Raw genomic sequence first — 227604 nt, forward strand, 5'->3', positions numbered from 1 at the left:
GATCTCGCGCTCGCCCTGGTAGACCTGGATCTGCACGGACGGCTGGTTGTCCTCGGCCGTCGTGAAGATCTCGGAACGCTTGGTCGGGATCGTGGTGTTGCGCTCGATGAGCTTCGTCATGATCCCTCCCTTGGTCTCGATGCCCAGGGACAGCGGGGTCACATCGAGGAGCAGGACGTCCTTGACCTCGCCCTTGAGGACACCGGCCTGGAGCGAGGCGCCGATGGCGACGACCTCGTCCGGGTTCACACCCTTGTTGGCGTCCTGGCCGCCCGTGAGCTCCTTGACGAGCTCGGCGACGGCCGGCATACGGGTCGAGCCACCGACGAGAACGACGTGGTCGATCTCGGAGAGCTGGATGCCCGCGTCCTTGATGACGTTGTGGAACGGGTTCTTGCAGCGGTCCAGGAGGTCCGCGGTCAGCTGCTGGAACTGCGAGCGCGTGAGCTTCTCGTCCAGGTGCAGCGGGCCCTCGGCGGACGCCGTGATGTAGGGCAGGTTGATCGTGGTCTCGGTCGAGGACGAGAGCTCGATCTTCGCCTTCTCCGCGGCCTCGCGGAGACGCTGGAGAGCCATCTTGTCCTTGGACAGGTCCACACCGTGCCCGTTGGCGAACTGCTTCACCAGGTAGTCGACGACCCGCTGGTCCCAGTCGTCACCACCGAGGTGGTTGTCACCGTTGGTGGCCTTCACCTCGACGACGCCGTCGCCGATCTCCAGGAGGGACACGTCGAAGGTGCCGCCACCGAGGTCGAAGACGAGGATCGTCTGGTCGTCCTTGTCGAGGCCGTACGCCAGGGCGGCGGCCGTCGGCTCGTTGACGATGCGCAGGACGTTCAGGCCCGCGATCTCGCCGGCCTCCTTGGTCGCCTGGCGCTCCGAGTCGTTGAAGTACGCCGGGACGGTGATCACCGCGTCGGTGACCTTCTCGCCCAGGTAGGACTCGGCGTCGCGCTTCAGCTTCTGCAGGATGAAGGCGCTCATCTGCTGCGGGTTGAAGTTCTTGCCGTCGAGCTCGATCTTCCAGTCCGTGCCCATGTGGCGCTTGACCGAACGGATCGTCCTGTCGACGTTGGTGACCGCCTGGCGCTTGGCGACCTCGCCGACCAGCACCTCGCCGTTCTTCGCGAAGGCGACGACGGACGGCGTGGTCCTGGCGCCTTCGGCGTTGGTGATGACGGTGGGCTCGCCGCCTTCGAGAACGCTGACGACGGAGTTAGTCGTGCCCAGGTCGATGCCGACCGCACGTGCCATTTCAATTCCTCCAACTGACTACTTGAGTGGATCTGACTCAAGGATGCATGACACCCACCCCGGAGTCAAAGGACCTGAGCCACTTACGCTCAACTTATGTGCTCGCAACTGCGCTGAGCAGGCATTTTCCGCATTCGGGTGGCGAAAGAAGCGGAGAGGCGTCCGCCGGGGCGCCCCGGATCCGCGACACCGGCACCCCGAATCCGCGACACCGGGGTGAGCCGCACGTCACACACACCCCACCCACCATCGCACCGTGGGATCGTTCTGTCACAAAATGCATCGAGACGGTCATACCGTCCCGTCATCGACTCCGGGCAGGTGCCATGCGGAACGCGAAGCAGACTGCGGTACGAAGGAGACGGCAGCCCGCCCGGCCGGCGAAGACCAGGACCTCCCGGCCCGCCACCGGCCCCTTCCCCGGGATCGCCCGCGCAACCATGACGGCCGGGCGCGCCGCCTGGGCACCGGTCTCCACGGCCGCCGGCCGGGCCATCGGCTCCCTGTCGGCCCTGACGGCCAAGCGAGCTCTCGACCTGGCGCTCGGCTCGGCGCTGCTCCTGCTGACGGCTCCCGCAGTCGCCCTCGCCGCGCTGGCCCTCGCCCTCCGGACGTCCCGCACCCCCGGACGCGTACTGAAGCGTGAGATCCGGGTCGGGCTCGCGGGCCGCCCCTTCGAACTCCGCTCGCTGCGCACCCGCCGGCTCCGGCTCGACCTGCTGTCCCGGCTGCCCCACGTCGTACGGGGAGAGCTCTCACTGGTCGGCCCGCCGCCCCTCACCCCCGGGGAGGCCGCCCGCCTCGGACCCGCCGCCGGGCACTGGCGCCAGAGCGTCCGGCCGGGCCTGACCGGCCTGGCCCAGGTGCGCGCCCGCTCGGGGATGCCCTGGGACGAACCCGCCCTCCTGGACGCCCACTACGCAGAGCATCATGGGACAGGGCTCGACCTGGCGATCCTGGCGCAATCCGTACGCATCCCCCTGCATGCGGCACTCCGCGGACTGCGACGTCCGGGGAAGGCTCACCTGAGCGACACAGATCACCGCTTGCCCGGCTACAGCGTGGCGGAATAAGTGGATAGTGTCAGCACAGACTGATTAAGTTACTGCTTAGTAATCGCTTGTACGCACCGGACCCCACCCTCGCAGGCCCGAGGAGCCCCCAAATGCAACTCGCCGCGATCATCGTGTCGCTGGTTCTGATCGTGGTCGGCGCGGCACTTTTCGCCCGCGCCCTCCTGCAGATCTACACCTTCATGCGACTCGGCCAGAACGTGCCCGCGGGCACCCGCACCGATGAGCCCGTACAGCGCACCGTCACCGTGGCCAAGGAGTTCCTCGGCCACACCCGGATGAACCGCTGGGGCATCGTCGGTGTCGCGCACTGGTTCGTGGCCGTGGGCTTCTTCTCGCTGCTGCTGACGATCGTCAACGCCATCGGCCAGCTGTTCCAGGCCGACTGGCTGCTGCCGATCGTCGGCGAGTGGGCTCCGTACAACGTCTTCGTCGAGTTCATCGGCACGATGACGGTGCTCGGCATCGTGGTCCTGATCGTGATCCGCCAGCTCAGCAGGCCGGACAAGCCGGGGCGCAAGTCCCGCTTCGCGGGCTCCAACTTCGGCCAGGCGTACTTCGTCGAGGCCGTCATCCTCATCGTCGGCGTCTGCATCTTCATGCTCCACGCCCTCGAAGGCGCCCAGCACCACGTGAACAGCTACGAGGCGTCGTTCTTCATCTCGTACCCGGTGGTCTCCTGGCTCGAGGGGATGGACGTCTCCACGCTCCAGAACCTCACCTACTTCTTCGCCGGCCTGAAGATCGCGACCTCCTTCATCTGGATGATCACGGTCGCCCTGAAGACCGACATGGGTGTCGCCTGGCACCGCTTCCTCGCCTTCCCGAACATCTGGTTCAAGCGGAACGCCGACGGAGCGGTCTCGCTCGGCGCCCTGCTGCCGATGACCTCGGGCGGCAAGGAGATCGACTGGGAGGACCCGGGCGAGGACGACACCTTCGGCGTCTCCCAGGTCGAGCAGTTCTCCTGGAAGGGCATCCTCGACTTCTCCACGTGCACCGAGTGCGGCCGCTGCCAGTCGCAGTGCCCCGCCTGGAACACGGGCAAGCCGCTCTCCCCGAAGCTCCTGATCATGTCCCTGCGCGACCACGCGCACGCCAAGGCGCCGTACCTGCTGGCCGGTGGCGGCAAGGACATGGAGGGCAACGAGAAGGCCACCGAGGAGCAGCTCAAGGACGTCCCCGCGGCCGCCCTCGCGGAGGCCGAGCGCCCCCTGATCGGGACGCTGGAGGAGAACGGCGTCATCGACCCGGACGTGCTCTGGTCGTGCACCACCTGCGGTGCGTGCGTGGAGCAGTGCCCGGTCGACATCGAGCACGTCGACCACATCGTCGACATGCGCCGCTACCAGGTGATGATCGAGTCCGCGTTCCCGTCCGAGGCGGGCACGATGCTCAAGAACCTGGAGAAGAAGGGCAACCCCTGGGGGCTCGCCAAGAAGCAGCGCGTCGAGTGGACCAAGGAGGTCGACTTCGAGGTCCCGATCGTCGGCAAGGACGTCGAGGACCTCACCGAGGTCGACTACCTCTACTGGGTCGGCTGCGCCGGCGCCCTGGAGGACCGGGCCAAGAAGACCACCAAGGCCTTCGCGGAGCTGCTGCACATCGCGGGCGTCAAGTTCGCGATCATGGGCGGCGACGAGAAGTGCACGGGTGACTCGGCCCGCCGCCTGGGCAACGAGCCGCTGTTCCAGCAGCTCGGCCAGGAGAACGTCGCGATGCTGAACATGGCGTTCGGCGAGGACGACGACGAGCCGGAGACGAAGAAGCCGAAGGCGACGAAGAAGATCGTCGCGACCTGCCCGCACTGCTTCAACACCATCGCCAACGAGTACCCGCAACTCGGCGGCGAGTACGAGGTCATCCACCACACGCAGCTGCTCCAGCACCTGGTGGACGAGGGCAAGCTCGTGCCGGTCACCCCGGTCGAGGGCCTGATCACGTACCACGACCCCTGCTACCTGGGCCGTCACAACAAGATCTACACGCCCCCGCGCGAGATCATCGCCAAGGTCCCGGGTCTGCGGAACGAGGAGATGCACCGCCACAAGGAGCGCGGCTTCTGCTGCGGCGCCGGTGGTGCCCGGATGTGGATGGAGGAGCGGATCGGCAAGCGCATCAACAACGAGCGCGTCGACGAAGCCCTCTCCCTCAACCCGGACATCGTCTCCACCGCGTGCCCGTTCTGCCTCGTCATGCTGACCGACTCGGTCAACGGCAAGAAGAACGACGGCAAGGCGAAGGAGTCGGTCCAGGTCGTCGACGTGTCCCAGCTGCTCCTCGAATCGGTGAAGACGCCCGCCGACCCGGAGGGCGACGCGGAGCCGGCCGGCCAGCCGGAACCGGCACCCGTCCAGTAGCCGTCCCCCACCACGGAAGCGGCCGGACCTGCCTCGGGGGCAGGACCGGCCGCTCCGTCGCGTCAGGGGGCGCGGCAGAGGGTACGGCGAACCCCCCGGGGTTCCCCTAGGGGATGTCACAGCTAGGCCGCAATGGGCCCCCTGTTCCCCCGGCCCCCACACCGCACCCGTACGGACCAGGTACGTTCGATGGGTGGCTGGATTCAGGATCGGACGCGGCCGGGACAACCGCACACCGCAACAACACCCGCAGCAGCAACAGCCGTACGGCACACAGGCGTCACCGCCGCCGTACGGCGGGCAGTCGTGGCCCCCGGCAGGAGGCAACGGCGGCGCACCGTACGGAGGCTCCCAGGGCGCCCCGTACGGCGGCGGGCACGGCGGCAACGGACACGGGGGTGGGAACGGGCACGCAGGCGGGCACGGCGAACCGGAGTACTTCGGCGACCCGTACCACCAGCCGTCGCAACAGGACCCGTACGCCAACGCCCCGGGACACACCCAGGCGTTCAGGATCGACGAGGACCCGTACGGCGCCGGCAACACCTACCAGGCCGGCCAGGCCCCCGCGCAGCCGTCGGGGCCGCGGCTGCACTGGAAGCAGCTGCTGAGCGGCATCGTGATGCGGCCGGGACCGACGTTCTGGCAGATGCGCGACTACCCCGTCTGGGGCACCGCCATCGTCGTCACCTTCGTCTACGGCCTGCTCGCGCTCTTCGGCTTCGACCAGGCGCGCGACGAGGCGATCCACGCCGAGGTCTCCACGGCCGCCCCGTACGTCATCTTCACCGGCGTCGGCTTCGTCATCGGCGGACTGGTCCTCGGCGCGGTCACGCACACCCTGGCCCGCCAGCTCGGCGGCACGGGCTCGTGGCAGCCGACCGTGGGCCTGTCGATGCTGATCATGTCCATCACGGACGCGCCCCGCCTCGTCTTCGCCCTGTTCCTGGGCGGTGAGAACTCCCTGGTCCAGATACTCGGCTGGATCACCTGGCTGGCCGCCGGGGCGCTGTTCACCTCGATGGTGAGCAAGTCGCACGACCTGCCGTGGCCGAAGGCGCTGGGCGCCTCGGCGATCCAGCTGATCGCGCTGCTCTCGATCATCAAGCTCGGCACGATCTGACCGGACATGCGAGAGGGGCCCCGGTGCGGCAACCGCACCGGGGCCCCTCCTGTGTCTCTCGCGCGCGTCCTGGGATCCTAGGAGTCGAGAACCTGACCCTCACGACGCACGACGGGCTTCTCCACACTCCACGGGAAGTTGATCCACTGATCGGTCTTCTTCCACACGTACTCGCATTTCACGAGCGACTGCGGCTTCTCGTAGATGACCGCGCTGCGCACCTCGGCCACATGGTCGATGCAGAAGTCACGGACGAGTTTCAGCGTCTTTCCCGTATCCGCGACGTCGTCCGCGATGAGCACCTTCTTCTGCGTGAAGTCGATGGCATTGGGGACGGGCGCCAGCATGACGGGCATTTCCAGGGTGGTGCCGACCCCGGTGTAGAACTCCACGTTCACCAGGTGGATGTTCTTGCAGTCCAGGGCGTACGCCAGCCCGCCCGCGACGAAGACCCCGCCCCGCGCGATGCTCAGCACGACATCCGGCTCGTAGCCGTCGTCGGCCACCGCCTGCGCCAGCTCACGTACGGCGTGCCCGAAGGCCTCGTACGTCAGATTCTCCCGCACTTCACCAGCCATGCCGTATCACACCTGTGTCCGATGGAAATTCATGAAAGAACGCGAGGCGGTCGGCCCTCGCTGGCCCTGATAACGCGATCCGTAACGCTCGGATCCGTACGGAAACTCCGAGGACGACGTCAGCCGGAACATGCACAGCTGCCCGATCTTCATTCCCGGCCAGAGCTTTATCGGCAGCGTCGCCAGATTCGACAGCTCAAGCGTCACATGGCCCGAGAACCCCGGGTCGATGAACCCGGCCGTGGAATGCGTCACCAGCCCGAGCCGGCCCAGTGAGCTCTTCCCCTCCAGCCGCGACGCCAGGTCGTCGGGGAGCGAGATGACCTCGTACGTCGACGCCAGGACGAACTCGCCGGGGTGCAGGATGAACGCCTCGTCGCCGTCCGGCTCGACCTGACGGGTCAGGTCCACCTGCTCGACGGCGGGATCGATATGCGGATAGCGGTGGTTCTCGAACACCCGGAAGTAGCGGTCCAGCCGCACATCGATGCTCGAGGGCTGCACCATCGACGCGTCGAACGGGTCAATGCGAACCCGCCCGGCATCGATCTCGGCCCGGAGGTCCTTATCTGAGAGAAGCACGCACCGAGGATACGCAGAACGCGCAGGCCGACCCCAACCCGGACCGGCCCACGCGCCTGACTCACACCTCTAGCGCTCCTCGAACGCCACAGGAACGGCCTGCCTCAACCGCGCACAACGCGGACAGCGGATGAGCCGCCCGGGACCGATCCGCTCGGACCCGAGCTGCTGCATCGGGAACGAAGAGGCGGCAAAAACGTGCCCTTCGGCACAGCGGACGACGGTGCGCTCCATCGACTCCATCAAGTCCCTTCCCCAACCAGCCTTGGACGAGACCGCCACATTAGGGGATGAACGGGACGCCACTCCAGGCGGCACTCCGCCCACCCACGCTACGCCCTCAACTCCCCGCCCCCACACCCGCGTCCACCCCCCGAAACGACACCCGGGCCCCACGGCGAAAACACCGGGGGCCTGGGATGGGGTAGAGTGTGGGACGGTGCACAGCCGATCATCGGCGCGCTTCGCGGGTGTAGTTTAATGGTAGAACATGAGCTTCCCAAGCTCAGAGCGCGAGTTCGATTCTCGTCACCCGCTCTTCCACGAACCCCCGGGTCAGCGACCCGGGGGTTCGTCGTTGTCAGGACCTACTCGTGGCCTGCCGAGATCGTGTCGCCCGGTTCAGCCGCTGGGCCGTGGTGGAGCAGGGGGCTCTCCGCCTCACGGTCAGATCAACGCGCGGGCCCTGCGCTCCCAGTCTGCGATCCGGGCCATCACGCCACTGACCTGCTTGACCGCAGCCGTGAGGTCTCGGCCCGGCACCCGCAGCTCCCGGCTCATCTTCACCATCCACCGCATGCCGACCTCGATCTCTTCGAGCACGCCGACCACATCATGGGTGGACTCGGCGGTACTGATCATCTGCTCCAGGAAGCCGCTCGGCGAACCGGCGCGCTGCTCGGGCGGCATCTCCTCGATGACGTCGAATGCCGTCTGGACCGCCGCGTCCATCTCCACCATCTGCCCGGCGAAACGGGTGCATGCCTCCCGGAGACCGGTGGCCGGTTCGGCCATCGCCTTGGACAACTCGTGCATCGCCGGCAGCCACGCGCTCATCGGCGCCCCCGGCTGGGCGGCCTGTTCCATCACGGGACCGATCTGCACAGCAGATTCGGCGATCACCGTCATGAACCCGGCGATTGCCTCCGTGGTCTCGCCCATCGCCTCCGCCTGCGCCTCCACCCGGGCGAACTGATCGAACAGTCCGGGGGCCTCCAGGTCGTCCGGCTCCGCCTCGACCGCAGCTGCCCGTGGCGACGCCGCCGGCAGCCCGAACAGGATCCGGGCCGGGGTCAGCGGCTCGAACCGGTTGTCCAAGGCACCCTTCAGCGCAGATTCCAGGTCCCGTCGCGCACTGACCAGACCGCTCCGGCTGCGCTTGAACATGATCGTCCGGATCAGCGAGAGGTCGAACGGCAGCTGCCCGTGCTCGCCTATGTGGATGATCGGTTTGCCCGTCAGGTGCCGGATCCCCAGCTCGTAGGTGACGTTCGCGTTGCCCCCGGTGAGGTCGGCGATCACGATGTCGTCCTGCAGCACGTGGCGGCAGATCTGCTCGGTGATCTCACCCGTGTCGGCGATCCCGTCGGCCCTGACCGGGACGATGCCGTGCCTGGCGCAGGCGGGCAGGATCACCTTCTCGTAGATTTCCAGGTTCTCCTCGTACGCCAGGAGTTCCGGGCTCCCGTCCGGGGCGTGTTCATCGCCGATGGGCGCGATGACGAAGCAGGTCGTCATCGGCGCTTCCTCGGGCTTCGGCTCGGCGGCGGCCACGATGGTCATGCGTAGTCCTCCGTTTCGAACTCCGTTACGGAATCGCGCTGTTCCTGGAAATGGGCACCGGCTCGCAGATCAGCCGGGTAGATCGGGCGCTCCTCGATCCCGAGCGCCCGAAGCAGGTCGGCGGTGGGAATCCGGTACTGCCACCCGAGGCGCAGGACCTGGCAAGGGAAGGCGTCCTGGTGAAGGAGCTTGTACGCGGTACCTCGGCCGAGCCCAAGCGCCCGGGCGGCGGTACGCAGGTCAACGACCAACGGCAGATCGAACGCCTCACCGAACGACAGCCAGGTCTTGGAACGTGGGGTCATCGTCGCCCTCCTGCTGGACGCAGCGACAGGGTGCCGATGCGGCTGCCCTCGCTCGGACGCCGCGCCCGGTGCACGATCGCTCCGAGACCCAAGTGGCCCGCCAGCTCGCCCAGTCGGAAGCTCTCCAACCGGTCCGGCGCAACGCTGAATCGCACGGTCGCGGACAGTCCGTCGGGACGGGCGGGTGGCGACACCCGCAGCTCCCAGCCGTCGTGCCAGTCACCCGTCGGCGACTCCGCGGGAGACTCCACGGAGAGGTATGCGGCGGCCAGCTCCTCGACATCCGCCACTGGCCGCTCCCGAGTGCGGGCCCTGGCGAACGCCCAGACTCGGTTGACGGAGGGGCGCAGCAGTGCGCGGCCCGCCTGCTGGGTCCGCAGGTCCGCGTCCGCAAGCACTGTCAGGAGGGCGAGCACCGCCTCGGATTCGAGCTCCCGCCGGTCGATCGGCCACCGGATCGCTATCCGGTAGAGCATGCTCCGCATCACGGGCAGGGCCAGCCAGAGCGTCAACAGGCGGGCTGATCCCGCCACATCGGTGTCGCGCTGCGCCGCATCGACCGCCTTACGCCAGATTTCTTCGCGGAGCGACGGGTCCGCCGACCTGTCGTACAGCGCCCGTCGGGCCGCAAGGGCGGAGAGCTGGGTGGGGCCCTCGGCCATCATGACCGGAAAGGGCAAGTCGGTGAGCAGGAATCGGTGCTCCAGCACATCGAACACCCGGTTGTAGGGGATCAGTCCCATGGTGAACCTCCCGAATCGTCAGCCATGCCGTCCACGATGCGTGAGCAGGCCCGGGCGATCCGGTGCAACTCCTCGCGCAGAGTCTCGTAGGGGACCGGCGAGAAACCGGCCGTGTACCGCCTCGTGCTCGCGGCGGAGTCGTGGTCGCAGGCGGCGGCGTAGTAGTACACGTCGCCGGTTCGGCCCTGGACGGAGAGGCCCTGGGTGTCCTGCTGGCGGTTGCCGCCTGCTGCGTTCCTGCAAGAGGCGCAGCCTCCTGCAGGCAGGACGTAGTTCATCGGCCTGCCCCGCCGGGCACCACCCCGTGGACGACGGACCCGTGGATCACGCCCTGGACGGCCGTGCCGTGAACGTCCTGCTGGACGAAGCTCGGCCGTTCCGCCGCCGCTCGCGCCGCGGGCCGCGGTCCGCCCTCCGGCGAGTCCGGTCGGGATTCCCCCACGTCCTGCAGGTCCACACCGGGCAGCCGAACCCAGCCGTACCCGGCGAACCCCTTCTGTTCGACGTGGATACGGCGGTACTGCTCCGGGTCGTGTCCGTGTAACCGCAAGCGCACCACGTCCTGGTACAGCCGGTCTGAGATCACCACGGCCAGGCTCGTTGACCCCGCCGCCGCCAGGGCCCGCTTTACCTCGGGTGCGTTCAGGTAGCGGGCCACAGCGATTGGGGCGGGGCCTGAGAAGCCGAGGGCGGCGGTGGCGGCCACGCCGGTGTCGATGGCCACCCGGAGCCGCATCCGTTCGGCGGGCCGGCGGGTGGCGTTGTAGCCGCCGAGCTCGGCCGCCAGGTGGGTGACGTATTCACCTAGCACCAGCTGCTCGGAAGTGCCGGCCGGGAGGACAGCGAACTCCATGTCGCCCTGCGGCTGGACGGACCACGTGCCGTGGTCCAGCCCGCTGAGTTCGGCTGCCGCCCTCAGCACGCGGGCAAGCTGGGCCTGTGCGGTCTGCTGGCCTGGTGTGTCAAAGCGGCTGTACTGCTCGATGTCCGCCGCCAGGCAGATACGGCGGTCGTTTTCCGGCCAGGGCTTGTCCCCTGGTCGGAAGGTCGGCTTCGACGTCATGTGAACCATCACCTACTCGATGAGTTCGGATAGTCAGTGGTGCTGGTCGCCAACTGTGCTGCCGACGGGTCGAACTTTCCGGAGAGGCCGCAAAAATGCGGGATGCAGGTTCCTGTCAGCGGTCGATCGGCGACAGGAGCCCAATCGCCCGGAGGCGGTCGGGCTTGAGCACCGCCATCTCACCGTTCCTGATCCTCATGACTCCTGCGTCACGGAACCCCGCCAGCGCCCCCTGGACCGACCTCTCTCGTGATCCGATGAGCGCGGCGAGTTCGGCCTGCGTGAGCTCGACGCAGATCAGAGTGTGCGAGCCGATGAGCTCCCCGTGGTTCTCGGCGAGTTCGGCGAGCACCCGGGCTAGCCGTACACGAACCGGGAACTCGCCGAACACGATGCGCCAGGAATTCGCGCTGTGCAGGCGCCGGTTGCTGAGTCGCATGATGTGAAAGGTGATCTCGGGATACTTACCCAGGAATTTCTGCACGGCTCGGCGTTGGATGACGTGTACGTCGATGTCCTCACCCGCCGTCACCGTGGCCGACCTGGGCGTGCCGTCGATCACGGCCATCTCTCCGACCACGTCCCCGCTGGCCCGGATGGCGATCAGGGCTTCATGCCCGTTGGCGCGCTTCCTGGTGACCTTGACGTAGCCGGTCTCCAAGAGCATCAGGCAATCGCCCGGTGCCCCCTCCACGAGGATCTTCGCTCCGTGCGAATACTGCTGCGGGGAACCGATACTCAGCAGTTCTTCCCTGGCCTCCTCCGACAAGCTGCCAAGGAAGGGGGAGGGCTGCCGCTCGCCGATGCCATACGTACCGCTCTGTGCTGCCCCCTGGGTCGTGCGCTCCATACCCCACCTCGTGGTCGAGTCCAAGTGCCTTCCGACAAGGCAATCAGGCCCGGATTCGAGCGGAAAGAGCGTGCGGATGGCAACGACGTGGTGCGTGTGCATGGTGCGGCGCGTCGAGGCGAGGGACTCCGACGATCTTCCCAGGTGCTTGTGCAGGGCGGCATCATGCGGTTCGATTCCCGTTACCGCTCTTTGATGGACCCGGTCAGCGACCAGGGCCTTTCTTGCGTTCGGGGCCGGCCCCAGGTGTGGAGGCTGTGGGGACGGCTGCAACTACGGGGTTGCCGCCAAGCGTGGTTTTCCAGCGTGTGCAGAATTACGGCCGCGGCCGTCCAGGCTTGGGGGGAATCCCGAGCAAGCAAGTGCATACTCCAGTATGCTTGCTACATGTCCTCAACGACTCGCATCACCGTCACGCTCCCCAGCGACCAGGTGGCGGAGCTCCGCAAGCTGACGGACAACGTCTCCGGCTATGTGGCGGAGGCAGTAGCCCGCCAGATCCGGCACCAGCTCCTGGGCGACGACCTCCGCCGCCACGAGGAGAAGCACGGCCCCTTCAGCGATGAGGAGCTCGCCGAGGCACGCGGGAAGATCTTCGGCTCCGCCGGCTCCTCCACGGGCGCGGATGCTGCGTGAGCGAGCGCGTCGAAACCGTCGTCCTGGACTCGGAAGGGCTCTCCGCCTGGATCGCGCAGGACCGCAAGCTCCTCGCGATGCTTCAGGTCTTCCACGACATAGGAGCCGACCTGGTGATCGGGGCAAACACCATCGTGGAAGTCAGCCACTCCCGCACCAACATGCCTCGCCTGAACTGGGCCTTGTCCCGCATCAAGGTGGAGCCGGTCACCGAGCAGACGGCGAAGGCGGCGGCTGAGCTCCTCAAGGGAGCCGGACTGCACGGGCACAAGTACGCCATCGACGCCACCGTCGCCGAGGTCGCGCTCCGCCAGCCGAAACCCGTCGCCCTGCTGACGTCCGACAGCGATGACATGACCAAACTCTGCGGAAACCGGATCCGCATCATCCCCCTCTGACGCGCCACCCCACCCCGAGCACACCCTGGCAGGGTCCGCCACACCGCTACCCTCGTGCCCCATCCGTGCCCAGCCGACACGAGGCGGCCTGACCCACCCCCACGCCAAGGAGCACGAACCATGCCCGCCCACGCACTCCACTTCGATGGGTACGAGGGGGAACCCCTGCGGTTGCCGCCCATGCCCGAACACACGCCTCAAGCCCTTCGGTTGGCGATTCAGGAACACACTCCGCACCTCCTCCCGGACTTTGAGGCGCACTGGAGGCGCGTCATCGGCGACGCCTTCAACATCACGCTCGTGCCCGCCTTCATGCGCCTGTGGTGGACGCAGTACGCCATCGCCCGGAACCCCGTCCTCGACTCGCACCTTCGCGGCCTCGAAGCCCGCGCCGCCAAGTCAGAGGACCCCGAGGAGTCCCTCCGGCTTCTGGAGGAGTACAGCCGCTTCCAGCACGAAGCCGCTGAGAGGAAGCCCGGAGAGTGATCGGCGAACCACTGCGGAAGCCTTGGCAAATGAACTGGGCGAAGCAGGCGCAGCACGACTCCAGAACATGCCCGCCGAAGGCAGTGACCTGACTTCCGGGGGATCGACGCCGATGCCTCGCTCCCGCACTGGATGACCGTCCGACCTCTGGCCTCTGCAAGCCCCGGCGGCCCCCACATCGTGGACCTGGCCGGCGGACGCGGCTGGCTCATCTACACCTTCATACGGCGCCACGCCGACCCGCAGATCGTCGTCACCGAAGCCTTCCAGGCCTGACGTCTGCGCCGCCGGAGTATCTGCGGCACAGGTGGCTCCCGTTCTGTATTCCGTCACCCGCTCCAGCGCAGAATTTCAGACTGATGAACCGTCGTCGACGTGCCCCATCCGTGCCCAGCAGAGCGGCCGCTCCATGAAAAAAAGCCCCAGGCCAACCGTCCGGGGCTTTCTTGTCGGCCCGGAGCGGAACGCGGATGTCGCCGTCCGGCTTCGGTCGCCAGCCAGGCCGGGGAGTACGTCAGCCCAAGAACGGCCTGCCGCGCCGCCCTCGGCCGTGCTTGTACCAGCGGACTTGCTCATGACACTGCCGCGTCTGTCCGGCGTGCGCTCACCGAGTTGTAGGACCCGGCGGCAGGGAACTCCAGTGGCCGAGCAGGCCGTCGTGTCGCAGCAGTGGCGTCACCGAGGGCTTGAGGTGCGGCCAGGGAGTCAGGCGGCGATGAGGTCCTGCTCACGGTCCGACGTTCCGATCTTGGGCCGCTTGTTCGGCAGTGCGAGCCGGAAGACCTTGTGCCACGCGGAGAACACCTGCTTGGGCAGCGGGCCGGTGACGTACTCCAGCTCGTACTTCTCGAACAGCGCGCGCACCTTCACCGCGACCTCGGCGTACCGGTTGCTCGGCAGGTCCGGGAACAGGTGGTGCTCGATCTGGTGCGACAGGTTACCGGTCATGAAGTGCATGGCCTTGCTGCCGCTGATGTTCGCCGAGCCCATCATCTGGCGCAGGTACCACTGGCCGCGGGTCTCGCCCGTGATCGACCGGCGCTCGAAGACCTGTACGCCCTCGGGGAAGTGCCCGCACATGATCACCGAGTGGGTCCAGAGATTGCGGACCAGGTTCGCGGTGAACGTGGCGGCGAGTGTGGTGAGGAACGAGGGGCCCGACAGCAGGGGGTGGATCACGTAGTCCTTGAGCACCTGCTTGCGGATCTTGCGGCCCACCGCCCTGGCCCGCGCGCGGAACTCCGGGTTCTTGCGGCGGCGCTTGTGGAGGTTCTTGCCGAGCTCCAGGTCGTATGCCGCAATGCCGTACTCGAAGAAGCAGGCGTTGAGGAAGTTCCACAGCGGCTGGCCGAGGTGGAAGGGGTGCCACTTCTGGTCCTCGTCGACGCGCATGATGCCGTAGCCGAGGTCGTTGTCCTTGCCGATCACGTTGGTGTACGTGTGGTGCAGCTCGTTGTGCGAGTGCTTCCACTGATCGGCCGGCGAGACGTGGTCCCACTCCCAGGTGGTGGAGTGGATCTTCGGGTCGCGCATCCAGTCCCACTGGCCGTGCAGGATGTTGTGCCCGATCTCCATGTTGTCCATGATCTTCGCCACGGACAGCCCGGCGGTGCCGATCAGCCATGCGGGCGGGAAGATCGAGAACAGCAGCACACCCCTGCTGACCAGCTCCAGCTTGCGCTGCACGGAGATGACCCGGCGGATGTAGGCGGCGTCCTTCTCGCCGCGGTCGGCGATCACCTCGTCGCGGATCGCGTCCAGCTCGCGGCCCAGTTCCTCGATCCGCTCCGCGGTCAGGTGGGCGGTGGGGTCGATGGCGGTCACGGTGCTCCTACCGTTCGATGTCGCAGGGGCCCGCCGCGGCGGACACACAGGTCTGGATGAGGACGCCCGGCTCGGCCTCGGTGATCTCGCCGGTACGAAGGTCGCGGACGGCGCCGGCCTTGAGCGGCGTGACGCAGCCGAAGCAGATGCCCATACGGCACCCGGAGGGCATGAGCACGCCGGCTTCCTCGCCGATGTCCAGCAGCGGCGTGGCGCCGTCCGCGTCGATGGTCTTGCCGGTGGTGCTGAACGTGACCTCGCCGCCTTCGCCGGCGATGACGATGCCCGCGCGGAACCGTTCGGTGTGCAGGCGTTCTCGGACGCCCTGTTCGGTCCAGTGCTCTTCGGCGGCGTCGAGCAGACCTGCGGGCCCACAGGCCCAGGTCTCGCGCTCGGCCCAGTCGGGCACGAGTTCCTGGAGACGGGCGATGTCGAGCTTGCCGTCGATGTCGGTGTGCACCTCGGTGAGCCGAAGCTTCTTGTCCGCGACCAGGCTGTGCAGTTCCTTGCGGAAGATCACGTCCTGAGGCTGTGGCGCGCAGTGGACCATGACGACGTCGTCGAGTCCGGTGTCGCGCAGCATGCCCATCACGGGGGTGATGCCGCTGCCGGCCGTCAGGTAGAGCACCTTGGCGGGCTCGGCCCGCGGCAGGACGAAGTCACCGGTCGCCTGGTCGAGCTGGATCAGCGTGCCCGGTTTCGCCCTGCGGACCAGGTGATTGCTGACCTTGCCGTCCGGGATCGCCTTCACGGTGATCGTGATGCGGCCGTCCTGGCGGTTCGTCGGCGAGGTGATGGAGTAGGCACGCCACAGGCGCACCCCATCGACGTCGACCCCGATCCGCACGTACTGGCCGGCCGTGTGGCCTCGCCAGCCCCGCCCCGGCCTGATCACGACCGTCGCGGCGTCACTCGTCTCGGGGTGCACCGCCTCGATGCGCCCCCGGAGGTCAGCGCCCGTACGGAGCGGGCTGACCAGGTCGAGGTAGTCCGACGGCAACAGCGGCGTCGTGACCATCTCCAGCAGTTTCCACGCCCTGCCGCGAAGGGCTGTACTCGTCATGACCCCAGCTTGCTGCGCCTCCAGGCGTAAAGTCCTGACCACAGGACGTAAATCTGGTCGACCGATTTGTTCGCAGGGAACAAAAAATGAGCTATGCAATCCGGAGAGCCGGCGAACTGACCCTGGATGAGACGACGGTCACCGCCCTTCGGGCCGCACTGAGGACCACCGCCGACGAAGTCGTCCAGGCGATCATCGAGGAGGTTCCTCCCTACGCCCGTGCCCTGTCGGGCCGCATGGGCGCCACCATTCGCAGAGCCGTCCGCACCGCCCTGGGGCACTACCTGGACCTTGCGAGCGGGAACGCCACAGGCGGCGATGCCGGGGACGCCGCCTACGAGCTGGGCCGCGGCGAGGTGCGCGACGGCCGATCGATGGACGCCCTGCTCAGCGCCTACCGCGTCGGCGCCCGGGTCGCCTGGCGATGTCTGGCAGCGGGTGCCGTACCCGCGGGTCTGCCCGCCGCCGAGGTCGCGAAGTTCGCCGAGCTGACCTTCGCCTATATCGACGAGCTCTCCGCCGCGAGCGCCGCGGGCCACGCCGACGAACTGGCCGCCCGGGGCAGAGAACACGAGCGCCACCTGGAACACCTGGCCCGCGACCTCCTCGCCGGCGCGAGCCCGGACGCGCTGCTGGCCTCCGGCCAACGGGCCGGGTGGCAGCCTCCGGTTTCGCTGACCGCCGTCCTGCTGCCCGCCGCCCACGCCCGGCCCGCCTACCGCACACTCGACCCGAACACCCTCGTCCTCGACGATCTGCCGGATGACACCGGTCTGCTCCTCGTCCCCGATGCCGACCGATCACGTCTCCTACGGCAGCTGACCGACCGCGCCGCCGTGGTCGGCCCGGCCCGGCCATGGACCCATGCGTCCGCCTCGTACGCACGAGCCCTACGCGCGCGCTCCCTTTCCTCCGACATCCGCGACACCGAGGACCACCTGCCCGACCTGGTGCTCAGCGCCGACGTGGACGCGTTCGCCGACCTGCGCGCCCGAGCCCTCGCACCGTTGCAGACCTTGCCTGCCGCAACGGCACGACGGCTGGAGGAGACGTTGCGGGCGTGGCTGCTGCACCAGGGCAGGCGGGACGAGGTCGCGGCGGCGTTGTTCGTCCATCCCCAGACGGTCCGATACCGGATGTCGCAGCTGCGGGAGCTGTTTCCCGATCTCGCATCACCACACCGGGTCCTCGAACTGACGCTGGCGGTCGGTCTGCGGGTCCGCTGACGCGTCACCCGTCCGCTGCCGCGTCGGCCAACGTCCGGAGATCGTGCTCGATCCCGGTGCCAAGCCGCTGTGCCCCGGGAAACGGCCGGCTTTCCCGTCGTCGTGACAGCGGTTGAACGGTCGCGCCGCCACTCGCTGAACCTGTAGCCGCCTGCTGACGGCGTACATCGAGATCGCTCTTGGCAACGCCGCGCACCTCGCCGCCGCCCCGTCGCCCGGGACCGTTGACGGGCCGGCGCGGACGCGTCGGCCGCGGCCGCCACCATCAGTCCCGCAGCCGCCGCGATCGCGGCGATGACCGCGGGACGTCGGGCGGGGCGAGGTCGGCAGGCGGGGACGGCCGGACAGCTTGTAATGCTCAAGTAATGGCGGCTGTCTAGCGTCCGGGCTCCCCGTTCCGTTCCTGGAGGAGTGCAACGATGAGCGTGCCCCGACCACCCCGGCGCAGAGCCGCCATATGGGCGGCGGCCTCGCTGTCCGCAGCGGCCGCCCTGCTGGCCAGTCCCCTGACCGCCTCCGCCGACACCGCCACGAAGGCCGACACCGGCGCCACGGTGGACAGCGCGCTGACGAGTGCCGTGAAGGGTGGCAAGGAGGCCACGTTCTTCGTCGTCCTCAAGGACCGGGCCGACCTGGCGACCGCCAAGAAGCAGAAGACGCACGCCAAGGCCGCCACGGCCGCGTACAAGGCGCTGCGGACGGCCGCCGAGGACAGCCAGAAGTCGCTCACCTCCTTCCTCGACAGGAAGAAGGTCGGTCACCAGGGCTACTGGATCGCCAACACGGTCCAGGTCACCGGTGACCAGGCCCTCGTCGACGAGCTCGCGAAGCGCTCGGACGTGGAATCGATCGTCAAGCGGCACGCGTTCAAGCTCGACGACGTCGAGACCGACGACAGCAAGGCCACGGCATCGCGCACCGCCTCGTCCGCGGACGGCGACGAGACCCCCGAGTGGGGCATATCCGACGTCAAAGCCGATCAGGTCTGGGACCGGTACGACGACCGCGGCGAGGGCATCGTCATCGCCAACGTCGACTCGGGCGTCCAGTACGACCACCCCGACCTGGTCGCGAACTACCGCGGCAACAACGGCGACGGCACCTTCAGCCACGACTACAACTTCTTCGACCCGACCGGCGAGTGCGGCGCCGGCGGTGACCCGTGCGACAACGCCGGCCACGGCACCCACACCATGGGCACGATGGTCGCCAGGAACGGCATCGGGGTCGCGCCGAACGCGAAGTGGATCGCCGCCAAGGGCTGCGCCTCGGACATCTGTTACGACGACGACCTGCTGGCCGCCGGTCAGTGGATCCTCGCGCCGACCGACCACAACGGTCAGAACCCGCGCCCGGACCTCGCTCCGAACATCGTGAACAACTCCTGGGGCTCCGACGACAAGAACACCCCCATGTACCAGGACATCCTCGATGCCTGGAACGCGGCGGGCATCTTCGAGGCGTTCGCGGCCGGCAACGACGGTGACGGAGTGACCTGCTCCACGACCCACCCGCCGGGCTCGATGAACTCGTCCTACGGTGTCGGCGCCTACGACGCGAACGGCAAGATCGCCAGCTTCTCCGGCTTCGGTCCCTCGCCGATCGACGGCACGGCCAAGCCGAACATCTCCGCGCCTGGCGTCAACATCACGTCGACCTGGCCCGGTTCCTCGTACAACACCATCCAGGGCACGTCGATGGCTACCCCGCACGTCGCAGGTTCGGTGGCGCTGCTGTGGTCGGCGGCCCCCTCGCTGATCGGCAGGATCGACGAGACCCGCGCGCTCCTGAACGAGGGCGCCCGTGACGTCGAGGACACGCACTGCGGCGGCACCGCCGGCATGAACAACGTCTGGGGTGAGGGCAAGCTCGACATCCTCGCCTCCGTCGACAAGGCCCCGCACACCGCGGTGACGGTCTCCGGCAAGGTCACCGACAAGGCCACGGGCGCCGCGCTGCGGGGCTTCACCTTCCAGGCCACCGGCGGCCGCCAGGTCACCACCGGCGCCGACGGCTCGTACCGGCTGACGCTGCCCGCGGGCACGTACGACTTCACGGTCAGCGGCTACGGCTACACCGGCAGGACGGTCTCCGGCGTCACGCTGACGACCGGCACGCCGCTCACCCAGGACGTCGCGCTCGACGCGGTCCCGAGCCACGCCGTCACCGGCACCGTCCTCGACGTCACGGGCAAGCCGCTCGCCAAGGCGACCGTCTCCCTGCCGGGCGTCCCCGTCGACTCCGTCACGACCGGCACCGACGGCACGTACACGTTGCCAGAGGTCGCCGAGGGCGCGTACAACCTGAGCGTCACGCCCGCCGCCCCGGTCGTCTGCAACGGCGCCTACGCCGGCAGGCTGGAGGTCGACGGCGCCGAGAGCGCCGACGTGAAGCTGCCGAACCGGACCGACGCGGGCGGCACCTACTCCTGCGCCCCCGTCGCCTCCTCCTGGATCAAGGGATCGACCACCACCGGGCTCACCGGTGACGAGGACGCCAGGACGATCAGCCTGCCGTTCCCCGTGACGTACTACGGCGTGAAGTACACCAGCGCCTCCGTCACCACCAACGGTCTGGTCAACTTCCTCCAGCCGCGGCTTGGCGACTACGCCAACACCGCGCTGCCCACGGCCGCCAGGCCCAACGGCGTCGTCGCCGCCTTCTGGGACGACCTGGTCCTCGACAAGAAGTCGAGCGTGCGGACCGCCACCACCGGCAGGAGCGGTGCGCGGAAGTTCGCCGTCGTCTGGAACAACGCCTCCATCGCAGCGGACAGCTCGGTGCGCATCTCCTTCGAGGCCGTCTTCGACGAGGCCACCGGCGCCGTCACCCTGCAGTACAAGGGCATCGGCACCAGCGCCCTGCAGCGCGGCAGCTCGGCGACCACCGGCATCGAGAACCAGGCCGGCACCGACGCCCTCGGCACCTCCTTCAAGCAGACCGTCCTCAGCGACGCGACCGCCATCCGCTTCACCCCGAAGGGCGCCTGATGAGAAACATCAACCGGCGGGGCCTGCGCCTGGCCTCCGTACTGATCGCCTCCGGGCTCGCGCTGACCGTCGCCCCGGCCGTCCACGCCGACGACAACGGTCTCCTGACGCTCTCCGAGAGCCAGGCCGAGAAGCTGGTCCAGCACTCCATGCCCGACGTCTACGGGGACGGCGGCAAAAGCCTGGAGCAGGCCACCGAGGACGCCGGCACCGGCGACAGCTCCACGGCCGACGGCGGGGCCGACGCCGCCTCGCCCTGGAATCTGACCAAGAGGTCCGGCGTCGAGGGCGCGCAGGGCATGGCGCAGACCTTCCCGGTCGGCGGCTCGAAGGGCGACTACTTCACCGTCAACAGCCTCACCCCGATCCAGCGGGTCGGCGCCGACGGCAAGCGGCTGTGGTCGCGCGACTCGACGTCCCTGGACTCGGACTGGCAGGTCACCCCGACCCCCCGTGCCGTGAAGGAGCCCTACCCGGCCGCCGTGGTCATGGGCTTCAACGCGATCGACCCGTTCTCCCCGACCTCGGACAACGGTGTCGCGACGGGCGACCTGACCGGTGACGGCGTCGACGACATCGTCTTCACCGCCAAGTCCGGCGTGAACCCGTACCGGCCCTTCACCTCGCCGGGCTCCTCGCTGCCCAACGGCACCTTCGTCACGATCCTCGACGGCGCCACCGGCAGGACGCTCTGGTCGAAGCTGTTCGCCGCCGCCTACAACATCAAGCTGGTCGGCAGGACCCTGGTCGTCGCGGACTCGGCGTACGACAACCAGAACTCCCCGGCGGGCTCGAAGACCACGCTGAACGGCTTCCGCTTCGACCACGCCGACGGCACGCTCACCCCGTCGCAGACCTGGACGTACGACGCCGGCACCTACACCGGTGTCCAGTGGGGCGCGCTGGAGCCGATCGGCGGCGGACTGCTCGCCGCCTCCTGGAACCAGGCCAAGCGGTACGCGCCGGACGGGGTCGGCAGCGGCCACACCCTGGTGATCGACACCAAGGACGGCAGCGTCAAGTGGGCCAGGAGCGGCAGCCTCTACGTGCGTCAGCTGCACCTGGACGCCGCGCGCGGCCGGATCGTCGCCCTGGAGCAGTCGGACTACGCCGACGGCGTGAAGTACGAGATCAGCAGGTACGCGCCCGGTGACGGCACCCGCACCTCCCTCAGCGAGCGGATCAACGCGTTCCCGCTCGACCTCGAGGTCGGCGACATCCAGGGCGGCTCCAAGCCGGAGTACACGGTCAGCGAGTCGACCCTCGACGACAGCCTGTCGATGAACACCAACAGCGTCCGCGCGCTGAACGGCGACGACGCGGGTCTGCTGTGGGCCCGCACCCTCAAGCGGTCCGAGGAGGAGGCCGACGGCGATCTGGCCTCGGTCTGGCGCGTCCAGGCGGTCGACGGCAGGATCATCGCCTCGGCCATGGACGACAAGGACCGGCGGACCGCCGAGAACCGCTACATGAACCACTACGCCCGGATCACGGCGTTCGACGGCGCCGACGGCGACGTGAAGTGGGAGAAGCGCGGCACCGTCGGCTCGATGCTGGGCGGCCAGCTGTTCAAGAAGAACGGCGACTGGCGGCTGCGCACCACGGACATCGACCAGAACGTCCGCACGTACAGGATCGGCAACGGCAAGCAGGAGAGCGTCCAGCCGATCGAGGGCATCCCCTACACCGCCGTCGCGACGGACATCAACAGGGACAAGAAGCAGGACCTCGTCGTCGGCGGTTCCTCCGACGGCCTGTACGCCTACGACGGCCCGTCCCTGGTCTCCGGCACGCCCAAGCGGCTGTGGACGTCGACGATGCCCGGCCGGGTCGTGCAGGTCGTCAAGGCCGACACCACCGGCGACGGCCGCGACGAGCTCGTCGTCGCCGCCAGTGAGGCCGTCGCGATCGTCGACGCCCGTACCGGCAGGGTGCTCACCACCATCAAGGCCGCGGCCGGCGAATACGTGCGCAACGTCGTCGCGTCGGACCTCGACGGTGACCGTGCTGCGGAGATCGCCGTGGCGACCGACAAGGTGCGCGCCTACGAGGGCAACGGCTCCCTGAAGTGGGAGTACGCGGTCCCGTCGGAGATCGGTACCCCGGCGTTCGCGGACCTGTCGGCGAGCGCCGGCAAGGTCTACGCCCAGTACCAGACCCGCGGCAGGACCCCGACCGCTCCGGTCGCCGTCGGCGGCGTCGCCCTGAACGGCAGGAACGGCAAGGCCGCCTGGAACTTCTCCCCGAAGGCGCCCGCCGGGACCACCGGCGACGTGCTCGGCATCCCGCTGCGGGCCGGCACCTTCGCCTCGAAGGACATCCCGTACGCCGACGGTCACGCCGTGGTCTTCACCTACGTCGTCCGCGGGGACTCCGAGCAGACACCGCCGAGCCAGCTGACCAACATGGTCCAGATCCGCGACGGCCGTACCGGCGAGCTGCTGCACGAGCGCAAGGCGGGTGGGTACGCCACGCTCGCCAACTGGCTCACCGGTCCCGACGGACTGACCGAGGCCAGCCTGGTATCGCTGCGCACCGACGGGCCGAACGGCAAGGAGTACAAGGTGAACACGCTGGCCGAGGTCCGCAGCTCGTCCTTCGCCACCGGTCCGGACGGCGCCCGCCTCGTGGTGTCGAGCGGCACCCAGGTGCTGAACCTGTACCCCGCCTCCGTCCTGACGTCGGGTGTGAACTACCCGGCGGCCTCCGTCTCCACCGGCATGACCGGCTCCCGGGAGCACTTCGTGGCCGACCTCGACGGTGACGGGAAGGACGAGGTCGTCCTGCTCGCCTTCGACGACTACGGCACCGACCGCACCGCCGGCCTGGTAGGCAACGAGGTATCCGGCCGGTACACGGCGATCCGCTCGACGGCCACCTGGACCATCGACAAGGCCTGACGGTCCTCACCCCCTGAGTACGACGGACCCGTAACGGCGCGGGCCCGTCGTGCCGGCCCCCTGGGCTTTGCCCAGGGGGCTCTCACCTTGTCGGGCTACAGTGGCTGCCCAATGAACGCGCAGCCCACCCCGCCCGGCGCCGGACCGGATGCGCCGCTGCTGCGCCTGCATCTGCTCGGCGGTTTCCGTGCCACCCGCGACAGCGGTCCCGCACCCGCCGAACGCTGGCCCCGGCTGACCGGGCAGACGGTCGTCAAGCTGCTCGCCGTCTCCCCGGGGCACCGGCTGCAGCGGGAGCAGGTCATGGACCTGTGCTGGCCGGACGCCGGTCCGCAGACGGCACCCAACAACCTGCGCGTCGCGCTGCACGCCGCACGGCGGGCCCTGGAACCCGAGCTCGCGCCGCGCGCCACCTCGTCGTACCTCATATCCGACGGGGCGCTGTTGCTCCTCGACCCCGCCACCGTGTGGGTCGACGCGGATCACGTCGAGGAGGCCGCGCTGTCCGCGCTGGCATCCCGGGACGTGACCGGACTGGAGAACGCGATGGAGCGGTTCGAGGGCGGGCTCCTGCCCGAGGACCCGTACGCGAGCTGGGCCGATGCGCGGCGCACGCGGCTCACGGACCTGCAGGCCGAGGTGTGTCTCGCCCTCGCCACCACGCACCTGGCGCACGGGGACCTGCCGCAGGCCGCGGCAGCGGCCGAGCGGGTACTGAAGGCCAACTCCGCCGAGGAGGGAGCGCACCGGACCCTCATGGACATCGCGCTGCGGCAGGGGATGCGCCGTCAGGCACTGCGCCAGTACCACCTCTGCCGGGACGCCCTCGACGCGGAGCTGGGGGTACGCCCCGGGCCGGAGACCGAGCGGCTGCACCGGGCCGCGCTCACCACCGCCCCCGCGCCGACCGCCACCGGGCCCGCGCTGCCCGCGTCGCTGCGGGGGATCGCCGTGGCACCGCTGCACGGGCGGGACGACGCACTCCGCGGGCTCCTCGCCGGCGGCGGGCCGCCGGTGAGGCTGCTCACCGGCGAACCCGGCATGGGCAAGACCCGGCTGGTGGCCGAGGCGGCACGACGGGCCGCGGGCTCCGGAACGGCCGTGCTGTGGGGGGCCGGGCACGACGCGGAGGGCCACACCCCCTACGGGGCGTTCGCCGAGGCGCTCGACGGCTGGCTCGCCGAGCGGGGGGTGGCCGAACGCGCCCGGATCGGCGCCGAGTACCCCGACCTGGCCGCGTTCCTGCCGTCCCTGGGGCAGATCAGCGGATTCGGGGAACGCAGCCCCGAGGAGGAACGGGACCGGCTGTTCCGGGCGACCGCCGGGCTGCTCGGCGAGCTGACCGCCCACCGTCCGGTCCTGGTGGTCCTGGACGATCTGCACGCTGCGGACTCCGGCTCGTACCAGCTGCTGAGCCATCTGGCACGGCGGGCCGCCGGGCCGGGGAGCCGACTGCGGTTCCTGGTGACGTACCGCGAGGAGGAACTGCCGGACACCGACCCGCGGCGCGCGGACCTGACCCTCCTGGTGCGCCAAGGGCTCGCCGTGCCCCACGACTTGGAGAGACTCGGGAAGGACGCCTGCCTGGCCGTGGCCCGGGACGCGGTCGGTGCCGCCGCACCGCTGGACAGGGTCTGGGAGCTGTCCCTCGGCAATCCGCTGTTCGCCGTGGAACTGGCCCGCGCGCTCGCCGACACCCCCGAGGAGGGTGCCGCGCCAGAAGGCGTACGGCAGCTGGTGGCCGAGCGCCTCGCACGGCTCGACCCGGACGCCCGGCGCGTCGTCGAGGCACTGTCCGTCGCGGGCTCCGAGACGGCGTCGTCCGAACTGCTCGACGTCGCCGCGCAAGGCCTGCACCCGCCGGTGACCGGAGCCGCCGCGGCCGTCGCCCTGGAACGGGCGATCGGCGCCGCGCTCATCGAGGAGCGGCCCGTCGTGGTGTCCGGGCGGCATGTGCCCGGCCTCGCCTTCCGCCATCCGCTGGTCCGCCTCACCTGCTACGAAGGACTCACCTCCGTAAGGCGTATGCAGCTGCACGGGGCGTTCGCGCAGGCGGTGCGGCAGCGTAGGCCCGACGCCGTCGATACGCTCGCCTCGCACTTCACGCGGGCCGACGACCCGCTGGCCGCCGAATATCTGCGGCTCGCGGCGGAGCGGGCCTCGGCCCTCTACGCCAACGACACCGCCGACCGCTACTACCAGGATCTCGTGGTCCGCCTCGATGTGGACGCGGCCCGCACCCGGCTCGCGCACGCCCAGGTGCTGCGCCGTATGGGCCGGTTCGACCGGGCGGCCGAGGCGCTGCGGAGCGCGCTCGACGAGTTCGTACGGCGTGACGACCACGACCGCGCCGTGCTGGCCGCGGGATATCTGGCCGAGAGCCTGGTCAGGGCGAAGGAATCCGCCGCCGGCCGGCAGGTCCTGCACGGGCACCGGGCGACCGCGGACACCGCGCCCGAACCGGCAGCCGTCCACCACCTCGCCCTCTCCCTGGTCTGCTGCTACGAAGGAAGGTACGACGACGGGTACGCGGCCGCCCGCCTGGCCCTCCCCGCCGCCGAGCAGGTGCCCGGCGCGGCGGGGCAGGGGTTGCTCGCCCGTGCCTACACCCTGCTGGCCAGCAATCTGGGTCTGGCCGGCCACTTCGAGCGGGCCCGCGAGGCCGGCGACCGGGCGCTGGAGCCCGCCGAGGCGTACGGCGACCCGCAGCTGCTCGGCACGGTGCTGTCGACGCTGCGGGAGAACGCCCGGCGCGCCGGGCGGCTGCACGAGGCCGTCGGCCTGGGCAGGCGCGCCCTCGACCTCGCCGAGCACTCCGGGGATCCGGCAGCCATCGCGTTCGAGCGGGCGAACCTGGCGGAACTCCATCTGCTCCTCGAGGAGACGGCCCCGGCCGCGGCCCTCGCGGACGCCGCGGTGACCGGCGCCGAGGCGGACGGCAGCTGGTGTCTCCCGTACGCCCTGACAGCACAGGCCCGCGTACTGCTGCGCACCGGCGACCTGTCGGGCGCCGTGGCTGTCCTGGACCACGCCGAGCGGATCGCCACCACCCTGGAGGACCGCCAGGCCGCGTACGAGGTGAGCACGGCACGCGCCGAACTCGCCCTGCTCGCACATCGCCCGGACGAGGCGCTGGCCGTACTCGACGGCCATGCCACCGCCGCGCCGGCCCTGACCGCCTGGGCCCACCTCCTCGCCGGTCAGGCCGAGCCGGCACTCCGCATCGCCCGCGCCGAGACGGAACGTGCCGCCCGCTCCGGAGAGCGCCTCGCCGAGGTGGAGGCCCGCACGGCACTCGGCGCCTGCTTGTCGCGCCTGTCCCATACGCAGGAGGGCGAAGCGGAACTGGCGCACGCCTCATCGCTCGCCACCGCACTGCCCTACCCGGCCTGGGCCGGACGCCTGGGACGGGCCCGGAAGCTGCTGGGCGGGACGAACACGTCGACGCGGCCGTAGCGCCTGCTGCCCGAGGGCCCTCACACGGATGGGCGACTGAGCCGGTGACCGACGAGGACACGCCGCAGGATGCCGATCGTGGACGCCGACGGTCGGGCGGCCGTGCCACAACGCGCCAGCAGGGGCGGTGAACAGCGGCCGGTAGCGGACCCGACGATTGCGGCCAGAACCACCCCTCGGACATTATTTCCGCAGTTCCGACGCCGTCTGAGCGCTCAAGTGCCGGGTAATTCCCAAGCCCGGAGCGCGAGTTGGATTCTCGTCACCCGCTCCACGATGAAGGCCCTGGTCGGAGACCAGGGCCTTGTTTGTTGTCCGGCCCATGGATCCCGGGCGTGCGGGACGCCGCGACGGCTCAGGTCGTGGTGCGGAGCAGCGGTAACGCCGGGACCGAGGCGACTCCGAGTGCCAGCGTCACGGTGGCGGCGGCGACGGCGGGCAGGTGGTCCGGGAGCATGAGGATCACGGTCCATGGCTGGGTCTCCCCCCCCCAGACGAAGCGATCGAATCTTTACCCGCAGTCCACGAGAACGTCGCAGAATGATCACCTCGTGATGCTTTTGTAATCAACCTTGCTGTGTTTCAAGCCAGTTGAGGCGCGATCCCACGCAGCGCGAAGCTCTTCCCGGTTTCCCGCGCGGGACGCGTCCACGGCCTGACGGATGCGGCCGACCCGGCCGCGCGCCCGATCGCCGGGCACCCCGGCTTGACGTGGCCTTTTGGTGAGGATCCTGCAACTCAACCCGCCTTTTCGGAACCGATCTTGCTGAGACAGAACCCGGACATGCGCAGGATCATTTCGCGATCGCCCCGGTCCTAGTGTCGTCAGTGAAAGCAGGAAGCACCGAACCGAAAGCCGCTGGAGATCATGATGCGTTCCCGCCTCGCCGCCCGTTCCGCCCGTCTCGTCCTCGCCGCTGCGGCCGTGACGGCCCTCGCCGCCACCTCGACCGCCTGCAGCGCGGACGATGCCGCGGACACCAGCAGTTCCTCGGCTCCCTCCGCCGGCAGCGGCAAGAGCGGCAGCTCCTCCTCCGGCGAGAGCCTTTCCAGCGCGTCCGGTTCCAGCGGGTCCTCCGCCTCCGACGGCTCCGATACCAAGACCGAGGCCTCCGGCGGCGGCGACAAGAGCGGCTACGGGCAGTCCTGCGGCACCAACGACCTGGACTTCACGGTCACCGCGGAGACCCAGGCCGGCGGTTACTACCTGGTCACCGCGAAGGCCAAGTCGGGTATCACCTGCTACCTGGACGTCAACACCCCGAGCGTCTCCTTCGGCTCCGGTGCCGAAGGCGTCGCCTCCCCGGTCGGGCAGGGTGGCGAAGACCCCATCAAGCTCACGGGCTCCGCCGTGGCCTACACCGGTATCAGCCCCAAGACCACCGACACCGATGGCGGCGTGGAATTCGAGAACGTCATCATCGCCGTCACCAACGACGACCCGAACCCCGCCGAGCTCGCCCTTCCCGACACCGCCACCGTCGACAAGCCCATCGTCACCAACTGGGCCACCGACCGCTCCGAGGCCGTCCCCGTCATCGTCTGAGGAAGTCCAGGACGAGCGGGCTCGCGACGGTGCGGAACTCCTCGAAATAGGCGTGACGTGCGCCCGGGATCATGTGCAGCCGGGCGCCGGGGATGCGGTTCGCGAGCAGCGGGGCGTTGGCGGCCGGGTTCAGCAGGTCGTCGCTCCCGTGCACGACCAGGGTGGGGGCGGCGACGCCCGGCAGGAGCGCCCAGGCGTCGTGCTGGTTGCTGGCCGCCAGATGGCCGCGCTGGGCGTGGGCGGGCATGCCCGGGTCGCCGAGTGTCCGGTAGGGGCCCGTGTGGGTCGCCAGCCAGGCCGGGGTGTACATCAGCTCCAGGAGGGCCTGGCGCGCCGCACCCGGTTGCCGCTGCACCAGCGACCTGCGTACGTCGTTGCCGCGTTCGATCCCGTGCGATCCGCCGGGTGACGTGCAGCCGAGAACCAGGGCGCGCACCCGATCCGGGTAACGGGCGGCGAGCTGCTGGGCCACGCGTCCGCCCATGGACGTGCCGTAGACGTCGGCCCGGTCGGCACCGAGGTCGTCGAGCACCGCGATGACGTCCTGGGCGAAGAGCTCCGTGCTGTAGGGCGTATCGGGTTTGTCGCTCTCCCCCGTGCCCCGGTAGTCGAGGGTGAGCGTGCTGCGGGCCGCGTGGAAGTCGTCGCGTACCCCGTCCCACCAGTGGTGGTTGTTCGCCTGGCCTGCCAGCAGGACCAGCGGGGCCCCCTCGCCCCGGACCTGGTAGGCGATGCGGACCCCGTCAGGCGTCGTCGCGTACGGCACTACTCGTCACCCGCTCCATGCAAAAGCTCCCGGCGCTGTCGTTGCCTAAGGTATGCGCATGCCCGAACAGCCGAACGACGTGTCGCCCGAGCTCTATCCGGAGCTGGTCGCGTCCGGTGGCCTGCCGGAAGCGCTGGATCGCGAGGCGGCCCGGCGCGGGCGTCGTACCGGCCCGCCGGATCCCGTCGAGGGGTACGGCCCCGCGGTCGCCGCGTGCTGGGCGCAGGGAGAGACACGGTTCGCCGTGTACGCAACCAACACCGAGGTACGCGAGTTCCGCATCCAGATCTCCGGGGACTCCGGACTGCATTGGGCCCTCTTCGGCAGCACCGACGACCTCGCGGTGGTCGAAGTCGTCCTGCACGCCGTGCGGGAGGGGGCATCGATCGGGCGACTGCGGCGCGAGTGGGCTCCGCTCGCGATGACCCCGATGGAAGCGGCCCCGCCGGGGAGGGTCGTCGCGACCGCCTGGCGGCTGACCCTGGAGCGCTCGCCCACGATCAGGCTGGGCAACGCCGAACTGGCCGAGGCCCTCTACGCACAGCCCGCCCTGCGCGTGTTCTTCCCGTTTCCGTCGCACGGGGCGTTCAGCCTTCTCAGCAGTACGGCCGATCCCTTCTACGAGGAGGTTCCCCGTGCGGAGCCGACCGTCGACGGACTGTGGAACGTGGTTCTCCGGTGGTCGCGGTGGTCACCACACGTTCCGGACCGTGTCATCGGATCCGGCCTCGACGCCCGCGAGGCGGCGGCGCTGATAGCGGCGAACGTTCCCGCGGGCAGTGGCCCGGCCGTCGAGGGAGGCTGGCCGCACCCGCCGCCTCCCGCGCCCCCGGTGGGTGACGTCGAGAGCTGACACCACCTCACCGGGCGGCGCCCGGCCGGATCAGAGGCGGCAGCTGATCTCCAGTCCGTCCTCCACGGGGAATGTGACGCTGTGGTAGCCGTTGGCCGCGTCGCGGACGTGGGCGAGATAGGGGGCGAGGCCGGCGAGGTCCACGTCGTCGGCGACGACGAGGGTGCCGGGAGAGATGTGCGGTTCGAGGAGCCGCAGTACGGGCAGGCAGAGGTCCTTCCACCCGTCGAGGAACACGAAGTCGACCGGCTGCCGCAGTGCGGCGAGCGTCTGCAGGGCGTCACCCTCCAGCACGGTGATCACGTCGTCGAGCCCGGTGGTGGCGAAGGTGTCGCGGGCGGAGGCCGCCTTCGTCCGGCTCATCTCCGTGGTGATGACCCGGCCCGCGCCGTTGTCGCGCACGGCGGCGGCCAGATGCAGGGTCGAGATGCCGTACGACGTGCCGAACTCGACGACGGTGGCCGGCTTGGTGGCGCGGATGAGGTTGTAGAGGAGTCTGCCGCCGTCGGCGGAGACGGGCATGTAGATGTCCTGGGCCGCATCGGCGAGTTCCTGTGCCGTCAGCGGCCTGCTGTCGTGGGCAGGGTCACGCGGTGGGCGTGCCTCGCTGTCGTCGTCACGGGCGGCGGCTGTGAACATGCGGGTCAGGGCGTCGGAGACGCGTGGTTCCGCGAGGGTGCAGGGGTACGTGGGCACGGTGCCGGCTCCTTCGATACGGGGCTACGGGTGGGGCTACTGGGGTCGTACAGGTGGGGACGCTCCGCGCGGGCGCACTGCGGGCGGAGCGGCCCGTGCGGGGTGGGGCCCGCCGGGCCGCCGACTCCTCAGGCCGTGTAGGCGCCTGCCTGGATGTCCGCGAGCAGGGCCGGCCCGGTGGGTTCCCAGCCGAGGAGCTGCCTGGTCGCGTTGCTGGACGCGGTCATCGTGGAGGCGAAGAAGCTCCCGACGAAGCCGAAATGGGCTCCGGCGTCCTCCGGGGCGACGGAGTCGGCCGGCAGGCCGAGGCTGTGGCCGATGGCCTCCGCGATCGCCTTGGTGGTGACGGCTTCCTCGGCGACGGCGTGCAGGCGTGTCCCTGCGGGTGCCCGCTCCATGCCGAGGCGGACGAGGCGGGCGGCATCGGCGCGGTGCACCGCCGACCAGGCGGCCGAGCCGTCGCCGATCCAGGCCGAGACCCCCTGCTCACGGGCAGCCGCGGTGAGGAAGTTGACGAACCCCCAGTCGCCGTGGCCGTGCACGCTCGGTGCGAACCGGGTGATGACGGTCCTCACGCCCTGGGACACGTAGTCCAGGGCGAGGTTCTCGCTGCCGCCCCGGTTGGAGTCCGGGCCGATGGCCGGGGAGACGTCGGCCTCCGTGGCGGGCCGGCCCTCGACGAGGCCGGAGAGGGGCGCGGCGACGACGAACGGGCGGTCGGTACCGGCCAGGGCGTCGCCGAGCGTACGGACCGCGGCGCGTTCCGAGCGGTCGGACTCGGCGGGGTTGCCCCAGTCGTGCTTGTTGGCCATGTGGATGACCGCGTCCGCCCGGTCGGCGCCTCGCCGCAGCGAGGCGAGGTCGTCCAGGTCGCCGCGGACGACACCGACGCCCTTGTCCGTAAGGGTCCGTTCGGCCTGGTCGGACCGGGCCAGGCCGATGACCTGGTGGCCCGCCGAGATGAGTTCGTCGACAACGGCGGATCCGATCCAGCCGGTCGCTCCAGTGACAAATGCACGCATGAGCGTGACCTCCTTGGTCCTGGGAAGGGCGTGTGAGGGGCAGGTGAGGGACGGAGATGCGGGAGGGGTACGGGAGACGGGGGTGGGAGACGGGGGCGGAGCTCCCTGAGCGCCGATCCGGCGCCGGGCCCGGTGGCGTGGACGCCCTTCGCTACCGAGGGGCGCCCCGGCGGGCACCGGCGACGACCACGGCGCCGGCCAGGACTACGACGAGGGCCGCGGCGCGCAGCGCGGTGTCGGCGCCGTGCACGAACGCCTCGGTGACGGCGGTGTGGTCGGCCGGGGCCAGTGTCAGTGCTTCCCGCACCGTGCGGGGGGCCGGCGTGTGTCGGCCCAGGCCGGCGGGCAGGTGGCGGGTGAACCCCGCCGTGAGGATGGTGCCGACGACCGCCACGCCCAGTGCGCTGCCCAGTTCACGGGTCGCGGACTGGATGCCTCCGGCGACGCCCGCTCTCTCCACCGGCAGGGCCGAAGCGATCTGGGCGGTCAGACAGGGCGCGGCCAGCATGATGCCGAGCCCGATGACGAACAGCCCGGCCGCGTACACGGGGTAGGCCATGATCGAGGCGTACGAGAGGCCGACCAGTCCTGCGCTGGTCAGTGCGAAGGCCGCGGAGAGTGTCGCGGGGGCACCGAGGCGGCGTATGAGCCCGGGAACGTAGCGGGTGCCCACCAGCATCGGGACCGTCAGCGGGATGATCCCGAGCCCTGCCTCCAGAACGGAGTAGCCACGCCCGTACTGCAGGAGTGAGGCGTTGACGTAGAAGAGTCCGAAGCTTCCGAAGAAGGTGAGCGTCATGCCGAGGGCGGCGCTGCCCAGTACCGGGTCACGGAACAGCCGTGGGTCGAGCATGGGGTGGGAGGTGCGCAGCTCGACCCGCACCCAGCACAGGCTCAGCAGAAGGCTGCCGGCGAAGGCGACGAGGACGACCGTGCTGCCCCAGCCCTTTTCGGGCCCTTCGATGATGCCGATCAGCAGGGCCACGACGGCTGCCACGAACAACAGCGTGCCGGGCAGGTCGAGGGTGCGCGCGTGCCGGGCGCTGCGGGGTGCGGACCGTGCCGCCCACACCGAGCAGCAGACCGCGAGGAGGGCTGCCGCCACGAACAGCGCGCGCCAGGAGCCCGCGCTCAGCACCGCACCGCCTCCGACGTTGCCGACGACACCGCCGATGCCGGTGGCAGCCGCCCAGACGGCCAGCGCGTGAGGGCGCCGCTCGGGGGCCGTGGCGTGCAGGAGGATGCCGACGCAGTTGGGCAGGACGCACGCGGCGCCGAGACCTGTGACGGCGCGCCCGATCAGCATCACCGCCACGTTCGGCGCCACGGCCGACACCACGGCGCCGAAGGCGAAGATGCCGAGCCCCGCGATGAGGACGCCCTTGCGGCCGAGCTTGTCGCCGGCCGCCCCGGCGGGGATGACCAGGCAGGCGAAGATCACGACGTAGGCGTCGACCATCCACAGCAGGTCCGACGAGGTCGGTCGCAGTGAACTCGCGGCAAGCTGCGGCACCGCCAGGTTGATCGCCGCGACGAATCCGACGACCAGGGCGGTGCACACGCTCACGCAGGCGAGCACCGGGCCGGAGCGTCGCGCGGGGCGCCGGATGCCCTCCGACAGGGGAGCTGTTGCTGCCATTGCTCTCGGTTCCTTCTGGGATCGCGGTACACGGAACACGGCCGGTCCCGGCCCGGCAGCCCCTTCCCGGGGCCGGGGAGGGGAGGACGGAACCCTTTACGAGACACCGTGCACCGCAAAGGTAACACATACGAGACACCATGCCTCGTATAAAGTGGACGGCATGGTGGATGGAAGTGGCCGCGGGCGGCCCCGCAGCGAAAGCGCACGCGCCGCCGTGCTGCATGCCGTCGACGACCTCCTGGTCGAGGTCGGATACGCGGCCCTGACCATGAAGGGCATCGCGGAGCGGGCGGGCGTGGGCCGTCAGACCGTGTACCGCTGGTGGTCGAACAAGGCGGAGGTCCTCTACGAGGCGAGCGCCATCGACGCCCGGCACGAGCTGTCCGTGCCCGCCGGCGACGACCCCCGCGAGGACCTCAAGGCGTATCTCGACGCCCTCGTCGCCTTCCTGTCCCGCTCCCACGCGGGCGCCGCCTACCGCGCCCTCATGGGGGAGGCCCAGCACGACCCGGACGTCGCCGCGCTGCTCGCGTCCCGCGACATCCTCGGGGAGAGCGCCGCAGCGGTCGTGGAGGAGGCCCGCAGGGCGAGCGGCACCGCCCTCTCACCGGAACAGGCGACCGCCCTCCTGATCGGCCCGCCCTTCTTCCACATCCTGTCCGGGCGCAGCGCGGACGCCATCGACACCGAGCAGCTCGCGGACCAGTTCGTACGCGCCCTGAGCCATCCGGGGACCTGAGGCGCCCAGGCCCCCGGGGGCGACCCGCCGCCATGCCGTCCCCCGGGCGGCTGATCGGCCGCGCCGGGAACAGCCGGGCCGACCGGCACGGTTGCACCGAGGGACCGGCGCCGGACTCGGCGGGGACACGGGGACCGCGCAGGTCGTACGTTCCCGGCAGGCTCCGGACCCAGGACGCGGTACGCCCGCCGCGCGCCCGGACCACGACGTAGTTCCGCAGGAGGACTGTTTTCATGACTGACCGGCCCTTGACGCTCATGGCAGTGCACGCCCACCCCGACGACGAGGCCACGGGCACCGGAGGAGTCCTCGCGCGGTACGCGGCGGAAGGGATCCGCACGGTGCTCGTGACCTGTACCGACGGCGGATGCGGTGACGGTCCCGGGGGCGTCAAACCGGGCGACCCCGGGCACGATCCGGCGGCCGTCGCCTCGATGCGCCGTCGTGAGCTGGAGGCGAGCTGCGACGTCCTGAAGATCAGCGACCTGGAGATGCTCGACTACGCCGACTCCGGGATGATCGGCTGGCCGAGCAACGACGCCCCCGGATCCTTCTGGCGGACCCCCGTGGAGGAGGGCGCCGCCCGGCTCGCGGAACTCATGCGGCACTACCGGCCCGATGTGGTCGTCACGTATGACGAGAACGGCTTCTACGGCCACCCCGACCACATCCAGGCCCACCGCATCACGATGGCGGCGCTGGAGATGACCGAGCTGACACCGAAGGTGTACTGGACGACGATGCCCCGCTCGGCGATGCAGCGGTTCGGGGAGACCATGCGCGAGTTCGGCGAGGACATGCCGGAGCCGGATCCCGCCGAGACCGCCGCGATGGCCGAGATCGGTCTCCCCGACGAGGAGATCAGCACCTGGGTGGACACCACCGCGTACAGCGGCCAGAAGTTCGACGCGCTGGCCGCACACGCCAGCCAGGGCGAGAACATCTTCTTCCTCAGGATGGGCAAGGAGCGGTTCGGCGAGCTGATGGGCGTGGAGACCTTCGTACGCGTCAAGGACGCCACCGGTGCGGACGTACCCGAGAACGACCTCTTCGCCGGACTGCGCTGACCCGCCCGCCGATGCCGGGGCCGGCCCTGGCATCGCCTCCGACGACGCCGACCACCGCACCGGGTGAAACATTCTCCGTGGGTCACCGCATCTAAAGGGGGTGTAGGTGAGAGGGGGTGGCGGATGAGGCAGTCCAGGGAGGGCGCCTTCCGTGAGTTCGCGGAAGCCCGTATGGGACATCTGTTCCGTTCGGCGTGCCTGCTGACCGGCGGGGACACACACCTCGCCGAGGATCTCGTGCAGGAGACGCTCGGCAAGATGTACGCGGCGTGGGGGCGCCTGTCACGTGTCGGGAACCCGGCGGCGTACGCGCAGACCGTGCTCGTGCGGTGCTACCTCGGGCACCGGCGGCGCAGGTCGTCGGGGGAACGGCCGAGCGGTGAACTCCCGGACCGGGCGGGCGAGTCGGCCGGGGACGCCTCTCTGCGGATGACCCTCCTGGAAGCCCTGCGCGGTCTGCCTCCCAAGGACCGGGCGGTGATCGTGCTGCGCTACTGGGAGGACCGTTCCGTCACGGAGACCGCGGACGCGCTGCACGTCAGCTCGGCGGCGGTGCGCACGCGCAGCACCCGTGCGCTCGCCCGGCTGCGTGAGCAGCTCCAGGACACCATCGGCGAGCTGGCCGCGCACTGAGCCGGCCGGCCCCTTCTCTTCGTTCTTCTTTCCTTTATTCCTTTCCACAGATGTGGGGACGGTGGTGGTCGGCATGCCCGAAAACAGTGCTCATGAGGACCGGGACGCCTTCGAGGGCGGGCTCGGCGTGGCGTTGAAGCAGACCGGGGAGTCGTTCTCCGTCACAGGACGCCCGCTCGTGGACGGCGGGGTCACGCGCGGCCGGCGCCGGATGGTGCTGCGCCGTAGCGCCACGGTGACCGGGAGCGTGGCGGCGCTGGCCCTGATCGGGCTCGGCGGGTCGTTCGTCACCGGGGGCATCGGCGCTTCGCAGGGCGGCGGAAAGGGCTCGGCGGTGGGTGCGCGCGGCACCGGCGGGACGGCGACGGGCCCGTCCCCCGAACAACAGGTGTTCAGGACGCTCGAAGAACTGCTGCCGGAGGGGAAGCTCACGAAGGCGCCGAGCGGCCCCGGCCGGATCGCGGGAGCGGGGGCGGGGACGGTCCGGAGCACCTCGTCCTTGCCCTCTGCGGCCGTCGTGTACGACGACGACCATGGGAAGGCCGCCCTGTCGGTGGGCCTGAGCCGGCAGAGCACCAAGGAGCCGGCCGATGGCGAACTCGTCTGCCCGGACAAGAACCTCACCCCCCTCGAGTCCTGCTCCGCCACCCGGCTGACCGACGGGTCGCGCCTCGTGCTGTTCAAGGGCTGGGAGTATCCGGACCGGCGCGAGGAGACGCGGTGGTGGTACGCGGACCTGCTGACGCCCGAGGGCTACCGGATCTCGCTGCACGAATGGAACGCGCCCGAGGAGAAGGGCGCCCCGGTCAGCCGCCCCGCGCCGCCCCTGTCGCTGAACCGCCTGAAGCGACTCGCGCAGGCGGAGGAATGGCGTCCCCTCCTCGCATCGCTCCCCGAACCCGAGGCGCCCGCACCGGAGCAGCCCGCGGCGAAGGAGCTGAGCGGTGACGCGATCCTGAGCCGGCTGACCGAGCTGCTCCCCGAGGGCCTGACGGTGAAGGAGTCCGGGAAGCAGGAGGCGGGGTACGCGTACGTCGTGGTCGACGACGGCCGGGGCAGGAGCTTCGTGCAGATCAACGTCCAGCCGGGCATGTCCGATGTCGCGGCGGAGCTCTTCGGCTCCGACCCCGAGGTCCTGGAGGACGGGACGAAGGTCGTCACGCGTCAGGGCCCGGGCGAGAAGGGCGGTGCGGGCGTGAAGATGAACGAGGCGGACACCATCCGCCCCGACGGCCTGCGGGTGGTGATCTCCGCCTTCAACGCGCCGAACCAGAACGAGGCGGCCTCCCGGGAGGAACCCGCCCTGACGCCCGATCAGCTGAAGGAGATCGCCACGAGCACGGTGTGGCAGAGCTAGGGCGTGTTCCGAAAGCAGCGCCGCGTGTTCCGAAAGCAGCGCCTTCCGGATCAGGCTGGATCAGGGGCCTTCCTGATCCAGCCGTGCGGCACGGCGTACGCGTGGCGCGGGCGGTCCTCGCTCAGCGCACCGGGAAGCCGAAGGAGTACCCCTGCTGCTTCAGCCAGGGCAGGACCTCGCGCAGCGCGGCCACGGTCTGGGCCCGGTCCCCACCCGCGTCGTGGAAGAGGACGGTCGGCCCGTTGGCGATCTCGCTCTTGACGGTGGCGACCATGGCGTCGACGCCGGGACGCTCGAAGTCCTTGGAATCGACGTTCCAGCCCAGCGGCCGCATCCCACGGGAGGCGGCGAGCTTACGGCTGTACGGGGTGAAGGCGCCGCCCGGGGCCCGGTAGTACTGCGGGCGCACGCCTCCGGACGCCTCGGTGATCATGCGTTCGGCGTCCAGGATCTGCTGGGACTGGTACGCCTCGGACTTGGAGTCCATGGCGGTGTCGTGCGAGATGGTGTGGTCACACAGCCGGTGCCCGTCCGCGACGACCTTCTTGACCAGGTCCGGGTAGGCCTTGGCCTGCGTTCCCACCATGCAGAACGTGGCCTTCACGCCGTTTTCCTCGAGCAGTCGCAGCACCTGGGGCGTCCAGGTCGGGTCCGGTCCGTCGTCGATGGTGATGTTGACGCCCCGCTCGCCGCGATCCGAGGCGTGCGCGATCTCCTCCGCCACGGCGGCCGCGGGCCCGGTGTCCGAGACACTCGCCTGCGGCTCGCGCGCTCCGGCGGGGTCGGCCTGCGCGGACCAGACCGAGGTGGCCGCGGCCAGCGCCGTCACCCCGAGACCCGCTGCCAGAAGCCGGCTGTGCCATCCCCTTCCCTTGTGCTTCGCCATGTCCGCCCGCCCCTTTGCTGCCTACGCCGATGCCGTGCCCTCATGTAGCCACACGAACCGCCCTCCAGGGCACCTCTGTTACCGATCACGGACGAACCCGCAGGAGGGCGACGACAAACGGAGGAGTTCCGCCACATACGCAGGTCGGAGGGCATCCAGCGGCTCACCCACGCCGAACGGCCCGCCACCGACGCCCCCTTACGCTCCTTGACGCCCCGTCGCATGTCGCCGGGGCCCCCGGCACGAGGAGGAGCCCGTCAGCAAGCTGACGGGCTCCCGGCGAAAGGTGGGGCTCAACCTGCCATCAGGTCAGATCGTCGGGGTGTCGTCGACGATCTCCTTGTGCGGCTCGACGACGAACTTCCAGCCGTCGCTGGGCTCCAGGAACCGCACCCGGGTCGGGTAGATGTCCAGGGCCCGGCGGTCGCGGTTCTGGTTGTTCGCGTTCTTCCGCCCGCGGGCCGGCTCCTCGTACAGGTCGACCTTGACGTCGGGCACCGCGACGGTCTCCTCGCTCCAGCGCTGGACGACTCCCGCACCGAATGCGTCCCGCGCGGCGGCGTAGAGCGACTGCAGGGATTCCTCGCTCCCGTTCGGGACGAAGAGGGCGAGGTTCAGGAGGACACCGGCGCTCTGGAGGACCTCGATCTCCTCCCCGGCCTTGTCGGCGATCCAGACCCCGGCTTCTTCGGCATTGTCCGGGAGAACGGCGACCTGTTCGCCGAAGACCGTCCTCGCGATGAAGGACCCACCCTCGAACTTCTTACCCGGCTCCGTGAGGAAGGCCGGGGCGTAGCAGTCGAGAGGAAGGCCATCCATCCCCGCCGAAACGAAGATGCTGTCCTGGAGGCCCAGCTCAGAAACCTCTTCGGCCGTAAGACGTCGAGCCGTAACCTTCTCGGTGTTCACGCCATTCCCCTTTTTTCGTGGCGTCCTGTGAATTCATAGGAACTCTACCATGAAAAAGATCACCCATCGTCACGTCGGACGCATTTCCACGCCCTTCCGGCATCGCCCCTCGCGGCGACCAATTCCCTTGAGCGGAACAGGAGATGCCCGCCACCCCATCCCGAGAGAAACACAATCGTATGGATAAATGCGGCGTTATTCGCGAGGTCGTCATTTCCCTTCGGAGCGCCGTTTTCAGCAGCCACGTCGATCCGTCTGCGTGAATTCCGCCGGACCTTGGGAACGGCGCCCGCGCGGCGCCGGGACGACACGGTCGCGACAGGAATGCGGGCTCATGTCCGGCGCTGCTCGGATACGGCCGTACCGAGCTGCGGCCCCGGTCCGCGTCCGGGCGAGCCACGTGCGCGTACCTACCTCTACGCTGGGCTCGCCAGGTACTCGGTCGACGAGCGGTTACGGAACGGGGCGTGCGGTGACGGCGGGGGAAGCGAACGGCAGGGAGCTCGTCGGGGCGCTGCTCGGGGGGCGTTACCGGGTGACCGCGCTGATCGGGCGCGGCGGCATGGGCGTCGTCGCCCGGGCGACGGACGAACTGCTGAACCGGGAAGTCGCCGTCAAGGTCCTGCGGGCCTACACCGACTCCTCGGGCTCCGAACTGGCCGATCTGCGGACCCGGATGCGACGGGAGGCGCAGGCCGCCGCCCGGATCCGGCACAGCGGCGTGGTCACCGTGCACGACGTGACCGAGGAGCGGGGCCTGCCCGTCATCGTCATGGAGCTTGTCGACGGGCACTCGCTCGACGACGTGCTGACGGAGCGCGGGACGCTGGATCCGCGCGAGGCCGCGGCGATCGGCGCCAAGCTGATGGACGCGCTCCACGCGGCGCACCGGGCCGGCGTGCTGCACCGGGACGTCAAGCCGGGCAATGTCCTGCTGGAGCGCGGCGGGCGGGTCGTGCTCACCGACTTCGGCATCGCCAGCATGGAAGCCTCCGACGACGAGGCCATGGCCAAGCTCACCCAGAGCGGCCAGCTCGTCGGCTCGCTCGACTATCTGCCGCCGGAGCGCGCGCAGGGCATGGAGCCCGGTCCCGCGTCGGACATCTGGTCGCTCGGCATGACGCTGTACGCGGCGGTGGAGGGGGCGCCCCCGTTCCGCCGTCCGTCGGCGTGGTCCACCTTGTCGGCGATCGTCACCGAGCCGCTGCCGGAGCCCCGGCGCGCGGGGCCGCTCACTCCGGTGCTGCGGGCGCTGATGGACAAGAACCCGGGGAGCCGGCCCACCGCCGACCAGGCGCGCGAGATGCTGGAGCGGGTGGCCGCGGACGGCACGGAGAGCCTCGCTCCCCAGGCCCCGGCGCGTACGCCGATGAGCTCCGCCGCCCCGACGCCGCCGCAGGACCCCGCACAGACGTCCGTACAGACTCCCGGACAGACGCCGCCGGCGCAGTACCCGGGCCCGACGCCCGCCCAGTCCCCCCACCGGATGCCGGCCCAGGGTGCCGCCGAGACGCCGCCGCCCGGGTTCGGTCCCCCGCCGTTCGTCGCGGCCGCCCCGCAGCCGCCGTACACCGGGTATCCGCCGCACGCCCAGGCGCCCGCCTTCCCGCGGACCGGCGATCCGACGGTGAGCGGTGCTCCGGGCACGGGCCGCGCCACGGCGCGCCGTTCGCGGCGGCGCAGTCGCTCCGTCGTCGCCGCGGCGGCCGCCGTCGTGCTGATCGGGGGCGGGGTGGCGTACGGCTTGATGGGCGGCTCCGGCGGTACCAGCAGCGACGAGGCGGGGACGGCGCCGGGCGGGGCCGGTTCGCCCGCGGGCAACAGCCGGCCGAGCGGGGGTGACCTGGCCACCGATGCCGCCACCCCGGGCGGCTCGCCGTCCGAGAGCTCCTCCAGGAAGCCCACCGGGGTCCCCTCGGAGCAGTCGGGCCGGACCGAGGGGCCCGGCGACCAGGCCGGCGACGCGGACCCCGGGGCATCCCCGAGCCGTGCCGGCGGCGGCACGGCCCCGAAGCCTTCCGCCTCCGCGAAACCGACGGCCTCGTCCACGACCGACCCCGGTTCGGTTTCGACGAGTTGCAACGGCTGGGGCCACCAGAACCCTTCGCCGGGCACCTACGGCTACATGTCGGGCACGTACTACATAGTCACCGGCCCGTACCAGTCGTGCTCCGGCGTCGCGCAGGCCAAGTCCGGTTCGAAGCTCTGGTACCACTGCTACGTCGTCAACGCGTACGGCAACAAGTGGATCCACGTGCGGGCCGAGGGCGCGAGCACCTCGGGCTGGATGTCCGCCGACAACCTCACCGGTCAGGTCGGCTCGGTGAACCGCTGCTGACGTTCCCTCACCGAGGGTTTCACCGGGTGGGCGCCTCGGCGAGCGACAGGCCGTTCCCGTCCGGGTCCAGCACGACGACGTGGGATCTCGTCGGCGGGGCGCCCGAAGAGGCGCGGTGCGCGCGGAGTTCAGCCCATCGCCATGCGCAGGCCGAGGCCGAGGATCAGGCAGCTGGAGACCGCGGCCGTGACCGTACGGCCGCGGCGGCTCGTGAGGGCGCCCCCGAGCAGCCTTCCGCCGCCCGCCAGCAGCAGCTGCCAGCTCGCCGAGGCGAAGGTGACGGCGGACAGGTAGGCCAGCGACTCGGCGGCGCTCATGGGCCGTTGGGCCTGCTGGCCGAGGATCAGGGTGACGAAGTAGAGGGCGGGCCACGGGTTGAGGGCGGTCAGCGCGAGATACGTGAGGTAGGCGCGCAGCGGGGTGATCCGTCGGCGGGCCGGGGCGCCTGGAGCGGGCGTGGCGGAGGCTCCGTCGGCCGCGTCACGGCCTCGCCGCAGCCCACCGGCCAGGATGCGTACGGCCATGAGCGCCAGGATCGCGAAGGCCGCCCATCGCAGCGGCCCCAGCACCGGGCGTACGACCACCACCAGCGCACTGCCCCCGAGGACGGCCGCGACGGCGTATCCGGCGTCGGCGGTGGCCGCGCCGAGCGCCGCCGCAGCGCCGGTCCGGAGGGAGGTCGCCGCCGTCATGTTCACCATCAGCACCGCGACGGCCCCGACGGGGATCGCGAGGCCGTATCCGGCGAGCAGGCCGGCGACGACGGTCCCGGTCATGAGCGGGCCTCGCCGCGTACGCCTGCCCGGCCCGGCCGACCGGGCGCACCGGGCCCGCCGGGGCCCTGGCCTGACTCCGTGTCTGCATGGCCGAGTCGGCGTCCGGTGGCGGCGAACACATCAGGGCGGAACGCATCGTTGATCATGGTCGGCTGCTCCCTCGACGGGCCGGGACATCTGCGTGGAGAACCCGGCACGCGGCTCGTTTCGGTTCCGAACCAGGTTGCGGGCCTACGATCGTGTGCGTCCATCGAAGATTTGCGTACGGAATCATGTGAGGGCATTACATGATCGACCCGCGTCTCCAGACCCTCCGCGTCCTTGCCGAGACCGGCACCGTCACCGCCACCGCCGAGTCCCTGCACCTCACCCCGTCCACCGTCTCCCAGCAGTTGCGCCGCCTCTCCGCCGAGCTGAACGTGCGGCTGCTCGAACCGCAGGGGCGCCGGGTCCAACTCACCCCGGCCGCCCGCACGCTCATCGACCACGCGGACACGTTGCACGCGCAGTGGGAGCGGGCCGTCGCCGACCTCGCCGCCCACCGGGACAACGGTCCGGGCGAGCTGCGCGTCACCTCGGTGGCGACGGCACTCGGCACGCTGGTGGTGCCGGCCATGGCCCGGCTGCTCTCCCGGCACCCGGGGATGACGTACTACCTCGGTGAGGATCCGGAGGCCGACCGCTTCCGGATGCTGCTGACCCGTGAGCGCGACATCGCCGTCGTCATCCCCGCCCCGGGCACACCGCCCTCCGACGACGAACGTTTCGAGCAGCACCTTCTCCTCCAGGAACCGCAGGACCTCCTGGTGCCGCCGGGCCACCGGTTCGCCGGCCGGGCCTCGGTCGAGCTGCACGAGGCGGCCACGGAGACATGGATCCGCGCGGGCGACCCCCGTGACCAGCACCTGTTGCTCACCTCGGCCTGCGCCGCGGCCGGCTTCTCGCCGCGTGTCACCCACAACGCCGTCGACTGGTCCGCGATCGCCGCCCTGGTCGCCGGCGGCCACGGCATCTGTCTGCTGCCGCGTCTCGCGACGTTCCCCCTGAGCGATGCCCTCGTACGCGTACCGCTGACCGGCGATGTGGTGCCGACGCGGCGGCTGGTCGGGTTCGTGCGACGGGGCGGGAGCCGCTCACCGCTGGTCAGGGACGGTCTCCGTGCCCTGCGGGAGGCGGCGGCCGAATCCGGCGGGGCCACGGCGCAGGGGAGCACACCCGGGCCATGAGCCGGTCACGGAAGCGGCCTCTTCCGTCCGGTTCCGCGTCCGCCCGGAGCGTTTCCCGAACAACCGGGGTGACGGCCGCGCAGAGTGGTGACCATGACGACACCCGCAGAGCTGCTCCGCTCCCTCGCCCGCACCCGCGCCTCGCTCGACGGGGAGGAGGTCACGTACTGGTGGTCGGGAGACGTCTACTCCTGGGCCCCGGACGAGCCCTACCAGCGCGTCTTCGGCTTCGAGGGGGTCAACGTCGCCCGTCTGGTCCAGGACGCCGAAGCCGGCCCGGACGCCTACCAACTGCTGACCCGTGAAGCCGCGTTCTATCTGGATCCCGTCAGCCGCGAGATCCTGGAGAGCTGGCAGGACCTGCCCGTGGTGCACATCTGGAACGACCCGGCCAACCAGAAGTGGCGCCCCTTCCCGGTCCCGACGACCGAGCTCGGCGGACAGGTCTGTTTCAGCCTGGAGATCCCGCTCGCCTACCCCTCGCCCCTGCCCGTCGCCCAGTACCCCCTCCACTCGGCCGGCGACACGTACAAGGCCCTGGAGCTGTTCCAGTTCTTCGCCGACCGTGCCGACCTGGCAGGCCCGGCACCCAGTGTCCCGGCCACCATGTCGTGGACCCGGATGTCCCCGTGGCTGCCCTGGATGGCCCGTGGCCAGCGGCCCGGCGGTCTCACCTTCCACTGCCGGGGCCGCAAGCTCGGCTCGTACGCCGAGGTCCCCGGACGGACCCGCGCCTACATCGCCGACCACCACCCGGAGTTCGCCCACGCCCCGGAGAAGTGGAGCGAGCCGAACGAGACCAGCTGGACCTACTTCCGGAAGCTCAACCCGCCCCGGTAGACCACCGCGCCCCCGGCCCCGGACAGCCGCTCCGGAGCTCGAACAGCGGGGCGGAAGACAGCAGTTATTGACCGATCGTTCTGAATGGGCCTAGGGTCTGGACCGTGGCAAGGACCAAGGAGTTCGACCCGGACGCGGCGCTCCAGGCAGCTCTTGAGCTGTTCTGGCGACGCGGCTACGAAGCGACCTCGATGGCCGACCTCGTGGACCACCTCGGCATCGGACGCGCCAGCATCTACGCCACCTTCGGCAACAAGCACGCGCTGTACCTGAAGGCGCTGGACCGGTACTCCGAGGGGCGCGATCCGTCCATCCTGGCCGAGCTGTCCCAGCCGGGGCCCGCGCTTCCGGCGGTGCGGGCGCTGGTACGCCGCTTCGCCGCGGAGGCCGCCGCCCCCGAAGCCCGGCTGAACGGCTGCCTCATCACCAACACCGCCTCCGAGCTCGCCCCGCACGACCCCGACGCCGCCCGCCGGGTCGAGATCAGCTGGGAGCACATCGAGACGCTGCTGCACTCCGCGCTCGTACGGGCGCGGGCGCAGGGCGAGTTGCCGGAGGCCCGCGACCCACGGGCGCTGTCCCGCATGCTGCTCGTCCTGCTCCAGGGCGTACGGATCGTCGGGAAGGCGTCCGACGACCCCACCCGGGTGCGGGACGCGGCGGAGCAGGCGCTGACCCTGCTGGACTGATCAACCGTCACCGGCACGATCGGGCACGCGGTTTCGCACGCCCGAATAACAGACCGATCGATCAATTATCCAACTCGACCGGAGCGGGCTGCTCGGCCCGACCGTCCTTCCGCTCGATGTCCTTACGCAACAAGGGGAACGCTCACATGGACCGCTTCACCGGCACCACCGTGCTCGTCACCGGCGCAGGATCCGGCCTCGGCCGCGCCATCGCACGCGCCTTCGCCGCCGAGGGCGCCTCGGTGGTCGCTGCCGGGCGCACGGCCGACTCCTTGCACGGGACGGTCGCGCTCATCGAGGCCGCCGGCGGCACCGCCGTGGCCGTCACCGCCGACGTCACCGACTCCGGGCAGCTCCGCGATCTCGTCCACGCGACCGTCACCCGCTTCGGCGGCCTCGACATCGCGGTGAACAACGCCGGGATATTCCGGGGCTCCGGGCCCGTCGGCGAGGTGGGCGAGGAGGACTGGGACGCGGTCATGCGGACCAACCTCACCGGTGTGTGGCTGGCCATGAAGCACGAGATCGCGCACATGAAGGAGAACGGCGGCGGAGTGATCGTCAACATCTCCTCCAACCTGGGCGCGCACCTCCGCGTCCCCGGGGCCGCCGCGTACCTCACCTCGAAGGCGGGGGTCTCCGCGCTGACCCGTGCCGCCGCTCTCGACCACATCCACCAGGGCATTCGCATCAACGCCGTCAGTCCGGGCGCCTCCGCCGCCCCCATGTCGCTCCGCCCCGGTGAGACGGAGGCCGAGCGTACGGAGCGGATGAAGTCGGAGAACCCCCTCGGCCGGGTCGCAGAGGCCCGGGAGGTGGCCGCCGCGGTGCTCTACCTCGCCTCGCCCGCGGCCGGTGCGGCGGTCGGCACCGACCTGGTCGTCGACAGCGGGGCGTCGGCCTGACGGTCCGGGGCTCCCGCACCCGGGCCGGCCGCCGCTGCGGCGTACCGTGCGGCGAGTTCGGCGAACGCGGCGGTCAGCTCGGGTGGTCCGACGACCTGGATGTCGGTGTCGAAGTGGCCGATGGTGGTGGCGAGGCCGGTCCACGACCAGGAGCCGAGGGTGAGGCGGCAGCGGTCGGGGCCGAGTTCCTCGACGATGCCGTCCTCCGCGAAGGGGGCCACCGCCCCGGCGGGGGCACCGAGGACGACTTCGCCTCGGCAGGGCCAGTCGGTGGTGGAGCCGTCGGTCCCCCGGAACCGTCCCGCGACGAACGCGGCCACGTCCCCGCCGGGCAGGTCACGGGGCGTGAAGCGCGGGCCGGAGGGGGTGCGGGGACGCATGCGGTCGGCGCGGAAGGTGCGCCAGTCGTCCCGGTCGAGATCCCAGGCGACCAGGTACCAGCGGCCGCGCCAGGTGACCAGGTGGTGCGGCTGCACCCGGCGGGGCCGCTCCGCCGCGGTGGGCGCTCCGGGAGCGCCGTGGACATCGGAGACACCGGCAGGACGCCGAGAGGCTCCGGCGTCCGGCCCGTAGTCGAAGCGCAGTTCCTCGCGGGCGTGGATGACGCGGCCCAGTTCCACGAGCAGCCGCGAGCCGGCCGGGGAAGCACCGCCGGCCCCGGGCGGCCGGACGGCCGTGACCCGCAGCGTGTCGATGCGCCGGCGCAGGCGCGGTGGCATGACCTGACGCACGGTGGCCAGGGCCCGGGCCGCGTCCTCCCCGATCGTGTCGTCGGTCGCCGCCGACCGCAGGGCCAGCGCCAGGGCGACCGCCTGGCCGTCGTCGAACAGCAGCGGGGGCAGATGCGCGCCGGCGTCCAGGCGGTAGCCGCCGGACGGCCCCTTGGAAGCGCGGACCGGGTACCCCAGTTCCCGTAGCCGGTCGATGTCGCGGCGCACCGTGCGCGGAGTGGTGCCGAGCCGCCCCGCGAGGTCGTCACCGGACCGGTCGCGGTGCGTCTGGAGCAGCGTGAGCAGGGCGAGCAGTCGCGCGGACGTCTTCTGCATGCCCCTCATCCTGCCCGCAGTACAGGACACATCCTGTCCGCTACCTCTGGAAGGGTCGGTACCGGGATCAGCGGAGAGAACCGCCTGGCGGACCGCGGAGCCCATGGACCACGCAGAGCCGTCACGCGGAACCACACCCGAGGAGCACGCCATGTCCGTCACGACCACCACCCACCTGAACTTCCGGGGAGACGCGCGGGCGGCGCTGGACCACTACCGGTCCGTCTTCGGCGGGCACGTCACCGTCGTCACGTACAAGGACACGGGTGACGTACGGGACGAGAGCGAGGCGGACCACGTGATGTGGGGGGAGGTGCGGGGCGACGACGGTTTCCACGTCATGGCGTACGACGTCCCCTCCCACCTGCCCTGGGACCAGGGCCGCAGCCCGTTCTTCGTCTCCGTGCGCGGGGACGGCGCGGAGGAGATCAGCGCCCTCTGGCCGAAGCTGGCGGAGGGCTCGACGGTCGTGCGGCCCCTGGGTCCGTCGCCGTGGGCACCGCTGTACGGCATGCTCACCGACCGTTTCGGTGTGACCTGGGTGCTGGACGTGGCGGCCCCCTACAACGGCTGATCCCGATACCGATCGGCCCGGTCGGGGACGAAGCGGAAGGAGGCCGGACAGCATGGTGTGCGGCAGAAAGGAGGGGCGGCTCCCATGACCGTCCTCAGCACACGCGCTCTCAACCGCGCCACCCTCGCCCGGCAGTACCTGCTGGAGCGCACGAGCGCGCCGCTCCAGGAGGTGGTGGCGCATCTGGCGGGCCTCCAGGCCCAGGAACCGCAGGAACCCTTCACCGGCCTGTGGTCCAGGCAGCGCGCCTTCACCCCCGGCCGGCTCGACCGGGCGCTGACGGACCGGCACGTCGTCCGTACGCATCTGATGCGCCGCACCGTCCACCTGGTCACCGCCGACGACGCACTCGCCTGGCGGGCCCGCCACGACGCCATGCTGCGCGGGCGGGTGCTGGCCACCTACCGGAGCGACCTCGCCGGGATCGACACCGACGAGGTCGCCGCGGCCGGCCGGGCGGTCATGGCCGACGGCCGGCCCCGCACCATGGCCGAGCTCGTGCAGGCGCTCCAGGACCGCTGGCCCGGCCCGCCGCGCCGCGCCCTGGGCGAGCTCCTCGTCGCCGCGCTCGTCCCCATGGCCCAGCTCCCCCCGCGCGGTCTGTGGCGGACGACGGCGGGCGTGCGCAATCTGCCCCTGGACGCCTGGCTCGGACGGGATCCCGCTCCCCTGCCCGAGGGCCCCGACGCCGACGACGACCCCGTGGGGCAGCAGCTGGTGCGCCGCTACCTCGCCGCCTACGGGCCCGCCTCCACCGCGGACCTCCGCTCCTGGAGCGGTCTGGCCGGACTCCCCGCGGCGGTCAGAGCCGTCCGGGACGAGCTGGTCACCTTCCGCGACGAACGCGGCCGGGTGCTCCTCGACCTGCCCGACGCGCCGCGCCCGTCCCCGGACACCCCCGCCCCGGTCCGCTTCCTCCCGGCCTTCGACAACGCGATCCTCGGCTACCGCGACCGCAGCCGCATCATCGACGACGCCGACCTCGGGCTGTCCGTCGCGGGCTTGCGCGCCGTGCTCGTCGACGGCCGCGTCGCCGCCACCTGGACCACCCAGGACCGGCGGCTCGGCATCACGCCCCTGCGGCGCCTCTCCCGTCAGGAGCGGGAAGCCGTCGAGGAGGAGGCCCACGCCCTGGCGGTCTTCCTGGACCGGGGCATCGACGGCATCGGTTTCACGGCCTCCCCCACGGCGGCGCCGTGACCCCTGCCGAGCGGCGCCCGGCGGACGTTCGCTCCGGACACGGCAGGAGGGCACGGTGTACAGTTTTTGAGTCCTGTCGTCTCCGATAGAGGTGGACGTTGCGCATCTGAGGTCCGCGATCATCGCGCGGTACGGCCCCCGCCGTAGCCCGTCACGCCCTGTCGGCCTTCCTGCCGCCCCGTGACCCACCGCGTGGATGCGACCTCGGTGCATGAGCCGTCCCCCGCACGTCGGACGGACCACACCCCTTCCTCCCCGGCCGGTCGCCGCGTGGTGCTCGCACACGAAGCCCCTGTTCACACGCTTTCGACCGCGAGGATCACATGTCTCATCCCACGGCACCCGCCGCCTCCCTCAGCTGCTCGTCCCTGTCCTTCCGGTGGCCGGACGGCACGGAGGTCTTCGACGGGCTCTCCCTCAGCGTCGGCCGGGGCCGCGCCGGGCTCGTCGGGACCAACGGTTCCGGCAAGTCGACCCTGCTGCGGCTGCTGGCCGGCCGGCTGAAGCCCTCCGCCGGCTCGGTGACCGTCGGCGGCCACCTCGCCTACCTCCCGCAGAACCTCACCCTCGACACCGGTCTCCGCGTCGAGGACGCCCTCGGCATCACCGAGCGGCGTACGGCGCTGCGCGCGATCGAGGCGGGCGACGTCGCCGACGAGCACTTCGAGACCGTCGGCGACGACTGGGACGTCGAGGAGCGGGCCCTGGCGACCCTGGGTTCGCTCGGCCTCGGCGACGTCGGCCTCGACCGCACCGTGGGGCAGCTGTCCGGCGGCGAGACCGTGCTGCTGCGGCTGGCCGCGCTGCTGCTGGAGCGCCCCGACGTCCTGCTGCTCGACGAACCGACCAACAACCTCGACGTGTTCGCGCGCCGCCGGCTGTACGACGCCGTCGAGTCCTGGCGTTCCGGGGTGCTCCTGGTCGTCAGCCACGACCGCGACCTGCTGGAACGGGTGGACCGCATCGCCGATCTGCGCGCGGGTGCGGTGAGTTGGTACGGCGGGGGCTGGTCCGCGTACGAGGAGGCGCTGGCCACCCAGCAGGAGGCGGCGGGCCGCATGGTGCGGGCCGCCGAGTCCGACGTACGCCGGCAGAAGCGCGAACTGGAGGAGGCACAGATCAAGGTGGCCCGCCGCCAGCGGCACAACAAGAAGATGGACGCGCAGCGGCGTGCGCCGAGGATCGTCGCGGGCGAGCACAAGCGGTCATCCCAGGAGGCGGCGGGCAAGCTCCGCGGGCTGCACGAGGACCGGCTCCAGGAGGCACGGGAGCGGCTCGACACCGCGTCCGAGGCGATCCGGGAGGACGCCGAGATCCGGGTGCGGCTCCCCCACACCGCCGTCCCCGCGGGCCGCACGGTGCTGAGCGCGCACGGGCTCCGCCCCCGCTTCGGGGCCCTGCGCGACGGCGAACTCCACGTCCAGGGGCCCGAACGCATCGCGCTGATCGGGCGCAACGGGGCGGGCAAGACGACGCTGCTGCGCACCCTCACCGGGGAGCTTGCGCCCGAGGCCGGTGAGGCCCGGACGCATGTGCCGCTGCGCTTCCTGCCGCAGCGGCTCGACGTCCTGGACGACGGGCTGAGCGTCGCCGCGAACGTGTCCCGCGTGGCGCCGGGGACCACCGACAACGAGATCCGCTCGCAGCTCGCCCGCTTCCTGTTCAAGGGGGCGCGCGCCGAGCAGCCGGCGGGGACCCTGTCGGGCGGCGAACGCTTCCGGGCCGCCCTCGCGGCGACGATGCTGGCGACCCCCGCCCCGCAGCTGCTGATGCTCGACGAGCCGACCAACAACCTGGACCTGGCGAGCGTGCGGCAGCTGACGAGCGCCCTGGAGTCCTACGAGGGTGCGCTGATCATCGCCGGCCACGACCTGACGTTCCTGGAGTCGGTGGGCATCACGCGCTGGCTGCTCGTCGGGGAGGAGCTCACGGAGCTGGGCGCCGACGAGGTGCGCGAGCTGATCGGCGCACCCGACACGATCGGGTGAGCGGTGGTGTACTGGAAGGGTGCGGGCCGCGCTCCCGGGCCCGCCCCAGGCACCACCGGCTACCGATCCGGATCTCGCCATGCACCGTCCCCATGGATTCAGCGGCGTTCCCCGGGCCCTCGCGGGCGCGGCCGTCGTCCTGCTGGCGGCCGGAGGCCCGGCCGCCGCGACCGCTACGGCCGGGCCGCCCCCGGCCGTAGCGGCGGCCTCACCGGCCCCCGGCGCGTCCGTCTTCCCGTCCGACCGGACCGACCCGCGTACGGCGACCGCCGAGCTCACCATCCCGGCGATCGGCATGACGGACCTGCGCGTGGTCCCGTACGAGGGCACGACGGACGACGGGCCCGGCACCCGCATCCAGGACCGCGGTATCGCGGCCAGCCCGTACGGCGAGGACGGCGGCGTCGGGCCGGGCGGGACGGGGAACTACCTCGTCACGGCCCACCGGATCGCCGCCGGGGGCCCGTTCCGGGAGCTGCCGTCGCTGGACAAGGGCGACAAGGTCCTGGTCAGGGAGGGCGGCACGGTGTACGAGTACCGGATCACGGAGACCCGGCAGACGTCCTTCAGGTCCGAGCGCTCGCTCACCGAACAGCGGGCCGAGGTGCCGGGAGAGCCGGGCGAGGAACCGTCCCGGGCGATGATCACCCTCTCCACCTGTGCGACCCCGGAGGACGACGCGGCCGGGAACTTCTGGCGCGACGCCCACCACAATCCGGAGCACCGCATCGACAAGATCGGCGTCCTGGTGTCCTCCCGGCCGGCCTGAACCACCGGCCGTGCCCCGCCGTCAGGAACCGCCGGGCATGTCGTCGGGCAGCTCCAGCCACCGCGCCTCACCCGGCTCGACGACGTACGCGCTGCCGTCCAGCCTGACCCGTACCCCCGGCCGCTCCGAGTCCGGTACGGCGATCCGGAGGCGCTCGGCGCGCAGCCGCAGGTCGACGTCCCAGTGGCGTCGGAAGCGGAGCCGCATGCGGAACTTCGAGAGCTGGGGCAGCGTGGCCGGCGCGAGCCACAGGGCGTCGTCGCGGGTGTCCAGGCCAGTCATCCCGCGCTGGACGAAGTCGAGGGTGCCGGCCATCGCGCCGAGGTGGATGCCCTCCTCCGTCGTACCGCCCTGGATGTCGGCCACATCGCCGATCAGCGCCTCCTCGCAGTACGTCCAGGCGTCGTCGCGGTGGACCCGCGCCAGCACCCAGGCGTGCACGAGGGAACTGAGGGTGGAGCCGTGGCTCGTACGGCCCACGTAGTAGTCGACGGTGTCCCGCCAGGCGTCGTCGTCGAGCGCGTGGCCCAGCCGCCGGAACAGCGCGGCGAGTTCCTTCGGTGCGAAGAGGTAGCCGAGCATGAGGACGTCGGCCTGCTTGGACGCCTGGTAGCGGTTGACGGTGTCGCCCTCCGCCTCCAGGATCCGGTCGAGCCGCCTGATGTCCCCGTACCGCTGCCGGTAGCCGTCCCAGTCCAGCTCCTCCAGATCGCCGTATCCGGCGAACTGGCTGATGACACCGCGGTGCTGGGGAACGTACAGCCGCCGGGAGATGTCGTCCCAGTGCTCCAGCTCCGCCGGGTCGAGCCGGATCGTCTCCAGGAGCTGCGCGCACCGGCTCGGCGGCAGGGAGCCGCAGAGCTCACCGGCGCGTGCCAGCACCCAGGACGCCGTCACGTTCGTGTACGTGTTGTCGTCGAGCCCCGCCGCGTCGGAGTCCGGGTAGGCGTCGTGGTACTCGTCGGGCCCGACGACCCCCCGGATCCGGTAGCGCCCGACGGAGGCGTCCCACTGCGCGCTGTCCGCCCAGAAGCGGGCGATCTGCATCACCATCTCGGCGCCCTTGGAGTAGAGGTACTCCGTGTCGCCGGTGGCCTGGCAGTACTGCCACACGTTGTACGCGACCGCCGAGCCGACATGGTGCTGCAACCGCGAACGGTCGGGCAGCCAGCGCCCCGAACGCGGGTTGAGATGGAGCTCCTGGGTCTCCTCGCGCCCCTCGGACGCGCTCTGCCACGGGTACATCGCCCCCTCCCGGCCCACGGCCCGCGCGGCGGCGCAGGCGGCGGGGAGCCGGCGGTGGCGGTAGTCGAGCAACCCCCTGGAGACCTCCGGGAGATGCAGATTCAGGAAGGGCAGGACGAACAGCTCGTCCCAGAAGACGTGTCCCCGGTACGCCTCGCCGTGCAGCCCTCGCGCCGGCACCCCGACATCGAGTTCCGCCGTGTGCGGGGAGAGGGTCTGGAGCACGTGGAAGAGGTGCAGCCGCAGGATGTGCCCGGGCTCGCCGGGCACCTCGATCTTCACCTGCTGCCACAGGTCGGCCCAGGCCCGGCGGTGCGAGGCCCGCAGCCGTACGTACGCCGGGGCCTCGCCCACCGCGGACACGGCGGCCCGCAGCGGACTGCCGATGGCCGGGTCGCGGGAGGTGTAGAGGGCCACCGTCTTGTCGACGACGGCACCGGAGTCCGGGGCGATCGGCAGCCGCAGCGTCTGGTGGACCGCGCGGGGCTGCTGCTCCGGTTCGGCCCGGTGGTCACCGTTGCGCTCGGGTCCGCAGGAGGCCACCGTGCGGGCGGCGAGGGCGATCCCGATGTCCGACTCCACCGTGCGGCAGCGCAGCCAGACCATGGACCCGGGTTCGGTGCCGGTCTCCCAGCCGGCGAGGTGGCGGTCGGCCAGTTCGCGGTAGCGCGCGACACCGTTGTTACGGATGTCCCCGTCGATCCCGGACTCCACCTCCAGCTCGCCCGACCAGCCCTCGGCGGTGAACACCGTGTGCAGCGCGGCGAGATGGGGGTCGCCCATGTGAACCAGCCGTTCCTGCTCCACCGTCAGCCGGCGGCCGGCCCTGTCCTCGTACACCGAACGGCGGTTGAGGATCCCGCCGCGCAGGTCGAGCGACTGCCGGTGGTCCACGAGGTAGGCGTGGTCGGGGGTCAGCCACGGGCCCGTGCGGGAGCCGGCGGGGCGGATGCGGTAGCGCAGCGGCAGCCAGTTGGGGAGGTTGACCACGTCCTCGTTCTCGACCTGGCGCCCCTGGACGGAGGACGTCAGCCGGTTGAAGCAGCCCGCCACATAGGTGCCCGGGTAGTGCTTCTCCGCGGCGGGGGTCTCGGGCGCGGCTCCCCGGGTGGCGAAGTAGCCGTTGCCGAGGGTGCACAGCGCTTCGTGCAGGCGCTCCTTCTCCGGGTCGTACCCCTCGTACGCCCAGACCCAGCCGCGCGCCATCAGTCCTCCCCGGTGATCAGCAGGTCGCCCGGGTCGGCCACCACGAGGTCGGCACCGTGGCGGCGCAGGTCGGCGGCGCCCTCGGAGGTGTCCGTCCGGTCCACCCCGACGACGAGCCCGAAGCCGCCCCGGCGGCCCGCCTCGACGCCGGCCAGCGCGTCCTCCACGACGGCGGAGTCCCCGGGCGGGACGCCCAGGCGCCGTGCCGCCTCGGTGAACAGGGCGGGGTCAGGCTTGCCCGGCAGCTCCAGCCGGCGTGCCTCGTTGCCGTCGACCACGGTGGTGAACAGGTCCAGGAGCCCTGCCCGTGACAGCAGTTCGGTCGCGTGCCGGGACGCGGACGCGGCGGCGATCGGCACCCGTGCCTCGTGCAGCACGTGCAGCAGTCGGACCGTGCCGGGCCAGACGGCGATCGGCCGGGTGCGCAGGGTCCGGGTGAACGCCTCGTCCTTCCGTGCGGCGACGGCCCACACCGTTCCGGTGCCGGGGGGATCGTCGGGGCTGCCCTCGGGGAGGTCGAGACCCCTGGAGGCCAGGAAGGCGGCCGCACCGTCCTTGCGTGCCTTGCCGTCGACGTAGCGCCGGTACTCGGCCTCCTCGTCGAAGGGCGGCAGGTCTCCGTGGGAGGCCAGGCAGGCGTCGAACGCCTCCTTCCAGGCCGCGGCGTGTGCCGGGGCGGAGTCGGTGATCACACCGTCCGTGTCGAAGACGACGGCGTGTACGGAGAGCAGGACTGCGGCCGGTGACGGTGCACGTGCCATGACCGGTGGTCCCTTCGTCGAGGCGTCCCCGTTCCATGGCACCAGGTTCCGGACCGGGCCGCTCCTCGTGGCCTCCGGAGGCTGGTTCTCCGGCGCGACCTCGTGGCAACCTCCGAGGAAAGCACTGGCAAAAAGTCGGAAAAGTTTCTAAATGTCTCGTTCGGGGCTACCGTAAAAACATGGCCAGAACCGAGCGTCAGACCGACAGGCAGGCGGAGTACGTGTGTCCGGCCTGCAAGCAGCCCGTCGCGACCGTACTGGCGCGGCACAAAACTCTCGGCATCTTCGTCCCGCACTGGGGACCGGGGCCGTGCGACAACGCCGAGTGCCACCGTCATGAGGGGATGTCCGCGGAGCCGGGCCGGGTCCCGTCCGCGGGAGCGGGGGGTGTGCGGAGCCGGGGGTCCTCGGTGTGATCGGTGTCCCCGTTGCGAGAGGCGTTCTCCGCGCGAGAGGCGTCCTCGGTGTCATCGATGCCCTCGGTGGGAGAGGGGGCCTCGGTGTCATCGATGCCCTCGGCGGGAGAGGGGGCCTCGGTGTCATGATCCTCACGCTCCAGGTCCGCGGGGAGTTCGCGCTCGGCCGGTGAATCGCCGTGGTCGTCATGTCGGATGTCAGGCGTTCAGGCGGAGCTGCTGTCCGGGGAAGATCAGGTGCGGGCCCTGGTCCAGGAGTTCGCGGTTCAGCTCGTACAGCGCGGGCCAGCCACCGTCCACGTCCGCCCGCTCGGCGATCACCGAGAGGCAGTCGCCCGGCTCGACGACGTACGTCTCCGCGTCCGCGAGGTCCTCGGAGTAGTGGTGCGTGGCGCCGTTGTCGCCGCGTGCGGCGCCGTCGTCGTCGCTGTGGTGCGAGCTGCCGGACGACACGTTGCCGGACGAGCCGCTGTTCGAACTGCCGGTCGACTGGCGCTCGGGGGCCGCCTGCGCCGTGTCGCTTCCGTCGACGCTGCCACTGCTGCTACCGCTGCTGCCACCGGAGGACGAGGAGCTCGATGTGCCGTTGGCGCCGAGGCGGCCACAGGTGGGCCAGGCGCCCAGTCCCTGCGAGCGTCGGACGCGCTCGGCGACGGCGATCTGCTCGGACTTGGTCGCGAGGTCGGCGCGGGGTGCGTACTGCCCACCTCCGTAGGCCCGCCAGGTGGAGGGGGCGAACTGGAGGCCACCGTGGTAGCCGTTGCCGGTGTTGATGCCCCAGCGGCCGTTGCTCTCGCACTCGGCGATGCGGTCCCAGTCCGTCCCGGCCGTGACGGTCGGCGCGACGACCGTCGGGGCGACGACGGCCCGGGCGGGGGCGGCCTGGGCCGGTACGGCCTGGGCGGGGGTGCGGGCCGGAGCCTGGGCGGGGGTGGCCGCCACGCTGCGGCCGGCGAGGCCGAGCACGCTCAGGAGAACGAGCAGAAGGGCGAGCACCGATTCGACGGGCCGCTTTGCGAGGGGTGATGCCGGCATGACGGTATTCCTCCGCTGTGCTCCAGAAGGTGTGCAAGGGCACGAACAGATAAGCCGCCGATCATCTTTTCAATGGGCTTCGACGCGGCCGACGCCCTCACAATCACCCGGGTGGAGGGCCCGCCCGGCCGCCGCACGGCGTGACCACGCGCGGCCGTCGCCGGAGGACACCCACAGGGGTGCCGGCATCACTGGGTGCGGCTCCGGCCCTACTTCTTCTTCACCCGCAGCCGCGCCATCTCCGCGCGGATCGCGGGGAGTTGACGGTAGAGCGCCTCACCGGGGCAGTACGTCGAGAAGGTGTCCCGGTGGCCGGCCACGGCGTGGAGGTAGACCACCTCACCGCGCCGGTACAGGCTGTCGTCGTTCGTCGACACCATCCGCACGATGCCGCGGGGGTCGATCGACCGGTCCAGCTTCCACGCACCGACCTTCGCGATCCCCTCGATGAGCGCCTTCGGGACGGTGACACCGGGATCGAAGGTGCCGAGGGCCGCGATCCCCACGCTGTGCGCGTTGAACCCGGTGGCGTGGGCCCCGCGTACGGAGCGCCCCACGCCGCCCGCCCTGCCCTCGTATATGGTCCCGCAGCGGTCGACCACGAAGTTGTAGCCGATGTCGTCCCAGCCCTCGCCGCGGACGTGCGCCTCCTCCATCGCCCGGAGCATCTTGGGGGCGTCGGCGCAGTCGTAGTTGTTGGTGTGACCCGTGTGGTGGACGAAGACGGCCCGCACCGTCCCCGTGTACACCGCGTCCTCCTTGACCAGGCTCTCGTCCGCATGCCACTCCGCCCGGCTGACGATCGCGGGACGCGGGGCCGCCGGCGGTGCCACCGGCTTCGCGGTGCTCTGCTCGGGCGCGGCGAGCCGTACCGGCGCGTCCCGGAGCACCAGGAACGCCAGCGGCACGACCATGGCGCACACGGCGGTTCGGCGAAGCCACATAGGGCCACCATGCGGGCTGACCAGCCACTTCGCAGGCGCCCACACCCGATCGGGTGACATGGCCTGAGGCGGCCCGCGGCCTGGCCGGGGCACTCCGTGACACCGCCCGGGCGGTCAGGAAACGGCGACCGCCTGCTGCTGCTCGATGATGCGTGCCGCGCGGTGCGGTGAGGTGTCGAGCCGGGCGAGCACGCCCGGGACCGCGTTGTTCGGGAGGATGAGCTCGAAGAGGGCGGAGATCTCGGCGACCAGGTCCGGCGGCTCCGCCATGGACTCGGTCACCAGCTGGACCCCGGTCCACGCCCCGACGAAGAGCCGTGAAGTGGCCTCCGGGTCGACATGCGGAAGGAGCTCGCCCCGCTCCCTGGCCTCGGTGAGTATCTCCGTGCCGAGGGCGATCCAGTCCGGCCAGCGGGTACCGAAGAGCCCGCGCGCCCGTGGGTCGACCGACAGCCGGATCGAGGCGCTGAGCAGGGGTTCCCTGGGCAGCCGGTAGGCGAGCAGGAGTGCTATGTCCACCCATTCCTGCAGCTTGAAGGTCTGCGGGGTGACCCCGTCCGCGGTCACGGCCTCCTGGAGGACGCCACGGGCCAGCTCCTCCTTCGACGTGAAGTGGAAGTAGAGCGCACCCCGTGTGAGCCCGGCCCGGTCGAGGATCGCGGCGATCGTGGCGGCGTCGTAACCGTGCTCGTCGAAGACCTCGGCGGCCGCTTCCAGGAAGATTCTGCGCGTGCGGATCGCCCGTTGCTGTCGTGCCAACTCGCGCTCCCCTTGAACGTGGCCTGACGCTTCTTCAAAAAGTACCGGTGAACCGGTATCATATCAGCGCCGTAATGCCCATTTTGTTCCATTGTCCGGGAGGGCCGTGCCCGACATACCCGTTGTTCCGAGACCACCGCACTGCACAGCGGAGGGCCGGAACGGCGTCCCCAAGGAATACGTCCACCTGGGGCGTACCGAGATGGTCTTCCTCACCGCCTGGCACAGCAGGGAAGATGGCGAGTTCTCGCTGTCCGCGAGGTGGCCGGCACCCGCGGCGGGGCTCCCGTACGACCCCCGGGTGCTCACCCAGACCATCAGGCAGAGCGGGCTGGTCATCGCGCACGCAGCGTACGGCGTTCCGCTGGCCGATCAAACCCTCCTCCACTACTTCGACTTCACCGTCGCCCCGGGCTTCCGCACCCCCCTCGACGGGCCCTGCGACCTGGCCGTGGAGGTCTCCGTCGCCGAGCCCAAGAAGCGTGGGCGGACGGTCAGTTCGCTCGGAATGGACGTCCGCGTACTCCAGGGTGGCAGCTTGGTGGCCCGTGCGGATTCCGAGTTCGGCTGGATTTCTCCGCGCGCCTACCGTCGGCTCCGCGGGGAACACCTCACCGTCGACTGGAACGCCTGGCCCCTGCCCGCCCCGCTCGACCCCCGCACCGTCGGGCGTCACACCCCGACCGACGTGGTCCTGGCGGCCGGAAACCGGCCCCTGCACTGGCAGTTGCGCAACGACGTGGACAACGTCGTGCTCTACGACCATCCCGTCGACCACGTCCCGGGGCTCGTCCTGATGGAGGCCGCCCACCAGGCCGCGAACGCCGCCCTGTTTCCCGCGCTTTTCGAAGCGACCACCGCCACCAGCGAGTTCAAGAGGTACTCCGAATTCGACCGGCCCTGCTGGATCGAGGCGGAGATCCTGCCCGCCGGCCCCGGGGAGACCTCCGTCCTGGTGACCGCGACGCAGGACGGGGAGACGGTCTACCGGGGCCGGCTGAGCGGGCCCTGCGGCTGACGCCTCACTGGTTGATGAAGCCGCCGTCCACGGGGAGCACGGTGCCCGTGAGGAAGGGGCAGCGGTCGCTGAGCAGCCAGGCGACCGCGTTCGCCATCTCTTCCGGCTCGGCCGTACGCCCCTGCGGCGTACGGCTGTTGACCATCTCCTCCAGGCCCGGGTTACGGCCGAACCAGTCGGCGGTGATCTCGCTGCGGGTGGTGCCGGGGGCCACCGCGTTGACCCTGATGCCCTGTTGGGCGTATTCGTCGGCGGCGGCCCTGGTGAGGCCGACGACGGCGTGCTTGGCCGCTATGTAGGGCGCGGCCGCCGGTATGGCCACCAGCCCGCCCACGCTGCTGTTGTTCACGATGGAACTGCCCCCGGAATTGGGCAGCATGGCCGCTATCTCGTGGCGGAGGCAGTTCCAGACACCCCGCACGTTGACGTCCATGACCGCGTCGTAGACGTCATCTCCCATGAGGTGCAAGGGAGTACGGTCGCCGCCGAGGCCCGCGTTGTTGAACGCGGAGTCCAGGCGCCCGTAGGTGTCGACCGTGAAGTCGACGGCGCGGGCGGCGTCCTCGGCCACCGTGACATCGCAGACGACGTAGGAGGCTTGGGCCCCCTTGTCCCTCAACTCGGCCGTCAGCGAGGCCAGTCGGTCCTCCCGGCGCGCGGCCAGGACCACCGTCGCGCCCTCCTCGGAGAACACCCGGGCCGCCGCCGCGCCGATACCGCTGCTCGCCCCGGTGATCAGGACGACTCTGTCGTGAAGAAGATCGCTCATGGCCCGCAGTCTGGCAGGCGAGCGGCCCCACGACCACGGCCGATCCGCCCGGAGTACCGGCCGGCCCGGCCCCGGGACCCCGGCCAGGCCCCGCCCCCATAACCGACCGATTGTCCTGTTTTCGCCTGGCCGCTCACCGGATTCCGACGGCGGGTACCGGGCCCCGGTCCGGCCGGGCGGCTCCGCGATACCCTGCGGCATGCTCGCGATCCAGTTCGACCGCTTCGGTGGACCCGACGTACTCCGCCCCGTGGAACTGGCCGCCCCCGTGCCGGGCCCCGGAGAGGTGCTCCTCACCGTCGAGGCCGCCGGGGTCAACTTCGCGGACACCCATCAGGTGGACGGCTCCTACCTCGCGGCCGACGCCCTGCCGTACGTGCCGGGCAGCGAGGTCGTGGGCCGCACCCGGACGGGCGGCGGGTGCTGGCCCGGGTCTCCCACGGATACGCGGAGCAGGTGACCGCCAAGGAGTCCGCCGTCCTGGAGATCCCCGAGGACCTCGGCGCGGCGCAGGCCCTCGCCCTCATGATGCAGGGCCTGACCGCCTGGCATCTGCTGCGGTCGGCGGCCCGGCTGCGTGCGGGGGAGACCGTCGTCGTGCACTCGGCGGCGGGCGGCGTCGGCAGCCTGGCCGTCCAGCTGGCCAGGGAGTTCGGAGCGGGCCGGGTGCTCGCCCAGGCCTCCACCCCGGAGAAGGAGCGCCTCGCCCGGGACCTCGGCGCGGACGGGGTGGCCGCCTACCCCCTCGCGGAGAGGGCGGACGTCGTCCTGGACGCCGTCGGCGGTGACCTCTTCGACCAGGCCCTGGGCTCCCTGGCGTCCTTCGGCCGGCTGGTGACCTACGGCAACGCCGCCCGCGGCGGCTTCACCCCCGTCGACCCGGCCCGTCTGGGCCGCCTCAACGCCTCCGTCGTCGGATTCTGGCTGCGCCCCGCCCTCGCTGCGCCCGGCGGGGTCAGCGGGCCGCTCAAGGAGCTCTTCGCCCTCGTCGGCGAGGGCCGCCTCAGGCCCGTGACCGGCGGCAGCTACCCGCTCGCCGACGCCCGGCGCGCCCATGAGGACCTGCTCGGGCGCCGGACCACGGGAAAGCTGATCCTCACGCCCTGAGCCGCCCCTGTTCCGGACATGGCGCCCTAGAGTGACCGGATGCCTTCCCAGACCTCTCGCTCCCCCGGGCCGGCAGGCGCCGATGCGGCAGCTCCGGCGCCGGCGCGGTCCCGTCCCGGTCGCGACCCGTTCTTCGACAACGCGAAGTACCTGGCCATCGTCCTCGTCGCGATGGGGCACTCCTGGGAGCCCCTCCCCGGCAGCGGGCGGCTGGTGGAGACGCTCTACACCTTCGTCTACACCTTCCACATGCCGGTCTTCATCATCATCGCCGGCTACTTCTCGCGCGGCCTGGAGCTGAGCTCCGACCGGGTGTGGAAGCTCGTCACGAGCATCGCCGTGCCCTACGCCGTCTTCGAGGTCGCCTACACCCTCTTCGAGCGCCTGACCGGGTCCCCGGAGTTCCCGCTGAGCCCGCTCACGCCGTACTGGCTGCTGTGGTTCCTGCCCGCGCTGTTCCTCTGGCGTCTCACCACCCCCTTCTGGCTGCGGGTGCGGTGGCCCGTGGCGCTCGCCCTGGTCATCGCCGCCATGGGGGCGGTGACCAGCAACATCGGCGAGGACCTGCAGTTCCAGCGGGTCCTCCAGTTCCTCCCGTACTACGTCCTGGGCCTGTGCCTGCGTCCCGAGCACTTCGACCTCGTACGCCGCAGGGCCGTGCGCCTCGCCTCCGTACCGGTCTTCCTGGTGGCCCTGGCCGTCGCCTACTGGGCGGTGCCGCGCTCGACGACCTCGTGGTTCTTCCGCCGGTACGGCGCGGAGCAGCTCGGCTCGCCCGCCTGGGCGGGTGCCGTGGTCACGCCGCTGCTGTTCGGCTGCGCGCTCGTGCTCAGCGCCTGCTTCCTCGCCTGGGTGCCGAACCGCAGGCTCTGGATGACCGCGCTGGGCGCCGGCACGCTCTACGGCTATCTGCTGCACGGCTTCGTCATCAAGGGCGCGGTCAAGCTCGGCCTCTACGAGGTGGACGTCGTCTCCACGCCCCTGGGCCGGATCCTGGTCTCCGCCGCCGCCGCGGCCGCGGTCACGGTCCTCTGCAGCCCTCCCGTGCGACGGGTGTTCCGTTACGTCGTGGAGCCCCGGCTCGACTGGGCCAGGAAGCCCGTCCCGGGGTCCTGAGGCCCCGGGACGCACCGCACCCCCGGGCCGGGAAGGCCTCGGGGGTGCGGTGCGGTCGGCCGGACGGCTACGCGGCCTTGTTGGCCCGGCGCTGCGCCGCCGCGGCGCGCGCCTGCGGGGTGGGCGTACTGGCGTTGGAGCGGCGCCCCTGGCCAGGACGCGCGCCGCGCCGGCCACGGGGACCGGAACCGCTGCTCTTGCGCTCCGACACCGGTGACGTGATGGTGACGGGCACACCCGAGGGGGCCTGGGCACCGGTGATGCGGTTGAGCTCGGCCTCGCCGGAGCGGACCTGGGCGATCTGCGGCGTGATGCCCGCGTCCGCCATCAGCCGGGTCATCTCGCGGCGCTGGTTGGGCAGCACGAGCGTGACGACGCTGCCGGACTCCCCGGCGCGCGCGGTGCGTCCGCCGCGGTGCAGGTAGTCCTTGTGGTCGCTGGGCGGGTCCACGTTGACGACCAGGTCGAGGTTGTCGACGTGGATGCCGCGGGCGGCGACGTTCGTGGCGACCAGCACCGTGACGTGGCCGGTCTTGAAACGGTCCAGGGTGCGGGTGCGCTGCGGCTGCGACTTTCCGCCGTGCAGCGCGGCCGCCCGGACACCGCTGTGCAGCAGGTGGTCGGTGAGCTTGTCCACCGCGTGCTTGGTGTCGAGGAACATGATCACCCGGCCCTCGCGGGCGGCGATCTCGGTGGTCGTCGCGTACTTGTCGGCGCCCTGGACGTAGAGCACGTGGTGCTCCATCGTCGTCACCGCGCCGGCCGCGGGGTCCACGGAGTGGACGACCGGGTCGTGCAGGTAGCGGCGGACCAGCAGGTCCACGTTGCGGTCCAGGGTGGCCGAGAACAGCATCCGCTGACCGTCGGCACCGACCTGGTCGAGCAGCTCGGTGACCTGCGGCATGAAGCCCATGTCGGCCATCTGGTCGGCCTCGTCGAGGACGGTGATCGCGACGCGGTCCAGCCGGCAGTCGCCGCGCTCGATGAGGTCCTTCAGCCGGCCCGGGGTGGCGACGACGACTTCGGCGCCGCCGCGCAGGGCGCTGGCCTGGCGGCCGATCGACATACCGCCGACGACCGTGGCCAGCCGGAGCTTGAGGGAGCGGGCGTACGGGGTGAGCGCGTCGGTGACCTGCTGGGCCAGTTCCCGGGTGGGGACGAGGACCAGGGCCAGCGGCCGGCGGGCGTCGGCGCGGTTGCCCGCGGTGCGGGCCAGGAGCGCGAGGCCGAAGGCGAGCGTCTTGCCCGATCCGGTGCGGCCGCGGCCCAGGACGTCCCGTCCGGCGAGCGAGTTCGGCAGGGTGGCGGCCTGGATGGGGAACGGCACCGACATGCCCTCGGAGGCCAGCGCCGCCAGCAGGGGCGCGGGCATGTCCAGGTCCGCGAAGGACTCGGCGGCCGGGAGGGCGGGGGTGATGGTCACCGGCAGGGCGAACTCGCCCTGGACGGAGGAGGAACGGCGGCCGTTGCCCCCACCGGAGCGCCTCGGCCCGCCGGAGCGGCCCTGCGCACCCGCGCCCTGCCGGCCGGATGCCGTGCCGCGGAATCCGTTGGCGGTGCGGCTGCCGGCGGATCCGCCGGAACGCGTCCGGGAGAATCGGTCGTTCGTGCGAGATGTGCGATCGCGGTTCAAGAAGAACCCTTCCCTCGAATGGCACGTATCGAGGGATTCTTTCCGGGCGGCTGCAGCCATGTACGGCGCCAAGAATCGCAAGAACGAGCCGGTGAAATATCGATGAACGAAGCCCGTCCAGCGGATGAACCAGCCGGATCCGGCACTCCATATGACTGCGGATAATCGCCGCACCCGCCCCGTGCACACCGGGAATTACTCCGTCGGTGCGACGGCAGCGGGCGACAGCCGGGAAAACACAACGAGCCGGGGCCCGCACCCCTAGGTGCGGGCCCCAGCTGCGTCGTACACCTGAGTGATCAGGCGGGGGTGATGTTCTCCGCCTGCGGGCCCTTCTGGCCCTGCGTGACGTCGAAGTTCACCTTCTGGCCTTCCTGCAGCTCGCGGAAGCCCTGGGCGGCGATGTTCGAGTAGTGGGCGAAGACGTCGGCGCCGCCACCCTCCTGCTCGATGAAGCCGAAGCCCTTTTCCGAGTTGAACCACTTCACGGTGCCAGTAGCCATGTCATATCTCCTTCGGGGCGTTGCCCGTGGGCCCACACCGTGTGAGCCCTACGTCGCCGCAAATGATTGCCCCGTCCGGAAGAGACCGGAAATACAAAAGCGCGCCCACCGGAGTGAAAACGGTGAGTGCACTTGTAAGTTTTGGGAACCACAACTGCAACTGAGATCAACAGTAGCACGATTCGGTCACAACTGAGCTGTACGCCATATCACTACGCCATCGCTCCACCGCGTGTGGCATAAACCCTCACCGCACTTTGCGCGTATTTCTGTGCCGACGGAAACAGATATGCACCCGTGCGCCGGTCAGGAATCGCCGCCGCTCCGGCCCGCGGCGGGCCGCCGCAGTTCCTCGTTGAGGCGCAGGGCCTCCTCGAGCTGGTCCTCCAGGATGACGATGCGGCAGGCGGCCTCGATCGGTGTGCCGGAGTCCACGAGCTCACGGGCGCGGGCCGCGATGCGCAGCTGGTAGCGCGAGTAGCGGCGGTGGCCCCCCTCGGAGCGCAGCGGCGTGATCAGCCGGGCCTCGCCGATCGCCCTGAGGAAGCCTGGCGTCGCACCGATCATCTCGGCGGCCCGCCCCATCGTGTACGCGGGGTAGTCGTCGTCGTCGAGACGGTCCGTGGCATGCGACGGGGATTCCCGGGTCATCTGCACCTCTTCTGCTGCGCGCCGGTCCACCGATATGGCCTGGCTGCACAAGAAACCCTAGGCGTACGGATAGGTCATGTCTATCGCCGCCGGAACAGGTTTCCTCCGTCCCCGGCGTGACCCGGGTGCGGTTTCCGCCCGGCAGGCGCCGGGCGGGAGCCCTCCGTAGCCGTACGAACACCCCAACAGGGCTGACCGACCGGTCAGTTGTCGGCAGACCGGCGAACGGTCATACTGCACGGGTAGCCCTTCACGCATCCCCCGTCGTGAAGGGCTACTTCACGCGCGGCCGCCGGTATCCGCGCGGCCCGCGCGAACCGGAGTACCCACCATGAGCGGCACGGACACGACCACGGACCTGACCACGACCGTGGCCCGCACGGTCACGGACGTCCTGCAGCCCCGCAATGTGCTGCTCTTCGGGATGCTCGCCGTCGGGCTGGCCTCGGCCGGTGACTGGACCGGGCTCCCCTGGGGCTTCCTCGGCGCCCTCTGCGCCGGGCTGATCCCCGCCGGCTACATCGAGTGGGAGCGCGGGCGCGGCACCTGGGGCGACCGGCACGTCGTGGACCGGACCCAGCGGGCGCCCATCTTCCTGGTGATCCTGGGCTCGCTCGGCACCGGCGCGCTGATCATGGTCCTGGGGCACGCGCCCCTCGGCATCCTGATCGCGATGATCGCCCTGTGGGTCATGACGACGGTGCTGCTGGCCGTCAACACGGTCTGGAAGATCTCCGTCGACTCGGCCGTCGCGTCGTCCGTGGTGGCGCTGCTCAGCGTCGCCCACTCCCCGTGGTGGCTGTGCGCGGCCGTACCGGCCGTCGCCGTCTGCTGGTCGCGGGTGGCACTGCGCTACCACACGGTGGCCCAGACCGTGGCGGGAGCGGCCGTGGGCGCCGCCACGGCGGCCGGCTTCCTCTTCGCCTGACACCTGGCCCGGACGGACCGGACGCGTACTCCGTGGCCGGCCCGGCCGGCCCCCGATTGCGGACCCGTCCCGCAGCCGGTTACGTGGACCGAGGGGCCGCGCAGCGATGTCGGGAGGCACGCAGATGCCGAGGAAGCCCGCGAACTCGAAGATCGGCCTGCTCCTGAGCCTGGGCAGCAGCGCGATCGCCGTCCTTCGCACCATCAAGCAGATGCGCCGGGCCAGAGGCACCCAGGACAAGCTCACCACCGCGAACACCCTGGCAGGTCTCATGCCCCTGGTGACGTCGGCCCTGATCGTGCTGCGCCGGCTGCGGGGACGCTCCCGGCACGCCGGCTGAGCCGCTCCCGCAGCCTCTCCGCCACCCGGGCGCCCAGCAGCTCGTACTCCTCGCGGAGCCGGACGATCTCCGCCGGGCGCTCGACGGCCACGCCCCCGGTCACGGTCTCGTGCGGGGCGAACTGCTCCCGGGTCAGGTCGATCTCCGTGGCCCCGCCCAGCCTGTTCCACCAGTGGAAGTCGACGCGCTCGCCGTCCACCATCACCTCGCCCCGGATCAGCTCGCCGCCCAGCAGGTCGTGGACCACGAGCGCGGTCACCCCGCACTGGTCCCGGGCCGGATCGGCCGGATCCCAGTCCGCCCGGTGCGCGGGCGTGGTGGTGTCCGCGCCCCAGCTGCTGCGGACGGCGTCTTCGATGTCGGTGAGGAGCAGAGGTCCCATGCCGCGCATCCTCGCACCGGCCACTGACAACGCCCCCGCGCCGCAGGAGCGTTCAGTAGCCCCGGCTCCGGGAGACGAGCACCGCGATGTCGTCCTCGGCCTCCTCCGCGAACCGGTCGACGACCTCCGCCAGCAGGTCCTCCAGCCGTCCGCCCGGCGGCAGCTTGAGCTGTCTGAGCCGCCCGATCGACACGTCGATGTCCTCGCCCCGGCGCTCCACCAGGCCGTCGGTGTACATGAAGAGCACCGTCCCGGGAGCGCACGGCAGCACCGTCGTCCGGTACCCGCCGAAGCCCGTGCCCAGGGGCGGTCCGACGGGCACGCGCGCCACCCGTGCCTCGGGTGCCCCCGGGTCGATGAACACCGGCGGCGGATGTCCCGCGCTGGCCACCTCGCAGGTTCCCTCCTTCCGGTCGACGACCGCGATCAGGCACGTCGCCGCCCGGTCGAGGCCCGACTGCCCGACCGCCCGGTCGAGCCGCTCCAGGATGCGGTGCGGAGGTTGCTCGTCGTCGGCCATCACGCGGAGCATCGAGCGGTAGTTGCTCATGGCGACGGCGGCTTCCACGCCGTGCCCCATGACGTCGCCCATCACCTTGATGTGGCGGCCGCCCCGCAGCGGGATGGCGTCGAACCAGTCGCCGCCCACCAGCGCCTCCTCGCCCGCGGGTAGGTAGAGCGAGGCGATCTCGATGCCCGGGTTCGGTACGCGCGGCTCGGAGAGCAGGGAGCGCTGGAGCTCCCGGGCGACCCGGTGCTCGTGCGTGTAGCGGTGGGCGTGGTCCACGTCGACGGCGGCACGCCCCGCGAGCGTCCGGGCCACGACCACGTCCAGGCCCTCCGTGAACGGGGGCGAGTCCCCGGCCCGTACGAGGCTGAGCGCCCCCAGCGGCCGTCCGCGCGTGGTGAGCGGCACGACGACCGCCGAGTGCAGACCGAGAGCGCGGTAGGCGGCGGCCCGCTCCGGGGAGGGACCCGACCGGTTGCGGTTGAGGCCCTCGCCGCCGACGAGGTTCTCGATCACGGGCCCGTCGGCGGCCAGGCAGCGCGAGACGGCCGCGTCCTCCTGGTAGTCGACGTCCGTACCCGGGCCGCCGAACCGGGAGAGCCGATCGGCGAGTTCGGGGATCGAGGCCACCCCGGCCCGCCGCAGCCGCAGCACCCCGGGCGGCGACTCGCTCCGGGAGTGCCCGTCGGCGTCCGGGACTATCTCGACGACCGCCACATCGGCCATCTCCGGGACCACGAAGTCCGCGAGCTCCTGGCAGGTGGTCTCCACGTCCAGTGTCGAACCGATGCTGACGGTGGCCTTGTCGAGGAGCGTCAGATAGCTCCTGGCCCGCCGCAGCTCCGCCCGCTCGTTCTCGGTGGCGGTGACCTCCTGGGCGAGGGCGATCAGCCCGTGCACCGCCCCGTCCTCCTCGAACCGGTGGAGGGCCACCCGCCAGTACCGCCGCTCGATGACGGAGTCCACCCGGGTCTGCCCGCTGGTGGTCATCTCCCGGGGCCTGCCGTCGGCCAGCACCTGGCGCATGACGTCGGTCCGTACGTTCATGTCCGGCAGCACCTCGTCGACGGGCCTGCCCAGGTGCTCGGCGGCCGGCAGCCCGTTGAGCCGTTCGAGTGCCGGGTTCACGTAGACGTAGCGCAGCTCCGTGTCGAAGACCGCCACCCCGGCCGGGCTGCTGCCGATGAGCGTGTCCAGCGCTGTCACGTCGATGTACGTCGGATCGGCGTGCTCTTCGGCCTGCAACGGAGCCTCCAGAGGGGTCGTGCCCGGCAGCGCGGGGCGGTCCGGCCCTCACGGGCCACCGAGCACCCGGCCCCTCATCGTCGGACGCCGCGCAGCGCCCCGCATCTCCGCGGCCCCGGCCCGCCGGCGTCGAGTCCGTCCAGGGACAGGGTCCCCTCGGAGGCGGCCGCCCCCGGAGGCAGCCCGAACGCCGCCTCGACCCGCTTCGGCACCGGGGTCAGCCCCAGCAGGCCGGTGACCAGCAGGCCCGCCAGATGGTGCCAGGCCGGGGCGCGGCGGATCATCGCGTGGTCGCTGCCCGGGATCGTCACCAGGCAGGTCCGGGCCCCCGCCCGGCGCGCCCTGGCCGTGAGCGACTGGGAGGCGAGGGGGCTCGTCACGCGGTCCCGGGTGCTGTGCAGCAGGACGACGTCACGGTCCGCGAGCTGCGTCACCGGGTCGCCGGGCGGGCACCAGGGGGCGAGACCCACGACGGAGCGGACCAGCGGGTGTCCGGCGGCGTGGAGAGCGGCGCGGGCGCCCATGGAGTGGCCGAGGAGGACCACGGGGATGTCGCCGGCCTCGCGCCGCAGGGCGTCGAGCACCCGCAGGGCGTCGTGCAGCGGGTCCTCGCGGGAGCCGTTCCAGCCCCGGTGCGTGTAGCGGACGCGCTGCACGCGCACCCCGGAGTCCCCGCTCACCGCGCGGGCCACCACGCGGGAGACCGGCAGCATGCGCAGACCGGGCAGGTTCAGCGCGCCCGGTGCCGGTGCGGCCATGCCGGTCTCGTAACCGCCGTGGAGGATGAGCACCGCTGCCGACGGCGGTCTTCCGGCCACACGTACCTCCAGATCGGGTGCGGGGCCCACGCCCGCCCACACCCCCATATTCGGTGCCGGACGCCGGACGGATGGGTCGAACGTACCGATGCGTGGAAAGTGCCGTTCACTGGAGGGCGCACGAACCCTTCCCCTACGCGACCCAAGGAGCCCCCGACATGGCGTCAGGACCCCGAATCGGCCTGCCCGCACCGGACTTCACCCTCCCCGGAGGCGTCCTCGGCGACGACGACTTCGCCCGGCGCGACTACACGCTCTCCGCCGCGCGCGGACGGGCCGTCGTCCTCGCCTTCTACCCCGGCGACAACACCGCCGTCTGCACCAAGCAGCTCTGCTCGTACTCCTCGGGCCTGGAGACCTTCGAGGGCCTCGACGCCGAGGTCTGGGGAATCAGTCCACAGGGTGTGGACAGCCATGAGTCCTTCGCCCGCGGCCACGGGCTGCGCATGCCCCTGCTGGCCGACACGGCGCGGGAGACCGCCCGGGCCTACGGGGTCGCCGCCCCCGGCATCGGAGTGCGCCGCTCCGTCTTCCTGATCGGGCCGGACGGTGTCCTGCGGTGGAAGCACGTCGCGCTGCTCGGTGCCACCTTCCAGTCGCTCGACACGCTCGCCCAGCAGCTTTCCGGCATCGGAACTCCGTAAAAACTGCCGGACTCCGGCAGTGCCGCGGCATGCCCCCCTATGGGACCATTCAGCCAGTTCGACGGAAGCTCTTCGGGGGACAGTGAACAACGGGGGAGTGATCACGTGACCGTTTTCCTTGGTCTCGGCATGGCGGGAATCGTGCTCCTCGCCCTCTCCCTGATCTTCGACGGGATCCTCGAAGGGCTCCTCGGCGACGCGCTCGGCGGGCTGCTGAACGGCTTCTTCGACGGCCTGCTCTCGCTGCCCGTCATCGCCGGTTTCCTCTCGATGCTCGGCTTCGGGGGAGCGATCGTCCTCGGCACCACCGGGAGCGGCGTCCCCCTGGCCCTCACGGCAGGTGCGGTGGCGGGCGTCGTCGCGGCCTGGCTGACATGGAAGTTCAGCAAGGCCCTGATGCGGGACCAGACCACGGCCACCCCGCGTGGCGACGACCTCGTCGGCACGTCGGGTTCGGTGGTCACCCCGATCCCGGCCGACGGTTACGGCGAGGTCCTGCTGCGACTCGCGGGCCAGACCGTGAAGTTCTCCGCGAAGAGCGCCGTCCCGGTCGAACGCGGCGCCGAGATCTGGGTGGAGGCCACGCTCTCGACCACCTCGGTCACGGTCCGCCCCGTCGAGCGCTGACCACCACCGAACCCCACGCCTGTCCGACACCCGTACAACCGAACACACTGCCGTCCCTTCGGGAGGGCAAGGGGGACACCTCTCATGAGTCCAGTAGTGATCGCCATCATCGGCATTGTCGTACTTCTCGTACTCCTGGCCCTCGCCGTGATCACCCGTTACAAGGTCGCGGGGCCCAGCCAGGCCTTCATCATCACGGGCCGCCGCGGCAAGAAGTCCACCGATCCGGTGACCGGCCGCACCAGCATCGACAACAGCGGCCAGAAGGTCGTCGTCGGCGGCGGCGTCTTCGTCGTGCCGTTCGTCCAGCAGAAGTTCACGCTGGACCTCTCCAGCCGGCACATCCCCGTCGCCGTGCGCGGCGCCGTCACCCTGCGCGGGGTGAAGTCCAACCTCGAAGGCGTCGCGATCGTCAAGGTCGGCGGCAGCGAGGACGCGATCCGGGCCGCGGCCCAGCGCTTCCTCCAGCAGCAGAGCGGCATCGTCGGCTTCACGCAGGAGGTGCTCTCCGGGGCGCTCCGCGCCATCGTCGGCCGCATGTCCGTCGAGGACATCATCCGCGACCGCGCAGCGTTCGCCGGGCAGGTCGCCGAGGAGGCCGAGGCCAGCCTCTCCGGCCAGGGCCTCATCCTGGACGCCTTCCAGATCCAGGACATCACCACCGAGGGCTCCTACCTGGAGGACCTCGGCCGCCCCGAGGCCGCCCGCGCCAAGCAGGAGGCCGACATCGCCGAGGCCATCGCCCGGCGCGCCTCGGAGCAGGCCCGGCTGAAGGCGGCCGAGGAGATCGCCATCGCCGAGCGGACCTTCTACCTCAAGCAGGCCGAGATCAAGGCCGAGACCGAGGCCGCGGCGGCCAAGGCCAACGCCGCCGGTCCGCTCGCCGAGGCGGCCCGCCAGCAGGAGGTCCTCAGCGAGCAGGAGAAGGTCGCCGAGCGCCAGGCCGCTCTGACGGACCGTGAGCTCGACACCAAGGTCCGTAAGCCCGCGGACGCCGCCCGCTACCAGGCGGAGCAGGAGGCCGAGGCCCGCAGGATCGCCCAGGTCAAGGAGGCGGAGGCCGACGCGGAGCGCTCCCGGCTCACCGGTCAGGGTGAGAAGCTCCATCGCTCGGCCCTCGCCGACGCCGTACGCATCGAGGGTGAGTCCGAGGCCGCCGCCATCGCCGCGAAGGGCGCCGCCGAGGCCGAGGCCATGCAGAAGAAGGCCGACGCCTTCAAGCAGTACGGCGACGCGGCCGTCCTCCAGATGCTGGTCGAGGTGCTGCCGCAGGTCGTCGCCAAGGCGTCCGAGCCGCTGAGCGCCGTCGACAAGCTGACGGTGATCTCGACGGACGGCGCGAGCCAGCTGTCCCGCACGGTCGCCGACAACGTCGCCCAGGGGGTGGAGCTCCTGAACTCCACCACGGGTGTCGACCTGGCCGCGCTGCTCCGCAACCTCCAGGGCAGGACGGAGACCACGGAGTCCGCGCCGGCGGTCCCCTCCCCCGCGGTCAACGGCGAGGAGATCCAGATCAAGGGCTGACCAGGTCACGGAGTGATCCGTCGCACGGCCTCAGGTGCCCGGCCGGCTCACCGGCCGGGCACGCCCATGTCCACGGCGCCCGGGCCCCGCGCGGAAGCGGTTTCTCGCCTCCCGATGGCCGGTCGACGGCTCCGGTTAAGGTAATAGGCAGCTAAAGAGATGATCAAAAGCGCCGCCCCGTCACCGCGCGCACCTCGGGAGGAAACCATGGGAACCCACCGCACATCGCTGCCCGGAGTCGGCGTCCAGTACGACTACACCACCGAGTCGGGGCAGCACATCTCCGTGGTCGTACACCATGACGGCCGGCGGTTCCTGGGGTTCTACGAGAAGGACGACCCTGATTCGTGCGTCCTGTCCGTACCCCTGACGACCACCGAGGCCACCGGGCTGGCGCACCTCATCGACGCGGCGCCGATCGACGCCGTACGGACCGAGGGGATCGACCTGGTCACCGAGCACATCCCGCTCGGGGCCCGCTCCCCGTACGGCGGCCGGCTGCTCGGGGACACCCGGGCGCGGACCCGGACGGGTGCGTCGATCGTGGCGGTGCTGCGCACGCACAGCGCGCATCCGTCACCGGGGCCGGACTTCCGGCTGGCCATCGGCGACACCATCGTCGCCGTAGGAACGCGTGAGGGCGTGGACACGCTCTCCGAGATCATCGCGGAGGGCTGACCATGCACGACACGACAGCACTGCTGGTGGAGCTGGGCGCCGTCATTCTGGGGCTCGGCATCATCGGAAGATTCGCCGGACGGATAGGGCTCTCCCCGATCCCGCTCTACCTGCTGGCCGGGCTCGCCTTCGGTGAGGGCGGTCTGCTGCCGCTCGGCGCCAGCGAGGAGTTCACCGCCATCGGGGCGGAGATCGGCGTCATCCTGCTGCTGCTCCTGCTCGGTCTGGAGTACAGCGCCTCGGAGCTCGTCACCAGTCTCAAGACGCAATATCCGTCCGGGGCCGTCGACTTCGTGCTCAACGCGACGCCCGGCGCCGCGGCCGGTCTGATGCTCGGGTGGGGCCCCGTGGGGGCCGTCGCGCTGGCCGGCGTCACCTGGATCTCGTCGTCGGGCGTGATCGCCAAGGTGATGACCGACATGGGCCGGCTCGGTAACCGCGAGACGCCCGTCATCCTCGGTGTCCTCGTCATCGAGGACCTCGCGATGGCCGTCTACCTGCCGCTGCTCACCGCGATGCTGGCCGGTGTCGGCCTGGCCGGCGGCAGCATCGCGCTGCTGATCGCGCTCGGCACCGTCGGGTTCGTGCTGTATCTCGCGCTGCGCCACGGCCGGCTCATCAGCCGCGCGGTGTCCTCCGACAACCCGGAGATGCTGCTGCTGGTCGTCCTCGGGCTCACCGTCCTGGTGGCCGGGGTGGCCCAGCAGCTCCAGGTGTCCGCGGCCGTCGGCGCCTTCCTCGTGGGCATCGCCCTGTCCGGCGAGGTCGCCGAGGGCGCGCGCAAGCTGCTGACGCCGCTGCGGGACCTGTTCGCCGCCGTCTTCTTCGTCTTCTTCGGGCTGTCCACCGACCCGGCCGAGATCCCGCCCGTGCTGCTTCCCGCGGCACTGCTGGCGATCGTCACGGTCTTCACGAAGATCGGCACCGGCTGGTACGCGTCCCGGCGGGCCGGGATCGGTCCACGCGGCCGCTGGCGCGCGGGCGGGACGCTGGTCGCGCGTGGGGAGTTCTCGATCGTCATCGCCGGGCTGGCCGTGGCGACCGAGCCGCGGATCGGGCCCATCGCGACCGCGTACGTGCTGATCCTGGTGATCGTCGGACCGCTCACCGCCCGGTGGACGGAACCGGTCGCCTCGAAGCTCCAGGCCGTGCTGGCCGGCAAGCGCTCGAAGCCGGCCGCGGTGGCCGAGCAGCCGATGCCGTCGCACGACGACCTCACGCCGGAGCACGCCGGACGCGACTCCGACTGACGGTGCGGCGGCGGGGCCCGGCGAGGGCCCGCCGTCAGCGGTTCAGAGCGGGGTGGCCGCGTGGAGTATCCCGACGAGCGTCACCGTCGCGTTGAGCGACGACAGCGCGGAGGCCGCCGTCCCCGCCGTCGCGGTCACCGCCGCCAGGGCCAGATGCGCGGAGGCGGGGGGCCAGAGCCCTGCCGAGGGTTCGGGGTCGAGCAGCGCCGCCACCCGGCGCGGCACGGGCCCCTCCGCCGCGAAGGCGGGGAGCACCGCGGGTCCCGGAGGGCGGTTCGAGAACAGGGCCGCCTTGCCGACCGCCGTGGCGACGGCCCTGCGGCTCCCGACGGCGTCCGCCGCCTCCTCGTCCGCCCAGCGTTCGGTGCTGTACGCGACCGCCGTGCGCAGCGGCAGGAGGAACGGGTTGGCGCGGGCCGCCAGTTGCGTCACCAGCAGATAGCGGTGGTGCCGGCCGGTGAGGTGCGCGCGCTCGTGGGCGACGAGCGCGTCACGCTCACGGGCGTCCAGGCAGTCCATCATCGCGGTGGAGACGACGATCCGGCCGCCCCGCCCCCGCCCCGCCGGAAGGGCGTACGCGTACGGGTCGGGGGACGCGACCAGCGCGAGGTCCCCCGTGGCTCCGGGCCCGGTGGGCGCCGGCAGCGCCCGGGCGGCGCGGATCCGGGTCCGGGCGTGCCGCAGCAGTGTGCCGCCGCAGGCCATCAGCACCGCTCCCAGCACGCCGATGGCGACCTGCCCCGCCTTCTCCTCGTACGGGACGGCGGCGCGCACCTCCGGGTCCGACCAGCCGTCGGGCAGCGGGTTGCCGGGGAGTTGCGCGGTGCCGACCACCATGAGCAGCGCCAGGCACAGCGTGCTGCACAGGGCCAGCGTCGAACCCACGGCGGCCAGCAGCCGGGTGGCGCTCCGGGGGTGCAGATGCTGTTCCGCGAGACGCGCCATGGGTAAAGCGGTCAGTGGCAGGACGAGTGGCAGGTAGACGAAGACGCCCATCGTGATGACTATCGGCCTTCTGGAGCGGTGGGATCGCCGGGGTCGTCCGCCGCGCGGGAGAGCAGCGCGCGGAGCCTCGCCTCGTCACCGGGGGACAGCGCGGAGACGAACCGGGCGAGGACGGCCTCCCTGTCGCGTTCACCGTCCAGGACGCGGCGCATCCGCAGCGCGGCGAGACCCGCCTCGTCGGAGGCCGGGGTCCAGGCGTAGGAGCGGCCCTGGCGGCTGCGCGTCACGGCCTTCTTCGCGTACAGGCGGGAGAGGATCGTGATGACGGTGGTGTAGGCGAGGTCGCCGTCCAGGTGTTCCTGCACCCAGCCGGCCGTCGCGGGGCCGCCCGCCGAGCGCAGCACGGTCAGGACCTGGGACTCCAGCTGTCCCTGGCCGCGCCTGGGCGGCCGCCCGCCGTCCCCGGTGCCGCCCTCGTCCGTACCTGTGGGCCTGTTCATCCGCCGCATCCTACTGACTGCCGTGTGGCCGGATACGAGCGTGCCGCCCGCCGTGCCGCCGATGGCCACCCGTGGTTCTTCTACACAGTTGTAGAGTTTGCTGGGTTCCCGCACCACAGGCAACGCAACGATGGAGACGTCATGGCCCTTTGGGATCGGATCAAGGAATCCGCGTCGACGATGCAGACGCAGCTGGAGGCGAAGAAGAACGACCTGAAGAGCGGGGCGTTCCGGGACGCGAGCATGGCCATGTGTGCCCTGGTCTCCGCGGCGGACGGTTCCATCGACCCGTCCGAGCGGCAGCGCGTCGCCTCGCTGATCGCCACCAACGACGTGCTCCAGAACTTCCCGGCGGACGACCTCCAGCGCCGGTTCAACGACTACGTCAACAAGCTGACCGCCGACTTCGCCTTCGGCAAGGTCAGCATCCTCCAGGAGATCGCCAAGGCGAAGAAGAAGCCCTCCGAGGCCCGTGCCGTCATCCAGATCGGCATCGTGATCGGTGGCGCCGACGGCGACTTCGACAAGTCGGAGCAGGCCGTCGTGCGCGAGGCGTGCTTCGCGCTGGACCTGCCCCCGCACGAGTTCGACCTGTAGTAGGGCCCTCTACGCGAGGCCTCCGGCCCTTGCCCCGGCCGTGGGCCTCGCGCGAACCTTCCGGACCCTCCGGGCCGGGCCCGTCAGAGCTCCTTGGCGGGCCAGTCCAGCAGCCGGGCGCCGATCACCGCGGTCTGCAGCGTGTAGCGGTGCATCGGATCGGAGGGGTCCGAACCGGTCAACTGGTGGATCCGCTCCAGCCTGTACGTCAGCGCCCGCACGCTCAGCGACAGTCGGCGGGCCGTCTCGGCGGCGACACAGCCCGCGTCGAAGTACACGGACAGCGTCCGCAGCAGCGGCTCCGCGCCACCCCGCGCCTCCTTGAGCGGGCCGAGCTCGCTCCGCACCAGATCGGCCATCGCCTGCCGGTCCCTGGTCAGCACCGGGTAGACCAGCAGGTCGGAGGCGTACAGCACGGGGTCGTCGAGGTCCATCCGCTGCGCCAGATCGAGGGCGTCGAGCGCCTCGTCGTACGAGTGGACCACCCCGCCGGGACCGCGGTGGGGGCGGCCGACGGCGACCTGGCCGCCGTCCGTCGCGACATGCGCCTGCTTCGCGAAGTAGCGCAGGACGTCCGGCTGGCTGCCGGGGGCTATGCAGACGAGGCGGCCGTCCTTCGTGGTGAGGAGGATCTTCCGGCCGCTGAAGCGGGAGAGCAGCGCCGTCTCCACGCTGCGGGGCACCGTGTCGGACTCGCCGTAGGCCTCGGGTCCCGCCGCCACCGCGACGGCGTGGGCCCGCGAGAGCCGCAGTCCGAAGCGGGTGGCGCGCTCCGCGAGCCGGCCCAGGTCGCTGCGCCCGTACAGCAGGTCGTCGATGAACTCCCGCCGCGCCGCCTCCTCACGGCGCACGGTGAGGCGCTGCGCCCGCTCGAACCCCTCCGCGAACGCGTCGACGGTCTGCTCCACGGCGCCCAGCACGGCGTCGGTGCCGGCGGCGCCCGATGTGGTGGGCGGCCAGGCGGCGCGGGTCTCCGCGAGATGGCGCCGGACCAGCGCGCGCAGCTGGTGTCCGGCCTCCGCGGCCTCACGGCCGAGCGTGCGCCGCGTCTCCAGCTCGTCGCGGGTGAGCCGGCGGCCGGTCTCCGCCACCTCGGCCAGGATCCGCGCATAGCCCTCCAGGAACCGCTCGGAAATCTCGGGCTCCGCCACTGCGTACTCCTCCACACGTCTTCGGCACTGTCAGTTCCTCAACGCACGGAGGGCTGTGCCGGTGCCCGGCAGGGTGGTCCCGTAAAGGCTGCCGGATTCCGGCAATGCGCCTGATGCCCCCGGCTGACAGGATCGGTTCAGCAACACACGGGGGAATCACGGGGGTTACGGGGGACACGGGGGAAAGAACCGGTTGCTGCGGGGCCGCTCGCGGTGTCGCAGCGCCGGTGCCCCGTCCCGCCTGCCGCCGCCCGGTCCCCCGGACCGTACGGCATCGCAGGGGGTGGACCGGATGACCGAGTTCTTTTCCGCGGCAGTCGCCTTCCCGGCCGTCGTCTTCGGCGGCGCGCTGGTGGTCGTCGTCTGCTTCTGGCTGCTGGTGCTGCTGGGGGCGGCCGGACCCGACTCCTTCGACGCCGACCTCGACTCCGAGGCGGTCGGCTTCGGCGGGGTGCCCGTATCGGTGTCGGTGTCGCTGTTCGTCGTCGTCGCCTGGTTCACCGGCCTGGCCGGCTCGGTCCTGGTGCTCCGCAGCGGAGCGACCGGCACCCTGCGGGCCGCACTGCACCTCGCCGTCCTGGCGGGGGCGATCCTGATCGCCTGGGGGGTGGTCCGCATGCTCGTACGCCGATTCCGCCGGTACTTCCCCGCGGAACCTCCTCCATCCCGCGAGGACTTCGTGGGTCTGATCTGCACGATCCGCACGGGATCCGTCAGCGCCGACTTCGGGCAGGCCGAGGTCGCGGCCGCCGACGGGTCGACCGCGATCGTGCAGGTCCGGCAGCCGCTGCGGCCGTCCGAGCCCGGTGACGTGTTCACCTCCGGCAGTACGGGCCTCCTGTACGCGTACGACGCCGACGGCGAGTTCTTCTGGGTCTCGCCGTACGACGCGTCGCTCGCCCCGCGTCCGCTGCCGCGCCGAGCCGTCTGACCCGCTTCCGCTCACTCCGGGCCCCGGGCCCGTGGTTCCGCGCGCCGTCGTGCGGGCCGGGCCCCCTTTTTTTCTTCTTCGTACGTCATCACCAGCCGCAAGGACTGACATGGATGCCATCTCCTGGGGCATCGGCGTGCTCGTCGCCGTTGTCCTGCTCATCACCGTCGCTCTGGTCTTCGTCATCACCCGGCTCTTCCGCAAGGTCGAGCAGGGGAAGGCCCTGATCATCTCCAAGACCAAGAAGGTCGACGTCACCTTCACCGGTGCGGTCGTCCTCCCGGTGCTGCACAAGGCCGAGACCATGGACATCTCGGTGAAGACCATCGAGATCCGCCGTACCGGGCGTGAGGGCCTGATCTGCCAGGACAACATCCGGGCCGACATCCACATCACGTTCTTCGTCCGGGTCAACAAGACCGTCGAGGACGTCATCAAGGTGGCGCAGGCCATCGGCACGGAGCGGGCCAGCGACAAGGTCGCCATCCAGGAGTTCTTCGTCGCGAAGTTCTCCGAGGCGGTCAAGACCGTCGGCAAGCAGCTCGACTTCGTCGACCTGTACACCAAGCGCGAGGAGTTCCGGGACCGGATCATCCGGGTCATCGGGACCGACCTGAACGGCTACCACCTCGACGACGCCGCGATCGACTTCCTCGAGCAGACGCCGATGGTCCAGCTCGACGGGGCCAACATCCTGGACGCGCAGGGCATCCGGAAGATCACCGAGCTGACGGCGATCGAGCACGTACGGACCAACGAGTTCCAGCGCACCGAGCAGAAGGAGATCACCCGGCAGGACGTCGACGCCCGGGAGACCATCCTGGAGCTGGAGCGCCGGCAGGCCGAGGCGGAGATCAAGCAGCGCCGCGAGGTCGAGACGCTGCGGGCCCGTGAGGAGTCGGCCACGGCCCGGGTGCAGGAGGAGGAGCGGCTCGGTTCGCAGAGCGCCTTCATCCGTACCGAGGAGCAGCTCGGCATCCAGCGGGAGAACCAGGCACGGGAGGTCGCCGTCGCGCAGAAGAACCGTGAGCGGGTCATCGCGGTGGAGAACGAGCGCATCGAGAAGGACCGGATGCTGGAGGTCATCGGACGCGAGCGGGAGACCGAGCTGAACCGGATCGCCGCGACGAAGGAGGTCGAGGCCGAGCGCCGTGAGGTCGCGGACGTCATCCGGGAGCGGATCGCGGTGGACCGTACGGTCGCCGAGCAGGAGGAGTCGATCCTGACCCTGCGGTCCGTCGAGGAGTCGGAGCGCACCCGCAGGTCCGTGATCATCGCGGCCGAGGCGGAGGCGCAGGAGAAGCTGGTCAAGGACATCAAGGCGGCCGAGGCCGCGGAGGCGGCGGCGGTCCACCTGGCGGCCGAGCAGCTGACGCTCGCGGACGCCCGGCTGAAGACGGCCGACCTCGACGCCCAGGCGAAGCTGCGGCTGGCGGAGGGCATCCAGGCCGAGTCCGCCGCGGCGGGGCTGGCGGAGGTCCAGGTCCGGGACGCGGAGGCGGAGGTCACCGAGAAGGCCGGTCTCGCTGAGGCCCAGGCGACCGAGGCCCGGCTCAGGGCCGAGGCCGAGGGCGCGCGCCTGAAGGCGCTGGCGGCCGCGGAGGGTACCCAGGCGCAGGCGACCGCCGACGCGGCGGTGATCGGCGAGAAGCTGAAGGCCGAGGCGGCGGGGCTCACGGAGAAGGCGGCGGCGATGGCCGCGCTCGACGAGGCGTCGCGCGGCCACGAGGAGTACCGGCTGCGGCTGGCCGCGGAGAAGGAGATCCGGCTGGCGGAGTTCGACGTGCAGCGGCAGGTGGCCGAGGCACAGGCGACGGTCCTGGCGACGGGTCTGGAGAACGCGGACATCGACATCGTCGGCGGGGACTCGGTCTTCTTCGACCGGCTCGTCTCGTCGATCTCGCTGGGGCGGAGCGTGGACGGGTTCGTGGAGAACTCGAAGACCGCGCAGACGCTCGCCGGGCCGTGGCTGGACGGCAGCGCGTCCTTCACGGACGACCTGACCCGGGTGCTGGGGTCGGTGTCCTCGGGGGACGTGCAGAACCTGACGGTGTCGGCGCTGCTGATGCGGCTGATGCGGGGGACGTCGGGGGCGGCCTCGGGGCAGGTACGGCAGTTGCTGGCGGCGGCGGAGGAGCTGGGGCTGGCGGGGATGACGGTGTCGTCGCTGACGGGTGAGTCCTCGCCGGTGCCGTCTCCGGCGCCGGTGGCCGCGCCGTCCGTGAACGGGGCCGCGGTGTAGCGGGCCCCTGGTGAGTGAGTTCCGCCCCGTCGGCGTGAGGGTTCCGTCCTCAAACGCCGGACGGGCTGGACATGCCGGCCCGGGTGGGGGTTGTCAGTTGTGGGAATCGTAGGGAGCCGTACGCATGGACCGTGACACCACACTCACCGAGGGCGGTGCCTACGAGGTGCTCCGGCGGCGGCTCGGGGCGCAGGCCGACGAGCTCGTCCGGCGGGCCGAGGCGCTCAACGCCCGGCGGACCGAGGAGTTCGGGTCGACCGGGCTGCGGCTGCTGGCCACCGAGCAGGTGCACTCGGAACGCCCCTCGCTGGCCCGGGACCTGGTGGCGGTCGGCGGCCGGCTGCTGTTCGGCTTCGAGCGGGGGCCCGGCGTCGGCGGGGAGGCCGGGGTCGGTGACGTCCTCGTCCTGCGGGAGGCCGGCCTGGACGAGGTGACGGGCGAGGGCCCCCTGGCCGACGAGGCGTTCGTACGGGAGTTCGCGGGCCTGCACCGCTACTTCCGTGACGCCCGGCTGCTGCGGCTGCGCAGGGTCAACGGCCGGCTGATCGCCGTGTTCCGCACCGGGGAGAGCGCCGAGGACGTCCGGGTCCTGCGCTGGGCCCTGGGCCCGGACGGGACGCCCGGGGACTTCCTGGACGCGCGGGGCGAGAAGGACCACGTCTTCCCGCCCTCGCACGACTTCGACTGGACCCCGGCGGGACGGGACGCCCACCGCCCCGGCCGGCACCCGCACATCGCCGTCGCCGAGGGCGCGCTCTTCGTCGACACCCTGGGCGGCACGCTGACCGTCAAGACCGAGGACGACACCGAGACCCCGGACGGGATCTACGAGGAGCCCGTCGACGAGCCGCTGCAGTCCCTGGCGGACGCCGACGTCGAGTACGCGCGGGCCGGCCCGCTGGTCCTGCTGCGGGTGCGCCCGTACAAGGAGGAGGCCTGGCGCCACCTGGTCTTCAACACCCTGCTCGGCCGGGTCCAGCGGCTGGACGCGATCGGGCCGTCCTGCCACCGGCTCCCCGAGGACCAGGGGATCATCTTCCCCGGCGGCTACTACCTGACGACCGGCGCGGCCAAGACGTTCGACACCGCCGAGGAGCTCACCGACCCGGTCTTCGAGGGCGCGGTCCGCTCCCCCAACGGCGAGGACGTGCTGTACGTCTTCCGGTCGCGCGACGAGAGCCGCACCCTGCTCCTGCCGTACAACCTGATCCGCCAGGAGGTCGCCACCCCGCTGCTCGGCCGGGGGCACGCGCTGCTGGACGACGGCACCCTCGTCCTGCTCAAGGGCGGCGAGGACGGGCCCGCCCGGGTGCATCCGTTGCAGCGCTGGCAGACCCCGTACGTCTCCGACACCTACGCCGCCGCGCGCCCCGCCGGGAGCGGACCGCTCGCCCGGACCGGCAACGCCGACCTGGTGCGCGGGATCTCCGACTGCCTCGCCCTGGCGCACGGCATCCGCGACATGACGCCGACCGCCGCCGTGTACACCCGGCTCGTCGCGGACTGCGCCCGGGCCGGTGACCGCTACCACTGGCTCACCGACCCCGAGCTGGGCGGACTCGGTGAGCCCCTGACGGAGATCGGGGCCACCGCGGGCCAGGTGCTGGCCGAGTTCGGGACGGTGCAGGAGCTGACCCGGCAGGCCGCCGAGGCCCTCGACGGGACGGCGGCCCGGCTCACCGCGCTCGTCCGCCGCATCCGGGGCGAGGCACCGCGCACGGCCGCCGCCTGGGTCGACCAGCTCACCGAACTCCGCCGCACGCACGGTCACTTGGCGACGCTCGCGGAGATGCGGTACGCCGACACCGAGCGCATCGCCGAGCTGTCCGCCGAGGCCGAGGACGACCTGGCCTCGGCCGCCCGCCGGGCCGTCTCCTTCCTGGCCCGCGAGGACGCCTTCGCCGGGTACCACGAGGAGCTCGCCGCCCTGACCGCCACCGCGGACGCGCTGACCGCGGTCGCGGACGCCTCGGAGGTCGGCGACCGGCTGACGGCGATCACCGAGGGGCTGGCGACCGTCACCGACGTGGTGGCCGGGCTCGACATCGGGGACGCCACCGTCCGTACGTCGATCCTGGAGCGGATCGCCGGGGTGCTGGGCGACGCGAACCGGGCCCGCGCCACCCTCGACGCCCGCCGCCGTGAGCTGCTGTCCCAGGAGGGCCGGGCCGAGTTCGCCGCCGAGTTCGCGCTGCTGGGGCAGGCCGTCACCGGGGCGCTGGCGGCCGCCGACTCCCCCGAGGCCTGCGACGAGCAGCTGGCGCGGCTGCTGCTCCAGCTGGAGAACCTGGAGTCCCGGTTCGCGGAGTCCGACGACTTCCTCGGCCGGCTGGCCGAGCGCAGGACCGAGGTCCACGAGGCGTTCTCGGCCCGTCGGCAGACCCTCCAGGACGCCCGCGCCCGGCGCGCCGAGCGGCTCGCGGACTCGGCCGCCCGGGTGCTGGAGACGGTCACCCGGCGGCTGGCCGCGCTGGAGGACCTGGACGCCGTCCACACGTACTTCGCCTCCGACCCGATGGTCGCCAAGGTCCGGCGCACCGCCGACGAGCTGCGCGAGCTGGGCGACCCGGTGCGCGCCGAGGAGCTCGACGGGCGGCTGAAGGCGGCCCGTCAGGAGGCCGGGCGCGCGCTGCGGGACCGCGGTGAGCTGTACGCGGACGGCGGCGCGGTCCTCAGGCTGGGCCGGCACCGGTTCGCCGTGAACACCCAGCCCTTCGACCTGACCCTGGTGCCGCACGGCGACCGGCTCGCGTTCGCGCTGACCGGCACCGACTACCGGGCCCCGGTCACCGACCCGGAGTTCGCGGCGACCCGCCCGTACTGGGACCGGCTGCTGCCCTCGGAGTCCCGGGACGTCTACCGCGCCGAGCACCTGGCCGCCCGGCTGCTGGACGAGCACGGCGCCGACGCCCTGGCGGACGCGCCGGACCTGGCCGGGCTCGTCCGGGAGGCGGCAGCGGCGGCGTACGACGAGGGCCACCAGCGGGGCGTCCACGACGAGGACGCCACCGCGATCCTGACCGCCCTGCTGGAGCTGCGCGCCGGGGCGGGGCTGCTGCGGTACGAACCCGCCGTGCGCGCCGCCGCGCAGCTGTTCTGGGCGCACGAGGCGGACGACGCCGTGCGCGCCTCCTGGACGCGCCGGGCCGTGTCGCTGGCGCGGGCCCGCGACACCTTCGGGCTCGCCCCCGCCATCGCCGTGCTCCAGGAGGAGTGGGCGGCCGTGATGGGCGCGGGCACGACGGCCGCCGTGTACCTCTTCGAGGAGCTGACGAGCGGCCCCACCGGGTTCGTGACGAGCGCCGCCACCCGCACGTTCCTGGAGAAGTTCCGCCGGGCCACCGGGACTTCGGCGTACGACGACGACCTGGCGGCGTTCGGTGACGACCTGCCGGCCCGGCGCCAGCTGGTCGAGGGCTGGCTCGGCTCGTACGCCGCCGCGGCCGGTACCGACGTGGACGCCGGGGACCTGGCGGAGGCCGCGGCCGTGGAGCTCTGCCCCGGCCTGGAGCGGTACGACCGCGACGCCCCGCTCACCGTGACCGTGGACGGCCTGCTCGGCGACCACCCCCGCGTCGAGCGGGGGTCGCTGACCGTGCGGCTGGACGAGCTCCTCGCCCGTACCGCCCGTTTCCGCGCCGAGGCCGTGCCCGGTTTCCGCGCGTACCAGCGGCTGCGGACCACGCTGGTCGACTCCGAGCGGGCCCGGCTGCGGCTGGACGACCACCGGCCGCGCGTCATGTCGGCGTTCGTCCGCAACCAGCTGCTGGACGAGGTGTACCTGCCGCTGATCGGCGACAGCCTCGCGAAGCAGCTCGGCACCGCCGACGCGGACCGGCGCACCGACTCGCAGGGCCTGCTGCTGCTCGTCTCCCCGCCCGGCTACGGCAAGACGACGCTCATGGAGTACGTCGCCGACCGGCTCGGGATGGTCCTGGTGAAGGTCAGCGGGCCGAACCTCGGCCACGACGTGACCTCGCTGGACCCGGCACAGGCGCGCGGGGCGACCGCACGCCGCGAGGTCGAGAAGATCAACTTCGCGCTGGAGTCGGGCAACAACACCCTGCTCTACCTGGACGACATCCAGCACACCTCGCCGGAACTGCTCCAGAAGTTCATTCCGCTCTGCGACGCGACCCGCCGCGTCGAGGGCGTGCGGGACGGCGAGCCGCGCAGCTACGACCTGCGGGGCAAGCGGTTCGCGGTGGTCATGGCGGGCAACCCGTACACCGAGTCCGGGGACCGGTTCAGGATTCCGGACATGCTCGCCAACCGGGCCGACGTATGGAATCTGGGCGAGGTGCTGAGCGGCCGCGAGGACGTCTTCGCGCTGAGCTTCGTGGAGAACGCGCTGACCGCCAACCCGGTCCTCGCCCCGCTCGCGGGCCGCTCCCGCGCCGATCTGGCGCTGCTCGTGCGCATGGCGTCCGGATCCGGCCTCGCGGCGCGGGCCGACCAGCTGGAGCACGCCTACGCGCCGGCCGAGCTGGACCGGATCGTGTCCGTCCTGCGCCATCTGCTCACGGCCCGGGAGACGGTCCTCGCGGTGAACGCGGCGTACATCGCCTCGGCGGCGCAGACCGACGCGGCGCGCACCGAGCCGCCGTTCCGGCTCCAGGGCTCGTACCGCAACATGAACAAGATCGCCGAGCGGATCGTGCCCGTCATGAACGACGACGAGCTGGCCGCCGTCGTCGACGACCACTACGCGGGCGAGGCCCAGACGCTCACCACGGGCGCCGAGTCGAACCTGCTGAAGCTGGCCGCCCTGCGGGGCACGCTCGGCCCGGCACAGGCCGAGCGCTGGGCGGCGGTCACCTCCGCCTACGTACGCGCGCAGGCCATCGGCGGGCCCGACGGCGACCCCGCCTCCCGGGCGGTCGGCGCGCTGGGGCTCCTCGCGGACCGGATCGCGGCGGTCGAGGCGGCCATCGAGCGGGCGACGGGTCCCCGGCGGGCGGCCGGAGGCCCACGCCCCCGTCACGCGATGATCACCGACACGCCCGACTGATCGGAAGGGAGCAAGGCATGCTGGGTTCCGTGACCTCACTTCCTCAACAGCCCCAACGCCCCGCGAGCAGCGGCCACATGGTGGTCTGCGGCGACGACGCCCTGGCCCGCCGGCTCGCCGTGGAGCTGCGTTACGTGTACGGGGAGCGGGTCACGCTCCTGGTCCCCCCGGGCCGGGAACCCAGCAGGCCGGACCTCCCGCTGACCCAACGGGCGCGGGCGGGAGCCCTGTTCGGCCGCATGTCGGCGGCGATGATGCGCAACGGGACGGCCGGCGGGAACGGCTCCGGCGACACGAACGCCGGGGTCGAGGCCGTCCGCATCATGGAGGCGCACGAGCCCTCCGACGACGTGCTGGAGGAGGCCGGCGTCGACCGGGCCGCCGCACTCGCCCTCGTCTACGACGACGACGAGCTCAACATCCGCGCCGCCCTGACGGCGCGTCGGCTCAATCCGCGCCTGCGCCTGGTCATCCGGCTCTACAACCGCAAGCTGGGCCAGCACCTGGAGACGCTGCTCGACCAGGCGGCCGCCCTCGCCATGCCCGGTCTCGACCCGGCCGTGCTGGACGCCTCCACCACCGTCCTCTCCGACGCCGACACCGCCGCACCGGCCCTCGCCGCCACCGCGCTGACCGGCAGCAGCAAGGTCATCCAGGCCGAGGGGCTGCTCCTGCGCGCCGTCGAGCGCACCCCGCCGCGCCCGGGCGAGCTCGCCGATCCGGGGCTGTGCACCCTGGCCCTGCTCTCCTCCACCAGCCAGGACCCGGCCGGCAGCGAGGGCTCCGACAGCAGCGGCGACGAGGGCCCGCAGCTGCTGCCCGACCGGGCCACGGTGAACGCCGCCACGGGCCGGGGCACGATCGTCCTGGAGGCCATCAGCCAGGCGGGGCCCGACCAGGCGCCCACCCGGATGGGAGGCCGGGGCGCACCGCTCGGCCAGGTCTTCTCCCGGCGGCTGCGCTGGTCGGCGCTGGGCGTCGCGGCGGCCGTCGTCGCCCTGGCCGTCGCCTCCGTGGTCACCACGGGGGACAGCCCGCTGCACGCCGCCTATCTGACCCTGCTGGACCTGCTGGCGATGGGCGACCCGGCGGTCGAGGACACCGACTCGGCGTCGCGCCAGGTCATCCAGCTGCTCTCCGGCATGGCCGGGCTCCTGCTGCTGCCGCTGCTGGTCGCCGCCGTGCTGGAGGCGTTCGGCTCGCTGCGCACCGCGTCCTCGCTGCGCCGGCCCCCGCGCGGCCTGTCGGGCCATGTGGTCCTGCTGGGGCTCGGCAAGATCGGTACGAGGGTCCTGGTGCGCCTGCGGGAGCTGGACATCCCCGTGGTGGTCGTCGAGGAGGACCCCGAGGCGCGCGGCATCCCGCTGGCCCGCAGCCTGCACGTCCCCACGGTCATCGGCGACGTGACCCAGGAGGGTGTCCTGGAGGCGGCGAAGATCCGCCGGGCCCGCGCGCTGCTCGCCCTGACCAGCATCGACACGACGAACCTCGAAGCCGCGCTGTACGCCCGCTCAGTGAAGCCGGAACTGCGGGTGGCGCTGCGGCTGTTCGACGACGAGTTCGCCACCGCCGTCTACCGCACCCTGCGCACGGCCCACCCGCAGGCCCTGACCCGGTCCCGCTCGGTGTCCCATCTGGCCGCGCCGTCGTTCGCCGTCGCCATGATGGGGCGGCAGATCCTGGGCGCGGTGCCGGTGGAGCGCAAGGTGATGCTGTTCGCGGCGCTGGAGGTGGCGGGCCACCCGCAGCTGGAGGGCCGGACCGTCGACCAGGCGTTCCGGGCGGGCGCCTGGCGGGTGCTCGCCCTGGACGCCACCCCGCCGGCCGACCGCCTCCCCGACCTGGCCGCCGTACCGCCGTTCGACCCCGACGGCGGTACGGTGCCGGCCGGCCCGGACCGGCCCTCCGGCCTGGTCTGGGACCTGCACCCGGGCTATGTGCTGCGGCCGGTGGACCGGGTGGTGATCGCCGCGACCCGGCGCGGGCTGGCCGAGCTGCTGCGCGGACAGCGACACCCGGCGGCACGCCGCTGAGCCGGGGGCGGGAGCCCGGGGCCGGGCCGCCCGGAGCCGGGGGCCTTCAGGGACCTTCAGGGGGCTTCAGACGAACATCCCCATCGCCTCCCTGACCTCCGTGAGCGTCGCGTCGGCCACGGCGTTCGCCCGCTCGTTGCCGGCGCGCAGCACGTCCCGTACGTACCCCATGTCCTGGGCGTACTCCGCCCGGCGGGCGCGGATCGGGGCCATGCGCGTGTTGACGGCGTCCGTCACGGTCCGCTTGAGACCGGCCGCGCCGCCGCCACCGATCTCCTCGGCGACCTCGTGCGGGTCGCGGCCCAGGCAGAGCGCGGCCAGCAGCACCAGGCTCGACACCCCGGGCCGCAGCCCGGGGTCGTAGGTGATGTGCCGGTCGGCGTCGGTGGTGGCGCCCTTGATCAGCCGGGCGGTCTCGTCGGCGTCGGCGCCCAGCGCGATGGAGTTGCCCCGGCTCTTGCTCATCTTGGTGGCGTCGGTGCCGAGCAGCAGGGGCGCCGCGGAGAGCAGCGCGTCGGGCTCGGGGAAGAGATCGCCGTACCGCTCGTTGAAGCGCCGGGCGACGGTACGGGTGATCTCCAGGTGGGGCAGCTGGTCCTGGCCGACGGGCACGAGGTTGCCCTTGCAGAACAGGATGTCGGCGGCCTGGTGCACCGGATAGGTGTACATGAGGCCGCTGACGGCGGACTGCCGGGAGTGGGCGATCTCGTCCTTCACCGTGGGGTTGCGGCCCAGTTCCGCGACGGAGACCAGGGACAGGAACGGCAGCAGCAGCTGGTTGAGGGCGGGGACCGCGCTGTGGTTGAAGACCGTCGTACGGGCGGGGTCGATCCCGATGGCGAGATAGTCCAGGAGCAGCCCCTCCACATGCTCGGTGAGCCGTTCGGCGACGTCCCGGTCGGTGAGGACCTGGTAGTCGGCGATCAGCACGAAGACGTCCACGCCGAGGTCCTGGAGGCGCACCCGGTTGTGGAGGGTGCCGAAGTAGTGGCCGAGGTGCAGGGCACCGGTGGGCCGGTCCCCGGTGAGGACGCGGAAGCGTCCGGGGTCCAGGGCGAGCCGCTGTTCCAGTTCGGCGCTGCGGCGCGCCGCGGGACTGACGGAGAGGTCGGCGGTCGTGGTCACGGGGGTCTCCTCGCTGGTGGTGTATGCGTGGAGGACGGCCCGTCACGGGGCACCGAGGCAGCGAAAAGGGCCGTCCGAAGATCGAACGGCCCTGGTTCCGCGCGGAGAAGGTGGCCGCTCCTAGGAGGAGCGCCACCAGTTTCGGCACGGTACGGAGGTCATGGGCCGAGTGTAGCGCGCACCGTGTCCTGAGGGCGTGAGCCCGGATGGACAAGGGCCGGGGCGCGGGTGGAATAGAGAGAGGGGGTGCTCCGTTGTAGGGTGTGTTCACATAGTTCAACGTTCAACAACAACTCGGAACCACTCGCTCAACACTTCTCGCGCAACACCTTTGGAGGCGGGCGCCATGCAGTTCGGGATCTTCACCGTCGGGGACGTCACCACCGACCCCACGACCGGTACGACACCGAGCGAGAACGAGCGGATCAAGGCGACCCTCGCGATCGCGCTCAAGGCCGAGGAAGTGGGCCTGGACGTCTTCGCGACCGGCGAGCACCACAACCCGCCGTTCGTCCCGTCCTCGCCGACGACCACGCTCGGCTACATCGCGGCCCGCACCGAGAAGCTGATCCTCTCCACCTCGACCACGCTGATCACCACCAACGACCCGGTGAAGATCGCCGAGGACTACGCCACGCTCCAGCACCTGGCCGACGGCCGCGTCGACCTGATGATGGGCCGCGGCAACACCGGCCCGGTCTACCCCTGGTTCGGCAAGGACATCCGCCAGGGCATCCCGCTGGCGATCGAGAACTACGCGCTGCTGCACAAGCTGTGGCGCGAGGACGTCGTCGACTGGGAGGGGAAGTTCCGCACCCCGCTGCAGTCCTTCACCGCGACCCCGCGCCCGCTGGACGGCGTCCCGCCGTTCGTCTGGCACGGCTCGATCCGCTCGCCGGAGATCGCCGAGCAGGCCGCGTACTACGGCGACGGGTTCTTCCACAACAACATCTTCTGGCCCATGGAGCACACGAAGAAGATGGTCGACCTCTACCGGCGCCGCTACGCCCACTACGGGCACGGCACCGCCGAGCAGGCCATCGTGGGCCTGGGCGGCCAGGTGTTCATGCGGAAGAACTCGCAGGACGCGGTGCGGGAGTTCCGCCCGTACTTCGACAACGCGCCGGTCTACGGGCACGGGCCCTCCCTGGAGGACTTCACCCAGCAGACCCCGCTGACCGTCGGCTCCCCGCAGGAGGTCATCGAGCGGACCCTGTCCTTCCGCGAGGACGTCGGTGACTACCAGCGCCAACTGTTCCTGATGGACCACGCGGGGCTGCCCCTGAAGACGGTCCTGGAGCAGCTCGACATCCTGGGCGAGGAGGTCGTGCCCGTCCTGCGCAAGGAGTTCGCCCGCCTGCGCCCGGCCGGAGTGCCGGACGCCCCCGTCCACCCCGCGGTCGCCGCCGCCCGCGCCGCCGCAGACCCGAAGGAGCTCCGATGACCGTGCCCGCCACCGCTCCCCTGAAGATCGTCGCCGTCGCGGCCGGTCTCAGCAGCCCCTCCTCCACCCGGCTGCTGGCCGACCGGCTCGCCGAGGCCACCCGCGAGAGGCTGGCGGCCGACCAGGACCGCCGCGTCGAGGTCCAGGTCGTCGAGCTGCGCGACCTGGCCGTCGACATCGCCAACCACCTGGTCACCGGCTTCCCGCCGGCCGGCCTGAAGAAGGCGCTCGACGCGGTGACCGGGGCGGACGGACTGATCGCCGTGACACCCGTCTTCACCGCCTCGTACAGCGGGCTGTTCAAGTCCTTCTTCGACCTGGTCGACAACACCGCGCTGACCGGTAAGCCCGTGGTCATCGCGGCGACCGGCGGAACACCCCGCCACTCGCTGGTCCTGGAGCACGCGATGCGCCCGCTCTTCGCCTACCTGCGGGCCGTCGTCCTGCCGACCTCCGTGTACGCGGCGTCCGAGGACTGGGGCGCGAACGGGGACGAGTACACCGAGGGGCTGCCCTCCCGGATCCGCCGCGCGGGCGGCGAGCTCGCCTCCGCCGTGACGGGGCGGACCGTGTCCGGCGCCTCACGGACCCCGACCCTCGACGACGGCGAGGACGCGCTCGTCCCGTTCGAGCAGCAGCTCGCCGGCCTGCGGGTCGGCTGAACCGGAACTCCGGGGGCCTGAGCGGCCCCGGTGCCCGCCTTGACTACAGTTGCTCCCTGTATGCCGTAAATGTTGAACACACTGGAGGCAGACATGGGCAGGATCGTCGTGGGCGTCGACGGGTCGGACCCGTCGATCAAGGCACTGCGGTGGGCCGTACGCCAGGCCGAGCTGACCGGCGACACCGTCGAGGCGGTCAACAGCTGGGAGTACCCCGCGACCAGCTGGGGGTCCATGATGCCGGGCATGCCGGAGGACTTCGACCCGCAGGCGGTGGCCACCGTGGCGCTCAACGAGGCGCTGGAGGAGGCCCTCGGCGCCGAGGGAGCGGCGGCGGTCGAGAAGATCGTGGTGATCGGCAACCCCGCCCAGTCCCTGCTGGAACGCTCCAAGGGCGCGAACCTGCTGGTCGTCGGCGCCCGTGGTTACAGCGGCTTCAAGGCGACGCTGCTCGGCTCGGTCAGCCTCCACGTCGCCCAGCACGCGAGCTGCCCGGTCACCGTCGTCCGCGACTGACCGACGAGGCACCCCGGCCTCCCGCACGACGAACGGGCGGGCCCCCGGCACTTCGGGGGCCCGCCCGTTCGTCGTGCGGCCGGGACCGGCCGTCACTCCTCGCGCGTGTAGTAGGCGTAGAACATCGTGACGAGCGTCCCCGCGCCGACCACCAGTCCGATGAAGCCCGACATCAGCACGCTCCGGCCGTTGAGGCTGGACAGGTAGCCGACCGCGCCTCCGGCCAGCACGCCGCACGCCGCCGCGCGCAGCTCGCGCGGCAGGGACCACCGGACTCGCGCGAACAGGAAGCAGAGCGCGGCGAACGCCACGCCGGAGACGACTCCGAGCCAGATCTGCCCGTTCGTGGTCGTCCCGCCGTCCCGGTTGATGAAGAAGGCCCAGAATCCGAGGATCACGCCCAGCACCAGGGGCACCATCCAGGCGAGCGCGGTGTGCCGGTGCCCCTGCCGGGCAGGGGTGCGGGCATGCGTCCGCCGGCGCATCGGCATCGTCGCGTGTGTGGCCATGACGCACAGCTCCTTCCGTCGCCCCCGTCGTCCGCCGTCGTGTTCCTCCAGCGCACACCCGGCCGGGCCGCCCGGCAACTCGAATGGCGTACGGCCCGGAGCGCCCCGCCGCCGCACGGGATTGGCTGGTGTCCGTGCGGACCTCTCTCTCAGCGGCCCTGTCGGCGGTACTGCTCGTCCTGCTCGCCGTGCTGGTCCCGTTCGGCGCGCTCTCGGCGTGGGTCGATCTGGAGCTCGACGACACCGACCGGTATCTCGCCGCCGTCTCCCCGCTGGCCTCGGACACCGACGTACGGACCACCGTGGCCACGGTGGTCACGGACGAGGCGATGAAGAACATCGACGTCGGGCCGCTCCAGGACACCGTCGAGCAGTTCCTGCGCGAGACCGCCCTGTCGTTCACGACGACCGACGCCTTCCAGCGGGCGTGGGACAGCGCGAACCGTACGGCGCACCAAGCGGTCACCGCGTCGCTGCACGGGGACGACGGGCAGGCCGTGACCATCGATCTGGCGCCGGTGATCGAGGAGGTCAAGAAGGAGCTGGTCGACAGCGGGGTGCCGTTCGCCGACCGGATCCCGGTCCGGGAGACCTCCCTCACCGTGCTGTCCGCCGACCGCGCCGACGAGCTGCGGTCCTCGTTCCGGTGGCTCAGGTACTGCAGTGTCTGGCCGGCGGTGGCGACGGTGGTCCTGCTCGTCCTGGTGCTGGGCCTCACGCTCGTACGCGGTGGAGCGCGGGCCGCCCTGACCACCGCGGCCGTGGCGGGCGGCGGGCTGGCCCTCGGTGCGGTCCTGCTCCGGATCGCGGTCGCCGTCGGCCGCGCCCGGGTGCTCGACGAGGTTCCGGGGACCGACCGGGGCGGGGCCGCCGCGGTCTACGACGCGCTGACCGCGTCCCTGCGCACGACGGTGTGGATCGTGCTGCTCGTGGGGGCGGTGCTGGTGGTCGGCGGGCTCGCCGGGCGGTTCGTGGCGGGCCGGCGGGGGCGGACGACCGCTGCGGCGCCCTCGCGCACCTGATCCCGGGCGCTCCCGGGCCCGACATGCGGGGGTGCGTGGGCCGGGCGAGAGTGGGATGCGTGAGTGCAGGGGGCCGAGTGAGAGGGCTGCCGTATGCGTGCCATCGCCGTCAGCGCGTTCCGTGCGGAGCCCGGACTCGTCGAGATGCCGAAGCCCGACCCCGGTGCGGGCGAGGTGCGGGTGAAGATCGAGTACGCGGCGCTCAACCCGCTCGACCGGCAGACCGCCGACGGTGCCCCCGAGGGCGCCGACCCGCCGGCGTACCCGCTCGTGCTGGGCACCGACTTCGCGGGCCGGGTGGACATGATCGGCAGCGGCGACAACACGTTCCGGGTCGGCGACCCGGTCTTCGGCCGGGTCACGGCGTCGCCGCCCGGACGCCGCGGTGCGTACGCCGAGTACGTGTGCGTCCCGCAGGACTCCCCGATCGCCCTGGTCCCCCGCGACATGCCGCTCCAGCTCGCCGCGGCGCTCCCCACGGCCGGGTCGACCGCCGCGCAGATCCTGTCGAGCACGGCCGTACGCAGCGGACTGAGCCTGCTGATCGTCGGGGCGACGGGCGGCGTCGGCAGCTTCCTCACCCAGCTCGCCGCGGCCCGGGGGACCGCGGTCGTCGCCGCCGTGCGGGGCGACGAGCGGCGGCGGATGCGGGCGCTCGGGGCGACCGCCACCGTCGACACGACCGAGGGCCCCGAAGCGCTGGAGGCCGCCGTGCGCGACCTCTGCCCGGACGGCGTCGACGCGCTCGTCGACCTGGTCTCCGCCGACACCGCGTCGTTCGCCATGTACACCGCCCTGGTGCGCGACGGCGGGGTCGCGGTGACCACCCGGGGCGTCGCGGCTCCTGCGGGCGTCGCCTGGGCCGACTTCCGGCTCGCCCCGGCCACCGCGGTGCTGGACGAGCTGGCCTCGGCGGTGGCACGCGGCGAGCTGGCCGTGCCCGTCGACATGGAGCTCCCCCTGGAGAAGGCGCCGCAGGCGCTGGTGCAGAACCGCGCGGGCGGGGCGCGCGGCAAGACCGTCTTCGCCCTCTGAAACCGACTTCGCCGAACGAAACCGTCTTCGCCACCGAACGACACAGGACCGGGAGAGGCTCATGGCCGACCAGGACATCTTCGAGAACATCGACGGGCTGATCGCCGAGGAGCGCGCCCTGCGCTCCCGCTCCACCGCCGAACTGGGACTCTCCGCCGAGGAGCGGGTACGGCTGCGCGAGGTGGAGGTCCAGCTGGACCAGTGCTGGGACCTGCTGCGGCAGCGGCGCGCGCTCAGCGAGTACGGCGAGGACCCCTCGGAGGCGAGGGTGCGCCCCGCCTCCGAGGTGGAGGGCTACCAGAGCTGACTAGCCGGGGTTCGGGCCCCTGCCCTGGGGGCCCTGGATGCCTTGGAGGCGCTCCATCTCGCGGCGGTCCCGCTTGGTGGGACGGCCGGTGCCACGGTCACGGACCGGGACCTGGAGGGCCACCTCGCGCGGCGGCGGGGGCGGGCTGTTGTCGACGAAGCACTCGGCCGCGACGGGCGGTCCCACCCGCTTCTTCACGATCCTGGACACCACCACGATCCGGTCCCGGCCCGCGTGCCGCAGCCGCACCTCGTCGCCCGTACGCAGCGCCTGGGCGGGCTTCGCGCGCTCGCCGTTGACCCGCACGTGCCCCGCGCGGCAGGCGGCGGCCGCCTGCGACCGGGTCTTGGTCAGCCGGACCGCCCAGATCCAGGCGTCGACCCGGACGCTTCCCTCCGCCTGCGGCGCCTCACCGGAAACCATGCGTACGACTGTAGTGCGGTGAGGCGCCGTGGTGGGCCGGAAGCGGGTGGGAAGCGGGCCGGAGCGGTCAGGAGCCGAAGCCGCTGATCACCGCGCCCATGTCGTAGCTGTACAGCTCCCGCTTGCACACCCCGCACTTGCTGGGCGCGTGCTCGCTGAGCGACCACAGCTTCGGCGGGAGGCCGTCGCCCCTGCCGTGCGCGAGGTACAGGTCCTCCGGGCCGAACGAGCTCTCCAGGATCTTCGGGTTGGCGACGAGCTGCGTCGTGCCGTCCACGGTCTTCGGGGTGGCCTGCATCAGCCGGCCGTTGTCGTAGGCGTTGCTGCGGTGGAAGTACCACGCACCGTCGTAGCGCGTGACGCCCTGGATCTTGTGCCAGAGGGCCTCGCCCCCGAAGGTGCCGGTGTCCGGCAGCCCGTACGCGAGGTCCGCCTTGGCCGAGGTACCCGCCGCACCCTCGACCGCGGCGGTCAGCGCGGTCATCGGGTAGGTGCCGACACGGCCGTTGCTGGACCCGCCGTTGTTGGTGTTGCAGTACTCCCCGAGGACCATGTGGTCGTCGCCGGTCCGGTCGAGCGAGATGTACGAGGCCTTCGGGCGGCCCGTCGCGTAGCACTGGTTGCCGCTGGTGGACCCGCCGTTCTTCGCCGTGGTGAACTTCAGCGAGGCGACCTGGGGCATCACGTACCGGTAGCCGTAGGCGTACCAGACGTTGTTCTGGCGGCCGACCCGCTTCTTGTCGACGACGTTGCTGACCAGGCCGTCCGGCGTCGGGTCGTGGACCGAGGCGTCGTTGTCCGGGTTGAGGTCCATGATCTTGCGGAGGTCGAAGACCCGCATGCCGTTGGCCGTGTCGGCGACGTACAGGTAGTTGCCGTACCAGACCATGCCGCCCGCGTGGATGCCGTTCTGCGCCTTGCAGGAGGCCGTCACGCCGGAGGCCGCGGTGCACTTGCCCTCGCTGGCGTGCAGGGCGTCGAAGGAGATGTGGTCCTTCGAGTTCAGGTAGGGCCAGGCCAGCAGCACATGGCGGTACTTCTTGGTGGCCTGGTTGAAGAAGCTGACCCGTATGCCCTTCTCGTTGCAGGCGTCGGACGCGGAAGCCTGCACGCAGTTGTCACGGCCGGAGGCGTAGTCGCTGCGGCCTGGGTTCCGGTCGTCGTAGCCGGCCACCGCGATGGGCTCGGCGTCCGAGGTCCCCCAGTCCTCGTCCTCCTGGGCGTCGGAGACACCGGTGATCGCCTGCGGGATCCACTCGGAGGACGTGGCGTCGTCGTCCGCCCAGCAGACCCGGGGCGCGGCGACCAGGTCGGGACCGTAGATGGCGGCGTCACCGCAGGTGGAGTTCCATCCGGCGTCCCGGTTGGCCTGGGTCATGAGCGCGGTGAGGCCCTGCTTGGGCAGCGCGGCGTCCAGCTTGCCGACCAGACCGGTCAGATCGGTGCCGGCCGCCAGCGTGAAGTCGCCCGGGCGCCCGGGGACCACGGCCTGCGCGTCGGCCCCGGCCGACGCCGAGGGAGAGGTGCCCGCGCCCGCGAGGTCGTCCTGCTCCCCCTCGGGCGCGTCCTCGAAGCCGTCGTCCGGCATGCCCTCGTGGCCCGGTACGGGATCGTCCGCCGCGACGGCGCGCGGGGCGCCCGCGGGAGCGGCCGTGGCACCCGTCGCGGGCACCAGCGCGGACAGCAGTGCGCCTGCCGCGACGGCACAGGCCGCGAGGCGTGTTCTGCGGGATGGATGTCCCATGTGGGGGCCCTTCGTGAGTGCGCGTACTGATCGGCCGGCACGACCGACCTGACGTCGGTCACACCGGCCGGTCACGCTAGCAACGCAACTATGGGCCTCATGAACACATTTGAACGACACTCATCAGGCATGCACCGCACGGACACAGGCCGTAGGCGGGCCTCCGTTTCCGGCCGCCCGGCGCGCCTCGGACCTCGGACCTCAGACGCCGATGTCGCTGCCGTCCTTGCGCCAGACGGCGACGACCGACGGGCGCACGATCCTGCCGCGCCCGTCCGGCCAGGTGCTCGCCGGCTTCTCGACGGAGGCGCCGTCCACCTCGCCCGGGTGCTGGACGGCGACGAGGACACGGCGGTCCTGGATCACCGGTCCGCAGGTCTCCGCACCGGTCGGCACGGTGAGGAACTGCTTGAGCTCACCCCGCCGTTCGCCCTGCGTCGCGACGCCGAACAGGCCGTCGTGCGAGCCGAGCTGGTTGCCGTCCGTGGAGATCCACAGGTTGCCGTGGTCGTCGAAGGCCACGTTGTCCGGGCAGGAGATGGGGCTGACCTTCTCCTTCGGGAAACCGGAGAAGTACGTCGACGGGTCCTCCGGATCCCCGGCGACGAGGAACAGCCGCCAGGCGAACCCGTCCCCCGCCGGGTCGTCCCAGTTCTCCGCGAGCTCCAGGATCTGGCCGTGCTTGTTGGCGTTGCGCGGGTTGGCCTCGTCCGCGCCCGCCTTGCCCGCCTTGCCGCGGTCGGTGTTGTTGGTCAGGGCGATGTACACCCGGCCGGTGCGCGGCGACGGCTCGACGTCCTCGGGGCGGTCCATCTTCGTGGCGCCGACCTTGTCACCGGCCAGCCGGGTGAAGACGTACACCTCCTCGGCCGTCATGCCCGGGACGTGCGAGGTGGTGCCCGTGGCGAGCGGGATCCAGACACCGCTGCCGTCGAACTCGCCGTCGGAGGGGAGCTTGCCCGTGCCGTCGAACTCCGTGACGGGGGAGTCCCCGGTCAGCTTGGCGACGTACAGCGTGCCCTCGTCCAGCAGGGTGAGGTTGTGCTCCCGGGCGGCCCGCGAGTTCCCCTTCTTCATCCGCTTGCTGGAGACGAACTTGTAGAAGTAGTCGAACCGTTCGTCGTCGCCCATGTAGACCACGGGACGGCCGTCGGCGGTCAGCCGGGGCTGCGCCGCCTCGTGCTTGAAGCGGCCGAGCGCGGTCCGCTTGCGGGGCGTGGAGTCGGGGTCGTACGGGTCGAGCTCGACGACCCAGCCGAAGCGGTGCGCCTCGTTGGGCTCCTGCGCCAGGTCGAAGCGCTTGTCGAACCGCTCCCACTTGCGCTCGGTCGCGGCGGTGCCGATGCCGTAGCGCTTGTCGGTGTCGCTGGAGCCGTTGGCGAAGTACTGGTTGAAGTTCTCCTCGCCGTGCAGCGTGGTGCCCCACGGGGTGGTTCCGCCGGCGCAGTTGTTGAGGGTGCCGAGCACCTTGCGGCCGGTGCGGTCGGCGGAGGTGCGCAGCAGCGGGCTGCCGGCGGCCGGACCGGTGACCCGGAATTCGCTGGTCGCGGTGAGCCGACGGTTCAGCGGGTGGCGGGTGACCGGGGCGAGCTTGCCCGTGCGGTTCTCCTCCTGGACGACGACCACGGAGAGTCCGTGGGCCGCCCAGGCGATCTCCACCTGCTCACGGGTCGGGGCGGCCGGATCGTAACCACGGAACATCAGGTTCTCGTCCGTGTACTCGTGGTTGGCGACCAGCACCTGACGGCCGCGCTCACCGCGCAGCGGGAGCAGCGAGAGGAAGTCGTTGTTGTAACCGAACTGGCCCGCCTGCGCCTTCGCGGACTGCTTCTCCGGGTCGAAGGCGGGGGCGCCGCGCAGGATCGGCTCGCCCCAGCGGATCACCACGTTCTGGCCGTAGCCGTCGGGGATGGTGACCTTGTCGTCGGTGTTCGGCGCGACGGCCGCGAAGCGCAGGCCCCGGGCGCCCGTGGCGGTGGGCTTCGGCCTGCCGCCGGTCCGCCCGGTGAGCGGTGCGGCCTCGGCGCCCGGGGCGGCCGGGCCGGCGAGAGCGGCGGTCCCCGCGGCGGCCACGGTCACCACGGCGGCGGCGCGCAGCATCGAACGGCGCGACAGGGCACCGGCGATGATGTCGCCGGCGTACTCGTTGTCGCTCGTGTTCGGGACCTCCTGGAAGCAGGCGTCACCGCAGCGGTAGCGGCAGGTCAGCGCAGAGCGCCCGCCCTGGTGCGAGCCGATGAGCGGAAGCAGTTCGCGCACGTTTTCGTCCCTCCGTCTGTGTGTCACGCGGTGACGGTAGGGGCGCATCCACGCCGTTCGAGGGACTGCCGGTGAACGGCGGGTGAAGTCCCGGACACCGCTCCGCTCCTGGTCGTACGGGCTCCCGTCCAGGACTCGGTGACGACTCGGTTGGGGCTCGGTTGACGCCGGGGCGGGCCGCACAGCCGAACGGCCGGATCCGGCCGCTAACCTTACGTATCCGCCCTGGCCAGGGATCAATTCCCGCAGTACGGACATTTATCGCACCCAACTCATGCGAAAGGCCTCGCCCATGGGCATTCGGAGCTTGCTGCGCAAGGTGTTCGGCCGCACGGAGCAGGACGAGTCGGCCACGGCCACCGTCCCGCCCCAGGCCGAGCGCACCCAGCCCACGGAGCCGGAGCCGGAGAACGCCACTCCGGCGGCCGAGCCCGCGAAGGCCTCGGTACCGGCCCCGGCCTCCTCCTCGGACCGGTCCGCCGGTGCCGAGCACGACAGCGGACAGGCGTCGGACCTGGTCGCGGCGGCCTTCGACAAGGCGTCGGCGGGTACGACGACCTCCGCGCCCGCGCCGAAGGTTCCGGCCCAGGGATCGGACCCGGAGGCGAAGCCGGCCACGGCCGGCACCGCGGACACCGGGAAGGACGCCGCCGACGCGGTGGCTCCCGCTGACACGGCCGCTGAGCCGGCTGCGGAGGCCGTGGCCGAGACCGAGGCTGCCGCCGTGGCGCCCATCACGATCGACATGGACCCGGAGCCGGAGGCCGAGACGCCCGCGGCGGAGGAGGCGAAGGCCACCGAGGCGAAGGCCACCGAGGCGCCCGTTGCTGACGCGCCGGTTGCCGAGGCGTCTGCCGCCGAGGTGGAGGCCGCCCCGGAGCCGGCCGCGGCCGGGAAGCCCGTCGCGGAGCCCGCGGCCGAGAAGCCGGCCGCCGAGCCGGTCGTCGGGAAGGCCCCCGAGCCGGAAGCGGCCCCCGAGCCGCCCAAGGCCGAGGCCGCCGCCGAGCCCGAGCCGAAGGCCGCCGAGGCCGCCGCCGCGCCCGAGCCGGAGCCGAAGGCCGCCAAGCCCCAGGGCAAGTCCACCGCCCCGGCGGCCGGCAAGCCCGCCGTCACCCTCGCCCGGGTCAAGGCGGCCGCGCCCGCGCTCGTGGCCCCGTACAAGGCCGCGCAGGCCGGGCTCAAGGCCCACGGGCTGACCGGGCTGCGGGCCACCGTGTACCTGGTGCTCGACCGGTCCGGTTCGATGCGGCCGTTCTACAAGGACGGCAGCGCCCAGCACCTGGGCGACCGCACGCTGGCGCTGGCCGCGCACCTGGACGCCAACGCCACCGTGCCGGTCGTCTTCTTCTCGACCGACATCGACGGCACCGGGGCGATCGACCTCACCGCCCACGAGGGCCGGGTCGACGAACTGCACGAGGGCCTCGGCCGCCTGGGCCGTACGAACTACCACCGGGCCGTCGAGGAGGTCGTCGCGCACTACGAGAAGTCCGGTGCCGACGGCCCCGCACTGGTGATCTTCCAGACGGACGGCGCCCCGGACGCCAAGGTCGCGGCCAAGCAGGCCCTGGCCGACGCGGCGCGGCTGCCGCTGTTCTTCCAGTTCGTCGCGTTCGGCGACGAGGACGCGAAGGCCTTCGACTTCCTGCGCCGGCTGGACGTCGAGAACGCCGGGTTCTTCCACGCGGGTCCCGCCCCGCGCGAGGTGCCCGACGCGAAGTTCTACCGGGAGGTGCTCGCCGGGCTCCCCGCCTGGGCCGCCGCCCGCGGGATCGTCGCGGAGGGCTGATCCACCGGCAGCCGTACGGTCACGGTGAGCCCGCCCTCCGGGCCGGGCACCGCCGTGACCGTACCGCCGTGGGCCAGCGCGATGGAGCGCACGATCGACAGGCCGAGCCCCGAGCCCTGCCCCATCCGGTCCCGCCCCTCCCCGCGCCGGAACGGCTGGAAGAACCCCGCGATGTCCCCCTCGGCCACCACCGGGCCGGTGTTGCGGACCGCCAGGACCCCGTCCGCCGACAGTGCCACCCCCACCCGGCCGCCGGGCACGTTGTACCGCACCGCGTTGGACAGCAGATTCGCCACCAGCTGCGCGAGCAGCTGCCGGTTGCCCCGTACGACGCAGGGCTCGGCCGCGACCGTCACCTCGGGCCGGTTCGCCGACACCCGCTCCGCCGCCGCCAGGGGCCGGGCCGCCTCCTCCGTCACCACCTGAGCCAGGTCGACCTCCGCGCGCTCCCCGCGCGCCAGTCCCCGCTCGCTGCGCGCCAGCACCAGCAGCCCCTCGATGAGCCGCTCGCTGCGCCGGTTGTTGTCCAGCAGCGTCTGCCGGGTCCGTACGAGATCCTCCGGAGACGGGTCGTCCAGCCCCACCTGGATCGCCGCCCGCTGGGTGGCCAGGGGGGTCCGCAGCTCGTGCGAGGCGTTGGCGATGAACCGCCGCTGGCTGTCGAAGGCCTTCTCCAGCCGGGCCAGCAGCGCGTCGAGCGTCTCGCCGAGCTCCTTCAGCTCGTCGTCGGGGCCGCTGGACGCGATCCGCTCGTGCAGGGTGTGCTCGGAGAGCCGTCGCGCCTTCGCCGTCATCGCGTGGACGGGCCGCAGCACCCGCCCCGCGGTCCACCAGCCGACCCCGACCGCGCAGCCCGTCATGACGAGCAGCGCGGCGGCCGACCAGTACAGGAGCTCGCGGCTCGCGGCGTCGCTGACGTCGTCGGTGACGTCGTAGACCGTGGGCGGGCCGAGGCGGCCCCGTGCGTGCAGGGGACCGTTGACCGCGAAGCCCGGCTGGGCGACCGCGGCGGACGTGGCGATGGCCCGGGCCTGCGAGTCCGTACCGGCGCGCGAGGCCAGATTGACCGTGGCGAGCAGCGCGGTGCCGAGGACCAGGAAGACCCCGCCGTAGACGAGGGCGATCCGCATCCGGATCGTGGAGTGCCGGACGTGCGCCGTCCCGCCGGCCCGCACCAGCCCCAGCAGCCTGCTCACAGGGCGTACCCGACGCCCTGGACCGTACGGATCAGGGCCGGCTCGCCCAGCTTGGCGCGCAGCTTGCTCATGCAGACGCGGACGGCGCCCGTGAAGGGATCGGCGTTGGCGTCCCAGGCTCGCTCCAGCAGCTCCTCCGCGCTGACCGTGCCCCCGTCGGCCTCCAACAGCAGCTGCAGCACGGTGAACTCCTTCGGCGACAGGTCCAGGTCCCGCCCGTCGCGGGTGGCGGCGCGGCGCACGCTGTCGAGCCGGATGCCGTGTCTCTCCAGCTGCGGCGGCACGGGCCGGGCGCTGCGCCGCCGCAGCGCGCGCACCCGGGAGACCAGTTCGGGGAACTCGAAGGGCTTGCTCACATAGTCGTCCGCGCCGAGGTCGAGCCCCTCCACCCGGTCCTCCATCGTCCCGGAGGCGGTGAGCATCAGGATCCTGGTCCGCGAGCCGGTGGAGACGAGCCTGCGGGCCACGTCGTCGCCGTGCACCCGGGGGAGGTCGCGGTCCAGGACCACGACGTCGTAGTCGTGGAGCCCGAGGTAGGCGAGCGCGGCGTCACCGCTGTACACGGTGTCGACGGCGAATCCGGCCCGCCGCAGCCCGGTCGCCACCAGCTCCGCCAGAATCTCCTCGTCCTCGGCGACCAGTACCCGCATCGTGTTGTCCCCTGCCTCGCGCACGCGTGCCCACTCCTCCCAGGATGCGTCTTTGGTACGGGAAAGGATGTTTCGCAAAGCTCTCCGCCGCCCGGGGCACACTCATCGATGTGAGTGGATCTTCCACGGGCCGTTAGGATTTCGACCATGGCGGCCACTGGATCCGAGAAGCAAGGGGGCGACGTCGTGAAGAGTTACTACGTATCGACCCCCATCTACTACGTCAACGACGCTCCTCACCTGGGCCACGCCTACACGACCGTCGCAGGCGACGTGCTCACCCGCTGGCACCGCCAGCGCGGCGAGAAGGTGTGGTACCTCACCGGCACGGACGAGCACGGTCAGAAGATCATGCGCACGGCCGAGGCGAACAACGTCACGCCCCAGGCCTGGTGCGACAAGCTCGTCGAGGAAGCGTGGAAGCCCCTCTGGGAGCACCTGAACATCGCGAACGACGACTTCATCCGTACGACGGAGAAGCGGCACACCGACCGTGTGCAGGAGTTCGTGCAGGACCTGTACGACAAGGACCAGATCTACAAGGGCGGGTACGAAGGCCCGTACTGCGTCGGCTGCGAGGAGTACAAGCTCCCCGGCGACCTGATCGAGGCCGAGGACGGCACGAAGCTGTGCCCGATCCACAAGAAGCCGGTGGAGCTCCTCAAGGAGGAGAACTACTTCTTCAAGCTCAGCGAGTACGGTCCGAAGCTCATGGAGTTCTACGCGGCCAACCCGGACTTCATCCAGCCCGAGTCCGCCCGCAACGAGATCGTGAACTTCGTGAAGCAGGGTCTCCAGGACCTGTCGATCTCGCGCTCCACGTTCGACTGGGGCGTCCCGGTGCCGTGGGACCCGAAGCACGTGATCTACGTGTGGATCGACGCCCTCCTCAACTACGCGACGGCGGTCGGCTACGGCGCCAACCAGGAGAAGTTCGACGGAACCTTCCCGGCGGACGTGCACCTGATCGGCAAGGACATCCTGCGGTTCCACTCGGTCATCTGGCCGGCCATGCTGATGGCGCAGGGACTGCCGCTGCCCGGCAAGGTCGTCGCCAACGGCTGGCTGATGGTCGGCGGCGAGAAGATGTCCAAGTCGAACCTGACCGGCATCAAGCCCCAGGACCTGACCACGCACTTCGGCGTGGACGCCTACCGCTGGTACTTCCTGCGGGCCATCGCGTACGGCAGCGACGGCTCGTTCTCCTGGGAGGACTTCAGCGCCCGCTACACCTCCGAGCTGGCCAACGACTACGGCAACCTCGCCTCGCGCGTCGCGGCCATGGTCGGCAAGTACTTCGGCGGTGCGCTCCCGGAGGCCACGGCCGCCGGTGACGCGGAGCGGGCGGTCCAGGAGGGCCTGGCCGCGGCCGTCGCCTCCGCCGACAGGAAGATCGGCGAGGACCTGGACTTCCAGGGCGGCATCCTGGCGATCTTCGACTTCGTGAAGCAGGTCAACGGCTACATCACGGAGCAGGAGCCCTGGAAGGTCGCCAAGGACACCTCGCCCGAGGGCCAGGCGCGGCTGGCGACCATCCTGTACACGGCGGCCGACGCCCTGCGCGGTGTCGCGGTCCTGCTGAACGCGGTGATGCCGGACACCTCGCAGAAGCTGTGGGAGTCCCTGGGCGCCGAGGCGTCCCTGGGCACCCTGGCCGACCAGCCGGTGCAGGACGCGGGCCGCTGGGGTCAGCTGCCCGTGGGCGCGACGGTCACGAAGGGCGCGGTGCTGTTCCCGCGTCTGGAGGAGAAGCCCGCGTAAGCGGCGTTACACAAGGCAGGAGCCCGGGCCCCGAACACATCGGGACCCGGGCTCCTCCGCGTCGTCCACCGGCGCGTACGCCCTCGTCACAGGGCCAGCGACGCGGCGTCCCCCATCACGATCACGGGGTACTTCGCGGGGTCCAGGGTGAGCAGCAGCTCCCGCATCCGGTCCTCGGTGAGCGAGACACAGCCCTGGGTGGGCCCGCCGTGGTCCACATGGATCCAGATGCCGCCGCCCCTCTCCGCGCCGAGCGGCCGGGTGCGGTCCAGCGGGCTGGTGCCCGGGGTCCGGTTGTAGTTGATGGCGACGACGTAGTCGAAGGAGCCTTCGAGCGGCTCCCCGAGGAAGCCCTCGCCGCTCACCGCGAAGCGGTGCTGTTCGTCGTACGGGAGCAACGCGCCCGGGTCGGGCAGCCGGCCGCCCGCGTCGGTGAGGCCGAAGACCCCGACGGGCGAGCGGAGGTCGTCGGCGAGATGGTGGTCCGTCCAGCCCTCCATGCCGTTGTGGGCGGGCCACGGGCCCGCCCCGGGTCTCCAGCCGAGAGCCGGGTCGTCGAGGCTGTAGAGGACGGCCGAGGAACGGTTGGAATCGGGGCCCTGACCGGTCACCACGAGGGCCTGCCGGGCCGTGGCCGGAATCTGCGCCCGGGTCTGCGGACCCAGGTCCGGAATCTCGGCGGGGGGCCGGAGGCTCTCCACGGCGCGGGGCGGTGCGGCTGAGGCCCCGGGGCCCTCCGCACCCCGGGGCGCGGAGGGGTCGGTGGTCTGCACCGCCCCGGCGGAGCAGCCGATGACCAGCAGGAACAGGGCGACGAGCAGGACGTACGGACGGCGCGGGACGGACACGGTGCGGAACTCCTCGGTGGGGGGCGGACGAGCACTTCCCGTGCCAGTCCTTGCCGGGCCCGACGGCGCCGAATCGGAACCGGGGCCATCCGGATGTACCCGCTTCGCGCACCCGTGCGCCGGAAAGTCCCGCAGGGTCCACCCGTACGCAGGCAAGGAGCCCGCGACCGCCCCGGGTCCCGGGCCCCCGCCGAGGGGCCACGGGAGGGTGCCGGCCTCCACGTGAAACAGCCCCCGGCCATCCGGCCGAGGGCTGTTTCACGTGGAACCGAAGCGGAACCGCCGGTGCCTACTTCGCGCCGGTGTCCCTGACCACGGCCTCCGTGACATCGGCCTTGTCCTTCGTGCCCGCGACGGGCTTGCGGAGCTGGATGTTGAGCTCGCGCAGCCGGGTCTCGTCGAGGACGGTCGGGGCGCCCATCATCAGGTCCTGGGCGTTGCCGTTCAGCGGGAAGGCGATCGTCTCGCGGATGTTGGGCTCGTCGGCGAGCAGCATCACGATGCGGTCGACGCCCGGGGCGATGCCACCGTGCGGCGGGGCGCCGAGCCGGAAGGCGCGGAGCATGCCCGCGAACTCGTGCTCGACGGTCTCGCGGTCGTAGCCCGCGATCTCGAAGGCCTTGAGCATCAGCTCGGGCTCGTGGTTACGGATGGCGCCGGAGGACAGCTCGATCCCGTTGCAGACGATGTCGTACTGCCAGGCCAGGATGTCCAGCGGGTCCTTCTCCTCCAGGTCCTTCAGGCCGCCCTGGGGCATCGAGAAGGGGTTGTGCGAGAAGTCGATCTTGCCGGTGTCCTCGTCCTTCTCGTACATCGGGAAGTCGACGATCCAGCAGAACCGGAAGACGCCCTCCTCGAAGTGGCCGGCGCGCTTGGCGGCCTCGACACGGACGGCGGACATGATCTTGGAGACCTCGTCGAACTCGCCGGCACCGAAGAAGACCGCGTGGCCGGGGGCCAGGGACAGCCGCTCGGTGAGGGTCTTGACGTCCGTCTCGGTGAGGAACTTCGCGATCGGCCCGGCCAGCGTGCCGTCCTCGCCCACGCGCACCCAGGCGAGGCCCTTGGCACCGTGCTCGACGGCGTACTCACCGAGGCCGTCGAAGAACTTCCGGGACTGGCCCGCCGTGTCCGGCACCGGGAGGGCGCGGACGTGCTTGCCGGCGAACGCCTTGAAGCCGGAGTCGGCGAAGACGTCGGAGATGTCGACGAGCTCCAGCTTGGCCCGCAGGTCCGGCTTGTCGTTGCCGTACTTCAGCATCGACTCGCGGAACGGGATGCGCGGGAACGGCGAGGTGACCTCGCGGCCGTTGCCGAACTCGGTGAAGAGCTCGGTCATCAGCTTCTCGATCGGCTGGAAGACGTCCTCCTGCTCGACGAACGACATCTCGACGTCGAGCTGGTAGAACTCGCCCGGCGAACGGTCGGCGCGGGCGTCCTCGTCGCGGAAGCAGGGCGCGATCTGGAAGTACCGGTCGAAGCCGGAGATCATCAGCAGCTGCTTGAACTGCTGCGGCGCCTGCGGCAGGGCGTAGAACTTGCCCGGGTTCAGCCGGGAGGGGACCACGAAGTCACGGGCTCCCTCGGGGGAGGTCGCGGTGAGGATCGGCGTCGCCATCTCGTTGAAGCCGAGGGCCACCATCTTGGAGCGGATGGAGGCGATCACGGCCGAGCGCAGCATGATGTTGCGGTGCATGCGCTCACGGCGCAGGTCGAGGAAGCGGTACTCCAGGCGCCGCTCCTCGTTGACCCCGTCCTCGGTGTTGATCGTGAAGGGCAGCGGGCCGGCCTCGCCCAGCACCTCGACCTCGGAGACCTCGATCTCGATCTCACCGGTCGGGAGCTCCGGGTTGACGTTGTCGGCGCCACGCGCGGAGACCTTGCCGTCGATCCGGACGACGGTCTCCTTGGTCAGCTTCGCCAGGGCCTCGTTGCCGGGGGTGCCGGGACGGGCGACGAGCTGCACCAGACCGTAGTGGTCGCGCAGATCGATGAAGAGGATGCCGCCCAGGTCTCGGCGATTGTGCAGCCAGCCGCTCAGCCGGACGTCGGTGCCGACGTCAGAGGCGCGGAGCTCGCCGCAGGTGTGGGACCTGTACCGATGCATCGTCGTTCATCCAGTCTTCGCGGTCGGGGGTGGTGGATTGACACCCCAGGCTACCGCCCGTGGACGCACCGCTTCATTGCCATTGTCGCCGCACGGCCGTCCGGGGCGCATCCGGCGGCCTCCGACGGGCGGCTGCCGTGCGGTCTCCCTCGGTGGCGACCGTGGAGAACATCTTCCTAAAGTGGGGCAATGCGCACCGAGGAGATCCTGGCTGCGATCGGGACCGGCCTGTGGAGCTGGGACAGCTCGTCGGGCACGGTCACGCTCGACGCCGAGGCGGCACGGCTGGTGGGACTTCCCGCCGAGGCCACGGTCCGCCCCGGCGAGGAGGTGCGCCCCCGCTTCCACCCCGCCGACTGGAACGAGATCGACGGCATCGTGAACTTCGCGATCGCGGAGGGCACGGTGGCCGAGGCCAGGATGCGGATCGTGGACGAGCAGGGCGCGGTCGTCCGCACGGTGCGCACCCGGTCCAAGCCGGTCCCGCTGGACACCCCGGGCCGCCACACGTACGTACTCATGGGGATTCTCCAGGAGGTCGCCCAGCCGCCGGAGGCCACCGCGGCGCAGACCCCGCTCACCGGCGACTGGCGGCGGTCGCGTGAGGCGTTCCTGCTGGACGCGGGGCGGGCGCTGGCCGAGGCGGTGTCCACCGAGGAGGTCCTGCGGGTCGCCGGTTCGCTCTCCATGCCCGGCTTCTCCCCGGACGGGCTCGCCGTCTTCGGGGTCTCGGGCGAGCGGCTGACGGTCGTGGGGCACCACGGGCAGAACGTCGGCGACGAGAAGCCGTTCACCGACATGCCCCTGGAGACCGACTATCCCGCCGCCGAGGTCGTACGGACCGGTCAGGCGATCTACCTGGAGTCGCCCGAGGAGTACCGGCGGCGCTTCCCGGCCACCTGGCCCCTCGCCGAGGAGTTCGGGCGCCAGTCCTGGGCCTTTCTGCCGCTGATCTCGTCCGGGCACACCACGGGGGCCTGGATGGCCGGCTTCCGGCACAACGTCGCCTTCTCGCCGGACGAGCGCTCCGTGCTGTCGACGGTGGCCAGGATGCTCGCACAGGCGCTGGCCCGCGCCGGTGCCGCCGAGACGGAGCGGGAGCTGTCGCTGGGCCTCCAGAGGGCCATGAGGCCGTCCCTCGGCCCCGATGTGCCCGGCCTGACGGTGGCGGCGCGCTACATCCCGACCGGAGGGGGTCTCCAGGTCGGCGGCGACTGGTACGACGTGATCCCGCTCCCCAACGGCCGTATCGCCCTCGTCATCGGTGACGTCCAGGGCCATGACGTGCGGGCCGCGAGCCTGATGGGCCAGCTGCGGATCGCCCTGCGCGCGTACGCCTCCGAGGGCCACCGCCCCGACGCCGTGCTCTCCCGCGCCTCGCGCTTCCTGTCCGGGCTGACCGAGACGTACGACCTCGCCGACGGCGAGGACCGGTCCGACGCCACGCGCTTCGCGACCTGTCTGTACGCGGAGGCCGATCCGGGGACCGGGGCCCTCGACGTCGCCCGTGCCGGCCATCCGGACCCGGTGGTGATCAGCGTCGACGGCACCGCGGTGATCCGGCAGACCGCCGGAGGCCTGCCGCTGGGCGTCGAGAAGGACGCCGACTACCCGACGACCCGCGTCGTCCTGGGGTCCGGGGAGACGATCATGCTGTGCACGGACGGGCTCATCGAGACCGGCGGGCACGACATGGCCACCGGATGGACCAGGCTCAGGCCCGTCCTGGAGAAGAACACCGAGGACCTGGAGGAGCTCGCCGACGCTCTCGTGCAGACGGTGCACGGGCCGGGCTCGCACTACACGACGGGGCCGCTGGTGGACCGGCGCGAGGACGACATCGCCGTCCTGGTGCTGCGCCGCGACGGAGCGCGGACCCGCAGGACACCGGTCCGGCGCTCGGCGATGACCATCGCCCAGGCGGAGCCGGAGCGCGTCGCGTCGGCCCGGCAGCAGCTGCGCGAACTGCTGCACGACTGGGCGGACGCCGAACAGGTCGACTCCGCGGAGCTGATGGTCTCGGAGATGTCCACGAACGTGCTCGTCCACACCGACGGGGACGCGCTGCTCGTGGCCGAGGTGACGGGTGAGCGCGGCGAGCGGCGGCTGCGTGTCGAGGTGGCCGACTCCAGCGACGAGCTGCCGCACAAGAGGCGTCCCGGTGAGATGGCGTCCAGCGGCCGCGGGCTGGTGCTGATGGAGATGCTCGCCGACGCGTGGGGGGTGGACCCGCGGGGCGAGGGGAAGTCGATCTGGTTCGAGCTGTACGAGTCCGCGGAGCCGGCGGAACTGGGCGGCTCCGCCGGTTCATGAGCCCTCGGGGACCGCGCCTCCCCGGCCCTCGGCCGCCCTGCGCAGCTCGCCGATCACCCCGAAGCCCGCGGCGCACAGCGGCACCGCCAGCAGCATGCCCAGCAGCCCCGCGACGCTCGCGCCCGCGGTCAGCGCGATCATCACCATGGCCGGATGCATCTGGACCGTACGGCTCTGGATGACGGGCTGGAGCACGTGCCCTTCCAGCACCTGTACGGCCAGCACCACGCCCAGCGCCCAGAGCGCGATCACGATGCCCCGGTCGGCCAGCGCGACCAGCACGGCGACGGCACCCGAGATGAAGGCCCCGAGGTACGGGATGTAGGCGCCGACGAAGACCAGGGCGCCCAGTCCCACCGCCCCCGGCACCCCCAGGATCAGCAGGCCCACCGTGATGCAGAACGCGTCGATCAGGGCGATGAAGGTGGTGCCGCGCATGAACCCCTCGACCGCTTCGAAGGCCCTGCGCCCGATGGCCTCCACCAGGGCGCCCGTCCCGCGCGGGGCGACCGCGTGGGCGAGGTGGGCGGCACGGTCGGAGTCACGCAGGAAGAAGAACGTCAGCAGCAGGGCAAGGACGGACGTCGTCACGAGCGAGCCGATGAGGCTGATCCCGGTGAGCAGTCCCCCCGCCGCGCTCGCGCCGAACTTCTCGACGAGGTTCTTGGCGTTCGCCGCCAGGTCGTCCACATCGGCGACACCCGCGATGTCGAAGTGGTCGATGACCCACTGCGCGGCTTCCTTCAGCGAGTCCACGATCTGACCGCCGGTGTCGACCATGACGGTGACCACGATGTACCCGGCGCCGCCGACGACCGCGACGAGCGCCGCGCAGGTCAGTCCGGCCGCCAGCGACCGGTTGACCTTGTGGGCGGTCAGCCAGCGGTGGACGGGCCCGAGGAGCGCCGTGCCGAGCAGCGCCAGCAGGACCGGGGTGACCGCGGTCTTGAGCGCCACGCACAACCAGACGGCCACCGCCGCGACTCCGGCGACCAGCAGCAGCACACCGCACCAGGCGGCCGTCCGCCGCGCGACGTCGGGCAGGAGGGGCTTCCGGGTAGGCACCCTCCCACCCGATCACGGGCCGGGAGCGGTGTCCCTCCCGCACGGGCGTACGGGTGACGGTCCGTCACCCGTACGTCGTGCGGGACCGGTCACATGCCGTGGACGGCCGGGACCTTGCCGAGGCGGCCGGCCTGGAAGTCCTCGAAGGCCTGCTTGAGCTCGTCCTGGGTGTTCATCACGAACGGCCCGTAGTGCGCCATCGGCTCACGGATCGGGCGTCCGCCCAGCAGCACGACCTCCAGGTCCGGCGTGTTGCCGTCCTGCGTCTCGTCGGCGCGGACGGTCAGCGAGGACCCCTTGCCGAAGACGGCGGTCTGCCCGGTGCGGACGGGCCTGCGCTCCGCGCCGACGCTCCCGCGCCCGGCGAGGACGTACGCGAGGCCGTTGAACTCCTCGCGCCAGGGCAGCGTCACCTCGGCACCCGGCCGGACCGTCGCGTGGACCATGGTGATGGGGGTGTGGGTGATGCCCGGACCCTCGTGGCCGTCGAGCTCGCCGGCGATGACGCGGAGCAGCGCGCCGCCGTCCGGGGAGGCGAGGAGCTGGACCTGGCCGCCGCGGATGTCCTGGTAGCGCGGCGCCATCATCTTGTCGGCCTTGGGCAGGTTCACCCAGAGCTGGAGGCCGTGGAAGAGACCGCCGGACATGACGAGCGCCTCGGGCGGCGTCTCGATGTGGAGGAGTCCGCTGCCCGCGGTCATCCACTGGGTGTCGCCGTTCTCGATGGACCCGCCACCACCGTGGCTGTCCTGGTGGATGAAGCTCCCGTCGATGATGTACGTGACGGTCTCGAAGCCGCGGTGGGGGTGCCAGGGCGTGCCCTTCGGCTCGCCCGCGGCGTACTCCACCTCACCCATCTGGTCCATCATGATGAACGGGTCGAGGTGCCGGTAGTTGATCCCGGCGAAGGCGCGCCGCACCGGGAACCCCTCGCCCTCGAAGCCGCTCGGCGCGGTCGTGACGGTCAGCACGGGGCGGGCGACGGCGTCGGCCTGGGCCGCGACCTTCGGCAGGGTCAGCGGGTTTTCGACGGTCACTGCGGGCATGGGAGCCACCTCCGGGAGTCTTCTGATCCCAATTTAGTTGAACGGTGAACATCTAGCAAGGCGGCATTCATTCCCGCGCGCCCCGGGGCATCACCGACGGCCGCGACGGGGCCGCGACGAGCCCCGGACAGCACCGAGGGCCCGCACCGTGCCGGTGCGGGCCCTCGGACTGCCGGTGTGCGGCGGCTGCCGCTCAGCCGTACATGCGGCGCATGGCGAAGTCGACCATCTGCTCGACCGCCTTGGCGTCGAAGACCATGCGGTGATCACCCTCCATGTCCAGGACGAAGCCGTAGCCCGTCGGCAGCAGGTCGATCACCTCGGCGCCCGTGATCACGAAGTACTTGGACTCCTTGCCCGCGTAGCTCCGGAGCTCCTTGAGCGTGGTGAACATGGGGATCACCGGCTGCTGGGTGTTGTGGAGGGCCAGAAAACCCGGGTTGTCACCGCGCGGGCAGTAGACCTTCGCCGTGGCGAAGATCTGCTGGAAGTCCTCGGCGGACAGCGATCCGGTCGTGAAGGCCCGTACCGCGTCGGCCAGGGACGGCGGCGAGGGCTCGGGGTACAACGGCTGCTCGCCGTAGCCGCCGCCCATCTGCTGCTGCGCGCCCGGGTTCTGGTCGTAGCCATACATGCCGCAAAGAGTAATCGGACACATCTGTGCCTTGAGGGGTTGCGTCTTATTACTGACGGGTAGCATCATCGTAGGGGTCAGGTGATATACCCACGCCAGGCCGTCCGTCGCCCGATCCTCACTCCTCCACGGGGCGCTGCGCGCCACTGCTATTGATTACGGAGCCTTCCCATGGGGCACTACAAGTCGAATCTCCGCGACATCGAGTTCAACCTCTTCGAGGTGCTCGGGCGCGACAAGCTGTACGGCACCGGTCCGTTCGCGGAGATGGACGTCGACACCGCGAAGAGCATCCTGGACGAGGTCACCCGCCTCGCGGAGAACGAGCTCGCCGACTCGTACGCCGACGCCGACCGCAACCCGCCGGTCTTCGACCCCGAGACGAACACCGCGCCCGTCCCGGCCTCCTTCAAGAAGTCCTACCAGGCCTTCATGGACTCCGAGTACTGGCGCCTGGGCCTGCCCGAGGAGATCGGCGGCACGACCTCCCCGCGCTCCCTGATCTGGGGTTACGCGGAGCTGCTGCTCGGCTCCAACCCGGCGGTCTGGATGTACTCCTCCGGCCCCGCGTTCGCCGGCATCCTCTTCGACGAGGGCAACGAGGCGCAGAAGAAGGTCGCCGAGATCGCCGTCGAGAAGCAGTGGGGCTCGACGATGGTCCTGACCGAGCCGGACGCCGGTTCGGACGTCGGCGCCGGCCGCACGAAGGCCGTCGAGCAGGAGGACGGCTCCTGGCACATCGAGGGTGTGAAGCGCTTCATCACCTCGGGCGAGCACGACATGTCCGAGAACATCCTCCACTACGTCCTGGCGCGCCCCGAGGGCGCCGGCCCGGGCACCAAGGGCCTCTCCCTCTTCCTGGTCCCGAAGTTCCACTTCGACTGGACCACCGGCGAGCTCGGTGCGCGCAACGGCGTGTACGCGACGAACGTCGAGCACAAGATGGGCCTCAAGGCGTCGAACACCTGTGAGATGACCTTCGGCGACCAGCACCCCGCCAAGGGCTGGCTGATCGGCGACAAGCACGACGGCATCCGCCAGATGTTCCGCATCATCGAGTTCGCCCGCATGATGGTCGGCACGAAGGCCATCGCGGCCCTCTCTGCGGGCTACCTCAACGCGCTGGAGTACGCCAAGGAGCGCGTCCAGGGCACCGACCTGTCGCAGTTCATGGACAAGACGGCCCCCAAGGTCACCATCACGCACCACCCCGACGTGCGCCGCTCCCTCATGACGCAGAAGGCGTACGCCGAGGGCATGCGCTCCCTGGTGCTCTACACCGCCTCCGTCCAGGACGCGATCCAGGTGAAGGAGGCCGCGGGCGAGGACGCCAAGGCGCTCAACGGCCTGAACGACCTGCTGCTCCCGATCGTCAAGGGCTACGGCTCCGAGAAGTCCTACGAGCAGCTCGCGCAGTCGCTCCAGACCTTCGGCGGCTCCGGCTACCTCCAGGAGTACCCGGTCGAGCAGTACATCCGGGACGCCAAGATCGACACCCTGTACGAGGGCACGACGGCGATCCAGGGCCAGGACTTCTTCTTCCGGAAGATCGTCCGCGACCAGGGTGCCTCGCTGAACACCCTCTCCGAGGAGATCAAGAAGTTCCTCGCGAGCGCCCAGGGCAACGAGGAGCTCGCCGGCGCGCTGGACAATCTCGCCAAGGCCGCGGTGGACCTGGAGGCGATCGTCGGCACGATGATCACCGACCTCACCGCGACCGGCGAGGACGTCAAGAACATCTACAAGGTGGGCCTCAACACGACCCGCCTGCTGATGGCCTCCGGTGACGTCGTGGTCGGCTACCTGCTCCTCAAGAGCGCGGTCGTGGCCTCCGAGAAGCTGCGCAACGCCTCCGCCAAGGACACCGCCTTCTACCAGGGCAAGATCGCCGCCGCGAAGTTCTTCGCCGCGAACGTCCTGCCGGGCGTCTCCTCCGAGCGCGCGCTGGCCGAGGCCGTCGACAACTCGCTGATGGAGCTGGACGAGGCCGCGTTCTAGTCCTGCCCGTCCCACCGCCGTCGGCGCCGCCGTCCGGATCCTTCCGGGCGGCGGCGCCGACGGCGTTCCTGAACACTTTCCGGACACGGGGCCGCGCCCGCCGTCGTACACCGTTAAACGTCCCGGTCCGCCCTCGTTAAGGTGAGGAACATGAGCTCTTCCCTCCGCTTCGACCGCGGGCACACCGACGATCTGATGGCCTTCCTCATGGCCGCCCCCTCCCCGTACCACGCTGTGGCCACGGCCGCCGCGCGGCTGGAGAAGGCCGGATTCCGGCAGGTCGAGGAGACGGAGGCATGGGACGGCTCCCTGGGCGGGAAGTACGTCCTGCGGGGCGGCGCCATCGTGGCCTGGTACGTGCCGGAGGGCGCCGGCGCCCACACCCCGTTCCGGATCGTGGGGGCCCACACCGACTCCCCCAACCTCCGGGTCAAGCCGCTGCCCGACACCGGCGCGTACGGCTGGCGCCAGGTCGCCGTCGAGGTCTACGGCGGGACGCTCCTGAACACGTGGCTCGACCGGGACCTCGGTCTCGCCGGCCGCCTCTCCCTGCGCGACGGCACGCACCGGCTGGTCAACATCGACCGGCCCCTGCTGCGCGTCCCCCAGCTGGCCGTGCACCTGGACCGGTCCGCCAACCCGGAGGGCCTCAAGCTCGACCGCCAGAAGCACATGCAGCCGATCTGGGGGCTCGGCGAGGTCGAGGAGGGCGACCTCATCCGCTTCGTCGCCGAGGCGGCGGACGTCGACCCGGCGGAGGTCACCGGCTGGGACCTCATGCCGCACGCCGTAGAAGCGCCCGCCTACCTGGGCCGGGACCGTGAGCTGCTCGCCGGTCCGCGCATGGACAACCTGCTCTCGGTGCACGCCGCGACGGCCGCGCTGGCCGCCGTGTCCGCGCAGCCGGACGCCGAGCTGCCGTACATCCCCGTGCTCGCCGCCTTCGACCACGAGGAGAACGGCTCCCAGTCCGACACCGGTGCGGACGGCCCGCTGCTCGGCACGGTCCTGGAGCGCTCCGTGTTCGCCCGTGGCGGCTCGTACGAGGACCGTGCCCGGGCCTTCGCCGGAAGCGTCTGTCTCTCCTCGGACACCGGCCACGCCGTCCACCCCAACTACGCGGAGCGGCACGACCCGACGCACCACCCGGTGGTCAACGGCGGACCGATCCTCAAGGTCAACGTCAACATGCGCTACGCGACCGACGGCGGCGGCCGTGCCGTGTTCGCCGCGGCCTGCGAGAAGGCGGGCGTGCCGTGGCAGACGTTCGTCTCCAACAACTCGATGCCGTGCGGCACGACGATCGGCCCGATCACCGCTGCCCGGCACGGCATCCGGACCGTCGACATCGGGGTGGCGATCCTCTCGATGCACAGCGCGCGTGAGCTGTGCGGCGCCGACGACCCGTATCTGCTGGCCAACTCGCTCACGGCGTTCCTCGCGGGCTGACCCCCGCACCGTCTTCCACCGTCCCAACCGCCTCCGTGGACATGGTTGTTACCGGGCCGGGTACGCGATCCGTACACCGGCCCGGATTCACCGGGCCGTCGAGGAGGCAGAAGTCATGGGACTCGGAGGATGCATTCTCCTGATCGGTGCCGGAGCGATCCTGGCGTTCGCCACCGACTGGGAAATGGACACCGTCAACGTCGACCTGGTCGGCTGGATCATGATGCTCGTCGGCCTCGTGGGGGTCTTCGTCTACGTGAGCATCGCGCGGCGCCGCCGCATGGTCGTGCCGCCCACCACCACCGTCGTCTCGGAGGACGAGCGCCGTTACCAGTGAGCGGGCGTCCCGGCGGGGGAGGGCCCGCTACCGGTGAGCGGGCGTCCCGGCGGGGCCGGCCGGCCGTGAGCCGGCCCGCCGTCAGCCCTGCTCGTCCATCCCGGCCAGCACCAGCGGGAGCCTGGACGTCCCTCCGGCGGTGACGCTCACGGGGACGCCCCAGTCCTGCTGGTGCACATGGCAGGCCGGGTACTCGTTCGCCGGGTCGTCGTCGCAGGACGCCGCCATCGCGGACACATGCAGGACGCCCTCCGTGACCCCGTCCGCGAGGACCAGGTCACGGCTCAGGTCCGTACCCGGGCCGGAGCCCTCGGCCAGCAGCTCCGGCGGGGTCGAGGAGACCAGCAGCCGGGTAGAGGGGCCGTACCGGGTGTCCAGCTTCTGGCCGGCGGGGGCCTGGAAGACCACATCGAGCCGCAGCGTGCCCGCGGCGACCTCGGTGGCCGCGCGCTGGGTGCGGTGGGCCCGGTCCGCGACGCGCACGGCCTCCTCGGGGAGCCGCAGCCGGGTCAGCCGGTGCCGTGCGGACTCGACGACCACCAGGTCGCCGTCCACCAGCACCGCGTCGCTCGGCTCCCGCAGATCGGTGGCCAGCGTGGTGACCTCGCCGCTCTCCGGGTCGTACCGCCGCAGCGCGTGGTTGTAGGTGTCGCTCACCGCGACGGAGCCGTCCGGGAGCGCGGTGACGCCCAGCGGGTGCTGCAGAAGCGCCTGGCCGGCCGGGCCGTCGCGGTGGCCGAAGTCGAAGAGTCCGGTGCCGACCGCCGTATGGACGGCGCCCTCCCGGTCCACGTAACGCAGCGCGGAGGTCTCGGAGTCGGCGACCCAGAGCCGGTCACCGGCGGCGGCCAGGCCGGACGGCTGCGCGAACCACGCCTCGCCCCCGGGCCCGTCGACGAGACCCTCGTTGGTCGTCCCGGCGGCGACCCGCACCGAGCCCTCGGCGGGGTCGTACGTCCAGAGCTGGTGCACCCCGGCCATGGCGATCCACAGCCGGTCCTCGAACCAGGCGATGTCCCACGGCGACGACAGGTCCACCTCCGTGGCCGGGCCGCTGGTCGCTGAGCCCTGCCACCACTGGCGGCCCGTGCCGGCCAGCGTGGTCGTCACGCCCGTCGCGAGGTCGAGCGCCCTGATCGCGTGATTGACGGTGTCCGCGACGGCGATCCGGCCGTCGGGCAGCACGGCGAGGCCCTGCGGTTCGCTGAAGCGGGCCTCGTCCCGCCCGCCGTCCGCGAATCCACGCTCACCGCTGCCGAAGTGACCCCGGACGGTCTCGCCGTCGGCCTCCAGCTCCACCAGCCGGTGGCGGGTGGTGTCCGAGACCAGGAAGCCGCCGTCGGGAAGGACGAGCGCCTTGCCGGGGAAGCGGAGGTGCGTCGCGACCGGTTCCGGAGCGACGTACGGGCCGTCGCCCCGGCGCAGGGTGCCCTTCGCGGCGTGCTCCGCCTCCAGCTCCTCGACCAGCTTCTCGATGGCGTGCGCGTGCCCCTCACCGGCGTGCTGCGCGACGACGTAGCCCTCGGGGTCCACGACGACGAGCGTCGGCCAGGCGCGGACGGCGTACTGCTTCCAGGTGGCGAGCTCGGGGTCGTCGAGGACGGGGTGGTGCACCTCGTACCGCTCGACGGCGTCGACCACGGCCTGGTGCTCCGCCTCGTGCACGAACTTCGGGGAGTGGACACCGATGATCACCACGGTGTCGCGGTGCTTCTCCTCCAGCTCGCGCAGCTCATCCAGCACGTGCAGACAGTTCACGCAGCAGAAGGTCCAGAAATCCAGGATGACAATGCGTCCCCGCAGGTCAGCAAGGGTGTACTGCCGGTCGCCTGTATTGAGCCAGCCGCCCTTGCCGATCAGTTCGGGGGCGCGGACACGTGCACGTGCTGTCATGCCACCAGTCAACAGCACCGTGGCCTACGCGCATTCCGGAGGGGCGTCGGGGAACCTGTGATCCATGAGACTTCTCGTACGTGAGCGACTGTTCGGCGTCGGCGACGACTACTGGATCGAGGATGCGGACGGGCGGAAGCTCTTCCTCGTCGACGGCAAGGCCATGCGCCTCCGCGACACCTTCGAGCTGAAGGACACGGACGGCCGGGTGCTGGTGGAGATCCGCCAGAAGCTGATCAGCCTGCGCGACACGATGATCATCGAGCGCAACGGCGAGGAGCTCGCCAAGGTCAAACGGAAGCGGCTCTCGCTCCTGCGCAACCACTACCGGGTGGCCCTGGTGGACGGCACCGAGCTGGACGTCAGCGGCAAGATCCTGGACCGCGAGTTCGCCATCGACTACGACGGCGAACTGCTCGCCCAGATCTCGCGGCGCTGGCTGACCGTCCGCGACACCTACGGCGTCGACATCGTGCGGGACGACGCCGATGTGCCCCTGCTGCTGGCGGTGGCGGTGTGCGTGATCGTCCTCGCGGACAAGGAGCACGGCGACGACTGACCGGTGGCCGCACGCACCGAGGGCGCCGGTTTCACGTGAAACCGGCGCCCTCGGTGCGTGTACGGGAGTCCTCGGTGCGTGTATGGGAGCCCTCGGTGCGCGTGCGTACGGCTCAGGCCAGACGCCGTGGCGCGAGGCCCAGGCGGCGGTCCTTGAGGGCCGGGAACTGCTCCCGGGTGGTGGTGGCCTTCGTCGGATCGAACTCCACGCTGAGCACCTCCTCGCCGGCCCCGGCCTCGGCGAGAACCTCGCCCCAGGGGTCGACGACGATGCTGTGGCCCGCCTGTTCGACCCCTCCGTTGGTGCCGGAGGAGCCGACCGCCAGGACGTACGCCTGGTTCTCGACCGCGCGGGCCTGGGCCAGCAGCGTCCAGTGCGAGCGGCGGCGCTCCGGCCAGCCGGCCGCGACGACCAGGGTCTCGGCGCCCGCGTCGATCAGCCCCCGGAACTGCTCGGGGAAGCGCAGGTCGTAGCAGGTCGCGAGACCGAGCGTGGTCTCCGGGAGGGCGACGGTGACGAGTTCCTCACCGGCTCCCATCATCGCCGCCTCGCCCTTGTCGAAGCCGAAGCGGTGGATCTTACGGTAGGCGGCGGCCCGCTCGCCCTCGGGCGAGAACACCAGCGAGGTGTTGTAGAGGGTGCCGTCCTCGGCGCGCTCGACGAAGGACCCGGCGTGCAGCCAGACGCCTGCCTCCGCCGCCGCCTTCGCCATGATGTCGTGCGTAGCGCCTTGCAAGGGCTCGGCCTCATCGGTGAACGCGGTGTAGGCGAAGGCGCCGACCGGCCAGAGCTCGGGAAGGACGACGAGGTCCGCTCCCCGTTGGGCCACGACCAGCGAAGCCGCGCGCTCTCTACGGGAATTGACCGATTCATCCGGGTTTACTGCGATCTGGATGAGGGAGGCGAGCACACTACCACCGTCCTGGCATGGAAGCCGTCAACGCGGGCCTACGATCGTCACACGAAAGCACTGCCGGGGTGCCTGCTCGCAGCGTAACTTAGCGAGCGAACCTCCCACGCAGCCCGCAGACAGCACCGACGGTGCCGGCACCCCCGCCGGCACTCCCTGCTCTCCAGCCCATGCACCGCAGAACCGCACGAGGGGTCCCGTGACCGTCCATCCCAGCCTCCAGACCTATGCCGATGCCTGGACCCACTCCATCGAATCGATAGCCGAGCTGGTCAAGCCGCTCGCAGAGGGGGAGTGGAACCGCCGGACACCCTGCCCGGGCTGGTCGGTGCGCGACATCGTCTCGCACGTCATCGGCATGGAGTGCGAGCAGCTCGGCGACCCCCGTCCGATCCACACGCTGCCGCGCGACCTGTACCACGTGCAGAACGACCACCAGCGCTACATGGAGATGCAGGTCGACGTACGGCGCCACCACACCGCGCCGGAGATGACCTCGGAGCTGGAGTACACGCTCATCCGCCGCATGCGTCAGCTGCGCAACGAGTCGCGTGCCCCCGAGACCATGGTGCGGGCACCCCTGGGCGCCGAGCAGACCCTGGAACTGGCGCTGCGCATGCGGGCCTTCGACGTCTGGGTGCACGAGCAGGATCTGCGCACGACGCTGGGGCAGCCCGGCAATCTGGACTCCCCCGGAGCCCTGATCGTCCGGGACACGCTGCTGGTCGGGCTGGCCAAGGTGGTCGCCAAGGACGCGGGCGCCCCGCCGAATTCGGCCGTGGTCTTCGATGTGCACGGCCCGCTGGAGTTCCTGCGTACGGTCAGGGTCGACGGCGAGGGCCACGGTTCGGTGGACGGCGCGCCCTCGCTGGGCCCCGTGGCGACCCTGGCGATGGGCTGGGAGACGTACTACCGGCTGGCCTGCGGGCGGGTCCGGGCGCAGGCCGTGGAGGACCGGATCAAGATCGAGGGCGACCAGGAGCTGGCGGCGGAGATCCTGCGCCACTTCGCCGTGACCCCGTGACCCCGTGACCGGCGGCGCCCGTCCGTGGCGGACCGGGACGGGCGCGCCGCCGGGGCGCCGTCAGGCGGGAACGTGTACCGCTTCCACCCGGCTGACGACGTGGTGGTCACGCTCCCTGTGGGTGGCACTGGCGTGCAGCCGCAGGATCTGTACGACGCCGAGCGCCTCCAGGACGAAGACCGAGGCGAACGCGATGCGGTAGTTGTCCCCGGTCGCGTCCAGCAGCACCCCGACCAGGAACAGGGTCGTCATCGAGGCGACGAAGCCGCCCATGTTGACGATGCCGGAGGCGGTGCCCTGGCGCTCGGGCGGATTGGCCGGCCGGCCGAAGTCGAAGCCGATCATCGAGGCCGGGCCGCAGGAGCCGAGCACCACGCACAGGGTGACCAGCAGCCACATCGGAGCGTGGTCGCCGGGATAGAAGATCGTGCACGCCCAGAGCAGCGCGGTGACCGCGACCGTGCCCAGGGCCAGCGGCGCGCGGGCCGCGTGGTGGCGGGCGATGACCTGCCCGTAGACGAGCCCCACCGCCATGTTGGAGAGCACGACCAGGGTGAGCAGCTCACCGGCGGTGCCCCTGCTCAGCCCCTGCGCCTCGACCAGGAACGGCATGCCCCAGAGGAGCAGGAAGACCATGGCGGGGAACTGCGTGGTGAAGTGCACCCACATGCCCAGGCGAGTGCCCGGCTCCCGCCAGGACGCCGCGATCTGCTTCCGTACGAACGCCGCTCCGGCGTGCTCGGCGGGCGGCGGCTCGTGGCCCTCGGGGTGGTCCTTGAGGAAGAGCAGCAGCAGGACCAGCACCAGCACGCCCGCGAGCGAGCTGCCGACGAAGGTCGCGGTCCAGCCGAAGCCGTGCAGCGCGCGGGCGATCACCAGGGTCGAGACCAGGTTGCCCGCCATCCCGAAGAGCGCGGCCACCTGCCCGATCAACGGCCCGCGCCGGGCCGGGAACCACCGTGCGCCGAGCCGCAGCACGCTGATGAACGTCATCGCGTCACCGCAGCCGAGCAGGGCGCGGGAGGCGAGGGCCATGCCGTACGAGGGGGAGAGGGCGAAGCCCAGCTGCCCCAGCGTGAAGAGCACCACCCCGAGGGTGAGGACCTTCTTGGTGCCGAGCCGGTCGACCAGCAGCCCCACGGGTATCTGCATGCCGGCGTAGACGAGCAGCTGGAGTATGGAGAACGTCGACAGGGCCGAGGCGTTGACCTCGAACCGGTCGGCGGCGTCGAGCCCGGCGACACCCAGGCTCGTACGGAAGATGATGGCGACGAAGTAGACGGCGACGCCGATGCCCCAGACCCAGACGGCACGCCGGCCGCCGGGCGGATCACCGGGCAGGGAGAGGGTGGGTGCGGCCGAGGTCATCGGTCATCACCCCTGACCAGCACCTTGACCCGGCTGACATGGCGCCGGACGACCCCTGCGGCGCCTTCGGCGTCACCGGACCTGATGGCCTCCAGCAGCTCTCCGTGCTCGGTGATGTTGGCGGCGATCCGGCCGGGATGCGCCTCCATCACCGCGACGCCCATTCTCAACTGCCGGTCACGGAGCTGGTCGTAGAGGCGCGAGAGGATCTCGTTGCCCGCGTTCTTCACGATCTCGGCGTGGAAGCAGCGGTCCTTGACGGAGACCGCGGCCAGATCGCCCGCCTCGGCGAGCTCCCGCTGCTCCTCCAGGAGCTGTTCGAGCCGTGCGATCAGCTGGGCCGGGGCGGGCACCGCCTTGCGTGCGGCGAACTCCTCCACGAGCAGCCGGGTCTCCACCACGTCGGAGATCTCCTGCGCGGAGACCGCCAGCACGAGCGCGCCCTTCTTCGGGTAGAGCTTGATCAGCCCTTCGACCTCCAGGCGGAGCAGCGCTTCGCGCACCGGGGTCCTGGATACGCCGACGGCCTCGGCCAGGTCGCCTTCGGTGAGCAGCGTGCCGCCCTCGTAGCGCCGGTCGAGGACCGCTTCCTTGACGTGGGTGTAGACGCGCTCGGCTGCGGGCGGCGGCTTGGGGGCGGTGGGTGCGGCAGGCATGCACACAGCATAGATACAAGATGGGTGCGTCCGCTCCCCCGTCCGCGATCCGGACCCCTGCCGCTCCCCGGACCCTCCTCCGGGAGCCGCGCACCGAGCTCCGGGGCGACCCCCGGCCGGCCTCGCCTCCATGACGCGATTCACTCTTACGGGTGTACAGCCATTCGGCGCGGTCATGAGTCTCATGACAGGGCGGCACTCCCGTGCGACGGCCCCTTCAGGGACACTTGGAGCATCTACCTTGAAATACGGCATCACGGGCATCCGCCGCGCCTCCGTAGCGGCCACGGTCTCCCTGACGGCAGGGGCCGTCCTCGCGGGCGGGGCGTTCGCCTCGGCGGCCACGGCCGCGGCACCGCCGACGCCCACGATCACCGCCAAGGGCGGCTTCGTGATGAACAACGGCACCGCGAAGACGCTCTACGGCAAGAGCGCGGACACCCGCCGCTCCACCGGCTCCACCACGAAGATCATGACCGCCAAGGTCGTGCTGGCGCAGAAGAACCTGAACCTTGATTCCAAGGTCACGATCCAGAAGGCGTACAGCGACTACATCGTCTCGAAGAACGCCTCGTCGGCCCGGCTGATCGTCGGCGACAAGGTCACGGTCCGCCAGCTCCTGTACGGTCTCATGCTGCCGTCGGGCTGCGACGCCGCGTACGCCCTGGCCGACAAGTTCGGCTCCGGCTCCACGCGTGCGGCCCGGGTGAAGTCGTTCATCGGCAAGATGAACTCCTCCGCGAAGAGCCTCGGCCTGAAGAACACCCACTTCGACTCGTTCGACGGCATCGGCGGCGGTTCGAACTACTCCACCCCGCGCGATCTGACGAAGATCGCCAGCAGCGCGATGAAGAACTCGACGTTCCGCGCGATCGTGAAGACCAGGTCGACCAAGCAGAAGGTCACCACCAAGTCCGGTGGCTACCGTTACATGTCGTGGGCCAACACCAACGCCATGCTCGGCAGTTACACCGGGATGATCGGTGTGAAGACCGGCTCGGGCCCCACGGCCAAGTACTGCCTGGTCTTCGCCGCGACCCGTAACGGCAAGACGGTCATCGGGACCGTCCTGACGTCGACCTCCGCGACCACGCGGACGGCCGACGCGAAGAAGCTCCTGGACTACGGCTTCAAGAAGTAGTCAAGAAGCAGCCAGGACCGGCACATGCGAAGGGGCCCGCCGCGCGATGCGGCGGGCCCCTTCCGTGCGGCTCGTCAGCCCCAGGTGATCAGGCGCTTCGGCTGTTCCAGGATCGCCGCGACATCCGCGAGGACCTTGGAGCCGAGCTCGCCGTCGACCAGCCGGTGGTCGAAGGAGAGCGCCAGCGTGGTGACCTGGCGGGGCTTCACCTTGCCCTTGTGGACCCAGGGCTGGAGCTTGATCGCCCCGACCGCGAGGATCGCGGACTCGCCCGGGTTGAGGATCGGCGTACCGGTGTCGACGCCGAAGACGCCCACGTTGGTGATGGTCACCGTGCCTCCGGCCATGGCCGCCGGGGAGGTCCTGCCCTCGCGTGCGGTGGACACCAGCTCGCCCAGGGCCTCGCCCAGCTCGGGCAGGGTCTTGTCGTGCGCGTCCTTGATGTTCGGCACGATCAGGCCGCGCGGGGTGGCCGCGGCGATGCCCAGGTTGACGTAGTGCTTCTGCACGATCTCCTGGTTCGCCTCGTCCCAGGCGGCGTTGACCGCCGGGTTCCGCTTGATCGCGACCAGCAGGGCCTTGGCGATGACGAGGAGCGGGTTGACCCGGACCCCCGCCATGTCCTTGTCCTCCTTGAGCTCCGCCACGAGCTTCATCGTGCGCGTCACGTCGACGGTCACGAACTCGGTGACGTGGGGAGCGGTGAAGGCGCTGCCGACCATGGCCTGCGCGATGGCCTTCCGCACGCCCTTGACCGGGATGCGGGTCTCCCGGCCCACCGGCGCCGCCGCCTCCACGGGTGCGGGGGCCGCGACGGCCTCCTCCGCCCGTGCGGGCGCCTCGGCCGGGGCCGGCGCGGCAGCCGCGTGGACGTCCTCACGGGTGATGACACCGCCCTCGCCGGTCGGGGTCACCGTGGCGAGGTCGATCCCCAGGTCCTTCGCCAGCTTGCGCACCGGCGGCTTGGCGAGCGGACGGCTCTCCGCCACCTTCGCGTGGTGGCCGTTGAGCTCGGCCTGGGCCGCGGCCGCGGCCGGGCCCGGGATCTCGGCACCCTTGCGGGCCCGCCGCTTGGTCGAGCTCTCGGCCACGCCGTAGCCGACGAGCACCGGCTGACGGCCCTTGGGCTCCTCCTCGGCCGCGGGTTCCGCCACGACCTCCTGCACGGGCTCCGGCTCGGCCGGGGCGTCACCGCTGCCGGGCGCCACGTCCACCGCGATGATCACCTCGCCGACGTCGACGGTGGTGCCCTCGGGGAAGCGCAGCTCGTGCACCACCCCGTCGAACGGGATCGGCAGCTCCACCGCGGCCTTCGCCGTCTCGACCTCGCAGACGACCTGGCCGTCGGTGACGGTGTCGCCGGGCTGGACGAACCACTTGAGGATCTCCGCCTCGGTCAGTCCCTCGCCCACGTCGGGCATCTTGAACTCACGGAAACGCGCGGACGTTTCGGTCATCGTCGTCACGACCCTCTCCTCAGTACGCCAGCGAGCGGTCGACGGCATCGAGCACCCGGTCGAGACCCGGCAGGTACTCGTCCTCCAGCCGGGCCGGCGGGTAGGGGGCGTGGTAGCCGCCGACCCGCAGCACGGGCGCTTCGAGGTGGTAGAAGCAGCGCTCGGTGATCCGGGCGGCGATCTCGGCCCCGGACCCGTAGAACACCGGTGCCTCGTGGACCACGACCAGCCGGCCGGTCTTCTCGACCGAGGCCTGTACGGCGTCGAAGTCGATCGGGGACATCGACCGCAGGTCCAGGACCTCGACCGACTTCCCCTCCTCCTGCGCGGCGGCGGCGGCCTCCAGGCAGACCTTCACCATCGGGCCGTACGCGACGAGCGTGAGGTCGGAGCCCTCGCGTGCCACGGCGGCCTTGTGGAGGGGGCCGGGGATGGACTCGGTGTCGAGCTCGCCCTTGTCCCAGTAGCGCCGCTTGGGCTCGAAGAAGATGATCGGGTCGTCGCTCTGGACGGCCTGCTGCATCATCCAGTACGCGTCGCTCGCGTTGGACGGCGAGACGACCTTCAGACCCGCCACATGCGCGAACAGCGCCTCGGGCGACTCGCTGTGGTGCTCGACGGCGCCGATGCCGCCGCCGTACGGGATGCGGATGACGACCGGCATCTTGACCTTGCCGAGTGCGCGCGCGTGCATCTTGGCGAGCTGCGTGACGATCTGGTCGTACGCCGGGAAGACGAAGCCGTCGAACTGGATCTCGACGATCGGGCGGTAGCCGCGCAGCGCCAGACCGATCGCCGTACCGACGATGCCGGACTCCGCGAGCGGGGTGTCGATCACCCGGCCCTCGCCGAAGTCCTTCTGGAGCCCGTCCGTGATCCGGAAGACCCCGCCGAGCTTGCCGACGTCCTCACCCATGATGAGGACCTTGGGGTCGGTGTCGAGCGCCTTGCGCAGCGACTCGTTGAGCGCCTTCGCGAGGGACATCTTCTCAACGGCCATGGCTAGTTGCCCTCCTCGGCGAACGATGCCTGGTAGGCGGCGAACTGGGCGCGCTCCTCGTCGACGAGGGGGTTGCCGTCGGCGTAGGCGTGGTCGAAGATCGCCAGCCGGTCCGGGTCGGGCATCGCCCGCACCGCTTCGCGCACCCGCTTGCCGAGGGTCTCGCTCTCCTCCTCCAGCGCGGTGAAGTACGCCGCGTCGGCGAGCTCCTGCTTCTCCAGGTACGTACGCAGCCGGAGGATCGGGTCCTTGGCCTCCCAGGACGCCCGCTCCTCGTCCGCCCGGTACTTGGTCGGGTCGTCGGAGGTGGTGTGGGCACCCATCCGGTACGTGAACGCCTCGACGAGGGTCGGCCCCTCACCCCGCCGGGCCCGCTCCAGCGCCGAGCGTGTGACGGCCAGGCACGCGAGTACGTCGTTGCCGTCGACCCGTACGCCCGGGAAGCCGAAGCCCTGCGCGCGCTGGTAGAGCGGCACGCGCGTCTGCTTCTCGGTCGGCTCGGAGATCGCCCACTGGTTGTTCTGGCAGAAGAACACGACGGGGGCGTTGTAGACGGCGGAGAAGGTGAACGCCTCCGCGACGTCGCCCTGGCTGGAGGCGCCGTCGCCGAAGTACGCGATCACGGCCGAGTCCGCGCCGTCCTTGGCGACGCCCATGGCGTAGCCGGTGGCGTGCAGGGTCTGCGAGCCGATCACGATCGTGTACAGGTGGAAGTTGTTGGTGTTCGGGTCCCAGCCGCCGTGGTTCACGCCGCGGAACATCCCGAGCAGATTGGTCGGGTCCACGCCCCGGCACCAGGCGACACCGTGCTCCCGGTAGGTCGGGAAGACGTAGTCGTCGTCGCGCAGCGCCCGGCCGGAGCCGATCTGCGCGGCCTCCTGGCCCAGCAGCGAGGCCCACAGGCCCAGCTCGCCCTGGCGCTGGAGGGCGGTGGCCTCGGCGTCGAAGCGGCGGGTCAGGACCATGTCCCGGTAGAGACCGCGGAGCTCGTCCGCGCTCAGGTCGATCTCGAAGTCCGGGTGCTCGACGCGCTCGCCCTCGGGCGTCAGCAGCTGTACCAGCTGGGGGCCCTCCGGTGTATTCGCGGGCGTCTTCGCGGCGCTGGTCCGCTTGCTGCTGCGTCGCGGTTTGCGCGCGGCAGTGCTCTCCACGGTCACGTGCGTGCTCCTCCGTCGGTCCGGCCCCCGGGATGGCCGGGAACCAGTGCGGCTCGCCTGTGTCCGGACCCGTGCACGGGGTGGGTGCCGCTCGGCCGGGAACAGGCGTGACAGGTGCCCCGGCGAGCGTCCTGTCATACGCACGTTACCCAGTGCACCGCATAACTGCGAAACACCTTGTGACCTGCGATTTTGCTTGGATTTCCAAGTAAATCCAGAAAAGCGCGAACTCCCGCTGGTCACAGCATCGGTAACAGCCTGGCAGGCGGCCGGAACAACGGCACGTTATCCCGGGCCGGAGTCGCAGGGAAGGGCGGACGACAAAGGAGTGTGTGAGACTTCGAATGTGCGCGAAGAAGGAAAAATCACGGTATTCCTGCTCGATGATCACGAAGTCGTCCGGCGCGGGGTCCACGAGCTGCTCTCGGCCGAGGAGGGCATCGAGGTGGTCGGCGAGGCGGGCACGGCCGCGGACGCGCTCGCACGGATCCCGGCGACCCGGCCCGACGTCGCCGTCCTGGACGTACGGCTGCCGGACGGCAGCGGGGTGGAGGTCTGCCGCGAGGTCCGTTCGGCGGACGAGGACATCAAATGCCTGATGCTCACGTCGTACGCCGATGACGAGGCCCTTTTCGACGCGATCATGGCCGGTGCCTCGGGATACGTACTGAAGGCCATCCGCGGCAATGAGCTGATCGGCGCCGTACGGGACGTGGCGGCCGGCAAATCCCTGCTGGACCCGGCGGCCACCGCCCGCGTGCTGGAAAGGCTGCGCGAGGGCAAGGACGGCAAGGGCGACGACCGTCTCGCCGGGCTGACCGAGCAGGAGCGCAGGATCCTCGACCTGATCGGCGAGGGGCTGACGAACCGGGCGATCGGCGAACGGCTGCACCTCGCCGAGAAGACCATCAAGAACTACGTGTCCAGCCTGCTCTCGAAGCTGGGCATGGAGCGGCGCTCGCAGGCGGCGGCGTACGTGGCGAGGCTCCAGGCCGAGAAGCGCTGAGGGGCGGGGGAGCGGGAGGGGGAAGGGCGACAAGCGGGAGCGGGGGAGCCAGGCAGTGGATGCGGGGGCAGGGGGAGCGGGGCAGGGACTTTGGACCCTGGCCGGTCGGGGCGGCGGACCCTTACACGCCTCCTACCTCTGCCGGAGAGTGGAGAGCATGCTTTCTCCCCGTCCCTACGACCGCCTGTCCGGAACCGCCGCCGCACCAGGTTCCGGAATCTTCGGCTCCGCCGGCTCCTCCGTCGCGGACAGGCTCCGGGCCATCGAGTTGCTCGCCAGCGTCCGCTACGGCCGGCTGGCCATGAGCATGCGGGCCCTGCCCTTCCTGGCGGTGGCCCGGCACCTGGTGGTCGAGGGCCGGGTCGTCCTGCGGATGCACCGAGGGCTCGGATTCCACGAGTCCTGCGACGGAAGCGTCGTCGCGTACGGGGCGGACAACTTCAACTCCCCCGCCCACGGCAGCACGGAGGACCTCTGGTCGGTGCAGTTCACCGGCCCCGCCGAGATCGTGCATCCGGCCTCCGACCAGCGGGAACGCTTCGGAACCGGCCCGGCCGAGGTGAACGGCGAACACTTCGATCCGGTGTATCTGCGACTCGATCCGCACCTCGCCCATATGCACACTCTGGCCTTCGACGCAAGTCCGTAAAACCAGCCACTCAGCGTCACCTAACATGTGTCGGGTGCTGCGCTCATCTGTGACCCTCCCGCCAGTCCCACCGGTCGGCGAGGTCCTGCGCCGCTACCCGGACGCCGGTGAACCCCTCGCGTGCGAACCGATCGGCAAGGGCCTGCTCAACCACGGTTACCGCGTGTCCACCACCCGTGGTGCGTACTTCCTCAAGCACCATCTCGACAAGCACCACCTCGACGACGCCAGTGGTGATCACGCCACGATCGTCCGGCAGCACCGGGCGACCCAGCAGCTGCACTCCCTCGGTGTGCCGGTGGCCCCGCCGCTCTCGGACACGGAGGGTGACACGGTCACGGTGATCGACGGGCAGCGCTATGCCCTGCACCGCTGGGTGGACGGCCTCCACCGGGACGGCGCCCAGCTGACGACCGCCCAGTCCCGCCGGCTCGGGGCGCTCCTCGGAGCCGTACACATGGGCCTTGAGCAGGTCATGGAGCCGGACCCGCCACCTCCGGTGCGGGGGCAGAGCCCCGATCCCGCCGATACGTTCACGCTGATCGACGAGCTGCTGACGGCCGCGCGGCGCATGGGCCCCCGGGACGCCTTCGACGAGCTCGCCGTACACCGTCTCGTCGAACGCCGAGCCCTGCTGGAACAGCACGCGCACCGACGCCCGCCCACGCCCGAGGGCTCCGCCCGGGGGTGGGTCCACGGCGACTTCCACCCGCTGAACCTGCTCTACCGGGGGGCCGACCCCGTCGCGATCGTCGACTGGGACCGGCTCGGCGTGCAGCCACGCGCGGAGGAGGCCGTCCGTGCGGCGGCGATCTTCTTCGTCCGGCCGGACGGCGAACTGGCGCTGGAGAAGGTGCGGGCGTACGCCCGCGCCTACCGGCGGTCGGCGGGCGCGGGGGCGGCCGAGCTGGCGGCGGCGGTGCACCGGGTGTGGTGGGAGCGCCTCAACGACTTCTGGATACTGCGCTGGCGCTACCGCCTGCACGACCGCAGGGCCGACCCGCAGTTCCCTGCGGTATCGGCCCTGGCGGTGTGGTGGACGCGCGAGTACGAGGCGGTGGGCGAGGCCTTCACGGGGTGAGGGCCGGGGCTACCGGCCGGTGGTCACTCCCCCGTGGTGCCGGTCGCTCCCGCCGCGGCACCCGCTGCGGTGCCGGCCGCGGCCCCCTCGCTGCCCCCGTTGTTCGCCCCCGGGTCCGTGGGCTCACCGGTCGGTTCGCCGGTGTTGCCCCCGTCCTCACCCTCGGACGTGCCGCCGTCGGACGTTCCGCCCGTCCCCGGGTCGGACGACGTCGGCGTGTCCGTCGGCTCACGGGTCGGCTCGGTCGGCTCGTTGGTCTGGCTCCACGTGGGCTCACTGGTGGGCCACGTCTGACCACCCGAGGAGGTGTTCGGCTCCTCGGTCTCCTCCGTCTCCTCGTCCGTCGGCTCGGCCGAGGACGGGGTGGGCGAGGGGGTGACGGAGGTGGAGGGCGTGGTCGGCGACTTCTTGTTGCCGCCGTCGTCGTTCGCCGCCTGGACGGCGAACGCGACGCCCGCACCGATGGCGATCAACGCGAGCAGGACGAACAGCCACATCTTGCCGCGGCCGCCGCCGTTGTGCTGTCCGCCCGCGTACGCCCCGTCGTCGGGGTTCATGGGCGGCAGGATCGGGCCCTGCGAGGTGTCCCCGTGCATGGGGTGCCCCATGGCCGCCGTGCCGCCGCCGATGTTCATGGCGGCCGTGTGGCCGGCGTCGTTCACATTGACCGGGCCCGTGTTCCACGTACCGGTGTGCCCGCCCTGGACCTGCAGCATCTGCAGGCTGTACTGGACGAGGCCGCGCATCTCCTCGGCGCTCTGGAACCGGTCGTCCGGGTCCTTCGCGAGGGAGCGCATCACGAGCCCGTCGAGCTCCGGCGGGACGGACCCGCCGGCCTGCGAGGGCGGGACCGGGATGTCCTGGACGTGCTGGTAGACGACCGAGAGCGGGGTCTCACCGGTGAACGGGGGCCGCAGGGCGAGAAGTTCGTAGAGCAGGCAGCCCGTGGCGTACAGGTCGGACCGGTGGTCGACCGCCTTGCCGAGTGCCTGCTCGGGGGAGAGGTACTGGGGCGTGCCCATGACCATGCCGGTCTGGGTCATCGTCGACTGGGCGCCGTGCAGCGCGCGGGCGATGCCGAAGTCCATCACCTTGACCGCGCCGGAGTGCGTGATGATCACGTTCGCCGGCTTGATGTCCCGGTGCACGATGCCGTGCTGGTGGGAGTAGGCCAGGGCTTCGAGGACGCCCGAGACGATGATCAGCGCCTGCTCGGGCGGCGGCGCCTCGGCCTCCAGCAGCAGATCGCGGATGGTGTTGCCCTCGACGAGCTCCATCACGATGTACGGCACGGTCGAGCCGCCCACGACGTCCTCGCCGGAGTCGTACACGGCGACGATCGCGTGGTGGTTGAGGCCCGCGACCGACTGTGCCTCACGCGTGAAGCGGGCCTTGGAGACCGGGTCCTCGGCAAGATCGGAACGCAGCAGCTTCACCGCCACCGTGCGCCCCAGACGGACGTCCTCCGCGGCATAGACCTCGGCCATGCCGCCGCGGCCGAGCCGGTGCGTCATGCGGTAACGGCCGTCCCCGACCACACCGCCGACACCCCAGGAGTCGGTGCCATCCGAAACTCCGCCGCCGTTTGCTTCGGATTCGGGTGCCATCAGTCCTCGCCGTCGTATCTGTCCGCGCGTCCGCGGGTTCTCACGGTGCCTTGCTGCATTGCCACGTCACGCTACAGCCTCTGTGCGACACACCGGTTCCCAGAGTGACGGGCCATCCAATCGGCTCGCGCGCCGTCCACGCAAATTCCATGCGCTTCCTGTAACGCTTCCGAGACGCTTCCAGCGCGTAGGGTCACGGAACGGGCACCTGGCTTGACGTGTCGTACCCCTCGGGCAGACTTGGCCCGTAATAGGGATGATCGCGTCCGTCGGGCGCCGAGGGGGATGCAAGCTCATGAGCCACGACGGCGCACAGGGCGCACAGGGGCGCTACGCGGGCGGTTCCGTGGCCGGCGGCCGCTACCAGCTGCGCGACCTGCTCGGTGAAGGCGGCATGGCGTCCGTCTACCTCGCGTACGACTCGGCCCTGGACCGCCAGGTGGCCATCAAGACGCTGCACACGGAGCTGGGGCGCGAGCAGTCCTTCCGCGAGCGGTTCCGGCGCGAGGCGCAGGCCGTCGCCAAGCTCCAGCACACCAACATCGTCTCGGTGTTCGACACGGGCGAGGACGAGCTCGGCGGCGCGCTGATGCCGTACATCGTCATGGAGTACGTCGAGGGGCAGCCGCTCGGCTCCGTGCTCCAGTCGGACATCCAGCAGTACGGCGCGATGCCGGCCGAGAAGGCGCTCAAGGTGACGGCCGACGTGCTCGCCGCCCTGGAGACCAGCCACGAGATGGGCCTGGTCCACCGCGACATCAAGCCCGGCAACGTGATGATGACCAAGCGCGGCGTCGTCAAGGTCATGGACTTCGGCATCGCCCGTGCCATGCAGTCGGGGGTCACCTCGATGACCCAGACCGGCATGGTCGTCGGCACCCCGCAGTACCTCTCCCCCGAGCAGGCGCTCGGCCGCGGCGTCGACGCGCGCTCCGACCTGTACTCGGTCGGGATCATGCTCTTCCAGCTGCTCACGGGGCGTATCCCGTTCGACGCGGACTCCCCGCTCGCCATCGCGTACGCGCATGTGCAGGAGGAGCCGGTCGCCCCGTCCAGCATCAACCGGTCCATCACGCCCGCGATGGACGCCCTCGTCGCCCGGGCGCTGAAAAAGAACCCGAACGAGCGCTTCCCGAGCGCCGCCGCGATGCAGGACGAGATCACCCGCGTACTGAACGCGAGCGGCCCCTCGGGCGCCCCGGTGATCATCGGCGGCGGCACCCCGGCGAACAGCGGCTCGGGGGTGGGCTCAGCGGTCTTCCCGCCCGTCGACCAGACGACCCCGGCCCCGCACAGCGTGCAGACGCCGTACCAGCCGCACCCGCACCAGCCCGGTCCGTACGGTGCGCCGACGCCCGCCCCCACGCCGGGCTACGGCTACCCGCAGGCGGCCCAGCCGTACGGGACCCCGGCCCACCTGGCGCACCAGACCCCGCCGCCGTACACGATGTCGCCGCAGACGACGACGGGCGCCGGCGGTGGCGGATCCAGGCGCAACATGCCGGTCATCGTGGGGTCGATCGTGGTCGCCCTGGTCGCGATCGGCGGGCTGGTCGCCTTCCTGAACATGGGCGACGACACGGAGAACGGCAAGGGCGGCGACCCGAGCTCCAGCGAGTCCTCCGTCGCCGGCGAGCACAAGCCGCCGGAGCGGAACCGGACGATGGAGGCCGAGAAGTGCACGGGCGCCCAGGAGGACACGGACGACCCGGCGAAGGTCCAGGCCCCGAACTTCGTCTACAAGGACATCCTTTCGGTGAAGGACTGTCTTAACGCTGCGGGATGGACCGTCAAGGTCATCGACGAACCGGGCAACACCTACGCCGAGGGTCAGGTCGTCGGCCAGTTCCCCTCGGCGGGCACAGCCGTCGCCGAGACCGGTGCCCACTTCGAACTGCAGGTCTCCACGGGGGACCCGACCTGAGCGACGACCTCCGGGACGGTTCCCCGGGCGACTGAGGTCCGGTCTCACCGCTGCACTCGAAATGCCGGACATATCGGGCCGTGTGACTCTGGTCTCATGCCTCCAGGACTCCCGGCTTCACGGTCGTCACGGTGTGTCGCCTGTCTGGTGATGGCGCTCGGGCTGGCACTCGGACCCCCCGCCCTGGCATCCGGCGACAGCAGGTCCTCCGGGTCCGTACGCGCGGGGCAACCGGCGTCCGTACATGCGGGGTATCAGGCCCTGGCGAAGCCCTCGGGCTCCTCTTCGCCCGCTCCTTCTCCCTCGGCGAGTTCCTCCGCCGAGGAGTCTCCCCTCGCGGGGCGGCAGGCCGGAGAGGGGCGGGCCCGGCCGGGGCGGTCGCTGTCGCCCATGGAGGTCGCGGACTCGGAGGCCGCGGCGGACGAGATGCCGCCGGAACCGGATCCCGCGAAGGTACCGGCCTTCACACCGCCGCCCGAGGCGTTCCCGGAGCCCGGGGAGACGGCCCGGCAGCGGCAGGCGCTGGACGAGCCCGCCCTGAAGCAGGTGCGCGACGTGTCGCTGGGCAGTGGCATCGCCCTGGTCGGGCTGGGGCTGGCATTCCTGGCGATCCGCATGCGCCGCGCGAACTGACCGGACCGTCGCCCGGGCCCGGCCCTGGCCCCGGGCGGAATGAGGGCTGCCGCTGACAGCTGGTTCCGGTGCCCCCGGAAAGGTGGATCATGCTTTTCCGGGGGCACCAACGTGATGTGAAGCAGGTGTGCGAGACAATGGCGGCATGGAGATGCCGAGGAATGACCGGTCGCAGGAGCACCCACAGGTCCTCGTGGTGGGGCAGGACGGAATGGCTATCGGCGGTGGCGGTGACGACGACTCTCGCGAGGTCCCGGTGACGGAGATGGTCGAGCAGCCCGCGAAGGTCATGCGCATCGGCAGCATGATCAAGCAGCTTCTGGAGGAGGTCAGGGCGGCTCCTCTCGACGAGGCGAGCCGCGTCCGGCTGAAGGAGATCCACGCGAGCTCGGTGAAGGAGCTCGAGGACGGTCTGGCGCCGGAGCTGGTGGAGGAGCTGGAGCGGCTCTCGCTGCCGTTCACCGAGGAGTCCGTCCCCTCCGAGGCCGAGCTGCGGATCGCACAGGCCCAGCTGGTCGGCTGGCTGGAGGGCCTCTTCCACGGTATCCAGACGGCGCTGTTCGCCCAGCAGATGGCGGCCCGTGCCCAGCTGGAGCAGATGCGCCGCGCCCTCCCTCCGGGCGTCGGCCACGAGGACGAGGAAGTCGGGATCGACCCGCACGGGCCGGCGCGCTCCGGCCCGTACCTCTGACCGCCTGAGTCCATACCGACCGCGGAACGCAACGGGGCCCGGCACACACCATGTGTGCCGGGCCCCGCGTCTTCGGCGCGACTCCCCTGGGTGTCGGCCTTCAGCTCGGCGCCCCTGGGGGCTCTGGCGGCTCGACGCCCACGGGCCTCAACCCTTGGGTGCGGAGTTCCGGCCGTCAGGCCTTCGGCGCGGCCAGGAGGATCTTGCCGATGTGGCTGCTGGACTCCATCAGCCGGTGGGCTTCGGCCGCTTCCGGCATCGGCACGGTGCGGTCCACGACCGGCCGTACGACGCCGTCGGCGAGCAGCGGCCACACATGCTCACGTACCGCCGCGATGATCGCGGACTTCTCCGCGAGCGGTCGCGCGCGCAGCGAGGTCGCCGTGACGGCGGCCCGCTTGCTCAGCAGGGCGCTCAGGTTCAGCTCGCCCTTGGCGCCGCCCTGGAGGCCGATGATGGCGAGCCGGCCGTTCACCGCCAGCGCCCGTACGTTCCGGTCCAGGTACTTCGCCCCGACGATGTCGAGGATCACGTCCGCTCCCGCGCCGTCCGTCGCCTGCCGCACCTCCTCCACGAAGTCCTGCTCGCGGTAGTCGATGAGGATGTCGGCGCCGAGCTCCTGGCAGCGGGCCAGCTTCTCGGGGCCGCCCGCCGTCACCGCGACCCGGGCGCCGACGGCCTTGGCGAGCTGGATCGCCATCGTGCCGATACCGCTGGACCCGCCGTGCACCAAGAGGGTCTCGCCGGGCCGCAGGTGGGCCACCATGAAGACGTTCGACCAGACCGTCGCCGCCACCTCGGGCAGTGCCGCGGCCTGCGCCAGGTCCACCCCGTCGGGCACCGGCAGCAACTGGCCGGTGGGCACGGCGACCTTCTCCGCGTAACCGCCGCCCGCGAGCAGTGCGCAGACCTCGTCGCCGACGGACCACCCGGTCACTCCGGGACCGAGCGCCGCGATACGTCCCGCGCACTCCAGGCCGGGATAGGGGGAGGCGCCGGGCGGCGGGTTGTAGAAGCCCTGCCGCTGCAGGACATCCGCCCTGTTGACCGCGCTGGACACGACCTCGACGAGAACTTCGCCCTCGCCTGGTACGGGATCGGGGACCTCGGCCCATACGAACGCTTCGGGGCCGCCGGGTTCGGGGATCGTGATCGCATACATGGCCGCGAGGCTACTCCGTGCGGAGTCCCGGACGGGGCCGGACGGGCCTGTGCCGCGCCCGGCCGCTCATCTCAAGGCCACTGAGTGGGCTGCTGCGACGGGTTCACCGGCGGTGTCTGGGGCGGTGAGGCACGCACGATCGTGATCACCCGGTCCGTCAGTTGCAGGGGGCTGGCCGCCGGATCGTCGTAACCGAGGAGCCGATGGCCGCGCACGACGGTGACCACCAGGTCGTCGGTCTCCCGGACGCTCTTGCCCACCTCGGCCTTTATCACCGGCCGTTCGATGAGATCGAGTCCGCTGCCCTGCTGGATGAGGTCCTCCATCACCGTGCCCGCGCTGGGGCTGAGGACGGAGAGGCCGAGCAGACGGCCCGCCGCGCTCGCGCTGGTGATCACGGCATCCGCGCCGGACTGCCGCAGCAGAGGAGCGTTCTCCTCCTCGCGCACGGCGGCCACGATCTTCGCGCCCCGGTTGAGCTGACGCGCGGTCAACGCGACGAGTACGGCCGTGTCATCGCGCTGGGTGGCGATGATGACCTGACGGGCCTTCTGGACCTCGGCCCGCAACAGCACATCGCTGCGCGTCGCATCGCCCAGCACGCCCACGAACCCCTCGGCGTTGGCTGCCTCGATCACCTTGCCGGCCGGATCGACGATGACGATCTGGTCCTTCTTCAGCCCGGTGGCACAGAGCGTCTGGATTGCCGAGCGGCCCTTCGTGCCGAAGCCGACGACGACGGTGTGTTCACGCAAGTTGGTTCTCCAACGGTTCAGCCGGAAGTCCTCCCGGGTCCGTTCCGTGAGGACCTCGAGGGTGGTGCCGACCAGGATGATCAGGAAGAGCACGCGCAACGGCGTCACCAGCACCACGTTGACCAGGCGTGCAGGATCGCTGTACGGGACGATGTCGCCGTATCCGGTCGTCGACAGGGTCACCGTCGCGTAGTAGACCGCGTCGAGGAAGTCGACCTTGCTGTCGGCGTTGTCGTGGTACCCGTCCCGGTCGGCCCAGACGATGAAGACCGTGGCGGCCAGGACCGTGAGGGCCATGGCCAGCCGTTTGGCCACCTGGCGCAGCGGTCGGTCGACGACCCGCCGCGGCAGAAGCACCCTGGTCGGCACCACATGTTCGTCCGCTCGCCGGGCCATCGCATCGTGGCCGGGAAGTTTCACGTGAAACACCCTTCCGTCCACGGCGATGCCGAGGCCCACGGTAGATCGAGGATCTCCACCTCGGTGCCGGACCGTACCCCGCCGGGCGGGACCACGGCCAGCCCGTCCGCGGCGGCGATGCCACGGAGCATGGCGGGGCCGTTGTAATGCAAGGGCACAACGCTGTCGTCGCGGTGGACCACGGGGATCAGCCGGGTGTCGTGCGGGTGCGCGTGCACCTCCTCGTGGACGGGAGCGCGGTAGCGGTCCTGGGCGGGGCGCCCGGCGATCCCCCGAAGCAGCGGCTCGGCCAGTGTCAGCAGCCCGGAGACCGCGGCCAGGGGGTTTCCGGGCAGACCGACCAGGCAGGGGCCGTCGTCGGGAAGCCGCGCCAGGAGCATCGGATGCCCCGGTCGTACGGCCACCCCGTCGACCAGCAGCTCGGCACCGATCCGGGCCAGAACCGGGTGGACGTGGTCCACCGGGCCGGCGGCGGTGCCGCCCGTGGTGAGGATCAGGTCGGCATCGGAGGTGACGAGCGCCTCACGGAGGGCTTCGGCGTCGTCGCCCAGTCTCCTGGGCTCGGCGACCTCCGCTCCCAGTGAGCGGAGCCAGGGGGCGAGCATGGGGCCGAGCGCGTCCCGGATCAGCCCTTCACGGGGAAGCCCTGCCGTGAGGAGCTCGTCACCGAGTACGAAGACGTCCACGCGAGGCCGGGGTACGGCGACGAGAGCGTCGTACCCCGCGGCTGCCGCCAGTCCGAGCACGGGCGGGGTCACCACGGTCCCCACGGGCAGGAGCTCGTCACCGGACCGGCACTCCTGGCCCCGGGGACGGATGTCCTGGCCCGGTACGACGTCGCGGGTGGCGTGCAGCAGACCCTTAGCCTCATCGCAGTGTGCGTGCTCGCTGCGGATCACGGCGGTAGCGTCCACGGGGAGGCGTGCGCCTGTGGCGATCCGTAGGGCGTACCCGTCGGGGAGCGGCTCGGATGGCCCGCGTCCGGCGAGCAGCCCTTCCCCTTCCCGTACGGTCCAGGGCCCGGGGCCCGCGACGACCCAGCCGTCCATGGCCGAGGTGTCGAACGACGGCAGGTCGGTGAGCGCGACGACGGCCTCGGCGAGGACATGCCCGAGAGCGCGGTCCAGGGGGAGGCGGTGGGCGGCCAGGGGTGCGGCTCGGCCGAGGCGCTCGGCCAGGGCGAATGCTCCGTCCCAGGCGGCGGCCCGGGCCCGGTGCGCGTGCGGAGGGGCCGAGCGGCCGTGGGCAGGGACGGTGCCGGCCGACCCCGTGCCAACCGGGCCGGATCCGCTACGGCTGGTGGGGCCGGGGGTCGGGGAGACCGGCTCCGACGCCTCCGGGCTGGGGTCGCCGAGGTACGGGGCCGCGCCGGCGGGCTCGCCCGGGTCCGTATGCCTGCCTGATCGTGTGCGCTCGCCCGGCTCCGGGTGCGCGCCCGGCTCCGTGTATGTGGCGGGTTCCCCGGACCGGTCCGGCGGGGGGTGCGGCGCCTGTGGCCGACGGCCGACGAGAGCGAGCGCCTGCTCGACGGCCCGCTCCTCCTCGGCTGCCCGCTCCTCGGCCGCCCGCGCATCGCCTCCGTGGGGGGTCATGGCGTACCGGGCCCGCTTCCGGAAGCCGTTTCCTCCTCCCACCGGAGCGCGAGGGCAGTGGCCTTGCGGGAGGCATCGGCCACTGCTTCGGCCGCGTCCGCCGGGCTCTTGCCGCTGCTGGCCAGCGCCGCCGCGTACCCCACCAGGAAGGTGGTCAGCGGCGCGGCGGGCCGGGCCACGCCGTGGGCGGCGTCACGGGCGAGGTCCAGCAGGACGCCGGTGTCGACGTCCAGCTCGATGCCCAGTTCGTTCTTGACTGCGGTGATCCATTCGTCCAGCACGGTCCCATGCTCCCTGATCCTCGCCCTGGCGGCGGCAATGTCTTCCCAGGTGTCGCAGTCGAACGAATCCAGCGGACCGGCCTGCACCCGCGCCAGGTCCAGTTCGGCGGTCAGCAGCCGCAGGGGGAGACCGGCGAGGCTGCCGTGTTCGGTGGCGAGAAGGGCGAGTTCACGGCGGAGCGGCTCGGTCCGGTAGACCGCGACCAGCGGTTGGTCCCGGCCGTCCTGGTCGGTGCACAGGGCGCCTTCCCGTACCTCCGGCTCCGCGGCGGCCAGCAACGAGCGGACCGTTGCCTCCCCCAGGAACGGCAGATCCGCGGAGAGCACCAGAACACTCTCCGCGGCCGTGTGCCGGACCCCCGCGCCGAGGGCCGCCAAGGGGCCGCCGCCCTCGGGCACTTCACGTGTCCAGGTGACCGGACGCACGGTGGGCCTGCGCCCGCCCACCACCACCGTGGACCCGGCGTCGGCACATGCGGCGAGCACCCGGTCGAGCAGCGCGCGGCCGCCCACGCGGAGCCCTGGCTTGTCGGCTCCCCCGAGGCGCTTCGCAGCCCCTCCGGCCAGAACGATGGCGTCATACGCGGTCATGCCCCCGAGTATGCGGGCCGCCCGCCCAGGACGGCCCCCCGGGGACCGAACTCACCGACCGCGGATCCGGGGGTGCCGTAGGCGCTCTCGACTACAGCGTGCGCAGCAGCACCGCCGGCTGTTCCACACAGTCGGCGACGTACCTCAGGAAGCCACCGGCCGTGCCACCGTCGCAGACCCGGTGATCGAAGGTGAGCGAGAGCTGAACGACCTGTCGGACCGCCAGCTCGCCTTCGTGCACCCAGGGTTTGGGCACGATCCGGCCGACGCCGAGCATGGCCGCCTCCGGGTGGTTGATGATCGGCGTCGACCCGTCGACCCCGAACACCCCGTAGTTGTTCAGCGTGAACGTGCCTCCGGTGAGCTGCGCCGGGGTCAGCTTCCCGTCCCGTGCGGCCTCGGTCAGCCGGGCGATCTCCGCCCCGATCGACTCCGCGTGACGCGTGTGCGCGTCCCGGACGACCGGGACGACCAGGCCTCGCTCCGTCTGGGCGGCGAAGCCCAGATGGACCCCGGGCAGCCGCACGATCTCCCGGGCCTCCGCGTCCACCGTCGAGTTGAGCTCGGGGAACCGCGCCAGGGCCGCCGTGCAGATGCGGGCCAGCAGCGCGAGCACCGAGATCTTCGGCCCGACGGCGTTCATCGCGGCTCGCGCCGCCATCAGCTCGGTGGCGTCGGCATCGACCCAGCACGTGGCGTCGGGAATCTCCCGTCGGCTGCGCGAGAGCTTCTCGGCCACCGCACCCCGGACCCCGCGCAGCGCGACCCGCTCGCCCGAGCTTTCGGGCTCGGGTCGGGCGGGCGTGGCCGCGACGGCAGCGGTGCCCTCCTCGGCGGCCCTGATCGCGGACTCCACGTCGGTACGCAGAATCAGCCCGTCCCGACCCGATCCGGTGACCTGCCGGAGATCGAGGCCGTGCTGCCGCGCCAACTTCCTGACCAGCGGGGAGATGACGGCGACGGGGCCCTGAGGGTCCACCGGCCCGAGCACCGGAACCACGGACGGCGCCGGGGCGGAAGCCCTGGCCGGCGCCGGGCGCTCGGCCGGGACGGGCGACGGCCGGGCAGGCGTGGCCGAGGCCGGGCGCGCAGGCTTGGCGGGGGCCCGGCCCGAGACGGGGGCGGGCCTGACCCTGCGCCGCCGAGCGGCCGGCGCACCCGTGCCGTAACCGACCAGCACATTGCCGGACGTCTCGCTCCCGGCGCCGTCGCCGGAGAGCTCACCGGAGGCACCTCGGCTCTCCGTGGTCTCCATCGATCCGACGGCCACCGTCAGCAGTGGTGCGCCGACGGGGAGTTCCGTGCCCTCCTCACCGAAGCGCGCCGTCACCACGCCCCCGTAAGGGCAGGGCACCTCCACCATGGCCTTGGCCGTCTCGACCTCGACGACCGGCTGGTCGACGGCGACGACATCGCCGACCTCCACCAGCCAGCGCACGACCTCGGCCTCGGTCAGCCCCTCGCCCAGGTCCGGCAGCTTGAATTCGAGCACCTGCGCCATCAGCTCTCGGCCTCCCACTGAAGTCGGGCGACCGCGTCGAGCACCCGGTCCACGCCCGGCAGATGGTGCCGCTCCTGCATCGGCGGCGGATAGGGGATGTCGAACCCGGCGACCCGCAGGACCGGCGCCTCCAGATGGTGGAAGCACCGCTCGGTGACCCGCGCCGCGATCTCGCCGCCGGGGCCGCCGAATCCGGAGGACTCGTGGACGACCACCGCGCGCCCCGTGCGGCGCACCGACGCGGCGACGGTGTCGTCGTCGAAGGGCACCAGGGAGCGCAGGTCGACCACCTCGAGGTCCCAGCCCTCGGCAGTGGCGGCCTCGGCGGCCTCCAGGCACACCGGGACGGACGGGCCGTAGGTGATCAGGGTCGCGCTGCGGCCGGGTCGCCGGACCACGGCCCGCCCGATCGGCTCGACCGGAGCCGGCGCCTCCGGCGACCAGTCCGCCTTGGACCAGTAGAGCCTCTTCGGCTCCAGGAAGACCACGGGGTCGTCGGAGGCGATCGACTCCCTCAGCAGCCCGTACGCGTCCTCGACCGTGGCCGGCATGACGACGTGCAGGCCGGGGGTCGCCATGTAGTACGCCTCCGAGGAGTCGCTGTGGTGCTCGACCCCGCCGATCCCGCCGCCGTACGGCACCCGCACCGTGATCGGCAGGGGCATGGCGCCCCCGGTCCGGTTCCGCATCTTGGCGACATGGCTGACCAGCTGCTCGAAGGCCGGGTAGGCGAAGGCGTCGAACTGCATCTCCACCACGGGCCGCAGCCCGTACATCGCCATGCCCACCGCCGCTCCGAGGATGCCCGCCTCGGCCAGTGGTGTGTCCGTACAGCGGTCGTCGCCGAACTCCTTCGCCAGGCCGTCGGTGACGCGGAAGACGCCCCCGAGCGTGCCGACGTCCTCCCCGAGGACGTGCACCGCCGGGTCGTCGGCCATCGCGTCACGCAGCGCCCGCCCGAGGGCCTGCGCCATCGTGGCCGGCCGGGTCCTGGCGGTCCGTTCACCGGCCGTCGCGGCAGCGGTGCTCATCGTTCCTCCTCGGCGGGGCTCTCGCCGTCCGCACCGTGCTCCGCGTCCAGCTCGGCCCGCAGCCGCGCCGCCTGCTCCCGCAGCTGGCCGGTCTGCTCCTCGTAGACATGGGTGAACAGATCCATCGGATCGAGCGCCGGGTCGGCGTTCATCTGCTCCCGCAGTCCCTCCGCCATCCGCTCGGCCGCCTCCCGCACCGTCCCGATGCCGTCCTCGTCCAGCAGCCCGCGTCCGGTCAGCTCCCGTTCGAGAAGGCTGATCGGGTCGTGCGCACGCCAGGCCTCCACCTCACCGTCGCCGCGGTAGCGGGTGGCGTCGTCGGCGTTCGTGTGGGCCTCCATGCGGTAGGTGACCGCCTCGACCAGCGTCGGGCCCTCACCCCGCCTCGCCCGCGCCACCGCCTCGCTCAGCACCTGGTGCATCGCGGCCGCGTCGTTCCCGTCGACCAGGCGGCCCGGCATCCCGTATCCCACGGCCTTGTGGGCCAGGGACGGCGCCGCGGTCTGCTTGGCCAGAGGCACCGAGATCGCGAAGCCGTTGTTCTGCACGAGGAAGACCACCGGGGCCCGCCAGACCGCCGCGAAATTCAGCGCCTCGTGGAAATCTCCCTCGCTCGTCCCGCCGTCGCCGACCATCGCCAGGGCCACCACGTCGTCGCCCTTGAGGCGCGCCGCGTGCGCCAGACCCACCGCGTGCGGCAACTGGGTGGCCAGCGGGGTGCAGAGCGGGGCGATGCGGTGCTCACGCGGGTCGTAGCCGGTGTGCCGGTCCCCCCGGAGCAGGGTCAGCGCCTCGACGGGGTCCAGGCCACGCGCCACGGCGGCGAGCGTGTCGCGATAGCTGGGGAAGAGCCAGTCCCGGTCCTCCAGCACGAGCGCCGCCGTGACCTCACAGGCCTCCTGGCCGGTGCTCGACGGGTACACCGCGAGCCTGCCCTGCTTGGTCAGCGCGGTGGCCTGCGCGTTGTACCGGCGGCCGCGCACCAGCTCGGCGTAGAGCCTCAGCAGCAGCTCAGGGTCCACGTCGGCCACGGCGTCCGTCCCGAGCACGCGGTACGGCTCGGGGTCCGGGAGCAGCGGCGCGGGATCGGTGAGCGGCTTCCAGGCCGGGGGCGGCGTGGGCCGGTAGGCGGCTGCGCCGGGCAGCTCCTGGACCGTCATGACAAGCACCTCCTGGCATCGAGATATATCGAGGGGTGTCGAAATCTGCAGGAATCGGGGCATGGGCGGGGCGCCGGTGTGGTGCGCCTCACCTACCGATTGTTCGGTCGCGGGGGCAATTTGGCTACACGCACCTTCAGCCTGTGGACAAACGGTTCTCCACAGCCTGGGATAGGGGCAGGTCGTCCACAACAGGGAGGCGCGGGCAGATGGCAGCTGAACAAATGGCCGACGGGGCCGGAGTTCCGGGCCGGACCCCGCCCGCCCGGCCGCTGGACTCCATCGACCGCGCGATCCTGCGCATCCTCCAGACGGACGGCCGCGCCTCGATACGGGCCGTCGCGGAACGCGTCCACGTCTCGCGTGCCAACGCCTACGCCCGGATCAACCGGCTCGTCGAGGACGGGGTGATCCGCGGTTTCAGCGCGCGCGTGAACCACGAGCGGGCAGGACAGGCCGCCTCCGCCTACATCACACTCAAGATCGTCCAGAACTCCTGGCGCACCGTGCGCGAACAGTTGCAGGCGCTTCCCGGCGCCACCCACATCGCGCTGGTCAGCGGCGACTTCGATGTGCTGCTCCTGGTGCACACGCCGGACAACCAGGCACTGCGCGAGCTGGTCCTGACCAGGATCCAGGCCATCCCCGAGGTGCTGTCCACCCGCACGCTGCTGGTGTTCGAGGAGACCGATCTGGGGCCGCGCCCGGACCGCCCGGCCGAGCTCGCCTAGGGCGTGTTCGAAACACGGCCCTAGGGGCGGGCGGCCCGCATCCCTTCGAAGGCGAGCCGGACGACCGTGTCCGCGAGCTGTTCCGTCTCCACGGAGCCGCCCGGCTGCGGCCGGTACCACTCGACCAGCGAGTTCACCATGCCGAAGAGCAGCCGGGTCGCCAGGCGTATGTCCACGTCCGCACGCAGGTCCCCGTCCGCCACCGCTGCCTTGAGCAGGTCGGACACCCGCTGGTCGAACTCACGCCGGCGCTCCAGGGCCCAGCGTTCCGTCCTGGTGTTCCCGCGCACGCGCAACAGCAGCGTGACGTAGGGGACCTCCGCCATGAGCACCTCGACCGTGCGGCGCGTGACGTACTCGACCCGGGTGATCGCCCGGCCCTGGGTGGCCCCCGCCTCGTCGAGAATGCCGAAGAGCCCGTCGAGCGCCCGGCTCACCGCACGCCTCAGGAGCTCTTCCTTGCCCGCCACGTGGTGGTAGATGGACGACTTGGAGATGCCCGCCGCCTTGGAGAGGTGCTCCATGGACGTGCCGTCGTATCCGCGCTCGTTGAAGACACGGACGGCGACGGTCAGGAGTGTCTCCGGGGTGTACGTGTCCCGCTTGGCCGTGGTCATGACCGCGATCCTCCCCCATGAGTTGTCCACAGGTCCCTCGGGACCCCTTGTCCCGACCGATCGTTCGGTTACTCTAACTCCGTCAGCACATCCCTGCCCGGCTCGACGAGGAGTTGGTCCGTCATGGCCGCCCAGCTTTCCCCCGAGAAGCTGTCCGAGATCCACCGCCCGACGCTCGACCAGGCCCTCGACGCGATCCGCTCGCGCGCCTACTGGTCCCCGCACCCCGAGCACCCGAAGGCCTACGGCGAGGGAGGCCTCCCCGGCAGCCTCGGCGCGGCGGAGGGCAAGGCCGCGTTCGACGCCGTGCTCGGCACCAGGCTGGATCTCGGCCAGCCCGGCACCGACGGCTGGACCGGCGGTGAGGTCTCGCCGTACGGGCCGGAGCTCGGCGTCGAGTATCCGCACGCCGATCCGGACGTCCTGCTCCCCGCCATGAGCGCCGCCATGGGCTCGTGGCGCGCCGCGGGGCCGGAGACGCGGGCCCTGGTCTGTCTGGAGATCCTCGCCCGGATCAGCGCGCGTACGCACGAGCTGGCGCACGCCGTGATGCACACCAGCGGGCAGGCCTTCGTGATGGCCTTCCAGGCGGGCGGTCCGCACGCCCAGGACCGCGGTTTGGAGGCCGTGGCGTACGCGTACGAGGAACAGACGCGCACCCCGCGCAGCGCCGACTGGTCGAAGCCCCAGGGAAAGCGCGACCCGCTGCGGCTGCACAAGTCGTACACGGCGGCGGGGCGCGGGATCTCCCTGCTGATCGGCTGCAACACGTTCCCCACGTGGAACGGCTACCCGGGCCTCTTCGCCTCCCTGGCGACCGGTAACCCCGTGCTGGTCAAGCCGCACCCGCGGGCGGTCCTCCCGCTCGCGCTGACCGTGCAGCTGGCACGCGAGGTGCTGACCGAGGCGGGCTTCGACCCGAACCTCGTCGCGCTGGCGGCCGAGCGGCCTGGCGAGGGCATCGCCAAGACCCTGGCCATCCGCCCCCAGATCAAGATCATCGACTACACGGGCTCCACCGCCTTCGGCGACTGGCTGGAGACCAACGCCCGGCAGGCCCAGGTCTACACGGAGAAGGCGGGCGTCAACACGATCGTCCTCGACTCCACCGACAACTACCGGGGCATGCTGTCCAACCTGGCCTTCTCGCTCTCCCTCTACAGCGGCCAGATGTGCACGACCCCGCAGAACCTGCTGATCCCGCGTGACGGCATCACCACGGACGCGGGCGCCAAGTCGTACGAGGACGTGGTGGCGGACCTCGCCGAGGCGGTGAACGGGCTCCTCGGTGACGACGCCCGGGCCAACGGCCTGCTCGGCGCCCTGGTCAACCCGGATGTGAAGGCCAGGCTGGAAGGCGCCGCGGCCCTGGGGGACGTCGCGCTCGCCTCACGCCCGGTGGCCAACCCCGACTTCCCCGACGCCGTGGTCCGTACGCCTGCCCTGGTGAAGCTCGACGGCACCAAGCCCGACGAGGGGGCGCCCTACCTCTCGGAGTGCTTCGGCCCGGTCTCGTTCGCGGTCGCCGTCGACTCGACCGCTGACGCGCTGGACCTGCTGCGCCGCACGATTCGCGAGAAGGGTGCGATGACCGTGGGCGCGTACACCACCTCCCCCGAGGTGGAACGCATGGTGGAGGAGGTCTGCTTCGACGAGTCGGCCCAGCTCTCGCTGAACCTCACAGGCGGCGTGTACGTCAACCAGACGGCGGCCTTCTCCGACTTCCACGGGTCGGGAGGCAATCCGGCCGCCAACGCGGCGCTCTGCGACGGGGCGTTCGTGTCCAACCGCTTCAGGGTGGTGGAGGTCCGCCGGCAGGCCTGAGCCCGGCCCGTCGTCCGACGGCAGCCGGTGGAGCGGGATCCCTAGGGGTACACCCGCCCCACCGGACATCCGCTCAGCCGGTCACCCGTCGCGCGGGTCGGGGATGTCCGCGTAGCGCTGGACCCACGCGTGCATCGCGATGGCGGCCGCCGCGCCGGCGTTGATCGACCGGGTCGAGCCGAACTGGGCGATCGAGCACACCATCGAGGCGTGCTTGCGCGCCTCCTCAGTCAGCCCGGGGCCCTCCTGACCGAACAGCAGCACACACCGGCGCGGAAGCTCCGTCCGCTCCAGCGGAACAGCCCCTGGGAGGTTGTCGATCCCGATGATCGGCAGCCCCTCGGCCGCCGCCCAGGCCGTCAGGTCCGCCGTGTCGGGATGGTGCCGTACGTGCTGGTAGCGGTCGGTGACCATGGCCCCCCGCCGGTTCCAGCGCCGCCGCCCCACGATGTGGATCTCCTTCGCGAGGAAGGCGTTGGCGGTGCGCACCACCGAGCCGATGTTGAAGTCGTGGCCCCAGTTCTCGACCGCCACGTGGAAGTCGTGGCGCCGCAGATCGAGATCGGCGACGATCGCTTCCCGCGTCCAGTACCGGTAGCCGTCGCCCACGTTGCGCCGGTCGCCCTGGGCGAGGAGCTCCGGATCGTAACGCTCGTCCTCGGGCCAGGGCAGCGGGTGCGGGCCGACCCCGATCACACCGCCGTACCCGTCGTCGTACTGGCTCGGTTCCTCGGACGGATCGGGCGCGGCTGCCGCCCGAGGCCCTTCCGCACTGCCGGCCTCTTCGGTACTGCCGGTCTCATCTGTACTGCCGGTCTCGCTGGTCACCCGACGAGCGTATGGCCACCGCCGCCGTCACTGCGCAGGGCCTCCTCGTCGTCCTGCCCTGCCCGTCGCTGTCCGGGGAGACGAAGCCGCCCCGCCGTCCGTGAGGAGAGGAGGCGCCGGCCGAGCAGCACCCTGCGTTCCAGCCACAGCAGGAAGACGGTCGGAAGGAAGACGGCGTCCGCGGCGATCATCGCCATGGAGAAGAAGGGGAGTCCCAGCAGGACGGAGATCCCCGCGTGCTCGCCGATCATGAGGACCAGCAGGACGTTCTTGACGCGCCGGTTGAACAGCGTGAAGGGGAAGGCGACCTGCACGACGACCGTGGCGTACGTCAGCACCATGACCAGCAGCGCGCTGGACGCGACCAGGCCGGAGAGCCCGGTCCACGGGGTGAAGTAGTCCAGCTTCAGGGGGTAGTAGACCGCCGTACCGTCCTGCCAGCGGGAGCCCTGGATCTTGTACCAGCCGGCGGTCGCGTAGATCAGGCACACCTCGGCCATGATCACGAAGAGAGTGGCGTTGTGGGCGAGGTTGGCCAGGACGTCGAGGAGGGCACGCAGCTCATGCTCCGGCGCTCGCCGGACCAGGACCCACCGGACGGCGTTGCCCAGCCACAGCACCCACAGGAGGGACGGCAGCCACCATGTACCGCCGAGTCCTTCCATGAGGGTGGCGGGCAGAAGGACGCAGCCGAGGACGGCCCACAGGACCGGGCCCGCGACATCACGGGCGGGCCTGACTCCCTGCGCCAGACACGCGGCTTCCCGCGACGCACGGCGCGCGTCCAGGGACCAGACCCGCGCGCAGCGGGTCAGCACCAGGTAGACCGCCATGAGGTGGATGACGTTGTCACCGCCGTCGCCCATGAAGATGCTGCGGTTCTGCAGGGAGAGCACGCCGACCATGAAGACGACGGATGTGGCCCGGGTCCGCCAGCCGGTCATCAGCAGCGCGGCCGACACCAGCGTGAGCGCGTACACGGTCTCGAACCAGGCCGTGCCGTCCGACCACATCAGGACGGTGAAGGCGTCGTTGTTGGTGATGAGCCGACGCGCCATGTCCCAGCTCCACGGCCCGTCGGGGCCGTACAGCTCGTGGCGGTGAGGCAGTTCGCGCAGCAGGAACAGCAGGCAGGTGGCGGAGACGCCGATCCGGACGACGGCGCTCTGGTAGGGGCCGAGGGGAGCGGCCGTGACGCGCTGGACGGCCTGGGCGAGCGCGCGTCCGATGGACCCGGTGCCGCCGGCCGGGGAGGGGGTGCTCATCGCTCCGCCTTCCCGGCCCGCGTGGCCTGGTCCGTGGTCGCCGCCCCGGGGCGGTCGGACGGAGTGACGGTCCACCACGGGAGCTCCCTGTACTCCAGCTGCGTGTTGATCTTCTCGTCACTCCATGCCGGGGCGCCGACGGAACGGGTGGCGGACCGGACCTGGATGCGCTCGACCGTCCCGCCATAGCCGTGCTCGGCGAGGCGCAGCATGACGATGCGGCGGATGTACCGCTCGGACAGCTCACCGCGCAGTCCGTTCGGGCGGTTCTCGGTGTCGTGGGACCCGGTGTAGAAGTCCCAGGCGCGGCGCAGCTCGTTCTGGTCGACGTGGCTGGGGAGAAGGTTGCCGCGTATCGCCTCGCCGTCGTCACGCGAGAGGTTCATCCAGCGCGTGACCTTGCTGCCGTCCGCACCGTCGTCGGCCACCTCGGCCCGTACGTGCACCGAGATGTTCTGCTGGAGCGGATTGGGGGCGAACAGCTTCCAGTTCTGCTCGAACTCGGGGAAGATCCAGTCGTCGACCACCTCGCCGTGCTGCTTCGTCAGCGTGTTCGACGGTGCGACGTACAGAAAGATCATGGCTATGTGGGCGCAGGCCAGGAGCCCCATGCCGGACAGCGCGAGCGCGGCGGCGATCTGGTACGGAAGCGAGAGCGCGGCCATACCGCCGCCCTGACGCCTTCCGTCCGAACCGGGGGCCGGTATACCCGCAGGCGCGGCCTCCGCGTCAGGTGCCGTCCCGGCGTCCTGACCAGCGCCCTCGCCCGTCTCCTGCTCCGCGTGCGGGCGGCTCGTCACATCGGGCCAGGGGGACTTCTTCTCGTTTCCGGTGCGCCCACCGTGGTCCGCATCCATCCTGCCCCGATCACCGTCGATCACCACTCAGTTATCCACAGGGTTGACACCCTACGGGCCTCCGACTCACCATTGAAGCCAATGAACCGAACGATCGGTCGGTAGGGAGCCCGGGATGGCGGCAGTGACTGCGGACCAGACGACGCAGGGGACAGCAGGCACAACGGACGACGCGGACGCGGAGCGTCTGGCGGCGTTCGACGCCGCGGTGGCCGCCGACGACCGGATCGAGCCCCGGGACTGGATGCCCGACGCGTATCGCGCCTCGCTCATCCGCCAGATGGCCCAGCACGCGCATTCCGAGATCATCGGCATGCAGCCCGAGGCCAACTGGATCACCCGGGCGCCGTCGCTCCGCCGCAAGGCGATCCTGATGGCGAAGGTGCAGGACGAAGCCGGGCACGGCCTCTACCTGTACAGCGCGGCGGAGACGCTGGGGGCCAGCCGCGAGGAGCTGCTCGACAAGTTGCACGCCGGCCGTCAGCGGTACTCCTCGATCTTCAACTACCCCACGCTGACCTGGGCGGACGTAGGTGCGATCGGCTGGCTCGTCGACGGGGCCGCGATCACCAACCAGGTGCCGCTGTGCCGCTGCTCCTACGGCCCGTACGCGCGGGCGATGGTCCGGGTCTGCAAGGAGGAGTCCTTCCACCAGCGCCAGGGGTACGAGCTGCTGCTCGCCCTCAGCCGGGGCACCCCCGCCCAGCACGAGATGGCGCAGGACGCGGTGAACCGCTGGTGGTGGCCCTCCCTGATGATGTTCGGCCCGCCCGACGACTCCTCCGCCCACTCGGCGCAGTCGATGGCCTGGAAGATCAAGCGGCACTCGAACGACGAGCTGCGCCGACGCTTCGTGGACATCTGCGTCCCGCAGGCGGAGGCGCTGGGGCTCACCCTCCCCGACCCCGACATCAGGTGGAACGAGGAGCTGGGCCAGCACGACTACGGAGCGATCGACTGGACGGAGTTCCAGGAGGTCCTCAAGGGCAACGGCCCCTGCAACGAACAGCGGCTCACCCAGCGGCGCACGGCCCACGAGGAGGGCGCCTGGGTCCGCGACGCGGCAGCGGCATACGCAGAGAAGCACGCGGCACGGCCCGGCTCCGCCGGCGCGGCCGCCCAGCCCGTGGAGGCGACCGCATGAGCAGCTCGACCGACTGGCCTCTGTGGGAGGTGTTCGTGCGCTCCCGGCGCGGACTGTCCCACACCCACGCGGGCAGCCTGCACGCGCCGGACGCCGAGATGGCCCTGCGCAACGCCCGCGATCTCTACACACGCCGCTCGGAGGGCGTCTCCCTCTGGGTGGTCCCCTCGACGGAGATCACCGCTTCCTCGCCGGACGAGAAGGACTCGTTCTTCGAACCCGCCGGGGACAAGCCCTACCGCCACCCCACGTTCTACGAGATCCCGGACGGGGTGAAGCACCTGTGACCGCGGCCCTCGCCCTCGGCGACGACGCGCTGGTGCTCTCGCACCGGCTGGGTGAGTGGGCGGGCCACGCCCCCGTGCTGGAGGAGGAGGTGGCCCTCGCCAACATCGCCCTGGACCTGCTCGGCCAGGCCAGGACGCTGCTCTCGTTCGTGGGCGACGAGGACCAGCTGGCCTACCTCCGTGAGGAGCGGGCCTTCCGCAACGTCCAGCTGGTGGAGCAGCCGAACGGCGACTTCGCCCACACCATCGCCCGTCAGCTCTACTTCTCCGTCTACCAGCACCTGCTGTACGAGGAGCTGGCCGCCGGGGGCGGCGAGTTCGCGGACCTCGCCGCCAAGGCCGTCAAGGAGGTCGCGTACCACCGGGACCACGCGGAGCAGTGGGTCCTGCGGCTCGGCGACGGCACCGCGGAGAGCCATGAGCGGATGCAGAGCGCCCTGGACGCCCTGTGGCGGTTCACGGGCGAGCTGTTCGAGCCGGTCGAGGGAGTGGACGTCGACCGTCACGCCCTGCGGGACAGCTGGCTGACCGCTGTCAGCTCCGTGGTGGAGCGAGCGACCCTGACGCTTCCGGCGGGGCCGCAGTCCGGAGCCTGGACGGCCGGAGCGGGCCGGCAGGGCCTGCACACGGAGCCGTTCGGGCGGATGCTCGCCGAGATGCAGCATCTGCACCGCAGCCACCCGGGGGCGTCATGGTGACCACCGAGACCCCGCTGGAGGCGGAGCTCCACCGGCTGGCGGGCTCCGTGCCCGACCCGGAGCTGCCGGTCCTCACGCTGGACGAGCTCGGCGTGCTCCGCGGTGTGCGGGCGGACGGCCCCGACAAGGTCACGGTGCGGCTCACACCGACGTACACCGGCTGCCCGGCCATCGAGAGCATGTCCGCCGACATCGAGCGGGTGCTGCACGAGCACGGCGTCGCCGAGGTGTCCGTGGTCACGGTCCTCGCCCCGGCCTGGTCGACCGACGACATCAGCGACGAGGGTCGCCGCAAGCTCGCGGAATTCGGGATAGCGCCACCACGCCCGGGAGGCGGATCCGACGGGCCGGTCCCTCTGACGCTCTCGGTGCGCTGCCCGCACTGCGGTTCCACGGACACCGAGCTGCTGAGCCGGTTCTCCTCCACGGCCTGCAAGGCACTGCGCCGCTGTGTGGCGTGCCGCGAACCGTTCGACCACTTCAAGGAGTTGTAGATGTTCCATCCGCTCCGGGTCAGCGCGGTCGAACGGATCACGGACGACGCGGTGGCCGTCACCTTCGCCGTGCCGTCCGACCTGCGTGAGACCTTCCGCCACACCCCCGGCCAGCACCTCAATGTGCGCTACCGCGTCGGCGGCGAGGAGATCCGGCGGTCGTACTCGATCTGCGCACCGGCCACCCAACAGCCGGGCGACCCCGTGCTGCGGGTGGGCATCCGCATGGTCGACGGCGGCGCGTTCTCGACGTACGCCCTCAAGGAGCTGGCCGTGGGGGACCAGCTGGAGGCGATGGCCCCGATGGGCCGTTTCGTCCTCGCACCGCGCCCGGGCCGCTTCGCCGCGATCGTCGGCGGCAGCGGCATCACCCCGGTGCTGTCCATGGCGGCGACGCTGCTGGCGCGGGAGCCCTCGGCGCACTTCTGTCTGATCCGCAGCGACCGGACGGCCGCTTCGACGATGTTCCTGGACGAGGTGGCGGAGCTCAAGGACCGCTACCCGGACCGCTTCCAGCTGGTGACCGCCCTGTCCCGGGAGGAGCAGGCAGCCGGGCTTCCTTCGGGCCGCCTGGACCGCGAGCGCCTCACCGGCCTGCTGCCCGCGCTGCTCCCGGTGGCCGATGTGGACGGCTGGTTCCTCTGCGGGCCGCTCGGCCTGGTCAAGGCGGCCGAGGGGGCGCTGCGCGAGCTCGGCGCCGACCGGGCACGCATCCACCAGGAGATCTTCCACGTCGCCGACACGGGCACGGCGCTGCCGTCGGCCGCCCGGGCCGCCGCCCCGTCGGACAGCAGACTCACGGCGACGCTCGACGGCCGGTCGGGCAGCTGGCCGGTCCAGGACGGCGAATCGCTCCTCGACACGGTGCTACGGAGCCGCGCGGACGCCCCGTACGCCTGCAAGGGGGGAGTCTGCGGGACCTGCCGGGCCTTCCTGGTCTCGGGTGAGGTGCGGATGGACCGCAATTTCGCTCTGGAACCGGAGGAGACCGACGCCGGCTTCGTGCTGGCCTGCCAGTCGCACCCCGTCACGCCGGAAGTCGAACTCGACTTCGACCGCTGACGGGCCGCACAGCCGAGCGCTCCCCTTCTGCGCGGCGTGCGGTGTGCGGTGTGCGGTGTGCGTCATGGGGCAGGCAGGCGTCAGAGGACGAAGGCCGAGTTCCCGTTGTCCGTGACCATCGGGCGCCCGGCGCCGTCCCAGGCGAGCATGCCGCCGTCGATGTTCACGGCGTCGAGGCCCTGCTGCACCAGGTACTGCGTGACCTGTGCGGAACGGCCGCCGACGCGGCACATCACATGCACGCGCCGGCCGTCGTCGGCCGCCTCGGTCAGCTCACCGAAGCGGCCGACGAAGTCGCTCATGGGGATGTGCAGCGCGCCCTCGACATGCCCGGCCGCCCACTCGTCGTCCTCCCGGACGTCCAGCACGAAGCCGTCCGACGGAACCGCCGCGGCGTCCACGGAGGGCAGCGGAGCGAAATTCATGGGTAAGCCTTCTCTCGTACGTACGCGCCAGGGTCATCCGGAACGCTACTGCACCAGCCCCGCCAGCTCGTGCTCACGCTTGGCCACATCGGCGAGGAGCTTCTCGCCGATGTCGTCCAGCAGACGGTCGGGGTCGTCCGGAGCCATCCGCAGCATCGAACCGATCGCGCTGTCCTCCAGCTCCTTGGCCAGGACCGTCAGCAGCTCCTTACGACGGCTGAGCCACTCCAGCCGCGCATAGAGCTCCTCGCTCTCGCTCAGCCGCAGCTCGGGCGTCGCAGGACCCGCCGCCCACTCGGCGGCCAGTTCCTTCAGCAACGCGACGTCGCCGCGCCCGTAGGCCGCGTTCACCCGGGCGATGAACTCGTCACGCCGTGTCCGCTCCGTCTCGTCCGGTGCCAGGTCGGGGTGTGCCTGACGAGCCAGCTCCCGGTAGAGCTTGCGCGCCTCCTCACTGGGCCTGACCCGCTTGGGCGGCCGGACGGGCTGCTCGGTGAGCATGGCCGAGGCCTCGGGCGAGAGCCCGTCCGAGTCCATCCAGTCGTGGAAAAGCTCGTCGACGCCCGGCATCGGCATGACGATCGCCCGTGCGTCCTGGGCCTTGCGCAGGTCCTCGGGGTCGCCGGTCCTCGCGGCCCGCGCCTCCGCGATCTGCGCGTCGAGCTCGTCGAGGCGGGCGTACATCGGGCCGAGCTTCTGGTGGTGGAGCCGGGAGAAGTTCTCCACCTCGACCCGGAAGGTCTCCACCGCGATCTCGAACTCGATCAGCGCCTGCTCGGCCACCCGGACAGCCTTGGCGAGCCGCTCCTCGGGCCGCGGGGTGCCACCCTCGGCTTCCGCGTCACCACCCACCTCACCGGTCGCGCCACCTGCCGGATCGCCGGTCGCATCAGCGGCCGCGTCACCGGGCGTGCCGCCGCTTGCCCCGCCGGTCGTCTCACCGGTTGCCTCACCGGCGGCGGGGCCCGCCTCCGCGGCAGGGCCGGGAGCGGCTCCCACGCCGTCGTCCTGCGACGCTTCCTGCGGCTGCCGCGGCGCATCGTGCGCAGGCTGTGGCTGGTCCTGCCGGTCCTGGTTCTGCCGGTCTTCGTCGTTCCGGGTGGTCGGCACCCCGGCGGCTTCGTGGGTCACCCGTCCAGCGTATGGCCACGGCTCGCGCCCCTGGAACACACGGTGGCCGCAAGATCCGCTCAGACGCCGAGCTCGGCGGCTATTCGCCCGGATCGGACGGCCCGGACGAGCTCGGCGTGATCCGCCTCGGTCCGGTCCGCGTACGTCACGGCGAAGTCGGCCACCGCCGCGTCGAGCTCGGTGTTCTTCCCGCAGTAGCCGGCGAGCAACCGGGGATCGGCGCTGTGCGCATGGGCCCGGGCCAGCAGCGCACCGGTCATCCGCCCGTAGTCGTCCACCTGGTCCGCGGCGAGCGCGGCGGGATCCACGCTGCCCTTGCGATTCCTGAACTGACGCACCTGGTACGGCCGGCCCTGGACCTCGGCCCAGCCGAGCAGTATGTCGCTGACGACCTGCATCCGCTTCTGCCCGAGCACCACCCGGCGTCCCTCGTGCACCACATCGGGAACCTCGAAACCGACCTGCCGGAGACAGGGCGAGAGCACGGAGGGACGCGCCTCCTTCACCTGCAGGACCAGCGGCTCGCCGCGGTGGTCCAGCAGCAGCACCACATACGACCGGGTCCCGACACTGCCCGTACCGACGACCCGGAACGCCACATCGTGGATCGCATAGCGGGCCAGGAGCGGACGCCTGTCCTCCGAGATCGTCCCGAGGTAGCCCTCGAGCCCCGCCGCGACGGCCGCCGCCTCCTCGTCGGGGACACGGCGCAGCACGGGCGGGGCGTCGACGAAGCGGCGACCGCCGTCCTCGCACTCCTCCGTGGACCGCGCGGCGAAGCGGGCACTCGTGTTGTTCCGCGCCTTGGCGGAGACCCGCTCCAGCGTCCCCAGCAGGTCCCTCGCGTCGGTGTGCGAGACGAGCTCCTCGTCCGCGATGGCGTTCCACGCGTCGAGTGCGGACAGCCCGGCCAGCAGGCGCATCGTGCGGCGGTAAGCGCCGACCGTGTCGTAGGCGCCCCGGCGACAGGTGTCCTCGTCCGCCCCGGCCTCGCGACCGGCGAGCACCAGCGAGGTGGCGAGCCGCTTGAGATCCCACTCCCACGGGCCGAACACGGTCTCGTCGAAGTCGTTGAGATCGATGACCAGGTTGCCGCGGGCATCGCCGTACAGCCCGAAGTTGGCCGCGTGCGCGTCACCGCAGAGCTGGGCGCCGACCCCCGTGACCGGGGTGCCCATCAGGTCGTGCGCCATCAGACCGGCCGAGCCCCGCAGAAACGCGAACGGGGTCGCCGCCATCCGCCCGACCCGTATGGGCGTCAGGCCGGGCACCCGCCCCTGGTTCGACTCCTCGACCGCCTGCACGGCGTCCGGCCTTCCGGCGGGCAGGGTCAGAGAACTGTGCGCGGACCTGGGCACCTTGAGCCGCAGCGCCTTGCCGGCTGCCTTGGGGGACGCCGCCCCGGCACCGGACGGCCGCACCCCGCCGGCCACGCGCCGCGCGAAACCGGGAACGACCGGGATACGCCCGTCCCCCGCCTCCCGCTGTGCCGGCACCATCGTCTCGACCTCGCCCATGGAGCGCCGCCTCCCCCGCCCTCGTCGGCTGTTCCGCCCGACCAACATCAACTGCGGACGACGGTACAACCGACGTGCGGCGGCCGTCTGCCCCTGTGGACAACTCGGGATCCGGCCTGTGGACAACGTCCCGCGAGCCAGGACCCCGGCGCCCGGCCGTCAGACGCCGACAGCCTCTTCCATCTCTTCCTCGGTCTCCTCCCCGGCACCGGCCGCCGGCCGGACGGCGGCCGCTTCGGACGCCTTCCCGGCCGCGTCGTGACGCCGCCTCGACTCGGCGAGACCCGCGCATCCCACGGCGGCCAGCCCGGCCACGAACCACAGCGCCAGTACCAGCAGGTGCCCGCCCAGGGCGTGGCCCCCGAAGTACACGTGGCTGCGGACGCCTTCGACGAATCCCGCACCGTTCCAGAAGGAGTGCAGGGATCCGAAGAAGCCCGGCTGGAGCTCGGGCCGGAAGATGCCGCCGGAACTCGTGAAGTTGAGCATGACGAAGAGCAGCATCACGCCGAGCGTGGTCCACCGCTTGAGGAAGGTGTGCAGCCCCACCCCGATCAGCAGGACGCCCGCCGAATAGAGCCACGCCATCGCCCAGAGCCCGCCGAGGCCGTGATCCACCAGGCCGAACACCGGGCCCGCGAACGCGGCGCCGATCACGCTCACCAGGAAGGAGGTGCCGATGGCCAGCCCCACCCTGATCCTCAGGGCGAGCACCGCCCCCGCGCCGCCGATCACCGCGACCGACGCGTACGACCCGATGCTGACGGCCACCAGCAGGAAGAAGATCCCCTGGCCGGTCGGATCGCCGTCGGCCGTGGGCGCCACGTCCGTCACGTCCAGCGGGGCACCCTGCTCCGCGGCGACATCGGTGAAGACCTTCTGGACCACCGTCGCGCTGGTGTCCGACGAGGCGCGGGCCACCAGGAGCTCCGGGCTGCCGCCCGGCACGTAGGCACCGTAACTCTGCTGCGTCCTCAGGTGGTTCACCGCGATGTCGCGGTCCGCTACGGTACGCACACTCAGCGCCCCGTCGCCCTTGTCCTGCAGGGTCTGGGCAAGCACCTGCGCGCTTGCTCCCGAGCCGACGACGTCCACCCTCAGGTCATGCGGCTCCGGGGCGTGGAAGGCCCCCAGATAGGCGAGCCCCATACCGATGCACATCAGCAGTGGCGTGACGAGATGACCGAGCACATGACGCAGCTCACCGGCGGTTGAGCCGGAGGCGGGGCGCGGGCCTGCGGACATGAGACCGCTCCTCCAATGGTTGGCTTTTACAACTCCTACGTTCGTTGTACCATACAACTAAAGTTCGAGAAGGTGATTCACGTGGCAGACGCCCCCCGGGAACGCGAGGAGTCGCTGGATGTCATCCAGCGCGAGCTGACCGCTTTCGCACGCCGTGCGCGATCGACCGCAGCACGACTCCACCCGGATCTGCCGCTGGTCTCGTACACACTGCTCGCCCATATCGACCACCGGCACGGATGCCGAGCGACCGACCTGGCGGCGCACTACATGCTGGACAAGTCGACGGTCAGCCGGCAGGTGGCGGCGCTGGAGAAGCTCGGCCTGGTGGAGCGCCATCCCGACCCGGACGACCAGCGCATCCAGGTGCTGCACCCCACCGCCGCCGGCACCAAGGCACTCGCCTCGACACAGGCCAGCCGACGCGCCGCCTATCGCGAACGCCTCGGGACATGGACGTCGGACGACCTCGAACAGTTCGCGGAGTATCTGCTGCGCTACAACTCGGCGGGCGAGGACAGCTCTCCTCGATAAGGGACCAGCGGGTCGACCGCCGGCCATCGCCGCCGACGAGCCCGGACCGGCCGCCGGCCCACCACGACCAGGGCCCGGCCGGTCAGCAGCCCCCCGGCCCCGCCAGATGCGCGTCAGCCCATCGCCCGAGCTCCTTGAGCGCGGGCTCCAGGGCCGCCCCGGCCTCCGTCAGCCCGTACGCCACCCTCAGCGGAGGCCCCTCGTCGACCTGCCTCACCACGAGGCCGGCCGCCCCCAGCTCCGACAGCCGGTCCGAGAGCATGCGCTCACTGATGCCCGGGATCGCCCGCCTCAGATCCGCGAAGTACACGGGCTGCCGCATCAGCACGGAGACGATCGGGCCGGTCCAGCGCTTCCCGAACAGCTCGAAGACGCGAGTGATGCTCGCATCCACCCGCCGACAGGCCTGTTCGCTGTGATCCGCCATGCCCCCAGCGTACTGCGCCGACGTACGGGACTTACGAAAAGTAAGGAGCTGTGTTATTACTAGCTACGTACTCAAAGGCCGGGTCATGCCGACGGTTGCCATCCGTGGGACCACCGGGCCGCCGCCTGATCCCTACGGAGAACCCCATGGCCACGCTCCTGCACCTCGACTCAGCCGTCTTCCCCCAGGGCTCGACGTCCCGTGAGGTCACCGCCGCGTTCGTCACGTCCTGGCGCGAACAGCACCCCGACGGTGAGGTCGTGTACCGCGACCTGGCAGCCGACCCCCTGCCCCACCTGGACGCCACGGCTGTGGCCGCAGGCGCCGAGGACGCACTGCGCGGACAGTTGGCAGCCGAACTCGCAGCCGCGGACGCCGTTCTCATCGGCGCACCGATGTACAACTTCTCGATCCCGTCCACCCTCAAGGCGTGGCTCGACCAGGTGATCATCGTCGGCCACAACGCGGGCCCGGACGGCCCTGTGGCCGGCACGCCCGTCACCGTCGTGGCCAGCCGTGGCGGCTCCTACGCCCCCGGAACCCCGCGCGAGGACTTCGAGTTCGTCCAGAACTACCTGGAGAAGGTGCTGGCGGGCATGCTGGGCGCCGAAGTCGACTTCATAGTCCCCGAGTTGACACTGGCGCACTCGAAGCCCGAGATGGCCGAGCTGATCCCCCTCGCTGACGCCTCCCGCGCACAGGCGTTCACGGACGCGGCAGAGAAGGCCAAGGCACTCGCAGCGCGGCTCGCCGCCTGACGCGGCACATCCGAACACTCGGGCGCAGCCGTTTACGTGCGACCGCGCGAAGCACCCCATTGGTGCGGATCCGACGTTTCACGTGAAACAGAGACCCTCTCGGGCCGCCCTCCCGCACCGGATGCGGGCTTCGTCACAGCATCCGCCGCGCGCCGTCGGCCCGGCACACAACGAAGAACCCCCGCACCGGATATCCGGTGCGGGGGTTCTGTCGAACCAACCCGGCGGTCGCAAGCGACTGCCTGTTGTGCGCGAGGGGGGATTTGAACCCCCACGTCCCTAAGGACACTGGCACCTGAAGCCAGCGCGTCTGCCGTTCCGCCACTCGCGCATGAGTGGTGTTTTCAGACTCTCTCACCGAGTGGTGTGAGCGCCTGGCGACATCCGAAGATTAGCACGCTGGACAGGGTGGATTCACATCCGTTGTTTCCCCGGACCCACGGCGGGAACCGGGAACGCGGAAAGCCTGGCCCCACTCCTCCTGAGTGCACCCGGAGTGCGGGACACTGTCAGGAGGGCACCTCTACGATCCCGTGTGAGAGGTGACACTCGTCCACTGTGCAGACAAGGGGAACCAGCCGATTTCCCGACGCGTGGATACGATCAGTAAGCAGTACAGGGATGACGACACCGGAGGAGGTGCCCCATGGGAGTCATGAAGCGTTTCGAGCAGCGTCTCGAAGGTCTGGTCAACGGCACCTTCGCCAAGGTCTTCAAGTCCGAGGTGCAGCCGGTCGAGATCGCCGGAGCACTCCAGCGCGAGTGCGACAACAACGCCTCGATCTGGAACCGCGAGCGGACCGTCGTGCCCAACGACTTCATCGTCGAGCTCAGCACCCCGGACTACGAGCGGCTCAGCCCGTACTCCGGCCAGCTGGGGGACGAGCTGTCCGGCCTCGTACGTGACTACGCCAAGCAGCAGCGCTACACCTTCATGGGACCGATCAAGGTCCACCTGGAGAAGGCGGACGACCTCGACACGGGTCTCTACCGCGTGCGCAGCCGGACCCTGGCGTCGAGTTCGTCACAGCAGGGCCAGCAGAGCGGCCCCGCTCCCTACTCTCAGCCGAACCGCCCCGCAGCCCCTCAGGGCCAGGGCGGCTACGGCTACCCGCCGGCCTCCGCCCCTCCCATGCCCCCGGCCCCGCCGCCGGGTGCAGGGCGCTCCGGAAGCCCTTCCAGCGACTGGCGCCCGCCCGCCGCGTCCGGCTCCATGCCGGACGCCCAGGTGCGGCGCTGGATCGAGATCAACGGCACCCGCCATCAGATCTCCCGCCCGACGTTGGTGATGGGACGAAGCACCGACGCCGACGTGCGGATCGACGACCCCGGCGTATCGCGCCGGCACTGTGAGATCCGGACCGGAACGCCCTCGACGATCCAGGATCTCGGGTCCACCAACGGCATCGTGGTGGACGGGCAGCACACCACCCGCGCTACGCTCCGCGACGGCTCGCGGATCGTCGTGGGCAGCACCACCATCGTTTACCGGCAAGCCGAAGGGTGAAGCGGGGGCAATGTCAGAGCTGACCCTGACGGTCATGCGGCTAGGTTTCCTGGCTGTTCTGTGGCTATTCGTAATCGTGGCCGTCCAGGTCATTCGCAGCGACCTGTTCGGTACGCGTGTCACGCAGCGCGGCTCACGCCGCACTGCCGCTGACACCCGCCCGCAGCAGGGGCGCCAACAGCAAGCAGCGCCGCCTCAGCAGCGCCAGCAGTCCGGGCGCCAGCGCCGCGGAGCACCCACCAAGCTGGTCGTCTCCGAGGGCACGCTCACCGGCACCACCGTCGCCCTCCAGGGCCAGACCATCACCCTGGGCCGGGCGCACGATTCAACGATCGTGCTGGATGACGACTACGCGTCCAGCAGGCATGCCAGGATCTACCCGGACCGTGACGGCCAGTGGATCGTCGAGGATCTCGGGTCCACCAACGGCACCTATCTCGACCGGACCCGGCTCACCACCCCGACACCTGTTCCGCTGGGCGCGCCGATCCGCATCGGCAAGACCGTCATCGAGCTGCGGAAGTAGTACGACAATGAGCGAGCGGAGCGAGCGAGCCGCCGCGGTCCTGACGACGGACCCGGCCCGGCTCCCGACCGGAGGGTGGGCAGTGTGGCTCGAGACCGGCTGTACCCCGAGCCGACGGGCGAGGTGCGCATGAGCTTGTCCCTGCGCTTCGCCGCCGGATCGCACAAGGGCATGATCCGGGAAGGCAACGAGGACTCCGGCTACGCCGGCCCCCGCCTTCTCGCCATCGCCGACGGCATGGGCGGCCAGGCGGCCGGAGAGGTCGCCAGCTCCGAGGTGATCTCCACGCTCGTGCAGCTCGACGACGACGTCCCGGGCTCCGACATCCTCACCTCGCTCGGCATGGCGGTGCAGCGGGCCAACGACCAGCTGCGCGTCATGGTCGAGGAGGACCCCCAGCTGGAGGGCATGGGCACGACGCTCACCGCCCTGCTCTGGACCGGTCAGCGCCTCGGGCTCGTCCACGTCGGCGACTCCCGCGCCTACCTCCTGCGTGACGGCGTCCTGACGCAGATCACCCAGGACCACACCTGGGTGCAGCGTCTCGTCGACGAGGGACGGATCACCGAGGAAGAGGCCACCACCCACCCGCAGCGCTCCCTGCTGATGCGGGCACTGGGCAGCGGCGACCATGTGGAACCCGATCTCTCCGTCCGGGAGGTCCGCGCCGGTGACCGCTATCTGATCTGCTCGGACGGACTCTCCGGCGTCGTCTCCCACCAGACGATGGAGGAGACCCTGGCCAGCTACCAGGGCCCGCAGGAGACCATCCAGGACCTCATCCAGCTCGCCCTGCGCGGCGGCGGTCCTGACAACATCACCTGCATCGTCGCGGACGTCCTGGACGTCGACAACAACGACACCCTGGCCGGGCAGCTCAACGACACCCCGGTCATCGTCGGCGCGGTCGCCGAGAACCAGGCCGTCCAGGCGAACGACGGCCGCGCCATGGAGACCCCGGCGGGCCGTGCGGCCGGCCTCGGCCGTCCCGTGCCGCCGCCGGCCGGAGGCTTCGGCCCTCCCGGCAGCGGTGACGACATGGGCTACGGTTCCGGCCCGGACGGCGCCTTCAACTCGTACACCGACGACGACTTCGTCAAGCCCCGCGCCGGCCGCAGGTGGCTGAAGCGGTCGTTCTACATCGTGCTCGCGCTGGCCGTCATCGGCGGTGGCGTCTACGGCGGATACCGCTGGACCCAGACGCAGTTCTACGTGGGCACGAAGGACGACAACGTCGCGCTGTACCGGGGCATCAGCCAGGACCTCGCCTGGGTGTCCCTCTCGAAGGTCGAGGAGAACACCGAGATCGAACTGAAGTACCTTCCGCCGTACTGGCGCAAGAAGGTCGAGGCGACCATCTCCCAGGGCAACCTCGCCGACGCGCACAAGAAGATCAGCGAGCTCGAGGCCCAGGCCTCCGCCTGCAAGAAGGACGCGCAGCGCCGCGCCGCCGAGGCCGACGCCGACGCCAATGCCGCCAAGGACAAGGGCGAGACCGGCAACGCCTCCGACAGCACGTCCGCAACGACTCCCGCCAAGGGGACCAAGACCGCGACTCCCACTCCCGGCCCCAGCCTCTCGGAGGAAGAGAACAAGCTGGCCCAGCAGTGCGGTAAGCAGTAAGCCGTAGGGGGCCTTCAGCACATGAGCGTTGTCACCAACACGACCACCATCGGCGCGATCGACGCGCCGAGCCGCCGTAACACCGAGCTGGTGCTGGTCGCGTTCGCCGTCCTGATCTCGGTGTTCGCGTACGCCAACGTGGGTCTCGCCCTCAACGGCGAACTGCCCGCCGGCATGCTCGGCTACGGGCTGGGCCTCGCCCTGCTCGGAGGCGTGGCACACATCGCCGTACGGAGATTCGCCCCGTACGCGGACCCGCTGCTGCTGCCGCTGGCGACCCTGCTGAACGGACTCGGCCTGGCCATCATCTGGAGGCTGGACCAGTCGGAGCGCTTCCAGGCACTCAAGACGTTCGCCCCCGCGGCCTCCAAGCAGCTGATGTTCTCGGCGGCGGGCGTGGCCATCATGGTCGTGGTGCTGCTCGCCCTCAAGGACCACCGCATCCTGCAGCGCTACACCTACATCTCCATGCTGGTCGCGCTGTTCCTGCTGATCCTTCCGATGTTCTTCCCGGCCGTGAACGGCGCCAAGATCTGGATCAGGATCCCCGGCGTCGGCACACTCCAGCCGGGTGAGTTCGCAAAGATCATCATCGCGGTGTTCTTCGCCGGCTACCTCATGGTCAAGCGGGACGCACTGGCCCTGGCCAGCCGCCGCTTCATGGGCCTCTACCTCCCCCGCGGGCGGGACCTCGGGCCGATCCTCATGGTCTGGGCGTTCTCGATCCTCATCCTGGTCTTCGAGACCGACCTGGGTTCCTCGCTGCTGTTCTTCGGCATGTTCGTCGTGATGCTGTACGTCGCCACGGAACGCACCAGTTGGATCGTCTTCGGTCTGCTGATGTCGGGCGCCGGCGCCGTCGGTGTGGCCACGTTCGAGCCGCACGTCCAGGACCGTGTCACCGCCTGGCTGGACCCCTTCGCGGGTTGGGGCAAGGAGGCGGCCAGCGAGCAGATGGCCAAGTCCCTCATGGCCTTCGGCTCCGGTGGCACGCTCGGCACCGGTCTCGGCCAGGGCAACTCCGACCTGATCGGCTTCGCCGCCAACTCCGACTTCATCCTCGCCACCGTCGGCGAGGAGCTCGGGCTGGCCGGCATGATGGCCGTCCTGCTCGTCTACGGTCTGATCGTCGAGCGCGGCGTCCGCACCGCGCTGGCCGCACGCGACCCCTTCGGCAAGCTGCTGGCGATCGGCCTCTCCGGCTCCTTCGCCATCCAGGTCTTCGTCGTCGCCGGCGGTGTCATGGGGCTCATCCCGCTGACGGGTATGACCATGCCGTTCATGGCGGCCGGTGGTTCGTCCGTCATCGCGAACTGGGCTCTGATCGGGATCCTGATCAGAATCAGCGACACCGCCCGCCGCCCCGCCCCGGCCCCCGCACCGTCCCCGGATGCCGAAATGACCCAGGTGGTCCGACCGTGAACAAGCCGCTCCGCAGGATCGCGCTCTTCTGCGGCGTCCTCGTCCTCGCCCTGCTGATCCGCACGAACTACATCCAGTACGTCCGTGCCGACGAGCTCAACGCGAACGAGCACAACCGCCGCGTCCAGATCGAGCGCTACGCCCACGAACGCGGCAACATCATCGTCGACGGCGAACCCGTCACGGGCTCCGTCGAGACCACGGACAGCGACTTCAAGTTCAAGCGCGTCTGGAAGGACGGCCCCATGTGGGCCCCCGTCACCGGCTACTCCTCGCAGGCCTTCGACTCGTCGCAGCTGGAGAGCATCGAGGACGGGATCCTCACCGGCAACAGTGACGACCTGTTCTTCGACCGCACCCTGTCGATGTTCACCGGCGACAAGAAGACCGGCGGGAACATCGTCACCACCCTCAACAGCGCCGCTCAGAAGGCTGCCTTCAAGGGACTGGGCGACAAGAAGGGCGCCGTCGCCGCGCTCGACCCGCAGACCGGCGCCATCCTGGCTCTGGCCAGTACGCCCTCGTACGACCCCTCGGTCTTCGCCGGCAACTCGATGAAGGACTCCGACGCCCGGCAGAAGCTCCTGAAGGACAAGGACAAGCCGATGCTGAACCGGGCCCTGCGGGAGACCTACCCGCCCGGCTCGACGTTCAAGGTCGTCACGGCCGCCGCGGCCCTGCAGAACGGCCTCTACACCGACATCGACGCCAAGACGGACTCGCCCCTGCCGTGGCGGCTCCCGCAGTCGACCAACCTGCTCCAGAACGAGGGCAACATCCCCTGCGAGGACGCCTCGCTCCGGGAAGCCCTGCGCTGGTCCTGCAACACGGTCTTCGGCAAGATGAGCGACGACCTCGGCAACGAGAAGATGATCGAGCAGGCCGACAAGTTCGGCTTCAACAAGGAAGTCTTCACCCCGGTCCGGGCCGACGCCAGCGTCTACCCCAAGGACAACCGGCCGCAGAACGCCATGGCGGGCATCGGCCAGGCGTCCAACCGCACCACCCCGCTCCAGATGGCCATGGTGGCGTCCGCGATCGCCAACGACGGCAAGCTCATGCAGCCGTACATGGTCGCCCAGCGCCAGGCACCCAACCTGGACGTCATCTACACCCACGAGAAGGAGCAGCTCAGCGAGCCGCTCTCGGCGGAGAACGCCCAGAAGGTGCAGCAGATGATGGAGACCGTGGTCAAGGACGGCACGGGAACCAACGCGCAGATCGACGGCGTCACTGTCGGTGGTAAGACAGGCACCGCGCAGCACGGCCTCAACAACAGCGAGAAGCCGTACGCCTGGTTCATCTCGTACGCGAAGACCGACAGCGGCTCACCGGTCGCGGTCGCCGTGGTGGTCGAGGACGGCAACGCCAACCGGGACGACATCTCCGGTGGCGGTCTGGCCGCTCCGATCGCCAAGAACGTGATGAAGGCGGTACTCGACGGAAAGTAGTGACACCCGTCACAACTTCTGTCCACACCAGCACATTGGGATACCGGTCGGATATCAGCTGACGGGTGCGGGCCGATCACGCCGGGAGCGCCCGGTAGCGTATGCGCGAGCAGCGCACCGCCGGACCACACACGGGTGCGGTCGGGACTGACGGAGAGGGCTGGATCAGTTATGGAAGAGCCGCGTCGCCTCGGCGGCCGGTACGAGCTGGGCTCGGTGCTCGGCCGTGGTGGCATGGCCGAGGTCTACCTCGCGCACGACACCCGGCTCGGCCGCACCGTCGCTGTGAAGACGCTGCGGGCCGACCTCGCCCGCGATCCGTCCTTCCAGGCACGGTTCCGCCGTGAGGCCCAGTCGGCCGCCTCGCTCAACCACCCCGCGATCGTCGCCGTCTACGACACCGGCGAGGACTACGTCGACGGCGTGTCCATCCCGTACATCGTGATGGAGTACGTCGACGGATCGACGCTCAGAGAGCTCCTGCACTCCGGCCGCAAGCTGCTGCCGGAGCGGACCCTCGAGATGACGGTCGGGATCCTCCAGGCGCTGGAGTACTCGCACCGCGCCCAGATCGTCCACCGCGACATCAAGCCGGCCAACGTCATGCTGACGCGCACCGGTCAGGTCAAGGTCATGGACTTCGGCATCGCCCGCGCCATGGGTGACTCCGGCATGACGATGACCCAGACCGCCGCGGTCATCGGCACCGCCCAGTACCTCTCCCCGGAGCAGGCCAAGGGTGAGCAGGTCGACGCGCGTTCCGACCTGTACTCCACCGGCTGCCTGCTCTACGAACTGCTCGCGGTGCGGCCCCCGTTCGTCGGGGACTCGCCCGTGGCTGTCGCGTACCAGCACGTACGCGAGGAGCCGCAGCCGCCGAGCAACTTCGACCCCGAGATCACGCCCGAGATGGACGCCATCGTCCTGAAGGCGCTGACCAAGGACCCCGACTACCGCTACCAGTCGGCCGACGAGATGCGTGCCGACATCGAGGCCTGCCTCGACGGCCAGCCGGTCGCGGCCACGGCGGCGATGGGCGCGGCGGGCTACGGCGGATACGACGCCTACGGCAACGACCAGCCGACCACCGCCCTGCGGGCGACGGACCCGGGCGGCGCCCCGACGTCCATGCTGCCCCCGGTCAATCCGGACGACGGCGGTTACGGCTACGACGACCGCCCGGGCCGCCGGCGGCAGAAGAAGAGCAACACCTCGACGATCCTCCTGGTCGTCGCCGGCATCCTGGTGCTCATCGGCGCGATCCTGATCGGCCGTTACATCTTCAGCTCCGGCGACGGCGGTGACGGCAAGGTGGACGTGCCGAACATGGTCGGCTCCACGGTCGAGGATGCGCAGAGACTGGCGGAGAACGCCGAGGTCACGCTGAAGGTCGGTTCCAAGGAGCCGTGCGAGACCCAGGAGAAGGACAAGATCTGCAGCCAGACGCCGGGCTCGGACGAGCAGATGGACACGGGTGGGACCGTCACGGTCGTCGTCTCCACCGGCGCGCCCAAGATCGAGGTCCCGGACGTTCTGGACAAGTCCGGGGACGATGCCCGCAAGGCCCTGGAGGACAAGGGCTTCACGGTGAACGTCAAGACGGCTGAGTCCGACAAGGATCCGGACACGGTCATCTCGCAGGATCCCGAGGGTGGTTCGAAGGCGGAGAAGGACACCGAGGTCACGATCACGGTGGCCAAGGAGGCCACCCAGAACGTGCCGGGCGTGGTCGGCAGGTCGTTCGAGGAGGCGGAGGCCCAGCTGAAGGGCGTCGGCTTCGCCAACGTCTCCAGGACCGACGTCGACTCCGACCAGCCCGCCGGCACCGTGATCGAGCAGACGCCCGAGGCGAACAGCAAGCAGCCCAAGAACGCCCAGATCGTCCTGAAGGTCTCCAAGGGCCCTGCCCAGCCCGAGCAGGTCACCATCCCCGGTGACATCGTCGGCCAGCAGTACCAGCAGGTGAAGGGCACGCTCGAAGGCCTGGGGCTCGTGGTCGCCCTCGCCCCGGGCTCGTCCGACAAGCCGAACGCCATGGTGATCAAGGCCGACCCGGGGGCCAACTCCCAGGTCCCCAAGGGCCAGACGGTCACCCTCACCACCATCGGCGGTACGGACGGCGGGGACGGCAACTTCTTCGGGGGCCAGAACGGATAGAGGGACCGGTCCGGATAGTCGGGGCGGTCCGCCGGACGGACCGGTCCGGCTGGACGGGCCCGCCCCCGTGTGAAGCCGTGACGACGGACTCACGCACCGACGGGCACAGCACAGGGCCCCGGCCACCTTCACGGTGACCGGGGCCCTTGCCTTGCCGGAGAGACGCGTTGCCGGACGGACGCTTGCCGGAGAGACGCCTAACGCAGCTCCTCCGGCTTCGTACGGTCCCTGTCGACCTTCTCGGTCCGCACCAGCTCGCCCCACACGATGTAGCGGTACTTCGACGTGTAGACCGGGGTGCACGTCGTCAGCGTGATGTAGCGGCCGGCCTTCTTCACGCCCGACCCCTCGGGCACCGCGGCGATCGCGTCGACGTTGAACTTCGACGTCTCCGGCAGCTCGGCGAAGACCTTGTAGATGTACCAGGTGTCCTTGGTCTCGAAGACGACCGCGTCGCCCTTCTTCACCTTGTCGATGTTGTGGAACCTGGCGCCGTGCCCGTCGCGGTGCGCGGCGAGCGCGAAGTTGCCCTGGGCGTCCGAGGGGAGCGCGGACTTCACGGGGTCCGTGTAGTAGCCGGCGATTCCGTTGTTGAGCGTCTCGGTGTCGGTGCCCTTCTTGACCAGCACCTCGCCGTTCTCCATGGCCGGGACGTGGAGGAAGCCGATGCCGTCCCGGGTGTCCAGCGCTCCCGGCCCGCCCGCCCAGCGGTCGCGGACGGTGTTCCCCTGCTTGTCCGCCTCACGGTCGGCCAGCACGTTGGTCCACCACAGCGAGTAGACGACGAACAGGCCCAGCACCAGCCCGGCGGTGATCAGCAGTTCACCGAAGATGCTCACCGCCGTGGCGACGGGATGGCGCCTTCCGCGCCGCACCGGGGCCGCCGGCTCGTCGGTGCGCTCTTCGTGATCGGTCCTCGCTGCCACCGCACCCGTCCCTGTCGTGATGTCGTCCAGCCCGCTCAGCCGACGAGCGCGTCGGGCTTCCCCTTGCTGCGCGGCCGTTCCTCGACCATTTTGCCCCACACGATCATTCGGTACGTACTCGTGAATTCCGGCGTGCAGGTCGTCAGCGTGATGTACCTGCCCGGGCCGGTGAAGCCGGAACCCGTGGGCACCTCGTCGATCACGGCCACGTTGGACGGCGACGTCTGCGGAAGGATGCTGGTCATCTCGTACGTGTAGTAGGCGTCCTGCGTCTCCACCACGATCGGATCGCCCGGCTTCAGCTTGTTGATGTAGCGGAAGGGCTCACCGTGGGTGTTGCGGTGCCCCGCCACCGCGAAGTTGCCCTGCTTCTCCGACGGCATCGCGGTCTTCAGCTTGCCCTCGCCGTAGTGGCCGACCATGCCGCGGTCGAGGACCTTCTCCTTGCTGATGCCCTCGGCGATCGGCGCGACCACGTCCAGCTTGGGGATGTGCATGATGGCGAAGCCCTGGCCGGGTTCGAAGGCCCCGGGGCTGCGCGCGCCGTTCGCCCAGTCGTCCTGGATCTTGCTGGTCTCGCGGCCGGCGATCTGGTCGGCGCGGACGTTCGTCCACCACAGCTGGTACGTGACGAACAGGAGCATCAGCACGCCGAAGGTGATGAACACTTCGCCGATGACCCGGCTGGCGACCACGGCCGGACTGTCCTTGGCGGCACGGGCCGCGCGCCGGGCCTCCAGGCGGGTCATCGGGGCCGCCGGCGCCGCCGCCTCAGGCTCAGTCGCGCGGCGGGGCTCGGCCCGCCGTCTCCCGCGCCCCTTGGCCGCCCGCCGGCGCTCGGCCCGGCCGCCCGTCGGCGACGGTTCGGAGGCCGCGGACTCCGAGGTGCCGGATCCGGCCGTGCCCGACGCGCGCCGCGTATCGGCGGTCCGCAGAGCGACGGTCTCGTCGTTCAGGACCGGCAGGACATCGGTGGCAGCCTCCGCGGGCTCGTGCCGGACCGCGTGCTCCACACGCGCCACGGGCTCGTGCCGGACGGGCTCCACCGGCACCACCGGCTCGGCCTGCGCCTCGACCGGGGCCTGGACGGGCCCCGGTTCGGACGCCGTACGCGCCGGCGGAGGCCCACCGTGGCCGGATATGACCGCCGTCCCCTGCACGGTGCCCGAGGCAGGAGCCGCTCCCGGCCCCTGCTGCCCGTACCAGTCCCTCCGGTAGCCCTCCGGGTCGTACCACTCGCTCGGGGGCTCCGTGGGTCCCTGAGCCGCCGTACGGGGCGTCTGTGGCGCCCCGTCATCGGTCTGCGCGCCCTCCGCCCGGAACCAGGGCGAGGTGTGCCCTCCCGGCAGCGGATCGTTCGACGGGTCCGCGAACTGTCCCGGCAAGGGATCGTTCAGCGGGTCCGCGAGCTGATCCACCGCCGCCTCGAACGTGCCGTCGGGCTCGTACGCTCCCTGCGCGTACGGGCCGTCCTGCCCGGCGTCGGGGCGGAGTGAGGTCACGCGGCGGCCTTGCCCACCACCGGGGCGAGCCCCGCCGATCTCTCGACCGCGCCCGCGTCGCCGCACTGCTCGAGCCAGTTGGCGAGCATCAGGTGGCCGTGCTCCGTGAGCACCGACTCGGGGTGGAACTGCACGCCCTCCACCGCGTGTTCGCGGTGGCGCAGCCCCATGATGATGCCGTCGGCGGTACGCGCGGTGACCTCGAGCTCGGGCGGGACCGTCGCCGGTTCGGCGGCGAGCGAGTGGTACCGCGTCGCGGTGAACGGGGAGGGCAGACCGGCGAACACGCCCTTGCCCTCGTGCAGGACGAGGGAGGTCTTGCCGTGCAGCAGCTCCGGCGCCCGGTCCACCACACCGCCGTACGCGACGGCCATCGACTGCATCCCCAGGCAGACGCCGAAGACCGGGACCCCGCTCGCCGCGCAGTGGTGCACCATCTCCACGCAGACGCCGGCCTGCTCGGGAGTGCCGGGCCCGGGGGACAGCAGGACCCCGTCGAAGCCGTCACCCGCGTGCGCCGTGGTCACCTCGTCGTTGCGGACCACCTCGCACTCGGCGCCGAGCTGGTAGAGGTACTGGACGAGGTTGAAGACGAAGCTGTCGTAGTTGTCGACGACGAGAATGCGCGCGCTCACTGGCCGGCCCCCGCTCCGCCGGCGCCTTCGCCGTCCACCGTCACATCACCGAACGGGAGCAGCGGCTCCGCCCAGGGGAAGACGTACTGGAAGAGCGCGTAGACAACGGCCAGGACCAGCACGAGCGAGATGAAGCCCCGCACCCATGCGTTGCCCGGCAGATGCCGCCAGATCCAGCCGTACATGCTGTTGCCTCCATTCGGTACGGCACCAGACTAAACGGCCGGGGCACAGACGTGGGTCAGCTGTGGAAAGCCGCTTGCCGGGGCGTCCGTCACAGTCCCGCGTGCGGCTCCCGTGGGCCGCCGGCCGGCGGGCCGGCGGGGCTACTCCACAGGCTGTGCGTAGTGGAGGTCGACCGTGCCCGAGTAGCCGGGGAGCGTCAGCTTGTCGTCCTCCTCGACCTTCCATCCCAGCCCGTACGCCTTGACGTACAGCTGGTAGTTCTGGATCGCCGTGGAGTTGTCCAGCGCCTGCTTCAGCTTCCCCCGGTCGCCGACGGCGGTGACCTTGTACGGAGGGGAGTAGACCCGCCCCTGGAGGATCAGGGTGTTGCCGACGCAGCGCACGGCGCTGGTGGAGATCAGCCGCTGGTCCATCACCTGGATCCCGCGCGCCCCGCCCTGCCAGAGGGCGTTGACGACGGCCTGCAGGTCCTGCTGGTGGATGACCAGGTCGTTGGGCTGAGGATCCGGGTACCCGGGGTTGGCCGTGGCGTTCGCCGGAGCATCGTTCAGCGTGACGGAGAGCGCCTCCCCGGTGATCTCCGTGGTCCCCGCGGCCTTCTCCAGCGCGTCGAGCTTCGCGTCCTCGGCGCGGGTGCTCCCGTCGTCGCGGCGGGCGAGGGTGTCGATGTCCGCGCGCACGGAGGCGGTCGACTCGTCCAGCTCCGCGTTCTTCTCGCTGCGCTGCTGGATGAGGTCGGAGAGCTTCAGCAGGGAGGAGTCGGTCCGGATATCGGTGCCCTTGGCCGTATTGGCACTGGTGACGAAGATCAGTCCGGCCAGCGCGAAGACGGCAGCCGTGAGGACCTGGACCGGCCGACGGGACATGCGCCGGGCAGGGTCGCGAGGAGAGTCGGCAGAATTGCTCAACGTACCCTTATCTCCTTAGGCGCCACGGAAGCACTACGCTAACGGACGCCCCGGGGAGGCAGCATTCCCCCTCGCGCCCCGGCGCCAGCCACAAGATCACTGCGCGGTCACGCAGCGCATCGACAGGAGAGTCCCTCGTGCCGAAGTCACGTATCCGCAAGAAGGCAGACTTCACGCCTCCGCCGGCGAAGCAGTCGACGAGCATAAAGCTGACCAACCGCAGCTGGGTGGCGCCGGTGATGCTGGCGCTCTTCCTGATCGGTCTGGCCTGGATCGTGGTCTTCTACGTCACCGAGGGCGACCTGCCGATCGACGCTCTCGGCAACTGGAACATCGTGGTGGGCTTCGGCTTCATCGCCGGTGGCTTCGGCGTCTCCACTCAGTGGAAGTAGCTCTGCCCTGAAGTTACCCACAGAGTTATCCACAGGTAGGGGAAAAGGTCTGACGATCTGTGGATAACTTCCCTCGAAGTTGACGCCGGTGTGACTACACACTTGCGCATCGCGCGAGGGTACGCCCCTTGTCCTGACTGGAAAAACCCAGTTCAGCGACAAGGGGCACACCTGTTCCCCACGTCATGCACAAGATCCGGCACCCTCTGTGGACAACCACAACCCCGGAGCAACGGATTCCGCTCAGGTGAGTGCCGCGGTCCTGAGGACGACGATCAGCACGACCGCCAGAAGGACCAGCCCGCAGGCGCCGTACTGCACGAGATTCCGGCGCTCCCGCGGCGCGTGGACCATGGCGATCGCGATCAGCGCGCCGGCCACCAGTCCACCGACATGCGCCTGCCAGGAGATCCCGCTCCAGGTGAAGGTGAAGACCAGGTTCACCACGAGGAGCGCGATCACCGGCCGCATGTCGTAGTTCATCCGGCGCATCAGCACGGCGGTGGCCCCCAGCAGGCCGAAGACGGCACCCGACGCACCGAGCGTCCCCTGCCCGGGGGCGGAGAGCCAGTAGGCGAGCGCGCTGCCGGCGAGTCCCGAGAGCAGGTAGAGCGCCAGATAGCGGACCCTGCCGAGCGCGGCTTCCAACGGCCCGCCGAGCCACCACAGCCCCAGCATGTTGAACGCGATGTGCAGCACCTCCTGGTGGAGGAACATCGACGTCAGCAGCCGGTACCACTGGCCCTCCGCCACGCCTTCGACGCCGGCCGACGGATCGCCCGTGTAGGCCCGGCCGAACAGCAGCAGATCGTCGAGCAGCGGGCGGCCGGCGACCGAGACCGCGATGAAGACGGCGAGATTGACGCCGATCAGGATCTTGGTGACCAGCCGGGGATCGGCGGCCACGCTTCCGCCCGCCAGGGTCCGCGGCCGGTTCGCCGCGGGGTGGTGGCCCGTACCGGAACCTTCGCGGACGCACTCCGGGCAGTGGAAGCCCACCGACGCCTCGATCATGCAGTCCGTGCAGATCGGTCTGTCGCACCGCGTGCAGCGGATTCCCGTCTCCCTGTCCGGGTGCCGGTAGCACGTGGGAGGCCCGCCCGCGGCCGCGGACCCGTCCTGGTCTTGCGGCGGCTGCTGGTCCATCGGTCACGGCCCCTTCGGTCCTCGTCCGTGCGGGGGCAGACATGCGACCGCCCCGCTCGCCCGTTATGTAGCAGTACGGACGAGCAGGGCGGTTGGTTCCCGCGGGGTTCGTCGCTCAGCGCGTCTCGATGACGACCGACTCGATCACCACGTCCTGGAGCGGACGGTCGGTGCGCGGATTGGTCGGGGCGGCGGCGATCGCGTCCACGACCCTCCTGCCCGCCTCGTCGGCGACCTCGCCGAAGATCGTGTGCTTCCCGGTCAGCCAGGCCGTGGGCGAGACGGTCACGAAGAACTGCGACCCGTTGGTGCCCGGCCCGGCATTGGCCATCGCCAGCACGTACGGCTTGTCGAACGCGAGGTCGGGGTGGAACTCGTCGGCGAACTCGTACCCGGGGCCGCCCGTGCCGTTGCCCAGCGGGTCACCGCCCTGAATCATGAATCCGCTGATCACACGGTGGAAGACAGTGCCGTCGTACAGCTTGTCGGTGGACTTCCGGCCGGTCCCCGGGTTGGTCCACTCCCGCCCGCCCTCGGCGAGCTCGACGAAGTTCTTGACCGTCCTGGGTGCGTGGTTCGGCAGCAGCCGGATCTCGATGTCGCCCAGGTTGGTCTTCAAAGTGGCGTAAAGCTGCTCGGCCACGGTCTGCCTTCCGTAAGTCTTCGCTGATGCCCACCGATCCTCGCACGGGGCCGCCTTTCCACAGCGTGGTCACAGCGCCGGGACGGGCGGCACTCACCTCGTTGCCCGCTTTCCTGCACCTTTCCCACACTTCCTGCGGGATAAATGCGGCCAACTGCCCGACGACACGGAGCGCGTCGGCACGAACCGTGGCATCGTCGGCGGGAACGCTCCCCTTGCACCGTATTGACCGAGAATGACGTTCATGACCCGGATGCCCGTCCCGCATGGCGCGCCAGGCGCCGGCGGGCATGATTTCGAGTTGGGTGGATAGGCGGAGTACCTACCCGCCACCAATGAGGAGGATCCCGTGACCCGCATCGACAGCGTGCGCGCCGCAACCTACTCGGCGAAGGACAGCGCGCAGCACGCCGCGGAAGTGGTGGCGCCTTACGCCGACACGGCCAAGGAACAGGCCACGCACTACGCGAACGAGGCTCGCGCACGGCTCGCGCCCAAGGTGTCGAAGGCAGCCGCGCAGGCCCGCGTCCAGTACGGCGCACATCTCGCCCCCCGTATCGAGCAGGCCCTGACCCATGTGCCCCCCAAGGTCGACGAGGCCGCGCAGCGGGCCGCCGTCCGGACGCGCAGTGCCGCGCGCACCGCGGCGGACTACACCGTTCCGCGCGTCGAGCACGCCGTGGCGGCGACCCGCCCCATGGCCGAGGAGGCCACCGCTCGCAGCACCGCGGCGCTGGCCGCCCTCCGTGGCCAGGTGACGGCCAAGGAGATCCAGAAGCTCGTCAGGAAGCACGAGCGCCGGGCCAGGGCGGGCCGGGCGGCCAAGGGGTTCCTCGTCCTGGGCCTCCTGGCCGGCGGAGCCTTCGCCGCCTGGAAGTGGTGGGACAAGCAGGCCAACCCGGACTGGCTGGTCGAGCCTCCCGCCCCCACCGAGGTCTCCGACGACCGCGCGCCCCTGACCTCGGTCGACGGCAGCGGCTCGACCGTTCTCGACCCCGAGGTCCGCGCCAAGCAGGACGAGAACGAGGCGGGGACGGACACGTCGGAAGGCGACGAGCGCCGCTGACCCGCATCGCCGGGGAATGACGCCGAAGAGGGGCGCCGGAGGACCTCACAGTCCTCCGGCGCCCCTCTTCCCGTGTCTGCGGGCGCCGACGAAGAAGTCCCTCCGCCCCGCGTTTCCGCGGGACGGAGGGACTTTCGGGATGTGGAGCCTAGGAGATTCGAACTCCTGACATCTGCCTTGCAAAGGCAGCGCTCTACCAACTGAGCTAAGGCCCCGAAAACCGGACATCGCACGACATAACCATGCCGCGATGTCCGTCGCAGAACAGAGTACCGGGTGACCCCCCGGATCCTGCAAAAGGATTGGGGCTCCCGGCCCGGAACGGCTCTCCGTAAGATGCACGAGGAGGTTCGCAGCAGCGAAGCCGCAGCGAAGGGGAGACGCAATGGACGCAGCGCAGCAAGAGGCGACGGCTAGAGCCCGGGAGCTCCAGCGCAGCTGGTACGGAGAGCCGCTGGGGGCGCTCTTCCGCAGGCTGATCGACGATCTCGGCCTCAACCAGGCACGCCTCGCGGCGGTGCTCGGGCTGTCGGCGCCCATGCTCTCCCAGCTGATGAGCGGGCAGCGGGCGAAGATCGGCAATCCCGCGGTCGTCCAGCGGGTCCAGGCGCTCCAGGAGCTCGCCGGCCAGGTGGCGGACGGAAGCGTCAGCGCGGGGGAGGCCACCGACCGGATGGAGGAGATCAAGAAGTCGCAGGGCGGATCGGTCCTGACCAACACCGGCCAGACCTCCACCACGGGCGGTGCCCCCACCGTGCGGCGCGTGGTCCGGGAGATCCAGTCGCTGCTGCGGTCGGTCGCGGCGGCCGGCGACATCATCGATGCGGCCGACTCCCTCGCCCCGGCCCATCCCGAACTGGCAGAGTTCCTCAAGGTGTACGGAGCGGGACGCACCGCGGACGCGGTCGCGCACTACGAAGGCCACCAGAGCTAGTAGGGGCCCGAGCCCCGGGGCCACCCCCGGGGCGGCCGAGCCGTGGCAGTATCCCGACAGCCGGGGCACGAACCGAAACGGGAACGGGAGCGGGCGCAGCGCAATGGGTGAGGTCTTCGCTGGTCGGTACGAGCTGGTCGATCCGATCGGGCGTGGTGGGGTCGGCGCCGTCTGGCGCGCGTGGGACCACCGGCGCCGCCGTTACGTGGCCGCCAAGGTCCTGCAGCAGAGCGACGCGCACACGTTGCTGCGCTTCGTCCGCGAGCAGGCCCTGCGGATCGAGCACCCGCACGTCCTCGCCCCGGCCAGCTGGGCCGCCGACGACGACAAGGTCCTGTTCACCATGGACCTGGTCAGCGGCGGTTCGCTGGCCCATGTCATCGGCGACTACGGCCCGTTGCCCCCGCGGTTCGTCTGTCTCCTGCTCGACCAGCTGCTCTCCGGGCTCTCCACGGTGCACGCCGAGGGGGTCGTCCACCGCGACATCAAGCCGGCCAACATCCTGATGGAGGCCACGGGTACGGGCCGGCCGCATCTGCGGCTCTCCGACTTCGGCATCTCGATGCGCAAGGGCGAGCCACGGCTGACGGAGACCAACTACGTGGTGGGCACGCCCGGTTACTTCGCGCCCGAGCAGATGATGGGGGCGGAGCCCGATTTCCCGGCGGACCTGTTCGCCGTCGGCCTCGTCGCGCTCTATCTCCTGCAGGGCCGCAAGCCGGACGCCAAGGCGCTCATCGAGTACTTCGCCGCGCACGGCACCCCGAGCGCGCCCCAGGGCGTGCCGGAGCCCCTGTGGCAGGTCCTCGCCGGTCTGCTGCAGCCCGACCCGCACGCCCGTTTCCGTACGGCCACGGGGGCGCGCAAGGCGCTGACGGCTGCGGTCGAGATGCTGCCGGAGCCCGGTCCGGACGACGAGCGGGTCGAGGTCTTCGACCAGATCGGCCCGCTGCCCGCCGGCTTCGGCCCCGACGGGCCCGCCACCGGTCCCGAGACACCCGGCCACGGGCCGCAGACGCCCGCTCAGGCCGCCAACTCCGCGCCGCCCGCCCCTCAGTCGTCGCAGCAGCCGTACGCCCCGCAGGACCCCGGACAGCAGCCCTACACGGCTCCGCAGGGCACGCCGGGGCAGCAGCCCTACACGGCTCCGCAGGCAACGCCGGGGCAGCAGCCGTACGCGCCGCCGCCCTCGTCGATGTCGGAGACGGGCAGCTTCCATCTCGCGCCCCCGCCCGCGCAGGTCCCCCACCCCGCGCAGCCGCAGGCCCCGCTCCCGGCCCACGCCGGGCCCCCCTACGCCTCCGACGCGTCCCCGGACCTCGCCCAGGCCCCCACGGCCGCGGTGCCGTACGGAACGGCGCCCACCCGCGCCTACACCGCCCAGCACCCGCAGGCCCCGCAGGCCCCGCAGCACCCGCAGAACACGGCACCGCCCGTACCGCACCCGCGGCCGGTCCCCGCGAAGCGGCCGGGACCGTCCCCGAAGGTGGCGGTCCCGGTGCTGGTGGTGGCGCTGATCTGCTTCGCGGTGGGGATCTGGGCGCTCACCCAGGCCTGAGCCCCTACCAGGCCTGCGGCGGACCCCCGAGCGGCGGCTGCCCGCCCGCGCCCGGCGGCACGGCGGCGGGAACGGCCCGGCGCCTGGCCAGCAGCACCCACACGCCGAGCCCCAGCACCAGCACGGAGCCCGTACCGATACCCGCCGCGGCGACCATCTTCATCGTGTCGCTCTCACCGGCCGCCGGCGCGCTCAGACCGCTCCTGGCCATGTCCCGGTCGTCGTCCGTGACTCCGAAGATCCCGGCGGCCCCCTGGTAGGGCGACGCCTTGCTGTCGTTGACGACCTTCACCTTGAGCGTCAACCCGAGCGGCCCGTCCCCGTAGTGCTCGGCGACCTCGGGCGAGAGCGTCACCGACAGGTAGTACCAGCCCGCGAAGCGCATGGCGCTGACGTCGGCACCGGCGTCGTAGCGGTTCTCGTACGCCACCGGGGGAAGCGGGTCCAGGGCCACCGAGTTGGGCGCTCCGGAGTACGACAGCGTCGCGTCGTCCACATGGCCGTGCGCCGGGTTGTCCAGGGCCAGCGCCAGGGCGTTGCCGAGATACTCCGTCGACTTGGCGCTGTTGCTCAGGGCGGCCGTGGCGAAGAGCTGCTGACCCCAGTCCACGGGGACCCGGTAGAAGCGGGTCTGCCCGGGCGCGATGGTGTCCACCCATTCACCGGTGTCCAGGCTGGTGGCGTCGTAGAAACCGCTGCCGCCGGTCCGCTTCTGCTTGCCGGCGGGCGGTGTCGGCGAGGCGGAGGGCCAGTTCTCCGGGGCCTCGGTCGGCATCGACTTCTTGTCCTTCAGCGCCGGCTCGTTCTCGAAGCGCAGCTCCAGGTCCCAGTCCTCGGGCGACGACGTCGCCTTGCTCTCCCGCTCGACCAGCACGTTGTAGGTGCCGCTCGCCGCGCACGTGGTGCTGTCCTTCTCCACCGTCCGCTGGGCGTACGCGGCGATCGGGCGGGGGAACTCCGCCGACGCGAAGTCCGCGTCCTCGGAGCTGCACCGGGTGTCGTCGAGGTCCCTGATGCTGATCGTGATGCCGTCCCCGTAGGCGACCTTCCCGCCGGCCTTCGGCACCGCCACGGCGGAGACGTACGCGTCCGTCCTGTCGTCGAGCTCCAGCCGGTAGTAGAGCTTCTGCCCCCGCCCGATGGAACTCCGGTAGACCGAACCCGGCTTCAGCTCCGCCGCGTCGGCGTTGGTCTCCGCGCCCTCGACCGTCGTCGCCGCCGGGTCGAAGGTGTACGCCGCAGGGCCGTCGGCCGCGTGCGCCTGCCCCGGCAGCGCCGCCACCGCGCACACCGCCGCGACCGTCGCGAGCGTCACCCGGCCTCTGTTGCGCTGCCTGTTCACGCGCTCCCCCTCGTCGTCCTCGTACCTGCCCGGCGCCGGCTGCGTACGAGCAGGAGACCGGCGGCCGGGGCGGCCACGGCGCCCGCTCCACCGGCGACCGCGATGCCGGTCCATCCTGCCCCGCCCGTACCACCGCTGTCTGCGGCCCCCGGCGTATCGCCGTCGTCGCCCGCCTTCTCACCGGGCGATCTCGGCGGACCCGCGCTTCTCCCTCACGAAGACTTCACCAAAGCAACCAAGTGATTCGCTTCGGTGAACCAGCGGATGTGGCCGCCACCTGGGCGGCGGATCCCCTGGCCGCGGTTCCGGGCAGCAGAAAGCCCCGGCCGCTCGGCGACCGGGGCTTGTAGCAGACTGTTCCGTCTCACACACCTGAACCTGCGGGCACGGAGTCGGTCGCCTCCGTCCACAGATCCTGCTCGGCGCGATCCGCCTGGATCTGGCGGTACACGAGGAGCCCGCCGATGGCGGCCAGTGCGACCAGGAGAAGCTTCTTCACCGCGCGACCTCGTCTTTCCTTGACGTAAGGGACTTCTGGCGCCCGACTATACACACCGGCCGATACCGATCGGTGACCTCCCCGGCACCCGCACACCACCCCTCCCGGACCCCTTTCGAGGTCCCCCGGCACCCCCCGGGACGGCTTTTTCGGGCCGGTTGAACCATAAGAGTGGTGTTCATCGGAAGATCGGCGCACCGGGGGCGTCGGTCCCGGTTTCCAGGGCCCGGATCCACATCATCGGAAAGGTAAGCAAACCGGACCACCTGAAAGCGAGGGGCCATGAGCACCTTCAGGGTCAAGAGCATCTGGACCGCCTTCATCACCGCCTTCTTCGCGCTTCTCGCGTCGCTGGGCCTCGCCACCGCCCAGGCCACGGCCGCGGAGCCGACCGTCACGAGCCACGAGCACACGGGTGCGAACCCGGCAACCGCGACCACGCCGTCGGTGCGATGGACCCTTCCGCGTGACAGGGCGCTGCCACCCACGATGAAGCAGCGCATCCGTGCCGAGGCCCACGGCTCCTCGCCCGCCACCCGCCAGCTGTCCGCCGACACCACGGACGCCGCGCACCCGACGGACGGTGCCCGCTCCGCCCACAGCGCCACACCGGCCGGGGACTCGGCCCCGCTGCCACCCTGACGGCGCCGCTGACGCCACCCAGGCCCCTGGTCCGGTTCACACCGGCGGGGGCCTTTTCCGTGCCTCCGTACGCGCCCCTGCCGAAGCCGGTCAGGAGAGGGCCGCCTCCGGGGCGGCCCGGAGGAGCCCGGCCTCGCTCGTGGGTCGTGACGGGGCGCCCCGGCTCTCTCCCCGAGCGCCCGGATCACGGCCGGGCCCTCGGGGTCGCGTCACACCCGCCGGCCCGAGGCCGCGTCACATCCGCCGGCCCACGGCTTCTCCCGGACATGCAGAAGGCCCCCCACCGTCTCCGGTGAGGGGCCTTCGTGCTGGTGGGGCTAACAGGATTTGAACCTGTGGCCTCATCCTTATCAGGGATGCGCTCTAACCAACTGAGCTATAGCCCCGCCGCGCTGTTGCGCTGACTTCTGAAGATTAGCGCACGTCGGGGCCAGTCCCAAAATCGATACCCGGCGCCCTACTCGTCCTCGGCGAGAGTGAGCTCCACACCGCCCACGAAGCCGGCCGACAGGTTGTAGATGAACGCGCCCAGCGTCGCCAGCGCGGTGGCCAGCACCACGTCGATCACCGCGATGACCGAGGTGAAGATGAGCACGCGCGGCAGCGACAGGAACGACTGCAGATCGAAGCCGTTGCTCTCGTTCGAGCCGGTGGCCTCGCTGATCGTGCCGCCGACCGTCTCGAAGACGCCCATCGCGTCCATCACCATCCACAGGACGGCGGCCGCGACCACCGTGCAGATGCCCAGCGCGATGGAGAGCAGGAAGCTGACCTTCATCACCGACCACGGATCGGCCTTGGCCACCCGCAGTCGCGCCTTACGGGTACGCGGAGTCGTCCGCGCCCCGGTCCGGGGCAGCCGGGTCGCCTGCGTACCGCCGACGCCCTGTACACCGCCCTGGGTGCCGCCGCCCTGCGTACCGCCCGCGGGGGACTGGTACGCCTGCGGCGGGTGGTAGGGACCCGCCTGCCCCGCCGCGGGCTCACGCTCGCCGGGCAACGGCCCGGTCGCGTATCCCTCGTACTGCGGCTGAGGTCCCCGAGTGTCCGTCACAGTGCCCCCTTGGGAGTCCGTGGCAGGGCCACGGGCGCCGTGCGCGCCTGCTCCGGAAGCGGCCGAACCGGCGCCCGTGGCTCCACTCACGCTCTACTCCTCGTGCTCCCCGGCCGAAGGCGCCGTGCCTTCGGCTGTGCCCTCGTCCACGATCGCGGCATCGGCCTCGACCGTGGCGCCTTCGGCCTCATCGGTCCCGTCGACCTCTTCGGCCTCACGACCGGCCTCGGCGTTGCGCGCGATGCCGACGACGGCATCACGCTTGCCCAGATTGATCAGTTGGACGCCCATGGTGTCACGGCCCGTCTCCCTGACTTCATTGACTCGCGTACGAATCACACCACCGCCGAGCGTGATGGCGAGGATCTCGTCCGCTTCCTCCACCACCAGCGCGCCGACGAGCGAGCCCCGGTCCTCGACGATCTTGGCGGCCTTGATGCCCAGACCGCCACGGCCCTGGACGCGGTACTCGTCGACCGCGGTCCGCTTCGCGTACCCGCCGTCGGTGGCAGTGAACACGAACGTACCGGGCCGGACAACATTCATCGAGAGCAGTTCGTCGCCCTCGCGGAAACTCATGCCCTTCACGCCCGACGTCGCGCGGCCCATCGGGCGCAGTGCGTCGTCGGTCGCGGTGAACCTGATCGACTGGGCCTTCCTGCTGACGAGCAGCAGGTCGTCCTCGGCCGACACCAGCTCGGCGCCGATCAGTTCGTCGTCGCTGCCGTCCTGGGTCTCCCTCAGGTTGATCGCGATGACACCGCCCGACCGCGGGGAGTCGTAGTCCTTCAGCGCGGTCTTCTTCACCAGACCGCCCTTCGTGGCCAGGATCAGATAGGGCGCGGCCTCGTAGTCGCGGATCGCCAGGATCTGCGCGATCTGCTCGTCCGGCTGGAACGCCAGGAGGTTCGCGACGTGCTGGCCGCGCGCGTCCCGGCCGGCGTCCGGCAGCTCGTACGCCTTGGCCCGGTAGACCCGGCCCTTGTTCGTGAAGAAGAGCAGCCAGTGGTGCGTCGTCGACACGAAGAAGTGGTCGACGATGTCGTCTTCCCTGAGCTTCGTGCCCCGCACGCCCTTGCCGCCGCGCTTCTGCGAGCGGTAGTCGTCCGTCTTGGTGCGCTTGACGTAACCGCCGCGCGAGATCGTGACGACGATGTCTTCCTCGGCGATGAGGTCCTCGATCGACATGTCGCCGTCGAAGGGGACCAGCTTGGAGCGCCGGTCGTCGCCGAACTTCTCGACGAGCGCCGCCAGCTCCTCGCTGACGATCTGACGCTGCTTCGCGGGCGAGGCCAGGATCTCGTTGTACTCGTTGATCTTCGCCTGGAGCTCGTCGTGCTCGGCGGTGATCTTCTGGTGCTCCAGCGCGGCCAGACGGCGCAGCTGCATCTCCAGGATCGCGTTCGCCTGGATCTCGTCGATCTCCAGCAGGCCCATCAGGCCCTCACGCGCGATCTCCACGGTGTTGCTGCGGCGGATGAGCGCGATGACCTCTTCGATCGCGTTCAGCGCCTTGAGCAGACCGCGCAGGATGTGCGCCCGCTCCTCGGCCTTGCGCAGCCGGAACTTCGTGCGCCGGACGATGACCTCGATCTGGTGCGTCACCCAGTGCCGGATGAACGCGTCGATCGACAGCGTGCGCGGCACCCCGTCGACGAGCGCGAGCATGTTCGCGCCGAAGTTCGACTGCAGGTCGGTGTGCTTGTACAGGTTGTTGAGCACGACCTTGGCGACGGCGTCACGCTTGAGCACGACGACCAGCCGCTGGCCTGTACGCGAGGACGTCTCGTCCCGGACGTCCGCGATGCCGCCGACCTTGCCGTCCTTGACCAGGTCGGCGATCTTCTGCGCGAGGTTGTCCGGGTTGGTCTGGTACGGGAGCTCCGTGACGACCAGGCACTGACGGCCCTGGATCTCCTCGACCGCGACGACCGCGCGCATCGTGATGGAGCCGCGCCCGGTGCGGTACGCCTCCTCGATGCCCTTACGGCCCACGACCAGCGCGCCGGTCGGGAAGTCCGGGCCCTTGATCCGCTCGATGAGGGCGTCCAGCAGCTCCTCGTGCGAGGCGTCCGGGTGCTCCAGGTACCACTGGGCGCCGGCCGCGACCTCGCGGAGGTTGTGCGGCGGGATGTTGGTCGCCATACCGACCGCGATGCCCGCGGAACCGTTCACCAGGAGGTTCGGGAACCGCGCCGGCAGAACCGTCGGCTCCTGGTTGCGGCCGTCGTAGTTGTCCTGGAAGTCGACGGTCTCCTCGTCGATGTCCCGGACCATCTCCATGGACAGCGGCATCATCTTGCACTCGGTGTACCGCATGGCGGCGGCCGGGTCGTTGCCCGGGGAACCGAAGTTGCCGTTGGAGTCCACCAGCGGCATGCGCATCGACCAGTGCTGCGCCAGTCGCACGAGCGCGTCGTAGATCGAGGAGTCGCCGTGCGGGTGGTACGTACCCATGACGTCACCGACGACGCGGGCGCACTTGTAGAAGCCCTTCTCGGGCCGGTAGCCACCGTCGTACATCGCGTACAGCACCCGGCGGTGGACGGGCTTCAGACCGTCCCGCACGTCGGGCAGCGCACGCGACACGATGACGGACATCGCGTAGTCGAGGTAGGAGCGCTGCATCTCCGTCTCGAGCCCGACGGGCTCGACACGCATGCCCACGCCCGGGACGGCGGGCTCCTCTTCGGGCATCACAGGGGTGTTCTCGTCGGCCATTGCTGGTCAAAGTCCTTTCGAGCTGCGGCTGCGGCTTGCTTGTACGGCCGACTCAGATGTCGAGGAAGCGGACGTCCTTGGCGTTGCGCTGGATGAACGAGCGCCGCGCCTCGACGTCCTCACCCATCAGCACCGAGAACAGGTCGTCGGCCTGCGCCGCGTCGTCCAGCGTGACCTGGCCCAGCACACGGTGGTCGACGTCCATCGTGGTGACGCGCAGCTCCTCGGCGTTCATCTCACCGAGACCCTTGAAGCGCTGGATCGAGTCTTCCTTGATCCGCTTGCCGTTCTGCTTGCCGAGCGCCACCAGGGCGTCCCGCTCACGGTCCGAGTACGCGTACTCGAAGTCGTCACGGCCCCACTTGATCTTGTAGAGCGGCGGGCGCGACAGATACACGTGACCGGACTCGACCAGCGGCCGCATGAAGCGGAACAGGAAGGTCAGCAGCAGGGTGTTGATGTGCTGGCCGTCGACGTCGGCGTCCGCCATCAGAATGATCTTGTGATAGCGGAGCTTCTCGATGTCGAAGTCCTCGTGGACCCCGGTGCCGAAGGCCGAGATCAGCGCCTGGACCTCGGTGTTCTGCAGGATCTTGTCGATCCGCGCCTTCTCGACGTTCAGGATCTTGCCCCGGATCGGCAGGATGGCCTGGTACATCGGGTTACGGCCGGACTTCGCCGAACCACCGGCGGAGTCACCCTCGACGATGAAGATCTCGCACTTCGTCGGGTCGTTGGACTGGCAGTCGCTCAGCTTGCCGGGCAGCGAGGCGCTCTCCAGGAGCCCCTTGCGCCGCGTCAGGTCACGGGCCTTGCGGGCCGCCACACGGGCCGTGGACGCCGCGATGCCCTTGCGGATGATGTCGGCGGCCTCGTTGGGGTTCCGGTCGAACCAGTCCGTCAGCTGCTCGTGGACGACCTTCTGGACGAAGGTCTTCGCCTCGGTGTTGCCCAGCTTGGTCTTCGTCTGGCCCTCGAACTGGGGCTCGCCCAGCTTCACCGAGATGATCGCCGTCAGGCCCTCGCGGACGTCCTCACCGGTGAGGTTGTCGTCCTTCTCGCGCAGCAGCTTCTTGTCGCGCGCGTAGCGGTTGACCAGCGAGGTCAGCGCCGCGCGGAAGCCCTCCTCGTGCGTACCGCCCTCATGCGTGTGGATCGCGTTGGCGAAGGAGTAGACGCCCTCGGTGTACTGCGTGTTCCACTGCATGGCGATCTCGACCGAGAGGAGGCGCTCCTTGTCCTCGGCCTCGATGTCGATCACCGACTGGTGGATCAGCTCTCCCTTGCGGGAGTTGAGGTACTTGACGAAGTCGACGATGCCGTTCTCGTAGTGGTACGTGACCGTACGGGTCGACTCCTCGTCGGGGACGTCGACCACCTCGGCGCTGTCGGCGCCCGCCGTGGCCTTCGCCGCCGCCCGCTCGTCGGTGAGCTTGAGGGTGAGCCCCTTGTTGAGGAACGCCATCTCCTGGAAGCGGCGCGAGAGGGTCTCGAAGGAGTAGTCGGTGGTCTCGAAGACGTCTCCGTCGGCCCAGAAGGTGACGGTCGTCCCCGTCTCCTCGGTGGCCTCGTGACGGGCCAGCGGGGCGGTCGGGACACCGAGCTTGTAGTCCTGGGTCCAGCGGTAGCCGTCCGTCTTGACCTCGACGGCCACGCGCGTGGACAGCGCGTTGACGACGGAGACGCCGACGCCGTGCAGACCGCCGGAGACGGCGTAGCCGCCGCCGCCGAACTTGCCGCCGGCGTGCAGCACGGTGAGGACGACCTCGACGGCCGGCTTGCCCTCGGACGGCACGATGCCGACCGGGATACCGCGACCGTTGTCGATCACACGCACCCCGCCGTCGGCGAGGATCGTGACGTCGATGGTGTCCGCGTGCCCGGCCATGGCCTCGTCGACCGAGTTGTCGACAACCTCTTGCACGAGGTGGTGGAGACCGCGCTCACCGGTCGACCCGATGTACATACCGGGTCGCTTGCGGACCGCGTCCAGGCCTTCGAGCACGGTGATCGCGCTGGCGTCGTACGAGGCGGTGACCTCGCCGGGCTCACCGGCTGTGGACGGGATGTTCTCGTTGGGGTTGCCGGAATCGGCCACGAAGCGCCCTTTCTGGCACAGCACAGGCCGTTCTCCGGCAGGCGGGAGCGGCTGCGTCGTTCGGCTTGTATCGACGAATCCCGCGAGGAAGCGGGATTGTCCACCAGTCTACCGGTAGCGCCGACATGAATGGGGGTTTGCCGGTGCCTGAGTACGCATGTGCCGCCCTGAATGAGCGGCTGACGACTCCCCATATTCGGGAAGGGGCTCCGGGAGGCTCACGACGGCTTTGCGCGCTTCGGGCTGTCAACCTCCCGCTACGGTGAGGGACGCTCCCCGTTCCGCGCGCAAACCAGATCGCCACACAACGGGACAGACCGGAAACCCTGGACTGTCCGCGAAGCGGGACATACGCGGGTGAACCGCAGCTGAGGCCTTCCTCGGCGCGGGCCGGGGGCCGAAGGCTCCCGATGAGGAAAAGCCCTGCTCAGCCGTAGGTGTCGCCCGGCCCCTTGCTCCCGGGAGTCCGGAGAGGGCCGAATCTGCGCTGCGGACCGCCAGGACCGAGCACCTTGATCATCCGTACGGTGCCCTGGCCCAGATCCGCGTTCAGCCGGGCCACCAGCTGCGGTGCCAGCAGCCGGAGCTGCGTCGCCCACGCCGTCGAGTCGCACTGCACGGTCAGAACCCGCTCGGCCGGGTCCTCGTCGTACCGCACGGGCACACAGTGGTTGGCCAGGTCGTCGCCGACGATCTGCGGCCAGCGGCCCATCACACCGCCGACGGCGGCCGGGGTCTCCCAGCCCCGCTCGGTGATCAGCCGGTTGATCGCCGAACCCAGCGGCAGCGGGTCACGGCCGTCGGATCGGGCCCCCGAACGCAGTCCGCCTCCCCTGCGCGCCTGGTTCTTCTGCTGCGCCGCGGCGCCCCGGGCGCGGGCCTGCTCCTTCGCCGCGCGCAGGGCCACCCGTGCCAGGTCCACACCCGACACCTCCGGCTGCTTCGCCGGTCCCGGGCCGGGACCGCGGCCGGCCGGATCCTGACCGGGGCCGTCCTGTCCGGCCGCGCCGCTCACAGCCGCTCCACCGCTCCGGCGGACACCGCGTACCGGGCGCCCGCCAGCACGCCCGGGACGTCGTCGTCCACGGCCGCCGTCACCAGCACCTGCTCACCGGGGGCCACCAGCTCCGCCAGCCGCTCCCGGCGGCGGGCGTCCAGCTCGGCGAAGACGTCGTCGAGCACCAGCACCGGCTCGTTGCCCTCGGTGCGCAGCAGGTCGTACGAGGCCAGCCGCAGCGCCAAGGCGTACGACCAGGACTCACCGTGGCTCGCGTACCCCTTGGCCGGCATGGAGCGCAGGCCGAGCACCAGGTCGTCCCGGTGCGGGCCGACCAGGGTCACCCCGCGCTCGATCTCCTGCTTGCGCGCCTGGGCCAGGGCCGCCATCACCTGCTCGTACAGCTCCTCGCGGGTGCGCGCGGGCTCCACGTCGGCACCGACCGAGCTGCGGTACTCCAGGGTGACGGGCCCGCCTCCGGGGGCGACGTCCGCGTACGCCTTGTCGGCCAACGGCTGCAGGGTGGCGATCAGATCCAGCCGCTGGGCCAGCAGCTCCGCGCCCACCCGGCCCAGGTGCTGGTCCCAGACGTCCAGGGTGGACAGGTCCATCGACCGGCCGCCGTGCCTGCGGGCCATGGCGGCGGACTTCAGCAGGGTGTTGCGCTGCTTCAGCACCCGCTCGTAGTCGGAGCGCACCCCGGCCATGCGGGGGGACCGCGCCGTGATCAGCTCGTCCAGGAAGCGCCGGCGCTCTCCCGGATCGCCCTTCACCAGGGCCAGGTCCTCCGGGGCGAAGAGCACCGTCCGCACTATCCCCAGGACGTCCCGCGGCCTGACCTGCGACGACCTGTTGATACGGGCCCGGTTGGCGCGGCCCGGATTGAGCTCGAGCTCGATCAGCTGCGAGCGCTCCCCCTGGGTGACCGCGGCCCGTACGACGGCGCGCTCCGCGCCCATGCGGACCAGCGGGGCGTCGGACGACACCCGGTGGCTGCCGAGCGTCGCGAGATAGCCGACCGCCTCCACCAGATTGGTCTTGCCCTGGCCGTTCGCCCCCACGAACGCGGTGACGCCCGGATCGAGAGGGACCTCGACCCGGGCGTACGAGCGGAAATCAGCCAGCGAGAGATGCGTGACGTGCATGGTCGCCGACCCTTCCGACTGCGTGTTCTGCTCTGTGTGCCGCCGTGCCGCGGGCTGTCCGCCCGCGGCGCGCGGGCTACTTCTTGTTCTCGACCGCGTGGCCGCCGAACTGGTTGCGCAGCGCGGCGATCATCTTCATCTGCGGCGAGTCGTCCTGGCGCGAGGCGAAGCGCGCGAACAGGGACGCGGTGATCGCGGGCAGCGGCACCGCGTTGTCGATGGCGGCCTCGACCGTCCACCGGCCCTCGCCCGAGTCCGCGGCGAAGCCACGGAGCTGGTCGAGGTGCTCGTCGTCGTCCAGGGCGTTGACGGCCAGGTCGAGCAGCCAGGAACGGATGACCGTGCCCTCCTGCCAGGAGCGGAAGACCTCGCGCACATCGGTGACGGAGTCGACCTTCTCCAGGAGCTCCCAGCCCTCGGCGTACGCCTGCATCATGGCGTACTCGATGCCGTTGTGGACCATCTTGGCGAAGTGGCCGGCGCCGACCTTGCCCGCGTGGACGGAGCCGAAGTCACCCTCGGGCTTGAGGGCGTCGAAGACCGGCTGGACCTTCTCGACGTTCGCGGTCTCGCCGCCGTACATCAGGGCGTAGCCGTTCTCCAGGCCCCAGACGCCGCCGGAGACACCGCAGTCGACGAAGCCGATGCCCTTGATGCCCAGCTCGACGGCGTGCTTCTCGTCGTCGGTCCAGCGGGAGTTGCCGCCGTCCACGACGACGTCACCCGGGGAGAGCAGCTCGGCCAGCTCGTCGATGGTGGACTGGGTCGCGGCACCGGCCGGGACCATCACCCACACGACGCGCGGACCCTTGAGCTTGCCCACAAGCTCTTCGAGGCTGTGGACATCGGCGACGTCCGGGTTGCGGTCGTAACCGATGACGGTGTGGCCTGCGCGGCGGATGCGCTCGCGCATGTTGCCGCCCATCTTGCCGAGGCCGACGAGACCGAGCTCCATCAGAGATTCCTTTAGCGTTGTGCCGATTCGTACCCAGGACCGAGCCTACGCCCGGCCTGGACAGCACGGCGGGGTGCAGCACGGTGAGCCCGCTCTGCGCTGAGCTGCCCGCCGGAAGCTGCCATGACAGGGACGACCGGCCGGATCAGCCCGAGAGGCGGACCGGCATGATCAGGTACTTGTAGGCGTCGTCCGCCTCCGCGTCGACGGCCGGCCGGCCGCTGAGCAGGGCGGGCTTGGTCGACGTCGTGAAGGAGAGCTGCGCGACCGGGGAGTCGATGGCGCTGAGCCCGTCCAGCAGGAAGGTCGGGTTGAAGGCGATCGAGATGTCGTCGCCCTCCAGCACCGCGTCGACGCGCTCCACAGCCTGTGCGTCGTCGCTGGAACCGGCCTCCAGGATGAGCACACCCTGCTCGAAGCTGAGCCGCACCGGGGTGTTGCGCTCGGCGACGAGGGCCACACGCTTGACGGCCTCGACGAACGGGGCGGTCTCGATGACCGCGACCGAGTTGAACTCGGTGGGGAAGAGCGTCCGGTACTTCGGGAGATCGCCTTCGAGCAGTCGCGTGGTCGTACGCCGGCCCGCGCCCTCGAAACCGATGAGCCCTTCGCCCGCACCGGAGCCGGACAGCGCCAGCGTCACCGTGTCACCGCTGGTCAGCGCCTTGGCGGTGTCCAGGAGCGTCTTGGCGGGCACCAGGGCCACGGCCGAGGCGTCGGGGTTCTCCGGCTTCCACAGGAACTCGCGGACCGCGAAGCGGTAGCGGTCGGTCGACGCGAGGGTGACCGTGTCGCCCTCGATCTCGATCCGGACACCGGTCAGGACGGGAAGGGTGTCGTCACGTCCGGCCGCGATGGCGACCTGGGCGGCGGCCGAGGCGAAGACCTCACCGGGGACGGTGCCGGTGGCGGTCGGCATCTGCGGCAGTGCCGGGTATTCCTCCACAGGCAGTGTGTGGAGGGTGAACCGCGAGGAGCCGCAGACCACGGTCGCCCGTACACCGTCCGTGGAGATCTCCACCGGCCTGTTGGGCAGGGCACGGCAGATGTCGGCGAGCAGGCGGCCGGAGACGAGCACCGTGCCGTCCTCCTCGACCTCCGCGTCCACGGAGACCTTGGCCGAGACCTCGTAGTCGAAGCTCGAGAAGCTGAGGGCTCCGTCCTCGGCCTTCAGCAGAAGGCCCGCGAGAACGGGCGCCGGCGGACGGGCCGGGAGGCTGCGGGCCACCCAGGCCACCGCCTCCGCGAGTACATCGCGCTCCACCCGGATCTTCACCGGAACCGCCTCCTGCTGTTGCTCGCTCGCCCTGCTGGCCTTCGTCGTCTGATCGGGGCTCCCCGCCGAGGGACTGGGGTCACCGCCGGGGTCCAGTCTGACGTACGGCGCCGACACTCGTTGCTGCTCGGGGTCAAGTCGCGCCAAGAGGTTCGCCGAGCTCGCCGCTCGAGTTGTGCACAGGCCCCACTTCGAAGCGGATTCCTGGCTAACTCTGAGTGGTAGTAGTAGTAGGCCCTGTGGAAACCGTGGATAACGTCGTTTCCCCAGGTCAGAAGCCGTTTTTTGTCCACCGACCCTGTGGGTGGCACCGGTGGACAACCTTGCGTTTCTGTGGACACGCGAAAGTTCTGCACACCCGATGCACAGGGCGGGGCGACTTCTCCCCAAGCCTGTCCCCAGCTTTACCCACGTTCCCCACAGCTCAACCAACGGTCCTCGTGTGACGCCTTTCACTCTGGGCAGTGAAAGGCGGTGTCGGGTTGCCGAACAGTGGACAGAGGTGTGGAGAAGCTGGGGACAACCGGGCCGAGCCTGTGGGTCGCCGGTGGACAACATCATCGCGGCCCTGTGGACGAAAAATCTGTCCACAGGCTGTGGATCACTGTTGACCACAAATCCCCAGGCATGTGACCTGGCCTGATGGAGTATCGGCAGCAGACCCTGTGGACGCAATCTGGACAACTTCACAGTCCCCAGGCTGTGGACGCCCCATTCCTCGCACTTCTGTGGAGAAGGGCCTGATCAGGGCCCGTATTCGAACACTCCCTGGGGACTCCCCCGCCCCGTACACAGTCGGCACGGGACCGAACGAGGGCGTGGAGCGGTTCCGAGAGGCGCTCCGAGGCCGCTGCGGAGGGCGCTGTCAGTGGCTCCAGGACGACGAAGGGCGCCCCATGAGGACGACGTACGGTCCTCCCGGGGCGCCCGGAGTGCGCTGTGCGGCGGGTTCTCTCCCGGCCGCTGTCCTGCTCGTCAGCCGTTCTTGATGCGGTTGGTGAGCTCGGTGACCTGGTTGTAGATGGAGCGCCTCTCCGCCATCAGCGCGCGGATCTTCCGGTCGGCGTGCATGACCGTGGTGTGGTCGCGCCCGCCGAACTGGGCGCCGATCTTGGGCAGGGAGAGATCCGTCAGCTCACGGCACAGGTACATGGCGATCTGGCGCGCCGTCACCAGGACGCGGCTGCGCGAGGATCCGCAGAGATCCTCCACCGTCAGGCCGAAGTAGTCCGCGGTCGCCGCCATGATGGCCGGCGCGGTGATCTCGGGTGCCGAGTCCTCACCGCCCGGGATCAGGTCCTTGAGCACGATCTCGGTCAGGCCGAGGTCCACCGGCTGCCTGTTCAGGCTCGCGAAGGCGGTCACGCGGATCAGAGCGCCCTCCAGCTCACGGATGTTGCGCGAGATGCGGGAGGCGATGAACTCGAGTACCTCGGGCGGGGCGTTGAGCTGCTCCTGCACGGCCTTCTTGCGGAGGATCGCGATACGCGTCTCCAGCTCCGGCGGCTGGACATCGGTGGTGAGGCCCCACTCGAACCGGTTGCGCAGCCGGTCCTCCAGCGTCACCAGCTGCTTGGGCGGCCGGTCCGAGGACAGCACGATCTGCTTGTTGGCGTTGTGGAGCGTGTTGAAGGTGTGGAAGAACTCCTCCTGCGTCGACTCCTTGCTCGCCAGGAACTGGATGTCGTCGACCAGGAGGATGTCCACGTCCCGGTAGCGCTTGCGGAAGGTGTCGCCCTTGCCGTCGCGGATCGAGTTGATGAACTCGTTGGTGAACTCCTCGGAGCTCACGTACCGCACCCGGGTGCCCGGGTAGAGGCTGCGCGCGTAGTGCCCGATGGCGTGCAGCAGGTGGGTCTTGCCGAGCCCCGACTCCCCATAGATGAAGAGGGGGTTGTACGCCTTCGCGGGCGCCTCGGCGACGGCGACCGCGGCCGCGTGCGCGAAACGGTTGGACGCCCCGATGACGAAGGTGTCGAAGAGGTACTTCGGGTTCAGCCGGGCGTGCGGTTCACCGGTCCCCGGCGGGGGTGCGGACTGCGTCCCCATGGGGCCGCCGCCGGCCCGGCCGGTGCCGGGACCGCCCTGGCGGTGCTGGGGCTGCTGCTGGTCCTGGAGATCGTGGTGGTCGCGGCTGTCCCGCTGCTGCTCGTAGCCCTGGTGCTCGGGCTGCTGCGGACGGTAGTCGTGCTGCGGCTGCTGCGGGCGCGGGCTCGCGTACGGGTCGCGGTCCTGGTAGCCGCCGTGCCGGGGCTGCCAGGAGAGGTCCTCCTGGGTGCGGGGCCAGGCGCCGGGCTCGGGTCGGTGCGGCTGGTAGTCCGGGTAGGCCGGGCGGGCCGTCGGCATGCCGTCGTCCGAGGACCGGGGGCCGTAGCCGTCGTACCCGTCGTTGCGCGGGGGTTCGTCGTGCTGCGGGCCCTGATAGCGGTGGGACTGCTGTCCCTGGTGGGGCTGGTGCATCGGAGGCGCGGGCGGGGCGGGAGGCTCTCCCGCGGAATCGTCGACCGTGATCGCGATCCGGATCGGCCGGCCGCACTCACGGGTGAGCGTCTCGCTGATCAGCGGCGCGAGCCGGCCTTCGAGGACACGCTTGCCCCACTCGTTGGGTACGGCCAGCAGCGCGGTGTCGGCGACGAGTGCCAGGGGCTGACAGCGCTCGATCCACTGTTTGTCCTTCGGCTCGATGCCCTGCTGGCCCTCCCCGAGGAGTTGTTCCAGCACTCGCGGCCACACTGCGGCAAGATCGGCAGGTACGTCAGCCACAAGGCACGCTCTCTCGCATGTCCCACGAATGTGTGCTTCTCGGGACGGGATGGGTCGGGTCGGGTGAGGCCCGGCAGGGAGGAAGGAAAAGAACCGGAGTTCAGCCACGGTAGTCAGGCCGACCCGCGCGGTTCAAGTTGTTGTCCACAGGCTGTGTACAGCAGGGGGTCGCTCGGAGCTGGTTTGACCGGATGGCGTAGCCGCGCGTACCGTGACCAGGTCGAGTTGTCGATGGCTGCTGCCGCCTGCCTCCGATGGGCAAACATCACGATCTGTGATTGTGAAGCGGTGCACTAAGGCGTTTACGCGAGTTCCTCGTGGGCGCACGGTGACAGCCAGGCGATGTCCCGCCAACACACGAATCATTTCTGGAGCCCCCGAGTGAGCAAGCGCACCTTCCAGCCGAACAATCGTCGTCGCGCCAAGACCCATGGCTTCCGCCTGCGCATGCGTACCCGTGCCGGCCGCGCGATTCTCGCGAACCGCCGTGGCAAGGGTCGCGCCAACCTGTCCGCCTGATCGCGGCCAGGTCATGACGTGCTGCCTACCGAGAATCGGCTGAGGCGGCGCGAGGACTTCGCGGCCGCTGTACGCCGGGGACGTCGGGCCGGTCGCCCGCTCCTCGTCGTACATCTACGCAGCGGTGTTACGGACCCGCACGTGACAGGGGAGAGTGCTCCCCCGCCGCGTGCGGGTTTCGTTGTCAGCAAGGCAGTGGGTGGAGCAGTCGTCCGCACCGCGGTGAAGCGCAGGCTTCGCCATCTGGTCCGCGATCGGCTTGCTCAGCTGCCCCCCGGTAGCCTTGTTGTCGTACGAGCGCTGCCCGGATCGGGCGACGCCGACCATGCACAGCTGGCCCGAGACCTGGACGCCGCCCTTCAGCGGCTGCTGGGAGGGGGCGCGCGATGAAGTACCCGCTGCTGGCTCTCATCAAGCTGTACCAGTGGACGATCAGCCCGCTTCTGGGGCCCGTCTGCCGCTACTACCCGTCGTGTTCCCACTATGGATATACGGCGATCGACCGGCACGGTGCGATCAAGGGAACAGCGCTGACCGCTTGGCGCATCCTGCGGTGCAATCCGTGGTCACCCGGCGGCGTGGACTACGTACCGCCACGCAAACGTCCGCGTTGGCACGAAATGCTGCGCAACTGTGTGCGTGGCGGCAAGGGCGGGGACTCCGCCGCCGATGTGCCTTCCGGGGGGTCGGTCTCCGAACCCCTGAGCCCGGCCACAGAGACCTCGCCCAAAGCTCAAGGAGCCTGATTAGTGGACACGATTGCCAGTCTGTTCAGCTTTATCACCACACCTGTCTCATGGGTCATCGTCCAGTTCCACAAGCTGTACGGAGCGCTCTTCGGCGATGACACGGGGTGGGCCTGGGGCCTGTCCATCGTGTCCCTGGTGGTCTTGATCCGGATCTGCCTGATCCCGCTTTTCGTGAAGCAGATCAAGTCGACCCGCAACATGCAGGTGCTCCAGCCGAAGATGAAGGCGATCCAGGAGCGCTACAAGAACGACAAGCAGCGTCAGTCCGAAGAGATGATGAAGCTGTACAAGGAGACGGGTACCAACCCGCTCTCCTCGTGCCTTCCCATCCTGGCGCAGTCACCGTTCTTCTTCGCCCTGTATCACGTGCTCTCGGCCATCGCCTCCGGCAAGACGATCGGCGTCATCGACCAGCCGCTGCTGGACAGCGCCCGTCAGGCCCACATCTTCGGTGCCCCGCTGGCCGCGAAGTTCATGGACAGCGAGGAGAAGGTGCAGGCGCTGGGCGCCTCCCTGACCGACGTCCGTGTCGTGACCGCGATCATGATCGTGATGATGTCCGCGTCGCAGTTCTTCACGCAGCGCCAGCTGATGACGAAGAACGTCGACCTGACGGTCAAGACCCCGTACATGCAGCAGCAGAAGATGCTGATGTACATCTTCCCGGTGATCTTCGCCGTCATGGGCATCAACTTCCCCGTCGGTGTCCTCGTGTACTGGCTGACCACGAACGTCTGGACCATGGGTCAGCAGATGTACGTGATCAACCAGAACCCCACCCCGGGCAGCAAGGCGCAGGACCAGTACCTGAACCGCCTGCTGAAGAGCGTGACCGCCCATGGCGAGGTGCGCGGCAGGACCCGGCGCAACACCGTCAAGCGGATCGTCGCCAAGGGTCCCGACCGCAACGACATCGAGCGCAAGTTCATCACCGGTCTGAGCAAGCTGGGACTCGCCGCCCAGGAGGACGGAACGGTGGAGAAGAGCGACACCGCCGTGCTCGAGGCGGAGGGCGGTGCTGCGGCCAAGCGGCAGCAGCCCAAGCGCCAGACCAAGGCGAAGCGTCACACCGCGGCCACAGGGTCCGCCACGGCGAAGAGCTCCGGCTCCACCGGCTCGGAGTCCAAGACGTCGCTGGAGAAGCAGGACGCATCGCAGGACGACAAGCCGAAGCCGGCGGGCAAGTCCGCCGCGTCCGGCTCCTCACGCCAAGCCAAGTCCGGGCAGCGCAAGGGCGGCCCGCAGCGGCCCAAGCACCCGTCCAAGAAGTAAGAAGGAGTCCATCCGTGACGGAAGGCACCACCACCAAGGCCGCTGAGGGCAGCGACACCCTGACCCGCCTCGAGCAGGAGGGGGAGATCGCGGCTGACTACCTCGAAGGCCTGCTCGACATCGCCGACCTCGACGGCGACATCGACATGGATGTGGAGGCGGACCGCGCAGCGGTCTCGATCATCAGCGACTCCGCGCGTGACCTGCAGAAGCTCGTGGGCCGCGATGGTGAGGTGCTGGAGGCGCTCCAGGAGCTGACTCGCCTGGCCGTCCACCGTGAGACCGGTGACCGCAGCCGCCTGATGCTGGACATCGCCGGCTTCCGCGCGAAGAAGCGTGAGGTTCTCGCGGCGCTCGGTGCGAAGGCCGCAGATGAGGCCAAGAGCTCGGGCGAGCCGGTGAAGCTGGAGCCGATGACGCCGTTCGAGCGCAAGGTCGTGCACGACGCCGTAGCGGCAGCAGGTCTGCGCAGTGAGTCCGAGGGCGAGGAGCCGCAGCGCTTCGTCGTCGTTCTCCCGGCCTGACCGGATCCTTGTACTGTCGGCCCCGTCTGTTCGCAGGCGGGGCCGATCTTTGTCAGCCTGATAGTCAGCGTGCTAGTGCGGTACGGAAGGACGGTCCCCGTGACGGAGGAAGCAGAGCTCCCTCAGGCGCCCAAGGAGGCGCAGGCGGTATTCGGTGAGTTCTTTCCGGAGGCTGTCAGGTACGCGGAGCTGCTCGCGGACGCGGGCGTCAAGCGAGGACTGATCGGTCCGCGCGAGGTGCCTCGCCTGTGGGAGCGCCACCTGCTGAACTGTGCGGTGCTCTCCGAGGTGGTTCCCGAGGGTGTCACGGTGTGCGATGTGGGTTCGGGGGCCGGTCTTCCCGGGATTCCGCTGGCCCTGGTGCGCCCCGACCTGAAGATCACGCTCCTTGAGCCGCTGCTGCGCCGCACGAACTTCCTCCAGGAGGTCGTCGAGCTCCTGGGGCTGGATCATGTGACCGTCGTCCGTGGCCGGGCCGAAGAGGTGCTCGGGACGCTGCAGCCCGTCCATGTGGTGACGGCTCGGGCGGTTGCCCCGCTCGACCGGCTCGCCGGCTGGGGAGTTCCTCTGCTCCGCCCGTACGGGGAGATGCTGGCGCTCAAGGGAGGCACCGCCGAGGAGGAGATCCAAGGGGCGCGTGCCGCTCTGAGCAAGCTCGGAGTGGTGGAGACCGAGGTGCTGCACGTCGGTGAGGGCCTGGTTGATCCGACGTCCACCGTGGTGCGTGTGACGGTCGGAGAGAGCCCCGGCGGTGTGAGGTTCGCCGCAAAGCGGGCCAAGGCCGCACGGGTGGGCCGGACGCGCCGTCGTCGATGAGTGCGGGCCGGGCGGAAGCTCGGCCAGTCCCCTTTGTATCTCCTGATACTCTTCTGGCCTTTTTGCGCAGATGCTCCATGCAAGCAGCGATATGTCCCGCCTGCGGAGTGTCGGGACCCTGCCGCTGTACTGCGGGGGCATCGTGTTTCACGTGAAACGTCGCTCTCTGTTGCAGGGAATCATCGGTCGCGGTCGTGCGGCTGCCGCGCCGCGCGACCGCAAGCCCGTGAGGGTTACCGAGTTGTCCACAGAACCGGATTCATCCACAGAAGAGTCGGCCTCGCTGGTTCACGACCCCGAAAGCATGGCAGGCTCTGTTCATTGCGAGCCTGAAGTCGAGGAGAGTGAATCCTTGCGGTCCGACGCCAACATCGCGGGACCGATGACCGATCCGGTCCCCGGTCCCCGTACCGAGTCCCTGGGGGACGGTGTTTCACGTGAAACACCGCCGCCGATGGACGACACACCTATTGGTCGTGCGGCTCAGCTGGCGGTCGAGGCCCTTGGCCGCGCCGGCGAGGGGCTGCCGCGACCAGACCGGACACGCGTCATGGTCGTGGCCAACCAGAAGGGCGGAGTGGGCAAGACGACCTCGACGGTCAACCTTGCTGCCTCGCTTGCCCTGCACGGCGCCCGCGTCCTGGTGGTGGACCTCGATCCGCAGGGGAACGCCTCGACGGCTCTCGGTATCGACCATCACGCGGAAGTCCCCTCCATCTACGACGTCCTGGTGGAGAGCATGCCGCTCTCCGAGGTCGTTCAGCCGGTACCGGACGTCGAAGGTCTCTTCTGCGCCCCGGCGACCATCGATCTCGCCGGTGCGGAGATCGAGCTGGTCTCGCTGGTGGCGCGGGAGAGTCGGCTGCAGAGGGCGATCCAGGCGTATGACCAGCCGCTGGACTACATCCTCATCGACTGCCCGCCCTCGCTCGGCCTGCTGACGGTCAACGCGCTGGTGGCAGGAGCAGAGGTGCTCATCCCGATCCAGTGCGAGTACTACGCGCTGGAGGGCCTCGGCCAGCTGCTCCGCAACGTGGACCTGGTCCGGGGACACCTGAACCCCGACCTCCACGTCTCCACGATCCTGCTCACCATGTACGACGGCAGGACCCGGCTCGCTTCGCAGGTCGCCGAGGAGGTGCGCAGCCACTTCGGTAAGGAGGTGCTGCGGACGAGCATCCCGCGTTCTGTGCGCATCTCGGAGGCTCCCAGCTACGGGCAGACCGTTTTGACGTACGATCCGGGCTCCAGCGGGTCCCTCTCCTACCTTGAGGCGGCTCGTGAGATCGCGCTGCGAGGCGTCGGAGTGCACTACGAGGCCCAGCACGCTCCGGCGGGCGAGCCGGCCCACACGGGCATTCAGAACAGTCAGCAGAGTCATTCGGAGGGCATGCAGTGAGCGAGCGTCGTAGAGGGCTGGGGCGTGGACTCGGTGCACTGATCCCCGCAGCTCCGCCGGAGAAGCAGGTGGCGAATCCCGCATCCGGTACACAAGCCGATGCCTCGTCGCCCGTCATGGCCCCTGAGCGGGGTGTCGCCGCTGCGAAGCTGACCGGGCTGCCCTCCGGCAGCCTGATCCCGGAGCCGAGCTCACCGGTCGGTGAGTCGGGGCCGGCCACGGATCAGACCGACTCCGCCGGGGCGTACTTCGCTGAGATCCCCCTTGCTTCGATCACGCCCAACCCCAGGCAGCCACGAGAGGTCTTCGACGAGGACGCTCTGGCCGAGCTGGTCACCTCCATCAAGGAGGTCGGGCTCCTCCAGCCCGTCGTCGTGCGGAAGGTCGACGAGGACCGCTACGAGCTCATCATGGGTGAGCGGCGTTGGAGGGCCTGCGGTGAAGCCGGTCTGGAGCGCATCCCGGCCATCGTCCGGGCGACCGATGACGAGAAGCTGCTCCTGGACGCGCTGCTGGAGAACCTCCACCGGGCTCAGCTGAACCCCCTGGAAGAGGCGGCGGCGTACGACCAGCTGCTGAAGGACTTCAAGTGCACCCATGACCAGTTGGCGGACCGGATCGGCCGGTCCCGCCCGCAGGTCTCCAACACGCTGCGTCTGCTGCGGCTCTCCCCGCCGGTGCAGCGCAGGGTGGCTGCAGGCGTGCTCTCAGCAGGCCACGCGCGGGCCTTGCTGTCGGTGGACGACTCGGAGGAGCAGGATCGTCTGGCCCACCGCATCGTGGCCGAAGGGCTGTCGGTGCGGGCGGTCGAGGAGATCGTCAACCTTCTCGGGTCGGAGCCCACGAGTTCGGCGAAGCCCCGGGGGCCGAGGGCCGGCGGCAGGGTCTCGCCGGCTCTCACCGATCTTGCCTCGCGCCTCTCGGATCGGTTCGAGACGCGAGTGAAGGTCGATCTCGGGCAGAAGAAGGGAAAGATCGTCGTCGAGTTCGCCTCGATGGAGGATCTGGACCGCATTCTCGGCAGTCTTGCCCCGGGCGAGGGACGTGTACTGGAGCGGAGTATCGAGGAAGAGCAGGCAGAGGCCGACGAGGCCTGAGTCCGGCCGCAGGTGAAGGGCGGGCCGAGTTCCGGGAAGTTAGCCGGAACTCGGCCCGCCCTTTGCCGTCTCTCGGTATCCCCATCACCTCTGGGTGGATACGATGCGTTCTGGTATGGCGTATGCACCATCCGTGATCCACCATCGTGATCCACCTCAGAGGAGGCGGGGGCCGTGCGATCAGTGAATCGCAGCCACCTGGTGACAGTAGGTTTGGGGCTTGGTGCTGTCGGGGGGTTCGTCGGCAGCCTGTTCCGAGAACGGAGTGCGCTGGCGGCCGCACGTGATGCGGCGGGCGAAGGAAGGGAGGAACCGCCTTCATGGGGCGTCGGCTCGTACCGCTCACACTGGACAACCTTCCGGATCTCCCCAGGCGCTGCCGCTCCTGTGTCTTCTGGGAACTTGATCCGGTCAGCGGGGAAGCTGCGGTAAAGGCCGGCAGACCCGAGCTGGAGAAGGAAGCCTGGATCTCCGCTGTTCTGCTGGAGTGGGGCTCCTGCGGGCGGGTCGTCTATGTGGACGATGTCGCCGCCGGGTTCGTTCTCTATGCACCTCCCGCGTATGTCCCCCGTTCCACGGCGTTTCCCACCAGCCCTGTCTCCCCGGATGCCGTCCAGCTGATGACCGCGTTGATCGTCCCCGGTTTTCAGGGGCAGGGGCTCGGACGCGTGATGGTGCAGACGGTTGCCAAGGACTTGCTGCGACGCGGCTTCAAGGCGATCGAGGCCTTCGGTGACGCCCGGTGGAAGGAGCCGGCGTGTGTACTGCCGGCGGATCATCTGCTCGCGGTCGGCTTCAAGACGGTCCGTCCTCACCCCGCCTATCCGCGGCTGAGGCTGGAGCTGCGTACGACGCTTTCCTGGAAGGAAGACGTCGAGCTGGCACTGGACAGGCTTCTGGGCGCGGTACAGAAGGAGCCGGCGCTGCGGCCGCTGTGAGAGTGTCCTGCCGCCTACGGCGGACAGACGAAACGGGTCCACCCCGAAGGGTGGACCCGTTTCACGTGAAACAACCAGCTGCTACTTCTGGGCGATGAAGCCCTCGAGGTCGCGGAGGATCGCGGCCTTCGGCTTGGCTCCGACGATGGTCTTGGCGACCTCGCCACCCTGGTACACGTTGAGCGTGGGGATCGACATCACGCCGTACTTCGCCGCGGTGGCCGGGTTCTCGTCGATGTTGAGCTTGACGATCTCGATCTCGTCGCCGTACTCAGCCGCGATGGCCTCCAGCGAAGGCGCGATCTGGCGGCACGGTCCGCACCAAGCGGCCCAGAAGTCCACCAGCACGGGCTTCTCGTTCTTCAGGACGTCCTCATCGAATGAGTCGTCGGTTACGTTCTTCAGGGCGCCGGCCACGGCGACCTCCTTAGCTTCGCGGGGGTGTGGGTTCGGGGAGTGCGGTCAGACTGCGGGGGTCTTCTCCGGCTCGGCGAGGTGCTCGTCGGAGAGCGCTGCCAGGAACCGCTCTGCGTCGAGAGCGGCCGAGCAGCCGGTACCGGCGGCGGTGATGGCCTGCCGGTAGGTGTGGTCGACGACGTCGCCGGCGCCGAAGACGCCCTTCAGGTTGGTGCGGGTGGAAGGGGCCTCGACCTTGAGGTAGCCCTCGTCATCGAGATCGAGCTGGCCCTTGAAGAGCTCCGTGCGGGGGTCGTGGCCGACAGCGATGAACAGCCCCGTCACCGGAAGCTCGGAGGTCTCGCCGGTCTTGGTGTTGCGGAGGGTCAGGCTGGAGAGCTTCTGGTCCCCGTGGACCGTGGCCACCTCGCTGTCCCAAGCGAACTTGATCTTCGGGTCGGCGAAGGCGCGCTCCTGCATGGCCTTGGAAGCTCGCAGGGAGTCGCGGCGGTGCACGATCGTGACGGACTTGGCGAACCGGGAGAGGAAGGTCGCCTCCTCCATGGCGGTGTCACCGCCGCCGACCACGGCGATGTCCTGGTCCTTGAAGAAGAAGCCGTCGCAGGTCGCGCACCAGGAGACGCCGCGTCCGGAAAGGGCGTCCTCGTTGGGCAGGCCGAGCTTGCGGTGCTGGGATCCCGTGGTGACGATGACGGCCTTGGCGCGGTGCACCGTGCCTGCGGTGTCCGTGACGGTCTTGATCTCACCGGAGAGATCCACGGAGACGACATCGTCGGGGATGAGCTCGGCACCGAAGCGCTCGGCCTGGGCGCGCATGTTGTCCATGAGCTCGGGGCCCATGATGCCGTCCTGGAAGCCCGGGAAGTTCTCCACGTCGGTGGTGTTCATCAGTGCACCGCCGGCGGTGACAGCGCCCTCGAACACCAGCGGCTTCAACGACGCGCGAGCGGTGTACAGGGCGGCGGTGTAACCAGCCGGCCCGGAGCCGATGATGATCACATTACGGACGTCGCTCACGGGTTCTTCCTCGTCTCTGCGGGCTGCCTGCTTGCCTACTGGGGTCGGTTCCTCGACTCTCACCCCACCCAACGGATCCTACGGGGCATGCATTCCCGGATTACCGGTCCGGCTCCCGGCAGGGGCCTCAGGGGCGTGTGTAGGAGTGGGTGAGCAGCAGCTGCCCTTTGGTCGCGGGCGTGGAATCCACGCAGGCAGCATCGACGACATAGGCCTGGACGCGAGTCCCGTCCGTCGCGTGGGGCAGCACGACGAGGAAGGCGGCGGTCCCTTCGTAGCTGCCCTCCTCGACCGCGAGAGCCGGGGCCTCCCGGCCGATGCCCTGCTGGACGCAGGGCGGGACGTCGACGATCGGCGCGCGCAGGGGCGTACGGGGGGACGCATCCTCGGGAGCCAGATCCCCGGGGGATGACTTGGTATCCAGGGACGGCTTGCCCGCGTCGTAGCCCGGGGACTCGGACATCTTGTTCAGGAGCGTATGGACGCGGTCCTCCAGCGTGGCATCAGAGAAGTCTCCCTGACTCTTCTCCGCGGCGCTGGCACCCCGGTCGGCCATCGCGCCCGACGAGTCCTGGGAGCTCTGGAGAGACTGGAGGAGGAAGACGCTCATGCCGACCGCTGCCGCGCCGAAGGCGGTGCCGAGGATCACCGTGCGGCGTCGCCGTCGGGAGGGAGCCCGGCCGGGGCCGGTGGAGCCACGAGGGCGACCCGCGGGACGAGGGACAGCCGCGCTCTCCGGTGTTGTTTCACGTGAAACAACGGGCGGTGCGTCGGGTGCTGTGGGTGCCGTCGCTGCTTCCGCTGCCAGTGCCGCGTCGATCCGGTCGATCACATCGGCCGGCATGCCCTCATCGGGAGGCGGTGTGGACCCCAGCAGTGAGCGGATCTCCTCCAGTGAGGCGTGGACATCGGCACACTCGTCACACGCGTCGAGGTGCTGGCGGAGCTCCGTCGCGCGGGACGGTGGGAGAAGGCCTTCGGTGAAGTCGGAGATCTCCGAGACGTCCGGGTGCTGAGCCGTGTCGGCTGTGGATGTCATGCGAGCCCACCTCCACCCTTCACTCCGGCAGGATCACCGTCACCTGCGTCTCTCGGTCCTGATGCCGGTGGGACGGATGGCCCCTGCGTCCGGTTCCTTTCCACGGGGACGTCCTTGCTGTCCTCTCTGGTGCTGCGTAGATGGGCCAGCAAGGGAAGCAGTCTGGCCCGGCCTCTCGCGCAACGACTCTTCACGGTGCCGGTGGGCACGTCGAGGACGCGGGCGGCTTCGGCGACGGGGTAGGCCTGCATATCCACAAGGACGAGCGCGGCCCGCTGCTCGGCGGGCAGGGTGGCCAGTGCGGCCAGGAGCTCTCGGTGCAGGTCCTGCCGCTCAGCGGGAGCCTCGGCGGACTCATGGGGCTCCATGAGCTGGTCGAACCGCTCGGTGTCGTCGACGGGTGCGGTCTTCCGGGAGGCGGCCTTGCGGACCCGGTCGAGGCAGGCGTTGACGGTGATCCTGTGCAGCCAGGTGGTCACGGCGGACTGGCCGCGGAAGGTGTGGGCGGCACGGAACGCGGAGACAAGGGCATCCTGCACGGCGTCGGCTGCTTCCTCGCGGTCGCCCAGTGTGCGCAGGGCCACGGCCCAGAGGCGGTCACGGTGCCGCCGTACGAGCTCACCGAAAGCGTCAGGATCGCCTGCGACGTGCTGGGCCAGAAGATCCTTGTCACTGGGCGGGTCGGATTGCTGCACGGTCCCCCTCCCTCCTGCTGAGCCCTGCCTGCGTGTGATCGGTAGCGCTCTTCCTCGATCTTGCTGCGGACAGTTCGACCGTACGTATCTGATCATGGCCGGGCCGACCTGACCGGAGTGCCGGTCTGTCTATCACGGTCTGATCGAGGAGAGCACAGAGATGAAGAAGCCTAGCCGTTGAGAAGGCCGCGGCCATGAGTATCCCAGTCGCAACGCTTGCTGGTGTGGGCGTTGTTGGAGGAGCGGGCACGGCAGGTGCGTCGCTTCATCAAGGTGTCCATCGATGCCGTGACACCGCGACGGGCGGGGTCACACAGGCGTCGGCGCGAAACGGGCCGGTGAGGAGTTCCTCGCCGGCCCGTTCGTTCATCCGAGTACCGAGATCTCCGAGATGCCGCCCCGGAAGCCTGAGGAGCCGTCGGGAGGCAGCTCAGCGATGCGGACCAGGATGTAGCGGGTCCGGACCGGCTCGGTGAGGGTCTTGTGCACCGTGCTCCCGGTCGTCTCCAGGTTCGTGAGGCGATGCGGGAAGTCGGACAGTGACGTGGGCTGGGAAGCGGATTCGTCCGCTGCCAGCACTTCGGCCTTCTGCTGGCTGCGGTACATCTTGATGTCGATGCCGGAGACGTCCTGTGCGCTGCCGAGGTCGACGATTATGCCGCTGCCCTGCTTGCGGTTCGCGAGGTTGCCGAAGTTGGCGTAACCCATGTAGCGCGGAGTGACCCAGGCGGTGTCCGACTTGCCGTCGATGGTGTTCGGGACGTCCTGCTGCTGAATGCCCGAACCACTGGGAGTGAATTCCTCCGCGTCCACGATGCGGAGGTCCTTGAGGTCGGCCGGAACCTTGTCGTCGGTCCCGTCCTCCGCGCTCTGGGTCGGGGTCGGTTCACCGGAGTCGCTGTCCCGGTTGAGCACGGTCTCCGCCAGCTGCCAGCTGCCGAGGCCCAGGGCGGCGATGAGAAGCGCGGACACGGCCCACTTGAGCGCCTTGCCCGTGCGGCTCTGGAGAGGGGGCGGGGGCGCCGTGATGACGGGCTGGGTGGCCGCGGTGGGACGTACCGAGGGGCGTCCGTAGGTGCCCTGCTGGTACGTCGTGCGCTGGTACTCGGGCGGCGCGGTGAAGGCGGGTTCCGGGGGCAGGATGCGCGGCATGGCCGCGACGGCCTTCGCCAGCTCGTCCGGGGTGGTGCACGGCTGTTCCTGGCGCGACGCGGTGGCACCGTCGTTGGCCAGCGCGCGCATGGCGAGCTCGGACAGGCCCCGGTGGACGCCGGCCCGCACCTGGTCCGGAGGAATCAGGCCCAGGTCCTTGGGGAGCCCGGAGAGCCCGTACGCGTCGCTCTCGTAGGGCCAGCGCCGGGTCAGGGCGGCATAGAGCAGTGCGCCGATGGCCTCGGTGTCCGTGCGGAGCGGCTGGTCCGCGGTGATGCCGCGCAGAGCGGCGTTCACGGCCAGGCCGCGGATCCGGTACTGGCCGGTCGAGCTGCGCAGTACGGCGCCGGGTGTGAGGCGCAGATGGGCGAGGCCCTCGCGGTGTGCGGCGGCCATGGCCTGGGAGATCTGGCTCACGAGCTGGTATGCGTCGTGCGCCTCGAAGGGGCCGGCGGCCAGCAGCGCGGTGAGCTCGGTGGCGTCGGGGAGCCACTCGTGGACGACGTAGACGAGGTCGTCCTCCTCCACGGCGTCCAGGACCTGGACGAATCGTGGATCACCGAGCAGCGCGGAGGAGCGGGCCGCGGCCAGCACCGAGCGGGCGCGAGGGTGATCTGCGGGCAGCAGGTGGACGCCCACCGCGCGGCGCAGTTTCTCGTCGACCGCCCGCCAGCTGCTGAATCCGTCCAGTCGGGTGACGCACTCCTCGAGGCGGTAGCGTCTGGCCAGCTTGTGACCGCTGTGCAGATCGGGCGACGCCGGTACGGATTCCGCGCTGTCGCGCCCGTCGGCCCCGTCCTTCGACCTCGCGCTCTCGGCGCCCTCTGTGTCCTGGGTTGCCGTCCCGTCGGTCGTGGCCGCGTCCGCCTTGGCGGTCAGCGGCTCGTCGCCGCTGTTGTCGGCCACGTCGACAGCAGCCGTGCTACGTTCCGCCACCGTCGTTCCTGCCTCCCCATCCGTTGCGCGATGCCAGCCAGCTCTGCACAGTCACGCCAATTGTGCCCACACTCCGGCGCTATGCACGACACGCGGTGTCCAGCGATGGTTGTGCGACGCGGAGCGTATTCAGCGTCCGAGCCGTCCTCGCACCATGCCGACCATGCCGTTGAGCTCCTCGATGCGCATCTTCTTCGCAGCGGCGAAGAAGATGCCCAGCAGGATGACGCTGCCGCAGACCAAGGCCACCACGGAGCCGCCGGCGCCTTCGCCGAGGGTCTTCAGCAGAGCGAAGCCCACGCCGCCGCCGACCACCGCCGCGGGGATCGCGGCCAGGCAGAGACGGGCGTAGGTCCGAACCACACGGGCTCCGTCGAGGTCGCCGCCGAGCCGGTTGCTGAGGCGTCGCCAGGCGATGCCGACACCGACCGCGTACGCCAGCCCGTAGGAGGCCGCCATTCCCACGACTGCCCACTGGGCCGGAAGAATCACGTAGCAGAGGGCGGAGGCCGCGGCATTGACCGCCGCGACGATGACCGTGTTGTAGAAGGGGGTCCGGGTGTCCTCGTACGCGTAGAAGCCGCGCAGGACGACGTACTGCACGGAGTACGGAATGAGGCCGAGGCCGAACGCCATCAGGATGAAGCCCATGGACCGTGCGGCCTCGGTGCCGCTGGACGCGTAGAGCAGGGTGCACATAGGCAGGCCGAGCGCCAGGAACGTGAAGGCCACCGGCACGATGGCCACCGCCGAGTTGCGCAGCCCCTGCGAGATGTCGTCGCGGACGGCCCCGGGGTCGTTGTCATGGGCGGCGCGGGAGATGCGGGGCAGCAGGGCGGCCATGACCGAGACGGTGATGATGGCCTGCGGCATGCCCCAGATCAGCTGGGCGTTGGAGTAGGCGAGGAAACCCGAGCCGTCCTTGTCCGCGAGCTTGCCCGCGGAGGTGGCCAGCTGGGTCACGACCAGCACGCCCGCCTGGTTGGCGAGGACGAACAGGACCGTCCACTTGGCGAGCCTTATGGTCTTCCCGAGTCCGTGGCCCTTCCAGTCGAAGCGGGGACGGAAGCGGAAACCGGCCTCTCGGAGGTACGGGATCATCGCCAGGGCCTGGACCACCAGGCCGAGCAGCGTCCCGATGCCCAGGAGCCTGACGCCCTCCGGCGGGATCGTCTCCACGCCCATCCTGGATTCGGCCGAGGTCCCGTAGACCCAGATGAACAGGCCGAAGGTGAAGATCATGACGATGTTGTTGAGGACCGGGGTCCACATCATCGCGCCGAACCTGCCGCGGGCGTTGAGGATCTGGCCCATCACCACATGGACGCCCATGAAGAAGATGGTCGGCAGGCAGTAGCGGGCGAAGGTGACGGCCACCGAGTCCGCCGCCGGATCGTTCGCGATCGTGCGCGACATCAGGTGCACCAGCTGAGGCGCCGCGAAGACCGCGACCGCGACGATCACGCCGAGCGCGACCATGACGAGCGTCAGCAGCCGGTTGGCGTACGCCTCGCCCCCGTCCTCGTCGTCCTTCATGGACCGGACGAGCTGAGGAACGAAGACCGAGTTCAGCCCACCGCCCACGGTGAGGATGTAGATCATCGTCGGCAGGGTGTAAGCGATGGTGAAGCTGTCACCGAGCAGCGCCGCACCCAGCGCAGCGGTGATCACGAGGCTGCGGACGAAACCGGTGAGCCGTGACACCAGGGTGCCCGCCGCCATCAGCGCACTGGACTTCAGTATCCCGGCGGCACGGCCCCCGGACTTCGGCGCTACGGGTGCCGGAGCGGGCTCAGGCTCGGCGGGAGGGCCCGGAGGCCGGCCCGACCCCTCCTGGTCGCGGAAGAGGTGCGCGAACGCGTCCTGCTCGTCCTTGTCGCCGGAAGCCTGGGTGACCAGGTCGTCCACTCCCACGTACTGGGTGGTCGCGGCGTGGTCGCCGTAAGGAAGGTGCCGGGAGGGGCCTGCGGGCTCCGGAGGCGGCGTCTGGGCCCAGATCCGGGGGTCAGGGGCGTGCTGGGCGGCGGGAGGCTGCTGGTAGAGGTCCTGCGGCTCCTGGTAGGTGCCTGGAGGCGGCGGAGGGTGTGAGGCGCGGTCGTAGAGGGCCTCGGCCACCGGGTCCTGAGAGGCGAGGTCCTGGGCACGGTACGGGTCGTGGTCGTACGCCTGCTGCAGGTAGGGGTCGGGTGCCTCCCCGTCCTGGCCGGCGCCCGGTGGCACCGGCGGACCGCCGGAAGACCCAGCCCCGCCCGCGCCCTGGCCGCGGTCACCGTCGTACGGCGCGTTCATCGAAACCCCACCTCATTGTCCCCGGCCGACAGGCCCCGACAGACATCGCTCAACGGTCCACTTTCTCACCCGGGCCCGAAGGGTTACCGCTTTCCGGACCGGTGTCCGGCGTCGGGTCACTCGGCTGCTCGGGTTCGCCGCCGTTGTTCTCCGCCGCGCCGCCCGCGACGGTGCGCTTGCGGTGGGTGTACATCCTGATGCCCGCCAGGACCAGGAGGAGCAATCCGCCCGCGATCACCAGGAGCACGGTCGGTGTGACTTCCGAGACCTTCACCGTGAAGGTCATCTCGTCGCCGTAGGGCACGCCCTCCGTGGTGAAGAGGCGCGCCGTGACCTGCGCCTGCCCGTTGGCGTTGGCCGAGGCGTCGAACTTCACGGACTGGCTGTGGCCGCCCGCGATCTCGACCGGCTGTTCGGCGACCGCTCCGCCGTCGTTGAGCTTGAGCCGGGTGGCATTGCCCGACGTCAGCCGGAGCACGAGGTGATCGACGCCCTGGACCAGCTTGTTCTGCACGGTCACGGGGATCGTCGCACTGCGTCCGGAGAGAGTGACGTCCGACTTGGTGATCAGCTGGACCTCGTTGGTGAGGCCCTGGAGGTAGGTGCGGACCGCGTCCCGGTACCGCTGTGCGTCCAGGGGCCTGCCGCGCCACGACGTCGACACGGCGCGGTTGATCGCGTTCCCGAAGGGGGTCACCACCCGGTCGGGCTGGGTGAGGATGACCTGGAAGCTGTTGAGCGAGTCCTGCGTCGTCCTGATGTCCTGGAACGCCTGGGTGGGCAGCTCCTGGTTGCGCAGCTTCTTCGGGTACTGGGAGGCACCGGGCACCTTGGTGGTGGCCTGTGCGTCGGGCTTCTCCTCGGCCGCGTCGGTCAGGTCGAGAGGCTGTGTCCAGCGGTCGGCCGTGAGGGCCTGGAGGGCCCGCGCCATGCTCTGGGCCTGGGCGGCTGTCGGAGTCCGCTGGGGGGCGACGACGATACTGCGCTCGTTGTCCGGGTCCTGCTCCGTCACCGCGAGTGTCTGGGCCAGGAACTTCTGGACGGCGAGGGTCGAGGCGCCCGCCTTGGACAGGTCGCCGGTGAACGCGGTGGAGAGCCGGTAGTCGGACACGACCGCGGTGGTACCGCCACCGATCGGCCGCGCCGATGTCGGCGTGTAGGGCAGCCCGCTGGTCTCGTCGAGGCTGTCGCTGCGGGCGATCACCTTGTGCGCGCCGGCGGAGGTGGCGACGTCGACGACCGAGGGGTCGACCGCTCCGTCCACCGGCCAGGCGAAGTCGGTGGACGGCTTCACATGGAGAACGGTCTCCACCGTCGTGCCGGCGACCTCGGTGGCCGTCTGCAGATGGCTGAGGGCGCCCGACACGTTCTTGCCACGGTGGGCGATGGACGCGAGATCGGGGTCGGCGAACGGCAGAGCCACCACCGTCCCGTCCTTCACGGCCGCCTGCAGATCCGTGAGCCACTTCTTGGCGATGGTCTGGTTCGTGCCCGCGACGGTGGTGTCACCGACCTTGACGCGGTAGTTCTTCGTCATCGCGTCGACGGACGCCAGCAGGTCCGGGTCGATCACCCAGGTGACGGGAAGCTGTCGCCCCAGTGAGACGAGTTGTTCCAGACGGCCGCCCGGAGCGAGCTCGAGAGCCAGATCGTCGTTGGCGAATACAGGGGTCTGCTGTTCGTCGGAGCCCGTCTCGGCGGTGACATGGGCCGACGCGATCAGCGGCCAGAGGTACGTGAGCTTGGTCTTGCTCTCGGTGTCCTCCGGCTGCCACGGCAGGAAGGTCCGCTGGATGCCGAGCACCTGGTCGTACGCGTAGTCCGTGGTCCTGCCCGTGAGGGAGACTCCGAGCTGATAGACGCCGTCGTCCCCCAGGTCCAGCTTGTCGACCGGAACGGAAAGGCTGAAGTCCTGGCTGACCCCGGACGCGAGCTTGGGGACCTTGAGCGTGTACGAGCCGCCGAGCTTGGCCGGGTCGCTGCCGGGCAGATACCCGGTGCGCTTGGCGGCCTCGTCGATCGCGCCCCTGCCGGACAGCCTCGGCCCGACGCGCAGGTCGACCTCCGCGTCCGTGACCGCCTTCTTGCCCCTGTTGGTCAGGGTGCCGGAGACGGTGAGTGTGTCCCCCTCGACCGGTGCGCTGGGGGCCAGCGTGTCCAGGGACACATCGACGGTACGCGAGCCGGTCGGGGTCTTCGTGACTCCTTCGGCCTGAGCCGAGGGAGCCGCCGGACCGGCCAGGAGGCCGGCGATCAGCGGTGCCCCGACGATCAAGGAGGCCGTGCGCCGGAGCCACCGGCGGGCAGGGGAGGGATTCATCCCCTGAAAGTCTGCCGCCTCGGCCACGCGTACCCGTCCCTCGTCGTCGTCAGCTGGTGCCGGCCTTGCCGGTCTCTGCGTCCCCGCATGGTAACGATGCGCCCGACACCTGAGTGCCGGGGACCGTGTCACATGATCGGGAGAGTCTCGCAGGGCCTCAGGAAACGATGACGCCCGGGCCGGTCGGGGCACGTACCCTTTTCTGTTGTGCCGAACGCCAACGAAGACAGCCCCCGTGCACTGAGCCAGGTGCAGCACCGCGCAGTCAGCGAACTGCTGCGGGTGTCCCCCGTCGCCGACGACCTCGCCCTCCGGTTCCAGGAGGCCGGGTTCAGCCTCGCCCTGGTCGGCGGGTCGGTCCGCGACGCGTTGCTCGGCAGGCTCGGAAACGACCTGGACTTCACGACCGACGCGCGCCCGGAGGACGTACTCAAGATCGTCCGGCCATGGGCGGACTCGGTCTGGGAGGTCGGCATCGCCTTCGGCACCGTCGGCTCGCAGAAGGACGGCTACCAGATCGAGGTGACGACCTACCGGTCGGAGGCGTACGACAGGACCTCACGCAAGCCCGAGGTCTCCTACGGCGACTCGATCGAGGAAGACCTCGTACGCCGTGACTTCACGGTCAACGCCATGGCCGTCGCCCTGCCGCAGAAGGAGTTCGTCGACCCGCACGGCGGCCTCGACGACCTGGCTCAGCGCGTCCTGCGCACTCCGGGTACGCCCGAGGCGTCCTTCTCCGACGACCCGCTGCGCATGCTGCGCGCCGCGCGCTTCGCCGCCCAGCTCGATTTCGAGGTGGCCCCCGACGTCGTCAAGGCCATGACGGAGATGGCGGGACGCATCGAGATCGTCTCGGCGGAGCGGGTCCGCGAGGAGCTCAACAAGCTGCTTCTCTCCGGCCACCCCCGCAAGGGGCTGGGGCTCCTCGTCGACACGGGGCTGGCGGACCGGGTGCTGCCCGAGCTCCCCGCGCTGCGCCTCGAAAGTGACGAGCATCACCGTCACAAGGACGTCTATGAGCACTCCTTGACGGTCCTGGAGCAGGCCATCGACCTGGAGGAGGACGGCCCGGACCTCGTGCTGCGCCTCGCGGCCCTGCTTCACGACATCGGGAAGCCGAGGACGCGTCGCTTCGAGAAGGACGGCCGCGTCTCGTTCCACCACCACGAGGTGGTGGGGGCCAAGATGACCAAGAAGCGGATGACCGAGCTCAAGTACTCCAACGACATGGTCAAGGACGTCTCCAAGCTGGTGGAGCTGCACCTGCGCTTCCACGGATACGGGGACGGGGAGTGGACCGACTCCGCCGTACGCAGGTATGTGCGGGACGCCGGGCCCCTGCTGGACCGGTTGCACAAGCTGACGCGCTCCGACTGCACGACGCGGAACAAGCGCAAGGCGAACGCCCTGTCGCGTACGTACGACGGGCTTGAGGAGCGCATCGCCCAGTTGCAGGAGCAGGAGGAGCTGGATGCGATCCGGCCCGACCTGGACGGTAACGAGATCATGCAGATCCTGGGCGTGGGGCCCGGGCCGGTGATCGGTAAGGCCTACTCGTTCCTGCTGGAGCAGCGGCTGGAGAACGGTCCCATGGAGCGCGATGTCGCGGTCGCCGCCCTCAAGGACTGGTGGGCCGGGCAGGACTGAGCCCGGCCGGGGCCCGGAAGGGGCCAGATCGGGAGCTGAAGAGGCCGTCGTGTTTCACGTGAAACACAACGTGTGTGAGGGCTTGCATAGCGAGTCAGGGGCGTTGTTTCACGTGAAACAACGCCCCTCACTCGTTGATGTGGGCGCGTTGAAGCGCGATGCTCACACGGCGCCGACGGAACATGACCACCGAGACGATGGCGTAGAGCACGGCCACGGCGAGCACCACGACGACGGACCGCCCGTCAGGGGGAAGCGCCAGGGCGGCCACTCCCGCGGCGGCGACGAAGGCGACGTTGAACAGCACGTCGTAAAGGGAGAAGACCCGGCCGCGATAGGCGTCGTCCACCGAGGTCTGCACCTCGGTGTCCGTCGCGATCTTCGCTCCCTGGGTCACGAGTCCGAGAACGAAGGCCGCCGCCAGCATCGGGCCCGGGGTGAACGGGAGCCCCAGTGCGGGCTCCAGGAGGGCGGCCGCTCCGGCGCAGCCCGCCAGCCAGCCGTACCGCCCGAAGCGGCCAACTGCCCACGGGGACATGAGAGCGGCGACGAAGTACCCCGCGGCGGAAGCACCGAGCGCGAGGCCCAGGAGCGCCAGGCCGTCGGACTCGCTGTCGGACCAGGCGTAGCGGCACAGCATGAGCACCGTCACCGTGAGCGCTCCGTAGCAGAAGCGGAGCACCGTCATGGCGGCAAGAGCGTGCGCCGCGTCCCTCCGCTCGGCCAGATGGCGCAACCCCGCGACGAGCCCCCGTGCGGTCGTGCCGAGCGCCTCGCGCAGGGGCACATGGTGCAGGCCCCGGTCCGGGCCGAGGAGGGTGCGGGGCAGAGTCAGTGAGGCGAGCGCCGAGAGAAGGTAGAGGATCGCGCCCAGCAGGACCACGGCCGCGTCGGACCCGTCCGTCAACAGGCGGATGCCCAGGGCCAGTCCGCCGCCCGCGGTCGCGGCCAGCGTGCCGGCCGTCGGGGAGAGGGAGTTGGCGAGGACGAGCCGCTCGGTGTCCACGACGCGAGGGAGGGCCGCTGACAGCCCGGCCAGGACGAACCGGTTGACGGCGGTGACGCAGAGGGCGGAGGCGTAGAAGAGCCAGTCCGGGACGGAGCTCAGGAGCAGCAGGGCCGTGCAGCAGGCCAGCGCGGCCCGCAGCAGATTCCCGTACAGGAAGACCTGGCGGCGGGGCCAGCGGTCGAGCAGGACGCCCGCGAACGGGCCGACCAGGGAGTACGGGAGCAGCAGTACGGCCATGGCCGAAGCGATGGCACCCGCCGACGTCTGGTTTTCCGGGGAGAAGACGACGTACGTGGCGAGCGCGACCTGATAGACACCGTCGGCCGACTGGGAGAGCAGTCGTACGGCAAGCAGGCGACGGAAGTTCCGGAGGCGCAGGAGCACGCCCAGATCACGCACGACAGGCATGTGTGCAAGGGTCACACAGATGGGGGGCCTCCGGGCGGATTGCCCGGGGACCCCCCATGTGAACAAGCGTCAGCAGTGACCGTCGGGTCAGCGCTCGACGTCGCCGGCGATGAACTTCTCGACGTTCTCGCGGGCCTCGTCGTCGAAGTACTGGACCGGCGGGGACTTCATGAAGTACGAGGAAGCCGAGAGGATCGGGCCGCCGATGCCGCGGTCCTTGGCGATCTTCGCGGCGCGCACGGCGTCGATGATGACACCGGCGGAGTTCGGGGAGTCCCAGACCTCGAGCTTGTACTCCAGGTTCAGCGGAACGTCACCGAAGGCACGGCCCTCGAGGCGCACGTACGCCCACTTGCGGTCGTCCAGCCAGGCCACGTAGTCCGAGGGGCCGATGTGGACGTTGTCCGCACCGAGCTCACGGTCACGGATCTGCGAGGTGACGGCCTGCGTCTTCGAGATCTTCTTGGACTCCAGGCGCTCACGCTCGAGCATGTTCTTGAAGTCCATGTTGCCGCCGACGTTCAGCTGCATCGTGCGGTCGAGGATGACACCCCGGTCCTCGAAGAGCTTCGCCATCACGCGGTGCGTGATGGTGGCGCCCACCTGGGACTTGATGTCGTCGCCGACGATCGGGACACCGGCCTCGGTGAACTTGTCCGCCCACTCCTTGGTGCCGGCGATGAACACCGGGAGGGCGTTGACGAACGCGACCTTGGCGTCGATGGCGCACTGCGCGTAGAACTTCGCAGCCACCTCGGAACCGACGGGGAGGTAGCAGACGAGAACGTCGACCTGCTTGTCCTTGAGGGCCTGGACGACGTCGACCGGGGCGTCGGCGGACTCCTCGATCGTCTCGCGGTAGTACTTGCCCAGGCCGTCGTGGGTGTGGCCGCGCTGAACGGTCACCCCGGTGTTCGGCACGTCGGCGATCTTGATGGTGTTGTTCTCGCTGGCGCCGATGGCGTCCGCGAGGTCGAGGCCGACCTTCTTCGCGTCGACGTCGAAGGCCGCGACGAACTCGACGTCGCTCACGTGGTAGTCGCCGAACTGGACGTGCATCAGGCCGGGCACCTTGCCGGCCGGATCTGCGTCCTTGTAGTACTCGACGCCCTGCACCAGCGAGGCGGCGCAGTTGCCCACGCCGACGATGGCTACGCGAACCGAACCCATGCCGATTGCTCCCTGTGTGTTCTCGGTGTTCCCCGCTGACGCCTTGCGGATCTGCGGGGATGTCACTTGGTGTCGTCGGACGGATCCGGCCGGGTGTCGTCCCGGTGCCGGGGCAGGCCGCCCGTCTCTCCTGATGTGTCGTGCTGAGTGGAGCCCTCGGGCGAGGATCGTCGCTGATCCCGTCCCGACCGCTCGCTCTCGATGAGCTCGTTCAGCCAGCGCACTTCGCGCTCCACGGACTCCATGCCGTGTCGCTGCAGCTCAAGCGTGTAGTCGTCGAGTCGTTCACGGGTGCGGGCGAGAGAGGCGCGCATCTTTTCGAGGCGCTCCTCCAGCCTGCTGCGGCGGCCTTCGAGGACGCGCATCCGCACGTCGCGCTCCGTCTGCCCGAAGAAGGCGAAACGAGCGGCGAAATGCTCGTCCTCCCACGAGTCCGGACCGGTGTGGGAGAGCAGCTCCTCGAAGTGCTCCTTACCTTCTGCCGTCAACCGGTAGACGATCTTGGCGCGGCGGCCGGCCAGGGAGGACGAGGGAGCGACCCCACGTCCTGTGGCAGGGGGCAGTGCCGGAACGCTTCCCGGTTCCTCGATCAACCAGCCGTTGGCGACCAGCGTCTTGAGGCAGGGGTAGAGGGTGCCGTAGCTGAAGGCGCGGAAGATCCCCAGCGAGGTGTTGAGGCGCTTGCGCAGCTCGTAACCGTGCATGGGGGACTCACGGAGCAGGCCGAGGACGGCGAATTCGAGGATGCCGGAGCGTCTGCTCACCTTCGCCTCCTCTTCCGTCCGGTGCTTCCGTGGGCCGTGGGACCGACCTTATGCCGTGCTGATGTATCGACTCGATACATCAGCACGATAGATCGGCTCGTGATGTTCGACAAGGGCAGGCTTCGTGAGCGGCGTCACATCCCGGATTCATAGGGAGTGACTTGCGTAATTTGGGGTGAAGTTCGGTCCCCGGAGGTTTTTGACCGTGCGTAGTCTGTGCGGCATGCAGACCACCGGGAACCGCGAGACGACGCCGTGCGTCAGTTATCGCGGACTGCCGGATGAATCGCGGGTGAGCCTTCCGCAGGGCTTGTCCGTAATTCGGGGGGACCGGATCTCAACTGCCGCTTCCAGGCGCTCTCGCCTGCCCGAGGAGTAGTCGTTCGATGAGCGAGCACCGTCGCAAAGCGCCGCAACCGCAAGGTGGCGGGCGCGCAGCGGCCAGACGAGCCGCCCAGCAGCCTTCTGGACGCCGCACCGATGCGTCACGCAGAGCAACGCAAGGGTCACCTTCCGCAGCGCACGGCGAGGAGCCGTCGTACGGCGGTCGTGCCGAGGCCCGCCGAGCCGCACAGCGCGGCGGTGGGGGCCGACGGCGGGGGGGTGGCGACGGCCACGGTCACGAGGGCCGCGGCCGCGGCCGCGGCGACGCCGGTAAGAAGCGCTTCATCGACTACCCGCGGGCCGGTAAGTACGGCTTCCGCCGCTGGGTGCCGTCGTGGAAGCTGGTCTCCGGTCTGTGCCTGGGCTTCCTGGGTCTGATGATGGGTGCGGCCGGCATCGCGTACGCGCTGGTGGTGCCGCCCGAGGTCAATAAACTCGCCACCGCGCAGAACAACGTCTACTACTGGGCCGACAACACGCAGATGGTCGCCACGGGCGGTTCCGTCAACCGTCAGTCGATCGAGTACGCCCAGATCCCCGAAGCGATGCGGAACGCGGTCATCTCGGCCGAGAACAAGTCGTTCGACCACGACCGGGGCATCGACCCCATGGGTATCGCCCGCGCCTTCTACAACATGGCCCGGGGCGGTGAGACCCAGGGTGGTTCCACGATCACCCAGCAGTACGTGAAGAACTCCATGCTGTCCCAGGACCAGACCCTGAGCCGGAAGTTCAAGGAACTCTTCATCACGCTCAAGGTCGGCGAGACGGTGCCCAAGAAGAAGGTCATGGAGGGGTACCTCAACGTCTCCTACTACGGCCGGGGAGCTTCGGGCCTCCAGGCGGCGGCGCGTGCCTACTACGGCAAGGACGCCACCGAACTGGACGAGAGCGAGTGCGCCTTCCTGGCCACGCTGCTCAAGGGGGCGAGCTACTACGACCCCGCGGGATCTCCCGACATCGACCCGGTGAAGGCCTCAGCCAAGGAGAACACCAGGCGGGCCAAGGAACGCTGGGCCTGGATCCTCGACGAGGAGGTCAAGGACGGGCGGCTGAGCGCGGCCAAGCGAGCCACGTTCACCGAGTTCCCCATGCCGGATCCTCCGAAGAAGGACGCCAAGCTGGGGGGCCAGACCGGATACCTGGTCGACCTCGCCACGAAGTACTTCCTGGCGCACAACGACAGGGACATCACCGAGAAGGAACTCTCCCGGGGCGGCTACGAGATCCACACGACCTTCGACAAGAACAAGGTCACCCAGCTCGAGGACTCGATCAAGAAGGTCTACAAGGCCAAGATCGACCCGGAGAAGCGCCCCGACAAGGACACGCACGTCCAGTTCGGCGGCGCCTCGGTGGACACCAAGACGGGTGCCATCCTCGCCACGTACGGCGGCCAGGACGCGACGAAGCACTACACCAACAACGCCGACGCGACCGGTGCGCAGGTCGGCTCGACGTTCAAGCCGTTCGTGCTGGCGGCCGCCATGCAGTACGGGAAGCGTGACCCCGAGGGCGGCACCGAACAGAGCGAATCGGAGCGTACGCCGGTCTCCCCGAAGAGCATCTACAACGGCGACAACAAGCTGAAGATCAACCAGTACAACGGCGACGTCTGGATGAACGACGACGGCAAGGAGTGGCTCCAGACCAACGACGGCGACCACAGCTACGGAGACATCACCCTCCGGTACGCCATGCAGGAGTCGGCCAACTCCCCCTACGTCCAGCTCGGCATGGACGTCGGCACCGACAAGGTGAAGCAGGCCGCCATGGACGCGGGGCTGCGCGACGACGACTACATGGCGAACTCGAAGGTCCCGTCGTTCTCCATCGGCACGTCCTCCCCGAGCGCCATCCGCATGGCCGGCGCGTACTCCACGTTCGCCACCAGTGGTAAGCAGCGGGAGCCCTTCTCGGTCACCGAGGTCAAGCACGAGGGCGACGTCATCTACCAGCACAAGACGGAGACCAAGTCCGCGTTCCCCAGCGTCGTCGCCGACAACGTCACCGACGTGCTGAAGAACGTCGTCGAGAACGGCACGGGTACGCCCGCACGGCTGCCGGGCCGCGACGTGGCCGGTAAGACCGGTACCACGGACGGCAACAAGTCGGCGTGGTTCGTCGGGTACACCCCGCAGATCTCGACCGCCGTCAGCATGTTCCGGATGGACGACGACGAGAACCAGAAGAACCGCGAGTTCCTGGAGATGTACGGCACCGGCGGTGAGAAGTCGATCCACGGTGCCTCGTTCCCGGCGCAGATCTGGCACGACTACATGGCCGGCGCGACCAAGGGCATGAAGGTCGTGAACTTCCCGAAGCCGGAGCCGTACGGCGACACCGTCTTCGGCGGCGGCGCGGTCAGCCCCAGCCCGACGCCGAGCCCGACGCCGTCGCCTTCGGAGTCCAGCAAGGAGCCGACGCCTTCCATGACCCCGACGTCCCCGTCCCCCACGCCGACCGACACCTGCGCGCCGCTCGACTGGGAGTGCAAGAACAACCAGAACGGCGGGAACACCAGCGGTAACGACAACGGCGGGACCACGGACGGGACCACCGACGGCGGGACGGACACCGGTGCCACGAACGGTGGGACGGACACCGGAACGACCGAGGGAACCACCGACGGGTCGACCGAGGGCGAGGAGAACGGCCGCGGCGGGATCTTCGGCGGCGGCGGATAGCACCCCTCGGGGCGCGTGAGTCGCACCACGCCCCCCCGGAAGCCCCTTAGGGGCCCGCCGGGAACGCGTACGAGGGCCGTCGGACACTGCAGGTGTCCGACGGCCCTTTCGTGTGTCCCGGAGGCGGCCCACGCCCGCACACAGCGCCGTACGGCAGGATGTGCGGCATGCCAAGCGCAGAAGACACGAGCGTGCACCAGGAGCCGTCCGTCGTACCGCCCACGCGACAGGACGAGATCGCCGCGGCGGGCAGCGAACTGATCGGCGGGCCCGCGGGCCGCTGGGCGCGTTTCGGGACGGGTCCCCTCACACCGGTGCGCGTCATCGCGCTCGTGGCCATCGGGATGTTCGCGCTCGGCATGGTGCAGAAGATCCCCTGCTACGACTGGGCCTGGTTCCGCGGAACGAGTTCGCAGTACACGCACGCCTGCTACTCCGACATCCCGCACCTCTACGTCGGACGCGGCTTCGCCGACGGCCTCGTGCCGTACGTCGACCGGCTGAGCGGCGACATGGCGTACCTGGAGTACCCCGTCCTGACCGGTCTCTTCATGCAGATCGCGTCCTGGCTGACGCTGACCCCGTCCTCCGACCCGGCACAGCAGCGCGAGCAGATGTACTGGATGGTCAACGCGGGCATGCTGATGATCTGCGCCGTGGTCCTCGCGGTGTGTGTCGCCCGTACGCACCGGCGCCGCCCCTGGGACGGCCTGCTGGTGGCGCTCGCGCCCGCCCTCGCGCTCACCGCGACGATCAACTGGGACCTGCTCGCCGTCGCGCTGACGGCCGCGGCGATGCTCATGTGGTCGCGCGGCAGAAACCTCGCCTTCGGCATCCTCATCGGCCTCGCGACCGCCGCCAAGCTCTACCCCGTGCTGCTCCTCGGGCCTCTGCTGGTGCTGTGCTGGCGGGCCGGGAAGTGGCGGGAGTACGGATCGGCGGTCCTCGGCGCCGCGGCGGCCTGGCTGGTCGTGAACCTGCCGGTGATGCTGTACGCGCCCGAGGGGTGGAAGAAGTTCTACACGTTCAGCCAGGAACGGCAGATCGACTACGGCTCGTTCTGGCTGATCATCACGCAGCGCACCGGCCGGCCCATCGACGTGGGCACGGTGAACACGGCCTCGGTGCTGCTGATGGTCGTGTTGTGCGCCGGGATCGCCGGGCTGGCCCTCACCGCCCGGCACCGGCCGCGCTTCGCCCAGCTGGCGTTCCTCGTGGTGGCCGCGTTCATCCTGACGAACAAGGTCTACTCACCGCAGTACGTGCTCTGGCTGATCCCCCTGGCCGCGCTGGCCAGGCCCCGGTGGCGGGATTTCCTCGTCTGGCAGGCCTGCGAGGTCATGTACTTCCTGGGCATCTGGTTCTACCTCGCGTACACGACGAGCGGTGACAAGCACCAGGGGCTGCCGCAGGAGGGCTACCAGGTCGCGATCGCCCTGCACCTCGCCGGAACGCTCTACCTCTGCGCCCTGGTCATCAGGGACATCCTGCGGCCGGACCGGGACCCCGTACGGCAGGACGGGTCCGACGATCCTTCGGGCGGGGTCCTGGACGGTGCGCGGGACCGGACGGCGCTCCTGCAGGTGCACCCCCACCCGGCCCGGCACACGGCACCCGCGGTCGAAGGACCGCGGGTGGAGTGGGGCAGCACCGCCGGAGGCGCGGCCTCCGACTGAGGGGGAGGCCGCGCCCGCCGGCGACCGGTCCTACCGGTCCACGAGGCGGTCGAACTGGGTGGTGGTGTGGCGCAGGTGGGCCACCAGTTCGTCGCCGACCCGCGGCTCCTGGGCGTCCGAGGGGACGAACAGGATCGACACCTGCATGTGCGGCGGCTCCGCGAACCAGCGCTGCTTCCCCGCCCAGACGAACGGCGAGAGATTGCGGTTGACCGTGGCCAGCCCGGCGCGCGCGACGCCCTTGGCACGCGGCATCACCCCGTGCAGGGCCTTCGGTGCCTCCAGGCCGACACCGTGGGAGGTCCCGCCGGCGACGACCACCAGCCATCCGTCCGACGCGGCCTTCTGCTGGCGGTAGCCGAAGCGGTCGCCCTTGACCACGCGCGTGACGTCGAGCACCGCGCCGCGGTACTCCGTCGCCTCGTGGTCGCCGAGCCAGAGCCGTGTGCCTATCCGCGCGCGGAACCGGGTCTGCGGGAACTGCTGCCGCAGCCGGGCCAGTTCCTCGGCCCGCAGATGGCTGACGAACATCGTGTGCAGCGGCAGCCGGGCGGCGCGCAGACGGTCCATCCAGGTGATGACCTCCTCGACCGCGTCCGAGCCGTCCGTGCGGTCGAGCGGCAGGTGCAGTGCGAAACCTTCGAGGCGTACGTCCTCGATGGCCGCGTGCAGCTGGCCGAGCTCCTCCTCCTTCACGCCGTGGCGCTTCATCGAGCTCATGCACTCGATGACCACGCGCGCGCCCACCAGGGCGTGCACACCGTCCACGGAGGAGACGGAGCGGATGACGCGGTCGGGCAGCGGTACGGGCTCCTCGCCCCTGCGGAAGGGCGTGAGCACCAGCAGATCGCCGCTGAACCAGTCCTTGATGCGGGCGGCCTCGTACGTGGTCCCGACGGCGAGGGTGTCGGACCCGAAGCGGATGGCCTCGTCGGCCAGGCGCTCGTGGCCGAAGCCGTAGCCGTTGCCCTTGCAGACGGGGACGAGCTCGGGGAACTGGTCCAGTACGGACTTCTGGTGCGCCCGCCAGCGCGCGGTGTCGACGTAGAGGGAGAGCGCCATGGCCGGCCCGGAACCTTTCTGGTGGCTGCGGTGCAGATGCAGGGAGGAGAGCTGTCGTTCGGTGGTCGGGATGCGGTCAGCGGCGCGACATGTACATATCGAGCGCCTTGTGCAGCAGTTTGTTGAGGGGGAAGTCCCACTCGCCGACGTACTCGACGGCCTCGCCGCCGGTACCGACCTTGAACTGGATCAGACCGAAGAGGTGGTCGGTCTCGTCCAGCGAGTCACTGATGCCGCGCAGGTCGTAGACGGTCGCGCCCATCGCGTACGAGTCGCGGAGCATCCGCCACTGCATGGCGTTGGAGGGCCGGACCTCGCGACCGATGTTGTCCGAGGCGCCGTAGGAGTACCAGACGTGCCCGCCGACGACGAGCATGGTGGCGGCCGACAGGTTCACCCCGTTGTGCCGGGCGAAGTACAGGCGCATGCGGTTGGGGTCCTCGGAGTTGAGCACCGACCACATGCGCTGGAAGTACGAGAGGGGGCGCGGCCGGAAGTGGTCGCGCACGGCGGTGATCTCGTACAGCCGCTGCCATTCGGCGAGGTCCTCGTAGCCGCCCTGGACCACCTCGACGCCGGCCTTGTCGGCCTTCTTGATGTTGCGGCGCCAGAGCTGGTTGAAGCCCTTGAGCACGTCTTCGAGGGAGCGGTTGGCCAGCGGTACCTGGAAGACGTAACGCGGCTGGACGTCACCGAAGCCGGCGCCCCCGTCCTCGCCCTGCTGCCAGCCCATCTTCCGCAGCCGGTCCGAGACCTCGAAGGCGCGCGGCTCGATGTGGCTGGCCTCGACGTCACGCAGCCGCTTCACGTCGGGGTCCTGGATCCCCGACTTGATGGCGGCCGAGTCCCAGCGGCGGATGACGACGGGGGGACCCATCTTCACCGAGAAGGCGCCCTGCTGCTTCAGGTGGGCGAGCATCGGCTGGAGCCACTCGTCGAGATTCGGGGCGTACCAGTTGATGACCGGGCCCTCGGGCAGGTAGGCGAGGTAGCGCTTGATCTTCGGGAGCTGCCGGTAGAGCACCAGCCCGGCGCCGACGATCTCGCCGTTCTTGTCGAACCACCCCAGGTTCTCGGAGCGCCATTCCGTTTTCACATCAGCCCACGCCGGGACCTGGCAGTGACTGGCCGAGGGCAGGCTCTGGATGTACGCCAGATGCTGTTCTCGGCTGATGGTCCTCAGGGTCAGGCTCATGCGGGGCGCTCCTCGGCAGGTGTGTCCCCATCGGTCAGGGGCTCCGGCTCTCGCGCCGAAGCCTACTGTGACCGACGGGCGCCCGGTCCGGCCCGTCAGGACCGGACCGGGCGCCACCCGCGCGGGATTGCCCGGCCGTGCACCGCCTGGGCCGGCCGGCCGCGGCTCTGCCGGTCAGGTGATGACGCCGCCGAAGAGGCCGCCGTGCGCCATGCCGAGGTAGAAGCCGACGGCGGAGGCGCCGATCCCCATGATCAGGCCGAACCGCTCCCAGGTGGTCCTGGAGATGTACTGCCCGTAGAGGCCGGTCAGGATCCCGGCCAGCCCGGCCCACGAGCTGATCAGGTGCAGGCTGTGGAACATCGCCGTGACGAACGCGAGGACGCCGAGGACCCCCGTCACCACCATCAGCGTTTCCTGCAGGGGATGCGGCCTGCCGTCCGTGGCGAAGAGGGAACCGGTGGGGCGGCGGGGGTGGGCCACGCGGCTGGGGGCGGGCCGGCCTCCGGCAGATCGGACTGTCTGTGCCATGGAGTACCTCCTGGCGGGAAGGGCGGTGCGATGTAGCGCCTCTCACACCGCATCTGTCTCGATTGTGCGCCCTGAACACCGGATTTCAACCGGGAGCCCGTCTGCGGGTACTCTGTACGGTCTGCACCGGTGTCTGCCTTGAGCCAGCACTGCGGCTCCCCTCGACTCTTGAAGACGGGCGTTGTCAGTGGCGGCTGTTTTACTCGGAGACACTGATGCTCACGCATCACGACCCTCCTGCCACGGAACGACCGTGGCCGCTGAGTCCAAAGGAGGTGGGTTCCACATGCGTCACTACGAGGTGATGGTCATCCTCGACCCCGATCTCGAGGAGCGCGCAGTCTCCCCGCTGATCGAGAACTTCCTCTCCGTCGTCCGTGAGGGCAACGGAAAGGTCGAGAAGGTCGACACCTGGGGCCGTCGTCGTCTCTCTTACGAGATCAAGAAGAAGCCCGAGGGCATCTACTCGGTCATCGACCTGCAGGCCGAGCCTGCGGTCGTCAAGGAGCTCGACCGACAGATGAACCTGAACGAGTCGGTCCTCCGGACCAAGGTCCTCCGTCCCGAGACCCACTGAGCATCTAGCTCAGCGGTCATCGGGTTCGAGTAGCAAGCAGCCAGAAGCAAAATCCCGCCGAGAGGTTCACCCATGGCAGGCGAGACCGTCATCACGGTCGTCGGCAATCTCGTCGACGACCCCGAGCTGCGCTTCACCCCGTCCGGTGCGGCGGTCGCGAAGTTCCGTGTCGCGTCCACTCCCCGCATCTTCGACCGGCAGACCAACGAGTGGAAGGACGGCGAAGGCCTGTTCCTCACCTGCTCGGTCTGGCGTCAGGCGGCGGAGAACGTCGCGGAGTCGCTTCAGCGAGGCATGCGCGTCGTCGTGCAGGGCCGGCTGAAGCAGCGGTCCTACGAGGACCGTGAGGGCGTCAAGCGCACGGTCTACGAGCTGGACGTCGAGGAAGTCGGCCCCAGCCTGAAGAACGCCACGGCCAAGGTCACCAAGACCACGGGTCGAGGTGGCCAGGGCGGCGGCCAGGGTGGATACGGCGGTGGCCAGCAGGGCGGCGGCAACTGGGGCGGCGGTCCCGGTGGCGGTGGCCAGCAGGGCGGCGGCGGTGCTCCCGCCGACGACCCGTGGGCGACCAACGCTCCGTCCGGCGGCCAGCAGGGCGGGGGCCAGCAGGGCGGCGGGGGTGGCTGGGGCGGAAGCTCCGGCGGCTCCGGCGGTTCCGGCGGCGGCTACTCGGACGAGCCTCCCTTCTAGGGCTGCTCGTACCCCACTTCTTGATCACACAGGAGAAACACCATGGCGAAGCCGCCTGTGCGCAAGCCTAAGAAGAAGGTCTGCGCGTTCTGCAAGGACAAGACCCAGTACGTGGACTACAAGGACACGAACATGCTGCGGAAGTTCATTTCCGACCGCGGCAAGATCCGTGCCCGCCGCGTCACCGGCAACTGCACGCAGCACCAGCGTGACGTCGCCACGGCAGTCAAGAACAGCCGTGAGATGGCGCTGCTGCCCTACACGTCCACCGCGCGATAAGGGAAGGGTGACCGAATCATGAAGATCATCCTCACCCACGAGGTCACTGGCCTCGGTGCCGCCGGCGACGTCGTGGACGTCAAGGACGGGTACGCCCGTAACTACCTGGTTCCGCGTGGCTTCGCCATTCGCTGGACCAAGGGTGGCGAGAAGGACGTGGCGCAGATCCGCCGCGCCCGCAAGATCCACGAGATCGCGACGATCGAGCAGGCCAACGAGATCAAGGCCAAGCTCGAGGCCGTCAAGGTTCGTCTGGCTGTTCGCTCCGGCGACGCCGGCCGCCTCTTCGGCTCCGTCACCCCGGCTGACATCGCCTCGGCGATCAAGTCGGCCGGTGGTCCGGACGTCGACAAGCGTCGCGTCGAGCTCGGCTCGCCGATCAAGACGCTCGGCGGACACCAGGTGTCCGTCCGTCTGCACCCCGAGGTTGCGGCGAAGCTCGGTATCGAGGTCGTTGCTGCCTAAGGGCACAGCTCAGCAGAGCTAGGTGAAGGGCCGCACCCTCGGGTGCGGCCCTTCGTCGTTTCACGTGAAACCGAGCAACAGGCGGTCCGTAGGTGGGCGCGCTTCAGCGCGTGGCTCCGGTCACGACCCAGCGGCCGGACCGTGCGCGTAGCCACAAGGTCACCAGCCGGACCGTCATCATCAGCGTCATCGCACCCCAGAGAGCCGTGAGTCCTCCGCCGACGTGGGGGACAAGGAGGGCGACCGGGGCGAAGACGGCGAGGGTCACGACCATGGCCCAGGCCAGATAGCGGCCGTCCCCCGCTCCCATGAGTACGCCGTCGAGGACGAAGACCACTCCGGAGATCGGCTGGGCGAGCGCGACGACCAGAAGCGCCGGCAGCAGGGTGTCCTTGACCGATGCGTCGCTCGTGAACAGTGGGATGAACAGCGGCCGGGCGAGCAGGATGACCGCTCCGAGCACCACTCCCGACGCGATTCCCCACTGGACCATCCGACGGCAGGCCTCACGGGCCCCCTTGGCGTCGTCCGCCCCCAGATAGCGCCCGATGATGGCCTGCCCCGCGATGGCGATGGCGTCGAGCGCGAAGGCCGTGAGGCTCCACAGGGAGAGGATGATCTGGTGCGCGGCGACATCCGTGTCGCCCAGCCTGGCCGCCACGGCGGTCGCGACCATCAGGACCGCCCGCAGCGAAAGCGTCCGGATCAGCAGAGGTACGCCCGCCTGGGCGCTGGCCCGGATGCCCGCAGCATCGGGCCGCAGCGAGGCTCCGTGCCGACGGGCCCCGCGGACCACGACGACCAGATAGACGAGCGCCATCCCCACCTGGGCGATGACGGTTCCCCACGCGGAGCCCGCGATGCCGAGCCCGGCGCCGTAGACCAGGCCGGCGTTGAGCGCACCGTTGGCCGCGAATCCGCCGATGGCGACATAGAGCGGTGTCCGGGTGTCCTGCAGACCGCGCAGGACACCTGTTGCCGCGAGCACCACAAGCATGGCGGGGATACCGAGGCTGGAGATCCTGAGATACGTGGTGGCGTACGGGGCCGCGGTGTCGGAGGCCCCGAAGATGTCCACCAGCCACGGCGCCAGGGGGAGCGTGGCAGCGACGACGGCCGCACCGATCAGGAGAGCGAGCCAGATGCCGTCCATGCCCTGACGGATGGCGGCGGCCAGGTCTCCCGCGCCGACCTGGCGGGCGACTGCGGCTGTGGTGGCGTAGGCGAGGAAGACGAAGACGCTCACCGCGGTCGTCAGCAGGGCCGCGGCGACCGCCAGGCCGGCCAGTTGCGGAGTGCCCAGATGGCCGACGATGGCACTGTCGACCATGACGAAGAGGGGCTCGGCAACGAGCGCGCCGAAGGCCGGGACGGCGAGTGCGATGATCTCGCGGTCATGCCGACGGCGGGAGGGCGTCTGTGCCGTGTGCTCCTGGGTCATGGAGGACAATCTAATCTTCCACAGGTAAGAGATGCAATGCGCCTGGGGTCCTTACCGCGCGCAGGTTTCCCGCTTCGCCGGAAGACCGTTTCCGGTGATCTTGAGCTGCGGGCAAAAGTTTTTCTCCCCCACAGCCGGTGGATTGAGAAGTAGCAGGTCAGAGGCCTCATCGTCAGGGGCCTATGAGTTTGTCCACAGTGCTGTCCCCCGGTCCGTGCACAGGATCGGACGGGTTCTCCACAGCATCTGGTCCGTCGTCCACATGCCCTGTGGATAACCAGATTGGCTGACGGTGCGGAGCGGCCTACCGTGGTGCGGCGCCCGCACTCCGTTCCGGCATGGAAACCCGCAGAACTTGACGCGCCGGAAACGGAGTCGGGCGTCTTGTTTGTCGGTGCCGTGCCGTAAGAAAGAGTGGCACGGCTAGGTCCGCGAAGCGGACGGGAGGAGGTGGCCCGGTGAGCATTCCCGAGCCTTTGGACGATCCCTGGGCCGATGTCGGTCCCAGCGACCGTCTGCCCGTCTCCCGTCAGCGTCGCGGAGAGGGCAAGGGGCGCGAGGAACAGCACGAGAGGGGCCGGGAGAGCGGCTGGGACGGCGGCTCGTCCGGCTTCGAGCGGGTGCCTCCGCAGGACCTCGACGCCGAGCAGTCCGTCCTCGGCGGCATGCTGCTCTCCAAGGACGCCATCGCGGACGTCGTGGAGATCATCAAGGGCCACGACTTCTACCGCCCGGCGCACGAGACCGTCTACACGGCGATCCTCGACCTCTACGCCAAGGGGGAGCCGGCCGACCCGATCACAGTGGCGGCCGAGCTGGTCAAGCGCGGCGAGATCACCAAGGTCGGCGGAGCCCCGTATCTGCACACGCTGGTGCAGTCCGTGCCGACCGCGGCCAACGCCTCGTACTACGCGGAGATCGTCCACGAGCGGGCCGTGCTCCGGCGCCTCGTCGAGGCCGGCACGAAGATCACCCAGATGGGATACGCGGCCGACGGGGACGTCGACGAGATCGTCAACTCGGCGCAGGCCGAGATCTACGCGGTCACGGAGCAGCGCACCAGCGAGGACTACCTGCCGCTGGGCGACATCATGGAAGGCGCTCTCGACGAGATCGAGGCCATCGGGTCCCGCAGCGGCGAGATGACGGGTGTGCCGACCGGGTTCACCGACCTCGACGCGCTGACCAACGGGCTGCACCCCGGCCAGATGATCGTCATCGCGGCCCGCCCCGCCATGGGTAAGTCCACCCTCGCCCTGGACTTCGCCCGGGCATGCTCGATCAAGAGCAATCTGCCGAGCGTCATCTTCTCCCTGGAGATGGGCCGCAACGAGATCGCGATGCGTCTGCTGTCCGCCGAGGCACGGGTGGCCCTCCACCACATGCGGTCCGGCACTATGACCGACGAGGACTGGACGCGGCTCGCCCGCCGGATGCCCGATGTGTCGGCCGCGCCGCTCTACATCGACGATTCGCCGAACCTCTCGATGATGGAGATCCGTGCGAAGTGCCGTCGCCTCAAGCAGCGCAACGAACTCAAGCTCGTGATCATCGACTATCTGCAGCTGATGCAGTCCGGTGGTGCCAAGCGGGCGGAGAGCCGCCAGCAGGAGGTCTCGGACATGTCCCGAAACCTCAAGCTGCTCGCCAAGGAGCTGGAGCTCCCGGTCATCGCGCTCTCCCAGCTGAACCGTGGCCCCGAGCAGCGCACGGACAAGAAGCCGATGGTCTCCGACCTGCGTGAGTCCGGCTCCATCGAGCAGGACGCCGACATGGTGATCCTGCTGCACCGTGAGGACGCGTACGAGAAGGAGTCGCCGCGGGCCGGCGAGGCGGACCTGATCGTGGCGAAGCACCGTAACGGTCCGACGGCGACGATCACCGTGGCGTTCCAGGGCCACTACTCCCGCTTCGTGGACATGGCTCAGACCTGAGGTCGCGCCCTGCGGATCCGCGGGCCGGAGCAGGGCTGCGACCGTGCGCCCGCGCGGTGAGCGGCTCAGATCACCAGGACCCGGCGTCCCCGTGTGTGGCCGGCGTGGCTGTCGACATGGGCGGCCGCGGCCTCGGCGAGCGTGTACGACTTCTCGACCGGGATATGGAGTTCGCCCCGCGCGATGAGGCCGGTGGCCTCGGCGAGCGCGTCCGGCATGCTCCCGGCCACGCCGGAGAACCGGACACCGAACTCCGGCGCTCCGAGATCGGCGATGGAGAGCACCTTCCGCGGGTCCCCGACCAGTTCGACGAGTTCGCGGATCACGCCGGAGCCGGCCAGGTCGAGGGCCGCGTCCACGCGGCCGAGCCGCCGCACCCGCTCGGTCCAGCCCTCGCCGTAGGTCGTGGCGACCGCGCCCA

Annotated in this window: 202 protein-coding genes and 4 tRNA genes (2 of these 206 running past the window's edge); 101 read left to right on the forward strand and 105 right to left on the reverse strand. The window is 70.5% G+C overall.

All coding sequences use genetic code 11. The features are described from left to right. Positions 1 to 1254: the 5' portion of a molecular chaperone DnaK gene (gene dnaK, locus ACZ607_RS25350; protein ID WP_124277745.1), read on the reverse strand. It extends 603 nt beyond the left edge of the window; the window shows 1254 of its 1857 coding nt (coding positions 1–1254); it begins with the start codon at positions 1252 to 1254; its stop codon lies beyond the left edge, outside the window. Positions 1255 to 1580: 326 nt separating this feature from the next. Here dnaK and ACZ607_RS25355 point away from each other — a divergent pair, with 326 nt between their 5' ends. From ACZ607_RS25355 to ACZ607_RS25365, 3 genes are all read left to right on the forward strand, one after another. Continuing rightward, positions 1581 to 2327, forward strand: coding sequence for a sugar transferase (locus ACZ607_RS25355; RefSeq protein ID WP_469738096.1), 747 nt, complete (start codon positions 1581 to 1583; stop codon positions 2325 to 2327). Positions 2328 to 2419: 92 nt separating this feature from the next. Beyond that, positions 2420 to 4687, forward strand: coding sequence for a (Fe-S)-binding protein (locus ACZ607_RS25360; protein WP_469738098.1), 2268 nt, complete (start codon positions 2420 to 2422; stop codon positions 4685 to 4687). 193 nt (positions 4688 to 4880) lie between these two features. Then, positions 4881 to 5810, forward strand: coding sequence for a Yip1 family protein (locus tag ACZ607_RS25365; protein ID WP_469738100.1), 930 nt, complete (start codon positions 4881 to 4883; stop codon positions 5808 to 5810). 77 nt (positions 5811 to 5887) lie between these two features. Here ACZ607_RS25365 and ACZ607_RS25370 read toward each other — a convergent pair whose 3' ends face one another. Both ACZ607_RS25370 and dcd read right to left on the reverse strand, forming a co-directional pair. After that, a complete protein-coding gene (locus ACZ607_RS25370; RefSeq protein ID WP_099173425.1) occupies positions 5888 to 6388 on the reverse strand; it encodes a phosphoribosyltransferase in 501 nt (166 codons plus the stop codon). Between the two features lie 6 nt (positions 6389 to 6394). After that, on the reverse strand, positions 6395 to 6970 hold the full coding sequence (dcd, locus tag ACZ607_RS25375; protein WP_099173424.1) for a dCTP deaminase: 576 nt from the start codon (positions 6968 to 6970) through the stop codon (positions 6395 to 6397). A 466-nt stretch (positions 6971 to 7436) separates the two neighbouring features. On the opposite strand from dcd, the gene ACZ607_RS25380 reads away from it, so the two are divergent. Beyond that, positions 7437 to 7507, forward strand: a tRNA-Gly gene (locus ACZ607_RS25380). 129 nt (positions 7508 to 7636) lie between these two features. Here ACZ607_RS25380 and ACZ607_RS25385 read toward each other — a convergent pair. From ACZ607_RS25385 to ACZ607_RS25410, 6 genes are all read right to left on the reverse strand, one after another. Beyond that, the gene (locus ACZ607_RS25385) at positions 7637 to 8752 is read right to left on the reverse strand and encodes a hypothetical protein (protein ID WP_469738102.1); all 1116 of its coding nucleotides are present in this window, start codon (positions 8750 to 8752) and stop codon (positions 7637 to 7639) included. Further along, a complete protein-coding gene (locus tag ACZ607_RS25390) occupies positions 8749 to 9057 on the reverse strand; it encodes a helix-turn-helix domain-containing protein (RefSeq protein ID WP_469738104.1) in 309 nt (102 codons plus the stop codon). Before ACZ607_RS25390 ends, ACZ607_RS25385 begins: the two co-directional genes overlap by 4 nt. Continuing rightward, a complete protein-coding gene (locus ACZ607_RS25395; RefSeq protein WP_469738106.1) occupies positions 9054 to 9800 on the reverse strand; it encodes a hypothetical protein in 747 nt (248 codons plus the stop codon). Before ACZ607_RS25395 ends, ACZ607_RS25390 begins: the two co-directional genes overlap by 4 nt. After that, positions 9791 to 10078 carry a hypothetical protein gene (locus ACZ607_RS25400; RefSeq protein WP_469738108.1) on the reverse strand — a complete coding sequence of 96 codons (288 nt, stop codon included), beginning with the start codon at positions 10076 to 10078 and terminating at the stop codon, positions 9791 to 9793. Before ACZ607_RS25400 ends, ACZ607_RS25395 begins: the two co-directional genes overlap by 10 nt. Continuing rightward, positions 10075 to 10863 carry a hypothetical protein gene (locus ACZ607_RS25405; RefSeq protein ID WP_469738110.1) on the reverse strand — a complete coding sequence of 263 codons (789 nt, stop codon included), beginning with the start codon at positions 10861 to 10863 and terminating at the stop codon, positions 10075 to 10077. The genes ACZ607_RS25400 and ACZ607_RS25405 overlap by 4 nt, the downstream gene beginning before the upstream one ends. A 115-nt stretch (positions 10864 to 10978) precedes the next feature. Further along, on the reverse strand, positions 10979 to 11713 hold the full coding sequence (locus ACZ607_RS25410; protein ID WP_469738112.1) for a Crp/Fnr family transcriptional regulator: 735 nt from the start codon (positions 11711 to 11713) through the stop codon (positions 10979 to 10981). A gap of 387 nt (positions 11714 to 12100) precedes the next feature. Between ACZ607_RS25410 and ACZ607_RS25415 the strand changes: the two genes are divergently transcribed. The 4 genes from ACZ607_RS25415 (at position 12101) to ACZ607_RS25430 (ending at position 13509) form a co-directional block, all read left to right on the forward strand. Beyond that, the gene (locus ACZ607_RS25415; protein WP_469738114.1) at positions 12101 to 12349 is read left to right on the forward strand and encodes a type II toxin-antitoxin system CcdA family antitoxin; all 249 of its coding nucleotides are present in this window, start codon (positions 12101 to 12103) and stop codon (positions 12347 to 12349) included. Next, positions 12346 to 12747, forward strand: coding sequence for a DNA-binding protein (locus tag ACZ607_RS25420; RefSeq protein ID WP_469738116.1), 402 nt, complete (start codon positions 12346 to 12348; stop codon positions 12745 to 12747). The genes ACZ607_RS25415 and ACZ607_RS25420 overlap by 4 nt, the downstream gene beginning before the upstream one ends. 120 nt (positions 12748 to 12867) lie before the next feature. Continuing rightward, positions 12868 to 13233, forward strand: a complete 366-nt coding sequence (locus tag ACZ607_RS25425) for a hypothetical protein (RefSeq protein WP_469738117.1) — start codon at positions 12868 to 12870, stop codon at positions 13231 to 13233. 132 nt (positions 13234 to 13365) lie between these two features. Continuing rightward, complete coding sequence (locus tag ACZ607_RS25430; protein WP_469738119.1) at positions 13366 to 13509, forward strand: hypothetical protein; 144 nt, start codon at positions 13366 to 13368, stop codon at positions 13507 to 13509. 429 nt (positions 13510 to 13938) lie between these two features. Here ACZ607_RS25430 and ACZ607_RS25435 read toward each other — a convergent pair whose 3' ends face one another. Both ACZ607_RS25435 and ACZ607_RS25440 read right to left on the reverse strand, forming a co-directional pair. Then, positions 13939 to 15057 carry a fatty acid desaturase family protein gene (locus ACZ607_RS25435; RefSeq protein WP_469738121.1) on the reverse strand — a complete coding sequence of 373 codons (1119 nt, stop codon included), beginning with the start codon at positions 15055 to 15057 and terminating at the stop codon, positions 13939 to 13941. Positions 15058 to 15064: 7 nt separating this feature from the next. Continuing rightward, the gene (locus ACZ607_RS25440) at positions 15065 to 16120 is read right to left on the reverse strand and encodes a ferredoxin reductase (protein ID WP_469738123.1); all 1056 of its coding nucleotides are present in this window, start codon (positions 16118 to 16120) and stop codon (positions 15065 to 15067) included. Positions 16121 to 16206: 86 nt separating this feature from the next. Between ACZ607_RS25440 and ACZ607_RS25445 the strand changes: the two genes are divergently transcribed. The 5 genes from ACZ607_RS25445 (at position 16207) to ACZ607_RS25465 (ending at position 28238) form a co-directional block, all read left to right on the forward strand. Continuing rightward, complete coding sequence (locus ACZ607_RS25445; protein ID WP_469738125.1) at positions 16207 to 17346, forward strand: PucR family transcriptional regulator; 1140 nt, start codon at positions 16207 to 16209, stop codon at positions 17344 to 17346. Positions 17347 to 17765: 419 nt separating this feature from the next. Beyond that, positions 17766 to 20336, forward strand: a complete 2571-nt coding sequence (locus tag ACZ607_RS25450; protein WP_469738127.1) for a S8 family serine peptidase — start codon at positions 17766 to 17768, stop codon at positions 20334 to 20336. Beyond that, positions 20336 to 23236 (forward strand): FG-GAP repeat domain-containing protein, encoded by a 2901-nt coding sequence (locus ACZ607_RS25455; protein WP_469738129.1) that lies wholly within the window; start codon positions 20336 to 20338, stop codon positions 23234 to 23236. The genes ACZ607_RS25450 and ACZ607_RS25455 overlap by 1 nt, the downstream gene beginning before the upstream one ends. 111 nt (positions 23237 to 23347) lie before the next feature. Continuing rightward, a complete protein-coding gene (locus ACZ607_RS25460; RefSeq protein WP_469738131.1) occupies positions 23348 to 26692 on the forward strand; it encodes an ATP-binding protein in 3345 nt (1114 codons plus the stop codon). 868 nt (positions 26693 to 27560) lie between these two features. Further along, complete coding sequence (locus ACZ607_RS25465; protein WP_469738133.1) at positions 27561 to 28238, forward strand: DUF4232 domain-containing protein; 678 nt, start codon at positions 27561 to 27563, stop codon at positions 28236 to 28238. Here ACZ607_RS25465 and ACZ607_RS25470 read toward each other — a convergent pair. Then, entirely contained in the window at positions 28228 to 29004 is a 777-nt protein-coding gene (locus tag ACZ607_RS25470; protein ID WP_469738135.1) for an alpha/beta fold hydrolase, read from the reverse strand. The two genes, ACZ607_RS25465 and ACZ607_RS25470, sit on opposite strands and share 11 nt — an antisense overlap. Positions 29005 to 29062: 58 nt before the next feature. On the opposite strand from ACZ607_RS25470, the gene ACZ607_RS25475 reads away from it, so the two are divergent. Further along, positions 29063 to 29857, forward strand: a complete 795-nt coding sequence (locus ACZ607_RS25475; RefSeq protein WP_469738137.1) for a DUF6193 family natural product biosynthesis protein — start codon at positions 29063 to 29065, stop codon at positions 29855 to 29857. Between the two features lie 30 nt (positions 29858 to 29887). Here the strand turns inward: ACZ607_RS25475 and ACZ607_RS25480 are convergent, their stop codons facing one another. The 3 genes from ACZ607_RS25480 to ACZ607_RS25490 form a co-directional block, all read right to left on the reverse strand. Continuing rightward, entirely contained in the window at positions 29888 to 30553 is a 666-nt protein-coding gene (locus ACZ607_RS25480) for an O-methyltransferase (RefSeq protein WP_469738139.1), read from the reverse strand. A 128-nt stretch (positions 30554 to 30681) separates the two neighbouring features. Then, on the reverse strand, positions 30682 to 31575 hold the full coding sequence (locus ACZ607_RS25485; protein ID WP_469738141.1) for an SDR family oxidoreductase: 894 nt from the start codon (positions 31573 to 31575) through the stop codon (positions 30682 to 30684). A 151-nt stretch (positions 31576 to 31726) separates the two neighbouring features. Then, positions 31727 to 33214, reverse strand: a complete 1488-nt coding sequence (locus tag ACZ607_RS25490; protein ID WP_469738143.1) for an MFS transporter — start codon at positions 33212 to 33214, stop codon at positions 31727 to 31729. 163 nt (positions 33215 to 33377) lie between these two features. Here ACZ607_RS25490 and ACZ607_RS25495 point away from each other — a divergent pair, with 163 nt between their 5' ends. The 4 genes from ACZ607_RS25495 to ACZ607_RS25510 all read left to right on the forward strand — a co-directional run bounded on the left by ACZ607_RS25495 (position 33378) and on the right by ACZ607_RS25510 (position 37013). Next, on the forward strand, positions 33378 to 33956 hold the full coding sequence (locus tag ACZ607_RS25495; protein WP_469738145.1) for a TetR/AcrR family transcriptional regulator: 579 nt from the start codon (positions 33378 to 33380) through the stop codon (positions 33954 to 33956). 233 nt (positions 33957 to 34189) lie between these two features. Continuing rightward, on the forward strand, positions 34190 to 35023 hold the full coding sequence (locus ACZ607_RS25500) for a PIG-L family deacetylase (RefSeq protein ID WP_469738147.1): 834 nt from the start codon (positions 34190 to 34192) through the stop codon (positions 35021 to 35023). A 123-nt stretch (positions 35024 to 35146) separates the two neighbouring features. Beyond that, positions 35147 to 35656: a SigE family RNA polymerase sigma factor gene (locus tag ACZ607_RS25505; protein WP_469738149.1), complete on the forward strand. Its 510-nt coding sequence runs from the start codon at positions 35147 to 35149 to the stop codon at positions 35654 to 35656. A 73-nt stretch (positions 35657 to 35729) separates the two neighbouring features. Continuing rightward, the gene (locus ACZ607_RS25510) at positions 35730 to 37013 is read left to right on the forward strand and encodes a hypothetical protein (RefSeq protein WP_469738150.1); all 1284 of its coding nucleotides are present in this window, start codon (positions 35730 to 35732) and stop codon (positions 37011 to 37013) included. A gap of 121 nt (positions 37014 to 37134) precedes the next feature. Here the strand turns inward: ACZ607_RS25510 and ACZ607_RS25515 are convergent, their stop codons facing one another. Both ACZ607_RS25515 and ACZ607_RS25520 read right to left on the reverse strand, forming a co-directional pair. After that, positions 37135 to 37899 (reverse strand): polysaccharide deacetylase family protein, encoded by a 765-nt coding sequence (locus ACZ607_RS25515; RefSeq protein ID WP_469738152.1) that lies wholly within the window; start codon positions 37897 to 37899, stop codon positions 37135 to 37137. 309 nt (positions 37900 to 38208) lie between these two features. Next, the gene (locus ACZ607_RS25520) at positions 38209 to 38808 is read right to left on the reverse strand and encodes a hypothetical protein (RefSeq protein ID WP_469738154.1); all 600 of its coding nucleotides are present in this window, start codon (positions 38806 to 38808) and stop codon (positions 38209 to 38211) included. A gap of 472 nt (positions 38809 to 39280) precedes the next feature. On the opposite strand from ACZ607_RS25520, the gene ACZ607_RS25525 reads away from it, so the two are divergent. Next, positions 39281 to 41146 carry a serine/threonine-protein kinase gene (locus ACZ607_RS25525; RefSeq protein ID WP_469738156.1) on the forward strand — a complete coding sequence of 622 codons (1866 nt, stop codon included), beginning with the start codon at positions 39281 to 39283 and terminating at the stop codon, positions 41144 to 41146. A gap of 128 nt (positions 41147 to 41274) precedes the next feature. Here the strand turns inward: ACZ607_RS25525 and ACZ607_RS25530 are convergent, their stop codons facing one another. After that, a complete protein-coding gene (locus tag ACZ607_RS25530) occupies positions 41275 to 41922 on the reverse strand; it encodes a LysE family transporter (protein ID WP_469738157.1) in 648 nt (215 codons plus the stop codon). Positions 41923 to 42209: 287 nt separating this feature from the next. Here ACZ607_RS25530 and ACZ607_RS25535 point away from each other — a divergent pair, with 287 nt between their 5' ends. The 4 genes from ACZ607_RS25535 (at position 42210) to ACZ607_RS25550 (ending at position 45582) form a co-directional block, all read left to right on the forward strand. Further along, positions 42210 to 43148, forward strand: coding sequence for a LysR family transcriptional regulator (locus tag ACZ607_RS25535; protein ID WP_469738159.1), 939 nt, complete (start codon positions 42210 to 42212; stop codon positions 43146 to 43148). Between the two features lie 93 nt (positions 43149 to 43241). Then, positions 43242 to 43988: a DUF1838 family protein gene (locus ACZ607_RS25540; RefSeq protein ID WP_469738161.1), complete on the forward strand. Its 747-nt coding sequence runs from the start codon at positions 43242 to 43244 to the stop codon at positions 43986 to 43988. Positions 43989 to 44092: 104 nt separating this feature from the next. Further along, on the forward strand, positions 44093 to 44677 hold the full coding sequence (locus tag ACZ607_RS25545; RefSeq protein WP_469738162.1) for a TetR/AcrR family transcriptional regulator: 585 nt from the start codon (positions 44093 to 44095) through the stop codon (positions 44675 to 44677). 146 nt (positions 44678 to 44823) lie between these two features. Next, positions 44824 to 45582 (forward strand): SDR family NAD(P)-dependent oxidoreductase, encoded by a 759-nt coding sequence (locus tag ACZ607_RS25550; protein ID WP_469738164.1) that lies wholly within the window; start codon positions 44824 to 44826, stop codon positions 45580 to 45582. Here ACZ607_RS25550 and ACZ607_RS25555 read toward each other — a convergent pair. After that, complete coding sequence (locus ACZ607_RS25555; RefSeq protein WP_469738166.1) at positions 45510 to 46628, reverse strand: helix-turn-helix transcriptional regulator; 1119 nt, start codon at positions 46626 to 46628, stop codon at positions 45510 to 45512. The two genes, ACZ607_RS25550 and ACZ607_RS25555, sit on opposite strands and share 73 nt — an antisense overlap. 151 nt (positions 46629 to 46779) lie before the next feature. Here ACZ607_RS25555 and ACZ607_RS25560 point away from each other — a divergent pair, with 151 nt between their 5' ends. The 4 genes from ACZ607_RS25560 to ACZ607_RS25575 all read left to right on the forward strand — a co-directional run bounded on the left by ACZ607_RS25560 (position 46780) and on the right by ACZ607_RS25575 (position 51159). Further along, positions 46780 to 47202 (forward strand): VOC family protein, encoded by a 423-nt coding sequence (locus ACZ607_RS25560; protein ID WP_469738168.1) that lies wholly within the window; start codon positions 46780 to 46782, stop codon positions 47200 to 47202. An 84-nt stretch (positions 47203 to 47286) separates the two neighbouring features. Beyond that, positions 47287 to 48402 carry a winged helix DNA-binding domain-containing protein gene (locus ACZ607_RS25565; RefSeq protein ID WP_469738170.1) on the forward strand — a complete coding sequence of 372 codons (1116 nt, stop codon included), beginning with the start codon at positions 47287 to 47289 and terminating at the stop codon, positions 48400 to 48402. A 323-nt stretch (positions 48403 to 48725) separates the two neighbouring features. Next, positions 48726 to 50390 (forward strand): ABC-F family ATP-binding cassette domain-containing protein, encoded by a 1665-nt coding sequence (locus ACZ607_RS25570; RefSeq protein WP_469738172.1) that lies wholly within the window; start codon positions 48726 to 48728, stop codon positions 50388 to 50390. A gap of 79 nt (positions 50391 to 50469) precedes the next feature. Then, a complete protein-coding gene (locus ACZ607_RS25575; RefSeq protein ID WP_469738174.1) occupies positions 50470 to 51159 on the forward strand; it encodes a class E sortase in 690 nt (229 codons plus the stop codon). A 21-nt stretch (positions 51160 to 51180) separates the two neighbouring features. Here ACZ607_RS25575 and ACZ607_RS25580 read toward each other — a convergent pair whose 3' ends face one another. From ACZ607_RS25580 to ACZ607_RS25600, 5 genes are all read right to left on the reverse strand, one after another. Next, a complete protein-coding gene (locus ACZ607_RS25580; protein ID WP_469738176.1) occupies positions 51181 to 53610 on the reverse strand; it encodes a glycoside hydrolase family 65 protein in 2430 nt (809 codons plus the stop codon). After that, positions 53610 to 54371 carry an HAD family hydrolase gene (locus ACZ607_RS25585; protein WP_469738177.1) on the reverse strand — a complete coding sequence of 254 codons (762 nt, stop codon included), beginning with the start codon at positions 54369 to 54371 and terminating at the stop codon, positions 53610 to 53612. The genes ACZ607_RS25580 and ACZ607_RS25585 overlap by 1 nt, the downstream gene beginning before the upstream one ends. A gap of 614 nt (positions 54372 to 54985) precedes the next feature. Next, positions 54986 to 55822 carry a transglycosylase family protein gene (locus tag ACZ607_RS25590; protein ID WP_469738179.1) on the reverse strand — a complete coding sequence of 279 codons (837 nt, stop codon included), beginning with the start codon at positions 55820 to 55822 and terminating at the stop codon, positions 54986 to 54988. A gap of 209 nt (positions 55823 to 56031) precedes the next feature. Further along, the gene (locus ACZ607_RS25595; protein ID WP_469738181.1) at positions 56032 to 56766 is read right to left on the reverse strand and encodes a peptidoglycan recognition protein family protein; all 735 of its coding nucleotides are present in this window, start codon (positions 56764 to 56766) and stop codon (positions 56032 to 56034) included. Positions 56767 to 56880: 114 nt separating this feature from the next. Then, positions 56881 to 57525 carry a ScbR family autoregulator-binding transcription factor gene (locus ACZ607_RS25600; protein ID WP_099173389.1) on the reverse strand — a complete coding sequence of 215 codons (645 nt, stop codon included), beginning with the start codon at positions 57523 to 57525 and terminating at the stop codon, positions 56881 to 56883. Positions 57526 to 57631: 106 nt separating this feature from the next. On the opposite strand from ACZ607_RS25600, the gene ACZ607_RS25605 reads away from it, so the two are divergent. Next, positions 57632 to 58543 carry a ScbA/BarX family gamma-butyrolactone biosynthesis protein gene (locus ACZ607_RS25605; RefSeq protein ID WP_469738183.1) on the forward strand — a complete coding sequence of 304 codons (912 nt, stop codon included), beginning with the start codon at positions 57632 to 57634 and terminating at the stop codon, positions 58541 to 58543. Between the two features lie 4 nt (positions 58544 to 58547). On the opposite strand, the gene ACZ607_RS25610 is transcribed toward ACZ607_RS25605, so the two are convergent. Then, a complete protein-coding gene (locus tag ACZ607_RS25610; RefSeq protein WP_469738185.1) occupies positions 58548 to 59312 on the reverse strand; it encodes a glucose 1-dehydrogenase in 765 nt (254 codons plus the stop codon). A 199-nt stretch (positions 59313 to 59511) separates the two neighbouring features. On the opposite strand from ACZ607_RS25610, the gene ACZ607_RS25615 reads away from it, so the two are divergent. From ACZ607_RS25615 to ACZ607_RS25625, 3 genes are read left to right on the forward strand one after another with little or no spacing between them, the layout of a single operon-like run. Continuing rightward, complete coding sequence (locus ACZ607_RS25615; protein ID WP_469738187.1) at positions 59512 to 59772, forward strand: alcohol dehydrogenase catalytic domain-containing protein; 261 nt, start codon at positions 59512 to 59514, stop codon at positions 59770 to 59772. Further along, complete coding sequence (locus ACZ607_RS25620; RefSeq protein ID WP_469738188.1) at positions 59769 to 60419, forward strand: zinc-binding dehydrogenase; 651 nt, start codon at positions 59769 to 59771, stop codon at positions 60417 to 60419. The genes ACZ607_RS25615 and ACZ607_RS25620 overlap by 4 nt, the downstream gene beginning before the upstream one ends. A gap of 39 nt (positions 60420 to 60458) precedes the next feature. Beyond that, positions 60459 to 61535 carry an acyltransferase family protein gene (locus ACZ607_RS25625; RefSeq protein WP_469738189.1) on the forward strand — a complete coding sequence of 359 codons (1077 nt, stop codon included), beginning with the start codon at positions 60459 to 60461 and terminating at the stop codon, positions 61533 to 61535. A 67-nt stretch (positions 61536 to 61602) separates the two neighbouring features. On the opposite strand, the gene ACZ607_RS25630 is transcribed toward ACZ607_RS25625, so the two are convergent. The 3 genes from ACZ607_RS25630 to ACZ607_RS25640 all read right to left on the reverse strand — a co-directional run bounded on the left by ACZ607_RS25630 (position 61603) and on the right by ACZ607_RS25640 (position 64322). Further along, positions 61603 to 63168 carry a DEAD/DEAH box helicase gene (locus ACZ607_RS25630; RefSeq protein ID WP_469738191.1) on the reverse strand — a complete coding sequence of 522 codons (1566 nt, stop codon included), beginning with the start codon at positions 63166 to 63168 and terminating at the stop codon, positions 61603 to 61605. A 299-nt stretch (positions 63169 to 63467) separates the two neighbouring features. Further along, on the reverse strand, positions 63468 to 63671 hold the full coding sequence (locus ACZ607_RS25635) for a cold-shock protein (RefSeq protein WP_014155340.1): 204 nt from the start codon (positions 63669 to 63671) through the stop codon (positions 63468 to 63470). Between the two features lie 306 nt (positions 63672 to 63977). Continuing rightward, on the reverse strand, positions 63978 to 64322 hold the full coding sequence (locus tag ACZ607_RS25640; RefSeq protein ID WP_469738192.1) for a MerR family transcriptional regulator: 345 nt from the start codon (positions 64320 to 64322) through the stop codon (positions 63978 to 63980). Positions 64323 to 64653: 331 nt separating this feature from the next. Between ACZ607_RS25640 and ACZ607_RS25645 the strand changes: the two genes are divergently transcribed. Both ACZ607_RS25645 and ACZ607_RS25650 read left to right on the forward strand, forming a co-directional pair. Next, positions 64654 to 65250 carry a hypothetical protein gene (locus ACZ607_RS25645; protein ID WP_469738194.1) on the forward strand — a complete coding sequence of 199 codons (597 nt, stop codon included), beginning with the start codon at positions 64654 to 64656 and terminating at the stop codon, positions 65248 to 65250. Positions 65251 to 65374: 124 nt separating this feature from the next. After that, positions 65375 to 65590: a hypothetical protein gene (locus ACZ607_RS25650; protein ID WP_469738196.1), complete on the forward strand. Its 216-nt coding sequence runs from the start codon at positions 65375 to 65377 to the stop codon at positions 65588 to 65590. Here ACZ607_RS25650 and ACZ607_RS25655 read toward each other — a convergent pair. From ACZ607_RS25655 to ACZ607_RS25665, 3 genes are all read right to left on the reverse strand, one after another. Beyond that, on the reverse strand, positions 65520 to 65972 hold the full coding sequence (locus tag ACZ607_RS25655; RefSeq protein ID WP_469738198.1) for a YunG family protein: 453 nt from the start codon (positions 65970 to 65972) through the stop codon (positions 65520 to 65522). The two genes, ACZ607_RS25650 and ACZ607_RS25655, sit on opposite strands and share 71 nt — an antisense overlap. A 52-nt stretch (positions 65973 to 66024) precedes the next feature. Further along, positions 66025 to 67725: a SpoIIE family protein phosphatase gene (locus ACZ607_RS25660; protein ID WP_469738200.1), complete on the reverse strand. Its 1701-nt coding sequence runs from the start codon at positions 67723 to 67725 to the stop codon at positions 66025 to 66027. 74 nt (positions 67726 to 67799) lie between these two features. After that, positions 67800 to 68543, reverse strand: a complete 744-nt coding sequence (locus ACZ607_RS25665) for an alpha/beta hydrolase (RefSeq protein WP_469738202.1) — start codon at positions 68541 to 68543, stop codon at positions 67800 to 67802. Between the two features lie 158 nt (positions 68544 to 68701). Here ACZ607_RS25665 and ACZ607_RS25670 point away from each other — a divergent pair, with 158 nt between their 5' ends. The 5 genes from ACZ607_RS25670 (at position 68702) to ACZ607_RS25690 (ending at position 73266) form a co-directional block, all read left to right on the forward strand. Beyond that, a complete protein-coding gene (locus ACZ607_RS25670) occupies positions 68702 to 69187 on the forward strand; it encodes a peroxiredoxin (protein ID WP_469738204.1) in 486 nt (161 codons plus the stop codon). 105 nt (positions 69188 to 69292) lie between these two features. Beyond that, positions 69293 to 69814: a hypothetical protein gene (locus ACZ607_RS25675; protein WP_469738206.1), complete on the forward strand. Its 522-nt coding sequence runs from the start codon at positions 69293 to 69295 to the stop codon at positions 69812 to 69814. Between the two features lie 84 nt (positions 69815 to 69898). Next, on the forward strand, positions 69899 to 71338 hold the full coding sequence (locus ACZ607_RS25680; RefSeq protein WP_469738208.1) for a flotillin family protein: 1440 nt from the start codon (positions 69899 to 69901) through the stop codon (positions 71336 to 71338). Positions 71339 to 71545: 207 nt separating this feature from the next. After that, entirely contained in the window at positions 71546 to 72016 is a 471-nt protein-coding gene (locus tag ACZ607_RS25685; protein WP_469738210.1) for a cation:proton antiporter regulatory subunit, read from the forward strand. A 2-nt stretch (positions 72017 to 72018) separates the two neighbouring features. Further along, positions 72019 to 73266 (forward strand): cation:proton antiporter, encoded by a 1248-nt coding sequence (locus ACZ607_RS25690; protein WP_469738212.1) that lies wholly within the window; start codon positions 72019 to 72021, stop codon positions 73264 to 73266. Between the two features lie 42 nt (positions 73267 to 73308). Here ACZ607_RS25690 and ACZ607_RS25695 read toward each other — a convergent pair whose 3' ends face one another. Together ACZ607_RS25695 and ACZ607_RS25700 are read right to left on the reverse strand one after the other, a co-directional pair. Next, the gene (locus tag ACZ607_RS25695; RefSeq protein ID WP_469738214.1) at positions 73309 to 74262 is read right to left on the reverse strand and encodes a M56 family metallopeptidase; all 954 of its coding nucleotides are present in this window, start codon (positions 74260 to 74262) and stop codon (positions 73309 to 73311) included. 8 nt (positions 74263 to 74270) lie between these two features. After that, entirely contained in the window at positions 74271 to 74711 is a 441-nt protein-coding gene (locus ACZ607_RS25700; protein WP_469738216.1) for a BlaI/MecI/CopY family transcriptional regulator, read from the reverse strand. A gap of 141 nt (positions 74712 to 74852) precedes the next feature. Between ACZ607_RS25700 and ACZ607_RS25705 the strand changes: the two genes are divergently transcribed. Continuing rightward, positions 74853 to 75308 carry a tellurite resistance TerB family protein gene (locus ACZ607_RS25705; RefSeq protein ID WP_099173370.1) on the forward strand — a complete coding sequence of 152 codons (456 nt, stop codon included), beginning with the start codon at positions 74853 to 74855 and terminating at the stop codon, positions 75306 to 75308. Between the two features lie 83 nt (positions 75309 to 75391). Here the strand turns inward: ACZ607_RS25705 and ACZ607_RS25710 are convergent, their stop codons facing one another. After that, entirely contained in the window at positions 75392 to 76459 is a 1068-nt protein-coding gene (locus tag ACZ607_RS25710) for a PucR family transcriptional regulator (RefSeq protein WP_469738218.1), read from the reverse strand. 292 nt (positions 76460 to 76751) lie between these two features. Between ACZ607_RS25710 and ACZ607_RS25715 the strand changes: the two genes are divergently transcribed. The 4 genes from ACZ607_RS25715 to ACZ607_RS25730 all read left to right on the forward strand — a co-directional run bounded on the left by ACZ607_RS25715 (position 76752) and on the right by ACZ607_RS25730 (position 86676). Beyond that, positions 76752 to 77390, forward strand: coding sequence for a hypothetical protein (locus ACZ607_RS25715; protein ID WP_469738220.1), 639 nt, complete (start codon positions 76752 to 76754; stop codon positions 77388 to 77390). 109 nt (positions 77391 to 77499) lie between these two features. After that, positions 77500 to 79632 (forward strand): flotillin family protein, encoded by a 2133-nt coding sequence (locus ACZ607_RS25720; RefSeq protein ID WP_469738222.1) that lies wholly within the window; start codon positions 77500 to 77502, stop codon positions 79630 to 79632. Positions 79633 to 79756: 124 nt separating this feature from the next. Beyond that, entirely contained in the window at positions 79757 to 84643 is a 4887-nt protein-coding gene (locus ACZ607_RS25725; protein WP_469738224.1) for a DNA repair ATPase, read from the forward strand. 17 nt (positions 84644 to 84660) lie between these two features. After that, complete coding sequence (locus ACZ607_RS25730; protein ID WP_469738226.1) at positions 84661 to 86676, forward strand: NAD-binding protein; 2016 nt, start codon at positions 84661 to 84663, stop codon at positions 86674 to 86676. Positions 86677 to 86742: 66 nt separating this feature from the next. Here ACZ607_RS25730 and trpS read toward each other — a convergent pair whose 3' ends face one another. Beyond that, on the reverse strand, positions 86743 to 87801 hold the full coding sequence (trpS, locus tag ACZ607_RS25735) for a tryptophan--tRNA ligase (RefSeq protein WP_469738228.1): 1059 nt from the start codon (positions 87799 to 87801) through the stop codon (positions 86743 to 86745). A 346-nt stretch (positions 87802 to 88147) separates the two neighbouring features. Between trpS and ACZ607_RS25740 the strand changes: the two genes are divergently transcribed. From ACZ607_RS25740 to ACZ607_RS25750, 3 genes are all read left to right on the forward strand, one after another. Beyond that, positions 88148 to 89245: an LLM class flavin-dependent oxidoreductase gene (locus tag ACZ607_RS25740; RefSeq protein WP_469738230.1), complete on the forward strand. Its 1098-nt coding sequence runs from the start codon at positions 88148 to 88150 to the stop codon at positions 89243 to 89245. After that, a complete protein-coding gene (locus ACZ607_RS25745) occupies positions 89242 to 89907 on the forward strand; it encodes an FMN reductase (protein WP_469738232.1) in 666 nt (221 codons plus the stop codon). The genes ACZ607_RS25740 and ACZ607_RS25745 overlap by 4 nt, the downstream gene beginning before the upstream one ends. Positions 89908 to 90000: 93 nt before the next feature. Further along, complete coding sequence (locus ACZ607_RS25750) at positions 90001 to 90423, forward strand: universal stress protein (RefSeq protein WP_403993965.1); 423 nt, start codon at positions 90001 to 90003, stop codon at positions 90421 to 90423. A 92-nt stretch (positions 90424 to 90515) separates the two neighbouring features. Here ACZ607_RS25750 and ACZ607_RS25755 read toward each other — a convergent pair whose 3' ends face one another. Then, entirely contained in the window at positions 90516 to 90932 is a 417-nt protein-coding gene (locus tag ACZ607_RS25755; protein WP_469738234.1) for a hypothetical protein, read from the reverse strand. Between the two features lie 134 nt (positions 90933 to 91066). Between ACZ607_RS25755 and ACZ607_RS25760 the strand changes: the two genes are divergently transcribed. The 3 genes from ACZ607_RS25760 (at position 91067) to ACZ607_RS25770 (ending at position 93296) form a co-directional block, all read left to right on the forward strand. Beyond that, complete coding sequence (locus ACZ607_RS25760) at positions 91067 to 91954, forward strand: hypothetical protein (protein WP_469738236.1); 888 nt, start codon at positions 91067 to 91069, stop codon at positions 91952 to 91954. Between the two features lie 93 nt (positions 91955 to 92047). Next, the gene (locus ACZ607_RS25765) at positions 92048 to 92989 is read left to right on the forward strand and encodes an NADP-dependent oxidoreductase (protein ID WP_469738238.1); all 942 of its coding nucleotides are present in this window, start codon (positions 92048 to 92050) and stop codon (positions 92987 to 92989) included. A gap of 61 nt (positions 92990 to 93050) precedes the next feature. Beyond that, positions 93051 to 93296: a DUF2630 family protein gene (locus ACZ607_RS25770; RefSeq protein WP_469738240.1), complete on the forward strand. Its 246-nt coding sequence runs from the start codon at positions 93051 to 93053 to the stop codon at positions 93294 to 93296. On the opposite strand, the gene ACZ607_RS25775 is transcribed toward ACZ607_RS25770, so the two are convergent. The 3 genes from ACZ607_RS25775 to ACZ607_RS25785 all read right to left on the reverse strand — a co-directional run bounded on the left by ACZ607_RS25775 (position 93297) and on the right by ACZ607_RS25785 (position 97722). After that, the gene (locus tag ACZ607_RS25775; RefSeq protein ID WP_469738242.1) at positions 93297 to 93719 is read right to left on the reverse strand and encodes an RNA-binding S4 domain-containing protein; all 423 of its coding nucleotides are present in this window, start codon (positions 93717 to 93719) and stop codon (positions 93297 to 93299) included. A gap of 67 nt (positions 93720 to 93786) precedes the next feature. Then, entirely contained in the window at positions 93787 to 95463 is a 1677-nt protein-coding gene (locus tag ACZ607_RS25780) for a hypothetical protein (protein WP_469738244.1), read from the reverse strand. Positions 95464 to 95664: 201 nt separating this feature from the next. After that, positions 95665 to 97722: a PhoX family protein gene (locus ACZ607_RS25785; protein ID WP_469738246.1), complete on the reverse strand. Its 2058-nt coding sequence runs from the start codon at positions 97720 to 97722 to the stop codon at positions 95665 to 95667. A gap of 292 nt (positions 97723 to 98014) precedes the next feature. Between ACZ607_RS25785 and ACZ607_RS25790 the strand changes: the two genes are divergently transcribed. Further along, a complete protein-coding gene (locus tag ACZ607_RS25790; protein ID WP_469738247.1) occupies positions 98015 to 99511 on the forward strand; it encodes a VWA domain-containing protein in 1497 nt (498 codons plus the stop codon). Here the strand turns inward: ACZ607_RS25790 and ACZ607_RS25795 are convergent. Both ACZ607_RS25795 and ACZ607_RS25800 read right to left on the reverse strand, forming a co-directional pair. Next, positions 99445 to 100641, reverse strand: coding sequence for a sensor histidine kinase (locus tag ACZ607_RS25795; RefSeq protein WP_469738547.1), 1197 nt, complete (start codon positions 100639 to 100641; stop codon positions 99445 to 99447). The genes ACZ607_RS25790 and ACZ607_RS25795 overlap by 67 nt on opposite strands. 62 nt (positions 100642 to 100703) lie before the next feature. Further along, positions 100704 to 101357, reverse strand: a complete 654-nt coding sequence (locus ACZ607_RS25800) for a response regulator transcription factor (RefSeq protein ID WP_469738549.1) — start codon at positions 101355 to 101357, stop codon at positions 100704 to 100706. A 147-nt stretch (positions 101358 to 101504) separates the two neighbouring features. Here ACZ607_RS25800 and metG point away from each other — a divergent pair, with 147 nt between their 5' ends. Further along, positions 101505 to 103118 carry a methionine--tRNA ligase gene (gene metG, locus ACZ607_RS25805; protein ID WP_469738248.1) on the forward strand — a complete coding sequence of 538 codons (1614 nt, stop codon included), beginning with the start codon at positions 101505 to 101507 and terminating at the stop codon, positions 103116 to 103118. A gap of 86 nt (positions 103119 to 103204) precedes the next feature. Here the strand turns inward: metG and ACZ607_RS25810 are convergent, their stop codons facing one another. Then, positions 103205 to 103966 carry a hypothetical protein gene (locus ACZ607_RS25810; RefSeq protein ID WP_469738249.1) on the reverse strand — a complete coding sequence of 254 codons (762 nt, stop codon included), beginning with the start codon at positions 103964 to 103966 and terminating at the stop codon, positions 103205 to 103207. Positions 103967 to 104255: 289 nt separating this feature from the next. Beyond that, a complete protein-coding gene (gene aspS, locus ACZ607_RS25815; RefSeq protein ID WP_469738250.1) occupies positions 104256 to 106073 on the reverse strand; it encodes an aspartate--tRNA ligase in 1818 nt (605 codons plus the stop codon). 189 nt (positions 106074 to 106262) lie between these two features. Here aspS and ACZ607_RS25820 point away from each other — a divergent pair, with 189 nt between their 5' ends. Continuing rightward, positions 106263 to 108386 carry an ATP-binding SpoIIE family protein phosphatase gene (locus ACZ607_RS25820; RefSeq protein ID WP_469738252.1) on the forward strand — a complete coding sequence of 708 codons (2124 nt, stop codon included), beginning with the start codon at positions 106263 to 106265 and terminating at the stop codon, positions 108384 to 108386. Here the strand turns inward: ACZ607_RS25820 and ACZ607_RS25825 are convergent. From ACZ607_RS25825 to ACZ607_RS25835, 3 genes are all read right to left on the reverse strand, one after another. Then, on the reverse strand, positions 108381 to 109451 hold the full coding sequence (locus tag ACZ607_RS25825) for an AI-2E family transporter (protein ID WP_469738254.1): 1071 nt from the start codon (positions 109449 to 109451) through the stop codon (positions 108381 to 108383). The two genes, ACZ607_RS25820 and ACZ607_RS25825, sit on opposite strands and share 6 nt — an antisense overlap. Before the next feature lie 89 nt (positions 109452 to 109540). Beyond that, positions 109541 to 110497 carry a pirin family protein gene (locus ACZ607_RS25830; RefSeq protein ID WP_469738256.1) on the reverse strand — a complete coding sequence of 319 codons (957 nt, stop codon included), beginning with the start codon at positions 110495 to 110497 and terminating at the stop codon, positions 109541 to 109543. Between the two features lie 193 nt (positions 110498 to 110690). Beyond that, entirely contained in the window at positions 110691 to 111131 is a 441-nt protein-coding gene (locus tag ACZ607_RS25835) for an SseB family protein (RefSeq protein ID WP_073750539.1), read from the reverse strand. 171 nt (positions 111132 to 111302) lie between these two features. Here ACZ607_RS25835 and ACZ607_RS25840 point away from each other — a divergent pair, with 171 nt between their 5' ends. The 3 genes from ACZ607_RS25840 to ACZ607_RS25850 all read left to right on the forward strand — a co-directional run bounded on the left by ACZ607_RS25840 (position 111303) and on the right by ACZ607_RS25850 (position 114915). Continuing rightward, positions 111303 to 113129, forward strand: a complete 1827-nt coding sequence (locus tag ACZ607_RS25840; RefSeq protein ID WP_124277831.1) for an acyl-CoA dehydrogenase — start codon at positions 111303 to 111305, stop codon at positions 113127 to 113129. Between the two features lie 150 nt (positions 113130 to 113279). After that, entirely contained in the window at positions 113280 to 114578 is a 1299-nt protein-coding gene (locus ACZ607_RS25845; RefSeq protein WP_469738259.1) for a M18 family aminopeptidase, read from the forward strand. A gap of 115 nt (positions 114579 to 114693) precedes the next feature. Continuing rightward, the gene (locus tag ACZ607_RS25850) at positions 114694 to 114915 is read left to right on the forward strand and encodes a DUF6458 family protein (RefSeq protein ID WP_124277833.1); all 222 of its coding nucleotides are present in this window, start codon (positions 114694 to 114696) and stop codon (positions 114913 to 114915) included. 81 nt (positions 114916 to 114996) lie between these two features. On the opposite strand, the gene ACZ607_RS25855 is transcribed toward ACZ607_RS25850, so the two are convergent. After that, positions 114997 to 116808, reverse strand: coding sequence for an NHL domain-containing thioredoxin family protein (locus ACZ607_RS25855; protein ID WP_469738261.1), 1812 nt, complete (start codon positions 116806 to 116808; stop codon positions 114997 to 114999). Positions 116809 to 116872: 64 nt separating this feature from the next. On the opposite strand from ACZ607_RS25855, the gene ACZ607_RS25860 reads away from it, so the two are divergent. Beyond that, positions 116873 to 117367: an LURP-one-related/scramblase family protein gene (locus ACZ607_RS25860; protein ID WP_469738263.1), complete on the forward strand. Its 495-nt coding sequence runs from the start codon at positions 116873 to 116875 to the stop codon at positions 117365 to 117367. A gap of 112 nt (positions 117368 to 117479) precedes the next feature. Here ACZ607_RS25860 and ACZ607_RS25865 read toward each other — a convergent pair whose 3' ends face one another. Further along, a complete protein-coding gene (locus tag ACZ607_RS25865) occupies positions 117480 to 118277 on the reverse strand; it encodes a carbon-nitrogen family hydrolase (RefSeq protein ID WP_469738265.1) in 798 nt (265 codons plus the stop codon). Positions 118278 to 118476: 199 nt separating this feature from the next. On the opposite strand from ACZ607_RS25865, the gene ACZ607_RS25870 reads away from it, so the two are divergent. After that, positions 118477 to 119301 (forward strand): maleylpyruvate isomerase family mycothiol-dependent enzyme, encoded by an 825-nt coding sequence (locus ACZ607_RS25870; protein ID WP_469738267.1) that lies wholly within the window; start codon positions 118477 to 118479, stop codon positions 119299 to 119301. A 60-nt stretch (positions 119302 to 119361) separates the two neighbouring features. Here the strand turns inward: ACZ607_RS25870 and ACZ607_RS25875 are convergent, their stop codons facing one another. Beyond that, on the reverse strand, positions 119362 to 120669 hold the full coding sequence (locus ACZ607_RS25875) for an MFS transporter (RefSeq protein WP_469738269.1): 1308 nt from the start codon (positions 120667 to 120669) through the stop codon (positions 119362 to 119364). Next, positions 120666 to 121325, reverse strand: coding sequence for a GntR family transcriptional regulator (locus ACZ607_RS25880; RefSeq protein WP_469738271.1), 660 nt, complete (start codon positions 121323 to 121325; stop codon positions 120666 to 120668). The genes ACZ607_RS25875 and ACZ607_RS25880 overlap by 4 nt, the downstream gene beginning before the upstream one ends. A gap of 241 nt (positions 121326 to 121566) precedes the next feature. Here ACZ607_RS25880 and ACZ607_RS25885 point away from each other — a divergent pair, with 241 nt between their 5' ends. Then, positions 121567 to 122466: a D-alanyl-D-alanine carboxypeptidase family protein gene (locus ACZ607_RS25885; RefSeq protein ID WP_469738273.1), complete on the forward strand. Its 900-nt coding sequence runs from the start codon at positions 121567 to 121569 to the stop codon at positions 122464 to 122466. 74 nt (positions 122467 to 122540) lie between these two features. Here ACZ607_RS25885 and ACZ607_RS25890 read toward each other — a convergent pair whose 3' ends face one another. The 3 genes from ACZ607_RS25890 to pdhA (ACZ607_RS25900) are packed head-to-tail and all read right to left on the reverse strand — an operon-like array spanning position 122541 to position 126080. Continuing rightward, positions 122541 to 123932, reverse strand: a complete 1392-nt coding sequence (locus ACZ607_RS25890) for a dihydrolipoamide acetyltransferase family protein (protein ID WP_469738275.1) — start codon at positions 123930 to 123932, stop codon at positions 122541 to 122543. A 10-nt stretch (positions 123933 to 123942) separates the two neighbouring features. Continuing rightward, positions 123943 to 124923 (reverse strand): alpha-ketoacid dehydrogenase subunit beta, encoded by a 981-nt coding sequence (locus tag ACZ607_RS25895; protein ID WP_099173332.1) that lies wholly within the window; start codon positions 124921 to 124923, stop codon positions 123943 to 123945. Positions 124924 to 124925: 2 nt separating this feature from the next. Continuing rightward, positions 124926 to 126080 carry a pyruvate dehydrogenase (acetyl-transferring) E1 component subunit alpha gene (pdhA, locus tag ACZ607_RS25900; protein WP_469738277.1) on the reverse strand — a complete coding sequence of 385 codons (1155 nt, stop codon included), beginning with the start codon at positions 126078 to 126080 and terminating at the stop codon, positions 124926 to 124928. Between the two features lie 346 nt (positions 126081 to 126426). Here pdhA (ACZ607_RS25900) and ACZ607_RS25905 point away from each other — a divergent pair, with 346 nt between their 5' ends. From ACZ607_RS25905 to ACZ607_RS25915, 3 genes are all read left to right on the forward strand, one after another. Then, complete coding sequence (locus ACZ607_RS25905) at positions 126427 to 127086, forward strand: response regulator (protein ID WP_469738279.1); 660 nt, start codon at positions 126427 to 126429, stop codon at positions 127084 to 127086. Positions 127087 to 127243: 157 nt separating this feature from the next. Beyond that, positions 127244 to 127735 carry a pyridoxamine 5'-phosphate oxidase family protein gene (locus tag ACZ607_RS25910; RefSeq protein WP_469738281.1) on the forward strand — a complete coding sequence of 164 codons (492 nt, stop codon included), beginning with the start codon at positions 127244 to 127246 and terminating at the stop codon, positions 127733 to 127735. A 25-nt stretch (positions 127736 to 127760) separates the two neighbouring features. Beyond that, positions 127761 to 128816 carry a phosphotransferase gene (locus ACZ607_RS25915; RefSeq protein ID WP_469738283.1) on the forward strand — a complete coding sequence of 352 codons (1056 nt, stop codon included), beginning with the start codon at positions 127761 to 127763 and terminating at the stop codon, positions 128814 to 128816. 23 nt (positions 128817 to 128839) lie between these two features. On the opposite strand, the gene ACZ607_RS25920 is transcribed toward ACZ607_RS25915, so the two are convergent. Then, positions 128840 to 130423, reverse strand: coding sequence for a protein kinase domain-containing protein (locus tag ACZ607_RS25920; protein ID WP_469738285.1), 1584 nt, complete (start codon positions 130421 to 130423; stop codon positions 128840 to 128842). Positions 130424 to 130718: 295 nt separating this feature from the next. On the opposite strand from ACZ607_RS25920, the gene ACZ607_RS25925 reads away from it, so the two are divergent. The 3 genes from ACZ607_RS25925 (at position 130719) to ACZ607_RS25935 (ending at position 133671) form a co-directional block, all read left to right on the forward strand. Beyond that, the gene (locus tag ACZ607_RS25925; RefSeq protein ID WP_469738286.1) at positions 130719 to 132347 is read left to right on the forward strand and encodes a protein kinase domain-containing protein; all 1629 of its coding nucleotides are present in this window, start codon (positions 130719 to 130721) and stop codon (positions 132345 to 132347) included. A gap of 390 nt (positions 132348 to 132737) precedes the next feature. Beyond that, entirely contained in the window at positions 132738 to 132980 is a 243-nt protein-coding gene (locus ACZ607_RS25930; protein ID WP_469738288.1) for a hypothetical protein, read from the forward strand. A 145-nt stretch (positions 132981 to 133125) separates the two neighbouring features. Beyond that, a complete protein-coding gene (locus ACZ607_RS25935) occupies positions 133126 to 133671 on the forward strand; it encodes a bacterial proteasome activator family protein (protein ID WP_469738290.1) in 546 nt (181 codons plus the stop codon). A gap of 175 nt (positions 133672 to 133846) precedes the next feature. Here the strand turns inward: ACZ607_RS25935 and ACZ607_RS25940 are convergent, their stop codons facing one another. The 7 genes from ACZ607_RS25940 to pdhA (ACZ607_RS25970) form a co-directional block, all read right to left on the reverse strand. Beyond that, the gene (locus ACZ607_RS25940) at positions 133847 to 134833 is read right to left on the reverse strand and encodes an NAD(P)H-quinone oxidoreductase (protein WP_469738292.1); all 987 of its coding nucleotides are present in this window, start codon (positions 134831 to 134833) and stop codon (positions 133847 to 133849) included. 71 nt (positions 134834 to 134904) lie between these two features. After that, a complete protein-coding gene (locus ACZ607_RS25945; RefSeq protein ID WP_469738294.1) occupies positions 134905 to 136047 on the reverse strand; it encodes a potassium channel family protein in 1143 nt (380 codons plus the stop codon). Further along, entirely contained in the window at positions 136005 to 137600 is a 1596-nt protein-coding gene (locus ACZ607_RS25950; protein WP_469738296.1) for a molybdopterin molybdotransferase MoeA, read from the reverse strand. The genes ACZ607_RS25945 and ACZ607_RS25950 overlap by 43 nt, the downstream gene beginning before the upstream one ends. Further along, on the reverse strand, positions 137597 to 138472 hold the full coding sequence (locus ACZ607_RS25955) for an NTP transferase domain-containing protein (RefSeq protein WP_469738298.1): 876 nt from the start codon (positions 138470 to 138472) through the stop codon (positions 137597 to 137599). Before ACZ607_RS25955 ends, ACZ607_RS25950 begins: the two co-directional genes overlap by 4 nt. Before the next feature lie 91 nt (positions 138473 to 138563). Next, a complete protein-coding gene (locus tag ACZ607_RS25960; protein WP_469738299.1) occupies positions 138564 to 139973 on the reverse strand; it encodes a dihydrolipoamide acetyltransferase family protein in 1410 nt (469 codons plus the stop codon). Continuing rightward, complete coding sequence (locus ACZ607_RS25965) at positions 139973 to 141004, reverse strand: alpha-ketoacid dehydrogenase subunit beta (protein WP_469738301.1); 1032 nt, start codon at positions 141002 to 141004, stop codon at positions 139973 to 139975. The genes ACZ607_RS25960 and ACZ607_RS25965 overlap by 1 nt, the downstream gene beginning before the upstream one ends. Further along, entirely contained in the window at positions 141001 to 142164 is a 1164-nt protein-coding gene (pdhA, locus tag ACZ607_RS25970; RefSeq protein ID WP_469738303.1) for a pyruvate dehydrogenase (acetyl-transferring) E1 component subunit alpha, read from the reverse strand. Before pdhA (ACZ607_RS25970) ends, ACZ607_RS25965 begins: the two co-directional genes overlap by 4 nt. Positions 142165 to 142388: 224 nt before the next feature. Between pdhA (ACZ607_RS25970) and ACZ607_RS25975 the strand changes: the two genes are divergently transcribed. Next, positions 142389 to 142895 carry an Lrp/AsnC family transcriptional regulator gene (locus tag ACZ607_RS25975; protein WP_469738550.1) on the forward strand — a complete coding sequence of 169 codons (507 nt, stop codon included), beginning with the start codon at positions 142389 to 142391 and terminating at the stop codon, positions 142893 to 142895. Between the two features lie 20 nt (positions 142896 to 142915). Here the strand turns inward: ACZ607_RS25975 and ACZ607_RS25980 are convergent, their stop codons facing one another. Next, positions 142916 to 143512 (reverse strand): TetR/AcrR family transcriptional regulator, encoded by a 597-nt coding sequence (locus ACZ607_RS25980; RefSeq protein WP_469738305.1) that lies wholly within the window; start codon positions 143510 to 143512, stop codon positions 142916 to 142918. 123 nt (positions 143513 to 143635) lie between these two features. On the opposite strand from ACZ607_RS25980, the gene paaN reads away from it, so the two are divergent. Then, on the forward strand, positions 143636 to 145336 hold the full coding sequence (gene paaN / locus ACZ607_RS25985; protein WP_469738307.1) for a phenylacetic acid degradation protein PaaN: 1701 nt from the start codon (positions 143636 to 143638) through the stop codon (positions 145334 to 145336). 81 nt (positions 145337 to 145417) lie between these two features. Here paaN and ACZ607_RS25990 read toward each other — a convergent pair whose 3' ends face one another. The 3 genes from ACZ607_RS25990 to ACZ607_RS26000 are packed head-to-tail and all read right to left on the reverse strand — an operon-like array spanning position 145418 to position 148286. Then, the gene (locus tag ACZ607_RS25990) at positions 145418 to 146164 is read right to left on the reverse strand and encodes a TrmH family RNA methyltransferase (RefSeq protein WP_469738309.1); all 747 of its coding nucleotides are present in this window, start codon (positions 146162 to 146164) and stop codon (positions 145418 to 145420) included. Further along, positions 146161 to 147429, reverse strand: a complete 1269-nt coding sequence (locus tag ACZ607_RS25995) for an HTTM domain-containing protein (protein WP_469738311.1) — start codon at positions 147427 to 147429, stop codon at positions 146161 to 146163. The genes ACZ607_RS25990 and ACZ607_RS25995 overlap by 4 nt, the downstream gene beginning before the upstream one ends. Further along, on the reverse strand, positions 147426 to 148286 hold the full coding sequence (locus ACZ607_RS26000) for a DUF5819 family protein (protein WP_469738313.1): 861 nt from the start codon (positions 148284 to 148286) through the stop codon (positions 147426 to 147428). The genes ACZ607_RS25995 and ACZ607_RS26000 overlap by 4 nt, the downstream gene beginning before the upstream one ends. Before the next feature lie 115 nt (positions 148287 to 148401). On the opposite strand from ACZ607_RS26000, the gene paaA reads away from it, so the two are divergent. The 5 genes from paaA to ACZ607_RS26025 are packed head-to-tail and all read left to right on the forward strand — an operon-like array spanning position 148402 to position 151971. Beyond that, a complete protein-coding gene (gene paaA / locus ACZ607_RS26005; protein WP_147984501.1) occupies positions 148402 to 149430 on the forward strand; it encodes a 1,2-phenylacetyl-CoA epoxidase subunit PaaA in 1029 nt (342 codons plus the stop codon). Then, on the forward strand, positions 149427 to 149717 hold the full coding sequence (gene paaB / locus ACZ607_RS26010; RefSeq protein WP_366818195.1) for a 1,2-phenylacetyl-CoA epoxidase subunit PaaB: 291 nt from the start codon (positions 149427 to 149429) through the stop codon (positions 149715 to 149717). The genes paaA and paaB overlap by 4 nt, the downstream gene beginning before the upstream one ends. Further along, the gene (gene paaC / locus ACZ607_RS26015) at positions 149714 to 150415 is read left to right on the forward strand and encodes a 1,2-phenylacetyl-CoA epoxidase subunit PaaC (protein ID WP_469738315.1); all 702 of its coding nucleotides are present in this window, start codon (positions 149714 to 149716) and stop codon (positions 150413 to 150415) included. The genes paaB and paaC overlap by 4 nt, the downstream gene beginning before the upstream one ends. After that, positions 150409 to 150909 carry a 1,2-phenylacetyl-CoA epoxidase subunit PaaD gene (gene paaD, locus ACZ607_RS26020; protein ID WP_469738317.1) on the forward strand — a complete coding sequence of 167 codons (501 nt, stop codon included), beginning with the start codon at positions 150409 to 150411 and terminating at the stop codon, positions 150907 to 150909. Before paaC ends, paaD begins: the two co-directional genes overlap by 7 nt. Then, positions 150910 to 151971: a 2Fe-2S iron-sulfur cluster-binding protein gene (locus ACZ607_RS26025; RefSeq protein ID WP_469738319.1), complete on the forward strand. Its 1062-nt coding sequence runs from the start codon at positions 150910 to 150912 to the stop codon at positions 151969 to 151971. Positions 151972 to 152051: 80 nt separating this feature from the next. Here ACZ607_RS26025 and ACZ607_RS26030 read toward each other — a convergent pair whose 3' ends face one another. From ACZ607_RS26030 to ACZ607_RS26045, 4 genes are all read right to left on the reverse strand, one after another. Continuing rightward, on the reverse strand, positions 152052 to 152396 hold the full coding sequence (locus ACZ607_RS26030; RefSeq protein ID WP_469738321.1) for a rhodanese-like domain-containing protein: 345 nt from the start codon (positions 152394 to 152396) through the stop codon (positions 152052 to 152054). A gap of 45 nt (positions 152397 to 152441) precedes the next feature. Then, positions 152442 to 153527: a J domain-containing protein gene (locus ACZ607_RS26035; RefSeq protein ID WP_469738323.1), complete on the reverse strand. Its 1086-nt coding sequence runs from the start codon at positions 153525 to 153527 to the stop codon at positions 152442 to 152444. A gap of 59 nt (positions 153528 to 153586) precedes the next feature. Continuing rightward, entirely contained in the window at positions 153587 to 155044 is a 1458-nt protein-coding gene (locus ACZ607_RS26040; protein ID WP_469738325.1) for a DUF2252 domain-containing protein, read from the reverse strand. 159 nt (positions 155045 to 155203) lie between these two features. Then, positions 155204 to 156289 (reverse strand): ABC-2 transporter permease, encoded by a 1086-nt coding sequence (locus ACZ607_RS26045; RefSeq protein ID WP_469738327.1) that lies wholly within the window; start codon positions 156287 to 156289, stop codon positions 155204 to 155206. An 81-nt stretch (positions 156290 to 156370) separates the two neighbouring features. On the opposite strand from ACZ607_RS26045, the gene ACZ607_RS26050 reads away from it, so the two are divergent. Then, the gene (locus ACZ607_RS26050; protein ID WP_469738329.1) at positions 156371 to 156823 is read left to right on the forward strand and encodes a MarR family winged helix-turn-helix transcriptional regulator; all 453 of its coding nucleotides are present in this window, start codon (positions 156371 to 156373) and stop codon (positions 156821 to 156823) included. An 82-nt stretch (positions 156824 to 156905) separates the two neighbouring features. Here the strand turns inward: ACZ607_RS26050 and ACZ607_RS26055 are convergent, their stop codons facing one another. Further along, on the reverse strand, positions 156906 to 157250 hold the full coding sequence (locus tag ACZ607_RS26055; RefSeq protein ID WP_469738331.1) for a winged helix-turn-helix transcriptional regulator: 345 nt from the start codon (positions 157248 to 157250) through the stop codon (positions 156906 to 156908). A 146-nt stretch (positions 157251 to 157396) separates the two neighbouring features. On the opposite strand from ACZ607_RS26055, the gene ACZ607_RS26060 reads away from it, so the two are divergent. Further along, positions 157397 to 158008, forward strand: a complete 612-nt coding sequence (locus ACZ607_RS26060; RefSeq protein WP_469738333.1) for an FMN-dependent NADH-azoreductase — start codon at positions 157397 to 157399, stop codon at positions 158006 to 158008. 248 nt (positions 158009 to 158256) lie between these two features. Here ACZ607_RS26060 and ACZ607_RS26065 read toward each other — a convergent pair. Further along, positions 158257 to 158339: transfer RNA gene (locus tag ACZ607_RS26065), tRNA-Leu, on the reverse strand. Positions 158340 to 158654: 315 nt separating this feature from the next. Here ACZ607_RS26065 and ACZ607_RS26070 point away from each other — a divergent pair. From ACZ607_RS26070 to pknB, 6 genes are all read left to right on the forward strand, one after another. Further along, positions 158655 to 159515, forward strand: coding sequence for an FhaA domain-containing protein (locus tag ACZ607_RS26070; RefSeq protein ID WP_469738335.1), 861 nt, complete (start codon positions 158655 to 158657; stop codon positions 159513 to 159515). 10 nt (positions 159516 to 159525) lie between these two features. After that, entirely contained in the window at positions 159526 to 160041 is a 516-nt protein-coding gene (locus ACZ607_RS26075) for an FHA domain-containing protein FhaB/FipA (protein WP_099173299.1), read from the forward strand. Between the two features lie 129 nt (positions 160042 to 160170). Further along, the gene (locus ACZ607_RS26080) at positions 160171 to 161664 is read left to right on the forward strand and encodes a PP2C family protein-serine/threonine phosphatase (RefSeq protein WP_469738337.1); all 1494 of its coding nucleotides are present in this window, start codon (positions 160171 to 160173) and stop codon (positions 161662 to 161664) included. Between the two features lie 21 nt (positions 161665 to 161685). Beyond that, positions 161686 to 163086, forward strand: coding sequence for an FtsW/RodA/SpoVE family cell cycle protein (locus ACZ607_RS26085; RefSeq protein WP_469738339.1), 1401 nt, complete (start codon positions 161686 to 161688; stop codon positions 163084 to 163086). Beyond that, positions 163083 to 164537: a peptidoglycan D,D-transpeptidase FtsI family protein gene (locus ACZ607_RS26090; RefSeq protein WP_469738341.1), complete on the forward strand. Its 1455-nt coding sequence runs from the start codon at positions 163083 to 163085 to the stop codon at positions 164535 to 164537. Before ACZ607_RS26085 ends, ACZ607_RS26090 begins: the two co-directional genes overlap by 4 nt. Before the next feature lie 171 nt (positions 164538 to 164708). Next, positions 164709 to 166694, forward strand: coding sequence for a Stk1 family PASTA domain-containing Ser/Thr kinase (pknB, locus tag ACZ607_RS26095; protein WP_469738343.1), 1986 nt, complete (start codon positions 164709 to 164711; stop codon positions 166692 to 166694). A gap of 197 nt (positions 166695 to 166891) precedes the next feature. Here the strand turns inward: pknB and ACZ607_RS26100 are convergent, their stop codons facing one another. The 5 genes from ACZ607_RS26100 to ACZ607_RS26120 form a co-directional block, all read right to left on the reverse strand. Further along, a complete protein-coding gene (locus ACZ607_RS26100; RefSeq protein ID WP_469738345.1) occupies positions 166892 to 167620 on the reverse strand; it encodes a class E sortase in 729 nt (242 codons plus the stop codon). Positions 167621 to 167655: 35 nt separating this feature from the next. Continuing rightward, on the reverse strand, positions 167656 to 169122 hold the full coding sequence (locus ACZ607_RS26105; RefSeq protein ID WP_469738347.1) for a class E sortase: 1467 nt from the start codon (positions 169120 to 169122) through the stop codon (positions 167656 to 167658). Beyond that, complete coding sequence (locus tag ACZ607_RS26110; RefSeq protein WP_469738349.1) at positions 169119 to 169757, reverse strand: aminodeoxychorismate/anthranilate synthase component II; 639 nt, start codon at positions 169755 to 169757, stop codon at positions 169119 to 169121. The genes ACZ607_RS26105 and ACZ607_RS26110 overlap by 4 nt, the downstream gene beginning before the upstream one ends. Further along, complete coding sequence (locus tag ACZ607_RS26115) at positions 169754 to 169942, reverse strand: hypothetical protein (protein WP_469738351.1); 189 nt, start codon at positions 169940 to 169942, stop codon at positions 169754 to 169756. The genes ACZ607_RS26110 and ACZ607_RS26115 overlap by 4 nt, the downstream gene beginning before the upstream one ends. Positions 169943 to 170083: 141 nt before the next feature. Beyond that, positions 170084 to 170809 (reverse strand): DUF881 domain-containing protein, encoded by a 726-nt coding sequence (locus ACZ607_RS26120; RefSeq protein WP_469738353.1) that lies wholly within the window; start codon positions 170807 to 170809, stop codon positions 170084 to 170086. Positions 170810 to 170988: 179 nt separating this feature from the next. Between ACZ607_RS26120 and crgA the strand changes: the two genes are divergently transcribed. Then, entirely contained in the window at positions 170989 to 171243 is a 255-nt protein-coding gene (gene crgA, locus ACZ607_RS26125; protein WP_031090433.1) for a cell division protein CrgA, read from the forward strand. A gap of 243 nt (positions 171244 to 171486) precedes the next feature. Here the strand turns inward: crgA and ACZ607_RS26130 are convergent, their stop codons facing one another. Next, positions 171487 to 172389, reverse strand: a complete 903-nt coding sequence (locus ACZ607_RS26130) for a rhomboid family intramembrane serine protease (protein ID WP_469738355.1) — start codon at positions 172387 to 172389, stop codon at positions 171487 to 171489. Between the two features lie 115 nt (positions 172390 to 172504). Then, positions 172505 to 173032, reverse strand: a complete 528-nt coding sequence (locus ACZ607_RS26135; RefSeq protein WP_469738357.1) for a peptidylprolyl isomerase — start codon at positions 173030 to 173032, stop codon at positions 172505 to 172507. A 349-nt stretch (positions 173033 to 173381) separates the two neighbouring features. On the opposite strand from ACZ607_RS26135, the gene ACZ607_RS26140 reads away from it, so the two are divergent. Further along, positions 173382 to 174098 (forward strand): DUF5324 family protein, encoded by a 717-nt coding sequence (locus ACZ607_RS26140; protein WP_469738359.1) that lies wholly within the window; start codon positions 173382 to 173384, stop codon positions 174096 to 174098. Between the two features lie 142 nt (positions 174099 to 174240). Here the strand turns inward: ACZ607_RS26140 and ACZ607_RS26145 are convergent. Beyond that, a tRNA-Ala gene (locus tag ACZ607_RS26145) sits at positions 174241 to 174313 on the reverse strand. Positions 174314 to 174483: 170 nt separating this feature from the next. Between ACZ607_RS26145 and ACZ607_RS26150 the strand changes: the two genes are divergently transcribed. Both ACZ607_RS26150 and ACZ607_RS26155 read left to right on the forward strand, forming a co-directional pair. Beyond that, positions 174484 to 175032, forward strand: coding sequence for a helix-turn-helix domain-containing protein (locus ACZ607_RS26150; protein WP_469738361.1), 549 nt, complete (start codon positions 174484 to 174486; stop codon positions 175030 to 175032). 103 nt (positions 175033 to 175135) lie between these two features. Then, the gene (locus ACZ607_RS26155; RefSeq protein ID WP_469738363.1) at positions 175136 to 176590 is read left to right on the forward strand and encodes a serine/threonine protein kinase; all 1455 of its coding nucleotides are present in this window, start codon (positions 175136 to 175138) and stop codon (positions 176588 to 176590) included. Between the two features lie 4 nt (positions 176591 to 176594). Here the strand turns inward: ACZ607_RS26155 and ACZ607_RS26160 are convergent, their stop codons facing one another. After that, complete coding sequence (locus tag ACZ607_RS26160) at positions 176595 to 177932, reverse strand: hypothetical protein (RefSeq protein WP_469738365.1); 1338 nt, start codon at positions 177930 to 177932, stop codon at positions 176595 to 176597. Positions 177933 to 178296: 364 nt separating this feature from the next. Next, a complete protein-coding gene (locus tag ACZ607_RS26165) occupies positions 178297 to 178431 on the reverse strand; it encodes a DLW-39 family protein (protein ID WP_003958712.1) in 135 nt (44 codons plus the stop codon). Positions 178432 to 178713: 282 nt separating this feature from the next. On the opposite strand from ACZ607_RS26165, the gene ACZ607_RS26170 reads away from it, so the two are divergent. Beyond that, positions 178714 to 179073 (forward strand): DUF6344 domain-containing protein, encoded by a 360-nt coding sequence (locus tag ACZ607_RS26170; RefSeq protein WP_099173283.1) that lies wholly within the window; start codon positions 178714 to 178716, stop codon positions 179071 to 179073. Between the two features lie 309 nt (positions 179074 to 179382). Here ACZ607_RS26170 and ACZ607_RS26175 read toward each other — a convergent pair. The 9 genes from ACZ607_RS26175 to dnaA form a co-directional block, all read right to left on the reverse strand. After that, a tRNA-Ile gene (locus ACZ607_RS26175) sits at positions 179383 to 179459 on the reverse strand. A gap of 71 nt (positions 179460 to 179530) precedes the next feature. Next, the gene (locus ACZ607_RS26180; RefSeq protein ID WP_099173282.1) at positions 179531 to 180127 is read right to left on the reverse strand and encodes a DUF3566 domain-containing protein; all 597 of its coding nucleotides are present in this window, start codon (positions 180125 to 180127) and stop codon (positions 179531 to 179533) included. Between the two features lie 93 nt (positions 180128 to 180220). Then, positions 180221 to 182848 carry a DNA gyrase subunit A gene (gyrA, locus tag ACZ607_RS26185; RefSeq protein WP_469738367.1) on the reverse strand — a complete coding sequence of 876 codons (2628 nt, stop codon included), beginning with the start codon at positions 182846 to 182848 and terminating at the stop codon, positions 180221 to 180223. A 52-nt stretch (positions 182849 to 182900) separates the two neighbouring features. Further along, positions 182901 to 184970 carry a DNA topoisomerase (ATP-hydrolyzing) subunit B gene (gene gyrB / locus ACZ607_RS26190; RefSeq protein WP_469738369.1) on the reverse strand — a complete coding sequence of 690 codons (2070 nt, stop codon included), beginning with the start codon at positions 184968 to 184970 and terminating at the stop codon, positions 182901 to 182903. 403 nt (positions 184971 to 185373) lie between these two features. Next, complete coding sequence (locus ACZ607_RS26195) at positions 185374 to 185877, reverse strand: DciA family protein (protein ID WP_469738552.1); 504 nt, start codon at positions 185875 to 185877, stop codon at positions 185374 to 185376. 80 nt (positions 185878 to 185957) lie between these two features. Further along, positions 185958 to 187088 carry a DNA replication/repair protein RecF gene (gene recF, locus ACZ607_RS26200; protein WP_469738371.1) on the reverse strand — a complete coding sequence of 377 codons (1131 nt, stop codon included), beginning with the start codon at positions 187086 to 187088 and terminating at the stop codon, positions 185958 to 185960. Between the two features lie 76 nt (positions 187089 to 187164). Then, positions 187165 to 188043 carry a phosphogluconate dehydrogenase (NAD(+)-dependent, decarboxylating) gene (gene gnd / locus ACZ607_RS26205; RefSeq protein ID WP_383112766.1) on the reverse strand — a complete coding sequence of 293 codons (879 nt, stop codon included), beginning with the start codon at positions 188041 to 188043 and terminating at the stop codon, positions 187165 to 187167. A gap of 145 nt (positions 188044 to 188188) precedes the next feature. Next, positions 188189 to 189319, reverse strand: a complete 1131-nt coding sequence (gene dnaN, locus ACZ607_RS26210) for a DNA polymerase III subunit beta (protein WP_033296764.1) — start codon at positions 189317 to 189319, stop codon at positions 188189 to 188191. Positions 189320 to 190294: 975 nt separating this feature from the next. Further along, a complete protein-coding gene (dnaA, locus tag ACZ607_RS26215) occupies positions 190295 to 192082 on the reverse strand; it encodes a chromosomal replication initiator protein DnaA (protein ID WP_469738374.1) in 1788 nt (595 codons plus the stop codon). 381 nt (positions 192083 to 192463) lie between these two features. Between dnaA and rpmH the strand changes: the two genes are divergently transcribed. From rpmH to ACZ607_RS26260, 9 genes are all read left to right on the forward strand, one after another. Further along, positions 192464 to 192601: a 50S ribosomal protein L34 gene (rpmH, locus tag ACZ607_RS26220; protein WP_014047156.1), complete on the forward strand. Its 138-nt coding sequence runs from the start codon at positions 192464 to 192466 to the stop codon at positions 192599 to 192601. 18 nt (positions 192602 to 192619) lie between these two features. Further along, on the forward strand, positions 192620 to 192991 hold the full coding sequence (rnpA, locus tag ACZ607_RS26225; RefSeq protein ID WP_469738376.1) for a ribonuclease P protein component: 372 nt from the start codon (positions 192620 to 192622) through the stop codon (positions 192989 to 192991). Continuing rightward, positions 192988 to 193347: a membrane protein insertion efficiency factor YidD gene (gene yidD / locus ACZ607_RS26230; RefSeq protein ID WP_099173275.1), complete on the forward strand. Its 360-nt coding sequence runs from the start codon at positions 192988 to 192990 to the stop codon at positions 193345 to 193347. The genes rnpA and yidD overlap by 4 nt, the downstream gene beginning before the upstream one ends. A 3-nt stretch (positions 193348 to 193350) precedes the next feature. Beyond that, positions 193351 to 194622: a membrane protein insertase YidC gene (yidC, locus tag ACZ607_RS26235; RefSeq protein ID WP_469738378.1), complete on the forward strand. Its 1272-nt coding sequence runs from the start codon at positions 193351 to 193353 to the stop codon at positions 194620 to 194622. 14 nt (positions 194623 to 194636) lie between these two features. Then, complete coding sequence (locus tag ACZ607_RS26240; RefSeq protein WP_469738380.1) at positions 194637 to 195146, forward strand: Jag family protein; 510 nt, start codon at positions 194637 to 194639, stop codon at positions 195144 to 195146. Positions 195147 to 195245: 99 nt separating this feature from the next. Then, positions 195246 to 195962 carry a 16S rRNA (guanine(527)-N(7))-methyltransferase RsmG gene (rsmG, locus tag ACZ607_RS26245; protein ID WP_469738382.1) on the forward strand — a complete coding sequence of 239 codons (717 nt, stop codon included), beginning with the start codon at positions 195246 to 195248 and terminating at the stop codon, positions 195960 to 195962. 304 nt (positions 195963 to 196266) lie between these two features. Beyond that, positions 196267 to 197361 carry a ParA family protein gene (locus ACZ607_RS26250; protein ID WP_469738554.1) on the forward strand — a complete coding sequence of 365 codons (1095 nt, stop codon included), beginning with the start codon at positions 196267 to 196269 and terminating at the stop codon, positions 197359 to 197361. Then, positions 197358 to 198458, forward strand: a complete 1101-nt coding sequence (locus tag ACZ607_RS26255; RefSeq protein WP_469738384.1) for a ParB/RepB/Spo0J family partition protein — start codon at positions 197358 to 197360, stop codon at positions 198456 to 198458. The genes ACZ607_RS26250 and ACZ607_RS26255 overlap by 4 nt, the downstream gene beginning before the upstream one ends. Positions 198459 to 198778: 320 nt before the next feature. Further along, a complete protein-coding gene (locus ACZ607_RS26260) occupies positions 198779 to 199396 on the forward strand; it encodes a GNAT family N-acetyltransferase (protein ID WP_404073245.1) in 618 nt (205 codons plus the stop codon). Positions 199397 to 199477: 81 nt separating this feature from the next. Here ACZ607_RS26260 and trxA read toward each other — a convergent pair whose 3' ends face one another. The 7 genes from trxA to ACZ607_RS26295 all read right to left on the reverse strand — a co-directional run bounded on the left by trxA (position 199478) and on the right by ACZ607_RS26295 (position 209288). Next, positions 199478 to 199813 (reverse strand): thioredoxin, encoded by a 336-nt coding sequence (gene trxA / locus ACZ607_RS26265; protein ID WP_469738386.1) that lies wholly within the window; start codon positions 199811 to 199813, stop codon positions 199478 to 199480. A 45-nt stretch (positions 199814 to 199858) separates the two neighbouring features. After that, the gene (gene trxB / locus ACZ607_RS26270) at positions 199859 to 200830 is read right to left on the reverse strand and encodes a thioredoxin-disulfide reductase (RefSeq protein WP_469738388.1); all 972 of its coding nucleotides are present in this window, start codon (positions 200828 to 200830) and stop codon (positions 199859 to 199861) included. A gap of 127 nt (positions 200831 to 200957) precedes the next feature. Continuing rightward, positions 200958 to 201869, reverse strand: coding sequence for an anti-sigma factor family protein (locus ACZ607_RS26275; RefSeq protein ID WP_469738390.1), 912 nt, complete (start codon positions 201867 to 201869; stop codon positions 200958 to 200960). Then, positions 201866 to 202564 carry an RNA polymerase sigma factor SigM gene (gene sigM, locus ACZ607_RS26280; RefSeq protein ID WP_469738392.1) on the reverse strand — a complete coding sequence of 233 codons (699 nt, stop codon included), beginning with the start codon at positions 202562 to 202564 and terminating at the stop codon, positions 201866 to 201868. Before sigM ends, ACZ607_RS26275 begins: the two co-directional genes overlap by 4 nt. A 366-nt stretch (positions 202565 to 202930) precedes the next feature. Continuing rightward, on the reverse strand, positions 202931 to 204652 hold the full coding sequence (locus tag ACZ607_RS26285; RefSeq protein WP_469738394.1) for a serine/threonine protein kinase: 1722 nt from the start codon (positions 204650 to 204652) through the stop codon (positions 202931 to 202933). A 129-nt stretch (positions 204653 to 204781) separates the two neighbouring features. After that, the gene (murJ, locus tag ACZ607_RS26290; RefSeq protein ID WP_469738395.1) at positions 204782 to 206941 is read right to left on the reverse strand and encodes a murein biosynthesis integral membrane protein MurJ; all 2160 of its coding nucleotides are present in this window, start codon (positions 206939 to 206941) and stop codon (positions 204782 to 204784) included. Between the two features lie 49 nt (positions 206942 to 206990). Beyond that, the gene (locus tag ACZ607_RS26295; RefSeq protein ID WP_469738397.1) at positions 206991 to 209288 is read right to left on the reverse strand and encodes a DUF6049 family protein; all 2298 of its coding nucleotides are present in this window, start codon (positions 209286 to 209288) and stop codon (positions 206991 to 206993) included. 180 nt (positions 209289 to 209468) lie between these two features. Between ACZ607_RS26295 and ACZ607_RS26300 the strand changes: the two genes are divergently transcribed. Beyond that, positions 209469 to 210911: a CCA tRNA nucleotidyltransferase gene (locus ACZ607_RS26300; protein WP_469738399.1), complete on the forward strand. Its 1443-nt coding sequence runs from the start codon at positions 209469 to 209471 to the stop codon at positions 210909 to 210911. 127 nt (positions 210912 to 211038) lie between these two features. Here the strand turns inward: ACZ607_RS26300 and ACZ607_RS26305 are convergent, their stop codons facing one another. The 3 genes from ACZ607_RS26305 to ACZ607_RS26315 form a co-directional block, all read right to left on the reverse strand. Further along, on the reverse strand, positions 211039 to 212328 hold the full coding sequence (locus tag ACZ607_RS26305; protein WP_469738401.1) for an MFS transporter: 1290 nt from the start codon (positions 212326 to 212328) through the stop codon (positions 211039 to 211041). A gap of 87 nt (positions 212329 to 212415) precedes the next feature. Further along, positions 212416 to 213498, reverse strand: a complete 1083-nt coding sequence (locus tag ACZ607_RS26310; RefSeq protein WP_469738402.1) for an inositol-3-phosphate synthase — start codon at positions 213496 to 213498, stop codon at positions 212416 to 212418. 62 nt (positions 213499 to 213560) lie between these two features. Then, complete coding sequence (locus tag ACZ607_RS26315) at positions 213561 to 214262, reverse strand: PadR family transcriptional regulator (protein WP_469738404.1); 702 nt, start codon at positions 214260 to 214262, stop codon at positions 213561 to 213563. Between the two features lie 710 nt (positions 214263 to 214972). Between ACZ607_RS26315 and ACZ607_RS26320 the strand changes: the two genes are divergently transcribed. Both ACZ607_RS26320 and ACZ607_RS26325 read left to right on the forward strand, forming a co-directional pair. After that, the gene (locus ACZ607_RS26320; RefSeq protein WP_469738406.1) at positions 214973 to 217333 is read left to right on the forward strand and encodes a transglycosylase domain-containing protein; all 2361 of its coding nucleotides are present in this window, start codon (positions 214973 to 214975) and stop codon (positions 217331 to 217333) included. Between the two features lie 158 nt (positions 217334 to 217491). Continuing rightward, positions 217492 to 219009: a glycosyltransferase family 87 protein gene (locus ACZ607_RS26325; protein WP_469738408.1), complete on the forward strand. Its 1518-nt coding sequence runs from the start codon at positions 217492 to 217494 to the stop codon at positions 219007 to 219009. A gap of 30 nt (positions 219010 to 219039) precedes the next feature. Here the strand turns inward: ACZ607_RS26325 and ACZ607_RS26330 are convergent, their stop codons facing one another. The 3 genes from ACZ607_RS26330 to ACZ607_RS26340 form a co-directional block, all read right to left on the reverse strand. Next, a complete protein-coding gene (locus tag ACZ607_RS26330; RefSeq protein ID WP_469738409.1) occupies positions 219040 to 220071 on the reverse strand; it encodes an alanine racemase in 1032 nt (343 codons plus the stop codon). Between the two features lie 76 nt (positions 220072 to 220147). Next, the gene (locus ACZ607_RS26335; RefSeq protein WP_403772535.1) at positions 220148 to 221266 is read right to left on the reverse strand and encodes a lipid II:glycine glycyltransferase FemX; all 1119 of its coding nucleotides are present in this window, start codon (positions 221264 to 221266) and stop codon (positions 220148 to 220150) included. A gap of 174 nt (positions 221267 to 221440) precedes the next feature. Next, the gene (locus tag ACZ607_RS26340; protein ID WP_469738411.1) at positions 221441 to 221797 is read right to left on the reverse strand and encodes a hypothetical protein; all 357 of its coding nucleotides are present in this window, start codon (positions 221795 to 221797) and stop codon (positions 221441 to 221443) included. 286 nt (positions 221798 to 222083) lie between these two features. On the opposite strand from ACZ607_RS26340, the gene rpsF reads away from it, so the two are divergent. The 4 genes from rpsF to rplI all read left to right on the forward strand — a co-directional run bounded on the left by rpsF (position 222084) and on the right by rplI (position 223808). Beyond that, positions 222084 to 222374: a 30S ribosomal protein S6 gene (rpsF, locus tag ACZ607_RS26345; RefSeq protein ID WP_006604399.1), complete on the forward strand. Its 291-nt coding sequence runs from the start codon at positions 222084 to 222086 to the stop codon at positions 222372 to 222374. A 72-nt stretch (positions 222375 to 222446) separates the two neighbouring features. Further along, positions 222447 to 223064 (forward strand): single-stranded DNA-binding protein, encoded by a 618-nt coding sequence (locus ACZ607_RS26350; RefSeq protein WP_030123074.1) that lies wholly within the window; start codon positions 222447 to 222449, stop codon positions 223062 to 223064. A gap of 42 nt (positions 223065 to 223106) precedes the next feature. After that, complete coding sequence (gene rpsR / locus ACZ607_RS26355; protein ID WP_003967857.1) at positions 223107 to 223343, forward strand: 30S ribosomal protein S18; 237 nt, start codon at positions 223107 to 223109, stop codon at positions 223341 to 223343. 18 nt (positions 223344 to 223361) lie between these two features. After that, a complete protein-coding gene (gene rplI / locus ACZ607_RS26360; protein WP_014155197.1) occupies positions 223362 to 223808 on the forward strand; it encodes a 50S ribosomal protein L9 in 447 nt (148 codons plus the stop codon). 103 nt (positions 223809 to 223911) lie between these two features. On the opposite strand, the gene ACZ607_RS26365 is transcribed toward rplI, so the two are convergent. Then, a complete protein-coding gene (locus tag ACZ607_RS26365; protein WP_469738414.1) occupies positions 223912 to 225249 on the reverse strand; it encodes an MATE family efflux transporter in 1338 nt (445 codons plus the stop codon). A gap of 476 nt (positions 225250 to 225725) precedes the next feature. On the opposite strand from ACZ607_RS26365, the gene dnaB reads away from it, so the two are divergent. Next, positions 225726 to 227183, forward strand: coding sequence for a replicative DNA helicase (gene dnaB, locus ACZ607_RS26370; protein WP_469738556.1), 1458 nt, complete (start codon positions 225726 to 225728; stop codon positions 227181 to 227183). A gap of 65 nt (positions 227184 to 227248) precedes the next feature. On the opposite strand, the gene ACZ607_RS26375 is transcribed toward dnaB, so the two are convergent. Further along, positions 227249 to 227604 carry the final stretch of an NADP-dependent oxidoreductase gene (locus tag ACZ607_RS26375; protein WP_469738416.1) on the reverse strand. The gene runs 538 nt beyond the window's last position, so the window shows 356 of its 894 coding nt (coding positions 539–894); its start codon lies beyond the right edge, outside the window; its stop codon occupies positions 227249 to 227251.

This window comes from Streptomyces sp. NPDC104381 (genome assembly GCF_055583745.1).

What these genes read in the sequence shown, in the direction of transcription:
- ACZ607_RS25750 (WP_403993965.1), top strand. Translation starts at nt 90,001, where the DNA reads ATGGGCAGGATCGTCGTGGGCGTCGACGGGTCGGACCCGTCGATCAAG.
- ACZ607_RS25540 (WP_469738161.1), top strand. Translation starts at nt 43,242, where the DNA reads ATGACGACACCCGCAGAGCTGCTCCGCTCCCTCGCCCGCACCCGCGCC.
- ACZ607_RS25430 (WP_469738119.1), top strand. Translation starts at nt 13,366, where the DNA reads ATGACCGTCCGACCTCTGGCCTCTGCAAGCCCCGGCGGCCCCCACATC.
- ACZ607_RS25535 (WP_469738159.1), top strand. Translation starts at nt 42,210, where the DNA reads ATGATCGACCCGCGTCTCCAGACCCTCCGCGTCCTTGCCGAGACCGGC.
- ACZ607_RS26060 (WP_469738333.1), top strand. Translation starts at nt 157,397, where the DNA reads ATGGCCACGCTCCTGCACCTCGACTCAGCCGTCTTCCCCCAGGGCTCG.
- ACZ607_RS25565 (WP_469738170.1), top strand. Translation starts at nt 47,287, where the DNA reads ATGACCGTCCTCAGCACACGCGCTCTCAACCGCGCCACCCTCGCCCGG.
- ACZ607_RS25555 (WP_469738166.1), bottom strand. Translation starts at nt 46,628, where the DNA reads ATGCAGAAGACGTCCGCGCGACTGCTCGCCCTGCTCACGCTGCTCCAG.
- ACZ607_RS25780 (WP_469738244.1), bottom strand. Translation starts at nt 95,463, where the DNA reads ATGGGACATCCATCCCGCAGAACACGCCTCGCGGCCTGTGCCGTCGCG.
- ACZ607_RS26340 (WP_469738411.1), bottom strand. Translation starts at nt 221,797, where the DNA reads ATGGCACAGACAGTCCGATCTGCCGGAGGCCGGCCCGCCCCCAGCCGC.
- ACZ607_RS26070 (WP_469738335.1), top strand. Translation starts at nt 158,655, where the DNA reads ATGGGAGTCATGAAGCGTTTCGAGCAGCGTCTCGAAGGTCTGGTCAAC.
- gnd (WP_383112766.1), bottom strand. Translation starts at nt 188,043, where the DNA reads ATGGAGCTCGGTCTCGTCGGCCTCGGCAAGATGGGCGGCAACATGCGC.
- ACZ607_RS26115 (WP_469738351.1), bottom strand. Translation starts at nt 169,942, where the DNA reads ATGTACGGCTGGATCTGGCGGCATCTGCCGGGCAACGCATGGGTGCGG.
- ACZ607_RS25550 (WP_469738164.1), top strand. Translation starts at nt 44,824, where the DNA reads ATGGACCGCTTCACCGGCACCACCGTGCTCGTCACCGGCGCAGGATCC.
- ACZ607_RS25830 (WP_469738256.1), bottom strand. Translation starts at nt 110,497, where the DNA reads ATGCCCGCAGTGACCGTCGAAAACCCGCTGACCCTGCCGAAGGTCGCG.
- ACZ607_RS25845 (WP_469738259.1), top strand. Translation starts at nt 113,280, where the DNA reads ATGAGCTCTTCCCTCCGCTTCGACCGCGGGCACACCGACGATCTGATG.
- ACZ607_RS25860 (WP_469738263.1), top strand. Translation starts at nt 116,873, where the DNA reads ATGAGACTTCTCGTACGTGAGCGACTGTTCGGCGTCGGCGACGACTAC.
- ACZ607_RS25995 (WP_469738311.1), bottom strand. Translation starts at nt 147,429, where the DNA reads ATGAGCACCCCCTCCCCGGCCGGCGGCACCGGGTCCATCGGACGCGCG.
- ACZ607_RS25715 (WP_469738220.1), top strand. Translation starts at nt 76,752, where the DNA reads ATGACCGAGTTCTTTTCCGCGGCAGTCGCCTTCCCGGCCGTCGTCTTC.
- ACZ607_RS25615 (WP_469738187.1), top strand. Translation starts at nt 59,512, where the DNA reads ATGCTCGCGATCCAGTTCGACCGCTTCGGTGGACCCGACGTACTCCGC.
- ACZ607_RS25680 (WP_469738208.1), top strand. Translation starts at nt 69,899, where the DNA reads ATGAGTCCAGTAGTGATCGCCATCATCGGCATTGTCGTACTTCTCGTA.
- ACZ607_RS26350 (WP_030123074.1), top strand. Translation starts at nt 222,447, where the DNA reads ATGGCAGGCGAGACCGTCATCACGGTCGTCGGCAATCTCGTCGACGAC.
- ACZ607_RS25585 (WP_469738177.1), bottom strand. Translation starts at nt 54,371, where the DNA reads ATGGCACGTGCACCGTCACCGGCCGCAGTCCTGCTCTCCGTACACGCC.
- ACZ607_RS25590 (WP_469738179.1), bottom strand. Translation starts at nt 55,822, where the DNA reads ATGCCGGCATCACCCCTCGCAAAGCGGCCCGTCGAATCGGTGCTCGCC.
- ACZ607_RS25705 (WP_099173370.1), top strand. Translation starts at nt 74,853, where the DNA reads ATGGCCCTTTGGGATCGGATCAAGGAATCCGCGTCGACGATGCAGACG.
- ACZ607_RS25370 (WP_099173425.1), bottom strand. Translation starts at nt 6,388, where the DNA reads ATGGCTGGTGAAGTGCGGGAGAATCTGACGTACGAGGCCTTCGGGCAC.
- paaN (WP_469738307.1), top strand. Translation starts at nt 143,636, where the DNA reads ATGGCCGCCCAGCTTTCCCCCGAGAAGCTGTCCGAGATCCACCGCCCG.
- ACZ607_RS25790 (WP_469738247.1), top strand. Translation starts at nt 98,015, where the DNA reads ATGGGCATTCGGAGCTTGCTGCGCAAGGTGTTCGGCCGCACGGAGCAG.
- ACZ607_RS25855 (WP_469738261.1), bottom strand. Translation starts at nt 116,808, where the DNA reads ATGACAGCACGTGCACGTGTCCGCGCCCCCGAACTGATCGGCAAGGGC.
- ACZ607_RS25425 (WP_469738117.1), top strand. Translation starts at nt 12,868, where the DNA reads ATGCCCGCCCACGCACTCCACTTCGATGGGTACGAGGGGGAACCCCTG.
- ACZ607_RS25770 (WP_469738240.1), top strand. Translation starts at nt 93,051, where the DNA reads ATGGCCGACCAGGACATCTTCGAGAACATCGACGGGCTGATCGCCGAG.
- ACZ607_RS25730 (WP_469738226.1), top strand. Translation starts at nt 84,661, where the DNA reads ATGCTGGGTTCCGTGACCTCACTTCCTCAACAGCCCCAACGCCCCGCG.
- ACZ607_RS25395 (WP_469738106.1), bottom strand. Translation starts at nt 9,800, where the DNA reads ATGGGACTGATCCCCTACAACCGGGTGTTCGATGTGCTGGAGCACCGA.
- ACZ607_RS25740 (WP_469738230.1), top strand. Translation starts at nt 88,148, where the DNA reads ATGCAGTTCGGGATCTTCACCGTCGGGGACGTCACCACCGACCCCACG.
- gyrA (WP_469738367.1), bottom strand. Translation starts at nt 182,848, where the DNA reads ATGGCCGACGAGAACACCCCTGTGATGCCCGAAGAGGAGCCCGCCGTC.
- ACZ607_RS25800 (WP_469738549.1), bottom strand. Translation starts at nt 101,357, where the DNA reads ATGCGGGTACTGGTCGCCGAGGACGAGGAGATTCTGGCGGAGCTGGTG.
- ACZ607_RS26080 (WP_469738337.1), top strand. Translation starts at nt 160,171, where the DNA reads ATGAGCTTGTCCCTGCGCTTCGCCGCCGGATCGCACAAGGGCATGATC.
- ACZ607_RS25415 (WP_469738114.1), top strand. Translation starts at nt 12,101, where the DNA reads ATGTCCTCAACGACTCGCATCACCGTCACGCTCCCCAGCGACCAGGTG.
- rplI (WP_014155197.1), top strand. Translation starts at nt 223,362, where the DNA reads ATGAAGATCATCCTCACCCACGAGGTCACTGGCCTCGGTGCCGCCGGC.
- ACZ607_RS26310 (WP_469738402.1), bottom strand. Translation starts at nt 213,498, where the DNA reads ATGGGTTCGGTTCGCGTAGCCATCGTCGGCGTGGGCAACTGCGCCGCC.
- ACZ607_RS25685 (WP_469738210.1), top strand. Translation starts at nt 71,546, where the DNA reads ATGGGAACCCACCGCACATCGCTGCCCGGAGTCGGCGTCCAGTACGAC.
- ACZ607_RS25690 (WP_469738212.1), top strand. Translation starts at nt 72,019, where the DNA reads ATGCACGACACGACAGCACTGCTGGTGGAGCTGGGCGCCGTCATTCTG.
- ACZ607_RS25910 (WP_469738281.1), top strand. Translation starts at nt 127,244, where the DNA reads ATGCTTTCTCCCCGTCCCTACGACCGCCTGTCCGGAACCGCCGCCGCA.
- ACZ607_RS25950 (WP_469738296.1), bottom strand. Translation starts at nt 137,600, where the DNA reads ATGACCCCCCACGGAGGCGATGCGCGGGCGGCCGAGGAGCGGGCAGCC.
- ACZ607_RS25955 (WP_469738298.1), bottom strand. Translation starts at nt 138,472, where the DNA reads ATGACCGCGTATGACGCCATCGTTCTGGCCGGAGGGGCTGCGAAGCGC.
- ACZ607_RS26055 (WP_469738331.1), bottom strand. Translation starts at nt 157,250, where the DNA reads ATGGCGGATCACAGCGAACAGGCCTGTCGGCGGGTGGATGCGAGCATC.
- ACZ607_RS25475 (WP_469738137.1), top strand. Translation starts at nt 29,063, where the DNA reads ATGCCCGAACAGCCGAACGACGTGTCGCCCGAGCTCTATCCGGAGCTG.
- ACZ607_RS25450 (WP_469738127.1), top strand. Translation starts at nt 17,766, where the DNA reads ATGAGCGTGCCCCGACCACCCCGGCGCAGAGCCGCCATATGGGCGGCG.
- ACZ607_RS26085 (WP_469738339.1), top strand. Translation starts at nt 161,686, where the DNA reads ATGAGCGTTGTCACCAACACGACCACCATCGGCGCGATCGACGCGCCG.
- ACZ607_RS25640 (WP_469738192.1), bottom strand. Translation starts at nt 64,322, where the DNA reads ATGACCCGGGAATCCCCGTCGCATGCCACGGACCGTCTCGACGACGAC.
- murJ (WP_469738395.1), bottom strand. Translation starts at nt 206,941, where the DNA reads ATGAACGCGCCGTACGACGGTGACCGCGGCCAGGGCGCGGGCGGGGCT.
- ACZ607_RS25485 (WP_469738141.1), bottom strand. Translation starts at nt 31,575, where the DNA reads ATGCGTGCATTTGTCACTGGAGCGACCGGCTGGATCGGATCCGCCGTT.
- ACZ607_RS25880 (WP_469738271.1), bottom strand. Translation starts at nt 121,325, where the DNA reads ATGCCTGCCGCACCCACCGCCCCCAAGCCGCCGCCCGCAGCCGAGCGC.
- ACZ607_RS25625 (WP_469738189.1), top strand. Translation starts at nt 60,459, where the DNA reads ATGCCTTCCCAGACCTCTCGCTCCCCCGGGCCGGCAGGCGCCGATGCG.
- ACZ607_RS25635 (WP_014155340.1), bottom strand. Translation starts at nt 63,671, where the DNA reads ATGGCTACTGGCACCGTGAAGTGGTTCAACTCGGAAAAGGGCTTCGGC.
- recF (WP_469738371.1), bottom strand. Translation starts at nt 187,088, where the DNA reads ATGCACGTCACGCATCTCTCGCTGGCTGATTTCCGCTCGTACGCCCGG.
- ACZ607_RS25765 (WP_469738238.1), top strand. Translation starts at nt 92,048, where the DNA reads ATGCGTGCCATCGCCGTCAGCGCGTTCCGTGCGGAGCCCGGACTCGTC.
- paaD (WP_469738317.1), top strand. Translation starts at nt 150,409, where the DNA reads ATGGTGACCACCGAGACCCCGCTGGAGGCGGAGCTCCACCGGCTGGCG.
- ACZ607_RS25410 (WP_469738112.1), bottom strand. Translation starts at nt 11,713, where the DNA reads ATGGAGCGCACGACCCAGGGGGCAGCACAGAGCGGTACGTATGGCATC.
- ACZ607_RS25930 (WP_469738288.1), top strand. Translation starts at nt 132,738, where the DNA reads ATGGAGGTCGCGGACTCGGAGGCCGCGGCGGACGAGATGCCGCCGGAA.
- ACZ607_RS25405 (WP_469738110.1), bottom strand. Translation starts at nt 10,863, where the DNA reads ATGACGTCGAAGCCGACCTTCCGACCAGGGGACAAGCCCTGGCCGGAA.
- ACZ607_RS26000 (WP_469738313.1), bottom strand. Translation starts at nt 148,286, where the DNA reads ATGGATGCGGACCACGGTGGGCGCACCGGAAACGAGAAGAAGTCCCCC.
- ACZ607_RS26325 (WP_469738408.1), top strand. Translation starts at nt 217,492, where the DNA reads ATGTGCGGCATGCCAAGCGCAGAAGACACGAGCGTGCACCAGGAGCCG.
- ACZ607_RS25745 (WP_469738232.1), top strand. Translation starts at nt 89,242, where the DNA reads ATGACCGTGCCCGCCACCGCTCCCCTGAAGATCGTCGCCGTCGCGGCC.
- ACZ607_RS25510 (WP_469738150.1), top strand. Translation starts at nt 35,730, where the DNA reads ATGCCCGAAAACAGTGCTCATGAGGACCGGGACGCCTTCGAGGGCGGG.
- ACZ607_RS25960 (WP_469738299.1), bottom strand. Translation starts at nt 139,973, where the DNA reads ATGGCGCAGGTGCTCGAATTCAAGCTGCCGGACCTGGGCGAGGGGCTG.
- ACZ607_RS26170 (WP_099173283.1), top strand. Translation starts at nt 178,714, where the DNA reads ATGAGCACCTTCAGGGTCAAGAGCATCTGGACCGCCTTCATCACCGCC.
- ACZ607_RS26330 (WP_469738409.1), bottom strand. Translation starts at nt 220,071, where the DNA reads ATGGCGCTCTCCCTCTACGTCGACACCGCGCGCTGGCGGGCGCACCAG.
- yidD (WP_099173275.1), top strand. Translation starts at nt 192,988, where the DNA reads ATGAAGTACCCGCTGCTGGCTCTCATCAAGCTGTACCAGTGGACGATC.
- ACZ607_RS26275 (WP_469738390.1), bottom strand. Translation starts at nt 201,869, where the DNA reads ATGACATCCACAGCCGACACGGCTCAGCACCCGGACGTCTCGGAGATC.
- ACZ607_RS25920 (WP_469738285.1), bottom strand. Translation starts at nt 130,423, where the DNA reads ATGGCACCCGAATCCGAAGCAAACGGCGGCGGAGTTTCGGATGGCACC.
- ACZ607_RS26150 (WP_469738361.1), top strand. Translation starts at nt 174,484, where the DNA reads ATGGACGCAGCGCAGCAAGAGGCGACGGCTAGAGCCCGGGAGCTCCAG.
- ACZ607_RS25465 (WP_469738133.1), top strand. Translation starts at nt 27,561, where the DNA reads ATGATGCGTTCCCGCCTCGCCGCCCGTTCCGCCCGTCTCGTCCTCGCC.
- ACZ607_RS26130 (WP_469738355.1), bottom strand. Translation starts at nt 172,389, where the DNA reads ATGGACCAGCAGCCGCCGCAAGACCAGGACGGGTCCGCGGCCGCGGGC.
- ACZ607_RS26260 (WP_404073245.1), top strand. Translation starts at nt 198,779, where the DNA reads ATGGGGCGTCGGCTCGTACCGCTCACACTGGACAACCTTCCGGATCTC.
- ACZ607_RS25650 (WP_469738196.1), top strand. Translation starts at nt 65,375, where the DNA reads ATGCCGAGGAAGCCCGCGAACTCGAAGATCGGCCTGCTCCTGAGCCTG.
- ACZ607_RS25610 (WP_469738185.1), bottom strand. Translation starts at nt 59,312, where the DNA reads ATGAGCGATCTTCTTCACGACAGAGTCGTCCTGATCACCGGGGCGAGC.
- ACZ607_RS25560 (WP_469738168.1), top strand. Translation starts at nt 46,780, where the DNA reads ATGTCCGTCACGACCACCACCCACCTGAACTTCCGGGGAGACGCGCGG.
- ACZ607_RS26040 (WP_469738325.1), bottom strand. Translation starts at nt 155,044, where the DNA reads ATGGGCGAGGTCGAGACGATGGTGCCGGCACAGCGGGAGGCGGGGGAC.
- ACZ607_RS26045 (WP_469738327.1), bottom strand. Translation starts at nt 156,289, where the DNA reads ATGTCCGCAGGCCCGCGCCCCGCCTCCGGCTCAACCGCCGGTGAGCTG.
- ACZ607_RS25515 (WP_469738152.1), bottom strand. Translation starts at nt 37,899, where the DNA reads ATGGCGAAGCACAAGGGAAGGGGATGGCACAGCCGGCTTCTGGCAGCG.
- ACZ607_RS25385 (WP_469738102.1), bottom strand. Translation starts at nt 8,752, where the DNA reads ATGACCATCGTGGCCGCCGCCGAGCCGAAGCCCGAGGAAGCGCCGATG.
- ACZ607_RS26335 (WP_403772535.1), bottom strand. Translation starts at nt 221,266, where the DNA reads ATGAGCCTGACCCTGAGGACCATCAGCCGAGAACAGCATCTGGCGTAC.
- ACZ607_RS25940 (WP_469738292.1), bottom strand. Translation starts at nt 134,833, where the DNA reads ATGTATGCGATCACGATCCCCGAACCCGGCGGCCCCGAAGCGTTCGTA.
- ACZ607_RS25390 (WP_469738104.1), bottom strand. Translation starts at nt 9,057, where the DNA reads ATGACCCCACGTTCCAAGACCTGGCTGTCGTTCGGTGAGGCGTTCGAT.
- ACZ607_RS25755 (WP_469738234.1), bottom strand. Translation starts at nt 90,932, where the DNA reads ATGGCCACACACGCGACGATGCCGATGCGCCGGCGGACGCATGCCCGC.
- ACZ607_RS25965 (WP_469738301.1), bottom strand. Translation starts at nt 141,004, where the DNA reads ATGAGCACCGCTGCCGCGACGGCCGGTGAACGGACCGCCAGGACCCGG.
- ACZ607_RS26025 (WP_469738319.1), top strand. Translation starts at nt 150,910, where the DNA reads ATGTTCCATCCGCTCCGGGTCAGCGCGGTCGAACGGATCACGGACGAC.
- ACZ607_RS26250 (WP_469738554.1), top strand. Translation starts at nt 196,267, where the DNA reads ATGGCAGGCTCTGTTCATTGCGAGCCTGAAGTCGAGGAGAGTGAATCC.
- ACZ607_RS25455 (WP_469738129.1), top strand. Translation starts at nt 20,336, where the DNA reads ATGAGAAACATCAACCGGCGGGGCCTGCGCCTGGCCTCCGTACTGATC.
- ACZ607_RS25835 (WP_073750539.1), bottom strand. Translation starts at nt 111,131, where the DNA reads ATGTATGGCTACGACCAGAACCCGGGCGCGCAGCAGCAGATGGGCGGC.
- ACZ607_RS26075 (WP_099173299.1), top strand. Translation starts at nt 159,526, where the DNA reads ATGTCAGAGCTGACCCTGACGGTCATGCGGCTAGGTTTCCTGGCTGTT.
- ACZ607_RS25445 (WP_469738125.1), top strand. Translation starts at nt 16,207, where the DNA reads ATGAGCTATGCAATCCGGAGAGCCGGCGAACTGACCCTGGATGAGACG.
- ACZ607_RS25655 (WP_469738198.1), bottom strand. Translation starts at nt 65,972, where the DNA reads ATGGGACCTCTGCTCCTCACCGACATCGAAGACGCCGTCCGCAGCAGC.
- ACZ607_RS25495 (WP_469738145.1), top strand. Translation starts at nt 33,378, where the DNA reads ATGGTGGATGGAAGTGGCCGCGGGCGGCCCCGCAGCGAAAGCGCACGC.
- ACZ607_RS25360 (WP_469738098.1), top strand. Translation starts at nt 2,420, where the DNA reads ATGCAACTCGCCGCGATCATCGTGTCGCTGGTTCTGATCGTGGTCGGC.
- ACZ607_RS25850 (WP_124277833.1), top strand. Translation starts at nt 114,694, where the DNA reads ATGGGACTCGGAGGATGCATTCTCCTGATCGGTGCCGGAGCGATCCTG.
- ACZ607_RS25355 (WP_469738096.1), top strand. Translation starts at nt 1,581, where the DNA reads ATGCGGAACGCGAAGCAGACTGCGGTACGAAGGAGACGGCAGCCCGCC.
- ACZ607_RS26365 (WP_469738414.1), bottom strand. Translation starts at nt 225,249, where the DNA reads ATGACCCAGGAGCACACGGCACAGACGCCCTCCCGCCGTCGGCATGAC.
- pdhA (WP_469738303.1), bottom strand. Translation starts at nt 142,164, where the DNA reads ATGACGGTCCAGGAGCTGCCCGGCGCAGCCGCCTACCGGCCCACGCCG.
- ACZ607_RS25875 (WP_469738269.1), bottom strand. Translation starts at nt 120,669, where the DNA reads ATGACCTCGGCCGCACCCACCCTCTCCCTGCCCGGTGATCCGCCCGGC.
- ACZ607_RS26155 (WP_469738363.1), top strand. Translation starts at nt 175,136, where the DNA reads ATGGGTGAGGTCTTCGCTGGTCGGTACGAGCTGGTCGATCCGATCGGG.
- ACZ607_RS25580 (WP_469738176.1), bottom strand. Translation starts at nt 53,610, where the DNA reads ATGGCGCGCGGCTGGGTCTGGGCGTACGAGGGGTACGACCCGGAGAAG.
- ACZ607_RS25570 (WP_469738172.1), top strand. Translation starts at nt 48,726, where the DNA reads ATGTCTCATCCCACGGCACCCGCCGCCTCCCTCAGCTGCTCGTCCCTG.
- ACZ607_RS25695 (WP_469738214.1), bottom strand. Translation starts at nt 74,262, where the DNA reads ATGGGCGTCTTCGTCTACCTGCCACTCGTCCTGCCACTGACCGCTTTA.
- ACZ607_RS25975 (WP_469738550.1), top strand. Translation starts at nt 142,389, where the DNA reads ATGGCCGACGGGGCCGGAGTTCCGGGCCGGACCCCGCCCGCCCGGCCG.
- ACZ607_RS25775 (WP_469738242.1), bottom strand. Translation starts at nt 93,719, where the DNA reads ATGGTTTCCGGTGAGGCGCCGCAGGCGGAGGGAAGCGTCCGGGTCGAC.
- ACZ607_RS25490 (WP_469738143.1), bottom strand. Translation starts at nt 33,214, where the DNA reads ATGGCAGCAACAGCTCCCCTGTCGGAGGGCATCCGGCGCCCCGCGCGA.
- pknB (WP_469738343.1), top strand. Translation starts at nt 164,709, where the DNA reads ATGGAAGAGCCGCGTCGCCTCGGCGGCCGGTACGAGCTGGGCTCGGTG.
- ACZ607_RS26120 (WP_469738353.1), bottom strand. Translation starts at nt 170,809, where the DNA reads ATGTCCCGTCGGCCGGTCCAGGTCCTCACGGCTGCCGTCTTCGCGCTG.
- ACZ607_RS25440 (WP_469738123.1), bottom strand. Translation starts at nt 16,120, where the DNA reads ATGACGAGTACAGCCCTTCGCGGCAGGGCGTGGAAACTGCTGGAGATG.
- ACZ607_RS25915 (WP_469738283.1), top strand. Translation starts at nt 127,761, where the DNA reads ATGTGTCGGGTGCTGCGCTCATCTGTGACCCTCCCGCCAGTCCCACCG.
- ACZ607_RS25645 (WP_469738194.1), top strand. Translation starts at nt 64,654, where the DNA reads ATGAGCGGCACGGACACGACCACGGACCTGACCACGACCGTGGCCCGC.
- ACZ607_RS25720 (WP_469738222.1), top strand. Translation starts at nt 77,500, where the DNA reads ATGGATGCCATCTCCTGGGGCATCGGCGTGCTCGTCGCCGTTGTCCTG.
- ACZ607_RS25925 (WP_469738286.1), top strand. Translation starts at nt 130,719, where the DNA reads ATGAGCCACGACGGCGCACAGGGCGCACAGGGGCGCTACGCGGGCGGT.
- aspS (WP_469738250.1), bottom strand. Translation starts at nt 106,073, where the DNA reads ATGCATCGGTACAGGTCCCACACCTGCGGCGAGCTCCGCGCCTCTGAC.
- ACZ607_RS25400 (WP_469738108.1), bottom strand. Translation starts at nt 10,078, where the DNA reads ATGAACTACGTCCTGCCTGCAGGAGGCTGCGCCTCTTGCAGGAACGCA.
- ACZ607_RS25725 (WP_469738224.1), top strand. Translation starts at nt 79,757, where the DNA reads ATGGACCGTGACACCACACTCACCGAGGGCGGTGCCTACGAGGTGCTC.
- ACZ607_RS26305 (WP_469738401.1), bottom strand. Translation starts at nt 212,328, where the DNA reads ATGCCTGTCGTGCGTGATCTGGGCGTGCTCCTGCGCCTCCGGAACTTC.
- ACZ607_RS25820 (WP_469738252.1), top strand. Translation starts at nt 106,263, where the DNA reads ATGCGCACCGAGGAGATCCTGGCTGCGATCGGGACCGGCCTGTGGAGC.
- paaB (WP_366818195.1), top strand. Translation starts at nt 149,427, where the DNA reads ATGAGCAGCTCGACCGACTGGCCTCTGTGGGAGGTGTTCGTGCGCTCC.
- rpsF (WP_006604399.1), top strand. Translation starts at nt 222,084, where the DNA reads ATGCGTCACTACGAGGTGATGGTCATCCTCGACCCCGATCTCGAGGAG.
- ACZ607_RS25670 (WP_469738204.1), top strand. Translation starts at nt 68,702, where the DNA reads ATGGCGTCAGGACCCCGAATCGGCCTGCCCGCACCGGACTTCACCCTC.
- ACZ607_RS25460 (WP_469738131.1), top strand. Translation starts at nt 23,348, where the DNA reads ATGAACGCGCAGCCCACCCCGCCCGGCGCCGGACCGGATGCGCCGCTG.
- ACZ607_RS26030 (WP_469738321.1), bottom strand. Translation starts at nt 152,396, where the DNA reads ATGAATTTCGCTCCGCTGCCCTCCGTGGACGCCGCGGCGGTTCCGTCG.
- ACZ607_RS25895 (WP_099173332.1), bottom strand. Translation starts at nt 124,923, where the DNA reads ATGGCCGTTGAGAAGATGTCCCTCGCGAAGGCGCTCAACGAGTCGCTG.
- ACZ607_RS25980 (WP_469738305.1), bottom strand. Translation starts at nt 143,512, where the DNA reads ATGACCACGGCCAAGCGGGACACGTACACCCCGGAGACACTCCTGACC.
- rpsR (WP_003967857.1), top strand. Translation starts at nt 223,107, where the DNA reads ATGGCGAAGCCGCCTGTGCGCAAGCCTAAGAAGAAGGTCTGCGCGTTC.
- ACZ607_RS25795 (WP_469738547.1), bottom strand. Translation starts at nt 100,641, where the DNA reads ATGCGGATCGCCCTCGTCTACGGCGGGGTCTTCCTGGTCCTCGGCACC.
- ACZ607_RS25500 (WP_469738147.1), top strand. Translation starts at nt 34,190, where the DNA reads ATGACTGACCGGCCCTTGACGCTCATGGCAGTGCACGCCCACCCCGAC.
- paaA (WP_147984501.1), top strand. Translation starts at nt 148,402, where the DNA reads ATGGCGGCAGTGACTGCGGACCAGACGACGCAGGGGACAGCAGGCACA.
- ACZ607_RS25505 (WP_469738149.1), top strand. Translation starts at nt 35,147, where the DNA reads ATGAGGCAGTCCAGGGAGGGCGCCTTCCGTGAGTTCGCGGAAGCCCGT.
- ACZ607_RS25575 (WP_469738174.1), top strand. Translation starts at nt 50,470, where the DNA reads ATGCACCGTCCCCATGGATTCAGCGGCGTTCCCCGGGCCCTCGCGGGC.
- metG (WP_469738248.1), top strand. Translation starts at nt 101,505, where the DNA reads ATGGCGGCCACTGGATCCGAGAAGCAAGGGGGCGACGTCGTGAAGAGT.
- ACZ607_RS25935 (WP_469738290.1), top strand. Translation starts at nt 133,126, where the DNA reads ATGGAGATGCCGAGGAATGACCGGTCGCAGGAGCACCCACAGGTCCTC.
- ACZ607_RS25700 (WP_469738216.1), bottom strand. Translation starts at nt 74,711, where the DNA reads ATGAACAGGCCCACAGGTACGGACGAGGGCGGCACCGGGGACGGCGGG.
- ACZ607_RS25530 (WP_469738157.1), bottom strand. Translation starts at nt 41,922, where the DNA reads ATGACCGGGACCGTCGTCGCCGGCCTGCTCGCCGGATACGGCCTCGCG.
- ACZ607_RS25840 (WP_124277831.1), top strand. Translation starts at nt 111,303, where the DNA reads ATGGGGCACTACAAGTCGAATCTCCGCGACATCGAGTTCAACCTCTTC.
- ACZ607_RS25595 (WP_469738181.1), bottom strand. Translation starts at nt 56,766, where the DNA reads ATGTGGCTTCGCCGAACCGCCGTGTGCGCCATGGTCGTGCCGCTGGCG.